Source organism: Streptomyces griseofuscus (assembly GCF_014673495.1).
GTDB classification, from domain to species: domain Bacteria; phylum Actinomycetota; class Actinomycetes; order Streptomycetales; family Streptomycetaceae; genus Streptomyces; species Streptomyces murinus.
In genome coordinates, this window is record NZ_CP051006.1 from 7,060,617 (window position 1) to 7,291,302 (window position 230,686).

The window sequence follows — 230,686 nt, forward strand, 5'->3', positions numbered from 1 at the left end:
CCCTGGTGCACGCGATGCGCGAACGGGGCGCCCGCTACGGCTTGCAGACGATGTGCGAGGCGGGCGGCCTCGCCAACGCGATGATCCTGGAAGCCGTCTGACGCAGGGTCGACGGACCTCGGTCATCTGCCGCGCAGCCGATGCCGCTGCCGCCACGCCACCACCGTGCCCGCCAGGGCCGGTACGGCGATGCAGGCCATCGCGAGCAGGAACGCGGGCGACGTCGGCGCCGAGGCACGGGCGCCGGCGACCGCGTAGGCGGCGGTGTTCGGGACCGACCCGAGCGCCGTCGCCAGCAGGAACGGCAGCCAGCCCATCCGGGAGACCGCCGCGCAGTAGTTCGCCGCCCAGAACGGCACACCCGGGAAGAGCCGCGCGGCCAGCATGGACCGGAACCCGTGCCGGCTCAGCTGCCCGTCCGCCGCCCGCAGCCACCGGCCGCGCAGCAACGGGCGCAGCGCGTCCTGCCCGAGCAGCCGCCCGAGCCCGAAGGCCACCCCGGCCCCGAGCACCGTCCCGGCGAGCGCGGTCGCGAGGCCCAGCCGGGAGCCGAACAGCGCGCCCGCCGCCAGGTTCAGCAGGGGCCGCGGCACGAACGCCACCGTGCACAGCCCGTATCCCGCCCCGAAGGCCAGCACCGCCATGAGCCCGCCCGCCCGCGGCGGCCAGCCCTGGGTCAGCAGGCGCTGCGGATCGAACAGCAGCACCAGCGCGCCCGCGGCCGCCAACAGCACCAGCAGCAGCGACAACCGCGCCCACGGCGACAGCAGCGCCCGGGTGCAGCGGGCGGTGAACCCCGCGCGGGGCACGGGCGGCGCGGGGACGGTGGTGGCATCGAGCACGTGACCCCCTGGGAGACATCGACGGCCGACGCCGATGATAGAGGGCGCCGCGGGCAGCCCGGTCGTCCACGTGCGCCGGTGCGGCTGACCGGGTACTTGACGGGGACACGTGCGGTCGGCAGCAGTCCATCACGGAGCGTGACTGCTACGTATGCTGCGCATGAAGCGAAATAAACGCTCGTCCCCACTCGGCGGACCCGCGCGGACCTCCCGGCTCGCCGCGGCGGCGCTGACCCTCGCCTTCGGCGTGGGCGGCTCGCTGGCACTGGACACCGGTGCCCTCGCCCAGCCGCAGCCGCGCCAGGGTGGTTCCACCCTGCTCGACGAGACGTTCATGCACGCGACGGCCCCGGAGTTCACGGGCGTCGGCTCGGCCTGCCTCACCGGCGCGCCCCAGGTCGGCGCCCTCCCGGGCCCTGGCGACCACCCGCTGGGCGGCTGCACGGCGGGCGTCGGCCCGCAGCCGCCCAACAACGCCGCCCCGCACGGCTATCTCCGGCTGACCGACTCCTCGAACGACCAGTCGGGCGCCGTCCTCTACAATCACGCGCTGCCCGCCACCAAGGGTCTCGACGTCACCTTCGACCAGTGGCAGTACGGCACCACCACGGGCCATATCGCCCCGGCCGACGGCATCTCGTTCTTCCTGGTCGACGGCGACACGCAGCTGACCCACCCCGGCGCCTTCGGCGGCAGCCTCGGCTACGCCCAGAAGCTGCCCGACGACGACCCCACTGCCGACTTCCAGCCCGGTGTGGACCGCGGCTACCTGGGCGTCGGGCTCGACGTCCTCGGTAACTACTTCGGCGACTGGGAGCACCGCGGCAACGGCTGCCCGCCCGGTCAGCGCTCGCCCGCCGGAACGGCTTTCCACGTACCCGCGCCCGGGCCGAACATGGTCACGCTGCGCGGTCCCGGTGACGGCATCGAGGGTTACTGCTTCCTCACCGCCACCACGAGCAACTTCTCGACCACCGGGCCCTGGCCGTCGACCCTTCCCGGTCAGCTTCAGGGGCCGACCACCACGGTGTCGAGCGACCCGGTCCAGGCCGAGCAGGACCTGGAGCCCTCGCGCCGCCGGGTGCACGTGGTGATCACCCCGGCGCCCGACCCGCAGGTCACCGTGTCCATCGACTTCAACGACGGCAACGGTTTCCAGCAGGTGCTCCAGACGGCCGCGCCGACCCCGGTGCCGTCGACCTACAAGTTCGGATTCGCGGCGTCCACCGGTCTGTTCACGGACACCCATCTTATCCGCAACGTGGTTGTCGCCACCGAGCAGCCGCTCTCCGAGCTCAGCCTCGTGAAGCAGGCCAGGCAGCCGCTGCCCGGAGACCTGACGGTCGGTTCGCAGGTGCCGTACGACTTCGTGGTCACCAACTCGGGCGATACGACCATCGACGACCTGGCCGTCGACGACCCGAAGGTCGGCCCGGTCCACTGCCCGGTGACCAGCCTCGCGCCCGGTGAGACGGTCACGTGTACGGCCACGTACACGGTGACGGCCGCGGACGTCGCCCACGGTTCCATCGACAACACGGCCACCGCCACCGGCACTTCCGACGGGGAGACGGTCACCTCGCCGGAATCCTCGGAGAGCGTCCCGATCCAGCAGCGGCCGGGCATCGAGGTCGAGAAGCAGGTGGAGACCCCCGGTCCGTACTCGGTCGGGCAAACGGTCACCTACCGCTACACCGTCCGCAACACCGGTGGTGTGGAGCTGACCGATGTCGCGGTGCACGACGACCATGTGCAGAACATCACCTGCGAGTCGACCACGCTCGCCCCGGCGGAGGAGACCGGTGACAGCACCACCTGCACCGGCACCTACACCATCACCGCGGCCGACGGCACGGCCGGTTCCGTGACCAACACCGCCACGGCGACCGGTACCGCGAACGGGGAGACCGTCACCTCGCCGGAGACGTACCAGACCATCCCCGTCGGGCAGCCCCACCTCACGCTGCACAAGCGGGTCGTCTCCAGCGGTCCGTACCAGGTCGGGTCCACGGTCCAGTACGCGTACACCGTGACCAACACCGGCAGCACCCAGCTGCACGACGTGCATGTCGCGGACGACCGTGTCGCCACGGTGACCTGTGACGACACCACGCTGGCGCCCGGGGAGACCACCACCTGCCACGGCTCGTACCAGATCACCCAGGCCGACATCGACCTCTGCCTGGACAACGGCAACCGCGGCGGCGGTGACGGCGGCACCGTCGAGTGCCGGATCACCAACATCGCACAGGCCGGCGCCACCGACCCGCAGGGCCGGGAGATCGCCAGCGAGCCCGCCTCGGCCACCGTCACGGTCGCCGTCCGGCCGGAGCCCCCGTGCCCCGTCTACGGCAAGCCGGACGACAAGGGCGGCTGCGACAAGCGGGGCCGCCACAGCGAGGTCTGACGCCCCCTCCGCACCGCACCGGCGCCGCCCCACCCAGGGGCGGCGCCGGTCGCTTGTGTGCACACGCCCCGTGCGCGGAGCGGTCCGCCGCCCGGAAACCGGTGGAAAACCATTCGACGCCGGACATCCCGTCGGCGATGATCGACCTCATGTTCTGGTACGCCTTCCACCTCGCAGCATCCGCGGTCGCGGATGTGCCGAAGGCTGCCGTTCCCACGCTCGCGGCCGCTGTCGACGGCGCCCGAAGCTGACCCTCCCCGGATCGTCCGGCGGACCCCGCAGGGGGAGGGTCGGCGGGCCGGCGGGGTCCCGACTTCCGTACGACAGCGAAGGCTTCGAGGTACAGCCATGTCCAAAACGGCCTACGTGCGCACCAAGCCGCACCTGAACATCGGCACCATGGGTCATGTCGACCACGGCAAGACCACCCTGACCGCCGCCATCACCAAGGTCCTCGCCGAGCGCGGCACCGGCACCTTCGTGCCCTTCGACCGCATCGACCGCGCCCCCGAGGAGGCCGCGCGCGGCATCACCATCAACATCGCGCACGTCGAGTACGAGACCGACACCCGGCACTACGCCCATGTGGACATGCCTGGTCACGCCGACTATGTGAAGAACATGGTCACCGGCGCCGCGCAGCTCGACGGGGCGATCCTGGTCGTCTCCGCGCTCGACGGGATCATGCCGCAGACCGCCGAGCACGTCCTGCTCGCCCGGCAGGTCGGCGTCGACCACATCGTCGTCGCCCTCAACAAGGCGGACGGCGCGGTCGACGAGGAACTGATCGACCTGGTCGAGCTGGAGGTCCGCGACCTGCTCACCGCGCAGGGCTACCCGGGCGACGCGGTACCCGTCGTACGCGTCTCGGGGCTGCGGGCGCTCGCGGGCGACCCGCGCTGGACGGCGTCCGTCGAGGCGCTGCTCGACGCCGTGGACACCTATGTGCCGATGCCCGAGCGGTATCTCGACGCGCCGTTCCTGATGCCGGTGGAGAACGTGCTGACCATCACCGGGCGGGGCACGGTCGTCACCGGCGCCGTGGAGCGCGGCACGCTCAACCTCGGGGACCGCGTCGCCGTGCTCGGCGCGGACGGCGTCGAGACCGTCGTCACCGGCCTGGAGACCTTCGGCAAGCCGATGCCGCAGGCGCTGGCCGGGGACAACGTGGCCGTGCTGCTGCGTGGCGTGCCCCGGGACGCGGTGCGGCGGGGGCATGTGGTGGCGGCGCCGGGCAGCGTGGCGCCGGCGCGGCGGTTCACGGCGCGGGTGTATGTGCTGTCGGGGCGCGAGGGGGGTCGGACGACACCGATCGCGACGGGGTACCGGCCGCAGTTCTACATCCGTACCGCGGATGTGGTCGGGGACGTCGACCTCGGCGCGGCGGCCGTGGCCCGGCCCGGTCAGACGGTGGAGATGACCGTCGAGCTGGGGCGGGAGGTGCCGCTGGAGCCGGGGCTCGGCTTCGCGATCCGGGAGGGCGGCCGGACGGTCGGCGCGGGCACCGTGCTGTCCGTCGGTTCGTAGGGCCCCCGCGGGGCGCGTCACAATGAACGCGTGACCGAGCAGATACCCGTCTTCCGCACCACCGACCACGGCGCCGCCAAGCTCATGCCCGATGTGGACCGGGAGCGTGCCTGGCTGCTGACGGTCGACGGGGCGCCCCAGTCCTACGTCGACCTGGGCGAGCCGACGTACCTGGAGTTCGAGTACGCGCGCCGGCTCGGGCACGCGCTGGACACGGTGGCTCCCGAGGGCCGGGCGCTGGACGTGCTGCACCTGGGCGGGGGAGCGCTGACCCTGCCCCGGTACGTCGCGGCGACCCGGCCCGGCTCACGGCAGGACGTCGTGGAGGCCGACCGGGGGCTGCTGGACCTGGTCGCCGAGTATCTGCCGTTGCCGAAGGGTGCGGGCGTCGCGGTGCACGCCGCCGACGCCCGCGCCTGGCTGTCGGCCGCGCCGGACGACGCGGCCGATGTGCTGATCGCGGACGTCTTCGGCGGCTCCCGGGTGCCGGCCCATCTCACCACCCTCGCCTACGCCCGGGAGGCCGAGCGGGTGCTGCGGCCGGGCGGGACCTATCTCGCCAACCTCGCGGACGCGGCGCCGTTCGCCTTTCTGCGCTCCCAACTGGCCACGTTCGCCGAGGTCTTCGAGGAGCTGGCGCTGGTCGCCGAGCCGGGGGTGCTGCGCGGGCGGCGGTTCGGCAACGCGGTGCTCATCGCCTCGCACCGGCCGCCGGACGTCGCCACGCTGGCCCGCCGGGTGGCGGCGGACGTCTTCCCCGCGCGGGTCGAACACGGCGCCGCCGTACGGGAGTTCATCGGCGGCGCGCGGCCGGTCGGGGACGCGGACGCGGTGCCCTCGCCGGTGCCGCCGGGCGGCTCGTTCGGCATCGGCTGAACGCCGGGCGCGGGGACGTCCGTCCGCCGCGCCCGGAGCCCCGCGTCAGTCCGACGTCGGGGTGCCGTGCAGCCGCACCGAGCCGAGGATCTTCATGATCGTGGCCTGCGGGACCTCGTCCTTGATGCCCTTGGCGCCATAGAAGTTGAACGACACGTAGTCGTGCGCCGAGTTCTGGAAGCCGAAGGTGAGGGCCTTGCCGTCGGTCGCGCACTTGCCCTTCTGCGGGGTGCCGCTCGACCTCGCCCAGGCGTAACTGCCCTTGATGCCGGACGTGGTGGTGAAGGGAGTGGCCTTCTTGTCGAAGGTGATGGTCTTCTTGTCCGGCTGGGTGTAGCCGCCGTAGACCCACCAGGCGGGGGTGTTGACGGCGATCTGGTCGGTGCTCTTCGCGCCGCTCGCGCCCTTGCTGCCGACGACCGCGAGGGGGGTGTCGTCGGTGCGGCCGTCCTTGTTGTCGTCGGACGTGCAGAACTTGGGCTGGTCCTCGGCGGTGCCCGACATCACGATCAGCGGCTTGCCGTCGGTGGACTTCTGGTCCTCGAAGCCCACCTCCAGGTCGGGCGCCTGGGCCTGCCAGTCCGAGGGCACGTCATAGGCGATGCCCCACTTGGGGTTCACCACGACCTTCCAGCCCGGCACGGTCGGCTTCTCGCTCTCCGCGGCCCGCGGGTTGTCGGTGGAGGCGGGGCTGGACGACGCCCCGGTCGGCGACTGGCTGGCCCCTGTGTGCTTGCCGTCCGCCTTGTCGTCCTTGCCGTTCTTGGACCCGCCGAGGACCAGCACACCGGTCACGCAGGCGGCGACGACCACGGCGGCTGCCGCGACGATCGCGATCAGCTTCGTACGGTTGCCGCCGCCGTTGCCGCCGCCCTTCGGGGGCTGCTGCATCGGCACGGTGGGCGGCTGCCCCCACTGCGGCTGCTGCTGCCCGTACGGGCCGGGGGCCGCGGGGTACTGACCCGGCCCCGGCTGCTGACCGGCTCCGGGCTGCTGCCCGGCCCCGGGGTGCTGGCCCCCCTGCGGGTACTGCTGGTACCCCGGCTGCTGATACGGATTCGGCTGCTGCTGATAACCCGGCTGCTGCTGATAACCCGGCTGCTGGTACGGGTTCTGCTGCGGGTTCTGCGCGCCCCCGGGCGGCTGCTGATCTGGCCACATGGCCGACAACACTAGTGCGGTGGCGGCACGGTTCGGTCACGGGCTCTCGTCAGGGCCGTAGCGAAGCGGTGTGAAGGGCATGGCGGACGGCTGGAGGCCGTGCTGGTCAGCAACGCCTACTGGCCGGTAACATCACGCCCATGACTGTTGACAGCGCCTCGATGGGCGAGATGCTTGCCACCGCGGTCCCGATGGTGCGGACCCTGAACCTGGAGTTCGTCGAGGTGACCGCGGAGCGCGCCGTGCTGCGGCTCCCGGACCAGCCGGACTACCACAACCACATCGGCGGTCCCCACGCCGGCGCGATGTTCACGCTGGCCGAGTCCGCCAGCGGCGCCATCGTGCTCACGGCCTTCGGCGACCAGCTCTCGCGCGCGGTGCCGCTCGCGGTCCGGGCCGAGATCGGCTACAAGAAGCTGGCCATGGGGCCGGTGACGGCGACGGCGACCCTGGGCCGTCCGGCGGCCGAGGTCGTCGCCGAGCTGGACGCGGGCGGCCGGCCGGAGTTCCCGGTCGCCATCGCCATCGAGCGCGAGGACGGCGCCGTCACCGGGGAGATGACGGTGGTGTGGACCCTGCGGCCGAACGGCTGAGCTGACCGCTGAAGAGGGGCCTCCGGCGTGTGCCGGGGGCCCCTTCCTCGTTCCGGGGGCCGCTAGGTCGGCGGGCCGCGCGCTTCGAAAATTTCGGTGCGGCGGCGGGAGCCGAAGTCGATGCGAGCCCTGCTGTGCAGGCCCATTGACGCGGTGAGATCGCGCGGTCTAGCTTGCACCACCGATCGAACATCGGCCCGAAACTTTCGAGGCCGACTGGACCACCGGGAGCCCGTCGTGAAGCAGCTTCGCCGCAGATCCACACTCGTCGCCGCCGGTGCCGCCGCCCTGCTGCTCGTGCCCGCCGCCGTCGCGGTCGCGGGCGGGAACAGCGGTCCGGCCGACACCTCCCTGCGGACGCTGGCGTCGAAGCAGGGCCTGCGGATCGGCACCGCGGTCGACGCGGCGAAGCTGGGCACCGACAAGCCCTACACCGACATCGTCGCCGGCCAGTTCTCCACGGTCACGCCCGAGAACGCCATGAAGTGGGAGAGCGTGGAGCCGAGCCGGGGCGTGTACGACTGGAAGCAGGCGGACGAGCTGGTGCGGTTCGCCCAGCAGCACGGCCAGGCGGTCCGCGGCCACACCCTCATGTGGCACAACCAGCTGCCCGGCTGGCTGACCACCGGCGTCGCGAACGGCACCATCACCGACACTCAGCTGCGCGACATCCTCCACCGGCATGTCACCGACGAGGTCACACACTTCAAGGGCAAGGTGTGGCAATGGGACGTGGCCAACGAGGTCTTCGCCAACGCCTGGGAGACCCCGAGGACCGACGGTCTGAACGCCGACGACTTCTGGATCGGGCATCTGGGGCCGGGTGTCGTCGCGGATGTGTTCCGCTGGGCGCACAAGGCCGACCCGAAGGCCCTGCTGATGTACAACGACTACAACATCACCGGCGAGGACGGGACCAACGTCAAGTTCCAGGCCGTGTACGACTTCGTGAAGAAGCTGCGCGCGCAGGGCGTGCCGATCGACGGCATCGGCGAGCAGGGCCACCTCGACACCCAGTACGGCTTCGACGCCCGCCGGTACCAGGACGATCTCCAGGCGTTCGGCGACCTGGGCCTGAAGGTCGCCGTCACCGAGGCCGACGTACGCACCTTCGTCGACAACGCGACCGACCAGGTGCCCACGGACGCGCTCGCCCAGTACGCCCAGCCCTACGAGTTCTCCGAACTGCTCAAGGGCTGTGAACTGGTCCGCCAGTGCGTCTCCTTCACGGCCTGGGGCGTCTACGACGGCGACTCCTGGATCCCGGACACGTTCAGCGGGGAGGGCTACGGCCTCCTCTACGACGTGAACCTGAAGCCCAAGCCGGCGTACTCCACGCTCCAGCAGGACCTGAAGCTGGCGGCGGGCACCGTCCGCCACGCGGGCGACTGAGCCGCGTCCGCATGACGGAGGGGCCCCTGAGCAGGGGCCCCTCCCGCGTTTTCCGGCGCCGGGCTCATTTCAGGTCTTCTGGCGCTTTCCGGCCCGTGCGCATCCTCGCCAGGGGCCGAAGGTCATGCGGAATTTACAGACACGGTCCTGGTGTCACGGCGTGTTGCGGCCGGGTGAGTGAAGGGTGAAGCAGGTGCGCGCTTTGACGGGCTTGTGGCGATGTGGCGCGTGGGCTCGGGTGAGCGGACGCCTGCACCGATGACCCGGAAGCGCCGATTTCTCGGCGCTTGCGGCGAATTCGGTGGCCTGGCCGGATCAAGGCCACCGCGGGCGCGCGGCGGCCGTCGTTGTTGACCCGCGAGTAGCCCCTCGCTAGTTTCCGATGCCCTCGCACCGACGAGTTCCGCCGCACAACCCCCCACCGTGCTTTTCGCCGATTGTGTCGGAGTCTCATGACCTCCCCTGTGCGCGCCCATGAACTGATCCTCTGCCTCACCCCGTTCGGAGAACCCGACGCGGGCCTCGCCGCGGCCGCCACGGGCGCCGGCGCGCTCGGCGTCCTCGATCTCGGCGACGGCGACCGAATATGCCGACAGGAGCTGTCCCGGCTGAGAAGAACCGCGCCGGGCCCGTACGGCGTCCGGGTGACCGCCCGGTGCGCCCTCACCCCGGCCGACCTGTCGGACGGCCCCGGCCTCGTCGTCCTCGCCGCGGACCTGGCAGCCGCGGACACCCCCTGGAACATCACCGAACTGGCCGCCGAATTACGGGTGTTGGCCGAGGTCGCCGACCTCACGCAGGCGCGGGCCGCGGTCCGGGCAGGGGCCCATGGGCTGATCGCCCGGGGCGCCGAGAGCGGTGGCCGAACCGGTGCGCTGAGCACTTTCGTGCTGCTCCAACAGCTGCTCGCAGACTCGGAGTTGGCCGACCCGCCCATCTGGGCCTGCGGCGGTGTCGGGCCGCGGACGGCGGCCGCCGCCATGGCGGGTGGCGCCGCCGGGGTCGTCCTCGACAGCCAGCTCGCCCTGCTGCCCGAGTCCCGGCTGCCGGAGGCGGTCCGGGCGGTGCTGCGGTCCCTGGACGGCGCGGAGACGGTGGTGATCGGCGGGCACCGGGTGCTGCGCCGCCGCGGCCCCGACGCTCCGCCGCTCCCCGCCGACGCCCCCGTGGCGATCGCCGCCCTCCTCGGCGCCCGCGACCCGGCCCGGCAGTTGCTCCCCCTCGGCCAGGACGGCTTCCTCGCCGCCCGGTTCGCCGAGCGCTGGGGGGATGTGCGGGGCGTGGTGCGGGGGATGACGGCGGCGATGCGGCCGCAGTCGGAGCCGGAGTCGGGGTGGGAGTCGGAGTGCGGGCAGGCGTTGCGGCCCGGGTCGGCGATGAGCCGGGCACTCGGGACGCGGCTGCCGGTGGCACAGGGCCCGATGACGCGGGTCAGCGACCAGGCCGGATTCGCCGCCGCCGTCGCCGAGGACGGGGCACTGCCCTTTCTCGCGCTGGCGCTCGCCGACGGCGCCCGGACCCGGGCGATGCTGACCGAGGCGCGCGCCGTCCTTGACGGCCGGCCCTGGGGCGTGGGCGTGCTCGGCTTCGCGCCCGAGGAGATCAGGAAAGCCCAGCTGGAGGTCGTACGACAACTGCGGCCCACGCACGCGATCATCGCGGGCGGGCGGCCCGCGCAGGCCGAGGCGCTGGAGCGGGCCGGGATCCGCACCTTCCTGCACGTGCCCTCGCCGGGGCTGCTGCGGCAGTTCCTCCAGGCCGGGGCGCGCAGGTTCGTCTTCGAGGGCTCGGAGTGCGGCGGGCATGTCGGGCCCCGGGCGTCCTTCCCGCTGTGGGAGGCCCAACTCGCCGTACTGGACGACTTCCTGGCCGACGCCGAACCCGGGACGGCGGCCCAGGTGGAGGTGTTCTTCGCGGGCGGCGTCCATGACGAGCGGTCCGCCGCGATGGTCGCCGCGCTCGCCGCGCCGCTCACCGGACGGGGCGCCGCGATCGGGGTCCTCATGGGCACCGCCTACCTGTTCACCGAGGAGGCCGTCGCCCACGGCGCCATCCGGCCGCTCTTCCAGGAGCAGGTCCGCGCCGCCACCGCGACCGCCCTGCTGGAGACCGCGCCCGGCCATGCCACCCGGTGCGTGCCCAGCCCCTTCACCGACGACTACCGGGACCGCGAACGCGCGTTGCGCACCGGGGGCCTGCCCGACCGCGAGGTGTGGGAGACGCTGGAACGCCTCAACGTGGGGCGGCTGCGCATCGCCAGCAAGGGCGTGGAGCGCGCGGACGACGGGGAGTTGCGCGACGTCGACGAGCAACGGCAGCTCACCGACGGGATGTTCATGGCCGGAGAGGTCGCCGTCCTGCGCTCCGCGACGACGACCATGGCGGCCCTGCACCGCTCGGTGACCGACGGCGCCGCCGACTTCCTCGCCGCCCGCGGCCGGCTCCCGGTCACCGAGTGGGAGCCGGCCCCGCCCGCGCCGCTCGATGTCGCGATCGTCGGCATGGCCTGCATGTTCCCGGGGGCACCCGACCTCGCCGCGTTCTGGGCGAACATCGTCGCCGGACGCGACGCGGTGACCGAGGTGCCCGCCGACCGCTGGGACCCGGACGTGCACCACGCCGCCGGGCACACCGCCTCGAAGTGGGGCGGGTTCCTGCCCCGCATCCCCTTCGACCCGCTGCGCTACGGCATCCCGCCCACCTCCCTCGGCAGCATCGAGCCCGTGCAGCTGCTGTCCCTCGAGGCGGCCCGGCGGGCCCTGGAGGACGCCGGATACGGCGAGCGGGGACGGGAGTTCGACCGCTCGCGCACCGCCGTGGTCTTCGGCGCGGAGGCGGGCAGCGACCTGTCCAACGCCGTGACCCTGCGGGCCGTACTCCCGTCGTACTACGGCAAGGTCCCCGACGGACTCGACGGCCAACTGCCGAAGCTGACCGAGGACTCCTTTCCCGGGATGCTCGCCAACGTCATCTCCGGCCGTATCGCCAACCGCCTCGACCTCGGCGGCGCCAACTTCACCGTGGACGCCGCCTGCGCCTCCTCCCTCGCCGCGCTCGACGTGGCCTGCAAGGAACTCGTCTCCGGCACCAGCGACGTGGTGCTGTGCGGCGGCGCCGACCTGCACAACGGCATCAACGACTACGTCCTGTTCTCCTCCGTCCACGCCCTCTCCCCGACCGGCCGCTCCCGCGCCTTCGACGCGGAGGCCGACGGCATCGCGCTCGGCGAGGGCGTCGCCTGCGTGGTGCTCAAGCGGCTCGCCGACGCCGAACGCGACGGCGACCGGATCTACGGCGTGGTCAAGGGCCTCGGCTCCGCCAGCGACGGCCGCTCCCTGGGCCTGACCGCGCCCCGCCCCGAGGGTCAGCGGGCCGCGCTGGAGCGGGCGTACCGCAATGCCGGTGTCTCGCCCGCGCAGGTGAGCCTGGTGGAGGCGCACGGCACCGGCACCGTGGTCGGCGACCGCACCGAACTCGGCATCCTCGGCGAGGTGTTCGCCGAGGCGGGCGCCCGCACCGGCGGCTGCGCGCTCGGCTCGGTCAAGTCCCAGATCGGGCACACCAAGTGCGCCGCCGGACTCGCCGGACTGATCAAGACGACCCTCGCCCTCTACACCGGGGTCACGCCGCCCACCCTGCACCTGGGGCGCCCCAACCCGGCCTGGACCGAGGACGACAGCCCCTTCGCCTTCCACACCGAAGCCCGGCCCTGGGCCCGGCCCGCGGGCGAACGCTTCGCCGGGGTCAGCGCGTTCGGCTTCGGCGGCACCAACTTCCACGCCGTGCTGGCCGCGCACGGGGACGCGGTACCGCCCCGGCAGACCCTGGACGAGTGGCCCGCCGAACTGTTCCTGTTCCGCGCCCGGGACGAGCAGAGCGCGCACCGGCAGGCGGCGGAACTCCTCGAGGCCGCCGAGGCGGACGGGCGGCCCTGGCGGCTGCGCGACCTCGCCCTCGCCGCGGCCCATCGCGCCGACACCTCGCGAGAGGCGGTCCAACTGGCCTTCGTGGCACAGGACCTGGGCCAGCTGACCGAGCGGCTGCGGGCGGTTATCGACCAGGACGGCGACCCCGACGTCCGCCGCTCGGACCCGGTCGAGGGAAAGGTCGCCTTCCTCTTCCCCGGACAGGGCAGCCAGCGCGTCGGCATGCTCAGCGAACTCCTCGTCGCGCTACCGGAGTTGCGGGACCATCTGCAACCGGACCAGGCGGACGTCGTCTATCCGCCGGCCGCCTTCGACGACACCGCGCGCGAGCGCCGCCGGACCGCCCTGACCGACACCCGGGCCGCCCAACCCGCCCTGGGCGCGGCCGGTCTGGCCGCCCACGCCTTCCTCGGCGCGGCCGGTGTCCAGCCGGATCTGGCCGCCGGACACAGCTACGGCGAACTGGTCGCCCTCGCCGCCGCCGGCGCACTCGACCCGGACACCCTGCACCGGCTCAGCATCGAGCGGGCCGCCGCGATCCTGGCGGCGGCGGGCGAGGACCCCGGCTCGATGGCGGCCGTGGGCGCGCCCGCCGAGGGCGTCCTCGGCGCCCTGCGCGACGCGGGGGCGCCGGAGTCCGTCGTCGTCGCCAACCTCAACTCGCCTCAGCAGACGGTGATTTCGGGACCCACACAGGACATCGACACAGCGGTACGGCTGCTGCGCGCGGCCGGGCTCGGCGCGAAGCGGATCCCCGTGGCCTGCGCCTTCCACAGCCCGGTGGTGGCCGGGGCGGGGGAGCGCTTCGCCGAGGCCCTCGCGGACAAGCCGGTGCGCGCGCCCGAGTTCCCGGTCTGGGCCAACCGCACGGCGGCACCCTATCCGCGGGACCCCGACGGGGTGCGTGCCGAACTCGCCGCCCAGATCGGGGCGCCGGTCGCGTTCGCCGCCCAGATCGAGGCCATGTACGAGGCGGGCGCGCGGATCTTCGTCGAGGCGGGCCCCGGTACGGTCCTCACCCGGCTCGTCGGGCAGATCCTCGGCGACCGCCCGCACCGCACGGTCGCCCCCGAGCCCCGGCCCGAGGGCGGGCTGCCCGGCTGGCTCGACGCCCTCGCCCGGCTCGCCGTCGCGGGCGTTCCGGTGCGTACCGCCCGGCTCTTCCAGGGTCGTGACGCCGTCGACGCGCTGCGCGCCCCCGCCCCCGCCCGACCCGGCTGGACGGTCGACGGACAACTGGTCCGCACCGCTGACGGAGCCCTGCTCGCCGGTGCCCTGGCACCGGCCCGACGCGTCGTGGAGACGACTGTGACCACCGACCAGCCCAACGGCACCCCCGTCGACCGGGACGCGCTGATCACCGAGTTCCTGCGCAGCGGCCGGGAGATGATCGCGGCGCAGCGGGACGTGCTGCTCACCTACTTCGGGGGGACGGGGTCGCCGCCGCCCGCCGTGGCTCCGGTCGCGGCCGTCGCGCCGGTCGCTCCCCAGGCGTTGCCCTCGGCCGAACCAGCTTTCGTAGAAGCCCAGTTGGCTCCCCCCGTGGTCCAGGAGGAGCTCCCGGCCGCGTCCGCCGAGGACGTGGGGCGGGTCGTGCTGGAGATCATCAGTGAACGCACCGGCTATCCCGTCGACATGATCGAGCCCGATCTCGATCTGGAGGCGGATCTGAGCATCGACTCCATCAAGCGGGCCGAGATCGCGGGCGAGCTGGCCAAGCGGCTGGGCATCGCCGGGGGAGCGGAGCTGCTGGACGACGCCGAGCTGGAGGAGCTGACCAAGGCACGTACGGCGGCGGCGGTGACGGCGTGGCTGGCGGCACGGGTCGGCGGCGGTACGGCATCCGGCCGACCGGAGGAACCGGCACCGGAGCCGGACGCGGCGCCGCTCGGTGTGGCTCCCCGGCGTTTCGAGATGCGGGTGGTCGAGCTGCCCGACGTCGGGCAGCAGGCCGGTTCCGACCTCGCCGGACAGCGGTTCTTCCTGCTGGGTGACGGCGGGGGAGCGGCGGCCGAGGTGGCGGCACGGCTGGACGCGCGCGGCGCGGAGGTCGTCCTGGCTGGCCAGGGGCATGTCCTCGGGGCGGCGGACGGGACGGTGCACGCGGTCGTGTACCTGGGCGCGCTGCCCGGCCCGGACCTGCCGGTGCTGCCGGACGCGTTCCCCGTGGTCAAGGCGGCGCTGACGTGCGGCGCGGACAGGCTGCTCGCCGTGCGGGCCGCGACGGGCGCGGGTGCCGTACGGGCGGCCGGGCTCGACGGGCTGTTCCGCACCGCCGCGCGGGAGTACCCGGACGTGGTCGCGCGGGTGGTGGCCGTCGGGGACGTCGCTCCGGCGGCGGTGGCCGAGGCCGTGCTCGCGGAGCTGTGCGCACCGGCGCCTGAGCCTGTTCCGGCGCCGGCATCGACGCCGGAAGCGGCAGAGGCAGGGGCAGGGGCAGGGGCAGGAGCAGGGGCCGGGGCTCCGGCTCTGCTCCCCGTCGTCCTGCGCGCCGCCGACGGCACCCGCCGGGGTCTGGACCTCCTCCCCGTCCCGCTCGGCTCCCTCGGCAGCACCGGCGCGGGCCCCGCCGGTGTCGGCACCGCGGAGGCCGCCGCGCTCGGCCTCGACCGGGACTCCGTCGTCCTGCTGGTCGGCGGCGCCCGGGGCATCACCGCCCGGTTCGCGGCGACGCTGGCCGCCGCCTGCGGCTGCCGGATCGAACTGCTCGGCCGCACCCCCGCCCCGGCCGCCCCCGAGTCCCCGGCGACCGCGGCCGCCCGCACCGCCGTCGAACTGCGGGCGGCACTCGCGGCCGCGCCCGGCGCGCCGAAGCCCGCCGAGATCAACCGGGCCGCCGAACTCCTGCTGGCCCAACGGGAGATCACCGCGACCCTCGACGAACTCACGGCGCTGGGCAGCGCGGCCCGCTATCGCGCGGTGGACTTCCGGGACCGGGACGCGGTGCTCCGGGCGGTCAAGGAGATCCACGCCGAGCACGGCCGGCTCGACGGGGTGGTGTTCGCGGCCGGGGTGATCGAGGACCGGCTGATCGCCGAGAAGTCCCCCGACTCCTTCCAGCGGGTCTACGGCACCAAGACGGCGGGCGCCGGGGCCCTGTTCGCCGCCCTGGACGACCTGCCCGGGGCGCCCGCGTTCACTGTGCTGTTCGGCAGCATCGCCGCCGTCCTCGGCAACCGGGGCCAGTGCGACTACGCCGCCGCCAACGACGCCCTGGAGACGCTCGGCGCCGACTGGGCCGCCCGCACCGGACACCGCGCGCTCACCGTGCACTGGGGCCCCTGGGCGCCGTCCGGCACACACAACGGCATGGTCGGCGCGGAACTCGGCCGCGAGTACGCCCGTCGCGGGGTGGCGATGATCGACCCCGAGGAGGGCACCGCGGCCCTGCTGCGGGAACTCGCCTGGGGCGAACCGGCGGCGCGTGCCGTCGTCTACACCGCGTCGGGCTGGTGAGATGACGAACAGTCAACTGCCCGTCGCCATCGTCGGAATGGCGGTGCTGCTGCCGGGCGCGCGCGGACTCGACGCCTACTGGCACAACCTGCGCAGCGGCGTCGACGCGATCGGCGAGGTGCCCGCGGGCCGCTGGGACGCCGACTACTACCGCCCGGCCGCCGCCGGGGCCGCCGCCCCCGACCAGGTGTACTGCCGGCGCGGCGGCTTCGTGGACAGCCTGGCCGAGGTGGAGGTCACCCGGTACGGCATCATGCCCGCCGCCGTCTGCGGAACCGAGCCCGACCAGCTGATCGCCCTCGACGTGGCCGCCGCCGCGCTCGCCGACGCGGGTGGCGAGCGCGGGCTGCCGGCCCGGGACCGGATCGGGGTGATCCTGGGCCGGGGCGGCTACCTCACCCCCGGGCTGGCCCGGCTGGACCAGCGGGTCCGCACGGCCGGCCAACTCGTGCGCACACTCGGTGAGTTGGTGCCGGATCTGTCGCCCGTCCAACTCGACCGGGTCCGGGCGGCGTTCACCGAGCGGCTCGGCCCGGACCGCCCCGAAGCCGCGATCGGCCTGGTGCCCAACCTGGCCGCCTCCCGGATCGCCAACCGGCTCGATCTGCGCGGCCCCGCCTACACCGTCGACGCGGCCTGCGCCTCCTCGCTGGTCGCCGTCGACCAGGCGGTCGGCGAACTCAGCGCCGGGCGCTGCGACATGATGCTGGCCGGGGGAGTGCACCACTGCCACGACATCACCCTGTGGAGCGTCTTCGCCCAGCTGCGCGCCCTGTCCCCGACCGAGCGCATCCGGCCCTTCCACCGGGACGCCGACGGCATCCTCATCGGCGAGGGCACCGGCGTCGTCGTACTGAAGCGGTTCGCGGACGCCGAACGCGACGGCGACCGGGTCTACGCCGTGATCCGGGGCACCGGTGTCGCAGGTGACGGCCGTACGGCGGGACTCGTCAGCCCCGACCCGGGCGGCCAGACCCGGGCCGTGCGCCAGGCCTGGCGGGCCGCCGGGCTCGACCCCGCGGCGCCCCGCTCCATCGGCCTGCTGGAGGCCCACGGCACGGCCACCCCCGCCGGTGACCGCGCCGAACTCACCACGCTCGCCGAGGTGTTCGGACCCGGCTCGGGCCTCGCCGACGAGGAGCGCCCGGTCCTCGGCTCGGTGAAGTCCATGATCGGCCACACGATGCCGGCCGCCGGGGTCGCGGGCCTGGTCAAGGCCGCCCTCGCCCTCCATCACGCCACTCTGCTGCCCACCCTGCACTGCGACGACCCCCATCCCCGTCTCGCCGCCACCCGCTTCCGCACCCTGGCACAGGCCCGCCCCTGGGACCGGGACCCGGGCGAGCCGACCCGCCGGGCCGCCGTCAACGCTTTCGGCTTCGGCGGGATCAACGCCCATGTGGTGCTGGAGGAGGCACCGGCCGCCCGACGCGCCACCGCCCCCTGGCACCCGCCCGCCCCCGCCCCGGTCGCGCGCGTCGCCGAACCCGAGCGCGTCCTGCTGCTCGCGGCCGACTCCGTCGAACGCCTCGCCGCGCTGCTGGACGCCGACGACTCCACCGTCCTGGCCGCCGGGCTCGATCCGGCCCGCGCGCATCCCGGCGCGGGACCGGCCAGGCTCGGGATCGTCGCACCGAACACCAGACGGCTCGCGCTCGCCCGCCGGGCCGCCGAGAAGGGCCGGGCCTGGCAGGGGCGCGGCGATGTATGGCTGCGGCCCACCCCGCTGCTCGGCGGCCCCGCCGACCGGCTGGCGTTCGTCTTCCCTGGTCTGGAGGGCGACTTCACACCGCCGCGCACCGATGACATCGCCGCCCACTTCGGCCTGCCCGCGCCGCAGGACACCCGGGCGGAGACCGGGGTGGGCGCGCGGGCGGGCAGCCGGGTCGAGGACATCGGGCGGCACGGGCTCGATGTCGTCGGCGTGGGCCGGCTGCTGGACCGGGCGCTGCGCGCGATGGGCGTTGTACCGGACGCGGTCGCCGGGCACAGCGTCGGCGAGTGGACGGCCATGGCGGCCGCCGGGATCTACTCACCCGGCCAAGTGGACGGTTTCATGGCCGAGTTCGACCCCGACGCGCTGACCGTCCCCGGGCTCGCCTTCGCCGCGATCGGCACCTCCGCCGCACAGGTCGAAGCGGCGCTCGCCGACGCCTGGGCGGGCTCCGGGATCGTGCTCTCCCATGACAACGCGCCCCGCCAGTCGATGGTCTGCGGACCGGACTCGGCGGTCGAGGACCTCGTACGGTCCTTCCGCGCGCAGGGCGTGATCTGCCAGGTGCTGCCCTTCCGCTCCGGCTTCCACACGCCGATGCTCGAACCGTATCTCGCCCCCATCCAAGAGGCCGCCGACCGCTTCCGGCTGCACCCGCCGACCGTCCCGGTGTGGTCCGGCACGACCGCGCGACCCTTCCCGGCGGCCGAGTCGGCCGTGCGCGCGCTGTTCGTACGGCACCTGCTGGAACCGGTGCGCTTCCGCGAGCTGACCGAGGCCCTCTACGCCGCCGGACACCGCGTCTTCGTCCAGCCCGGCCCCGGCCGTCTCACCTCCCTGATCGACGACACCCTCGGCGACCGCGACCACCTCGCGGTCCCCGCGTGCTCGCCCCACCACGACGGGCTGCCGCAACTCCGACGCGTGGCAACGGCGTTGTGGGCGGCGGGAGCGGCGGTGGTGCCGGCCCTCACGGGGACGCCGGTGGCGATGCCGACATCTGCGACGCGGCCGACACCCGCGGCGCCCGCGATCCTGGTGAACCCCGCGGGTGTCGACCGACCGCCCGTCCGACTCGACCTCGGCGGCGCGCTGGTGTCGCTGGACGGTGCCGTACTCGAAGAACTGAGGGGGGAGTTGGGGCGGCGGGGGTCCCCGGTGCCACGTCCGGTCGCGTCGAGCGCGCCCACCGCCGGCGAGCTCGCGGCCTCGGGCGCACCCACGGTCGGCGGCTTCGCTGCCCTGGGCGCACCAGCCCCCGGGGGGCTCGCCGCCCCGGGCTCACACACCGTCGACGGGCTCGCCGCTCCGGGCTCACCGGCCCTCGACGGACTTGCCGCCCGCTTCCCGGTCGCCGCCGAACTGTCCGCGCTGCTGCGGGACACCGCGGACACGGCGGCCGAGGTGATGGCGGCGGCGGAGGGCCGTACTCCGGCCGTACGGCCTCGCACCCCGACCGCGCACCCGCGCCCGCCCCACGCGACGCCACCCGCCCCCGCCGTATCCGCGGTCGCGACGCGCGCCTCCGCTGTCCCGGCGGCCGTGCTACCGCCCTCCGCCGCCCCCGCGGTCGCGACGCGCGCCTCCGTTGTCCCCGCGGCCGTGCCACCGGCGCCCGCCGTATCCGCCGTCGCGACGCGCGCCCGGGCCACCCCCACGACCTCAGCCCCGGAAAGCTCCACGACCACCACGCTCCACATCTCCCCCCGGACCATGCCCCACCTCCTCGACCACTGCTTCTATCCGCAGCGCCCCGGTTGGCCGGATCTGGAGGACCGCTGGCCGGTGGTGCCCGCGACCACGATCGTGCGGCACATGATGGACGCGGCGGAGGCGGCCGAGCCCGGGATGCGGGCGGTGGCCGTGCACGGGGCCCGGTTCGAGCGGTGGCTGACCGCCGTGCCCGCCGTGGACGTACCGATCACGGTCACCCCGGTCCCCGGGCGGCCGCACCACCTCGCCGTCTCCTTCGGGCCCACCGCCCGCGCCGTGCTCGAACTCGCCCCGCACCACCCGGCACCACCCCCACCGATGCCCCGCCCGGACGACCCCGAGCGGCGCCCCGAGCACACCGCCGCACAGATCTACCGCGAGCGCTGGATGTTCCACGGCCCGGGGTTCCAGGGCCTGACCGAGCTGTCCGCGATCGGCGAGCGGCATGTGCGCGGGGTGATCACCGCGCCCGCCGCCCCCGGCGCGCTGCTGGACAACGTGGGCCAGCTGCTCGGCTACTGGATCATGGCGACCCGCACCGAGCGGACCGTCGTCTTCCCCGTGCAGATGCGCCGGATGACGTTCCACGGGCCGCATCCGGCGCCCGGCACCCCCGTCGACTGCCTGGTGCGGATCACCACCCTCACCGACACCCTCCTCGAAGCCGACGCCCAGCTCACCGTCGGCGGCCGGGTGTGGGCCGTGCTCGACGGCTGGCAGGACCGCCGCTTCGACAACGACCCGACGACCCGCCCCGTCGAACGCTTCCCCGAGCGCCACACCCTGTCCGCCGTCCAGCCCGGCGGCTGGACGCTGCTGCACGAGCGCTGGCCCGACCTCGCCTCCCGCGAGCTGATCATGCGCAACTCGCTGGGCAGCGTCGAGCGCGCGCAGTACGCCGCCCATCCGCCCCGGGGCCGCCGCCAGTGGCTGCTCGGCCGGATCGCCGTCAAGGACGCGGTACGCCGATGGCTCTGGGAGCAGGGCGAGGGGCCCGTCTTCCCGGCCGAGATCCGGGTTCACAACGACGAGGCCGGGCGCCCCCGCGTCACCGGTGCCCACGGCCGGACCCTGCCCCCGCTGGACGTCTCCCTCGCACACCGGGCCGAGGCGGGCGTGGCGCTCGTACGGCCGCGCCGCCCGCACCCCGGCCCCGGCAGCACCGACGGCGTCGGTGTCGGCATCGACATCGAGGAGGTCGTCGCACGCGAGAGCGCGACGCTCGCCACGGCGCTCGGACCGGCGGAACTCCGGCTGCTCCGGGCGCAGTCGGGCCCGGAGGCGGAGTGGTTCGCCCGCTTCTGGGCCGCCAAGGAAGCCGTCGCCAAGGCCGAGGGCACCGGATTCGGCGGCCGGCCAAGGGACTTCAGGGTCCTGGAGGCCGCCCCCGACGGCAGCCGACTGCTCGTCTCCGGCCGGCTCGCCGACGCCTACCCGGTCCACTGCGCCCAGGCGGCCAACCCGCCCGCCCTGGCGCCCCGCGCGTACGTGGTGGCCTGGACCACCGGGCCCGCCACCGCGTCCACCACCCGGCCCACCTTCGAAGCCGCCGCACCCCACGATCCCGCAGCCGAGGAGACCCCCCGATGAACCCCCCGCTCATCCCCACCCAGCCGGCCCCCGACGCCGTCCTCGCCGACATCACCGGCATGCTCCGCGAGGTCCTGGCCGAGTACGGCGACGACGACACGGTCATCGGCATGTCCACCACCTTCAACCGCGATCTGGAACTGGAGAGCATCGACCTGGTCACCCTGGCCGGGTTGATGGAGGAGCGGTACGGCGGGCGGGTCAACCTCGCCGAGTTCCTGGCCGGGATGGAGTTCGAGGAGATCATCGAGCTGACCGTCGGCAGGCTCGTGGAGTACGTGGTGTGGAGCCTGCGAAGCGCGCAGGCGGGCTGAGCCATGGCGATGGTCGACGCCGGTGGCATCCGGCTGCACGTCCAGCGCATGGCCCCCGCCGGGGGCGGCACCCCGCACGGCACGGTCGTACTGGTGCACGGGCTGCTCACCGACAGCCTGGCCAGCTACTACTTCACCGTCGCGCCCGCCTTCGCCGCGGCCGGACTGGACGTCCTCATGTACGACCTGCGCGGCCACGGCCGCAGCGAACGCCCCGCCCGGGGCTACACGTTGGACGACAACGTCGACGACCTCACCGCACTCCTCGACCGCCTCGGCGTCACCGGTCCCGTGCATCTCGTCGGCAACTCCTACGGCGGGACCATCGCGTTCGGCTACGCGGCGCGCGACCCCGAGCGCGTCGCCACCCTCACCCTCGTGGAGTCCGAACCCGCGACCCCCGCCTGGGCGAGCAAACTCGGCGGCATCCTGCACCGCGTCGTGACCCAACTCGCCCACAACGAACGGGACGCGATCGCCTGGATCACCGCCAACCGCGGCCACAACACCGCCCGCCTCGCCAAGGGCGCCGCCCGGCTCGCCCGGGAGACCAGCCTCGGCCGGGACATCCCCGCCAGCCGGGTGCACACCGAGGCCGAGATCGGCGCCGTGCGCTGCCCGGTCCTCGGCGTCTACGGCGGCGACTCCGACCTCGCGGACCTGATCCCGCTGCACGAGGCCCGGCTGCCGGACTTCCGGTCCGTGGTGCTGCCCGGGCACGAGCACTCGGTACTGGTGGAGGCGCCCGGCGCGGTCGGCGGGCACATCCTGGACCTGATCCGGGCCGGCGCGAGCGCCGTCCGGTGAGCGGCTTCCTGTTCGTCGTACCGCCGCTGACCGGGCACATCAACCCGGCCGTCGGGGTCGCCGACCGGCTCGCCGCGCGGGGCCACCGGGTGGCCTGGGCCTGCGCCGACCCGGGCCTGGTGCGCCGGCTTGCGGGCCCCGGCGCCCCGGTGTTCGGCTGCGCGGGCCCGGTGCCGGGCGCCGAAGGCGTCGGGCGCCCCCCGGAGCTGCGCGGCGCGGAGGCGCTGAAGTTCCTGTGGGAGTGGTACCTGCTGCCGCTCGCCGACGCGATGGCACCCGGAGTGCGGGCGGCCGTCGAGGAGTTCCGTCCGGATGTGGTGGTCGCGGACCAACAGGCCTTCGCCGGCGCCCTGGTGGCCGAGCGGCTCGGGCTGCCATGGGCCACCTCCGCGACCACCTCGGCCGAATTCAGCGGCGCCTACGACGGGTTGCCCAAGGTCGCCGAGTGGCTGCGGCAGCGGCTGGCCGAGCTGCGCGAGCGCCTCGGTGACCCCTCGGGCACCGCCGACCCGCGCTCCTCGCCGCACCTCCTGCTGATCTTCAGCAGCCCCGAACTCGTCGGCCCCCAGGCCCCGTCGGCACCGCACATCCACTACGTCGGCCCCTCCCTCGCGGGCCGCCAGCACCGGCCCGGCTTCCCCTGGGAGTGGCTGACCCCCGGCCGGGCGAAGGTCCTGGTCACCCTGGGCACCGCCAACGCCGACGCGGGCGGCCGCTTCCTCGCCGCCTGCCGCGAGGCGCTGCGCGAACGCGCCGACCGGGTGCAGGCCGTCCTCGTCGACCCGGGCGGGGTACTGCCCGCCGAGGACGGCGGCAAGGACCTGCTGGTGCTGCCCTCCGTGCCCCAACTCGCCCTGCTGGAGAGGATGGACGCGGTGATCTGCCACGCCGGGCACAACACCGTGTGCGAGGCGCTGTGGCACGGCGTCCCGCTGGTCACCGCCCCCATCCGCGACGACCAGCCGGTGATCGCCGCCCAGGTCGTGGACGCGGGGGCCGGACTCCGGGTGAAGTTCGGCCGGGTCACCGCGGACCGGCTGGGCACGGCCCTCGACACCGTTCTGCACGACCCCGCCCACCGGGCCGCCGCGGCCAGCGTCCGCACCGCCTTCCGCTCGGCCGGCGGCGCCCCCGCCGCGGCCGCCCACCTGGAACGACTGGCAACGGAGAGCCGATGAGCGACCCCAGCGAAAAGCGGGCGAAGGCCGAACGCGTCGCCGCCCTGCGTCCCGCCTACCGAGCCGATCTCGCCACCGGACCCGCCCGCTTCCTCGGCGCCCGCCGCACCACCTGCCCCTGGTGCGGCTCGGGCCGGCTGAGCGACCGGCTGCGCACCACCGACCTGCTCCAGCACAAGCCGGGCCGCTTCACCCTGGACCGCTGCGCCGACTGCGGGCACATCTTCCAGAACCCCCAACTGACCGAGGCCGGGCTGGAGTTCTACTACCGGGATTTCTACGACGGCCTCGGCGAGCAGCGGATGAGCGGCACCTTCGGCGGCCGGGGCGCCATGTACGAGGGCCGCGCCCGCGCGATGCTGCCCTACGATCCCGCCCCGAAGACCTGGCTGGACGTCGGCACCGGACACGGCCACTTCTGCGCCAGTGCCCGCACCGTGCTGCCCGGCACCTCCTTCGACGGGCTGGACTTCACCGACGGCGTCGAACTCGCCGCCCGGGAGGGCCGTATCGACCAGGCCCACCGGGGCGCCTTCCCGGACCTGGCCCCCGAACTCACCGCCCGCTACGACGTGGTGAGCATGTTCCACTACCTGGAGCACAGCACCGACCCGGACCGTGAACTCCGTGCCGCCCACGAGGCCGTACGCCCCGGCGGCCACCTCCTCATCGAGGTCCCCGACCCGGACAGCCGCTACGCCCGGCTCCTCGGCCGCTGGTGGCTGCCCTGGCTCCAGCCGCAGCATCTGCACTTCATCCCGGTCGGCAATCTGCGCCGCCGGCTCACCGAACTCGGCTTCACGGTCCTCGCCGAGCAGCACGCCGAACCGCACGACCCGGTCGATCTGCTCGCCGCCGTCTGGCTGGCCCTGGACCACGCCGCGCCCCGCGAGGACGCCCCCTGGCTGCCCGAGCCCCCCGGTCCGCTGCGCCGGGCCCTGCGCGGCGCGCTCCTGCTCGCCGGGGTGCCCGCCCTGCTCACCGCCACCCTCCTCGACCGCCTCGCGATCCGCCCGCTCGCCCAGCGCCTGCACCTCGCCAACGCCTACCGCCTGGTGGCCCGCCGGGAGTGAACACGCCCTGGATCAGGGCACCTTGGCCCGGATCAGCTCGAACGCGCGGTGAATCAGAGCACCTTGGCCCGGATCAGCGCCGACAGCACCAGCGCGCCCGGCAGCAGCGGCAGCCAGTCCGTCACCACGCGGTAGCCGATCACGGTCGCCGTCGCGGGGGCGGGCTCCGCGCCGAAGGCGACCAGCGTCCACACCAGCGCCGCGTCCACCGCGAACCCGCCGGGCACCGGGGCGGCACCCACCGCCGTGCCCGCGGCCAGGAACGCCAGCGCCACCTCCGCGAAGGACAGCCCGAGCCCGAGCGCCGCCCCGACACAGCCGAGCGCCCCCGCCTGCACCAGCGGCATGGCCACCGCCCCGCCCCACAGCGCCAGCACCCGGCAGGGCCGCGCGTGCACCACCCGGACATCGGCGAGCGCGGTGCGCACCAGCCCGGACACCGGCCGCCGCAGCGGTCGTACGACGGTCAGCAGCACCCCCGCCCCGGTGACCGCCCCGGCCGCGCCCGCCGCGACCGGCACCAGCTGCGGCCCGTCCGGCACCAGCTCGCCCAGGCGCCGCCAGGCCGGCGAGACCGCCAGGAACACCAGCAGTACGAGGGTCTTCGAGACGCCCTTGACCAGCGAGTACAGGCCGATCGAGGCGGTGGCACGGTCCAGCGGCACCCCGCGCGCCCGCAGAAAGCGCACGGTGACGGCGTGCGCGCCGAGCCCGCCGGGCAGCGCGTGATTCGCGGCACCGGCGGCGAACTGCGAGGCCAGCAGCAGCCCCGCCGGCAGCCGGTCCGGGAGCGCGCCCTGCCGTACACAGGAGGCCGCCACCCAGGTCAGACACGTACAGCCGAGCCCGGCCAGCAGCCAGCGGGGATCGGCCGAGACGAGCCGCCGCACCCCCTCGTACACCACGGGCCGGTTCGCGACGGCCCAGCAGAGCGCGATCAGCAGCGGGGCCAGACACAGCGCGAGGCGCAGGGACCGGCCGGACCGGGACGGGGTGCTCCGGGCCGGGGCCTTCGGCACGGGGCCGTCGGGGGCGGTGACCAGGGGGGACGGTGGGGACACGGGGACGTCGTCCTTCCGCGGCGGGGCCCGGGGCAGGCGGTGCTGGCGAAACCGGGGGGAGCATTCCCACGCCGGATGACAGCGGGATGGCCGCGAACCCAATGCTCGGGGGCGGCCCGGTGCCGCCCGGAGGGCGCATGCCGAGCGGCTGTTCACCGCCGACCGGGTAGCCTTCTTTGGGGAGCGCTTTACACAACGCTTCCGCGCAAGGTCAGCGGCAGGGGAGGATCCCGCGGTGCATGTCCAGGAATGGCTCGACTCGGTCCCGGCGGTAGCCGTCTACGCCGTGGTGGCCCTGGTGATCGGCGTCGAGAGCCTCGGCATTCCGCTGCCCGGCGAGATCGTCCTGGTCTCGGCGGCGCTGATGTCCTCCCAGCACTCCCACATCAACCCGCTGATCCTGGGCGCCTGCGCCACCGCGGGCGCGGTGATCGGCGACTCCATCGGCTACGCCATCGGCCGCAAGGGCGGCCGCCCGCTGCTGGCCTGGCTGGGCAAGAAGTTCCCGAGGCACTTCGGCGAGGCCCATGTGGCCACCGCCGAGCGCTCCTTCCAGAAGTGGGGCATGTGGGCCGTCTTCTTCGGCCGCTTCATCGCCCTGCTGCGCATCTTCGCGGGCCCCCTCGCCGGTGTCCTGCACATGCCCTACTGGAAGTTCCTGATCGCCAACATCCTCGGCGGTATCTGCTGGGCGGGCGGCACCACGGCCGCCGTCTACTACGTGGGCGTCGTCGCCGAGGGCTGGCTGAAGAAGTTCTCGTACGTGGGCCTGGGGGCGGCGGTCGTCATCGGTCTGGCGACGATGCTGATCGTGAAGCGGAAGACGAAGAAGACCCAGCAGGAACTGTCCCAGCGGGAACCTGTCAACGCCGGCGAGTGACAGCGCCCCTCAAGGGGCGCGGGGAACCGCGCGACAAGCCACATAGGGCCGTTCGCCGCCCACCTGCCTAGCGATGCACATCCTTGTGCGCCTGAGCCAGGTCCGCGTACAACGTGCTGTTGAGGGTGACCCCCTCCTGCTCCTCCGGCGACAGCTCACGCCGTACCTTCGCCGGCACCCCCGCCACCAGCGATCCCGCCGGCACCACCATCCCCTGCGGCACCAGCGCCTGCGCCGCCACCAGCGAGCCCGCCCCGATGACCGCGCCGTTGAGCACGGTCGCCCCCATCCCGATCAGGCAGTCGTCCTCGACCGTCGCGCCGTGCACCACCGCGTTGTGCCCGATGGACACCCGCTCACCGATGGTCACCGGGAACCCGGGATCGGCGTGCAGCGTCACGTTGTCCTGGACATTCGCCCGCGCCCCCACGGTGATCGTCTCGACGTCCCCGCGCACCACCGCGCCGTACCAGACGCTCGCCCCCGCGCCCAGCGTCACGTCCCCGATCACCGAAGCCGTCGGCGCCACGAACGCCTCCGCGTCCACCCGCGGCTCCTTGCCGCCGATGCCCACGATCAGTGGCCCCTGTGCCATCACCGTCTCCTCGCGTCGATCAGTACGTCGATAAGTACTCCGCACGGTACGACAGGGGGTGGGGCAAAGATCACAGCGGTCCGGTCTCTCGCCGGACGCAACCCGTGAGTAACGTGAGCCCGTGCCGAAGCGCAAGAACACGTTCTCATCCTGGCGCCATGGCCTCGCCCAGCGTGCCGTCCACACGGCCTGGGCCTGGGTCCAGCGGACCGGTTCCGTCACGGCGGAGCACCCCGGGCGCCTCCGCTTCGGTGCCATCGGCGAGGCCACCCGGCTCGCCTTCCCGCTCGGCACGGTCTTCGGCGAGCCCTGGATCAGGCTCGGCTCCCACTGCATCATCGCCGAACAGGTCACCCTGACCGCCGGTCTGATGCCCGACCTGGACCTCGGCCCGGACCCGATCCTGCGCATCGGCGACGGCGTGGTGCTCGGCCGCGGCAGCCATGTCATCGCGGACACCACGGTGACCATCGGCCGCGACTGCTACTTCGGGCCGTACGTCTACGTCACCTCCACCAACCACTCCTACGACGATCCGCACGAGCCCATCGGCCGGCAGTGGCCCCGCATGGAGCCGGTGGAGATCGGCCCCGGCTGCTGGATCGGCACCGGCGCGGTGATCCTGCCGGGCGCGCGGATCGGCCGGAACGTCGTGGTCGCGGCCGGTGCCGTGGTGCGGGGCACGGTGCCCGACCATGCCGTGGTGGCCGGCGCTCCCGCCAAGGTCGTACGGCGCTGGACGCCCGAGGACGGCTGGCAGCCGCCGCTGCGGACCCCCGCGCCGGTGCCGATCCCGGACGGGACGACGCCGGGGCAGCTGCGCGCGCTGGCCGAGCTGGACGAGTCCGCGGTGGCCCGGCTCGCCGAGCTGGAGACCGAGGGCTAGGGTCTTTCGTTCGGATCAGGCCGGATCAGGGCGCGGTGCCAGGGCCCGCGAGCCCGGCATGATCCAAACGAGAGGCCCTGAGCCCCTCAGCCGGTGGCCAGCAGCACGGTGCCGACCAGGGCGAGGCCCGCACCCGCCGCCTGGACGGCACGCAGCCGTTCGCTGAGGAAGCCGCGGGCGGCGAGGGCGGTCACCACCGGGTAGAGCGAGGCGAGGACGGCGGCCACGGTGACCGGGCCGTGCTGGGCGGCGAGGGCGTAGGTGCCGTTGGCGGCCACATCGGCGAGGCCGACGAAGGCCAGCGCGGGCAGCGAGCGGTAGGGGAAGCCGCCCTCCGGCAGGGCGGAGCCGCCGCGCCGCAGGGAGACGGCGAGCACCGCGCCGCCCACCGCGACATTGGTCAGCCGTTGCACGAACAGCGAGAGGTACAGGCCGGTGATCGTGGTGGACGCCTCGCCGATCAGGGCGAACACGGTGCCGAAGCCGAGCGCCGCGACCAGCGTCAAAAGGACCGTGCGCCGCTCCACCGGCGCGCCCCGCAGCTGGGGACCGCCCGCGAGGACCACACCGCCGACGGCGACCGCGATGCCCGCGAGCTGGAGCAGCCCCGGGCGTTCGCCGAGGAACAGGCCCACGCCGACGGGGACCACGACGCTGAGCGTGGCGAGCGGCGAGACGACACCCATCGGGCCGAGCGCCAGGGCCTTGTAGAAGGCCAGCAGCGCGATCGGACCGACCAGGCCCGCCGCGAACGCGAACCACAGCCGGGGCTCGGCCGCGCTCCAGGCGCCCGTGGCGACGACGATCGCGCCGAGCACGGCCGCCGCGATGGCCTGCGAGACCACGACCACGGTGAGCGCGGGCGTACGTCGGGTCAGCAGCCCGCCGCCGAAGTCGGCCAGCCCCCACAACAGGCTGGTGGTCAGGGCGAAGAGGGCCGTCACGATGCCTCGCAGTACAGTTTGTTGAACGGACGGGTGCGCTCCACCGTAGTTCAGTGGATTGAACTACGTCATCCAAAGAAGTGAACTATCTCGGATACTGGACGGAGTCGGACGGAACGTGTCGGACCTCGAATTGCTGACCCAGTCCCTGGCGCGCAATGTCAGGCACTGGCGCTCGGTGCGCGGTTTCACCCTGGACGTGCTCGCCGCCCGCGCCGGTGTCAGCCGCGGGATGCTGATCCAGATCGAGCAGGCCCGCACCAACCCGAGCATCGGCACCATCGTCAAGATCGGCGACGCGCTCGGCGTCAGCGTCACCACCCTGCTCGACTACGAGCGCGGCCCCCGGGTCCGTATCGTCCCCGCCGAGCGGGCGGTACGGCTGTGGCACACCGCGTCCGGCAGCTACAACCGGCTGCTCGCGGGCACCGAGGCGCCCGGCCCGGTGGAGATCTGGGACTGGGTGCTGATGCCCGGGGACGAGAGCCCGGCGGAGCCGCACCCGCCCGGCACCGTGGAACTGGTCCATGTCACGGCGGGCGAACTGACCCTCACGGTCGACGGCGAGGACCACCTCGTGCCGACCGGCGCCAGTGCCACCTTCGAGGCCAATGTCCCGCATGTCTACGCCAACCGCGGCGAGGCCCCGATGGAGATGATGATGGCCGTCTCCGTGCCGCCCGTGCAGTGAGACGTGCCTGCGCGGGGCCGCCGCGCCTTGTTAGCGTGCGGCCATGCGCGCACCCATCGGAGACTTCGAGACCGCGACCCCGGTGACCGGCTGCCTGGCCGAGCTGACCGAGCCGGTGGCCGAGGCGGTACGGAACTGGTCCGCGGGGATCCCGGCCGACCGTGTCCTGTACGTCGACACCAACCCGGACTGGGCCGACACCGCCGTCTTCGTGGAGCACTACGGCGGCGATCTGCCCGAGCGGTCGGCCAACTGCGTGGTGGTCGCCGCCAAGCGGGCCGGCGAGACCACGCTCGCCGCCTGCCTGGTGCTGTCCACCACCCGGGTCGACGTCAACGGCACGGTCCGCCGTCAACTGGGCGCCCGCAAGGCGTCGTTCGCCCCGATGGAGACGGCGACGGGGCACAGCGGGATGGAGTACGGCGGCATCACCCCGATCGGACTGCCCGCCGACTGGCCCCTGTTGGTCGACTCGGCCGTCGTCGACCTGCCGTACGTCCTGGTCGGCAGCGGCCGCAGGCGGGGCAAACTCCTGGTGCCGGGCAAGGTGTTCGCGGAACTGCCGGGGGCCGTGGTGCTGGAGGGGCTCGGCGTGGCCTAGGGCCTCTCGCTTGACAGATCCTGGCCGCTGAGGTGGTGGGCGAGCGTCAGATGGGGGTCGCGCTCGCCCGGGGCCGGTGCCGGATCCGCGTGCACCAGCGCGGCCGACAGCTTCGGCAGGGCGTGCAGCAGGGCGTGTTCGGCCTCGACGGCGATCGCGTGCGCCTGCCGCAGGGTGGCCTCGCCGTCCACCACGACCGCGAGTTCGGCCCGCAGCCGGTGCCCGATCCAGCGCAGCCGCAGCTCGCCCACCCGGTGCACGCCCGGCACCGCGCGCACCGCCCGCTCGGCGCGGTCCACCAGCGCCGGGTCCACGGCGTCCAGCATCCGCCGCAGCACCTCGCGCGCCGCGTCCCGCAGCACCAGGACGATCGCGGCGGTGATCGCCAACCCCACGGCCGGGTCGGCGAGTTGGAGACCGAGGGCGGAGCCGGCCGCGCCCAGCAGCACGGCGAGCGAGGTGAAGCCGTCGGTACGGGCGTGCAGTCCGTCGGCGACGAGCGCGGCCGAGCCGATCCGGCGGCCCGTCCGGATCCGGTACCGGGCCACCCACTCGTTGCCCGCGAAGCCGACCAGCGCGGCCACCGCGACGGCGGGCACGTTCGTGACCGGGCGGGGGTCGAGCAGCCGTCCGACGGCCACCCAGGCGGCGAAGGCCGCGGAGGCGGCGATGGTCAGTACGATCACCAGGCCCGCGAGGTCCTCGGCACGGCCGTAGCCGTAGGTGAAGCGCCGGTTCGCCGCGCGCCGCCCCAGTACGAAGGCGATGCCGAGCGGTACGGCGGTCAGCGCGTCGGCGGCGTTGTGCACCGTGTCGCCGAGCAGCGCGACCGAGCCGGAGACGGCCACCACGCCCGCCTGCGCCAGCGCGGTCGCGCCCAGCACGGCGAGCGAGACCCACAGGGCGCGCATGCCCTGGGCCGAGGACTCCAGCGCCGCGTCGAGCTTGTCGGCGGTCTCGTGGGAGTGCGGGGTGAGGAGATGGGCCAGGCGATGGCGCAGGGAGGAGGTGCCGTGCCGGTGCGGGACGTGGTGGTGATGGTCGCTCACGGGGGTCCCTTCTGCTGGGCCGCGGTGGACGCGGGGCGCCCACGGAGCCATTATGTGCGTATGAGCGCACGCATGCACCTATCACCTGCGCACCCTGCGCATCAGCGCACTCCGGGCGAGGAGCAGTTCGCGCTCGCGGCGGAACTCCTCGCCCTGCTCGGCGACCGCACCCGGCTCACCCTGCTGCATGCCCTGATCTCGGGCGAGGCCGACGTCAGCACCCTCACCGAAGCCTGCGCCGCGGCCCGCCCCGCCGTCAGCCAACACCTGGCCCGGCTGCGCCTCGCGGGCCTGGTCGACACCCGCAAAGAGGGCCGCCGGGTCATCTACTCCCTGCGCCACGGCCACCTCCGCCGCCTGGTGGACGAGGCCCTGAAGACAGCGGACCACCGGCTCGCGGAGGGCGGTCGGTAGGGGGAGCGGCGGGGCCAGGTGACCTGGGGCCCTCACCCCGCCCCCGACCTGCCTCGCCAGCTGCCTGTCCCCCAACGTCGTACCAGCCGACCCCCGCCGAAACCGGCCGCCAACCCCGTGACGCGACGGTGCCCCGCCAGCTGGGGAGTGGCTGGCAGGGCACCTGAGGAGAGGCGGTGATCAGTGGGCGGGCGCGTCCGTCACGACGACCTCGTCGATGCTGCGCTCGATGGCCTCCGTCTTGGAGGCGGTCGCCTTGGCCCAGTAGTAGATGCCGAGGGAGAAGACGGCGATGACCAGGATGTCCCAGTACAGCTTGATGTTGCCCTGGCTGCCCTCGCCGAAGCTGCCCTGCCAGGAGATCAGGCCGATGCCCAGCAGATAGGCCGGCAGCCACTGCGCGGCCTTGAAGTCCATCCGGGGCGCGTCGGGCTTGCCCTTGAGGTTGGCCCACAGGGCGTAGGAGCCCATCAGGACGTAGCCGAGGAGGATGGCGAAGGCCAGCCGCCACAGGGTGTTCCAGCCGCTCCAGTAGATGATCAGGTTGGCGACCACGAAGGACGCGGGGGAGATGAACTTGCCGAAGGGCAGCCGGTAGGGGCGCTCGAAGTGCGGCAGCCGGTCGCTGAAGACGCCGTAGGCCAGCGGCGCGCCCGCGTACATCAGCACGCTCGCCGAGGTGATGAAGCCGACCAGTTCCTGCCAGCTCGGGAACGGCAGGAAGCAGAGGATGCCGGTGACGAAGGTGACGATCAGGCCGATCCACGGCACGCCGCGCTTGTCGGTCTTGGTGAGCGCCTTCGGGGCGTAGCCGTTCTTGGCCAGGCCGTAGGAGACGCGGGAGGTGGCGGTGGTGTAGATCAGGCCGGTGCCACCGGGGGAGATGATCGCGTCGACGTAGAGCACCCAGCCCAGCCAGCCGAGGCCGACCACGGTCGCGAGGCCCGCCCAGGGGCCGCTGATGCCGGCGTAGGCCAGCTTGCCCCAGCCGTGCACGAAGGAGGCGTGCGGCAGCGCGGCGATGAACACGATCTGGAGCAGGATGTAGATACCGGCGCCGATGGCCACCGAGCCGAGCGTGGCGCGCGGCAGGTCGCGCTGCGGGTTGCGGCTCTCACCGGCCAGCTGGATCGCCTGCTCGAAGCCGAGCAGCGCGAAGATGATGCCACTGGAGCTGATCGCGCCCAGCACACCCTTGGCACCGAACGGGGCGAAGCCCTCCGAGGTGAAGTTGGAGCCGTGGAAGTTGCCGACGGCGATGATGAAGATCGCGGCGAGCGGGATCGCGATCTTCCACCAGGTGGCCGCGCTGTTGGTGTGCGCCAGGGCCCGGACGCCGAAGAAGTTGACGCCGACGAAGATCGCCATGAGCACGATTGCAGTAACGATTCCGCTGGTGGTCAGCGTGCCGTCCGCGCCCTGGAGACCCTGGGCGAACTTCCAGTGACCGGCGTAGCCGATCATCGCCTCGACCTCGATGGGGGCCACGGTGGCCGCCTGGAGCCAGGAGAACCAGCCGAAGGACATGCCGGCCAGGCCGCCGAAGGCGTAGTGCGGGTAGCGCGCCGTACCTCCCGCCACCGGGAACATGCCGCCGAGCTCGGCGTGCACGAGCGCCAGCAGGACGATGGCCACCGTGCCGATCACCCACGAGATGATCGCCGCGGGGCCGGCCACGACGACGGCCTTCTCGGCGCCGTAGAGCCAGCCGGAGCCGATGATGGACCCCACGGAGGCCCACATCAGGCCGATGAGCCCCACGTCGCGGCGCAGGCCCCCGGTCTCACTCGTGGCTCCCGGTGCAGCCTGGTCGACTTTCGTCATGCAAGTGGCCTCTCAGATCGTAAACGCGGTTTTAACGGGGAGGGAGGCCACAGGCTAGGAACGGTTTCCACGTCGGCAAAAGACTGCTTACCAAAACTTGACCCAGGATCTTGCCCATCTTGGGGACAGGGTTTCCACAGCTCAGTCAGCATGTGCGAATGTCAATATTCATCAGCGAATTGTGATGAAGAAGTTCTGACACTAGGTCAAGCGTGGAATTTCGATCGCGGGGCAGCGATCCATGACCATGTCCGGACCGGCCGCGCGAGTGCGAGCGCAAGCGTCTTCGTCGACGACGCCGAGCTGGAACCAGACCGCCTTCGCGCCCTTCGCCACCGCCTCGTCGGCCACCGCGCCCGCCAGGGAGCTGTTGACGAAGACGTCCACCACGTCGACGTCGAAGGGGATGTCCGCGAGCGAGGCGTAGCCCTGCTCGCCGTGCACCGTCTCCGCCTTCGGGTGCACCGGCACGATCCGCTTGCCGTACCGCTGGAGGACCTGCGCCACCCGGTACGCGGGCCGGGCGGAATTGCCGGACAGGCCGACCACCGCCCAGGTGTCGCCCCGTTCGGTCAGAATCCTGCGTATCGCCGCCTCTTCGTCGTACACGTCCGCCTCCTGTGTGGTGTGTGCCGCTTTCCGCTGCCGTCAACCGGCCCCCGGAGGCACTGATTCCCGTCCCCTACCCCACCACGGTGTCCGGAATCGGCGCGCGGTGCCAGCGCGAAGGCCCGCGCGCGCCTACGCTCGGCCCGTGCTGCGCATCCTCGACGCCCGAACCGGTGAGCCCGTCCCCGCCACGCCCGCCCGCCGCGGTCTGACCCGTATCGAGGCCCATGTCCCCGGGCCCGGCCTGACGTCCCTGCGGGTGCTGCTGACCGCCGACCTGCTCGCCCGCGCCCTCGAACTGACCGGGCTCCAGGCCTGGCCGACCGCCCCGGGGCAGGCCCCGGACCTGCGCGCCGCCGCCGACGCGCTCGCCGTGCGCCCCTTCGAGGAGGCGCACGGGCCGGGGTTCGCGGAGACGGGAGTGGTACGGGTGACGGCGGGGGAGGCGGAGCCGGCCGCCGAGGGCGAGGGGCCGGTGATGGCCGTGGCGCCCGTGGTGTGGACGGGGGACGCGGAGCCCCCGCTGTCGGACCCCATGCTGTGCGCCGACCCCACCGCCCTGCGCCTCGCCCTCCTCTCCGTCCCGCGCGGGGAGGCCGTCACGCTGGACGAGGCGACCCTGAAGCGTGCCGCCGAACGGCTGGCCGGGTGGCGGCGGGATGTGGCCGGCTGGGCGCGGGAGCCCTCGCGGCCCGTGCCGGAGGCGGTGCGCGCCCGGCTCACCGATGCCTGGGAGAACGATCTGGACATGCCGGACGTGCTGGCGGCGCTGGCCGCGGCCGCGGCCGATCCCGCGATCGCCGACGGCGCCCGGTTCGAGACGTTCGCCTACGCCGACCGGCTGCTCGCCCTCGAACTCGCCCGCGACCTCGGCACGGCCGGATGAGCGACCGCGCGGGCACCGGCCCGCTGCGCCGCCTCGTCGTGCTCAGACACGCCAAGTCGGCCCGGCCCGAGGGCGTGCCCGACCACGGCAGACCGCTCGCGCCGCGCGGTCTGCGGGACGCCTCCGCCGCGGGCCGCGCCCTCGCCGAGGCCGACCTGCTGCCCGACCTCGCCCTGTGCTCCACCGCCGTACGCGCCCGCCGGACCTGGCGGCTCGCCTCCGACGAATGGGGCACCCCGCCCCGGGTGCGCTACGAACCCCGGCTGTACGAGGCCGACGTACCGGCCCTGCTGGACGTCGTGCGCGAGACCCCGCCCGAGGTGGAGACGCTGCTCCTCGTCGGGCACAACCCGGGCCTTGAGGACCTGGTCCTGACGCTGGCCGGGGACGGTCTTGACGACGGCCTGGAGCGGCTGCGCGCCAAGTTCCCCACCTCCGCCGTCGCGGTCCTCGCCTGGCGCGGCACCGGCTGGGCCGCCCTCGCCCCGGGCGTCGCCCTGCTGACCTGGTTCACCGTGCCCCGGGGCAGGACCCACGCCTGAGGCGACAGGTCCTTCCGCATAGGCTGGCGGGATGCAGGACGAGTACCGCACAGTGGCCCACGCGGGTGTGCACGAGACCGAGATCAACCGTTCCCGCTTCCTGTGCGCCCTCGCTCCGGCCGCCACCGAGCAGGAGGCGCAGGACTTCGTCGCGGCCGTCCGCAAGGAGCACGCCGACGCCACCCACAACTGCTGGGCGTACGTCATCGGCGCCGACGCCTCCGTGCAGAAGGCCAGCGACGACGGCGAGCCGGGCGGCACGGCGGGCGTCCCCATGCTCCAGATGCTGCTGCGCCGCGACATGCGGTACGTCGTCGCCGTCGTCACCCGCTACTACGGCGGCGTCAAGCTCGGCGCCGGCGGGCTCATCCGCGCCTACGGCGGCGCCGTCGGCGAGGCCCTGGACACCCTCGGCACCCGCACCCGGCGCCGCTTCCGGCTGGCCACGGTCACCGTCGACCACCAGCGCGCGGGCAAGCTCCAGAACGAGCTGCGCGCCACCGGCCGCGAGGTCCGCGACATCCGCTACGGCGAGGCCGTCACCATCGAGATCGGCCTGCCGGACGCCGATGTGGATGCCTTCCGGGGCTGGCTCGCCGACGCGACGGCGGGCGCGGCCGGATTCGAGCTGGGCGGCGAGGCGTACGGAGACGCCTGAAATATTGGCGACAAAACGGTCATAACGCCCTTGCGGTGTGCGGGGTATGACGGGTGATACGGACGGGACCGGCCGTGTTGTCGGACCCGGCCGTTAGTCTCGGGAGTCATGAGACTCCTGCACACGTCCGACTGGCATCTCGGCCGGGCCTTCCACCGGGTGAGCATGCTCGGGGCCCAGGCCGAGTTCATCGGACACCTGGTCGCCACCGTGCGCGAGCGCGCGGTGGACGCGGTGGTCGTGTCGGGAGACGTGTACGACCGCGCGGTGCCCCCGCTGGCCGCCGTCGAGCTGTTCGACGACGCCCTGCACCGCCTCGCCGGCCTCGGCGTGCCCACGGTGATGATCTCGGGCAACCACGACTCGGCCCGCCGCCTCGGCGTCGGCGCCGGACTCATCGACCGCGCCGGCATCCATCTGCGCACCGAGCCGTCCGCCGTGGCCACCCCGGTGGTGCTCGCCGACGCCCATGGAGACGTCGCCTTCTACGGGCTGCCGTACCTCGAACCCGCCCTGGTGAAGGACGAGTTCGGGGTCGAGAAGGCCGGCCATGAGGCCGTCCTCGGGGCCGCCATGGACCGGGTCCGCGCCGACCTCGCGACCCGCCCGGCGGGCACCCGCTGCGTCGTCCTCGCCCATGCCTTCGTCACCGGCGGCCGGGCGAGCGACAGCGAGCGGGACATCACCGTCGGCGGGGTCGCCGCCGTACCGGCCGGGATCTTCGACGGCGCCGACTACACGGCCCTCGGCCATCTGCACGGCTGCCAGACCCTCACCGAGCGGGTGCGCTACTCCGGCTCCCCGCTCGCCTACTCCTTCTCCGAGGCCGACCACCGCAAGAGCATGTGGCTGATCGACCTCGCCGCCGACGGCGCCGTGACCGCCGAACGCCTCGACTGCCCGGTGCCCCGCCCACTGGCCCGGATCCGCGGCACCCTGGAGGAACTGCTCGCCGACCCGGACCTCGACCGCCACACCGACGCCTGGATCGAGGCCACCCTCACCGACGCCGTCCGGCCGCCCGAGCCGATGGCCAGGCTCACCGAGCGCTTCCCGCACACCCTGAGCCTGGTCTTCGCCCCCGAACGCGCCCCGGACGACCCCGGGGTCTCCTACGCCCGCCGCCTCGCGGGCCGCAGCGACCAGCAGATCGCCCAGGACTTCGTCGCCCATGTCCGGGGCGCCGGACCCGATGAGCGCGAGTCTGCCGTGCTGCGCGAGGCGTTCGACGCCGCCCGCGCCGACGCCGTCGTGCGGGAGGTGGCCAAGTGAGGCTGCACCGGCTCGACATCACCGCCTTCGGGCCCTTCGGCGGCGCCCAGAGCGTCGACTTCGACGCCCTGTCCTCCGCCGGACTCTTCCTGCTGCACGGCCCCACCGGCGCCGGCAAGACCTCCGTCCTGGACGCCGTCTGCTACGCGCTCTACGGCTCCGTCCCCGGCGCCCGCCAGAGCGGCGCGGGCCAGGGCATGAACCTGCGCAGCGACCACGCCGAGCCCCGCACCCGTACCGAGATCCGCCTCGAACTCACCGTCGCCGGACGCCGGTTGGAGGTCACCCGGCAGCCGCCCTGGGAGCGGCCCAAGCTACGCGGCAAGGGCACCACCGTCGACAAGGCCCAGACCTGGCTGCGCGAGTACGACACCCGGGCGGGCGCCTGGAAGGACCTCAGCCGCTCCCACCAGGAGATCGGCGCCGAGTTCGAGCAGCTGCTCGGCATGAGCCGCGAGCAGTTCTGCCAGGTGGTGCTGCTGCCCCAGGGCGACTTCGCCCGCTTCCTGCGCGCCGACGCCGAGGCCCGGGGCCGGCTCCTCGGGCGGCTCTTCGACACCCAGCGCTTCGCCGATGTGGAGAAGCGGCTCGCCGAACGCCGCCGCGCCGCCGAGGCCCGGGTGCGCGAGGGTGACGCGGCCCTGCTCGCCGACGCCCACCGTATGCAGCAGGAGGCAGGCGACGCCATGGAGCTGCCCGAGCTGGCCCCGGGCGACCCCGGCCTGGCCGAGGCCGTGCTCGGCGCCGCCGCCGTCGCCCGCAGCACCGCCCGGGAGCGCCTCGCCGTCGCCCACAGCCGTCTCACCGCAGCCGAGGCCGCCCACACCGGCGCCCGCCGCACCCTCGACGGCATCCGTGAACTCGCCCGTCTCCAGGACCGGTTCACACAGGCGCGGCGCCGGGCCGAACGCCTCCAGGAGCGGGCCGCCGAGCATCACGCCGACCAGGAGCGCATGGCGCGCTCCCGCAAGGCGGAGGTGGTCGCACCCGCCCTTGAGCTGCGCGAGGAGGCCGAGCGGGAGCACCGCGGGGCCGACGCCGCCGAGGCCCGCGCCCGGGGCCCGCTGCCCGCGTCCCTCGCCGACGCCGACGCGAGCGGCCTTGCCGCCGCCGCGCGCCGCGCCGCCGAGGAACTGGGCGGCCTGGACGCGGCCCGCCGCGCCGAGCGACGCCTTGCCGAACTGGTCACCGAACGCGCCGGGTTGGACCGCCAGGAACGCGCCGACGAGGACGTGCTGCGCGAGGCCGACGCGTGGCTGGACGGCTGGGAGGGCGCGCGTGCGACGCTCCAGGCGCGCATCGACACCGCCCAGGAGGCCGCCACCCGCGCCGAGCAACTCGCCGTCCGGCGCGAGCCCGCGCAGCGCCGCCTGGCCGCCGCCCGCACCCGGGACGCCCGCGCCGCCGACCTGGAGACGGCCCAGCGGCGCGCCCAGGAAGCCGGGCGGCAGGCCCTGGACGCCCGCGCCCACTGGCTCGAACTCAAGGAAAAGCGCCTCGACGGCATCGCCGCCGAACTCGCCGCCCACCTCACCGACGGCGCGCCCTGCGCGGTCTGCGGCGCCACCGAACACCCCGCGCCCGCCCGCAAGGTCGCCGGACATGTGGACCGCGCCACCGAGGAGCGCGCCCACACCGCCTCCCAGGAGGCCGACCTGCGGCACACCGAAGCGGAGCGGCGGGCCGCCCACATCGGCAAGGCCCTGGCCGTCGCCGCCGCCGAGGCCGGCGAGGCATCCACCGCGCAACTCGAAGCCGAAGCCGCCGAGTTGGAGCAGGAGTACGCCCGCGCCCACCGCGCCGCCTCCGCACTGCACGCCGTCCGCGAGGAGCTGCGGCGCGCCGAGCAGGAGCGGGAACGGCGCCTCGCCGACCGGCAGGAGGCCGCCGTACGGACTGCCTCCCGGCTCACCCGGCGTGAGGCCCTGGAGCATGAACAGGCCCAGTTGGAAGGCGAGTTGACACAGGCGCGCGGCACCGCGGAGAGCGTGGCCGCGCGCGCCGCCCAGCTGGAGCGCCGGGCCGCCCTGCTCACCGAGGCCGCCGAGGCGGTGCGCGCCGCCGAGGAGACCGCGGGGCGCCTCAAGGCCGCCGACGCCCGGCTCGCCGACGCCGCCTACCGTGCCGGTTTCGCCACGCCCGAGGAGGCGGCCGACGCGCTGCTCACCGACGCGGCCCACCGCGAGCTCCAGCACCGGCTGGACGCACGGCAGTCGGAGGAGGCCGCCGTACGGGCCGTGCTGGCGGAGCCCGACACCGCGGCCGCCGCCCAGCTCCCGCCCGCCGACCCGGCCGACGCCGAGCGGGTCGCGGCCGCGGCCGAGCACCGGCTGCGGACGGCCGCCTCCGCCCGTGACGCCGCCGCCCGCTGCTGCGCCGAACTGGACCGGCTCTCCACCCGCGCGACCGAGGCGGTGCGCCGACTGGCCCCGCTGCGCGAGGAGTACGACCGCGTCGCCCGGCTCGCCGCCCTCACCGCGGGCACCGCCGCCGACAACGAGCGCAAGATGCGCCTGGAGTCGTATGTGCTCGCGGCCCGCCTGGAGCAGGTCGCCGCCGCCGCGACCGCCCGCCTCCAGCGGATGTCCTCCGGCCGCTACACCCTTGTGCACTCCGACGGCCGCAGCGGACGCGGCCGCAGCGGGCTCGGGCTGCATGTCGTGGACGCCTGGACCGGCCGCGAGCGGGACACCGCGACCCTGTCCGGCGGCGAGACCTTCTTCGCCTCCCTCGCCCTCGCCCTCGGCCTCGCCGACGTCGTCACCGACGAGGCCGGCGGGGTGCGCCTGGACACCCTCTTCATCGACGAGGGCTTCGGCAGCCTGGACGACCAGACCCTGGACGAGGTCCTCGACGTCCTCGACGGACTGCGCGAACGCGACCGCAGCGTCGGCATCGTCAGCCATGTCGCCGACCTGCGCCGCCGCGTCCACGCCCAACTGGAGGTCCTCAAGGGCCGATCGGGCTCCACCTTGCGCCAACGGGGCACCGGCTGAGGGGAGTTGGCGCCCACGAGGGTGAGTTCGGCCGCCGTCCTGCGGGCGTGTAGGTTCTTCGCCCATGGCTCGGTTTGCTGATCGTGGAGTGCTGGAGTGGGTGGAGTCGGGCGGTGGTCCTCTGATCGCCGTTCCGGAGGTGGTTCTGCCGTTCTGGGCGGGTGCCGACAGCGAGGAGCTGGACACGGACTACGACCGGGCCTGTGAGGTCTCCGGATACGCCGGGCTGCTCCCGGTCGGCGACAGCGCGGCCCTCGTCCTCGGCGACGAACCGGCCGCCACCTCCTATCTGCCCGAGCACACCGCCTTCGTCCGCTGGTCCGCCGCGGACTCCGAGCGCGATCTGCTGGCCGGGGTGCCCGCCGCGCTGAAGACGGCGGTGTGGGAGCAGGAGCTGCGCTGGCAGGTGCCGGGGCCCGTGGTGCTGTTCGACTCGGCCTGGCCGGGCGGCGAGGCGGACCGGCAGGAGCATCTGCGGGTACCGCTCACCGCCGGGTCGTACGCCGTACGCGCCGCCTACGCCCAGCCGGGCGCCGAGACCTGGGTGGGCCTGGTCCAGCTCAGCAGACTCGCCTAGGGACTGTCGGACCTGCTCTGGCCCGCCGGGTTTCAGGGCCGGACGCCGTCGAAGGTGATCTCCAGGTGCCGGGGGCCGCGCAGTACCGCGTTCTCCCGGTACGGCGGCGGGTCCTGCACCAGGCGCGGATTCTCCAGGCGGCGGGCCAGCTCGGTCAGCGCGATCTGTGTCTCCAGGCGGGCCAGCGGCGCCCCGAAGCAGATGTGGATGCCGCTGCCGAAGCCGAGGTGCTGGATGTCCTCGCGGTCCGGGTCGAACCGCTCCGGGTCCTTGAACCGCTCCGGGTCCCGGTTGCCCGCGGCCAGCACCAGCCAGATCCGGGAGCCCTTGGGGATGGTCACCCCGCGCACCTCGATGTCGGTGATGCAGGTGCGCTGCGGCACCAGCTGCACCGGCGGCTCGTAGCGCAGCAACTCCTCCACGAGCCGGGGCGCGAGCTCCGGCTCGTGCCGCAGCCGCTCCAGCACGTCCGGGTGGCGCAGCAGCGTCAGCATGCCGTTGGTGATCAGGTTCACGGTCGTCTCGTGGCCCGCGATCAGCAGCAGGACCGACGTGCTGAGCACCTCCATCATCGTCATCGCGCCGTCCGGGCCACGGCTGTTCACCAGGTCGGACAGCAGATCGTCACGCGGCTCCTTGGCGCGCTCCTCGGCCAGCCCCGCCAGGTACATGCCGAGCTGCATCCGGGCCTCGCGCGCGGTCCTGGCGAACTCCTCGTCCGCCCCCTGCCGCGTCCCCGGGTCCAGGCTCGCCACCAGTGGATCGACCCAGGCGCGAAAGCGCGGCTCGTCCTCCCGCGGCACCCCCAGCAGCCGGCAGATCACGGTCACCGGGAACGGGTAGGCGAACTGGTCGACCAGATCGATCCCGCGGGCGTCCCCGAAGCCGTCGATCAGGCCGGTGACGATCTCCCGCAGCTCGCCCCGCATGCCGTCGATCCGGCGCGGCCGGTGCGGCGGACCGAAGGCGCTGTTGGCCATCCGCCGCAACCGGTCGTGCTCGGGCGGGTCCAGGCGCAGGAACGACGGAGGCAGGCCGCCCGTCTCCTCCGACTGGAGCAGTACGTCGTCCCCGGCGGCCGCCAGATTGGCCGCGTCGGAGCTGATCCGCGGATCGTGCAGCAGCGCCTCGATGTCCCAGTAGGAGCTGATGACGTAGGGGCCGCCCTCCTCCTCGTGCAGCACCGGCGTCCCGCGCAGCTCCCGGTACACCGGGTACGGGTCGGCACGGCTGGCGAAGTCGGTGATCCGGCGCACGATCGAGTCTTGCGTCATGGGGAGTCCTCGGGGCGCATCCGGCGGTCTGGGCGCCGGTCAGTGGCGGGCGGGGTGGAAGACGAGCTGGGTGTCGGCCGGTGAGTAGCCGCTGAGGGTCACCATCGGGCCATGGGTCGGCAGGGACGGATCGGGGAAGTCGGCCGGCACCGGGCGCCGGTTCTCGGGGCGCCGGTCCAGCGTCGGGTACTCCACCGGGAACGGCGCGCCCCGCTCGATCGCCCGCTGGTAGAACTCAAGCCACCGCGTGTTGTCGAAGCTGACCGCGGCCACCACCCGCCCTTTGTGGCCGTAGACCCCGACGAACCGGCGCTCCGCCGTCGAGCCCTGGGTGATCATCAGCTCCTCGCCCATCGGGGGCACCCCGACCGACTTGATGTTCACCCCGAACTGCGAGGACCAGAACGCCGGCATCCACAGATGCGGGCGCCGGTCGGTACCGTCGCAGATCATGTTGTGCGCGGCCGTCTCCGCCTGCGCCACCGCGTTGCCCCAGTGCTCCAGGGACAGGAACTGGTACTCGAACAGCGCGTGCGGGGAGCGCGCCACATCGCCCGCCACGAACACGTCGTCGGTGACGATGCCCCGGAAGTCGAAGGCCCGGCAGCCCGCGTCGCAGGCGATGCCCCGGGGCCCCGCGCCGAGCCCCGACCCGTTCAGCCACTCGGTGTTGCGCTGCGAGCCCAGCGAGACCACCACCACATCCGCCTCGACCACGCTCTCGTCGGACAGATGGACCGCCCGCACCCGCCCGGCCGCGTCGCCCTCCAGCGCGGTCACCGTCACCCGGATGCGCAGATCCACCCCGTGCTCGTGCATCAGCTCCGCGGCGACCGCCCCGACCACCCCGCCGAGCGCGCCCACCAACGGAGCGCCCGCCCGTTCCGCGACCGTCACCTCGATGCCCTGCTCCCGGCAGGCGGAGGCGACCTCGCAGCCCGCGAACCCGGCGCCGATCACGAACACCCGGCGCGGCCCCGCGCGCAGCCGCTGGTGCAGCCCGGCCGCGTCGTCCCGGGTGCGCAGCAGGAAGACGCCGTCCAGCCGGGCCTCCGACTCCTTCGGCCAGGGCCGGGCGCGTACCCCGGTGGCGATGAGCAGCCGGTCGTACTCCACCTCGTCCCCGTCGGACAGCCGCACCCGTCCGGCCGTCAGATCCAGGCCGGTGGCCGCCGTGCCGAGCCGCCACTTGGCGTCGATGTCCCGGCGCCGGGGCAGCTCGGTGCGGTGCGGGTCGGCCCGGCCGAGCAGCACGGCCTTGGACAGCGGCGGACGGTCGTACGGTTCGTACGGCTCGTCGCCGATCAGGGTCAGCTCCCCGGCGAAGCCCTCCGCGCGCAGCGTCTCGGCCGCCCGCAGCCCGGCCAGCGAGGCGCCCACGATCGCGATCCGGCCCGTACGGCGGAGCCGGTCCATGTCCTCAACGGCCATCGGGGGCCTCCGGGCCCCGGGAAGCTCCGTGGCCGTCGACGCCGTCGGCCGTGATCGCCTGCACCGGGCAGGCGGCCACGGCCCGCGCCAGCCGCTCGCGCTGCTCATGGTCGGGCTGCGGGTCGTAGACCAGCGACTCCTCGCCGTGCATGGCGAAGACGTCCGGCGCGAGGAACGCGCACTGCGCGTACCCCTGACACTTGTTGAGATCGACGACGAGCCTCATCGACGCCCTTCCGGTGGCCAGGGTCCGGAGCGCGCGGCACGCGGCTGGCGCGTGCGGCGGCCCGGACGGCGGTCGTCCCCCGTCCGCCAGCATGGAAGCGAAGCCGGGGGACCCGCGCGCCGGACACGCCGATCGAGTGAGCGGAGCGCTCGCAGTCCCGAGTATTCGGAGTCAGGAGTGCTCGGGGCCCCGGAGCGGTGCTCAGAGGCTGGACAGCTCGTCCACCAGGTCGTCCAGGCCCAGCGAGCCCTGGGAGAGGGCCGCCATGTGCCAGGACTTCAGGTCGAACGACGCGCCGTGCCGCTGCTGGGCCCGCTCCCGGCCCAGCAGCCAGGCCCGCTCGCCGAGCTTGTAGCCGATCGCCTGGCCCGGGATGGTCAGGTAGCGGGTCAGCTCGCTCTCCACGAAGTCCGCGGGACGGCTGCTGTGCGCGCCGAAGAACTCCTGCGCCAGCTCCGGCGTCCAGCGCTCGCCCGGGTGGAACGGCGAGTCCGCCGGGATCTCCAGCTCCAGGTGCATGCCGATGTCCACGATCACCCGGGCCGCCCGCATCATCTGCGCGTCCAGGTAGCCGAGCCGCTCCTCCGCGTCGCCGAGGTAGCCCAGCTCGTCCATCAGCCGCTCCGCGTACAGCGCCCAGCCCTCGGCGTTGGCGCTGACGATGCCCACCGTCGCCTGGTACCGGGAGAGGTCCTCTGCCACGTGCGCCCACTGGGCGAGCTGGAGGTGGTGGCCGGGCACGCCCTCGTGGTACCAGGTCGACACCAGGTCGTAGACCGGGAAGCGGTCCTGGCCCATGGTGGGCAGCCAGGTGCGCCCGGGCCGGGAGAAGTCCTCCGAGGGGCCCGTGTAGTACGGGGCCGCAGCGCCACCGGGCGGGGCGAGGCGCGACTCCACCCGCCGTACCCGCTCGGCGAGTTCGAAGTGGGTGCCGTCCAGGTCGGCGATCGCCCGGTCCATCAGGCCCTGGAGCCAGTCGCGGACCTCGTCCACGCCGATGTGCCGGCCGTGTTCGTCCAGGTGCGCCAGCGCCACCCAGGGGGTCTCGGCGCCCGGCAGGACCTTCTCCGCCTCGCGCTTCATCTCGCCGAGGATGCGGTGGAACTCGGACCAGCCGTACGCGTACGCCTCGTCCAGATCCAGGTCGGTGCCGTTGAAGTAGCGCGACCAGCGCGCGTACCGCTCCCGGCCCACGACATTCGGGGCACCCTCGACGGCCGGCGCGTACACCTCTCGCAGCCAGTCGCGCAGCCCGGTCAGGGCGGCGGTGGCGGTACGGGCCGCCTCGTCCAGCTCGGCGCGCAGCGCGTCCGGGCCCGCGGCGGCGAACTCCTCGTACCAGCCGAGGCCCTTGCCGTCCGTGTCGATCCACTCACCGAGCTGCTCGATGAAGGTCTCGGTCGGCCGCGGCGCCGCGAACAGCTTGCGGTCCAGGCCGAGTTGGAGGGACTCGCGGTAGCCGGCGATCGCGCCGGGCACCGCGCGCAGCCGCTCGGCGATCGCCGCCCAGTCCTCCTCGGTCTCCGCCGGCATCACGGTGAAGATGTCGCGCACCGAGTGGCCGGGCGTGTGCATGTTGCCGACGGCACGCAGATGCTCCTGGGCCTCGTGCACGGCGAGTTCGGCGGTCAGCCGCTCCCGCAGCAGCCGGCCGCAGCGCCGCTCCACGTCGCTGTCGGCGCCGGGCCCGCGCTCCGCCTCGTCCAGCTTGGCTAGGGTGGTCCGGGCCAGCTCCGCGAGCGCCTCCTGGCCCGCGGGCGAGTAGTCGGGCAGCGTGCGCGAACTCTCCGGCACACCGAGGTAGGTGCCGGTCACCGGGTCGAGGGCGATCAGCTCGTCGACGTACGCGTCGGCGACCTGGCGGGGCAGCGGGGTGTTGATCTCAGACATGCCGCCCATCCTCGTACGGGAGGGATCTCCGCGTCACCCGGGCCGGCGGGGATTCAGCTGTCGGCGTGGCCGGGCGGCAGCAGCGGCCCGCACTCCCACTGCTGGAATATCAACCGCGTCTCCACTCGGGCGACTTCGCGGTGCGCCGTGAATTCGTCCAGGACCAGCCGCTGGAGATCTGCCATGTCGGCGACGGCCACATGCACCAGATAGTCGTCCGGGCCGGTCAGATGGAAGACCGAGCGGGCCTCCGGCAGCGCGCGCACCCGCTCCACGAACGGCCCCACCAGCTCCCTGCGGTGCGGTCTGACCTGCACCGAGAGCAGCGCCTGCAAGCCGCGGCCGAGCTTGGCCGGATCCAGTTGCAGCCGGTTCCCGAGGATCACACCGCAGCGGCGCAGCCGGGTCACCCGGTCGAGACAGGTGGACGGCGCCACCCCGACCTGGGCGGCGAGATCGCGGTAGGTGATCCGGGCGTCGTTCTGTAGCAGCCGCAGCAGCTGAAGATCCACCGGATCCAGTACGACAGAATCGGACATCGGCCGAACATAGCACGGGATTCAACCACCATGACCCGTTCGATGTTCACCCTTCCCGTCATGGACACAGCGACCACGGGTGCCTACGACGACGTACGCCCCGCACCGAGAGCCCTCGCCACCGAGGCCGTGCACGCCGGCCGCGACGATCTCGCCCGCCAGGGGCTGCACGCCCCGCCGATCGACCTGTCCACGACCTACCCCTCCTACGACAGCCGGGGCGAGGCCGCGCGCATCGACGCCTTCGCCACCGATGGCGCCGACCCGGTCGGGCCCCCGGTCTACGGCCGGCTCGGCAACCCGACCGTCGCCCGTTTCGAGACCGCCCTGGCCCGCCTGGAGGGCACCGAGTCCGCCGTCGCGTTCGCCAGCGGCATGGCCGCCCTCAGCGCGGTCCTGCTCGCGCGGTCGGCGACGGGCCTGCGCCATGTCGTCGCGGTACGGCCGCTCTACGGCTGTAGCGACCACCTGCTGACCGCCGGGCTGCTCGGCACCGAGGTGACCTGGACCGACCCGGCCGGCGTCACCGACGCGCTGCGCCCGGACACCGGCCTGGTGATGGTCGAGTCCCCGGCCAACCCGACCCTCGCCGAGCTGAATCTGCGGGCCATCGCGCACGCCTGCGGTTCGGTGCCGCTGCTGGTCGACAACACCTTCGCCACACCGGTGCTCCAGCGCCCGGCCGAGCAGGGCGCGCGCCTGGTGCTGCACAGCGCGACCAAGTACCTCGGCGGGCACGGGGACGTGCTGGCCGGGGTGGTGGCCTGCGACGAGGAACTGGCTGGCCGGCTGCGCCAGATCCGCTTCGCGACCGGCGGTGTCCTGCACCCGCTGGCCGGCTACCTCCTGCTGCGCGGTCTGTCCACGCTGCCGGTCCGGGTCCGGGCGGCCTCCGCGAGCGCCGCCGAACTGGCCCGCCGGCTCGCCTCGGACCCGCGGGTGTCCACGGTCCACTACCCGCGCATCGGCGGCGCGATGATCGCCTTCGAGGTGCGGGGCGATCCGCATGAGCTGATCTCCCGGGTGCGGCTGGTCACCCCCGCGGTGAGCCTCGGCAGCGTGGACACCCTGATCCAGCACCCCGCGTCCATCAGCCACCGCATCGTGGACGCCGACGACCGCCGGGGCGCGGGGGTCAGCGACAGACTGCTGCGGCTCTCGGTCGGGCTGGAGGACGTGGACGACCTCTGGGCCGACCTGGACCAGGCGCTCGGCGAGCGGGCCCGGGTGCCGGTCGGAGCGGCGGAGGCGACGGGCTGACGCCCCGTTGACCGGTCACGCCTCTCCCGGCACAGGGGACCGGGAGAGGCACCGCACCGGGCTCCGGCGGATCCGACCGGGCCTCGGCGGGTCCGAGTGGGCTCCGGCGGGTCCGAGTGGGCTTCGGCGGATGCGAGCGGGCCCTGGCGGGTCCGAGTGGGCTTCGGCGGATGCGAGCGGGCTCCGGCGTACCCGAGTGGGCTTCGGCGGGTCCGAGCGGGCCTCGGCGGACCCGAGCGGGCTCCAGCGGATGCGAGCGGGCCCTGGTGGATCCGAGTGGGCTTCGGCGGATGCGAGCGGGCTCCGGTGGATCCGAGCGGGCCCTGGTGGACCCCACCGGGCTCTGGCGGATCCGACCGGGCCTCGACGGACCCCACCGGGCCTCGGCGGACCCGAGCGGACTCCGGCGGATCCCATCGGGCTCCGGCGTACCCGAGTGGGCTTCGGCGGGTCCGAGTGGGCCCTGGCGGACCCACCGGGCTCCGGCGGATCCGAGCGGGCCTCGGCGGACCTCACCGGGCCTCGACGGATCCGAGTAGGCTCCGGCGGATCTGAGTGGACTCGGTGGACCCGAGCGGGCCCCGGCGTCGCCCTGCCCCGCCCGCCGGTGTCAGTCCCGGTGGGCGGTGTTGTACGTCGGGCGTGGTGAGGGCTCCGCGGTCAGGCGTGCCGTGATCACCAGCGTGCCCTCCTCCACCTGGTAGTCCAGCGGCAGCCCGAGGCCCCGCATCGCCGCGACCATCCCCGTGTTGGACGCCTGCGTCACCGCGTACACGCTGTCGCAGTGGGCCTCCCGGGCCATCCCCACCAGCCGCCGCAGCAGTTCCGCGCCGACGCCCCGCCGCTGCCAGTCGTCCTCGATCAGCAGCGCGATCTCCGTCTCGTCGCCGTCCCACAGCAGATGCCCGAGACCGACGATCCGCCCGGTGGACGTCTGCGCGGCGAGCGTCCGCCCGAAGCGGGGGCTGAGGAGATGCTGGAGGTAGCGGTCGGCGTCGCCGACGGGGCCGTGGTAGCGCAGCGTCAACGTGCGGGCCGAGCAGCGCTCGTGCATCGCCTTCGCCGCCGCCAGCTCACCGGTGTCGATCCGGCGTACGGCGATGTCGTCGCCCTCGGGCAGGGTCAGCAGGTCCTGCCCGTCCGGGAGCCGCGGTCCCAGCCGGGCGTCCAGCTCGACCAGCGCCCGCGCCCGCGCGAACTCGGTTGGTGTGAACGGCAGATACGGCCGCTCCACGCTGAGCACGCCGCCCTCCGGCGCCCGCAGCCGCATGACCGTGTCCTCCAACACCCCTTCCGCCGGTACCGATTCCTGGTCGCGGCCCCGGCCGGGCAGCGAGCGGATGGTGCACCGGCCGAGCAACTGCCGCAGTGCCAGAGGCAGTTCCGCCGCGTCCAGCGCCGTACGGGTGGCCAGGCCCAGCACCCGGGTCGGGGCGTCGACCAGATCGTGGGCGTCGGCCCGCTCGATGTACGTGGACGTGCCCCCGGCCGCCGCGATCGCCCGCGTCAGCTCCGCCGCGCTCAGCGTCCCGGGCGCCCGCAGCAGGAACTCGTCCACGGTGCCGTCGGCCAGCGGATGCGTCTGGAGGCTCAGGATGTCCACCCGGTGCTCGGCCAGCGCCGTGCACAGCGCGGCCAGCGAACCGGGCTCGTCCCGCACTGTCGTGCGCATCCGCCACAGCGTGCTGGTACCGGTCACCCCGTGGGCGCCGTCGCCCGGCCCGGCCGACCGCGCGAGGGCGGCCTGCCGGGCGCCGGTATCAGCGGCCGGGGGCGGGGGCGGTGCATGGCCGTGGCGCCGTGCCCACCAGGTGTGGAAGCCGGCCGTCGCGGCCAGCGCGAGCGCCGAGATCATCAGCAGGGCCGGGCCGTCGGGGCCGTGCCCGATCAGGTTCGCCACCCCGTCGGCCACGGCGACGGCGGTGAAGAGTGCGGCCAGTTCCACGAGGTCCCGCCGCCAGTGGTGCACGGGCCGGCCGTGCCGGGCGCGGGTCACATCAGACATATCCGGAGTCATACAACCACTGTGAAGGAAGCGTGTTGCCTGATCACGAACTGTTTGTGACCGACAGGTAAAGCATGCTCCGCCCTATTTGTGACAACTCTTACGATCGCTCGTGTCCGGCTCCTGGTCGAAGCGGCCCGGAGCCGCGCCCGACGCGGGGAAAGCCCGCCCACTGATGCCGAGTTGAGCGCGTCGCGCGCCGGGGGATGACGCCGGCGCGCGACCTGGCTCGACAGCGTACGGGAAGCAGCCGGGGAACCGACGATTACTGGCCGACCCGACCGGGCTGGAGCGTCCGGGTGAACAGCACGGTGCCGTCGTACTCCCGCAGCCGTACCGTCAGCTCGCCGCTCACGCCGTCGATGTCGACCTCGCCGAAGAACTGGTAGCCCTTGGCCGGCGAGACATTGGAGGCGGTCGGCGCCTTGACGAACACGCGGTCCGGGCCGAACGTGCCGTCCAGTTCACTGGCCGGGAACGCGCCGGCGTTGAGCGGGCCCGAGACGAACTCCCAGAACGGCTCGAAGTCCTTGAACGCGGCCCGCGCGGGGTCGTAGTGCTGCGCGGAGGTGTGGTGCACATCGGCGGTCAGCCACACCGTGCCGGTGATCCGGCGGTGCTTGACGAACCGCAGCAGCTCGGCGATCTGGAGCTCCCGGCCGAGCGGCGCGCCGGGGTCGCCCTGGGCCACCGCCTCGAAGTTCGGCCTGCCCTCCACCGGGTCCGGCACGACCAGGCCGAGCGGCATGTCGTTGGCGATCACCTTCCACACCGCGCGGGACGCGGCCAGCTCGCGCTTGAGCCACTCCAGCTGCTCACGGCCGAGGATGCCCACGGGGTCGGTGGTCTGGTCGTCGGGGGAGTTGGCGTTGCGGTGACTGCGCATGTCGAGCACGAACACGTCCAGCAGCGGGCCGTGGCGCAGGGCGCGGTAGACGCGGCCGCTCGGGCGGGCGCCGAGCGTGGAGATCGGGAAGTACTCCGAGAAGGCGCGGCGGGAGCGGCGCGCGAGGTCGTCGAGGCGGGTGCCGGCCGGGTAGGGGGTGCCGGAGCCGATGACCTCGCCGGGGTACCAGTTGTTGCGGACCTCGTGGTCGTCCCACTGGGTGATGCCGGGGACCTGGGCGTTGAACCGGCGCAGGGCCCCGTCCAGCAGGTTGTAGCGGAAGTTGCCCCGGTAGTCGTCCAGGGTGATCGCCACATGCGACTTCGCCTCGGTGGTGACGCTGCGGTACAGGCTTCCGTCCGGCAGGGCGGCGGTCGCGGAGATCGGTCCGTCGGCGTAGATGTTGTCGCCGCTGCACAGGAAGAAATCGGGGTCGGTCCGCGCCATGGCGTCGAAGATGCGATAGCCGCCGATCGACTCGTTGATGCCCCAGCCCTGCCCGGCGAGGTCGCCCGACCACACGAAGCGCACGCCCCGGCGCCGCTGGTCAGGCGCGGTGCGGAAGGTGCCGGTCACCGGCTCGCCGGTGCGCCGCGGGTCGTCCGGGTCGGCCAGTGTCACCCGGTAGTGGATCTGCTCGCCCGCGGGCAGCCCGCGCAGCCGGGTGGTGCCGGTGAAGTCGGTGTCCGCGCCGAGCAGCGGGCCCCGCCATCTGCGCGGAGCACGGAACGACTCCGTCGCCGCCGTCTCCACGATCATCCGGGCCGGCCGGTCCGCGCGCACCCACACCAGTCCGGAGTCCGCCGTCACGTCCCCGGCCTGCACCCCCCAGTCCGCCCGCGGCCGCCCGGACAGCGCGAACGCCGGGGCCGCGGCGATCCCGCCGGGCAGGGCAAGTGCCGCCGACGCGGCGAGCGAGCCGCGCAGAACACCGCGGCGACCGGGGAGCGAACGGTCCGACATGACAGGGCCTCCAGCGACGGGATCCGACCAGTGTGCGCAGCCACACCTACGGGGGCCGCGAGGCGCGCACACGAACCGGCGGTGAACAACCGCCGGTGTCGGAACGGGACTTGGCCGACACGGCAGGGCGCTCACGGGCCGGTGAACATGCGTGTGCCGATCGGGTGAACCGGGCGGGAACGGATGGATCGGCGCGGCGCCCGCGCGATAGCTGTGGGGCGAGCCCGTGAGCGGAGCGGGAGCGTCTGAGGTGAGGATGATCGTGCGAGCGAAAGCAATTCTGGTGGCCCTGGTCGCGGTCGGCGCGGTGCTGGGTCTGACGGCCCCCGCGCAGGCGGACGCGTCAGGGGACGTCGTGGTCTTCTCCACCGAGGTACAGCCGCTGGACGTGTACCACGACCCGGCCGGCTGCCGGCGGCTGCCCGCGCTCGCCCATGTCCTGTCGAACCTCTCGGACCAGCCGGTGAGGATCTACGGCAACCCGTTCTGCCTCGGCCCCTCGCTGGTGGTCCAGCCCGGGTACGGAACGCATGTGCCGGGCGGCGCGGGCTCGTTCTCGGCCTAGGTGGTTTCGTTTGGATCAGCGGGCGGACCACAGGAAGATGCCGGCGATGTGGAGTCCGGCCAGGTAGATGGTCGCGGTCTTCTCGTAGCGGGTGGCGATGCCGCGCCACTGCTTGAGGCGGTTGATGCACCGTTCGACGGTGTTGCGCTGCTTGTAGGTCTCGCGGTCGAAGGCCGGTGGTCTGCCGCCCCGGCTGCCTCGGCGCAGGCGGTGGCCGCGTTGGTCCGCCGGCACGGGGATCACCGCACGGATGCCGCGCCTGCGCAGGTGCTCGCGGATCGCCCTGGACGAATACGCTTTGTCCGCCAGGACCACATCCGGCCTGGTGCGCGGCCGGCCACGCCGTCGGGGAACACGCACGCGGGCCATGACATCGGTGAAGGCCGGTGCATCGCCTGCCTGTCCGGCGGTGAGGACGAACGCCAGAGGCCGGCAGCGGGCATCGGCCGCGAGGTGGATCTTCGTCGTCAGTCCGCCGCGGGACCGGCCGATGGCGTGGTCAGCCGGTTCGCCGGCCGGGGCCCCTTTTTGCGGGCTCCGGCCGCATGCTGGTGAGCCCGCACGATCGTGGAGTCCACGGACACAGCCCAGGCCAGATCCTCGTCGGCGTCGGCCTGGGCCATCAGCGCGGTGAAGACCCGCTCCCAGGTGCCGTCGACGGCCCACATCCGCAGCCGGTTGTAGACGCCACGCCAGTTGCCGTACTTCTCCGGCAGGTGCACCCACTGCGTTCCGGTCTGGAACTTGAACGCGATCGCGTCGATCACCTCCCGGTGATCCCGCCACCGGCCGCCCCGCTTCGGCGTCCGGTCAGGGAGCAACGGCTCGATCCGCGACCATTGCACATCAGTTAACGGCACGCCCAGACCAACGATCGACTGATCCAAACGAAACGGCCTAGTTCTCCCTCGGCCTAGTCTTCCCGGCTGCCGTCCAGGATCACCCGTGCCACCAGCGCCGGATCGTCGTTCATCGGGCAGTGTCCGCATCCGGGCAGGCGGATCAGGCGGGCGTGCGGGATGGTCTGCTTGGCGCGGACGCCCTGGCGGCGCAGGAGGAGGCGGTCCCTGCTGCCCCAGGCGACCGTGACCGGCAGCCCGGGCAGCGGATCGGTGAAGCGGACGGCGTTGCCGGACCGCAGGGTCGCCGTGAAGCCCGTCGCCTCCACCAGTGCCCGGGTCTCGGCCACCACGGCGGCGGGGTCCCGGCGGGCGGGGCGGGCGTAGATGGTGCTCATCAGCGCGGTGCGGCCCGCCGTGTTGCGGCTGAGCCGCTCCACCACGGGCACCGGCAGCCGCTGCGCGATCCCCCGCATCGCCAGCAGCGTCGCGAAGGCGTACCGCCGCTCGGCCTCCGTCCAGAACCCGGCCGGGGACAGGGCGGTGACGGACCGTACGAGCTTCTCGCGACCCAGCTCCAGCGCGAGCAGCCCGCCCAGCGAGTTGCCCGCGATGTGCGGGCGATCCAGCTCCAGCGTCTCGAACAGGGCGCCCAGTACGGCGTTGGTCGTGGGCAGGTCGTAGGCGAGGGCGGGCGGCAGCGCGGGGGAGGCGCCGAATCCGGGCAGGTCGACCGCGATCACCTCACGCTCGGTGGCGAGGATGTCCACCACCGGGTCCCAGGCCTGCCGGTGGTGCCCGATGCCGTGCAGCAGGACCAGCGGCTCACCGCGCCCCACGCGCGCGTAGGACACGGCCACGTCCTCGGGGCCGCGCGGGGTCGGGACGGTGAAGGAGGCGGTGGCGGACATGGATGCTCCTCGGCTCGACTGCTGACGGACGCCGTAGACAGCTTGTCAGCAATCACTACCGACGGGTAGCCCTGGGCGCGAGCCATGACCGACACGATGGCCCGGGGCGTGGACCCGGACCCGTACCTGCGTCAACCCGCCTGCCGGACCTCGATGTTGAAGTCCGCGTGCCCGAACACCCGCGACATCTGCAACCACAGCGGCAGATACATCTCCGTGGCCCGCGCCGCCGCGATACCCCCGAGATCCAGCACCCGCTCGGCCGGCCACCCGAAGTCGCCCAGCCACGCCGTGACCCGTTCCTTCGCGAGCGTGTCCTCGCCGCACACGAACAGATGATGCCCGCCCGGCACCCGCCCCGGATCCACCATCACCTCGACGTTGACGGTGTTCAGCGTCTTGACCACCCGCGCCCCGGGGAACGCCCGCTGGATGCGCTCGCCCATGCTGTCCGACTCCACCGGGTCGAGCCGGGGCAGCCCGCCCTCGAAGGACAGCGGGTTGCAGACGTCGACCAGGATCTTGCCGTCCAGGTGCGCCGCGCCCACCGCCCGCAGCGCGTCCAGCGCCACCCGCCCGCTCACCGCGTTGATCACCGCATCGCCCGCCTCCGCGGCCTGCGCGAACGTCCCCGCGTGCGCCCGCCCGGCCACCGCCGTCGCCCACTCCCGCGCCACCGGATTGTCCGCGGTGCGCGACCCCAGCGTCACCTCGTGCCCCAGCTCCACCAACCGCCCCGCCAGCGTCCGCCCCACCTCGCCCGTGCCCAGCACCCCGTACCGCATCGCACACCTCCGGCTCAACGGCCGCCGGCCCCCGGCGGTCCGCGCGGTCATTGTGATCCGGCACGTTCGCGAGCGGCCAGATTCCGAGTGGACAGCGCCGGGGCGTGTCGGATGGGATGAGGACATGACCGCCGACCCCGCGACCGACGTCTTCGAGGAGCACCGGACCCTGCTCACCGGCGTCGCCTACCGCATGCTCGGCCGGATCGCCGACGCCGAGGACGTGGTCCAGGACGCCTGGCTGCGTTGGTCCCGCGCCGAGCGCGCGGAGGTCCGCGAACCCCGCGCCTATCTGGTGCGGATCACCACCCGACTGGCCATCGACCGGCTGCGCCAGGCGCAGTCGCGCGCCGAGTCGTACGTCGGACCATGGCTGCCGGAGCCGTACGTCACCGAGTACGGCGACGTCGTCCCCGACGCCGCCGACCGGGCCGTGCTCGCCGACACCGTCTCCCTGGCCGTCCTGGTCGTCCTGGAGTCGCTGTCGCCCCTGGAGCGCGCCGTGTTCGTGCTGCGCGAGGCGTTCGGCTTCCCGTTCGCCGAGATCGCCGCCCTGCTCGACCGCGGCGAACCCGCGGTACGGCAACTCGCCGGACGGGCCCGCCGGCATGTGGAGGAGCGGCGGCCGCGCTACGACGTCGATCCCGGCCGGCGGCGCGAGCTGACGGAGCGTTTCCTCATCGCCGCGTCCGGCGGTGATCTGGACGGGCTGATGTCGGTGCTCGCCCCGGACGTGCGGCTGGTCTCCGACGGCGGCGGCCAGGTCAAGGCGGCCCTGCGGATCATGCACAGCGCCGACAAGGTGGCCCGCTTCCTGGCCGCCGTGGCGCCCACCGTGGGATCCGACGCCACGCTGCGGATGCTGGAGGTCAACGGCGGCCCGGCCGTACTGGTCCTGTCCGGCGGCAAACCCGACAGCCTCTTCCAACTGGATGCCAGGGAGGGCAGGGTGACCTCGGTCTACATCCAGCGCAATCCCGACAAGCTGCGCCACCTGGCCGAGCACTGAACCGCATGCGGAACCGAGCCCCCGTCCCGCGGCGGGGGCTTTGCCGTGATGTCACCCGGATCACCGCGTACGAACGCCTCGTGAACGCTCCGCTGCGGCCCTCCTCCATGTTCGCCCAGGGAACGAGGATTGGTCTTGACCAAGGGTGTCGGCCGCCCTATGGTCGGCAGAGAAGTGCAACAACCTTTAATAAACAAGGGCGCTAAAAACCGCCGCACCACGGCTCTTGCGGAGGACAGGGTGGGGACCACGCAGCTGGATTCGGTGCAGGAACCGAAGTACTGGCATCTCAGGACCGTGCTCAGCGAGGCGCTCGACTCCGAGTTCTCGGTCGGCGAGATCCTGCCCAATGAGCGCGATCTGGCCGCCCGCTTCGGCGTGGCCCGCGCGACGCTCCGTCAGGCCCTCGAACAGCTTGAGCTGGAGGGCCGGTTGCAGCGCCGCCGCGGCGTCGGCACCACCGTCGCGCCGCCGCGCGTGGGTGTGGCCGTCGGCGGCGAGCAGCACGCCTGGCCCGGCGCCGCCGGGGACGCCTGGCAGGCCGTCGACTGCGTCCAGGAGATTCCGGCCGCGGCCGTCGCCGCCGCCCTGGAGACCGGCGCGGACGAGCCCGTGCACACCGTGCGCCGCTCCCGGATGTCGGGCGGTCAGCTGGTCGCCACCGAACTCCTGCACATCCCGGCCGCCTCGGTGCCCGGCCTCACCGCGATCGACGCGCCCTCCGGCGCGGCCCGCGCGCGTGCGGTGCTGCGGGAGCTGCACCATCTGGACCTGGAGGGCCAGGACCGCGCCGTCGAACTGGGCTCGGCCCGCGCCGACGACGCCCGGGAGCTGGACCGGCTGCCCGGCTCGCCCGTCCTGGTCGTCACCACCCGCTTCACCGCCCAGGGCCGCATCGCCGCCCTCTCCGTGGCGACCTACCGCGCCGACACCTGCCGGCTGACCTTCGGCGACAGCGCGGGCGTGGAGATCCACCACGACCCCGCCCAGCGCGCCTCCTGAACCACGCCGCGGCCCGCCTGGTTCGCCCACCCCTCGATCGGCCTCCATGCGCCCCGGAACTCCACCGGGGCGTAAGCCGGTTGGTCCGGTGCGGGGGAGTGGCGGTCGGCACCATGCGCCGGTGCGCGGGAGCCGAGGCCGGCACCATGTCGGCCGGCCGTGCGACGCTCCTATGATTCCGGCGACCACGCACCGCGAGGAGGCCGTTCCGCCATGAGCCGTAACCAGCCCGCAGCAGAGGTACCGGCGCACGAGGAGCTGCGCGTCCCCGTGCACGGCGGCGATCTGGCCGTACTGCGCTGGCCCGCCGCCGACCCCGGCGCCCCCGTGGTGCTGGCCCTGCACGGCATCACCGCCAACGGCCTGTCCTGGGCCCGGGTCGCCCACCACCTGGCCGGCCGTGTCACCCTGCTCGCCCCCGACCTGCGCGGCCGGGCCCACAGCGGCACCCTGCCCGGCCCGTACGGCATCGCCGCGCACGCCGACGACATGGCCGCCGTGGCCACCCGGCTGGCGCCCGGCCCCGTGGTGCTGACCGGCCACTCCATGGGCGCCTTCACGGCCGCGCTGACCGCCGTACGCCACCCCGGCCTGCCCTCCGCGCTGCTGCTCGTCGACGGCGGGGTGACCTTCCCGGTGCCGACCGACCTGGAGCCCGACGAGCTGATCGCCGCCGTACTCGGCCCGGCCATGGCCCGCCTGTCCATGACCTTCGAGGACCGGGCCGCCTACCGGGCGTTCTGGCAGCGGCACCCGGGCTTCGCCGCCGCCTGGTCGCCCTGGGTGGACGCCTACATCCAGCGCGATCTCATCGGCGAGGAGCCCGAGTTGCGCTCCTCCTGCGCGCTGGAGGCGGTCCGCGTCGACGGCATCGACCAGCTCGGCGGCGAGGTGGCCGAGGCGATCCACCGGCTGCCGCTGCCCGCCCGGCTGTTCTGGGCGGAACGCGGCCTGATGGACGAGCCGCAGGGCCTGTACGACGACGAACGGCTCGCCGCCGCGAAGCTCGACCCCGAACGGGTCCGCACCCGCCGTGTCCCCGGCACCAACCACTACACGATCCTCGTCGGCGACACCGGCGCCCGGCTCGTGGCGGACCAACTGCTGGCCGAGGCGGGCGTCACCGCACCGTAGCGGGCCCGGGGAAGGAGCCGTACGGCACCCCGACCACCGCCCGCCACCACGCAGTCGCCCATGCCCCGGAACTGCGCGACCGGTGGACCGGCGTCCGGGGCATCGGCCGGGCGGCCTCGGACCCTCGCGGCGGCGCGGACCAGTGCGACGCGCCCGGACACGCCCTGATCCCGCCCGCCGTCAGCGGGGCCGTGCCCCCCTGCCGTCAGCGGCGCGCCGTCACCGTGCCGTCCACCGCGAACAGTTGCTCCTCCACATGGTCCAGGGCCAGCCGCAGCGCCCCCGTGGCCACGGCCGCCTCGCCCAGCGCGGACAGCGCCACCCGGGGCGGCCGCAGACAGTAGCGGGCCAGTTCGCGGCGCAGCGGTTCCAGGACGCCGTCCAGGCCGGCCGCCCAGCCGCCCACCACGACCAATTCCGGGTCGAGCGCCAGCACCAGCGCGGCCACATCGTGCACCAGCCGCTGGATGAACCGCTCCACGGCCGCCCGCGCCCGCAGATCGCCCTCCCGCGCCAGCGCGAAGACCTGGGCCACCGCCTGCTCGTCCAGCGGGTGCAACGGTTCGTCGGTGGTGGACAGCAGCGTCTCCGGAGTGGCCTCCCGGCCCAGCAGATGCAGTGCCCCGATCTCGCCCGCCGCCCCGCCGAAGCCGCGGTGCAGCCGGCCGCCGATCAGCGCGCCCGCCCCGGGGCTCAGCCCGGCCAGCACGAACACCACATCGTCGGTCTCGTCCGCCGCGCCCTTCCAGTGCTCGGCGACCGCCGCCGCGTTGGCGTCGTTCTCCACCAGCACCGGACACTTGAAGGAACGGCTCAGCCGCTCACCGAGGTTCAGACCCGTCCACTGCGGCAGCGCCGTGCTCAGCCGGACCGTGCCGTCCGCCGCCACGATGCCGGGCGTGCCCACACCCACCGCGCGCAGCGAGTCCCGCGGGACCCCGCAGCGCCGCAGCAACTCGGCCACCGTGCCCCGCAGCCGGTCCAGGCGCTCGTCCGCCGACGCCGTCTCGGTGACCTCCTTGGCCTGCCGGCCCAGCACCCGCCCGTCCAGGTCGGACAGCAGCGCCGCGACCCGGTGCGGGCCGATCTCCAGGCCCAGCAGATGCCCCGCCTCGGCCCGGAACCGGAACCGGCGGGCCGGACGCCCCTGCCGGCGCGCGATCCCCTCGTCGGCGGCCCGCTCGACCACGAGCCCCGCCTCGATCAGGCCCTCCACCACACCCTCGACCGTGGGCCGGGACAGCCCGGTGACCCGCGCGATCTCGGTGAGCGTCGCACAGTCCGTGGCCCGCAGCGCATGCAGCACCACCGCGGAATTGATCCTTCGCAGCAGCGAGGGATCGCCGCCGGTCAGCTGGCCCACCGTCGGTCCTCCCAGCTCGCGGGCGTGTTGGCCGGATCGTACTCGTCCCGCACCGCCCCGGCGAGCGCCGGGTTCGACCGGAGCGCGGCAGGAAGCTCAGCGCGGCTCCACGAACCCGGACTCGTACGCCGCGATCACCGCCTGCGTACGGTCGCGCGCCCCGAGCTTGGCCAGTACGGCGCTCACATGCGACTTGACCGTCTCCGCGCCCACCACCAGACCGGCGGCGATCTCCGCGTTGGACAGCCCGCGCGCCATCAGCCGCAGCACCTCCGCCTCCCGCTCGGTCAGCCGCGCCCGCTCCAGGACGGACCGCGCGGGCCGCCCGGAGCCGTCGCCGTACCGCTCGGCGAGCCGTCGTACCGAGGCCGGAAACAGCAGTGACTCGCCCGCCGCGACCAGCCGTACCGCGTGCACGATCTCGGCGGGCCGGGCGCGCTTCAGCAGGAACCCGTCGGCGCCCGCGCGCAGCGCCTCGTACACGTACTCGTCGTCCTCGAAGGTGGTCACCACGAGGATCTTCGGCGGGTCGGCGACCGTGCGCAGCACCGCGCGGGTGGCCTCGATGCCGTCCAGCAGCGGCATCCGCACATCCATGGCGACGACATCGGGCCGCAGCCGCCGCACCAGCGGGATCACCGCCGCGCCGTCCGCCGCCTCGCCCACCACCTCGATGTCGGACTGCGCTCCGAGCACGGCCCGCAGCCCCGCGCGGACCAGTATTTCGTCGTCGACGAGGAGTACGGTGACCGGCATCCGGCCAGCCTACCGAGGGCCCTCAGCCCAGCGGCAGTTCGACCCGGACCAGCCATTCGTCCCGCTCCGGGCCGGTGTGCGCGGTGCCGCCGAGCAGAGCGGCGCGCTCGCGTATCCCGCGCAGCCCGCTGCCCCGGCCGGAGCCGGGTATCGGCTCCGGCAGCGCGTTGCGCACCCGGAGCAGCAGCCGGTCGTCGGTGACCGCGACCCGGACCCGCACGGGTACGGCGCCCGCGTGCCGCAGCACATTCGTCAGCGACTCCTGGAGAATGCGGTACCCCTCGCGGGACACCGGCCCCGGCACCGCCGCGACCGGCCCCGACACATCGGCGTCCACCGTCGCCCCCGAGGCCCGCGCCGACTCCAGCAGCCGGTCCGCGTCGGCCAGCGTGGGCCGGGCGCTCGCCGGCCGCTCGGCCTCGCGCAGCACCCCCAGCACCCGCTCCAGATCGGCGAGCGCGGCCCGGCCGGTCTCCTCGATCGCGCCGAGCGCCCGGTCGGTGAACTCCGGATCGCCCGCCGCGCGCGCCGCGCCCGCCTGCACCACCGCCACCGTCAGCGCGTGCCCGATGGAGTCGTGCAACTCCCGTGCGATCCGGTTCCGTTCGAGCAGCTGCTCGGTGCGCTCCTCCAGCGCGGCCAGCAGCTCGGCGGCCGACGGCCCGAGCAGCCGGCGCGCGCACGCCGTGACCAGCGCGCCCAGACCGACCACCGCGCCGTACAGGGCGAGCAGTGGAAGCGGTGACAGCAGGGCCCAGGCGGGCGCCGGTGACAGCCGGTCCAGCAGCGGCATCCCGGACGGCGCGTGCCCCCACGCGCAGCCCGCCAGCTCGACCGCGGAGACGAGCGAGAACACCGTGATGAAGCAGGTCACCCAGCCGAGCACCCAGCGCAGCTCCAGCCAGGCCACCGTGCGCAGCCGGTCCCGCCAATTCGCCGCCGGGGCCTCGGATATGCCGGACTCCGGCGCGTCGGGCGTCAGCAGCAACCGCGCCTGCACGCCCTCGCCCCGGCGGACGGCGGGCAGCAGCCCGAGCGGGACGAGTACCAGGGCGGGCACCCAGGGACGCCCGGGGTCGATGAAGAGCCACAGACTCTCCATCAGCATCGGCACCCACAGATGCAGCAGCCGTGTGTACGTCGTCCCGCGCAGCAACGGGCGCAGGAAGCGGACCATGGACACATCGTCGCACCCGCCACTGACAACGGACCTCCCCCGCGCGGGGGAGACGAACCCCACCGGCGGGGGAGGCGTCAACTCCCGTGCCCCGCCAGGCTGAAGCCATGACCAGCATCGACGTACACGACCTCACCAAGGAGTACGGCACCAGGCGGGCCGTGGACGGTCTGGGCTTCAGCGTCCGCCCCGGCCGTGTCACCGGTTTCCTCGGCCCCAACGGCGCGGGCAAGTCCACCACCATGCGCCTCGTCCTCGGCCTCGACCGCCCCACCGGGGGCACCGCCACCATCGGCGGCCGGCCGTACGCCGCGCTGCGCGAGCCGCTGCGCCGGGTGGGCGCCCTGCTGGACGCCGGGGCCGCGCACCGCTCCCGCAGCGCCCGCGATCATCTGCGGGCCCTCGCGGCCAGCAACCGCATCCCCGGCGCCCGCGTCGACGCGGTCCTCGAACACACCGGTCTCGCCGAGGTGGCCCGGCGCCGGGTGGGCACCTACTCGCTCGGCATGCGCCAGCGGCTCGGCATCGCCGCGGCCCTGCTCGGCGACCCCGAGGTGATCCTGCTGGACGAACCCGCCAACGGCCTCGACCCCGAGGGCATCGTCTGGATCCGCACCCTGCTGCGCGGCCTCGCCGCCGACGGCCGTACCGTCCTGGTCTCCAGCCATCTGATGAACGAGACCGCCTCCTTCGCCGACCACCTGGTGATCCTCGGCCGCGGCCGCCTCCTCGCCGACACCCCCGTGCGGGAGTTCATCGACGCCCGCGTCCAGCCCGAGGTCAGGGTCCGCAGCTCCGACACGGCCGCGCTCGGCGAACTGCTCGCCCGGCACGGCCACGACGCCGTACGGCACCCGGACGGCGCCTGGACGGTACGGCACACCCGCGCCGAGGAACTCGGCCGTCTGCTCGCCCAGGAAGGCGTGCCCGTACTCGAACTGGCCGCCCACGAGGGCACCTTGGAGCAGGCGTACCTCGATCTGACCGCCGCCGAAGCCGAGTTCACCGCCCAGCCCCAGGAGGTCTGACCATGCCGTTCGTCCCGGTTCTGCGCGCCGAGCTGATCAAGATCCGCACCCTGCGCTCGCTCATCGGCGCGCTGGCCGCAGTCGTCCTCGTCACGGCCGCCTTCTCCGCGCTCGCCTCGGCCGCTCCCGACGAGAACGACCCCGACCCGCTGTTCTCCGCGTTCTTCGGCATCAGCTTCGGACAGATCGCCGCGATCGCCTTCGGTACGACGGCCGTGGCGGCGGAGTTCCGGGGCGGGGCGCTGCGGCTGACCCTGGCGGCCACCCCGGACCGGCCCCGCTGGTTCGCCGCCAAGGCCGCCGCGATCGCCCTGCCCGCGCTCGCCGTCGGACTGCTCACGGGAGCGGTGACACTCCTGGTCGGCAAGGCCGCCCTCGGCGCCGAAGGGCCGACCTGGGCCGAGGGGCTGCGCGGCGCCGTCGGCTGCGCCCTCCAGCTCACCCTGATGGCCCTGTTCGCCGCGGGCCTCACCGCCGTACTGCGCAGCGGTGTCGCGACCCTCTCGATCCTGATCCCGTTCCTGCTGATCGTGTCCTTCGTGATCGGCGACATGTCCTCGGGCATCGCCGACTTCCTCCCCGACCGCGCGGGCCAGGTCGCCCTGCACAGCTCCTGGGACGGCCCCCTCGGCCCCTGGACCGGACTGGCGATGTGCGCCCTGTGGAGTGCGGCGGCGCTGCTGGCGGGGATGTGGTCCGTGAGCCGCAGGGACGCCTGAGCTACTCCTCGGCCGCCAGCCGCAGCCGCCCGTACTCCTCCGCCATCGTCGCCACCGTCCAATGGGCGTTCAGACCACTGGGGTTGGGGAGAACCCAGATCCGGGTGTCGCCGATGGTGCGCTGCTGGGGGCCGATCCGGGCGGCGCGGTCGGCGAAGGCGGCGCGGTAGGCGGTCACACCGACCACGGCGAGCCAGCGCGGCGCGAGCTGCCGTACCTTCTCGGTCAGCAGCCGGCCGCCCTCGGCGTACTCCTCGGCGGTCAGCTCGTCCGCCCGGGCGGTGGCGCGGGCCACGACATTGGTGATGCCGAGGCCGTAAGACAACAGCTCCCCCTGCTCGGCCGGTTCCAGCCGTCGCGGGGTGAAGCCGGACAGGTGCAGCACCGGCCAGAACCGGTTCCCGGGCCGGGCGAAGTGGTGGCCGGTGGCCGCCGTCATCAGGCCCGGGTTGATACCGCAGAAGAGCACCCGCAGGCCGCCCGCGACCACGTCCGGGACGAGACGGTCGCGGGCGGCCTCCAGGTCCGCCTTCGAAAGACGCGGAGTCAGAGGATCGCTCCGGGGGTGTAGCCGGCGGCCTCCGGGCGCTGCTTGACGATCTCCTCGATCCGGCCGATGACCACGCCGACCTGGTCGGCCGCGGCGCCCGTGAAGGACAGCTTGTCGGCCATCAGCGCGGCCAGCTGCGCACGGTCCAGCGGCAGCCGCTCGTCCGCGGCGAGCTTGTCCAGCAGATCGTTGCGCTCGGCGCCCTGCTCGCGCATGGCCAGGGCGGTGGCGACCGCGTTCTCCTTGATCGCCTCGTGCGCGACCTCGCGGCCGACCCCGGCGCGCACCGCGCCCATCAGCACCTTGGTGGTGGCGAGGAACGGCAGGTAGCGGTCCAGCTCACGGGCGATGACCGCCGGGAACGCGCCGAACTCGTCGAGCACGGTCAGGAAGGTCTCCAGCAGGCCGTCCAGCGCGAAGAACGCGTCCGGGAGCGCGACGCGGCGCACCACGGAGCAGGACACATCGCCCTCGTTCCACTGGTCGCCCGCCAGCTCGCCGGTCATCGAGGCGTAGCCGCGCAGGATCACCATCAGGCCGTTGACGCGCTCGCAGGAGCGGGTGTTCATCTTGTGCGGCATCGCCGAGGAGCCGACCTGGCCCGGCTTGAAGCCCTCGGTGACCAGCTCGTTGCCGGCCATCAGCCGGATCGTCCTGGCCAGCGAGGACGGGGCCGCCGCCAGCTGCACCAGCGCGGTGACGGCCTCGTAGTCCAGCGAGCGCGGGTAGACCTGGCCGACCGAGGTGAACGCCTGGGAGAAGCCCAGGTGGACGGCGATCCGCTGCTCCAGCTCGGCGAGCTTGGCCGCGTCGCCGCCCAGCAGGTCCAGCATGTCCTGCGCGGTGCCGACCGGGCCCTTGATGCCGCGCAGCGGATAGCGGGCGAGCAGCTCCTCGACGCGGCCGTAGGCCACGAGCAGCTCTTCGGCGGCGGTCGCGAAGCGCTTGCCGAGGGTGGTGGCCTGCGCGGCCACGTTGTGCGAGCGGCCGGCCATGACCAGCTCGGCGTACTCGCCGGCCAGCTTGCCCAGACGGGCGAGGACGGACACGCTGCGGTCGCGCATCAGCTCCAGGGAGAGCCGGATCTGGAGCTGCTCGACGTTCTCCGTGAGGTCACGGGAGGTCATGCCCTTGTGCACATGCTCGTGCCCGGCGAGGGCGTTGAACTCCTCGATCCGCGCCTTCACATCGTGCCGGGTGACCTTCTCGCGCTCGGCGATCGAGGCCAGGTCGACGGTGTCGAGGACACGCTCGTAGTCGGCGATCGCCTCGTCCGGCACCTCGATGCCGAGGTCCTTCTGGGCCCGCAGCACGGCGAGCCAGAGCTGCCGCTCCAGCTTCACCTTCTGCTCGGGCGACCAGAGCGTGGCGAGCTCGGCGGAGGCGTAGCGTCCGGCGAGGACGTTCGGGATGCGGGGCTTGGCGGGCGCTGAAGTCACGTGTCCAGAGTTTACAGTCCGTCCATACAGGGTCCGTACCGTCCAGGGACCGTAGGAAACTACAGGTCAGCGGGCCCTTGTGTGGGTCATCACGAGCGTGTCCGTGAGACGAATGTGAGACGGCGCTCTGGCTCCGTCTTCAGCTATCGCCGAGCGGCTGCTGTCTTGGCCGGCCACCCTTACGAGAGCGTCGCTCGGCGACTTCGCGCTCAGCCCTCTCAAGGTCAGCCCGGTCCTCAACGGTCCCGTGCTCCACGACGCGGGCCCTCATGTGGTCCAGAAGATCGTTCGTCCGGTCGGTGTCGAGTCGCTCGCACACCCTTCCGTACGCCTGCCAAAGCGGATCCGGCACGCGGATCGGGCGCGGGGTCGTGTGCCGCTTCGGCGCCTCGCCTGCCTGCTCTGCCATCGCGCTACCTCTCTCGTAGATACACGGAATGCTCCCATGGGGCTTGTGTATCTACAAGGTTCTGTCTTACTGTGTAGATACAAGGTTAAGCGCTCCGAAAACGGGGCGGCCCCGCACCGGTGTTTCCGCCAAGTCCCACCGGCGCGGGGCCTCACGACCTACCTGACGCAACAGGAGATCGCTGTGCAGAACTCTGCCATTCGCCGCACCCGCCGCGCCAACCGCCGGATCCTCCGGGCCCGCGTCACCGCACGTGCCGCCGCCCAGCGTCTCGCCGCCAGCTGCCGGCGCCGCCCCCGCTCTCTCGCGACCGTCGCCGTCGCCTCCGGGGTCGCCAAGGACACCGTCACCGGCGTTACCAACGGCCTGCGGTCCGTGGCGAAGCGCCTCGGCCTCACCCCCGCCGAGCAGGCCCGCACCAAGCGCACCGTCGCCGGAGGCCGCGGCCACCACACCCGCGCCGTCGCCCACTGGACGCTTAGCCAGGTGCGCACCCTGCTCGCCGCGTACAAGCCGCGGAAGCCGGAGTTCATCGCCGCCGTCGCCCTGATCGCCGCGTTCGCCGGTGGCGCCCGATGACGAACCCGACCGAGACGGCCCGCACCGAGCGGGCCGCCCGCGGGCAGGAGGCCAGCAGCATCTACGTTGCCGCCGTCCGCGCTGACCACTTCGCCCGCTGCACCCGATGCCGCGAGGTTCACGCCGCGGCCAAGGCGGCGGCCGACGAGAACGCCGAGTCCATGGCCCGTCGTGACCGCCGCCAGCTTGGCCTGAACATCGGCGGTCGGCGCATGGTCGCTGCCGGGGCCATCAGCGGTCGCGTCGACGTCCGTATCACCGAGGCCGGCGTCACCGGCGTCATCCGCAAGGGGGCCCGCCGATGAGCAGCTCCGCCGAGGTGGACGCGGTGTCGCCCCTGCGGCAGTTCGCTGTCGGTGGGTGCTCGTTGGGCATCGCCGCCGAGCTGGACATGGCCCGCGAGGCCTTGGCCGAGACGGACGCGGCGAACATTCACGACGTCGACGACATGATCCGTTCCGCGGTCATTCTGTCGATGCGGCTCCGCACCCTCGTCGCCGCCGTCGAGGCGGGTGAGCCCCAGTGAGCACTGAGCATCCGCCCACGGTCACCCTCACCACCAGCGACCACGGAGACGTCACCCTCCCCGAACCCTCTTGGTGCCTCGGCCACGCGATCCACGATCCCGAAACGCAGTACGCCAACATCATCCACAGCAGCACCGACACCGTTCTGACGTTCCGGCGCGCCCTCCTAATGACCGCCTGCCTGGTGCAGTCCCCCAACGCCGCGCCCGGAACTGAGGGACTTGGCGGTCCCACGCCCGGCGTATCCGTGTACCCGCTCGGCGAGACCCTCGGCCCCGACCAGCTGTACGACCTCGCCGGCCGCCTCGATGCGTACGCCGACCAGCTGCGGGATCTGGCCGACCAGCTCACCCGAATCCTCGGCGGTGAGGACCGGTGAACCGCGGCCCTGTCCGGCGCCCGACCGAGGTTGCCGCCCTCCGCGCGGTGGCCCGGTCCGCCCGGCCCCTCCCACCCCCCGCAGTGCTGTTCGCGCACCTCGTCGTCACCGACGCCGCCCGCGACCGGCACGGCTCCAACCTCCTCGGCCACCGCATCGCCCGCGCTGCCGGTGTCCTCACCGAACTCCCGGAGTAACCCCATGTTCAAGTTCACCGGCCGCCGCCGGGCCTTCCACCAGCACCAGCGGCTGATGCGCGTCGCGTTCAAGGTCGTCAGCCGCCACGCCACCTGCGGCGGCCCCGACACGGCCAGCACCGCCGAGATCGTCGCGCTCGCGTTCGGCGAGCACCAGATGCGCATCACGGACGCCGAAGCCCTCGACTACCTCAACGCCGCCCTCGCCGACCGCGGCTACCCCCTGCGGCCGGTCGCCCCGCAGGCAGGCGGTGAAGACCAGTGAACACACGCTCCCTGACCAAGACCCAGACCATCGTGTTCAGTGCCCTGGCTGGAGCGATGGCCTTCGTCGGCGGCATCGGCGCCTGGGGTACCTACACCAACGCCGCTTCCGCGTTCCACCGGCAGGCGACCGCGGCTGGTGTCGTCGCGGCAGGCGAAGGCCTCACCCTGATCTTCGCGTTGATCTTGCTCGGTCGGACCATGCTCGGCCAGCCGTCCCCCGCCCCGGTCCGGGCCGGACTGTGGACGGCGCCCGTGGCAGCCAGCTGCGTCGGTGTGGCCATTGCTTCCGACGGCCGCGAGGCGGTCGTGTACGCGGTCACCCCGTTGGCGATGTCCGGCGCTGCCGAGGGACTCGGGTTCATCGCCCGCTCGATCGTGGTCTACACGACCGGCCGCGACGCCGAGGCCGACCGCCGGAACGCGGCCACCGTGCAGCAGCTCGCCTATCAGCAGGCCCTCGCCGCCGGGCACCCGGACAAGGACCGGCAGGAGGCCGCGACCCGCAAGGCATGGCAGCTGATCGGCCGTGTCGGGGCCGGGGATCCGGGCCTGGCAGAAGGCTTGGTGGAGGTATCCAGGGACAGGCTCAAGGCGGGCGCCGGCCGCGCCCTCGGCCGGATGCTCTCCCTCCCCGACACGGAGGGTGCGGCGAGCCCCCCGGCCGGTGGTCAGCGACCTCGGTCCGCGACGGAGGCCCTGCGCCGGGAGTTCGCCGAGATGGACCCCGTGGACGCGATCCGGCTTGCCGCTGATGCGCGACCTGATGCGCCCCCCGCTGAGCTGGCTCACGTCCTTGGCGCCTACGGCGTCAGCGTCGACCCGGTCGCCGTCGCCTTGGTCCTCGGCCAGCAGCCCGCAGAGTACACCGTCGACCGCCCTGATGCGGCTGTTGCGCCCCAGGTCACAGAGCTGCCCGCATTGAGCGTGCAGGACGCCGTCGAGGAAGCCGCAACAGCCCTCGGGCCGGACGCAACAGCCCGCGAGATCGCCGACCACCTGAAGCAGTCGAGGCGTCTAGTCCTGCCGGAGAACCACATCCGTGCCGCCCTGTCGAGGGCCGCGAAGAAGACCGACTCCACCCACTCCGCAACGCCCCGCAACACCGACATGGAAGGCGGATACGCGTGATGCGCTGGTTCCTCCTCGCCGCCCTGCTCGGCGTTCTCCTCCTCATCCCGAACCTGCTGGCCGTGCTCGGCGCCGTACTCGCCTGGGTCCTCGCCCAGCCCGTCCTGCTCGCGTTCGGCCTCGGACTGGCCGCCCGCCCGCACCTGCCCACGATCCGGCGGTGGGCGCGGTGAGCGACCTGGAGAAGGCTGCCCGCGACGCGATCGAGGCCGCCGACAACAGCGAGATGGTCCAGCAGATCGCGGCGATTCTCGCCGCGCAGCAGCTGCTCGCCCAGCAGCAGCCGCAGGCGCCGACCGCCCCGGCGCAGTCGTTCGACGCGAAGAAGTGGGTCGTGATCGGCGGAGTCGTCGTCTCGGTCGGCATGGCCGTCGCCGTGTTCGCCGTCGCTGTCGCCATCGGCGCCGTATGCGCCACCGCTTGCCTGCTCATCCTCCGCGCCATGTGGCGCGACTACTTGAAGGGAAAGTGACCATGACCCGAGACGAGGCCCTCACCGAGGCCACCACGGCCGCCGACAAGGCGCGCTACCTCGCGGCCGAGGCGCAGCGCGCGAGCACCATCCGTGACCTGCACAGCCAGACGCAGATGTACGCCGCGGCGTCCGGCGCGTGGGCGGACACCGCCCGCGTCTACATCGCCCTCGCCGCCGAACTGGCCGCCCAGCCGGTCACCGACGAGACGACGGAGGACTGACCCATGGCCGCCACCGAACACGACCCGCACAACCTGCGCGAGTTGGCCGCGACCGTCGTCCTCGGCTACCGGATCGCCCGCAGGCAGGAGAAGGGCAAGTCCACCAAGGCTCTGGAGAACCGCGCGGAGCGGATCCGCGAGGAGGCGCAGGACCGGGAAGACGCCCGCGCTGCCGCTCGCCGCAAGCAGAAGGGCAACTAGCCATGGCAAAGGGAACTGAGATGAGCGAGAAGGTCGAGACCATCCGCTACACCGCCGACGTGGTCGTCACCACGACCGACGGGTACGTCTTGCTGATCGAGCGCGGGTGGGACCCGCACAAGGGCTGCTGGGCGCTCCCCGGCGGGCACGTCGACCCCGGCGAGACCAGTCGGGCCGCCGCCGCCCGCGAGCTCGCCGAGGAGGCCGGCGTCTACGCGATCGAGGCGGAGCTGGAGCAGATCGGCGTCTGGGACGCGCCTGACCGTGACCCGAGGGGGCGGTACGTCACGGTCGCCTACCGCCTGGCCGTCCTGCCCAGCACACCCATCGAGGCAGGTGATGACGCGGCCACCGTCGAGTGGTGGCCCTTGAGCGATTTGCCGCCGCTCGCGTTCGACCACGCCGACATCCTCGCCGCCGCAACCCGCAAGCAGCACTAGGTACGCCACGGGGCGGCCGTCACCCCGCCAAGGAAGCCGGCCGCCCCGTGTCCCGGACCGCCCAACAGAACGACCGGAGAGACCAGCATGACGGACACGCTCATCCCCGCCTACACCGAGCCGACTGCCGCCCCGCCCGCCGAAGCGGACGCACCCGCCCCGCCTCCCGTTCCCGTGGACAACCCGAACCTGCCCGAGCCGGGGGTCACCAGCGAAAAGCGGCGCCCCGTCATCGCCCCCTGGCTACGGTCCCGCCGCGATCTGCTCGCCACCGTCGAACGCGCGGCAGGGCGCGCCGGCTACGCCACCGCCTACCACGGGCTCCGCGCCCCCTGGTACGCCGCACAGCTCACCCTCATGGCACCCCGCGGCGCCGCCCGCCTGGTCACCACGACCAACAGGTGGGTGTGGGACCGCGAGGCCGCCCCCCTGCGGGACTACACCGTGAGACAGGAAGACGTCGAGGAGTACATGCGCCTCGCCCGGCTCCGCGCCGGACGTATCCGCCTGCGCGGCCTGGTCACCGTCGTCGCCTGCGCGTTCGGCCTCAGCTTCGCCCTCTGGCTGTACGTCATGGCCCCCGCCTTCCTGTACGTGTTCGCGGCCGGCGGGGTGCTGACGATCGGCTACTTCGGCCAGCAGCCCGACGCCCCCGTCATCGGCCCGGCCGTGATGCGCACCGAGTTGCAGAAGCTCACCGGCACGATCGTCCTCCGCGCCCTGGACGCCATCGGCAACACGAAGATCTCCGCCGCCATCAAGAAGGGCGGCGACATGAACGGCATGCGCTTCACCAGCGAGATCACCCGCGACGGCCCCGGCTACCGCGCCGACCTCGACCTGCCCTACGGCGTGGTGCCCGAGGACGTCATGGAGGAACGGCAGGCCCTCGCCTCCGGCCTGCGCCGCAAACTCGGCTGCGTCTGGCCGTCCGGCGACCCCGACGAGCACGAGGGCCGGCTGATCCTGTGGGTGGGCGACAAGCCCATGAACGAGACCAGCAAGCCGGCGTGGCCGCTGCTGAAGGAGGGCGAGGTCGACCTGTTCAAGCCCGTCGTGTTCGGCAACGACCAGCGCATGCGGGACATCATGGTCACCCTGATGTTCGCCTCCGTCGTCATCGGCTCCATCCCACGAATGGGCAAGACGTTCCTGCTCCGCCTGCTGCTGCTCATCGCCGCCCTCGACCCGCGCGCACAGCTCATGGCGTTCGACTTCAAGGGCACCGGCGACCTCGGCCCGCTGGAGCCCGTCTGCCACCGCTACCGGTCCGGCGAGGAAGACGAGGATCTCCTCTACGTGGTCAACGCGATGCGGGAGCTGAAGGACGAACTGCGGCGCCGCGCCAAGGTGATCCGGAGCCTGCCCAAGGCGCGCTGCCCCGAGTCGAAGGTCACCCCGGCTCTGGCCAGCGACAAGAGCCTCGGCCTGCACCCGATCATCGTCGGCTTCGACGAGTGCCAAGTCCCCTTCGAACACGAGAAGTACGGCGCCGAGCTGGAGTCCATCTGCACGGACATCACCAAACGCGGCCCGGCCCTCGGCATCGTCGGCATCTTCGCCACCCAGCGGCCCGACGCCAAGAGCCTCCCGCCGGGCATCTCGGCCAACGCCGTGCTGCGGTTCTGCCTGAAGGTGATGGGCCACACCGCGAACGACATGGTCCTCGGGACCGGCGCGTACAAGGCCGGCATCCGCGCGACGATGTTCTCCCGCTCCGACCGCGGTATCTGCTGGATGTCCGGTGAGGGCGATGATCCGCTCATCGTGGCCTCGGCGTTCGTGGACGGGCCGGCCGCCGAGCAGGTAGTCGACCGCGCCCGCCAGCTGCGCGAGGCGTACGGCAATATCACCGGCCACGCCATCGGCGAGGGCCCCGCAGAGACCTCTGGCATGGATCTCCTCGGCGACATCCTGAAGGTGGTCGGCGCCGACGAAGACCAGGTGTGGAACGAGCGGATCGCCGCCCGGCTCACCGAGCTGCGGCCCGACGTGTACGCGGGCTGGACGGGCGAGAACGTCACGTCCGCACTCAAGCCGTGGGGCGTGAGGACGGCTCAGGTGTGGGGCACCACCGACGACGGCGAGGGCAAGAACCGGCGCGGCATCAAACGCGCCGACGTGGTCGCCGCCATCACCCGACGTGACGCCGACAGGGCCGCCGCCTGACCTCGCCCACCCGCTAGACCTAGCACCCCGCCCTGCTAGGTCTAGCACCCCCGCTAGCAGCAGAACCGCCCTCTGACCTGCCAGCTAGCGCCTAGCAGCAGAGGCGCCGGAAACGGGAAACACCCAGGAACCGAAGGAGAGAGGCACCCATGCTGGTCGCTATGGCTACGGTCCTGCTCGGGTTCGGCGGCTACGCCGTGTTGTGCGCCGTGAAGCCGTTCGGCCCGTGCCGCCGATGCCGAGGCACGGGGGAGATCGAACGGTTTGGGAAGCCGCGGTCGTGCCCACGCTGCCACGGACGGCGCCACCGCCTCCGTACCGGTCGACGCGCCCACAACGCCTGGCGTCGCACGCATGAGGCGGGCAGCCGCTGACCTCGGTCGGCGACACACCGAACAGAGCTGGAGTCTCGCGCTGTCCAGGCACCATGCCGTGCACTAAGGGGTGAAAGCCCTAGACCTCATGGAGGCACGCATGTCCGATCCCACCTATCACGCCTGCGCGTGCGGCGGCACGCTCGTCGTCATCCCCGCTCGCTCTGGCGTCGACGCCAAGACCACCCACCGCGACGCCGACGGCAACGAAGCGCCCTGCCCGAACGACTACTGACGGCGCCAGCCTGACATCCGGCGCACTCATGATCGCGGCCCCGTTCCTCCCTGTCGCGGGGGAGCGGGGCCGCTTTCGTCGGGATGGGGATCGGCGCGACTCCCACATGGCCGCGCGCAGCCAGTGAGGGGAAGCCCGGGCGAGTAGCTCGTCAGCCGCTCCTCCGCGACATCGGGTTCCCCGACCTGCACCCGAAAGGAGCGTCATACTCTGCGTGCATGAGTGCGATCAACTGGGGAGACGTTCCGACCTGGCTCGGGACCATATTCGCCGCCGCTGCGGCCGGCGCCGCCGTCTGGACTCTGAAGAGTCAACGCGATCAGATCGGTGAGCAACGCAGCTTCATCGCAGAGCAGTCAGCAAACCTTCAGCTAGAGCGGCAGCAGCTGATGGCCGAGCTCCATGACCGCCGAAGCACTCAGGCCAGGCGAGTTCGGCTAATCCGCACTGCCGGCGGAGCAGAACTCGACCCGGAAACCGGTCAGCTGGCCGGCGCCGATCACTGGACCGTCATCGTGCGTAACGACAGCGATGCCCCTGTGTACGACCTGACAATGACCTTCGCTGGTGAGCCAGCGCGATGGGTGGAGACGAACGAGCGCACTGGCGGGGGCGCCGTTGCCGTTCTGGGCAGGGGGCAACAGGCCGTCTTCACTTCTCCCTTCTTCGTGGACACGTTGCTGATGCGCGCCAGGCCAGTGACTCGGTTTAGGGACGCAGAGGGCGTGTGGTGGCAACTGCTTCACGATGAGCAGCTCACGGAGACTTCGCCCCCTGCACAGGGAGAGGCGTGAGGTCTCTCTGAGAGGCCGACGGCGCCCGTGCTGCCGGGCTGGGGCACAGGTGTGTCGGCGTCTTCTATTCGGCAGGCTGCGGGCCCATCCGGCTGGCGATGCGGGCGGCCTCCTCTGGGGTCACCAGCTGCACCTTCCGCCGGAAAGCACCTTTCATCACGAAGAAGCCCGAGAACTTCCCGTGCGGACCGATCTCGCGGCACTCATACAGGCCGGCTCCGGGCAGAGGCCAGCCGTAGGGGGCGGTGCGGCCGCGATTGAGGAAGGTGCGCGCGTACATGTACTGCTCGTTCGTGCCACGAATCTTTGCCACCCAGCCACCCACGGCATCGCAGATGAGCCGCTGAGGTGTGATCGATACGCCAGGAAACACCGTGGCGGGGTCAGCGGTCGCGATGTTGACGGGGATGTCTAGCGCCGTCGTTGACGCGGCCTTCTGCTCTGGGGTGGCGTGGAGCTCGCAGACGCCAGGGTGAGCGCCGAGTCCGTACCAGACCATCAGATGCTTGCGACAGCGAGCCCCCTTGGCTGTCCTAGCCGTGCACTGGTTCACGTGCCCCCCTCAGTCATGGGCAGCATTCTGGCAGCGTCCGTCGTACGCGATCGCCCTACCGGCGTCACGAGATGGACACGGTGCCCACACATCCCTCTCACGGCATGCAAGATGCCCTTCCGGAATCAACTTGCTATGGGGGGACGATGCGTACTCGAACTGCTGGGCTTGTCAGCACTCTGATCATTGCCGGCGGTGCCACTGCTTGCAGTGGTGGCAACGCCAAGCCGTCGCCGACAGTGACAGTCACCAAGACAGTCGCTGCTCCCACTAGCCCGAAGGGTGCGACGGCCAGCAACGGCGTGCTCTCCATGGGCGCAAAGAAGGTGATCAACGACGGCGCCAACGATGTGCACCTCGTCATCCAAGCTGCGGAATACGAGCAGCCGTACAAGGGGCCGCAGCCGCAGAAGCCGGAGGATTTCCAGGGCGGTGACGTCTGGGCCACGATCTATGTCAAGGTCTGCAATCTCAGCGGACCCGACATCAGCGTCAGCCAAACTCCCTGGTCGCTGGAGTATGCAGACGGCACGAGCATCGAGGTCACCGGCAGCACCGGTGGAGATATGCCGAAGCCGGAGTTCCCCATGGACAGGGCGGTCGAGGCCGGCCGGTGCGCGGCTGGCCTGATCGCTTACCCCGTGCCGAGCGATAAGAAGCCTGAGCGGGTCGTGTATGCGCCGGACGGTCTCGACCCGGTCGAATGGGCCGCGGACAAGTAGGCGTGCGCTGTGCCCAGTCATTACCCTGACCGGGCACCCAATTGCGCGCAACCGGCTGCGCGTCCACGGCCTGATCGCACAATCCTCCGCAATCTGGCTGCGCGCTCTCGCTATCCGCCGCATCCTGGAGACACACCCACGGCGCGAGAGGGAGAAGCCATGGCCATGCAACTTCGCATGCTCGGCACCACCAGTGACGACGGAAAGTGCCCCACTCTGTACGAGGACGCCACCACCGGGGACATCGTCGTGCAGGGATACGCCGTCAGCGCCCCCGAGGACGTCGCCCAGATCCAGAACGTCCTCCCGGGCGAGTCGTTCGTCCGCATCCCGCGCGAGCTGCTCACTCGCTTCGCGCCCACGGAGTAAGCAGCGTGCCAGAGTTCATCAACGACGACACCTTTGGCTCGTACTTCGAGACCTTCCAACACACGGCCTGGCGACTGGAGACGCGCCGCGGGTACAACTCCGACCGGGCTGGCGAGAAATATCGCCAGTTCATGGAGACTGGGACGGTACCGAATGATCTGCACCGTCCCTGGTGCGCAAACGTCACCGCGCAGACGGCACAGGGCAAGCGGATCGAGCGCGTACGGATCATGGATCGTCCACCTACCTCGGAGCAGTTGTTCCTGCTCGCCAGCGCCGCCAGCAACAGCGAGGCCGGCGAAGACATCCGAAACCTGTGGCGCCCGGACGCCGAGAAGCTGCGGCTGCCCGCTGTCGACTTCTGGCTGTTCGACTCGCGCCGGGCCTTGGTGCTGCACTTCGACAGTGCCGACGAGTATCTCGGTGCGGAACTCGTGGACGACCCGGTCCGCATCGTGGGGTTCTGCCAGATCAGGGATGCCGCCTGGCATTACGCAACCCCTCGTGAAGAGTTCGTGGCGCAGGTAGCTTCGACTGTGTGAGCACTGACTACCAGCAGGCCCGTGAGGCGCTCGGTGCGCGGCTGCGCGAGCTGCGTACCGAGGCCAGCCTGAATGGCAAGGAGTTCGCCGAGCGGCTCGGCTGGCAGCGCTCGAAGGTCAGCCGTCTTGAGACCGGCAAGCAGACTGCGACGGATGCTGACGTCGAGGCGTGGGCTCGCGCGGCCGAGCAGCCGGCCGTGAGTGCCGAGCTACAGCGCGCCGTCCATGCGATGGCGCGACTGGAGACGGTGCACCGCAGCTGGAAGCGGCAGCTGGCCGCCGGTCACCGGGCCGTGCAGGAAGGCCATGCCGTCCAAGAAGCGCAGGCCGAAACGATCCATATCTTCGAGTCCGGCATCGTCCCGGGCATCTTCCAAACGCCGGATTACGCGCGCGGCGTCCTCACAGATGTCTCCAACCGGCTCGGTACGCCCCGGGACATCGAGGAAGGCGTACGCGCCCGCATGAAGCGCCAAGAGGCCGTGTACGAGCCCGGACGCCACTTCTACGTGCTGGTTTGGGAAGCAGCCTTGCACGTTGTGCGATGCGCTCCCGAGGCCATGGCTGCACAACTCAACCGGATCAGTGGGTTCATCGGTCTGGACACCGTGAGTCTTGGCATCATCCCGCTCGGCGCCCGCACGCCGTTCTCCCCGAAGCACGGGTTCTGGATCATTGACGAGCGGCTTGTCGTCGCCGACACCTGGAACGCCGAGCTATGGCTGGACGGCACGGACGACGTTGCCCACTACCGCAAGCTCTGGTCCCTGATGCAGGAGTCCGCCGTCTTCGACCACCAGGCCCACCGTCTGATCGCCCGTGCAAGGGCTAGCCTCACCCTCTCGTGAGCAATCCTCGGCAACGCTCGTGGCGGCGTGCGCAATCCCGCGCAATCTGCGGACAGGACTGCAATCGCTCTGCGTACGGTCGCTTCATGGCGACACACCTTCCCCTCGCCCCAACTCGCGAGGGCCAAGCTTGGCTGCTGTCCTGCGCTCAGGACCCAGCAGCAGTGCAGCATGCCTGGGGTGCCGGGCAGTTGGCCGCCATCCCCAGCGGACCGCACTGGCGAGTGGCCGAGGCGCCTCTGCCGCGCTCCCTCGAAGCATTCCGCCGGATGGAGGCCGCGCCACATGGCCCCGTCCTCGCGGACATCAGCCGCGCGCTGGCCTGGTGGCTGCTTCCCCCCGGCCTCGCTGACGAGCTGGACGACGTCGCTGGCCTCACCGTGTATCCGGCCGGATGGGAGCTGAAGTGCCCACCCGTCGTCCGCTTCTTGGACGGCAGGTGGTGGGTGGAAGCACCGGACGGCACGGGCCAGCTCACCGATCCGATACTCCTCGCCGCAGCCTTCGGGCCTGGCGGCTACCGGCGGGAAGCGGAGACCTCGTGACGAGTGACACCGCAATTCCGCCGAGTGCCCTGCTCGCCGACCTGGAGCTACCAGACCCGTCCCGGCTCCTGCCGACGCAGGTCCGAGGCGCCACCTGTGCCTGGTGCAACGAGCGGCTGACAGGAGCCACCGCGCTGGACCTCGGACCACGGACCGAGCCAATCCTCGGCGTCGCCGGCCGCTGGTTTCCGCGTGGCTGTGTCCCGTGCACCCTCCGGCAAGTGTTGGCCGCGTACAAGACGCACGGCATGAGCTGCGAGCAGTGCGTGGACGACGCGACGCTGTGCGATGTGCAGCGCGCCCTGCGCGCCCTCGCACTGGAGCTCCGCCGATGATGTGCGCTCGCTGCAACAAGGTGATCCAGCCCGGCGAGAAGACCGAGAAGATCACGAACCCCGGCGCGACCGCCGCAGGCGCCGACATCGAGATTCACGCCAAGCTCTGCCGCCGGGCTGCCCAGCAGACCACGCCGACACCCCGCTGGACGTAACCCATCAGAGCCGCGGCCTCGCCGACCCCCTCGTGGGGAGGCCGCAGGGTCCGCCGCCGGTGCCCACCCCGTCACCCCGGCGGCAGGCCCAACCACCTTTGTTCATGAATCAGGGAGCAGACCATGACCACGCACCCCGTTTCCCCGAACACAGTCCTCGCGAACGCGTTAACCCACGCCGAAGACGTCCTCGCCCCCCGCATACGGACCATGCGCCCGGCGCGGGTGACGTTCGTGGTCGGCACACAGATCAACGGCGTACCGCACCTCGGCACATCTCTCGTGCAGTCGCTCACCTTCGCCGCCGCGGCGCGAGTCCGGCAGCGCTTCGACCTCCCCGTCGACGTGAAGTTCGGCGCCCTCGACAACGCACCGCACGAGGTTGTCACCGACGCGACGTCGGGGCACCGCTATCAGCGCTCCTACGTCCACGCCCTCGGCGAGGCTGCCCTTGTCGACCTGGTCAACGAGCTGTACCGGCCATTGTTCGACGCGCTGTCTGAGCGGCTGGCCATTCCGTACTCAGTCGAGATGTACTCAGGACAGCAGCAGACAGAGCAGTTCCGTCGGACTTGGCTGCGGGCGCACCGCCGTGTCGATGCGTCCCAATGGTGGCTCGACCCTGCCCACGGCACCCCGCATGTCCGCGTACCCTGCCCAGCGCCGGGCTGCGGCTGGGCAGAGAAGTACGCCGAGCGCACCCGCGTCTTCCTCGGCGACCACCACGCCGTGGTGCACGCGGTCTGCCTCCACCACGGTCCCTACGAAATCCGCATCGCCCCTGACAGCGGTGGCTACCTCGACCTCGCCACCCTGTACCGCAACCTCGTCAAGGAACTCGCCGCCAGCGCCGACCACGGTCGCCTGAGCGTGATGGTGAAGGGCGGCGACTGGGTCTTCGGATCCACACTGGTCGACAACGCGCTCACCGCGACCGGTCTTTGCGGCGGCCAGCTTCCGGCACGGCTGTTCTGCCCGCAGGTGGTTACGGACACAGGCGCGAAGCTGTCGAAGAGTCTCATCCGCGACGGCAAGGCGTCGTTGCCTGAGGGCTCCGCCCCGTGGATGCTCGACACCAGGATGTGGCCCGGCTCGCTGTCCGAGTACGCCGACCAGCTGCTCGCCATGGCCGACACCCTGCTGTCCGACCCGCGTCACTTCTTCCGCTCGTACTCGGCCGGCGAGCTCGGCCGACTCATGTCTACCCCGACGAGGAGCGTCACCGCACCATGAGCGACACCAGCACCACGCGCAGGCACGAACTGAACCTGTACCGGCGGTACTTCGACCTGGTTGCTGCTGGCCGGAAGACCATCGAGGTACGCGTGCGGTACCCGCACCTCGCCGACATGGCGGCGGGGGACACGATCCGCTTCCGGATCAAGGGCACCGATGAGACGTGCGACGTGGGGGTGCTCCGTGTCACCGAGTACGCCGACTTCGAGGCCCTGCTCGATGGTGAGGGGCCGGCGAACGTGAATCCGACCGCGACCCGCGAGGAGCAACTGGCCAACATCCGGAGGATCTATCCGCCCGAGAAGGAAGCGCTTGGCGCGCTTGCCATTGAGATTGAGCCAGTAAACGCCTGCGACAGCTGATCGCCAGGAGGCCGCATGAAGGACCGAATCGACCCGCGGTACGCGAAGCTGGTCCCGGTATGGAGGGAAGCACAGCAGACCGCGCACGGGTTCATCACCTTGTCGCGAACTGGGTGACCGCAGCGGGTAATGCCTGGCACGGCAAGGCCCCTGCAACGGCCATAGAACCGGTGCAGGGGCCTTCCGAGCTCTACCGGCCGCGGGGCGGCGCGAACGTGGCTTCGATGGACCCGCGGTTCTTGACCGCCTTGCGCAGCTCGCTGACCAGGAACTCCGTGTACCGGCCGCTGTCGCCAGCCCGGATCTCCAAGACGATCCGTTGCGGCTCCGAACTGGCGGGGGCGACCGCCGGGGCGGCTGCCGCGCGGTGGGGGGTGTTGAGCATCGACGCCCACGGGGTCTGCACCATGCGCTGGGAGTCCGGCTGGGACCACACCCGGGATCCGGCGGGGAGGTCGAGGAGCTCGGGGCCCTGCTCGCCCACCCAGGTGAGGTTGGAGCGGAGCCCTCCGTTGGCCGCGGCGCCGACGATGCCGCCGACGGCTTTGCCCTTGAGCGCCTTGGAGATGAGCTTCTCCATGGACGCCGCCAGCTTGTCCATGGACTTCTGGAGCTTCGACTGCTCCGCGGTGAGCGTCTTGACGATCTGCGTCTGCGCCTTGATCGCTGCGTCATACACGCTGGACGCGGTGGTCTTTCCCGCGGACCCGGCGGCGTTCTCGATCTGCGACTGCGTCGAGTTGATCGAGGACACTTCGGACGCCGATGCCTCCAGCAGCGCGCCCGCTGTCTCCAGGCCGCCACCGTCGATGCCGGCCTCGGCGACCTGCTGAATGATCGTCTTCGAGTAGCCCTTCGCCTTCAGCTGCTTGAGCGCGTTGGCGAAGGCCACGACCTTGTCTCGGGACACGGACATCGCGGTGCGGATCGTGCCGAGGGTCACGGTGCCGCCGTCGGCGCCCGAGGCGCTCTTGGTGACGTTCGCCGAGCTGATCAGGCTGGACTTCACCGAGTCGGACAGCTGGGAGGCGCTGTCCTTCAGCGAGTTGAGTTTGTCTTTCGCTGTCCCCAGCGACGCGGTGACCTTGGCCAGTGCGCGCTCGTGATTGATGAGGGCGCGGCCGACGCTGGAGAGGTGCTTGAGCAGGCTGGTCTCGGTCTTGCCGCTGAAGGCCGCCTTGATCTTGCTCGCGGCGTCGTTCAGCGACGACACCAGCGCGTTCAGATCGGACGGCGTGGCGAGCCCGCGGTCAAGTGGGGTCCGCTGGTAGCCCGCCATCCGGCCGAAGGTGCTAATGCCGAGCTCGCCAGACAGCTCCTTCCGAGCATCCTTCTGCGCCTGGATCGCTTGCTTCTGCGCCTCGGTCAGCTTGACCTTGCCGCCCTTCGCGAATCCGGCGACCGGCAACCTGCCTTCGTTGATGGCGTCGAGCATGTGCGTGCCGTACTTCTGCACGGCCGCAGCCTTGATCACGTACTCCGTGTTGGAGACGCGAGCCACCGCACCGGAGCCCATGAGGGCGAGGATGCTGTCCGACGTGCCGCTTCCCGGGCCCTGGATGTAACCACCGTCGGGGATGTGCTGGACGTCACCGCCGTCCGCGTAGCTGCGGATCTGGCCGCCTGCCGCGTAGTTGCGGTGCGCTACCGGTATGCCACCGGAGTCCGCGGAGCCGCTGGAATAGAACATGCTGACGTGCTTGGTGGTGAGCGTCACCGACTTGTCGTGCAGGGACGCGATCGCCCCGGCGACGCTGCGGATCCCGGACAGAGCACCACCGGTCGCGGCCGTGACCTTGACGCTCCCGCCCTTCAAATGCTGGACCTTGTACCCGAACGCTTCCAGCACCTGCTCGGCGGTCTTGGACAGCGTGGTCAGCGTCACCGACTTCGCGCCCGGCGACTTCTTCACCGCTGCGTTGAAGGCGTTCAGGTCGGCGGTGGCCTGCTTGTCATCGACCTGGAGCTTCAGCTTCTGCGCCTCGGGAGCCTTCAGGAGCGTGTCCGCCAGCTTCTCCGCAGCCTGGCGGGTATCACCCATCGCCATCGCGGTGTCGATGAGGTTCTTGCGGCCCTTCTGGTACACCTTGTCGACCTGGTCCGCGGCGAAATGCTGCTTCGCCAGCTTGTCGACATAGTCCTCGGTCTTCGCGGCCAGGTCGGACAAGACCGCGCGGTTCTTGCGGCCCGCGTCGGAGGTGACACTGAGCGTCTTGCCGTTCTCCTTCACGGCCTTCGACGCGTCGGACACGGCCTGGTAGAACGCGGTCTCCGCGTCGAAAGCGCCACGGTGCACCTGATTGAGCGCCATGATGGACTGCTCCAGGCCCTGCGCGGACTGGTTCTCGGAGTCGAGCGCCTTCTGCGTCGCCACCGCCGCGTTACCGAACAGCCCCATCGACTTGGCGGTCAGCTCCTGCTGAAGCGACGACGACGCCAACGCGGCCTTGTAGTCGTCCAGCTCCCCGACGAGCTTCTTCGGGTCGCCGCCCTTCTTCGCATAGGCGTCCTCGATCTTCGACAGAGCCGCCGCCGCAAGCTGCGCCTTGCCGCCACTGACCAGACTCGCCAAGCTCTTGTCGAGGGCGTCTATGTCCTCCTTCGCCATGTTGAAGCTGTTCGACTTATGAGTACCAGCGGTGAAGAACCAGTTCATGGCGTCGTTGAACGCGTCCATGCCCTGCGACTTACCGGCCAAACGATCGACGTCATAGGCCAGGTCGCCCATGCCCTTGCCGAAGATCCGCAACGCCTCGCCGGTCACCTGCCCCGTCGACCCGAGCTTGCCGATCGCGGTCGTCATCCGATCCACGTCCGGCGGCGTCCTCTTCCCCACCTGCGAGAGCATCATCACGCCCGCGACCACAGCAGCGAGCCCAGCCGTGATCACCGTGGCCTTACCGAGCATGCTCAGCTCGGCGAACGCCGCCTTCAGCCCAGCGACGCCACCGCCAGCCGCGACAAACGCCTCCTTCATGTACATCGCCTTGAGCGCGACCGCTTCGAAGACGGTCGTCAGCGCAGCAACGCCCTTCGCACCAGCCGCCCACAGCAGCTGGGCCGCAGCCGCAGCCTTCATCGCAGCCGACACAGCGACCGTGGCGGCGAGGAGCCCGCCGAGCGCGGCGACGACGCCGACGGTGGCCGACTTGTGGGCGAGCATGAGGCTGACGAAGGATTGCAGCGGTGGGATGAGCTTGTTCCCCAGCGTGATCATCAGGGCGTCGAAGGACGCTTGCAGCGCCTTCATCTGGAACGCGAACGTTTTCGTCGTCCCAGCCCAGGCATCCCCGAACTTGTTGGCGCCCTCGGCCAACGCCGGATACTTCGACTCCAGACGGTCCATCTGGGAGACCAGCACGTTGAGCCCCGCGCCGGCCTTCCGGCCGAACGCCTGGGTGATGATGTCGCCCTGCTCCTTGGAGGAGATCCCGGCCTTCTTCATGTGGCCGACGAGATCCTCCAGGGCGAGCTTCAGACCACCCTTCTGCATGTCCTTCGACAGGGTGTCCTGCTGGAGACCCAGCCGTGTGAGCGCGTCGCCTGCGGTGGCCACCGGGTGGGCAAGGGCCATCACCGACATGCGGAGCTGGTTGCCCGCCAAGCTGCCGCGGATGTTGTTGTCACCGAACACGGCGAGGGCGGCGCCGACGTCGGTGATGGACAGGCCGAAGCCCTTGACGGTGGCGACCATGCCACTGCCGAACGCGTTGGCGAGGTCTTGCATCTTCATGTCGCCGACACCGACGGTCGCGTTGAGGACACCCATCGCCTTGTCCATGTTCTGGACACCCGGGATACCGGAGGCGACTGCCGCGGTGAGGGCGTTGGTGACGTCTACCAGGTCGGCGTGACCGACCGTGGCGCCCTTCGCCGCGGTCTCGGTCAACTTCAGCGCCTTGGACGACGAGATGCCCATCGACTCGAAGTTGCTTTCCACGTGGTACAGCGACTCGGCCAAGCTGTCGGGGTCCTGTCCGACCTTCCCCGCGAGGTCGAGAACGCCCTGCTTCAGCCCTGCAATCTTGTCCTTTGACACGCCGGCCTGCGTGTGCAACTGCGCCATCGACGCGTCGAACTTCGACGCCATCTTCACGCTCTCAGCGCCGATCGCCACCAGCCCGGCGGCGCCGAGCATCGCCGTCTTGTGGAAGACGGCCATCGCCTTGCTTGACCTCTCCACCTGCGCATTCACGCGTGCCATGGTGGGCGATGCGAGATCCTTCGCGGTGACAAGGATTTCAACGACATTCGCGGACATGACTCACCTCGCCCCCGCCTGCCGCCGCACGCTGCCCTTCGTGCAGCAGCATCGCCGCGCACGCAGGGCACAAGGCCGAGACGATCACCCATGTCCCGAGTTCGGCCGCGACCGGCCGCAAGAGCCCCGGATCCACCGCAGCCTCGCAGCGCCCGCACTCCGCGCCACTGAACCCACCGAGCAGACTCTGCAACGTCTCGGAGGCCACGCACTCCATGTGGCAGTCCTGGCACCGGCCATAGCCTTCAGCGGCTCGCACGAAGCCCACGCCCGGCCGATGCGTCAGGTGCCTGCACCGCGGCAGGTCCCCGCTCAACTGGCCGGCCAAGCCGTCGAGCCACGACGAATCGCCCGCCGTGTAGTCGGAGACCACCAGCACCTTCACCCCGGCGCCCATGCCACGCGTCGCCACGTGACGCCAGCCAGCGCGCCGCTGGCGGGCCGGACGGCACTTCCGGCGACTCACCGGACGCCCCCCGCCCGAACGGCCGCGACAGCGCCGTCCAGCAGCTTCGTTCGCACTCGGCACACATCGGCGCTCACGTCGGGCCGGTCACGCCACCGCCGCACCGTCCGGCCCGACACCCCGACCAACGGCCCGATCTCCTCCGTCGGCCGCCCCATCGCCAGCAGCACCGCCGCCCGCATTCGCGGCGACAGACCCTCAAGTCCAGCACTGTCCATAACTGTCCTCCCTTTGTGACAATCCTACGAAGGGGCACAAGTGAAGGGCGGGTTGAGGCTGCGTTTGATGTAGAGACACGACAGCGCGAAGGCGCCCGGCCTTCTCGGAGAAGACCGGGCGCCCCTCACTCCGTTCAGTCGACCTGCGGCATCCGCCACCGCAACGGTTCAGGGAACTGCTTCGCCGGCGGCGACGACACCGACCGCACCAGATCCGGCTGCCCCTGCTCCAGCTCCATGGCCACCCACTGGAACGCCGACCCCAGCGCGTGGTGAGGCGACAGGCGCGCCGTGATTACGCGCCGCAGCAGCCACACCGCCACCGCGCCAGCGTCCAACGGATCGAACTCCTGCCCCTTCACCTTCAACCGGTCCACACCGAGGACAGTCTGCTCACCGCCGCTGTCGCCGCCGCCGAAGTCCAAGCCGGCCGCCGACAGCACGCCCACATGCTCGGCAATGCCCTCGTTGTACGCCGTCCCCGCATCCAACAACGCCACCAGCGCCGCCTGTGCCGCCTCGGCCGCCTCAACGAGCACCTTCCGGCGAGCCGCCATGTCCCGCCCCGCCTGGCGGATCTGAGTAGCCGCCGCCTTCTCCAACTCAGGGCGCGACACACGCCGCCGCTCCTCTTCCTGCTGCTCCTCGAACGCCTTCCGGATCTCCCGCGCGTTCGCTCGCTGCTGGGCCGCCGTCCGCGCGGCCTCGCTGTGCTCCAGCGCTACTACATCGCTGTAGGGCGCCGCCTCCAACCGTCGCGCCGCCTGGTCCTTCGCCTGATCCGCCTCGTCGGCACGCGCCTCCGCCTGCCGGACCTGCATCTCGGTGATCTGCACTGCCATGGCCGTTACTCCTTGATCCGCCCTACTGGTAACCGAATGGACAGACGTCCACCCGAAATCGCTGGTCACGCCCAGCACACCCGCTCGTTACGAGGCCGCCGCCAGCCCATCCGCCGGCCGTCGGCGCAGAGACCGCCGCTCCCGCGCCGTCGTCCCGCCCCACACGCCGAGCAACTCAGGCCGCGCCAGCGCATAAGCCGCGCACTCGTCCAAGTACGCACACCCCACACACAGCACCTTGGCCTGCCGGGGGCGAACCCCCTCCGCGAAGTAGGAGTCGGGATCATCTCGGCACCGAAGCCGCTCCCGCGCCTCCCAAACGAAATCGGGGATGCCCAACGCCAACAGCGGTGCGCCAGCCGCGAGCCCGCTCACTCCGAGCCCTCCGATATCCGCCAGTTCAGCCCGAGCACCGCCACACCGGCAGCCATGAACCCTGCCGTCACCGACCACGTGAACGCCGCCGTCGCCAGCAGCCCAAGCCCCGCCGCATCCATGAGGACCGACCGAGCCCCGCCCAGCAGCCGCAACAGCTTCCGCCCCCGGCGCATCAGGCGCCACCCTCACGCCCACGCCACGTACGCTGCGCCGCCTCGACAGCAGCCCGGCGCACCTCCGGACGCCCCGCAGCACCCCGACCCTGAGCCGCAGCCACCCCCTCACCCGCCCCACGTGCCGGCTGCCCCAACCGGACCACCGCCCACAACAGCGCAATGGCCACCAGCGCCAGCGAGACGACAACCACCGCCGTCAACTCGTACCCGTTCACCCTCACCAACCCCTTCCGAACCCGGCCCGCTCGACCGCGAACCGAACACTCACAAACCCGGACATGAACACCCTCGATAGCGGCAAGCCATCGCACCGCCTAACCACCACACCGCGTCGCCTGTGGGCGGTGGCCAGCACGCCAGCGTCTGGCGGTGCTCGGGGTGCATCGGGCCGGGCGCGGAGCTGTATCGGGCAGCCTTCGGGTGCTGCTTCGGGGAGACGTGGACTCATCGCCCGTTCTCCTTCGTGCCGACCGTCCGCCGGTCGACGGCCGGGGATCGCGGTTGGCGGCCAGCTGGGTGTAGCGCGCACCTCGGACGGACGCGGAAGCTCGGACATCACGTCTGAGCCATGTCGACGAACCGCGAGTAATGGCCCTGGAAGGCAACCGTGATCGTGGCCGTGGGGCCGTTGCGGTGCTTCGCTACGATCAGGTCCGCCTCGCCCGACCGCGGCGACTCCTTCTCGTACGCATCCTCACGGTGGACGAGGATCACCATGTCGGCGTCCTGCTCGATCGCGCCGGACTCCCGCAGATCCGACAGCACCGGCTTCTTGTCCGATCGCTGCTCCGATCCTCGGTTCAGCTGCGACAGTGCGATGACCGGTACGTCGAGTTCCTTGGCGAGTAGCTTCAGCCTGCGGGACATGTCGGCTACCTCTTGCTGCCGGTTCTCCCCGCGGCGCCCTGAACCCGACTGCATGAGCTGGAGGTAGTCCACGACGACCAGCCGTAGTCCGTTGCGCTGCTTCAGCCGACGGGCCTTGATGCAGACGTTCATGAGCGTCAGCTCGCCGCCGTCGTCGATGTAGAGCGGCGCGGCCGAGACGTCCGGCATCCGGCGGGCGAGCCGGGTCCAGTCCTCGTCGGTCATCGTGCCGGACCGCATGTGGTGCAGGCCCACGCGCGCCTCGGCGGAATACATCCGGCTCAGCAGTTCTTTGCTACTCATCTCCAGCGAGAAGAACGCGGTCGGCATCTTGTGCCTGATGGCGGCATGGCGGGCCACGTCCAGGGCAAGGGTGCTCTTGCCCATGGCGGGGCGGCCGGCGATGACGATCAGCTGGCCGGACTGGAGCCCGTTGGTCAACGAGTCCAGGTCGATGAAGCCAGTCGGCACTCCGGTGATCTCGCCGTTACGCCGGCCGATCTGCTCAAGTTCGTCGAGCCACTCCTCGCCGATGTCGCCGACAACCTTGAGCGTGTCGTCCGCCTGCTGCGCCGTCAGACTGAGGATCGCGGCTTGCGCGCGGTCGACAATCTCGGAGGCGCCGCCCTCGCCTGCGTATCCCATCGCGGCGATGCTGTCGCCGGCTTCGGCGAGACGGCGCAGCACGGCTTTCTCTCGGACGATCTCAGCGTGGTACTCGGCGTTCGCCGCGGTCATCGCGGCCTGCGTCAAGGAGAAGATGTACGAGGTGCCACCAACGCGGTCCAGTTCCCCGCGCTTCGTCAGCTCGGCACCAACGGTGAGCGGGTCAGCGGGTTCGCCGCGACTGTACAGGTCCACGATCGCCGCGAAGACCGCCTGGTGGGCCGGGTAGTAGAAGTCGTGGGCTTTGAGTTCGCCGGCCACGTCGTCGATGGCGTCCTTCGACAACATCAGCTCGCCGAGGAGGGACCGTTCAGTGTCTCGATCCTGCGGGGGGATGCGGTCGAAGGCGGCGGCGATCTCCGTGTCGATGCTCACTTGGCGCCGCCCTTCCGCCGGTCGTCGCCCTTGAGGACGATCCGGTCGCACATCTCCGTAAGTCGGGACGCGACACGCTCGCCCAAGGCGTCACGGAGCTTCGCTGGCGCCAGGTTGCTGGTGAAGATGCTCGGCAGGCACTCCTCGTACCGGTGGTTGATCAGTCGGTAAGTGATCTCCTCGACCCACTCTGTCCACTTGGAGGCGCCCAGGTCGTCGAGGACCAAGAGATGGGCGTCCGCGATCCGCTCGAACGTGCTTTGGGAGTCCTCGCCGTCACGGGGGCGGAGGCTGGCGTAGAGATCCACGGCCGTATGCATCTGCCACCTGAGCTGGGTGCCGCTCTCCGCGACCGCGCGCAGTACCGACCACGCGTAGTGCGTCTTGCCTACACCGGTGGGACCGATCAGCAGCAGCGATTTCACCGCGTGCCGGTCGGCCGCGAAGCCTAGGGCCCACTCGCTGGCCTGCTCCTCGGGGTAGGCCGTGGCGAAGCGGCGCGGAACCCTTGCGGTGAAGTAGTCCATGGCCACTTGCTGGTGCTCGGCGACCTGCTCGCTGAAGTGGGAGCGCAGGAACCGGACATCGTCGGGAGCGAGGTCGGCTAGGGCCAGCTCTCCCTTGAAGTGCTTGAGGAGACGGTCGTAGTCCTCGTAGGAGCCGGGAGCGGGGAGGGCGTAGTTGCCGGGTGGGATGCCAAGGCCGGCGAAGTCGACAGTGAGCTTCGAGTGCTGGGCCATCAGATGAGGTCCTCGTCGTAGACGTCTTGATCGCTGGGGTTTTGGTAGGCGCCTCGGCGAAGGTTGCCGAGGGCTATGTCTAGGGTTGCTCCGGAGATGGATCGTCCTTCGCGGGCGACCTGGTCCAGAGCACGGGCGAGGTCGTCGCGGGGTACGCCGTTGCTGATCGCGGTCCGGATGATCTGCCGGATGGCGATGAAGGACTGGGCGCGGCCTTTGCCGTGGTGCCCCCAGAAGGCGGTAGCGAGGTCGTCGGCTACCTGGTGCTTTCTGGGCTTCGGCTCGGCGCTGGCGGGCTTGCCCGTCGGAGCAGCCGAGGAAGAGGTAGTTGGGGGTGAAGGGGTAGGGCGGGTCTTTTTGGCCCTCCTACCGGCACTAAAAGACCCGGCTACTCCACCTGTAGGAGGGTCTTTTTCGCCCACGCGCTCGTCCGGCGTCGAGTCGTAGGAGGGTGCTTCTGACCCGGCTACAGCCGGGGTAGCCGGGTCATTTTCACCCGGCATCTCTGCACCGGATGTTGCGGGCGCAAGGTGGAGGAACCGGTACTTCGCAGTGCGCCCGTTGTGGCCACCCCCGGCATGCTCAAGAACCTTCTCCTCCTTCAGCTTGGCGACGATCCGACGCATGGAGCGGTCGTCTGGCACCATGGCCTGTCGCATGATCTCTGGGTCGACGACGCTGCTGTACGTGAGACGCGTCCTGTCGTTCGCATCGTCTGCGAGGACCATCGCCGTCAACTTCTCGCGGTGGGTCAGGGATGGCGGCGCCCATACCTTGACCTCGCGATACAGCTCGTATCCCATCAGGCGATGTCGTCCTTGCGTTCGGGCGCGAAGCGCTCCTCGAACTCCCAGCTCTGCCACCCGCGAGAGGCGAGACGCCGAAGCTCAGTGCGGGCCTCGGCAATCGTTAGGCCGTAGCGTCGTGCGATCATCTGCGCCCAGTGGTGTTCATCAGACGCGGACTGCCGTCCGGCGTTGTGCACCAGGCGCAGGTGGGAACCGCGGTGTTGACTGCCGCCTGGGTTACGTGACCCGGCCCCCGATGGGTCAGGCGATTGGTTCATCACGTGGTCCGTTTCGGTGCTAGGCCAGTGGCGGCGCCGGCCTGAATGGATTCGGGGGAGGCTGCTGCGGCGGTGGCGGACCGCAGGTGGCTCACGGCCCCGGACCCCGCCCGGCGGCGGCCGGGCGAGAGACGAGAGTGCCGGAGCCGCTGGTCACGAGTGGGCCTGGGAGTCCTCGAAGACGCGATCGGCCATGGCGTCGACCTGGTCCAGGAACCCGCGGAGTTCGGCGGTCTTCGCGTGCACGCTGGCTGCGTCGGGGAACTCCTCGTTCCTGATGTAGATGGCTGCGGCCGTCTCGCTGCCGGACAGCGCGGCCATGCCGGCGTCGAGGATCGTGCTGCCGTCCTCTCCGGTCACGCGCAGCCCGTGGTTGTAGTGGTCGGTGTGGCCCGGCTCGCGGTCCTTGCAGTCCCGGTACATCGGGCAGGTCTGGGGCTCGTCGTCCCGCTGGCCGAGGCGAGTGATCATCTCGTTGGCGATCCGCTCGGCAATCTCGGGCGAGTAGTGGCCGGGCAGAGTCGTCCGCATGGCTTGGTCGACCGCGGCCCGGATCGCCACGACCATCTCGCCGAAGGAGAGACCCTGCTTGGCGGCGTTCTCGGGGTGCATGCTGGCCGGGGCGGGGACGGCCGCGAGCGTCGGCTGGAAGTCGATGCGCGGAACGCTGGTGCTGTGTGCCATGCTGGTCACATCCGTTCTGTTGGAGCCCCGGTCTGCTGTGGTAGGTGAGCCGGGGCTTCGGCGTGTTGTGGATCGGATGGGCCCCCGGCGTGAGGTGTTGGCGCACCTGCTGGGGGCCGCTTTCATGCGGCTTCGAGGAGCCGGACGAGCGATGCCGTCACGACTCGGTGGCGAGCACCGAAGCTGAGAACCGCCACCGGCGCTTCGCCGCGCCTGATGAGCTCGTACAGCTGGCTCCGACTGCAACCGAGGGCGAGCGCGGCCCGGGGCACCTCGACGGTGGCCGGCCAATTCTTCACGTCGGCGAGCGTCGGCTGCTCGGGCTTCTTCGTGGCCATCAGGCGACCGCCCGCGCGGTCAAGTAGCGCTCGACGTCGCTGCGGCGGTACCTGATCCGTCCGGCCCTTCCGGTGCCGAGCTTTGTGTACGGGATACCGGCTCTCTGCGACCGGTGGTTCGCGAGCGTCTGCACACTGAGCTTGGTGATCCGGGCTACTTCACGAGGAGTCAGCCACTCGTCTTGGCCAGCGCAGGCGTGATTCCGTGACACGGGTTCTCCAAAGTGTGGATCGGAATCTCCGACATGGAGACCATAGCGCGGTAGCTTGCGGTAAGTCCACTTCATGGAACAGAATCTCCATCATGGCTACTAACGCAGTCCTGTCGGGCCCGACGTCCAAGCGCGTCGCTGAGAACATCGCGCATTGGCGCAAGGTGAGGGGCTACCAGCAGAAAGACCTCTCGCAGCGCATGACCGAGGTCGGTCGCCCGATGCTGCCCACCGTCATCAGCAAGATCGAACGTGGCGACCGTCGCATCGACATTGACGACCTGGTCGCCCTTTCGCTCGCGCTGCGTATCGGCTTCCTGCGTCTCCTGCTGCCTGCCACCGACCCCAACGAGCGCGTCGAACTCACCGACGAGGTGACTCTTTCCGCCCAAGACGCGTGGGAGTGCTTGGAGGGCGACAAGCCGCACACCAGGGCGGACGTCGACGCACACGGCGACCTGCTCCGCTATCGCCTCGACTCGCGCCCCGCTTGGGACCGCGACCCCATCCGTCAGACGTACAACCAGGGGCTTGAGCAAGCGGCGCGCCAGGCATCTGTTGGCAACGTGACGTACCAAACGACCAGGGAGGGCGACGACTGGGTAGCGCGCACGCCGGCAGGGATCGAGGTCTTCCGTGTTCCCGTCTCACAGGGCGACGCGTAGGCCGGCGAACAGATCAACCTCTGAGGGGGGAACGTGGCTGAGATCAAGAAGGTGACGCTCAAGAGCGGTGCCGTCCGCTACCGCACGGTGGTCGACGCCGGCCGCGACGAGAACGGCAAGCGGATCCAGATCACCATCACGAAGGACACGAAGACCGAGGTCAAGAACGAGCGCGACCGCATCATGCACCAGCGCGCGGCCGGGGCCCTGATCGCCCCCAGCAAGATCACGCTAGGGGAGTGGATCGATCAGTGGCTGGAGTACAAGCAGCGGGACGTCGAGGAGACGACCATCCGCACGTACCGGATGGCCTTGGTGCACGTCACCGACCGACTCGGGCACGTCCGCTTGCAGGAACTCACCGAGGACCAGGTGAAGGACTGCATTGACGACATCGTCGCCAACGGGCGCCGCAAGGGCGGCGAGGCCGGCACTCGGCTCGCAGTGTCCACTGCCGACGGCATCCTCACCCGGCTGAAGGAAGCTCTCGGCCGGGCCGTGGTCCGCAAGCTCATCGCGACCAGCCCGGCGCAGTACGTCCGCGTCAGCCTCGCCGACAAGAAGACCGACAAGCGCGAGCGGCCCAAGGCGCGCCCGTGGACCGTGCCCGAGGTCCAGCGGTTCATCGGCGGCATCGAGCGGGACCGCCTGTACGCCCCGCTGCTGCTGTCCCTGATGGGCCTGCGGCCTGCTGAAGTGGTGGGCCTGCGCTGGTCGGACATCGACCTGAAGCTGGCCACCCTGGAGATGACCAACACCCGCACGATGATCGGCAACGTCAAGGTGCTGGAGAAGGACGCCAAGACCGCGGCCGGCGAGCGCGTGCTGCCGCTGCCGTCAAAGGCGCTGGACGCGCTGAAGAGGTTCAAGGCGCTCCAGGCCCGCGAGAAGCTGGCCGCAGGCGAGGGCTACACGGACTCGCCGTACGTCGTTGTCGACCAGCTCGGCATCCCGCGGAACACCCGGCACCTGCGCGAGCACGCGTACCGGCTGATGCGGGAACTGGAGATGCGGCGGGTACGGCTGTACGACGCCCGGCACTCCTGCTTGACCTACCTCGCGAACGCCGGGGTGCCCGACCACATCCTTGCGGCCTGGGCTGGCCACACGAACGCGAACTTCACCAAGCGCAAGTACGTCCGCCCGGACGTCGAGGATTTGAGGGTCGCGGCAACCGCGTGGGACAGCTTCCACGGCGGAGATCAAAAAGCCCCTGTGTGAGAAATTGTGAGACAGTCGCCGCTGTCGATCACCGTAAATACCGCTTGACCTGCACAAACGAGATTGGCCGTAGAACAGTGTCCAGAGTCTACTGGCGCTTTGTGCAGGCCAGCGCCACGCCCCCGTTCGTCGGAAGCTACGAGAGCGCGCCGCCCCCGTTACGCCCGGCCCTCGTACGCCTCGCGGACCTCGGGCGTCTCGTACGGCAGCAGCTGCGGGCGCTTGGCCGGCCGGCCGTCCCCGGAGGAGCGGCCGGTCAGCCGCCTGCCTATCCAGGGCAGCAGGTACTGGCGGGCGAAGCGGACGTCCGCCACCCGCCGGTCGAGCCAGGCCGGAGGCGCGGTGGCCGGCATCGGCACCTGCCACTCGGTGTCCTCGGGCGGGTAGCCGAGCGTCTGCCAGACCGCCTCGGCCACCCGGCGGTGCCCGTCGGCTGTCAGATGCAGCCGGTCCACGTCCCACAGCCGGGGATCGGCGAGCGCGGGGGCGCCGTACAGGTCGACGACGAGGGCGCCGTGCTTGGCGGCCAGCTCGTCCACGGTGGCGAACAGCTCCTCCATCCGCGGCCGGAACCGCTCGAGGACCGGGCCCTGGCGGCCGGGGCTGCGCATCAGCACCAGCCGCCCGCAGGAGGGGGCGAGCCGCTCCACGGCCTCGGTGAGCAGCCCGCGCACCCTGCCCATGTCGCACTTGGGCCGCAGGGTGTCGTTGAGCCCGCCGACCAGGGTCACCACATCGGCGTTCATGGCGGCGGCCGCGTCCACCTGCTCGTCGACGATCTGTCCGATCAGCTTGCCGCGCACGGCGAGATTGGCGTACCGGAAGCCGGGGGCGCTCGCCGCCATCCGCGCGGCGAGCACATCGGCCCAGCCCCGGTAGGAGCCGTCGGGCAGCAGGTCCGACATGCCCTCGGTGAAGGAGTCGCCGATCGCGACCAGGCTGGTGTACGGGGGAGAAGCGGGATTCGTCTGCATGGCGACAGCGATGGTATCCCGGCTCCATACCCAGCGGTCGGTCGGTAGGGGGACCGGCGCGCTCAGGCCGGCTGTCCGAACAGCTCCCGCAGTACGTCCTCCATGGTCACGAGCCCGGCGAGGCGCCCGTCGTCGCCGAGGACGGCCGCCACGTGGTTGCGGCTGCCGCGCATCGCGGTGAGCACGTCGTCCAGCGGAGTGTCCGCCTTCACCCGGGCGATGGGCCGCATGTCGCGCAGCTCGAACGGCAGATCCCGGGGCAGGGCGTCCAGCGCGTCCTTGACGTGCAGATACCCGACGATACGGCGGCCCGGGTCGACCACCGGGAACCGGGAGAAGCCCGACTCGGCCGACAGGCGCTCCAGCTGCTCCGGGGTCACGCCCACCTGCGCGTACACCACCCGCTCAAGCGGCACCACGACGTCCCGCACCGGGCGGCTGCCCAGCTCCAGGGCGTCGTGCAGCCGCTCCTGCGCCCGGTCGTCGATCAGGCCCGCCTCGCTGGCGTCCTTGACGATCTCGGCGAGCTGCGCGTCGGTGAAGGTCGCCGCGACCTCGCCCTTGGCCTCGACCCGGAGCAGCTTCAGCAGCGCGTTGGCGAACGCGTTCACCGTGAAGATCACCGGGCGCAGTGCCCGGGACAGTGCGACCAGCGGCGGCCCGAGCAGCAGCGCGGCCCGCACCGGCTCCGCGAGCGAGATGTTCTTGGGCACCATCTCGCCCAGCAGCATGTGCAGATACGTCGCCAGGGTCAGCGCGATCACGAACGACACCACATGGCCCACGCCCAGTGGCACGCCCACCGCGTGGAACACCGGCTCCAGCAGATGCGCGATGGCCGGTTCGGCGACCACACCGAGGACCAGGGTGCACAGCGTGATGCCGAGCTGGGCGGCGGCCAGCAGCGCGGAGACATGCTCCAGGCCCCACAGCACGCTCCTCGCCCGCCGGTCGCCCTCCTGCGCGAGCGGCTCGATCTGCGAGCGGCGCACCGAGATCAGCGCGAACTCGCCGGCCACGAAGAACGCGTTGACCACAAGGGTGGCCAGACCGATCAGCAGCTGTACGGCGATCATCGCGCCCCCTCCGTCGTCTTGTCCCCGCGCTCGTCGTCCAGCGGCGCGTGCAGCAGTACCCGGGCGGCGCGCCGCCCGGAGGCGTCCACCACGTCCAGGCGCCAGCCCGCGAGCTCGACCCGGTCGCCCACCTCGGGTATCCGGCCCAGCTCGGTGGCGACAAGACCGGCCAGGGTCTCGTACGGCCCGTCGGGCACCCGCAGCCCGACGCGCGCGAGCTGGTCGGTGCGGGCGGCGCCGTCGGCCGAGTACAGGGCCCGGCCGCTCTCGTCCGCGCCGGCCGGGGCGAGGTCGGGCGTCTCGTGCGGGTCGTGCTCGTCGCGGACCTCGCCGACGACCTCCTCGACGATGTCCTCAAGGGTCGCCACGCCCGCCGTCCCGCCGTACTCGTCTATGACGACGGCCATGGTGCGGCGGCCGGAGAGCCGGTCGAGGAGCCGGTCGACGGTGAGGGACTCGGGCACCAGCAGCGGCTCCCGCATCAGATGCGAGATACGGCGGTGGCGGCGGTGCTCGGCGGGCACCGCGAGGACGTCCTTGATGTGCACGGTGCCGACGACCGTGTCGAGGTTGCCGCGGAAGACCGGGAAGCGGGACAGGCCGGTCGCCCGGGTCGCGTTCGCCACGTCCTCGCAGGTCGCCTGCTCCTCCAGGGCGATGACCTGGACACGCGGGGTCATCACGTTCTCCGCGGTCAGGTCGGCCAGGTTCAGCGTCCGGACGAACAGCTCGGCGGTGTCCGGCTCCAGGGCGCCCTGCTTGGCGGAGTGCCGGGCGAGCGCGGCCAGCTCCTGCGGCCCGCGCGCGGAGGCCAGCTCCTCGGCGGGTTCGAGACCGAGCCTGCGTACGACATGGTTGGCCGTGTTGTTCAGCTGGGCGATGAAGGGCCGGAAGGCGGCGCTGAACCAGCGCTGCGGGGTGCCCACCCGCTTGGCGACGGCCAGCGGCGAGGAGATCGCCCAGTTCTTGGGCACCAGCTCGCCGACGACCATCAGGAAGACCGTGGACAGCGCGGTGCCGAGCACCAGGGCCGCCGATTGCGCCGCGCCGCCGGACAGGCCCATGGCGCGGAACGGCCCGGCGAGCATCTTGGCGATCGAGGGCTCGGCGAGCATACCGACGACCAGATTGGTGACAGTGATGCCGAGCTGGGCGCCGGACAGCTGGAACGTCAGGTTCCGTACGGCCTTCAGGGCGCCCGCGGCACCGCGCTCGCCGCGCTGCACGGCCCGCTCCAGCTCGCCGCGCTCGACCGTGGTCAGCGAGAACTCGGCGGCCACGAAGGCGCCGCAGGCGAACGACAGCAGGATCGCCACCAGAAGGAGCAGCACTTCGGTCATCGGGTCACCCCCGTCCCATGATCGGACGGGGAACGGCGGGACGCGCGGTGTCGCGGGCCGGGGGGCTCGCCCATGGGTGGACGCTCACTACCTTTCACAGAGGACCGAGTACTCCCTCCAGGGTAAAGGATGGGCAAAGCAGCGCCGGGAAGCCTGTGGACAACTCCTCGGCCTCAGGCGGTGAGCGGCTTCACCCAGCGCCGCCACCGCTCCTCGGGCGCGTACCCGGCCGCACTCCACGCGTACCGTGCCCGCTCATTGCGCACCAGCACCATCGCGTCGGCGCGCCGCCCGCCGAGGCGCAGGAACCGCTCCTCGGCGGCGGCCAGCAGGGCCGTGGCGACGCCCTGGCGCCGCCGCTCGGGAGCCACCGCGAGCCGGTACAGATGGCAGCGCCAGCCGTCGAAGCCCGCGATCACGGTGCCGACCAGCTCACCGCCCCGCTCGGCCAGGATCAGCGCCTGGGGGTCGCGCTCCAGCAGGCGCTCCACCCCGGCGCGGTCGTCGCTGATGCTGGTGCCCTCGGCGGCCGTCCGCCAGAAGGCGAGCACGGCGTCGAGGTCATCGGGCAGGGCGGGACGTACGCTCAGCTCGTTCATGCGGCCACCCTGAGCGCGGCCGGGCCCCGCGCGCCGGGGTTTCCATCATGCGGACTCGGCGCGCAACCGCTCGATCACCGGCGCGAACGCCTCCATCTGGGGCTCCAGGACGGTCAGGTTGGTGAATCCGTACCGCTCGCGCTGCGCCCTGATCTTCGCCACGATGTCCTCCAGTGGGCCCACCAGCATGATCGGCAGCGCCAGCGCGGCTTCCAGGCTCAGGTGCGGTTGCCGCTCCAGCACGGACTTGAGCGCGGTGTCGGGATCGTCGGTGATCGCGATCTGCTGGATCAGCAGGTTCAGCTCGGCGGGTTCGGCCCGGCCGGCCGCGAACTCCCGGTAGCGCGCCACCCGTTCGTCCAGCTCGTCGGCGGTGAGCGGTTCGAGCGACCGTGTGCTCCCCGTCCGGACGCCCGAGAAGGCCGCGATGTCGGCGTGCTCGGCGGTCAGCCGCAGCATCCGGTCGCCGTTGCCGCCGATCAGCAGCGGCACCCGGGCCTGCTCCGGGCGCGGCTGGTACTCCTCGGAGCCGAGCAGCCGCGCCAACTCCTCGACCGTGCGCCGCAGGTGGTCCACCCGTTCGCCCGCGGAGCCGAACGGCAGCCCGGCCGCGTCATGCTCCTCCCGCACATAGCCGGTGCCCAGGCCGAGTTCGAGCCGTCCGCCGGTGAGCGCGTCCGTGGTCGCGACCTCCCGGGCGAGCAACGTCGGGTTGTAGAAACCGGCGTTGAGCACCAGCGTGCCGACCCGGGCCCGCTCGGTCGCCTGCGCCGCCGCGACCAGCGCCGGGAAGGGCGCCACCCAGCCGAGATGGTCGGGGACGAGGATCACGTCGTAACCCAGCTCCTCGGCGCGGCGGCATTTCGCGCGCCACTCGGCCGCGGACGCGGGCGTGAGCATGTTGACCCCGAAACGGAACGGGCGCGTCATCAAGTCTCCTCAACCGTGAGCGAATTGACCTTCAGCTGACATCCCATCACAGCGGGCGCCGGCGTATCCGGAGGGCGTTCACTCGTGGGCGATCGCCGCCAGCACATTCATCCACGAGGCCCGCAGCGGGGGCAGCGCGGCGGCGACGACCCCCACCACGGCGGAGCCGACGACCACGGCCACGATCGTGCCCCAGGGGATCGCGAACGCCGTCAACCCGCGCAGCGCCAGCACCCGTTGCATGCACACGCCCCTGGAACATGAACCCGATCCGGTCCCGCCGCAGCCGGGTCAGCTCCCGCTCCCGCAGCCCCGTGATCTCGGTCTCGCCCAGCCACACCTGCCCGGCCGACACGGTGTCGAGCCCCGCCAGGCAGTGCACCAGCGTGGACTTGCCGGACCCCGAGGGCCCCATCACGGCGGTGAACCGGCCCCGCGCGATGTCCACGTCCACCGAGTCCAGCGCGAGCACGGCGGTCTCGCCCGCGCCGTATGCCTTGGTCAGCCCGCGGGCGCGGGTCGCGGCCCCCTCACCCGGCGCGCGGCCGGGGGCGTGCTGTGCGGTAGCGGATGTGGACAAGACCGCCTCCCGGTCACCGGTACGAGCTGTCCCGGGTGAGCCTAATGTGACCGGCGGCACAGCGGGAATCGGCGGGGGGGTCCGGCGAAGCCGACGGGCGGGGTCCCGGCGAGCCCCGGTGCGGCGCGCCCGTGCGCCCCTTGTGCCTCCGGTCCCGCTTGCCCCTGCTAGCACCTGGGCGCTAGCGTCGAGACATGGCGAAGACCCAGCTGAACGTGCGCGTGGACGAGGGCACCGCCCGCGCGGCGCGCGAGCGCGCGCTGGCCCGCGGGATGAGCGTCAACCGCTACATCGAGGAACTGGTCAGACAGGACACCGGCGAGGCCGGCCGCACCTTCGTGGAGGCCGCCGCCGACTTCATGAAGCAGTACGAGTCCGTGTTCGCCGAGGAGTTCACCGAGGCGCGCGGCACCGCTCCGGGCGAAGGACGCAGCTGATCCCTTGAGCGATTCCCCGAACGGGCTGAGCATCGACCTCGCCTGGCTGCTCATGCTCGCCGAACAGAAGACACCCGGGGACCCGCAGGTCACCGACTGGGGCGCGCTGATCGCCGCCGTGGCCCGGCACCGGGCGGAGATCTTCGGCGTGCCGGTGTACGAGACGCCGTACACCCGCGCCGCCGCCCTCCTCCAGCTGCTCATCCATGTTCCGGCGCTCGAACGCTCCAACGCGCTGTTCGCCTCCGCGGTCGCCTACGCCTATCTGGTCGCCAGCGGCGCGAAGGTCGTCACCACACCGGAACAGGTGCGCGACCTCGCCCGGCTGGTCAAGGACGGCGCCGCGAGCATCGACGACATCGCCCGGGAACTGCGCCGCTGGAGCCTGTGATCAGGAGGCGTCCGGTGTGCCATCTTGCCGCCAGGCGGTCCCCAGCACACAGTACGAGGCCGGCAGCCGAGGTCCGCGCTCCGGCAGTGACAGGCCGCGGTACGGCCCGAGTTCGAACCCGGCGCGGCGCAGCGCGGCCACCGGGTCCCGGGCCAGATGGCAGCCCCCGGCGAGCGCGGGCCACAGCGTACGGTCGAGGACGCGCTGGGTCAGCCGCATCGCGGGACCGCCGCCGCGCCCGTGCTCGAAGAACCGCACCTGCCCGCCGGGCCTGAGCACCCGCCGCGCCTCTTCCAGCGCCCGCGCCACATCGCGCACACTGCACAGCACCAGGGACAGCACCACCGCGTCGAACGCCCCGCTCTCGACGGGCAGCGCCTCCGCCGCGCCGGGCACCACGTCGACCGGCACCGGTGCGCGCCGCGCCGACTCCCGTGCCAACCGGCCCAGCAACGGCTCCGGTTCCACGGCGACGACCTGTGCGACGGACGCGGGATAGCGGGCGAAGTTGAGCCCGTTGCCCGCGCCGACCTCGATCACCCGGCCGGACAGCCCGGCGAGCAGCCGCCCTCGCACCCCGGCGAACCCGAGCCGCGCGTCCGCGCCGACGCTGACGCGCGCGTAGTACCGCGCGAACACCGGATGCCGTACGGCCCCCGGCCCCGCCACCTCGGACCCCAGCCGCATACCGACCTCCCGGACATCATGGACCTGGGGGAAGTATCCCCACGATCCGCCCCGGACAGACCTTAGGGCCTCTTGTCCGGATCATGCCGGTTTGATCCGAACGAAAGACCCTAGGCCCCTTCCCGTGCGCGGAACGCCTCCGCGTCCCAGGTGCCGTCCAGCCGCGCGGTCAGCCAGCCCGGGGCCGACGCTCTGAAGTCGGCCGGGGGCAGGGCACCCGCGCCCGCGGGCAGGGCGCCCAGCAGGGGAGCGCCGGAGACCTCGGGCAGGTCGGCGACATTGCAGCGAGTGGCCAGGTCAGGCGCGGCGGGCCAGCTGCCGATCACCACCCCGAGCGGTTCGAGGCCGTGCCGGCGCAGCTCGCGGGCCGTCAGTTCCGTGGCGTTCAGCGTGCCCAGGCCCGCCTGGGCCACGATCAGCACCGGCGCGCCCAGCGCCCGTGCCGTGTCGGCCAGGGTGCCGCCCGCCGTGTCGAACCGTACGAGCAGCCCGCCCGCCCCCTCGACCAGCACCAGATCGTGCTCGGCGGCCAGTTTGGCGGCCCGCTCGGCCACCTCCTGCGGATGCACCGGCGCCAGGCCGGCCCGCCGCGCCGCCGTGCCCGGGGCCAACGGCTCGGGATAGCGGGCGACCTCCTGCGCCGTGACGGCACCGGCGAGCCGGGCCACCTCGTCGGCGTCCCCGCGCTCGTCGGGCCGTACCCCCGTCTGGGCGGCCTTGAGGACGGCCACCGAACGCCCGGCCGCGAGCGCCGCCGCGGCGACGGCGGCCGTGGTGACGGTCTTGCCGACCTCCGTGCCCGTCCCCGTGATCACCAGTACCGGCATCTCATCCCTCCCGCGCCGCCGCGCACACCGCGCGCGCGATCCTCGCCACGTCCTCGTCGGAGGTGACGTACGGCGGCATCGTGTACACCAGATCGCGGAACGGGCGCAGCCACACGCCCTCTTCGACGGCCGCACGAGTGGCCGCCGCCATGTCGACCTCGCGGTCCAGCTGGACGACCCCGATGGCGCCCAGCACCCGTACGTCCCGCACACCCGGCAGCTCGGCCGCCGCGGCGAGACCCGCGGTCAGACCCGCCTCGATCCGCTTGACCTCCGCCTGCCAGTCCTGGCCCATGAGCAGCTCGAGCGAGGCGCAGGCCACGGCGGCGGCCAGCGGATTGCCCATGAACGTCGGACCGTGCGCCAGCACCGGCACCTCGCCCCGGGAGATCCCCATCGCCACCCGTGAGGTGCACAGCGTGGCCGCCATCGTCAGATAGCCGCCGGTCAGCGCCTTGCCCACGCACACCACATCCGGGGTGACGGCCGCGTGGTCCGCCGCGAACAGGGCGCCGGTACGCCCGAACCCGGTCGCGATCTCGTCGAACACCAGCAGTACGTCGTGCGCGTCGCACGCCTCGCGCAGCACCCGCAGATACCCGGGGGAGTGGAAGCGCATCCCGCCCGCGCCCTGTACCACCGGCTCCACGATCACCGCGGCCAGCTCGTCCGCGTGCCGCCCGATCAGCTCGCGCAGCTGCTCCGCGTACGACTCCTCGTACCCGGCCGGCGGCGCGTCCGCGAAGACCTGGCGCGGCAGCACGCCGGACCACAGCTCGTGCATCCCGCCCTCGGGGTCGCACACCGACATCGGCTGCCAGGTGTCCCCGTGGTAGCCGCCCCGCCAGGTCAGCAGCCGCTGCTTGCCGGGGCGGCCGAGCGAACGCCAGTACTGGAGGCACATCTTGACGGCGACCTCGACCGACACCGAGCCGGAGTCGGCCAGGAACACATGCTCCAGACCCTCGGGCGACATGTCGACAAGGAGCTTCGCGAGCCGGACGGCGGGCTCATGGGTGAGCCCGCCGAACATCACATGGCTCATGCGCTCCAGCTGCCGCTGCGCCGCCTCGTTGAGCACCGGGTGGTTGTAGCCGTGGATCGCCGACCACCACGAGGACATGCCGTCCACCAGCTCGCCCGAGCCGTCCGCGAGCCGCAGCCGGACCCCGCTCGCCGACTCCACGACGAGCGGTTCGGCACGTCCGGGCATCGGGCCGTACGGATGCCAGACGTGCCGCCGGTCCAGCTCCAGCAGCTCGGGGACGCTCAGGTGGGGCAGGTCAGGCATTGGGCGCGAGATCCGTTCCGGCGCCCCGGCGGCGGACGGCGACCAGGTCGGTACGGGGCTCGTTCGCGGCCACCGGCTCACCGGCGGGCTCCGCGGGGGCCGAACCGCACACCCCGGCGCCCTCGTGGCAGCCACCCGCGGCGGAGTCGTGGCAGCCGGTGTCGGCACCCTGGTGGCAGCCACCGCCGCCCACTCGGTGCTCCGGCAGGGTGACCTGCTCGGCGCCCTCCACCTCGAAACCGGCGTCGGCGATCATCTCCAGGTCGGCCTTGCCCGCCTGGCCCTCGCTGGTCAGGTAGTCGCCGAGGAAGATGGAGTTGGCGAGGTTCAGCGCGAGCGGCTGCATCGTGCGCAGATGCACCTCACGGCCGCCCGCGATCCGCACCTCGACGTCCGGGCACACGAAGCGGACCATCGCCAGGATCCGCAGACAGCGCTGCGGGGTGAGGTTCCACTCCTTGGCCAGCGGGGTGCCCTCGAACGGGATCAGGAAGTTCACCGGAACGGAGTCCGGGTCCAGCTCGCGCAGCGAGAAGACGACGTCCACCAGGTCCTCGTCGCTCTCGCCCATGCCGGCGATCAGACCGGAGCACGGCGAGAGACCGGCCGCGTGCGCCTTCTGCACCGTGTCCACCCGATCGGCGTACGTGTGGGTGGTGGTGATCTCCCCGTAGGTCGACTCCGAGGTGTTCAGATTGTGGTTGTAGGCGTCCGCGCCGGCCTCGCGCAGCCGTTCGGCCTGGCCGTCGGAGAGCAGCCCGAGGCAGGCGCACACCTCGACGCCCTCGTTCCCGTCCTTGATGGCCTTGATGGTCTGCGAGACCCGGTCCACGTCCCGGTCCGTCGGACCGCGCCCGCTCGCCACCAGGCAGACGCGCTTGGCGCCGCCCGCGAGCCCCGCGGCGGCGGCCTGGGACGCCTCGTCGGGCTTGAGCCAGGTGTACTTGAGGATGCCCGCCTCGGAGCCGAGCCGCTGGGAGCAGTAGGAGCAGTCCTCGGGGCACAGGCCGGACTTGAGGTTGACCAGGTAGTTCAGTTTCACGCGCCGGCCGAACCAGTGCCGGCGCACCTTGCCGGCCGCGGCCACCACATCGAGCAGGTCGTCGTCGGAGGTGGCCAGCACGGCGAGCGCTTCCTCGCGGGTCGGCAGCTCGCGCCGAAGCCCCTTGTCCACCAGCGTGTTCAGCAGGTCCATGAGGCCCGATCCTGTCGTACGGGACCGCTCCGGGCCAAGGAGAGTTCACACAAGGAACACCGTTCACCGTGTGGGTATTGCCACACGGTGGGTGCCGGGCGGGCCAGCTAGGGTCTGTGCGCTACCTACAAAACTCCCGGAGGACTCATGGCGTTCGGCTGGATCGAGGAGCAGGCCCGGGCGCGCCACCGGGCCGGACTCGTACGGCGCCTCAGCCCGCGCCCCTCCTCCTCCCCGCTGCTGGATCTGGCGAGCAACGACTATCTGGGCCTCGCCCGGCACCCCGAGGTGACCGAGGGCGCGGCACGGGCCGCCAGGACCTGGGGCGGCGGCGCCACCGGCTCCCGGCTGGTCACCGGCACCACCGAGCTGCACGCCGAACTGGAGCGGGAACTGGCCGCGTTCTGCGGCTTCGAGGCCGCCCTGGTCTTCTCCTCCGGGTACGCCGCGAACCTGGCCGCGGTCACCGCGCTCGGCCCGCACGGCTCGCTCGTCGTCTCCGACGCGGGCAACCACGCCTCGCTCATCGACGGCTGCCGGCTCGCCCGGGGTGAGACCCAGGTCGTCGGACATGCCGACCCGCAGGCGGTGCGCAAGGCCCTCGCCACCCATGAGGGAGCGGCGATCGTGGTCTCGGACACCGTGTTCTCGGTCGACGGGGACCGGGCGCCGCTCGTGCGGCTGGCCGAGGCGTGCCGGGAGCACGGCGCGGGGCTCGTCGTGGACGACGCCCACGGCCTCGGCGTACTGGGCGACGGCGGGCGGGGCGCGGCGCAGGCGACCGGCCTCGCGGGCGCGCCGGACGTGGTGGCCACGGCCACGCTGTCCAAGTCGCTCGGCAGCCAGGGCGGGGTGGTGCTGGGTCCCGCACGGGTGATCGACCACCTGGTCAACGCGGCCCGGACGTTCATCTTCGACACCGGACTCGCGCCGGCGGCGGCCGGTGCGGCCCTCGCGGCCCTGCGGCTGCTCGGCCGGGAACCCGAACGGGCGGCGCGGGCCCGCGAGGTGGCGGGGGAGCTGCACGCACGGCTGACCACCGCGGGTCTGGAGGCGGTGCGTCCGGACGCCGCGGTGGTCTCCGTACGGGCCCCGTCCCCGGAGCAGGCGGTGCGCTGGGCGGCCGACTGCCGTACGGCGGGCCTGGCCGTGGGCTGTTTCCGTCCTCCCTCCGTGCCCGACGGCATCTCCCGGCTGCGGCTGACCGCCCGCGCGGACCTCTCCGGGGCCGAGATCGCCCACGCGGTGCGGGTGATCGGCGAAACGCGACCATGAGTCGGCGTGACACGGCCGTGCTTCGCGGCTGATCGGGTCCGACGGGTGTTCCGACCGGTCCTGTGAGTTTTTCGACCGGTCCTGCGGGTTTCAGCGGAGCGCGGCCACGAAGCCGGCCCAGCTGTCAGCGGAGAAGAGCAGCGCGGGTCCGGTGGGATCCTTCGAGTCGCGCACGGCGAGCAGTCCGGACCGGGGCCCGGAGCGCGGCCGTGCCGTCTCCACGCAGTTGTTGGCTCCCGTGCTGTAACTGCTGCGCAGCCAGCGCACGTCGTACAGGTCGGTACTGGCAGGGACGTTCCGAGGCAGAGCTGACAATGGTGCCTCCTTACGCGCCGTCACCTATCCCGGCGATGTAGTCCAGCGAATCGTGGGGGGAAAGAGCGTGGCTCTGGAGGTTCTGGAAGGCCTCCGAGTACGCCCGGAGGTCTTCTTTCCGCTCCAGGTAGAGGCTACTCGTCAGCTGGTCTAGAACAACCACATCGAGATCAGAAGTGCTCGGAAATGAGAAAATAACGAAAGGCCCGGTGAGGCCGACATGGGCTCCCGCCCCGAACGGCAGTACCTGGAGCCGCACTTGGGGCAACCGGGCCGCCTCCATGAGCCGCTCCAGCTGGCGCGCCATCACCTTGGGGCCGCCCACCTCCCGGCGCAGCACCGCCTCGTCCAGGACCGCGGACAGCTCCAGCGGCGGGTTCGAGCGCAGTACGTCCTGCCGGGCCAGGCGCACCTCCACCAGCGCGTCCAGGCGCTCCTCGTCCAGGTCCTTGACGGCCGCCCGGGTCACCGCGCGGGCGTAGTCGGCCGTCTGGAGCAGACCGGGCACGACGGTCGTCTCCAGTGTGCGCATCGCGCCGGCCTGCGACTCCAGGCTGATGAAGTCCCGGTAAGTCGGCGGGAGCACCCCGCGGTAGGCGTGCCACCAGCGGTTGCGGTCGCCGTCGCCGTCCTCGGAGCCCGCCAGCATCAGCAGCAGCTCGCGCAGCTGGGCGTCGCGCACGGCGTAGGCGTCCAGAAGTAAGCGAAGATCGGCCGGTTTCACACCACTGGCACCCGTCTCGATACGGCTCACCTTCGACTGGTGCCAGCCGACCAGCCGGGCCGCCTCCCCACTGGTGAGCCCCGCACCGGTGCGCAGCGTGCGCAGTTCGGCACCCAATTTGCGGCGGCGCACTGCCGGCCCGTTCTGCATGGGCTCCTCCTTACTCCTTACGGGCCGCCCGAATACGGTCTCCCGTCGCAGAGTTCACCGCATCGAGCGACAGATATATGCACATCTTGGTGGATCGCTCCCCGTGACCGGTTCGGTGGTGGCAGTCTGACGAGGAAGCACCAGTCCGGGACCGTACTCGAACCATCCGCTCCATGCAGGACTCCGGTCCCGTGGGAAAGGGACGACGTCGCCATGGCAGACCACCTGGAAGCATCCGTCACTCTGCCGAGCGATCCCGCCTCGGTCGCCGCCGCGCGGTCGTACGTGGTGAGCACCCTGGCGGAGTGGGGTCTGCCCGCGGACGCCGAGGCGGCCGACACGGTGCGGCTGATCGTCTCCGAACTGGCCACCAACGCCGTACAGCACACCTTCGGGCAGTCCCCGACCTTCACGGTCGACATCGCGCTGGAGCGCGACGAACAGCTGCGCATCGGGGTCACGGACAGTCATCCGCGCTTCCCGAAGAGACTGCCCGCGGCCGTGCAGCAGGACAACGGCCGCGGGATGGTCATCGTCCGCTGGCTCACCGCCGAGTGCGGCGGCAGGCTCCGCGTCCGCCCCACCCGGGAGGGTGGCAAGACGGTCTCCATCGAACTGCCCTGGACCGTCCCGGCCGAACCGGTGGCGACGGCCGGCCAGCAGGAGCCGTAGCGGGAGAGCCCGACGCGGAGCCGTGAAACGTTCATCCGGCGGGTGCGCGGGACCCGTCCCGGGCCGCCCGGGGGCTGGAGGCGGCGCCGGGTGAGGGGAAAAGGCACAAGGAGCGGCCCGGTGGCTGGAGTCGCTCCCCCGTGCGCGGGCGGGTCAGCTGACCCGGCCGTACCAGACGCTCTTGGTCCAGATCTTCTCCAGCCGCACCACGGAACCGCTCTTGGGCGCGTGCCAGATCTTGTTGTGACCGGCGTAGATGCCGACGTGGTAGACGTTCGAGCCGTAGTGGAAGAACACCAGGTCGCCCGCTCTGCGGCTGCCGGAGGAGATGTGGTGCGTCTTGTTGTACTGCTGCGCGGCGGTCCGCGGCAGCTTCTTCCCGGCCTTCTTGAACGAATAGAGCGTCAGCCCCGAGCAGTCGAACCGTCGCGGCCCGATGGCCCCCCACTGGTACGGGGCGCCCTTCTTGGACGCCGCGATGTTCAGGGCCTTCGTCGCCATCGTCGCGGCCGAGGCGTCGGTGGAGAGGCCAGGCACCGCGATCGAGCCGCCCACGGCGGCCAGGGTGAGGGCCGAGGCCGTACCGGCACGGGCCATCAGCGACGGGACACGATTGAGCGCAGTCATGCGCAACCCTTCGTCAGCCGCCTGTGAAGGATGACCTGTCGGATTCGGGCTGGCGAAGTAGCCCGGCCGCGTTGCCACGGCTTCACCCCAAGGGCCGCCCGAAGCGTCCGTCCGTCCGCTCACACGGACTGCCGACCGTTCCGGGGACCCGCACTGCCTGGGTCCTCCACTCCTGCCGATCCACTCCTGTCGACCGGTCATCCGGGCGGCGGCAGGACTCGGCGTCCGCCCGGACCGCCCCGCCGCGGTGGCGGGGGCTTGTCGTCAGACAGGGATCTTCACCTACAGCTGTCCGAAAATCCCAACGGAATCGGGGATTTGTGGCGTTACTCACCACTCGCCCGTTCGGGTGGGAGCTGCTCTGTTCGATGCTCCGTCAGTTCCGTTGCGTAGCCCCGGACCTGGGAAAAGGCGGTCGCGCGGGGAGCACGGACCCGGCCCGCGCGCAACTCGGGAGAACGGGAAACGGATCCGGATATACACCGGTCGGCGGTACGTCGTTCGGACCGTTTCGTACCCGGACCCGGCGGCCGCGCGGACATCTCGCACCCACCGGATCCGGTGGCCGTCCGGATCAGCCCACGGCGTCCGGCGGGAGCGCGACGCGAGCGACCCGGCGCTCACCGTCGAGCACCCGCAGCGCCCGTGCCAACGTGCCCCCGTGTACCTCCCGCTCGCCCCGGTCGTGCATCAGCTCCAGCGCGTCGCGCAGCTCTTCCGCCTTGCGTACCAGCGCCTGCGCCGCGCGCAGACCGCGATAGGTGTCCCCGTCGCGCGCCGGGTTGATCCTGCCGAGCAGATCGACCACCGACAGATAGTGGTCGACCAGCTCGCCCTCCGCGTGCGTCAGCGCCGGCAGCGGTGGCAGCTCCTCGGGCAGCACGGCCGGCTCACCGCTCGCCGGGGAGGTCCCGGCGGCTGGGCACCACGCCGTCCACCAGGCCGTACGACAGCGCGCCCGGCGCGTCCAGCATCAGATCGCGCTCCAGATCCTGATGGACCTGCTCCTCGGTGCGCCCCGTGTGCCGGACCAGCATCTCCTCCATCAGGGTGCGCAGCCGGACCAGTTCGTCGGCCTGGATGAGCAGATCGCTCGGCTGGCCCTGCGCCGGCTCGGGCAGCTCGGGCTGGGAGAGCACCACACGCGCGCCGGGCAGGGTGAACCGCTTGCCGGGGGTACCGGCGGCAAGCAGCACGGCGCCGACCGAGGCGGCCTGGCCCAGGCAGTACGTCTGCACCTCGCAGGTGACGTACTGCATCGTGTCGTAGATCGCCGTCATCGCATGGAACGAGCCGCCCGGGCAGTTCAGATACAGCGTGATGTCCCGGTCCGGGTCCAGGTGTTCGAGGTGCATGAACTGGGTGATCACATCACTGGCCGCCGCCTCGTCCAGGGGCGTCCCGAGGAAGACGACCCGGTTCTCGAACAGCTTCGAGTAGGGATCGAGCCGCCGCTCCCCGAAGTTGGTGCGCTCGGTGAACTCGGGCAGGACGTAACGGGCGGACGGTCGGGACATCTGGGCACACCCCTCCTCACAGCGGAGACCGGCGATCTCCGACTTCTGTACAGAATGTACAGGACGTACCTGACGTTATGATGGGGGTATGGCCTACGAGATTCCGGTGACGCAAGCCAGGGCTGAGCTCGCCGACCTGATCAACCGGGTGGTGTACGGCGCCGAGCGTGTCGTCGTGACCCGGCACGGCAAGCCGCTGGCCGCGCTGGTCTCGGCCGCCGACCTGGCACGCCTCGAGGCCCTCGACGCCGCCGACGAGCCGGGCGAGGAACAGGTGGCCAGCTCGGTCTCGCACATCCGTGAGTCCGCCGTCCATGAGGTGCCGTCCGCTCCGCGTGAACGCCAGCGCTTCGGCATCGCGGCGGAGTACCGGGGGCCGGGCGTGCCCTGAACCGCCCCTGGCCGCCCCACAGTTATCGCCGGTGCCATAGAGCGGTCATGCGCCACCCAAAGGCTGGTTAACGTCGTTGAAACTCCGGCGAACTAGCCTGCGGATTCATGCCACCGGTGGGTTTTTGTGCCCCTATTGCGCACGGTCGGTCCCTGTTCGTCCGTGTGTTACACCTGACTCCCGTCGAGGTGGCTGCGGCACCCGGACCCCGCACGGTCCGGAGCGAGGACTGTGAGGTGGGACGTGCAACTGACCCCGCACGAGCAAGAGCGGCTGCTCATCCATGTGGCGGCTGACGTCGCCGAAAAGCGCAGGGCCCGCGGTCTTCGGCTCAACCACCCCGAGGCGGTCGCCCTCATCACCTCGCACATCCTGGAGGGCGCGCGCGACGGCCGTACCGTCGCCGAGCTGATGTCCACCGGCCGCAAGCTCCTCACCAGGGACGACGTCATGGACGGCATCGCGGAGATGATCCACGACGTACAGGTCGAGGCGACCTTCCCGGACGGCACCAAACTCGTCACCGTGCACGAGCCGATCGTCTGACGGGGGCCGCGATGATTCCCGGAGAGATCCTCTTCGCCGACGACCCCGTACACGTCAACGAGGGCCGGGCCGCCACCCGGCTCACCGTTCTCAACGCCGCCGACCGGCCCGTCCAGGTCGGCTCCCACTATCACTTCGCCGAGGCCAACCCCGGACTGGAGTTCGATCGCGCCGCCGCGCACGGTCGGCGGCTGAATGTCGCCGCCGGCACCGCCGTGCGCTTCGAGCCCGGCATCCCCGTCGACGTCGAACTCGTGCCCCTCGCCGGCGGCCGGATCGTGCCGGGGCTGCGCGGCGAGACCGGAGGTGCTCTCGATGGCTGAGATCTCCCGCGCCGCCTACGCCGACCTGTTCGGGCCGACCACCGGCGACCGCATCCGGCTCGCCGACACCGATCTGCTGATCGAGATCGAGGAGGACCGCTCGGGCGGACCCGGCCGCGCCGGGGACGAGGCGGTCTTCGGCGGCGGCAAGGTCATCCGCGAGTCCATGGGCCAGTCCCGGGCCACCCGTGCCGACGGCACCCCCGACACCGTGATCACCGGGGCCGTCGTCGTGGACCACTGGGGCATCGTCAAGGCCGACATCGGCATCCGCGACGGCCGTATCACCGCCCTCGGCAAGGCCGGCAATCCCGACACCATGGACGGCGTCCACCCCGACCTGGTGATCGGCCCCGAGACCGAGATCATCGCGGGCAACGGGCGGATTCTCACGGCCGGGGCCATCGACGCGCATGTCCACTTCATCTGCCCCCAGGTCGCCGACGAGGCGCTGGCCTCCGGCATCACCACCCTGGTCGGTGGCGGCACCGGCCCCGCCGAGGGCTCCAAGGCGACCACCGTCACACCCGGCCCCTGGCACCTCGCCCGGATGCTGGAGGCGATGGAGGCCTACCCCCTGAACATCGGCTTCCTCGGCAAGGGCAACACCGTCAGCCATGAGGCGATGCTGTCCCAGATCCGCGGCGGCGCCGTCGGCCTGAAGCTGCACGAGGACTGGGGCTCCACCCCGGCCGTCATCGACGCCGCGCTCACCGTGGCCGACCGCACCGGCATCCAGGTCGCCATCCACACCGACACCTTGAACGAGGCCGGGTTCGTCGGCGACACCCTCGCCGCGATCCGGGGCCGGGGCATCCACTCGTACCACACCGAGGGCGCCGGCGGCGGGCACGCGCCCGACATCATGACCGTGGTCTCGCAGCCCAACGTGCTGCCCAGCTCCACCAATCCGACTCGGCCGTTCACCGTCAACACCGCCGAGGAACACCTCGACATGCTGATGGTCTGCCACCATCTCAACCCGGCCGTCCCCGAGGACCTCGCCTTCGCCGAGTCCCGGATCCGGCCCTCCACCATCGGCGCGGAGGACATCCTCCACGACCTCGGCGCGATCTCGATCATCTCCTCCGACTCCCAGGCCATGGGCCGGGTCGGCGAGGTCATCCTGCGGACCTGGCAGACCGCCCATGTCATGAAGCGGCGCCGGGGCGCCCTGCCCGGCGACGGCCGCGCCGACAACCACCGGGTACGGCGCTATGTCGCCAAATACACGATCAACCCGGCGCTCGCCCAGGGCCTCGCCACCGAGACCGGCTCCGTGGAGCAGGGCAAGCTCGCCGACCTCGTGCTGTGGGAGCCCGCGTTCTTCGGGGTGAAGCCGCTCCTCGTGCTCAAGGGCGGCCAGATCGCCTACGCGCAGATGGGCGACGCCAACGCCTCCATCCCCACCCCGCAGCCGATCCTGCCCCGCCCGATGTACGGCGCGATCGGCCGCGCCCCGGCCGCCAACTCCGTCAACTTCGTCTCCACGCTCGCCCTGGAGGACGGACTGCCGGAACGGCTCGGGCTCGGCAAACGGTTCGTGGCGATCGACTCCACGCGTGCGGTCACCAAGGCCGACATGCGGGAGAACGACGCCCGCCCCGACGTCCGGATCGACCCCGACAGCTTCGCCGTGCACATCGACGGCGAACTGGTCGAGGCGACCCCGGCCGCCGAACTGCCCATGGCCCAGCGCTACTTCCTCTTCTGACGGCATCGACGGCACCGTGATGACACACGCGGCACTGCTCGTCCTGGCCGACGGCCGCTTCCCCGCCGGAGGGCACGCCCACTCCGGCGGGGCCGAGGCCGCCGTCAAGGCGGGGCGCATCAGCTGCGCCGCCGACCTGGAGGACTTCTGCCGGGGCCGGCTGCACACGGCCGGACTGGTCGCGGGCGCGCTCGCGGCGGCGGCCGCGCTCGGCCTGGACCCCCGGGAGCTGGACGCGGCGGCGGACGCCCGCACGCCCTCCCCCGCGCTACGGCTCGCCGCCCGCCGGCTCGGCCGCCAGCTGCTGCGGGCCGCACGGGCGAGCTGGCCGTGCCCGGAACTCGACGGGATCGCCCGGAGCTTCCCCAAGGGCGCCCACCAGCCCGTGGTCCTCGGACTCGCCGCCCGGGCGGCCGGGCTCGGACCCGCGGAGGCGGCGTACTGCGCCCTGTACGAGAGCGTGAGCGGACCGGCGACGGCGACCGTACGACTGCTCAGCCTCGACCCCTTCGACGCGACCGGCGTACTGGCCCGGCTGGCACCGGAGCTGGACGCGGTCGCGCGGACGGCGGTCGACGCGGCGGGGAGAGCGGCCGCGGAAGGGCTCCAGGCGCTGCCCGCCGCGTCCGGCCCGTTGCTGGAGATCATGGCCGAGGCCCACGCCTCATGGCCGGCCCGGCTGTTCGCGTCCTGACCTCTGCCCCCACCCCCCTTGTGAACAAGCCCCCGGCCTCCAGGAGCCGTACATGCATCTCGACCACTCCCACCACGGCCCCGCCGCCGTCAGCGCCGACGCCCACCGACCGGACGGAACGCGCCGCGCCCTGCGCATCGGGCTCGGCGGGCCCGTGGGATCCGGGAAGACCGCGACCGTGGCCGCGCTCTGCCGTCAGCTGCGGGACGAGCTGTCCCTCGCCGTCGTCACCAATGACATCTACACCCGCGAGGACGCCGAGTTCCTGCTGCGGGAGGCTGTGCTGCCGCCCGAGCGGATCACCGCCGTGGAGACGGGCGCCTGCCCGCACACCGCGATCCGGGACGACATCTCCGCCAACCTGGAGGCCGTCGAGGACCTGGAGGAGACCGTCGGCCCGCTGGACCTGATCCTGGTGGAGTCCGGCGGTGACAACCTCACCGCCACCTTCTCCAAGGGCCTGGTGGACGCGCAGATCTTCGTCATCGACGTGGCCGGCGGCGACGACATCCCGCGCAAGGGCGGACCCGGCGTCACCACCGCCGACCTGCTGATCGTCAACAAGACCGACCTCGCCCCCTACGTCGGCTCCGACCTCGCCCGGATGGCCGCCGACGCCAAGGCCCAGCGCGCCGAACTCCCCGTCATCCTCCAGTCCCTGCGCGGGGACAGCGGCGTCACCGAGGTGGCCGCCTGGGTCCGCGAACGGCTCACCGCGTGGACGTCATGACCCTCACCGACACCCGGATCGGGACTCCGGGCACGGCCCCGACCGGCGTTGGGACCGAGCTCCCGGGCACGGCCCCCGCCGGTGTCCGCGCCGATGCCCGGATCGTGGCCCGTGCCGATGGACGTGGTGGTACCGCGCTGCCCGTGCTGGACGGCTCGGGCCCGCTGGCGGTGCGGCGGGTCCGGGGGAGTGGGGCCGAGGCCCGGGTGATGGTCGTCGGTGCGATGAGCGGTCCCCTCGGTGGTGACCGGTTCGCACTGGACGCCCGGGTGGAGGAGGGAGCCCGGCTGTGGCTCGGCTCCGCCGCGGCCACCCTCGCCCTGCCGGGCCAGGCACCCGGTGAGGCCCGCTACGACGTCCGGCTCGCTGTGGCCGACGGTGCCGAACTGCACTGGCTGCCCGAGCAGTTGATCTCCGCCACCGGCAGCGACCTGCGCGTCACCACCCTCGCCGAACTCGCCGCCGGTGCCCGGCTGGTGCTCCGTGAGGAGCAGGTGCTCGGGCGGGCGGGGGAGCGGCCCGGTCTGCTCACCACCCGCCTCACCCTGCGCGTCGCCGGCCGCACCGTCCTGGACCAGCAGCTGTCCTGCGGCCCCGGCGCCCCCGGTGGCTGGGACGGACCCGCCACCCTCGCCGGTCACCGGGCCGTGGGCCAACTCCTTGTCGTACGGCCCGAGTTCGCCGAGCAACCACCCGCGCCCCGGATGCTGGGCGACCACGCCGCCCTGATGCCGCTGCCCGGACCGGCCGCCCTGCTCACCGCCCTCGCCCCGGACGCGCTGCGGCTGCGGCGGGTGCTGGACGAGGGGCGGGCCCTGCTGGGATGAGGGGCCGGGGGCGAGGGGGGAGCGTCAGCCGAGCGGTGCCTTCGGGAATCTGCGTTCCTTCGCACTCTTCTCCGTGGGCTGCTCGGCCTTGGCGACGGCGGCGTACTGATCGACGTACTCCTGCTCGGACAGGGTCAGGATGGCGTACATGATCTCGTCGGTGACGGCCCGCAGGACCGCCTTCTGCTGCTCCATGCCCGCGAAGCGGGAGAAGTCGAGGGGCTTGCCGAAGCGGATGGTGACGGGGCGGACGCGGGGGAGGGCCCTGCCGGGCGGCTGGGCCTCGAAGGTGCCGATCATGGCGCAGGGGATCACCGGGACGCCTGCCCTCAGGGCCATCACGGCGACCCCGACCTTGCCCTTGTACAGCCGGCCGTCGTGCGAGCGTGTCCCCTCCGGGTAGATGCCCAGCAGTTCGCCCTTGTCCAGCACTCCGAGGCCCTCGCGGATCGCGGCCTGTCCCGCCTCCTTGCCCGAGCGGTCCACCGGGATCTGTCCGGCGCTGCGGAAGAAGAACGCGGTGAGGCGGCCCTTGATGCCGGGACCGGTGAAGTACTCGGCCTTGGCGAGGAAGGTGATGCGCCGCTTGAGGATCGCCGGCATCAGGAAGTGGTCGGAGAAGGAGAGATGGTTTCCGGCGATGATCGCGGGGCCTGTCGCGGGCACATGGTCCAGGCCCTCGATCCGGGGCCTGAAGACCAGCCTGAGCAGGGGACCCAGCAGAACGTACTTGAGCAGGTAGTAGAACAAGGGGCCGCTCCTCACTCCGGCGGCTCGGCTGGGCCGCGAGGACAGCGTGCTGCCACTTGCCCCCGGGGGCAACCGGACCGGAGAGCTTGGCGCAATCGGCCCGGCACGATCCGAACGAAAGACCCTAGGGGCGCCCGCCGTCACCGACGCCCTGCGGATGCGGGTGGGTGGGGCGCAGCCGGGGTATGAGGGCCGGGACCCGGGACCGGTAGGCGTCGTACGCGGCGCCGAACTCGCCCGCCATCAGGGCGTCCTCGATACGGACCCGGCGCAGCAGCCAGGGGAGCGCGGCGATCGGGAAGGCGGTCCAGAAGCCGAAGCCGCCGGTCAGCATCGAGCCGGTGACCAGGCCGAGGATGCCGGTGTAGATGGGATGGCGGACCAGTCGGTACGGGCCGTTTGTGCGCAGCTCGTGGTTCTGCTGGAGGGAGGGGACGCTGTCCCACATCGTGCCCAGGACCCAGCGGGACCACAGCAGCAGGGCGGTGGAGAGGAGGGCGAGCAGGGCGCCGAGCAGGGCCAGTTCGGGCTCCCAGAACTGGAGGTGTTCCCAGAAGCCCCGGGTGTGCCGGACCACGAAGAAGAACAGGCCCACGCCCGCGATCAGTAAGACCCGGTGTGACGCGGAGGAGCGTGACGCGCGGAGCCAGCCGCGGACGCCGCCGTTGGCTCTGATGCCGAAGTAGGCGGCGCCGAGGAGCCAGGCGGCGGCGAAGACCAGGAAGCAGGCACCGGTGAGGGCGGCGAGCGCCGGACGCAGCGAGTTCATGCCCCAAGGCTGCGCCCCGCCCCCCACCGCCCACCAGCACCCACGGGTCGATGGAGATCTCTCCACCCACGGATGGAGAGCCCCCGAAACCGACCCCGAGGGACGGGTTCGGGGGCTCGGCAGAGCCTGGGCCTGCCAGGGGGTTTCACAGGACCGGCCTCGTAGGGCCTCGGCTGCCGGTCGCCTGTTGTTGCTTCCAGCGAGCTGATCCCCCAGGGTCCACCGGGTTCACGGCCCCGGCCTCGCCCCGCAGGGCCGCCCCCTGGGGGCCGGCCCCCGGCAAACCAGCCCCCAGACAGGCCCTAGCCCAGCACCCGCTCCAGCGTCCCGAGTGCCGACCGCAGTTCCTCCGCCGTGATCGTCAGCGGCGGTGCCAGGCGGATCGTGGAGCCATGGGTGTCCTTCGCCAGGATCCCCTCCCGCATCAGGCGCTCGCTGATCTCGCGCCCGGTGCCGATCGCCGGGTCGATGTCGACGCCCGCCCACAGACCGCGGGAGCGGAAGCCCAGCACGCCCTTGCCCACCAGCTCGGTCAGGCCGTCCCGCAGGAGCACGCCCAGCTCGGCGGCCCGCCGCTGGAACTCACCGGTCTCCAGCAGTTCGAGCACCGCGATGCCGACCGCCGCCGCGAGCGGGTTGCCGCCGAACGTCGAGCCGTGCTCGCCCGGGTGCAGCACGCCCAGCACCTCGCGCCGGGCCACCACCGCCGACACCGGCACGATGCCGCCGCCGAGCGCCTTGCCGAGCAGCAGCACGTCCGGCACCACGTCCTCGTGGTCGACGGCGAGGGTGCGGCCCGTACGCCCGAGGCCCGACTGGATCTCGTCCGCGATGAACAGACAGCCCTTGCGCCGGGTCAGCTCGCGCACACCGGTCAGATAGCCCTCGTCCGGGATGACCACTCCGGCCTCGCCCTGGATGGGCTCGATCAGCACCGCCGCCGTGTTCTCGTCGACGGCCTCCTCCAGCGCGGCCAGATCGTTGTACGGCACGATCGTGAAGCCCGGCGTGAACGGGCCGAAGCCCGCCCGTGCCGTCTCGTCGGTGGAGAAGCTCACGATCGTCGTCGTACGGCCGTGGAAGTTGTCCGCCGCGACCACGATCGTGGCCTGATCGGCGGGGACGCCCTTGACGTCGTAGGCCCACTTGCGGGCCACCTTGATGCCGCTCTCCACCGCCTCCGCGCCGGTGTTCATCGGCAGCACCATGTCCAGGCCGGTCAGCGCGGCGAGCCGTTCGGCGAACTCGGCGAGCCGGTCGTTGTGGAACGCCCGGGAGGTGAGCGTCAGCTGGTCCAGCTGGCGGTGGGCGGCCTCGATCAGAGCCGGGTGACGATGGCCGAAATTGAGCGCCGAGTACCCGGAGAGCATGTCCAGGTAGCGGCGGCCCTCGACGTCCTCCACCCAGGTGCCCTCGGCCCGTGCCACGACCACCGGGAGCGGGTGGTAGTTGTGCGCCAGGACCGGCTCCTCCGCACGGATCAGGTCGTCGGACGTACGGGTGCGCGCGGGTGCGGTCATCAGCGGATCTCCTGGGTGCAGCACTTGATGCCACCGCCGGCCTTGTGGAACTCCGACAGGTCGACGGGGACGGGGACGTAACCGTGGTCGGCGAGGCGCGCGGACAGCGCCTCCGCCTGGGGTGCGATGAACACGTGCCGGCCGTCGGACACCGAGTTCAGGCCCCAGGACATCGCGTCCTCGCGGGTGGCCTCCACCGCGTCCGGGAACAGGCGCCGCAGCACCTCGCGGCTGCCCGGCGAGAACGCCTCCGGGTAGTAACAGACATTGGCGTCGTCCAGCACGAACAGCGCCGTGTCCAGATGGTAGAAGTACGGATCCACCAGTGTCAGGCCGATCACCGGGTGCCCCAGGAACTCCTGCGCCTCACGATGCGCCTCCCGGGTGGTGCGGAACCCGGTACCGGCCAGTACGTACCGGCCCGTCCACACCAGGTCGCCCTCGCCCTCGGACACCGCTTCGGGCCGGTAGACGGTGTAGCCCGCCGTCTTGAACCACGTGTCGTAGTGCAGCGACTCGGGGCGCCGCTCCGGCGCGTGGAACAGCGAGCCGAAGACCCGGCCGCCGACCACACAGGCCGCGTTGGCCGCGAAGACCATGTCGGGCAGGCCCGGCACCGGCTCGACGGCGTCGACGGTATGGCCGTGGGCGCGGTAGACGCGGATCAGCTCCTGCCACTGCTCGCGCGCCAGATCCACGTCGACCGGGCGGTCGGGGTTCATCCAGGGATTGATCGCGTACTGCACCGCGAAGTGTCTGGGTTCACAGACCAGGAAGCGCCGAGGGCGCGATTCACGGCTTTCGGACACAGAGGGTTCCCTCCGGTTTCCGTCTGTCACTGTTGGGTGACTCCACGGTAGGAAGGAACGGGGACGCGCGACAAGCGCAAAAAGCTGCGTGGACCTGCAACATCGCTGCGTTGTCGGGCTCGCTCACGCAGGCCTGCTGCGCATACTTCCGATCATCCTCCGGGGGGCATCTCCGGGTCACTCGGGGGCCGCCTGGGTGGCACCCGCCTCCGGGCTGTCCGGGATCAGATGGGAGAGCACCATCACGCTGATCGTCTTCCGGATGAAGGGCACGGTGCGGATCCGTTCCAGCACCTCCTCGAAGTGGTCCACGTCCCGCGCCCGCACATGCAGCAGCGCGTCCGCGGCGCCGGTCACCGTCATGGCCGCCGTGATCTCCGGATGGTTGCGGACGACCTCCGCGAGGCGCCGGGGCGGGGCCGCGCCCTCGCAGTAGACCTCGACGTACGCCTCCGTGCGCCAGCCGAGCGCGGAGGGTTCGACCGTCGCCGTGAACCCGGTGATCACCCCGGTCTCGCGCAGCCGGTCCGCGCGCCGCTTGACCGCCGTAGCGGACAGCCCGATCGCCGCGCCGATCTCGGCGAAGCTGGTCCTGGCGTTCGCCATCAGCGCGGTGATGATCTTGCGGTCGAGTTCGTCGAAGGACGCGGTCCTGCTGCTCATGCGGGCAATGTAATCAGCCGGGAGCGTCCGCGACGCCGGGGGCGGCTACGACTGGGTGACGGCCATGGCGAGGGTCAGCAGCCCCAGCACCACCCAGCCGAACCACAGCCGGCCGTCGCCGCCGAGCGCGACGGTGTAGGCGGTCACGGCGACGAGGCTGCCGGCCGTGAGCGCGCCCATCGTCCTGATGGCGCCGCCATGGGGGGAGCCGCGCATCGAGCCGTGCGCGAAGTCGTGCGGGGCGCCATCGGTGGAACCGGTCATCGCGAGACCCTCCTCATGGACCGTCCGACTCCTGGTCCGTCCGACTCCTGATCGGTTCGATCGTGGTCCGTCCGACCATGGTGCCCCGGCGGCCGCCCGTAGGGGATACCCCAGACCCGGCCCGGGGTGCGGCCCGCTTCAGCCCTGGCGTGCGTTCAGGGACGCCAGATAGGCGTTGTACTCCGCCAGCTCCTTGTCGCCGTCCCGGTCCGCCTGCCGGTCCTTGCGCCTGGCGTGGCGCTTCTCGGAGCCGTACCACTGGAACAGCAGCGCGATCAGCACCAGTACGGACGGGACCTCGCTGAACGCCCAGGCGATGCCGCCGGCGCTGTTCTGGTCGGACAGCGGGTCGATGCCGAGGGAGGCGGGCGGGTGCAGGAAGGTGTTCACCATCGGCGTCGACGCCATCATCAGCGCGATGCCGAAGAAGGCGTGGAACGGCATGCCCGCGAACAGCTCCAGCATCCGCATCAGATGACCCGGCCGGTGCGGGCCCGGGTCCACGCCGATGATCGGCCAGAAGAAGACGACACCGACCGCGAGGAAGTGCACCATCATCGCGATGTGCCCGGTCTTCGAACCCATCAGGAAGTCGAACAGCGGGGTGAAGTAGAGCACGTACAGGCTCGCGATGAACATCGGGATGGTGAACAGCGGGTGGGTGATGACCCGCATGTACCGGCTGTGCAGCAGCATCAGCAGCAGCTCGCGCGGACCCTTGCGGCCCCGGCCCGCGGTCGGCAGCGCGCGCAACGCCAGGGTGACCGGGGCGCCGAGCAGGATCAGGATCGGCGACAGCATGCTGATGATCATGTGCTGCACCATGTGCACGCTGAACATGACCATCCCGTAGTCGTTCAGCCTGGTGCACATCACCAGCAGGATGGTCAGCACGCCGATGACGTAGGAGAAGGTGCGGGCCACGGGCCATGTGTCGCCGCGCCGGCGCAGTCGTACGACCCCCCACGCGTACAGGCCGAGCCCGAGCAGGCAGGTGATCAGGAAGAAGGGCTCGGCCGAGAAGGCGAGCCCCCGCCCCAGCGTGAACGGCGGCAGATCCATCACCATGCCGTGTCCGCTGTGATCCATGTGTCCCATGTGATCCATGCGGCGGCTCCTGATTCATGGGGGTTGTACGTTTCTGTCCGCCCATAAGAGTAGGACCGCCCCCGATCATGCCGATGACCGGGGGCGGGTAGTTCAGGGCCGGACTAAAGCACGCACTCCGCCTCGTCGTACCGCTCCACCGGGACCGTCTTCAGGGTCTCCACGGCCTCCGCCAGCGACACCATCACGATGTCGGTGCCGCGCAGCGCTGTCATCATCCCGAACTCGCCCCGGTGCACCGCCTCCACGGCGTGCCAGCCGAAGCGGGTGGCCAGCACCCTGTCGTAGGCGGTCGGTGTGCCGCCGCGCTGCACATGCCCGAGGATGACCGGCCGGGCCTCCTTGCCGAGGCGCTGCTCCAGCTCGATGGAGAGCTGGCGGGCGATGCCGGCGAAGCGCTCGTGGCCGTAGACGTCCTTGCCGCCCTCGTCGAACTCCATGGAGCCGGCCCGGGGCTTGGCGCCCTCGGCGGCGACCACGATGGCGAACCGCTTGCCCGCCGCGAAGCGAGCGCCGACCTTGCGGGTCAACTCCTCGATGTCGAAGGGCCGTTCCGGTACGACGACGGCGTGGGCGCCGGCCGCCATGCCGGAGTGCAGGGCGATCCAGCCGGTGTGCCGGCCCATGACCTCCACGATCAGCACCCGCTGGTGGGACTCGGCGGTGGTCTTCAGCCGGTCCAGGGCCTCGGTCGCCACGGTCACGGCGGTGTCGAAGCCGAAGGTGACATCGGTGACAGCGATGTCATTGTCGATCGTCTTGGGCACGCCCACGATGGGCAGTCCGTTGTCCGACAGCAGCCGGGCCGCCTTGAGGGTGCCCTCGCCGCCGATCGGGATGATCGCGTCCAGACCCAGCTCCGCGACATGCCCCTTGGCCCGCTCGACGCCGTCGCGCAGATGCTCGGGGCGGACCCGGGAGGAGCCGAGGATGGTGCCGCCGCGGGCCAGGATGCCGCCGACGGCGTCGAGGTCGAGCTTCACGGAGTCGCACTCCAGGAGGCCTTTCCAGCCGTCCCGGAAACCGATGACCTCGTCGCCGTGGTCGGCGACCGCACGGTGCACGACGGACCGGATGACGGCGTTCAGACCGGGGCAGTCGCCGCCGGACGTGAGGACACCAATGCGCATAGCCCGTATTACCTTCTCGAACGTGGGCCGGGAGACCGGACCACGTTGTCCGGCGGATTCCCGGTCACCCTACCGGCGTGAGGGGGTGGCTCCGTAGCGGGCGTCCGCCTGCTGGACGCGTCCGCCCAGATGAGCGGATGCGCCGTCAGGCGGGCCCACCACGAGCCTGCCGGAACCCGCTGAGAGGCCCCTGACGCGAGGCTTACGCCGGTGACCGCTACGGCCGGAGCCCGGTGCTCGCGCGGCCGTGTGCGTGCGGCCGTGCGAGCACCGGGCTCCCGGGTGTTCGTGCCTAGGCCGGCTGCTGCGCCGCCGCGATGCGCTCCTCGCGCAGGGCGTCGTACCAGCGGTCGTCGATCGGGGGCAGCGCGTTGACGTCGAGCGCCAGCTTCAGCAGCAGGTCGGCGATCAGCGGGTTGCGGGCGAGGACAGGACCGTGCATGTACGTGCCGAAGACGGTCCCGTTGTACGCGCCCTCCGTGCCGTCCCCGGTGCCGTTGCCCCGGCCGATCTTGGTCCGCGCGAAGGGGCGGGCGGTCGGGCCGAGGTGGGTGACACCCTGGTGGTTCTCGAAGCCGGTCAGCGGGGGCAGGCCGAGCTGCGGGTCGATGTCGCCGAGCACGTCACCGACGCAGCGCTCGCCCTCGCCGCGCACCGAGACCACGTCGAGCAGGCCGAGGCCCGGCTCGCGCTGGCCGAGGTCGTTGATGAACTCGTGGCCGAGGATCTGGTAGCCGGCGCACACGGAGAAGACGATGGCGCCGTTCTGCACCGCCCGCTGGAGGTGCCCGTCACGGCGCAGCCGCTCGGCGGCGAGCCGCTGCGGACGGTCCTCGCCGCCGCCGATCAGGTAGATGTCGCCGGAGGTCGGGATCGGCTGGTCGCTGCGCACGTCGAGCCGGGCCACGTCCAGGCCGCGCTGCCGGGCCCGGCGCTCCACGACAAGGGCGTTGCCCTGGTCGCCGTAGGTGCTCAGCAGGTCCGGGTAGATCCACACCAGCCGCAGTTGGTTGTCGCTCATGAGGTGATCCCCTTCGAAGATCAGTTGCCGACGCGGCGGCGCAGGTCCTGGAACGCGGTGTAGTTCGCGATGACCTCGATCCGGCCGGGCGGGCACAGCTGCACGGCCTGGTCGAGGTTCTCGCAGACCTGGAAGTGCTGGCCCGCGACCTCCAGGCGTACCGCGAGGTCCAGCTTGCGGTCGCCGAGCACGAGGATCGGGTGACCGGTGAGCCGGGTGTAGTCGACGTCCCACAGCCAGGAGGTGTCGGTGCCGTCGGCCCCGCGGGCGTTCACGGACAGGATCACCGGGGCGGGCGGCGGGTCGATCAGCGAGAAGGTCTCCAGCCAGCCGGCCGGGTTTTTGGCCAGCAGCAGGCGCAGATCGCGGTTCTGGAACTGCACGACGTCGTACCGGCCGGCCACCGCCTGCACCTGGTACATCCGCTCCAGGGCGACCTGCGGCGGCACCCCGAAGACGGCGGCGACGGCGGCGGAGCTGGCCGCGTTGGCCTTGTTGGCGCGACCCGGCAGCTGGAGGTGGATCGGCCAGGCGGAGCCGTGCGGGTCGAGGACGTGGTCCCCGGACAGTGCCCAGGTGGGCGTGGGCCGGCGGAAGCCGCACTCACCGCAGTACCAGTCGTCGCCGGGGCGCTGCATCACGCCGCCGCAGGACGGGCAGGACCAGGCGTCGTCCTTCCACATCTGCCCGGCCGCGACCCAGACCACGTTCGGGGACGAGGAGGCGGCCCAGACGACCAGCGGGTCGTCGCAGTTGGCGATGACGACCGCCTTGGAGCCGGCCAGGCCCTCGCGCCAGTTCTCGGCGAGCATCCGGGTCTCGGCGGCGCGGTCGAGCTGGTCGCGGGAGAGGTTCAGCAGCGCGATGCACTTCGGGTCGGTGTCCCGGGCCACTCCGGCCAGGTACTTCTCGTCGACCTCTATGACGCCGAACTTGGCGTCCGAGCCGCCCGCCAGCGCGGAGGTGATGCCGGCCGGCATGTTGGCGCCGAGCGCGTTCGACACGACCGGGCCCGCGGCGCGCAGCGCCTCCGCGATGAGCCGGGTGGTGGTGGTCTTGCCGTTGGTGGCGGACACCAGGATGACGTCCAGGTTCTGGGCCAGCCGCGCCAGGAGGTCGGGGTCGAGTCGCAGCGCGACCTTGCCCCCGATCACCGACCCGCTGCCACGTCCGGCGGCCCGCGATGCCGCCGCGACCGCCTTGCCCGCGGTCACGGCCAGCTTGGCCCGCGGCGTGAGCGGGTCCGAGTTGCCTGCCATCAGTTCTCGATCCTCCTTGCGTACGCGCCGCGCCTGGGGCCATCCGGCAACGTGGTGTGAACCCTCAGCCTATCGAGATCCATTCGCACACCCGAATCCCGGTCCGCACCCACTGCGGCGGGCATGAGCTGAACGAACCGTACCCTTGCCGCCATGCGACACGGTTCCATTCCGGGCGTCCACGGGCGCGTCCGGCCTCTCACCCTGCTCGGCGACCCCTGCCTGCGCGAACGCTGCGAGGACGTCACCGACTTCGGCCCCGGCCTCGCGACACTCGTGGAGGACCTGTTCGCCACGATGTACGCGGCCCAGGGGGTGGGCCTGGCCGCGAATCAGGTCGGGGTGCCGCTGCGGGTGTTCGTCTACGACTGCCCGGACGACGACGATGTCCGGCATCTCGGGCATGTGGTGAATCCCCGTCTGGTCGCGACGGACGGGATCGTGCTGCGGGGGCCCGAGGGCTGTCTGTCCCTGCCGGGTCTGGAGGCGGGCACCGAGCGGTACGACCATGCCGTGGTCGAGGGTTTCACGGTCACCGGCGAGCCCGTCACCGTCCATGGCACGGGCTTCTTCGCGCGCTGCCTCCAGCACGAGTGCGACCACCTGGCGGGCCGGGTGTACGCGGACCGTGTGACCGGGTGGCGCGGGCGGAGGCTGGAGCGGCAGATCGGGCGGGCCGCCTGGAGCCGGTGACCCCCGCGGGGTCCGTCTCGGGGCCGGTGAACGGTGGCTCAGAACCCCGGGCCGCCCACCCGGTCCCCGGCGGCCGCGAGCCGCCCCCACAGCAGATCGGCCAGCGAGCGCACCAACTCGGCGCGCGAGCACGGGCGTTCGCCGAGCCACCAGTCGCCGGCCGCGTGCATCATGCCGACGATCCCGTGCCCCCACACCCGGGCGAGCTGCTGGCTGCCGGGGCCGAGGTCCACCCGCTCCTCGATGACCTGGGCCAGGTCCTCGCCCATCCGCCGCAGCAGCGGGGCGCTGTGCTTGCCGACGTCGAAACCCTGGTCGGCGCCGGTGCTGCCCTCGGAGGGGTGCATCAGGAACCGGTAGACCTGGGGTCGGGCCTCGATGGCGGCGAGGTAGGTGTCCAGCGTGGACTCGACCCGCTCGCGCCGCTCCGCGGGGGCGTCGAGCGCGGCCCGCAGGGAGGACAGCAGGGCGTCGGTGTGCCGCTTGGCGAGCGCGGCGTAGAGTCCGCCCTTGTCGCCGAAGTGCCGGTAGAGGATGGGCTTGGTGATGCCCGCCTCGGCGGCGATCGCGTTCATCGACGCCTGCGGGCCGTCGCGGAGCACCACCCGGTCCGCGGCCTCCAGCAGCTCGCGCCGTCGGCGGTCGGCGGACCGTTGCTGATCGGTCCGCTGTGTGGTGTCCATGAATGCTCTCCCCACCCGTGTTGATTCGGTGACGCCTGCGCAAACTAACACTCACCGGGCCGCTGACATCGAACGGGATGCCGGGGAGTCAGCGCAGGTTGACTTTTCCTACCGGTCAGTAACAGACTCGGGTTACCGCAAGTAACACATCGTACCGCCGCTGGAGGGGACATGGCCGAGTTCACCATGGAGCTGAACGACGAACAGAAGGAAGTCCGGGACTGGCTCCATGGCTTCGCCGCCGATGTGATCCGGCCCGCGGCCGCCGAGTGGGACGAGCGCGAGGAGACCCCCTGGCCGGTGATCCAGGAGGCCGCGAAGGTCGGCATCTACTCCCTCGACTTCTACGCGCAGCAGTACTTCGACCCCACCGGCCTCGGCATTCCGATGGCCATGGAGGAACTGTTCTGGGGCGACGCGGGGATAGCCCTGTCCATCGTGGGCACCGGCCTGGCCGCGGTGGGCGTCCTCGCCAACGGCACCGAGGAGCAGATCGGCACCTGGATCCCGCAGATGTACGGCGACGCCACCGATGTGAAGGTCGCCGCGTTCTGCTCCTCCGAGCCCGACGCCGGCTCCGATGTGGCGTCGATGCGCACGCGCGCGGTGTACGACGAGGCCAACGACGAGTGGGTGATCAACGGCACGAAGACCTGGGCGACCAACGGCGGCATCGCCAACGTCCATGTCGTCGTGGCCAGCGTCGACCCGGAGCTGGGCTCCAAGGGCCACGCGTCCTTCATCATCCCGCCGGGCACGCGGGGTCTCGCACAGGGCCAGAAGTTCAAGAAGCACGGCATCCGCGCCTCGCACACCGCCGAGGTCGTCCTCGATGACGTGCGGGTTCCCGGTTCCTGCCTGCTCGGCGGCAAGGAGAAGCTGGACGAGCGTCTGGCGCGCGCCCGGGAGAAGGCGAAGGCGGCCGGTGGCGAACGTGTGAAGAACGCGGCGATGGCCACGTTCGAGGCGTCCCGGCCCGCGGTGGGCGCGATGGCCGTCGGCACCGCACGCGCCGCTTATGAGGTCGCGCTCGAATATGCCAGGACGCGGGAGCAGTTCGGGCGTCCCATCATCGACAACCAGGGCGTCGCATTCCAGCTCGCCGATATGCGGACGCAGATCGACGCGGCCCGGCTGCTGGTGTGGCGGGCGTCCTGGATGGCCATCAGCGGCAAGCGGTTCACGGCCGCCGAGGGCTCGATGTCGAAGCTGTTCGCCAGCGAGACCGCGAAGAAGGTGACCGCGCAGGCGATCCAGATCCTGGGCGGGAACGGGTACACCCGGGAATACCCGGTGGAGCGGATGCACCGGGACGCGGCCATTTACACGATTTTCGAGGGGACGAGCGAGATTCAGCGGCTCGTCATCGCCCGGACGCTTTCCGGAATGCCGATCCGGTAGCGCTCCGCTCGCTTTTCGGTAATGCCGAAAAGGGGAACTGTGCGATGTCGGCCGCCTGTTGGCAGTGGCTGATCGCACAGTTCCCCGCGCCCCTTCGGGGGCGCTCGACTCACCGGTGTTTCAGAGGCGTGAGTTGTTCGATGTCGTACTTCAGCCGCAGCGCCTCAATCGCCTCCTGGTCGGGCGGGCCGCCGTCGCGGAGGATTTCGAGGAGTTCCTCGAAATAGCGCTCGTGGTCGGGCGGCGGGCTCGCCTGGAAGAACATCTTGGCGGGGGTGTCCGTGGGGTTCGCGAAGGCGTGCGGACAGCCGGGAGGTACGACGATGACCGTGCCCGGGGTCGCCCGCACCACCCGGTTGCCCGAACTCGACTCCCACCCCTTCCAGCTGTCCGGGGTGCGGATGCGGGGCTCGAAGGCGAGCACGTCCAGCTCGCCCTCCAGGACGTAGAACAACTCCTCACTGCGGGTGTGCACATGGGCGCCGACGTCGAAGCCCGGCGGCACCTCCACCTCGAAGGTGGAGGCCATCCGCGAGTGCGTGCCGGTGACCTTGAACGTGACCCGCTGTGCGGGTGTCTCCACCACCCGGCCCTGGCCAGGCGGTACGAGCAGCCCGTCGACCGATGCCGAGGTCAGCCCTTCGATCGTCGTCATCGCCGGCTCACCACATCACGGGCAGGGCCTCGGGACCGCGGATCAGCGCCCCCTTCTTGAAGGGCACCTCCTCGGCCGGTACGGCCAGCTTGAGACCCGGGATCCGGTCCAGCAGCGCGTCGACCAGCAGCTCGGACTCCAGCCGGGCCAGCTGCCCCCCCGGGCAGTAGTGCGGTCCAAAACCGAACGACACATGCGGGTTGGGACACCGGGAGAAGTCGATCTCCTCCGGGTCGGGGAAGACCTCCGGGTCGCGGTTCGCGGCCAGGTACGACACATAGACCGCGTCGCCCGCGCGAATGCGCACGCCCCTGATCTCCACGTCCTCAAGGGCGATCCGGGACAGGCCGACCGCGTTGCGGTGCGGGATGTACCGCAGCAGCTCGTCGATCGCCTTCGGGCGGATCTCCGGTTCGTGGCGCAGCCGTTCGGCCAGGCCGGGGCGGGTCAGCAGCAGATAGAACATCTGCCCGCTGTTGTTGGTGACCGCCTCGCCGCCGATCTGGAGGAGGACGGCGAGTCCGACGGCCTCCTCCAAGGTGACCTCGCCCGCGCTCACGGCGGCGCCCAGCAGCGAGGTGACGTCCTCGGCCGTGCTGCTCCCGCGCGCCCCGATGAGACCGGAGAAGTACGCGCTCATCTCGCGCTTGGCCCGCTCGCTGACCTCCTTGCCGTGCGCGGAGGACAGGATCAGCTGGGTCCACTCGTGCATGTCGTGCCGGTCGGCGGCCGGGACGCCCATCAGCTCGCAGATCACCGCGATGGGGAACGGGCTGAGGATCGCCGCCGTCAGATCGGCCGGCGGGCCGTCCTTGAGGAGCTGGTCGATCTGCTCGTCCAGCATGTCGCGCGCCTTCTCGCGCACCCGCTCCACGCCCTTGGCCGTGAAGGCCGCGGTGACCGAGCGGCGCAGCCGGGTGTGGTCGGGCGGGTCCAGGAAGCCGACCGCGCCGCGGTCCGGTATGAAGTGCGGGGCGAGCCGGGTGACCGGCTTGTCCATGACGGCCTCGCGGCCGAAGCGGGGGTCGTTGGTCACCATGCGCACATCGTCGTGCCGGGTGACCAGCCACGCCCAGCCCTCGCCGTTGGGCAGCTGGATGCGGGTGACCGGGCCCTCGCGCATCAGCTCGGCGAGCACCGGGTCGAAGTCGGTTCCGGTGAGGTCGAGCGCCGGCCAGTGACGGACCGGCGGCACGGCCTCGGTGAGAGTCGCCTCCTCGGTCTCCGTCATCGCCCGCCCCCGTCGCCGTCGGTCCAGCGGCCGACCGTCATCTCGGCGGTGATGCCGGGGCCGAAGCCGGCGAGCAGTCCGCGCGCCCGCTCCTCGGGGCCGCCCTCGTCGAACAGCCGGCGCAGCGCGTCCAGGACGACGGCGCTCGCGATGTTGCCGTACTCGGTGAGCGTGGACCGGCTGAACCGGAACGCGTTCGGCTCGACCTCCAGGAACTTGCTGAGGTCGTCGAGGATGCGGGGACCGCCGGCGTGGATGATGTAGAAGTCCAGGTCGGTGGCGTCCCAGCCGTGGTTGCCCGCCAGGTCCTTGAGCGCCGGGGCGAGTGGCTCCATGGTGGTCGGCACCCGCTTGTCCAGCAGGAAGTGGAAGCCGGTGGCCCGGACGTCGTAGGCGATCCAGTCCTCGGTCTTCGGGATCAGGTAGGAGCCGTTGCGCTCCAGCTTGACGCCCCGGCCGCCGCGTCCGCGCACCACGGCGGCGGCGATGCCGTCACCGAACAGGCCGTTGGACAGCAGCGAGCCGACGCCGAGGTCGGTGGGCTGGTAGCACAGCGAGCAGAACTCGCAGGCCACGATCAGCGCGTTGGCGTTCGGGTACGCCGTGCAGAAGTCGTGGGCCCGGTTGATCGCCGCACCGCCGGCCGCGCAGCCCAGCTGGGCGATGGGCAGCTGCCGGGTGGTGCTGTCGAAGTCCATCTCGTTGATCAGCCAGGCCGTGAGCGAGGGCATCATGAAGCCCGTGCACGACACGTAGATGATCACGTCGATGTCGGTGGTGAGGAGTTCGGCGTCGTCCAGCGCCCGCTGGATCACCGCGGGCACCCGGGCCTTGGCCTCGTGCTCGTAGAGCTTGTTGCGGTCCTCGAAGCCGGGGTGCTTGAGGGTCTCCTCGATGGGCTGCACGATGTGCCGGGTCTTCACGCCGGTGTTCTCGATGAGCCTCAGTGCCAGCGCCAGTTGAGGGTGGTCCGCGTGGCGGGAGCGCGCCAGCTCCAGCGTCTCCTCCATCGTGATCACGTGCTCCGGGACCGACACCGAGGGTCTGCACAAAGTCGCCATGAACCGTCCCTGCTTTCCGCGTGTCCGGCGGGCCTTCACCCACCGGTCAGAAGGTGGTTCACCTCAGGAGGTGCTCCACCCACCGTCACCCGTCAGGACCACGATCTCGCGCTGGGTTACTCCGAATCGGGGACGCCGCATCAGGCTCGAAGGAGGACTTCCGAGGCCGGACGAGGGAAAAATCCGTGCCGACCGTTAACGCGAAAGCCCTGCTGGGGACGGCCGTCGAGCCCTTGCCCGGGACCCCGCGGCCAACCGGGTCGTGCCGCTCGTCGAACGCGGCCGGGCAGCCGTCGAGATCTTGGCTGTGCCGGCCCCGGAACAGCGGTGGGTGATCCTCGCCGACCGAGCCGCCTTCGAACACCTGGCCGCCCGCGTCGACTCCGCGTCCGCCGCCTCCATCGAGCGCTCTCGCGGCGGGGGAGGAGCCGGCCGCCGGGCGCCTCACGGCCTTCGCCGAGGCATGCGGGGGTACGGCGGAACGCGCGCGGATACGTCCCCCGGGCCGGCTGCCAGGCATGTCCCGCGTACGTCGCCCGGCTCACGCTCGACGCGTCCCCGGCGGACGTGATCGTGGCCCTGACGGCCAACTACGTCACGCGGGGCGGAACTTGCGCGCGGACCGCCACGGGCCCGCGCGCACTACGGCTTCGACAACGGGGCCGCTGGAAAGGCCTACGGCGCCCCGCTGCTGTGCGCGATGCACGCCACGTCGATACGGTCGGCCAGCTTGGCGAGTTCGATCGTCAGCTCGGCCACCGTGTCCTCGTCCAGCCGCTGTTCGCCGGTCTCGACCAGCCGCAGCCAGCGTCCGCCCACGGTCCGCAACAACTTGCTCACATCGGCGGCGGCCACCTGAAGGGTCCCGCGGTCGTCGACGATCAGAGGCAGAGTCACTTCGCGGTTCACAAAAGAAGATGGTAGCCGCGCATACCTCACGCACTCTGCCAAACCGTGGTGATGTTGCAGAACTCCCGCATTCCGTGCCCGGACAGCTCACGCCCGTACCCCGAGCGCTTCACACCGCCGAAGGGGAACGCCGGATGGGAGGCGGTCATCCCGTTGACGTACACCGCCCCGGCCTCCAGGTCCCGTGCGAACCGCTCGACTTCGCTCTCCTCGCGTGTCCATACATTCGAACTCAGTCCGAACGGCGAGTCGTTGGCGATGAGCAGCGCCTCGTCCAGATCGTCGGCCCGGTACAGCGTGGCGACCGGTCCGAACGCCTCCTCGCGGTGGATGCGCATCTCGCGGGTGATCCCGGCGAGCACGGTCGGCGGGTAGTACCAGCCGGGCCCCTCGGGGCGGCTGCCGCCGCACAGCACCTCGGCCCCGCTGCGCCGCGCGTCGTCGACCAGCTCCTCCAGGTCCGCGCGGCCCTGCTCGCTGGCGAGCGGTCCGACCTCGGTGTCCTCCTCCAGCGGGTCGCCGATCCTGAGCGCCTTCATGCCCGCCACGAACCGTTCGGCGAAGGCGTCGTAGACATCGCGGTGCACGATGAACCGCTTGGCCGCGATGCAGGACTGCCCGTTGTTCTGCACGCGCGCGGTCACCGCGACCTCGGCGGCCCGGTCGACGTCGGCGGAGGGCATGACCACGAACGGGTCACTGCCGCCCAGCTCCAGGACCGTCTTCTTGATCATCTCCCCGGATGTGGCGGCGACCGCGCGCCCGGCGGGCTCGCTGCCGGTGAGGGTGGCCGCCTTGACCCGCTCGTCGCGCAGGATGTCGTCCACCGCGGCTGAGCCGACCAGCAGCGTCTGGAAACAGCCCTCGGTGAAGCCCGCCCGGTGGAACAGGTCCTCCAGATACAGGGCGGTCTGCGGCACGTTGGAGGCGTGCTTGAGCAGACCCACATTGCCCGCCATCAGCGCGGGCGCGGCGAACCGGATCACCTGCCAGAGCGGGAAGTTCCAGGGCATCACCGCGAGCACCGGGCCCAGCGGGCGGTAGCGGACCCGGACCCGGGCCGCCCCGGAGTCGCGGACGTCCGCCTCGGCGGGTTCCTCGTCGGCGAGCAGGGCCTCGGCGTGCTCCGCGTACCAGCGCATGGCCTTGGCGCACTTGGCGGCCTCCGCGCGGGCCTGCTTGACCGGCTTGCCCATCTCGGTGGTCATGACCCTGCCGATCTCCTGCTGGTCCTCCTCCAGCAGGCCGGCGGCCCGGTTCAGCAACCGGGCGCGCTCGGCGAACGGCGTCGTCCGGTACGTGCGGAACGTGGCCTCGGCGAGCTGGAGCCGGCGTTCCAGCTCCTCCTCGCCCATGGCCTCGTACGTCTTGAGCGTCTCGCCGTTCGCCGGGTTGACCGTGGCGATGGGCATGGCTGACCTCCCCTGGAAGCGGGCTGTGCTTCGACCTTCGCGCGCGGCCCGCCGGGGCGCAACGCCAGGTCGCCTGTTCAGCCCGAGTGCTCCGCCAGCCGGTCGAGAAACGCGGCCTGCGCGGTGATGATCACCTCACGGGCCTCCGGCAGGCCGAGCCAGGCCACCCGGTCCAGCTCCGGGAACTCCGTCTGCCGCCCCGAGCGCGGCGGCCACTCCATGGTGAAGGTGCCGGGGCTGAAGCCGGTCAGGTCCGGGTCCCCGGGCAGCGCCCAGGCCGTGACGACCTTGCCGTTGCGCTGTACGACCTCGCCGAGCGGTACGGCCTCCCCGTCGGGCGGCGCCAGGCCCAGCTCCTCCTGGAACTCCCGCCGGGCCGCCTCCCACGAGGGCTCGCCGGCCTCGTACTCGCCCTTGGGGACGGTCCAGGCGCCGGCCTCCTTCTTCGCCCACAGCGGGCCGCCCATATGGCCGAGCAGCACTTCGAGCCCGTCGCCGGTGTGCCGGTACACCAGCAGTCCCGCGCTGCGTTTCGTCGTACGCACCGTCACGGTGTGACCTCCGGGTGGGCGGCGAGCAGGGCCTCCACGGTATCGGCCTCGGCGGGGCTCTTGTCCTCGCGGTAGCGGAGCACGCGGGCGAAGCGCAGGGTGACGCCGGCCGGGTAGCGGGAGGAGCGCTGGAGGCCGTCGTAGGCGATCTCCACGACGAGTTCGGGGCGCACCCGGACCGTCCAGCCGTCGTCCTCGACCGCCAGCCGCAGCAGCCGTTCGGTCTGCCAGGCGAGCAGGGCGTCCGTCAGGCCCTTGAAGGTCTTGCCGAGCATCGCGAAGCCGCCGGCCGCGGTGCGGGCGCCGAGGTGCAGGTTGGACAGTTTGCCGGTGCGTCTGCCGTGGCCCCATTCGGCGGCCAGTACCACCAGGTCGAGGGTGTGCACCGGCTTGACCTTGAGCCAGGCGGCACCGCGGCGGCCCGCGCTGTAGGGGGCGGCCAGCGACTTCACCACCACGCCCTCGTGGCCGCGGGCCAGGGTGTCGGCGAGGAAGCGCTGCGCGGCCGGGATGTCCCCGGGGCCCTCGGCCAGCGTGCGCCTCACCCGCATCGGCTCGGGCACCAGCCGGGCCAGGTGCGCGTGCCGCTCGGCGAAGGGCAGGTCGAGCAGTTCGCGGTCGTCCGCCGCGAGGACGTCGAAGAAGACGGGGGAGACCGGGACCTGTTCGGCCGCCCGCGCCACGTCCGCGCGGGAGCCGACGCGGCCCGCGGTCTCCTGGAAGGACCGGGGCCGCCCGGCCGCGTCGAAGGAGATCACCTCGCCGTCCAGGATGAACCGGTCGCCGCTCAACTCCAGTGCGGCGGCCGTCACTTCGGGGAGCCGGGCGGTGATGTCGTCCAGGGTGCGGGTGTGTACGCGGACCGTGTCGCCGTCCCGGTGCACCTGGACCCGGATGCCGTCCAGCTTCTCCTCCACCGCGCAGGCGCCCAGCTTCTGAACGGCCTCGGCGACGGAGGACGCGCTGTGCGCCAGCATCGGCAGCACGGGCCGGCCGACGGTGAGCCGGAACCGGTCGAGCGCGTCGGGTCCCTCGCCCAGCAGGGCCTCGGCGACGGCCTGGAGCGAGCCGGACAGCATCACCGCCCGGCGTACGTCCCCCGCCGCCGCGCCGGTCGCCCGGGCGAGGCCCTCCACCGCGACGGCGTCCAGGGCGCCCTGGCGTACCTCACCGGAGAGTAGACCGAGGAGGAAGCGCTGCTCGGCCTCGGTGGCGGCGCCCAGCAGCGCGCCGACGAGCCGGGCGCGCTCGGCCTGGGAACCGGGCCCGGACACCCGGCCCAGCTCGGTCAGGGCCGCGTCGACCTCGCGGACGGTGAGCGTGGCCTCGGGAGCCGCCGGTACGTGCCGCCCCAGCACCTTCCAGCCGACCCCGAGCCGCCCCTGCGGCAGCCGCCCCGCGAGATACGGGATGACCACCGGCACATCCTCCGCCTCCGCCTCCCGGAACAACTCGGCGAGCAACGCGATCTTCCGTGACCTGGCCGCCGTCGCCGCCACCTCCCCCGAGACCTCCGCGAGCCGACTGAGCAACATGCCCTCAGCGTGCCGCAGGGCTCCGCCGGACGCGCGGTGTGGCGCGATGGCCTCCGGTCTCGTTGTCCGGCGCGGGTCCGTCGTGGCTGGTCGCGCGGTTCCCCGCGCCCCTGGGGGCGCACCCGTGCGGACCCTCGGATTTGCGGGATTGACAACTGGACGTGCTGAATCTGCAATACCCGTATGAGTACCGAAGACGTCCTGGCCGAGGTGGGACCCCGGCTGCGCCGGATCCGCAAGGAGCGGGAGGTGACGCTGGCCGCGCTCTCCCGGGCCACCGGCATCTCCGCGAGCACGCTGTCCCGCCTGGAGTCCGGCCTGCGCAGAGCCAGCCTGGAGCTGCTGCTGCCGATCGCCCAGGCCCACCAGGTCCCGCTGGACGAACTGGTCGGTGCGCCGCCCGTCGGCGACCCCCGGGTGCGCGCCGAGCCGATGCGGCGCCACGGCCGTACGTTCTGGCCGCTGACCCGCCAGCCCGGCGGCCTCCAGGCGTACAAGGTCCTCGAACCCCGGCGCACGGAGGAACCGGAGCCGCGCAGCCATGAGGGGTACGAGTGGCTGTACGTGCTGTCCGGGCGGCTGCGGCTGGTGCTCGGCGAGCACGATGTGGTGCTGGCGGCCGGGGAGGCGGCCGAGTTCGACACCCGGGTCCCGCACTGGTTCGGGTCCGCGGGGGAGGGTCCGGTGGAGTTTCTGAGCCTGTTCGGGCCCCAAGGAGAGCGGATGCATGTGCGGGCGCGCCCGGCGGCGCGCACATGAGCGTCCAGGGGGGTGTTCCCTGATGGGCAAGCGACCGCTTAGTATGCGGGCGGATCCGGTCGGACGATGCGGTCGCGTGGAGGCCCCGTATGCAGGCATGGCAGGTGCACGAGAACGGCGAGCCGAGTGAGGTGATGCGCCTCACCGAGACCGGGCGGCCCGTCCCGGGCGACGGCCAGGTGCTGCTGCGGGTGCGGGCGGCCAACGTCAACTTCCCCGACGCGCTGCTGTGCCGGGGGCAGTACCAGGTACGGCCGCCGCTGCCGTTCACCCCGGGCGTGGAGATCTGCGGCGAGACCGAGGACGGCCGCCGGGTGCTCGCCACCCCCGCACTGCCCTACGGCGGCTTCGCCGAGTACGCCCTCGCGGACGCCGCCGCCCTGCTGCCCGCGCCGAAGGCGCTGGACGACGCGGAGGCCGCCGCGCTGCACATCGGCTACCAGACCGGCTGGTTCGGGCTGCACCGCCGGGCCCGGCTCGAAGCGGGCGAGACCCTGCTGGTGCATGCCGCGGCCGGTGGCGTCGGCAGCGCGGCCGTACAGCTCGGCAAGGCGGCGGGCGCCACCGTGATCGGCGTGGTCGGCGGCGCCGAGAAGGCGGCGGTCGCCCGGGAGCTGGGCTGCGATCTGGTCGTGGACCGGCGCGCCGAGGACGTCATCGCCACCGTGAAGGCGGCCACCGGCGGGCGCGGCGCGGATGTGATCTACGACCCCGTCGGCGGCGAGGCCTACGCCCAGTCCGCCAAGCTGGTCGCCTTCGAGGGCCGGATCGTGGTCGTCGGCTTCGCCAGCGGCACCATCCCGACCCCGGCGCTCAACCACGCCCTGGTGAAGAACTACGCGGTCCTGGGCCTCCATTGGGGCCTGTACAACACCAAGAACCCCAAGCTGGTCCAGCACTGCCACGAGCAGCTGACCGAGCTGGCCGCGCGCGGCGCGATCAAGCCGCTGGTGAGTGAGCGGGTGCCGCTGGCGGGGGCCGCGGCGGCCGTGCAGAAGGTGGCGGACGGGCGCAGCACCGGCCGGATCGCCGTGACGACGGAGGTGGCCGCGTGAGCGATGCCGGTGAACTGCGCGACCGCACCCGGGAGTTCCTCGCCGCACACCCGCCCGGGCGGACCGAGCGGCTGGACTTCCTGCGCGCCCGCTTCGACGCGGGCCTCGCCTGGGTGCACTACCCCGAGGGGCTGGGCGGCCTCGGCGCGCCACGCTCCCTCCAGGCCGTGGTGGACGCCGAGTTGGAGGCGGCGGGCGCCCCCGACAACGACCCCCGGCGGATCGGTATCGGCCTCGGCATGGCCGCCCCGACGATCCTCCAGTACGGCACCGAGGAGCAGAAGCGCCGGCTGCTGCGGCCCCTGTGGACGGGCGAGGAGGTCTGGTGCCAGCTGTTCAGCGAGCCCGGCGCCGGATCCGACCTGGCCGCGCTCGGCACCCGGGCCGTCCGGGAGGGCGACGACTGGGTGGTCAACGGGCAGAAGGTGTGGACCTCCAGCGCCCATCTCGCCCGCTGGGCCATCCTGATCGCCCGCACCGACCCGGCCGTGCCCAAGCACCAGGGCATCACCTACTTCGTGTGCGACATGACCGACCCCGGTGTCGAGGTCCGGCCGCTGCGGCAGATCACCGGTGAGGCCGAGTTCAACGAGGTGTTCCTCACCGACGTCCGCATCCCCGACAGCCGCCGCCTCGGCGCGGTCGGCGAGGGCTGGCGGGTCGCGCAGACCACGCTCAACAACGAACGCGTCGCCATCGGCGGCATGCGGCTGCCCCGCGAGGGCGGCATGATCGGCCCGGTGGCGAAGACCTGGCGGGAACGCCCTGAGCTGCGCACCCACGATCTGCACCAGCGGCTGCTGAAGCTGTGGGTGGAGGCCGAGGTCGCCCGGCTCACCGGCGAACGCCTGCGCCAGCAGCTCACCGTCGGCCAGCCCGGACCCGAGGGCGCCGGCATGAAGCTCGCCTTCGCCCGCCTCAACCAGGAGATCAGCGGCCTGGAAGTGGAACTCCGGGGCGAAGAGGGCCTGTTGTACGACGACTGGACCATGCGCCGCCCGGAACTGGTGGACTTCACCGGACGGGACGCCGGATACCGCTATCTGCGGGCCAAGGGCAACAGCATCGAGGGCGGGACCAGCGAGGTCCTGCTGAACATCGTCGCCGAACGCGTCCTCGGGCTGCCCGCCGAGTCGCGCACCGACAAGGACGTCGCCTGGAAGGACCTGGCCCGATGACCGACCTGCTGTACTCACAGGAGGAGGACGCGCTGCGGGCGGCCGTACGGGACCTGCTCACCGACCACTGCACTGCGGCCGATGTCGCCGCCCGGGCCGAGTCGGCGGCCCCGCACGACCTCGATCTGTGGAAGTCCCTCGCGCAGAGCATGGGCCTGGCCGGGCTGCTGATCCCCGAGGCGCTCGGGGGTCAGGGCGCGGGCCACCGCGAAGCCGCCGTCGTCCTGGAGGAGTTGGGCCGGGCGGTCGCCCCGGTGCCGTACCTCACCAGCGCGGTCGTGGCCACCGAGGCACTGCTCGGCTGCGGCGACGAGGAACTGCTGGGCAGGCTCGCGACCGGACGCACCATCGGCGTGCTCGCCGTCGGACTGCACCTCGGGCCGGGCACCCCGGTACCGGTCGCACGACTCGAAGACGGCACCCTGCACGGCGAGTTGACCGGCATCGCGGACGCGGCCGTCGCCGATGTGCTGCTCGTCCCGGCCGACGACGGCGGGCTGTACGCCGTGGCCGCCGAGGCCGTCACCCGCACGCCCCAGGTCTCGCTCGACCTCACCCGGCCGCTCGCCACCGTCACCCTCGACGGGGCGTCCGGCCGCCGCCTCGGTGACGCCGAGCCCGCCGTACGACGTGCCCTGCGGGTCGCCGCAGGACTGCTCGCCTCCGAGCAACTGGGGCTCGCCGACTGGGCGTTGACGGAGACGGTGCGATACCTCAAGGAGCGCAAGCAGTTCAACCGGCCGGTCGGCGGGTTCCAGGCGCTCAAGCACCGGCTCGCCCAGCTGTGGCTGGAGGTGGTGAACCTGCGGGCCGCCGCGCGCGCCGCCGCCGACGCCCTGGCCACCGGCGCGGACACCGACATCACGGTGGCCGTCGCCCAGGCGTACGCCGCCCCCGTCGCCGTCCGCGCCGCCGAGGAGGCGCTTCAGCTGCACGGCGGGATCGGCATGACCTGGGAGCACCCCGTGCACCTGTGCCTGAAGCGGGCCAAGGCCGACTCCCTCGCCTACGGCACCGCGGGCCGCCACCGCGAGGCCCTGGCCGAACTGGTCGATCTGCGGGCCCCTTAGAGCAGCGGTAGGGCGGTAACACCTGAAACATCACACGATCGGAGGACATGTCAGCTGCCCGGCGGAACCCTCCGCTACGCCACACTTGCGGCCGACGCCGCTCATGGGCGTGGCGGAGGAGGTTCCCGATGGCGATTTCCATCTCTGTGGTGCTGCTGCTCCTGATCCTGGCCGTGATCTTCATGCGCAACGGTTCGCTGAAGGTCTCCCACGGACTGGTGTGCGTGATGCTCGGCTTCTATCTGGCGTGTTCGAGCATGGCGCCGACCATCCACAACGGGCTCGACGCGACGGCCGCCCTGGTGAGCAGCCTGCGGCCCTGAGCCGGGTCAGCCCGTGGCGAAGACGCCGACCCCGTTCGCCACGGGCCGCTCGGCGCCGCCGCTGGGATGGTTGCGGACCGTCACGGCGGCCGCCCCGGCGCCCCGGGTGACCATCTCGGAGGATCCGCCGCCGTCCAGGTTGAACGCGTCGGTGGCGCCCAACGAGCGCATGGCGGCGGCCTCTTCGGCGACCGTCAGACCGGACCGGTAGGCGACGGCGCCGTCCAGGGCCAGGATCAGCAGCCGTCGCCCGCCGTCGTCGAGGCCCACCACGGTGCGCACCGCCGAGGTGGTGTCGTTCAGCCCGGCGAGCGGCGCGCCGTCGCGCAGCACCGGGAAGCCGCCGAGCGCGAAGACGTAGGCGACCCTGGAGGCCGCCGCGACCAGCCGGTGGGTCACGGACACCGCGTCCCCGACGGCGAGTTCACGCAGTCGCCGGGCGCCCTCCTCGCGGCCCAGCAGGACCGTGGTGCCCACCGGGATCGCGCCGCTGCCCGGGGCGCCTGCGACGGAGACCACCCGGCCGCCGCGCACCGTCACCTCGTACGTCTCGGCGCCGCACCCCGCCCCCCGGTCCGTGTCGGTGCCGCACACCGCGCGCCCGCGCGAGGCGCTGCCCCACGCGGAGGTGTAGGCGCCGATCGAATTCTGCGGCAGCGCGTACTGGTTGAGGCCCTTCAGCGGCAGGCTGCCCGCCGGGGTGCGGACCGAGCCGGTCAGGGTGAGGCGGTCCAGGCGGGCCCGGTGGTCGGTGCCCACGCCGAGGACGTCCTCGGTGTCCGTACCCGGAGGCAGCGCGGGTCCGAAGCGCTGGCCGTCCGGCACCGCGGCCTTGAGCACCCGGCCGTTCGCCACGGCAGGGCCGACGCTCGCCCCGGTGGGGTCCACGCCCGGGTGCTGGCTCTCGGTGATGTCGAAGAAGTCCCCGTTGACGCCCGCGACCGCCCTGGCCGCGTTCGCCATCTTGGAGACCGTGGCACGGGCGGCCACCGCGCCCGGGTGCAGCAGATCGACGCGCACCCGTGGATCGCCGAGGTCGACCGTGAGCAGATGGGCGTGCGTGGTGCCCGCGGCCGCGGGGAGGTCGAACTGCCGGTAGGTGACGCCCGGCGCGATGGTGGTGCCCGCCGGAACGGCACCGGCCGGCGCCGCCCCCGCGAGGGCCGCGCCGGCCAGTACGCCGAACGCCGTGACAACCGTGAGAACCGCTCTGCCCGCTGCCGAACGCCTGCGACGTCTGGTCACCGTGCCCCCTGATGTCTCGTCAACTGTCCCTGCTTCCAGGGGCAGTGCAGCAGACCGGGGCGGCCGGCGGGCGGACTAGGCGTCGACTACGCGAGAACGGGTGAGAAAACGCACCCCCTCGGGTGCCTCCAGAGAGAATCCGCTGCCCCGGCCCGGGACGACGTCCACGATGAGCCGGGTATGACTCCAGACCTCGTACTGGCTGCGCGACATCCAGAAGGTGACCGGCTCCGCCACGCCCGACACGTCCAGTTCGGCGAGCAGCACGTCCGAGCCGCCGGTGCGGAACTCGCCGTCCGGGTAGCACATGGGCGCGCTGCCGTCGCAGCAGCCGCCGGACTGATGGAACATCAGCGGCCCGTGCTGGGCGCGCAGCCGGCGCACCAGTTCCTGGGCGCGCTCGGTCAGCTGTACGCGCGGGACTTCCTCTTCCATGGCACCGTCCTGGAAACCGGGGCGTCCGACCCGGCCCAGTCTCACGGATGCTCAGGGCGCCGTCCAGAGCGCGCGCCGGTACGCATCAGCAGCGCGTAGGCGACGGCGGACACCACGAGGCCCGCCGGGAGGGCGAGGTCCACCCCGCCGAGGGCGGTGGCCAGCGGGCCGGTGTAGACCGTGTCGACGCACAGCGCGGAGGCGGCCACGCCCAGGCAGAGGGCCAGCGCGCCACGCCAGTTGACGCCACCGGTGAACCAGAAGGGCCCGGCCGGGCTCTCGTCGGCGAGCGTCGGGCCGTCGTACCGGTTGCGGCGCAGCACGATGTCGACGGCGTACACGGCCGTACTGGGACCGAGCAGCACCACGGTCAGCTGGAGCACATCGCCGACCGTGTCCAGGAAGTTCGAGACCAGCAGCGCGTACAGGGTGAGCGAGACGGACACCGTGCCGTCGATCAGGACGCTGACCTGGCGGCGGATGCGCAGGCCGACGGCCTGGAGGGCGAGACCCGCGCTGTAGGCGGTCAGCGCGTTCAGGGCGATGGTGCCGAGGACCAGCGCGAGCAGGAAGACCGGCCGGAACCAGGCGGCCAGCAGCGGCTGGAGGGAGGATTCCGGGTCGTTCATGTCGACGGCGGTCGCGGCACACGCGCCGAGCCCGCACACCAGCACCCCGGGCAGGAACCCGCCGAACGCCGTCCAGCCGGCCACCGCCCGCGCCGGGGTGGCGCGCGGCAGATAGCGGGAGAAGTCGGCGCTGGTGGTGTACGACAGGGGGCCCGAGGCGATCAGGGCGACACCCGCGAGGACCGTCGCCCACAGCGCGTGGCCGCTCAGCGGACGCTCCGGGACGTACCCGAAGTCCGTGTGCCGCAGCACCGCGACGGCGAGGACCGCGAACACGGCCGTCAGGGCGAGGGTGATCGGCGGATAGAGACGGACGATGGCGGCATGGCCGTAGACGCTGATGGCGAGGGTGAGCGCGGCGATGAGCACCACCACGAGCGCCTTCACCGTCGTGTTCACCGGCAGCCCGGTGTCGCCCACCAGGGAGAAGGCGGCGGTGGCCGCGGCGGCCAGGTTGAGCGCGAAGTAGCAGACGGAGATCAGCCAGCCGGTCACCGCGTTGTTGACCCGGTTGCCGCGCACCCCGTACAGCGTCCGCGTGATGACCTCGCTCGGCGCGCCCGCCGCCGGACCTGGCACCGCGAGCAGCCCGGTGAGCAGCCAGAACAGATTGCCCACGACGATCACCGCGAGCGCCTGCCACAGGCTCAGGCCCATCAGCACCAGCGCCCCGCCGATCACCAGGCTCAGGTAGTTGACGTTGGCGGCGGCCCACACCGAGAACAACTCCCTTGGTCTGCCCCGGCGTTCGGAGTCCGGTATGTGGTCGATGCCGTGCGACTCCACTCCGCCGGAGCCCCGGGACGCGGGGACGGCCTCCTCGGCGGACAGGGTCCGCGCATCGGGACTCGGGTCGGGGAGCGTGGACGCCATGGGGCCCTCCGTAAGCGGCGGTGAGGGAGGCAGGTCGCTTATTGGGCGGGCGACCAGTTGCTTATTGGTCGGTCACTCAATAGCATCGCCGTCATGTCGTCAAGCGTTCAGCGCAAACGAATCCGCAAGGACCCGGCGGCCCGGCGGGCCGAGATCGTGGACACGGCCGCCGCGATCGCCCTGGCCGAGGGCCTCGAATGCATCACCCTGCGCCGGATCGCCGAGGAACTGGCGGTGCGGCCCGGGCTGATCAGCCACTACTTCCCCTCGGCCGAGGAACTGGTGGCGGAGGCGTTCGGCAGCGCGGCCACCGGGGAACTGGACCGCCTGCTGCCCGCCGGGCCGCACGACGAGCGCCCCGTCGAGCGGCTGGCCCGCTTCCTCGACCACACCTCGGGGGAGACGTACGACGCGATCAGCCGGCTCTGGCTCAACGCCCGCCACCTCAGCCGCTACCGGCCCCCCCTGCGCGACCGGGTCGCCCTCCAGGAGGCCGACTGGCGCGGCCGCCTCGAAGGGCTGATCCAGGACGGTGTGGCCGCCGGTGAGTTCCGTACCGAGGACCCGCTCGCGGTCGCGCTCCAGATCCTTGTCGTCCTCGACGGGCTCAGCGCCGACGTCAACACCGTCGGCCCGGAAGTCCCGGCCGCGGTGCACCGGATGGCGCATCGCACGGCCGAGCGTGAACTCGGCCTGGGGGAAGGAGCGTTGGAGCGGGGTGCGGCCGCGGGCTGACGTCCCCCGCCTGCCCTGATGCCCGATGCCCGATGCCTGATCTCCGATGCCCGAAGTTCTGAAGTCCGAAGTTTGAAGGAGTCCCCGTGCCCGCCGACCTCGTCCTGCTCTCCGCCCGGCTGCTCGACCCGGCCACCGGTGGTCTCCTGCCGCACACCGCGCTCGCCGCGCGGGACGGGCGCATCGTGCTGCTCGGCGACGACCGGGAGGCCCGCGCGCTCGCCGGACCCCGCAGCACCGTGCTGGACCTGCGCGGCGCGGTGATCGTGCCGGGTCTGACCGACGGGCATCTGCACCCGGTCTCCGGCGCCGAGCGCACCATGGGCGTCGACCTCTCCGGCTGCCGCGACCTGGCCGCCGTACGGGACGCGCTCGCCGGGGCCGCGCGGGACCTGCCGCCGGGCGCCTGGCTGCGCGGCTGGGGCCTCGACCCCAACGCCTTCGGCAGCGCCCCGGTCGGGCACGCGGCCCTCGCCCCCGTCCTCGACGGCGTGCCCGCCCTCCTCGACCTCTTCGACGGCCACTCGCTGCTCGCCAGCGAACGCGCCCTGGAACTGGCGGGCATCGACGGGCCCCGCACTTTCGCCCAGGGCTCGGAGATCGTGTGCGACGCCGAGGGCCGGCCCACCGGACTGCTCCTGGAGGACGCCGCCTGCGAGGCCGCCGAGGCCGCCGCGCCCAAGCCGACCGAGGCGCAGATACGGGCACGGACCGCCGAGGTGCTGCACGCCATGGCCGCGGCCGGTCTCACCGGCGGGCACGCCATGGACGGCACCGGCCTCGATGTCTACGCCGCCCTGGAGGCCGAGGACGCGCTGCCCCTGCGGCTGCGGGTCCACCCCTGGTGCCGCCCGGAGACCGACGACGACGCGCTCGCCGAACTGGTCCGGCTCCAGGGCACCGGCGGCGCGCTGTGGCGGGTGACCGGCGTGAAGCTGTTCATGGACGGCACCGTCGACAACGGCACCGCCTGGCTGGAGGACCCCGACCGGCACGGCGAGTCCACGCGCGCCTTCTGGCCCGACCCGCTGCGCTACACCCGGGTGATCGGCGCCCTGCACCGCGCCGGGGTGCCCACCGCCACCCATGCCATCGGCGACGCGGCCGTACGGCATGTGCTGGACTCCGTGGAGAAGGCGCGGGCCGAGCACCCGAGCGGCCCGCGGCACCGCGTCGAGCACATCGAGACCGTGCCGGACGACACCGTACGGCGGTTCGCGCCGCTCGGGGTCGCCGCGTCCATGCAGCCCACGCACTGCTGCGAGTTCACCCGCGCCGACCACACCGACAACTGGTCGCGGCGGCTCGGCGAGGAGCGGGCGGGGCGCGCGTTCCGCTGCCGTGACCTGTGGGCCACCGGGGCGACGGTGGTGCTCGGCTCCGACTGGCCCATCGCGCCGTACCCGCCGCTCCAGGTCATGGCCGGCGCCCGGCACCGCCGCCCCGCCGACCTCTCCCTGCCGCCGCACGGCCCCGAGCAGGCGCTCACCGGGCTCCAGGCGCTGCGGGCGATGACCATGAACGCCGCCTGGGTCGCGGGGGAGGAGGAGCACGCGGGGCGGCTCGCCGTCGGGTATCGCGCCGACCTCACGGTGCTCGCGGAGGACCCTCTGGCCGTGGCCGACACCGAGCTGGCGGGGGTGCCGGTGGTGCTCACGGTGGTGGCGGGGCGGGTGAGGCATCGGGGGGTGGGGGTGTAGGGCATCGGGGAGCGGGGCTTCAGGGGTCCGGCGGCCTCGGGCTTCGGGGGCCTCGGGGGCTTTGCGGGGTGCCCGCTCAGCGGTCGTGGTGCCCGGACTGGTCGCGCCGCTCCGGCTCGTCGCGGGGTGCCGGCTCGGCGTCCCCCTCCGGCCCCTCCGCCCCGGCGTGCCCTTCCAGTTCCGGCGAGGCCCGCCGCTGCCGTCGCCTCCTGCGGGCCTCCACCAGCAGCGGCAGCATGGACAGCACGACGACCGCAGCGACCAGCAGCAACAGATAGTCGTCCACCGCGGGGACCGAGGCGCCGAGGGTGAACCCCGCCAGGACCAGGGCCTGCGACCAGAGCACCCCGCCCACCGTCTGCCAGAGGGTGAACGGCCGGGCGGGCACCCCGAGCGCCCCCGCCACCGGATGCAGCACCGTGCGCAGCAGCGGCACGAACCGGCCGATCACCAGCGCCTTGCCGTAGCCGTACCGGGCCAGCAGATCCTCGGCGCGGGCCGCCGCGCCCTTCACCCGGCGGCTCGAGGTGTGCGCGAGCAGTGCCCGGCCGCCGTGCCGTCCGATCAGATAGCCGACCTGGCCCCCCGCCACCGCGCCGATCGCCGCGCACAGCAGGACCTGCCACAGCGCGAGCCGCGCCGGCTGCTCGGCGGTGCCCGCGCACAGCACTCCGGCCGGGAAAAGCAGCGTGTCCCCGGGCAGGAAGAAGCCGAAGACCAGCAGCCCCGACTCCGCGAAGATCACCGCCAGCACCCCGAGCGCGCCGAAGGCGGCCAGCACCGAGGCGCTGTCCAACGGGTTGACGGCGATCACCGGCCGCGCCTCCTGGCCTCCTCGCAGGGCTCCACGCTCACCAGCATCCTGCGCGGGGAGGGCATGCGCGCGCGTGGAAGACATGTGCGAAGGCACAGGCCGGGGCGGACCGACATCCCCCGGTCACCCGTCGTACACCCCACCGAGGCAGCGTGTCCCCATGACGCACCGCCCGATCTCCTCCGTCGACACGCTGATGGGCCTGCTGGCCGGGTGCGCCGGCGTCTGGGACACCCCGGACCGCTCCGGCGACCCGGTGGACATCCTCGACCACGGCCTCCAGGTCGCCGCGCTGCTGGCCGCGAGCCGCCCCGACGACGAGGAGGCGCAGGCGGCCGGGCTGGTCCATGACATCGGCCATCACCTGGTGCCCGGCGACGAGGCCGGACACGGCACCCACGCCGCGACCGCGGTGGAGGGCCTGCTCGGGCCCCGTGTCGCCCGCCTGGTCGCCCTGCACATTCCGGCCAAGCGCTACCTCGCCGCCACCGAACCGGGGCTCGCGCTGTCCCCGGAGAGCGCCCGCACCCTCGGCTGCCAGGGCGGCCCCATGAGCCCGGCGGAGGCGGCGGCCTTCGCGGCCGGCCCGGACTTCGCGGCGGCTCTCGCGCTGCGCCGCGCCGACGACGCCGGAAAGGTCGTCGGCCTGCGGGTACGGCCCCCGGAGAGCTGGCGGCCGGTCCTGGAGCGCGTCGCCGCGAGCCATGCTCGGGCGGGGTCCGGCAGATGCTGATGTGCCCATGGTGGGACTGTGGGGGCGTCCCCCTTTAAGGTGAGTCCTGTGGTGGATTGGTTTCAGCCGTTTCGCCAGTCGACGGTCGACGCCGTCGAACACGGCCCCGGCACCGGCCCCGGCACCCCTGCCCCGGAAGAGGCCCCCGTGCCCGCGGGCCCGGCCGAGCTGCGCGCGGTGGCGGCCGCGATCGGCACGACCCTCGACGAGGACACGACCTGCGCGGAGCTGACCCGCGCCGCCGTCGCCCAGGTGGGCGGCGCCGCGGCCGTGCTGCGCTGGGGCCGCGAGGCGGGCGTCGGCTACGAGGCGGTCGGCGGGAACCCGGCCCTGCTGCCCGCGGCCCGGCGGGTCGCCGCGGCCGCCCGGGTCGCCGCCGACCCGGACGAGGACCTGACCGTCGCCGCCGAACCCGGCGACGAGCGCACCGCGCTCTGCGTACCGCTGGCCACCGGCGGCCGCCACTACGGCGTGCTGGTCTGCGCCCGCGACAGCGCGTCCTACACCGCGCCCGAGGCGGAGTTCCTGCGCTTCCTCACCGAACGCGCCGCCTCCCACATCCGGCACGCCCGCGAGCACGACGCGGTCAGCAGCATCATCGGCAAGCTCCAGCGCGCCCTGCTGGCCGAGCCCGGCCGCCCGCACCCGAACCTGGACGTCGCCATCCGCTATCTGCCCGTCGGACACAGCGCGCTGGTCGGCGGGGACTGGTGCGAGACCGTACGACTGCACTTCGGCCGCACCCTGCTGGTCGTCGGCGACGTCATGGGGCACGGCCTGGAGGCCGCCGTCGACATGACCGCCTACCGTTCCTCGCTGCGCTACATCGCCTCCGCCGACCTGCCCCCGCACCGGGTGCTGCGCCAGCTGGACGACATGGCCTCCGACGAGCCCGAACGCAGGCCCGCCACCTGCCTGCTCGCGCAGATCGACCCCAACCGGGGCCTGGTGACGCTGGCCAGCGCCGGGCATCTGCCGCCGTTCGTGATCGACGCGGACGGCCGGGCCACCCCGCTGCCGGTGCCGGTCGGACCGCCGCTCGGCACCGGGCTGGGCGGCTATGAGCCGGCCACCTTCCGGATGGCGCCGGGGCAGACCCTGATCCTGTTCACCGACGGTCTTGTCGAGCGGCGCGGCGAGGACATCGACCGCTCCCTGGACCGGCTCGGCGCCATCGACTTCGGGACCTCGCCGGGTCTCGACGACATCCTCGACACCGTTGTCACCCGGCTCGACGCCCGCAACACCGAGGACGACGTGGCCGCCCTGGCCGCCCGGCTGCGGCCGCGGTCGGGACCGCAGCCGGGCTGAGACCCTGAACTCCGCCGCTCTCGGGCGAAGTTCAGCTCCGCTGGAAGAACTCCACCTCCGCGAGGGCGACATGACGGCCCGGCGCCAGCCCCGTGACCGAGTGCAGCACCAGGCGCACCCGCACCACGTCGCTGATCCCGGTGGGTATCGTCTGGTGACCCGCCTTGTCGCTCAGCGAGAGGGACTCGCGGTGCACCGTGCCGTCCGAGGACGTGACCTCCATGTCCATCTGGAGCGCACGGGCCTCGGTCGCGTACTGCTGCGGCGCGTCCGAGGCGCCGTTGGTGATGATGAGATCCACCATCCGGAACGGCTTGCCGAAGGTGTACGTCACCGAGGCACCAGGACCCGGCGCGCCCCAATACCGGTTGCTGAGGCCGTCCGTGGTGTTCGACGCCGGATGACCGGGCACGGCCGCGCTCGCCGTGACCTTCGTCGCGGTGATGGCCTTGCTGCCGCCGAGCTTGTCCCGGGTGTCCTCGAACAGGGCGCGCCCTGCGGGCAGCAGCAGGAACCCGCCCACGCACAGCGCGATCACCACCAGCAGGATCACCAGCACTCGCACCCACCGACCGGACCCGGCCCGCACCCGGCGCCGGAACGGCCAGATCGTCCGCCACCACGGCAGCGGCGCGGGGGCCGCCTGCGGGTTCAGCGGGGTGGCACAGCGGCGGCAGAACTTGCGCCCCGGCGGATTCGGCGTCCCGCACGCGGGGCACGGCGGTCCGACCACCTCCTCCCGCTGCTCCACCGGCCGCACCACGGGCCGCTGCGCGACCGGCTTCCCGGGCAGCACCGGAGCGGGCTGCCGGGCCTCCGCCTCGGCGGGCTCGGGCGCGCGGGGCGCCCGAGGGGCCGGGGACGCGGGCGGCGTCCGGGGCGGCGGAGAGGCGGGGCGCGCGGGAGGGGGCGACGGGGAGACGGGGCGCGCGGGGGTGGATGGTGGAGAGGTGGGGCGCGGGGGAGTGGGCGGTGGGGTGGGAGAGGCGGACGGGGTGGGAGCGGTGCGTGGTTCCGGGGTGGCAGGGGATGCCGTGGAGGCAGCGGCTGTGGGAGGGGTCGGCGGCGCGGGTGGGGTGCGCGGAGACGGGGGCGCCGCGGGCTCCGGGGGCGTGGTGGAAGCTCCGGACTCGCCGGACCCGCCGGACGCGGTGGGTGCCGTACGGGGGACCGGCGGAGCCTGGACGGGCCGGGCGTCGGTGCCGGTACGCGTCGTACGGCGTTCCTCCGCAGGCCCGGCCGTACGCGAGTCCTCCGCCGGGGGCCGGGTGGCGGCGCTCGGCGGCCCCGAACTGCCCTCGGCCGAGACGGAATCCGTCGCCGGGAGGGCTGAACTCGCTTCAGTCTCCGGAGCGTCGACCTCCTCCGGCGTCCGTGGACTCGCCGCGGCGGGCCTCTCCGAGGACCACCCCAGATACGCACCGCAGTTGCCGCAGAAGTCGTCGTCGGGGCCGTTGGACGCCCCGCACGTGGGACAGGCGCGCATGGCGTCACCTCCCTTCGTCGGCGGGCGGTCCGGACAGGATCTCGACCCGGCAGGGGACATGGACGGGGCTGTGGGCGCGGACGATCTCACGGACGCGGTCCGCGTCCACCACCGGCTCCCGGCCCGGCCACACCCGGACCAGCACCTCGCCGGACGGCGCAGGCGGCAGCGGGGTGCCCGGGGTCCGGGACCACACCGCGCCGCCGTCGCCCAGGACATCGGCCTCCACCCCGAGGGTGAGCCGCAGCCGCTCGACGAGACCGCGCCGGGTGCCGCGCCAGCGGTGCAGCTCCACCGCCCGTACCACCGCCTCGCGGCGCAGCGCCTCCGGCCACTGCTCGTCGTCGGCGGCACCCACCCACGAGGCCAGCCAGGCCACGAAGTCGGCCGGGGCGACCCGCGGGTCGAGATAGGCGGACAGATTGTCCAGGGTGGAGAACACGGGGGCGAGAACGGTGTCCAGGCCCGCGGTGAACCGCTGCGCGAAGTCGTCGTCGGCGTACAGCGCGGGCAGCAGCCCGCCGATCGGATGCCGGCTCGGCAGACCGGGAACGGCGGCACGGCTCATGTGCGGGCCTCCGGCTCGATGGGCTGCACGACGACCTGGTGCTGGTAGGAGAAGATCAGCGCGCCAGGACCGACGTCGATACGGTCCACCGGCGCGCCGCGCCGCCCGGTGATCGGGTCGGCGGCGAACAGCCGGATCTCCTCCACCAGCGCGTTGCCGGTGGCCCGTTGGAGCACCCCGAACACCTCGCCGTACTGCACCGGACGCCCGAACGGCCACCCGGTGCCGTCCGGGCCGCCGCGCAGCGGATTGAGATAGCGGAACAGGGCGGCGAGCGCCGCGTCCCGCACCCGGTCGGTGTCGGCGGGCGCGGTCGCGAGCCGGGCGACCACGGTGACGCCCTGGTAGACCGGCGGCTCCACCACCAACCGGGTGCCGATCAGACGCCGTTCGTCCAGGCTCTCGGTGATCGCGGCCAGCACCTGGTCCGAGGGGATCAGTTGCTCGAAACGGAGCCGGTCGTCACCCTCGTCGGCGACCGCGTCCGGCACCACAAGGACCCGCACCGCCCCCGCACCGCCGTCCCCGGCGGGCAGACAGCGCACCCGGCGCACCGAGGGCGCCGCCTGCCGGGCGATGATCTCGTGGTCCTCGGCGGTGACCGCCCGCTCCTGCATGCGCAGCGCGTCCGGGGCGCGCAGCTTGGCGTTGGCGACGGTCTCCCCGTCCACGCCCCCGCGCGCCGCCTCCCGGTTGACGACCCGCGCGATGTACGGCACCGAGCTGCGCAGCACCGAGATCGCGCCCCGGGCCACATTGCCGGCCGGGCCGCCGCCGGTGCGATAACGGGACACCCGGATGTGGGCGCCCTTCTCCGGCACCGCGCCGCACAGCCGCAGCGTGCCGTCCGGTTCGCGCAGCGCCGGCGGGAAGCTGAACTCGCCGGTGGTGGCGTCCACCCGGACATGCCGGTCGCCGGGGCCCGAGCGCCCGAAGTGCTCGACCACCTCCCAGCGCTGCCAGCCGTCGGCCGAGGAGACCTCCACCAGCGGCGGCCCGCCGTCCAGCAGCACGGGCGGTCGGCCGAGCCGGAACGTCTGGCCCGCGACCCCCTCCGAGGTGCCGAGCGGGACATCCGTGACGGTCTCGGCGTGCTCGACCGGGGTGGTGCCGCCGACCGTGAACACCGTCGCCTCGCGCACCGTCGGCGACTCCGAGTAGAACGGCTGGCCCGGCTCCGCCTCGGTGACCCGGCAGCGCAGCCAGCCCGCCCGGGTACCCCCGATCACGGACGCCGTGTGCTCGCCGGGCACGTACACGATCACCTCGCCGGGCCGGTTCAGACCGCCGGTGGTGTCCGAGCCGGTCTCGCACGGCCGCCAGCGGCCGCCGTCCCACGCCTCCCAGACCAGCGGCGGCTGACGCGGGTCCACGCCGACGCCCTCCACCCGGCTGTCCAGCCGTACCGCCACGATGCACCGGGGCACCGCCGTGGGCAGCCCGAACAGCAGCGCGTCACCCGGCTGCGGGGCCGCCTGGAAGCAGCGCACATCACGGCCCTCGGCGAGCTCCCGGGTCCTGTCGGTCTGCTCACCGCCCCGGGGCGCGGCCACCAGCCGGGTCAACTCGCTCGGCACGATGCGCAGTTCGTCCTTGGTGGCGAACACCACGGGCTCTTCCGCCTCGCCGTCCGCGGTGGTCACCTCGGTGCCCGCGGGCAGTGTCACCGCGTCCTGCTGCGGCGCCGACAGCCAGAAGTCGACCTCGGCCCCGGCCGCGGCGGGCGGGAACAGCCGGATGCCCAACAGGTCGAGGAACGCCGTGTAGTTCTTGTCCGGCACCCGGTTCAGCCGGTACAGCAGCTGGTCCACGATGTACGCGAACGTCTCGATCAGCGTCACGCCCGGGTCGGAGACGTTGTGATCGGTCCACTCCGGGGCGCGCTGCTGCACATAGCGCTTCGCCTCGTCGACGAGCTGCTGGAAGCGCCGGTCGTCCAGATTGGGGGAGGGCAGGGCCATCAGTCCGCGACCGCTTCCTCGGCCCCCTCCTCGGAGGGGATCGTGTAGAAGGGAAACACCAGGTTGCGCCGGTCGTTGGTGGAACGGATCGTGTAGCGCACATCGATGTAGAGGGTGCCGTCGTCGACGGCGTCGAAGGCGACGACCACCTCGTCCACGCCGATCCGCGGCTCCCAGCGCTCCAGCGCCTCGCGCACCTGCTGGGCGATCCGGCCCGCGGTGGCACCGTCGCCGGGCGCGAAGACGTAGTCGTGGATGCCGCAGCCGAACTCGGGCCGCATCGGCCGCTCACCGGGCGCGGTGCCGAGGACCAGCCGGATGGCCTCCTCGATCTCCCGCTCCCGCTCCACCAGCGCGATACCGCCGGTCGGGCCGACCCGCAGCGGGAACGCCCAGCCCCGGCCGATGAACCGCTCGCTCATCACAGGCCCCCGATCTGCACGTTCAGGGCACCGAGCAGGATGTTCGCGCCGCACGCGGACTTGTCGCCCGCGCGGGCGGCCGGCAGCCCGCCGATCAGGACCAGTCCGGAGGTCAGCGAGGCCGGGTTGGGCACGATGACATTGCCGGGGCCGAGGGCCGCGTGCGGGGGGACGGGGCAGGTGTGCAGGCTGCCCACCACGGCGGCGGGCTTGCCGCCGATCAGTACCCGGGCCACCGTCGCGGCGGCGCCGGGCGGCGGGGTGGCGACCACCCCGCCGTGGCTGGTGGAATCGCCGGTACGGGCTGCGCCGGGCATGTGGGGCTCCTCCTGGGAAGTGTCTGGGGCTGGCGGTTCAGTTGATGCGGACGAGGTCGGCCTTCAGCACCCCCAGCAGACCGCCGTCGAGCGTGAGATCGGTCTGCCCGGAGACGGTCGCCGAACGTCCGGACATCTTCACCGAGTTGGTGCCGTCGATGTCCACGGAGGCGCCCTTCACACTGACCTTGCCGGTGCCCGCGTCGAGGGTGATGCCGTGCTCGTCCAGACGCACCGAGGTGAGCGCCCGGCGCCCGCCGGCCGCGTACACGGTCAGCGTGATCCGGTCGTTGCGGTCGTCGAGCATCACCTCCATGCGCTCGTCCCCGGTGCGCAGCCGTACCCCGGAGGGGCCCGAGCGCGGGTCCAGCAGCTCCACCCGGTGTCCCGAACGGGACACGACGGAACGGCGGTTGACCTTGCCGCTGGTCCCGTCGATCAGCGGCACATCGTGCTTGGACGGGGTGTCCACGCCGTTGTACAGGCCGCCGATGACGTACGGGCTGTCCAGCAGGCCCTGTTCGAAGCCGACCAGCACCTCGTCGTTGACCTCGGGGCTGACCACGCCACCGCCGCCCTTGCCGCCCCACTGCACCGTGCGCACCCAGTCGGACACATAAGTGTCGTCCAGCCAGGGGAACTTGAGTCGCACCGCGCCGCTCTGCGCGCCGCCCGGCTCCCGCACGTCCGTCACCACGCCGATGGCGAGGCCCGGGATGCGCGGGCCCCGGCCGGGCGCGTTGGCACCGGTGGCCAGGCCCGCGAGGGACCGGTCCGGGCTGGCGCTGACCCACACCGTGGTCCGGTAGCCGCCGTGCGGATCCAGGCTGTGGTGCACGGCGGTCGCCGTGTACCGGCCGGAGAAGGCGGGCCCGACATTGCCGAGCGCCACCGGCACCCCGGCCCGCAGCCGCGGACTGCCCTCCACCACCACTTCCAACTCACCGAACGCGGAAGCCACTTGCGCGGAGATCGCCGTCGCGGCCGCCGTCGTCTCGGCCTGCGTACGGTAGGGGGTGTCGGTCACCGTCAGCTTGGCGCTCGCCCCGAACGTGGACGCCAGCGACGGGGACAGCCCCGGCTGCACCGTCGTGCTGGTCACCGAGGGCTGCCGGGCCACCAGGGGCGTCTTGGTGGTGACGTCCCAGCCGCGCACCTCCACCTGGGACGCGCCGTCCGCGCCGGACAGGGCGGCCCGCAGCGCCAGCAGATTGCGCCCGTACTCCAGCACCATCGGGCTCTGCGTCGCCGGGGTCGACGGCGCGGGCGCCCCCGATGCCGGCTCGGGCCGGGTGAACTGGAGCACCCCCTTGTCGTCCACCCGCACCTGCGCACCGCTCTCGCCCGCCAGATACTGGAGGAAGTCCCAGTCGGAGACGTTGGCCTGCGACAGCTGCTTGTAGGTGACCGGCGCGGCCTCCACCTTCCCCACCGGCAGCCCCGCCCCCGCGGCCACCTTGCGCACGATGGCGGCGGCCGTCATGTTCCGGTACGCCACCACCTTCCGGCCGCGCTGGAGCCGGTGCGCCTTGGAGTAGGCCCGCACCACCGTGAACGAACCGGTGCCGTCCCGGTCGATCTCCACCGCCGTGACCTCGCCGTTGAACAACTGCTCGCGCGCCTGCCCGGCGACCGTCACCACCGACACCTTCAGCGGGGTGCCGAGCGTGATGCCGGTCGACTTCAGGAACTCGTTGTCGGGGTCGCGATAGGTGAGCACCGCCGTGTCCGGCAGCCCCACGTTCTCGTCCACCACACAACTCACCAGCTGCGCCGCCCAGATCTGCGGCAGCTCACCGGGCGCCTCCACGACGGGGTCCGCCGCGAACGACCGGCCGCCCCGCGCCTCGGGTGTCGTCACCGCTCCTCCTCACCGCCCGCGTCCCCGAGCGCCGGCACCACCAGTTCGGTGCCGGGCGGCAGGTCCATCGGGTCGTCGATCCCGTTCGCCTCGGCGATCACCCGCCAGGCCGTTGCGTCGCCATACTCCCGCCAGGCCAGCAGCGCCAGACTGTCCCCGGCCACGATCGTGTGCGTGCTGCGGGCGGTGCGCGCGCCCGAGGTGGGGTTCTGCCCCGCCGGGTCGACGCTCGCCTCCTCCACGGAGAGCGAACAGGTCGCCCGCAGCGGCTTGCCGTCCACGTCGAACAGCGTGTACGTCACCGAGAGCCCGGACATCACCCCGTCGAAGGAGGTGGTGCGGGCCGTACCCCACTCGAACCGCACCCAGGGGCTCGCGGGCTTCTTGCGGGCGAGGCTCGCCGGTGTCGGCACGCAGGCCTTCATCAGCTTCTCCACCGCCTGCTCGACCGAGTCGTCGTGCGTCGACGTCGCGTCGAGGAAGACGTCCAGGCTCAGCTCCCGGGGCCCGCTGCCGACGAATTCCGGCAGCGCCGACTGCCCGGCCATCCGGGAGGGGGTGCGCCGCCAGGTGGTGGACTTGCGCAGTTGCAGGGTGGACGGGTTGAACTGGAGATCGAGCTGCGCGATGGTCCCGCCGGGCTTCGCGCCGACCGCCGAAGGGGGTTCCTTCAGGGTCAGTTGGGCCCGGGCACGGCTGGTGCGGGCGGCGGAGGACATACCGGGAACTCCTTTCGTACGGATCGAGGTGAGCGGGCGGGTACCGGTCGCGGGGTCAGGAGGGGCGCAGGCCCTCGTGGGCGATCTCCAGTGTCTCCAGCGCTGCCTGCGAGTTGGCCGGGTCGAAGGACGGGCCCTCCCAGCGCACCGGCACGATGCCCAGCACCTGCCAGCTGATGATCCGCGACAGATCCGGTTTCAGCGCCACGATCTCCCCGTCCTTGGGCTCCACCCGGCGCAGCGTCTGGTCGAGCCAGCGGCTGATCTTCATCGTGTCGGCGGTGACCGGCCTGGTCAGCGTGATGTTGGACCAGGTGACCCGGCCCGGCAGCTGCCAGGTGAAGCCGTTGTTGCCGCCCTCCGCGTAACTCTCCATCTCCACCTGCGCGCCCATGCCCGAGCACGTGTGGAAGGCACCCAGATCGTTGCCGCCGATCTGGAGCCGGAAGAACACGCTCGTCGCGAAGATGTTGTCCGTCATCCGTGGGCCATCCGTTCCATGTCCGCTAGCGCCGTCCGTCGTAGGGGCGTCCGGCGCGTTCCCGTCCCCGCCGCATGTCGGCCCGCAGCAGCCGGGCCAACGGGTCAAGCAGCCGCCGCGCCAGGTCCTCCAGGTCGACACCCGGGTCCTGCGGCGCGGCCTCCTTCTTGCCGGCCGTCGTGCCCGACGCGGGGAAGGACGCCGGCGCCGAGACCGACCGCGGACGATTGCGCGCGGACGTGCCGCCGGCCGCCTCTTTCGCGTCCCGCTGTACGACATCGACCTGAACGCCGCCCGGAACCACGGGAGTCGGCTCCGCCGGCCGGGTCATCCGCACCACGGGTACGGGCAGCCCGCCCGGCGATGTGAGCGACGCCGGGGACGGCGCCGCCCGGAGCGGGGGAGCCTGCGCCTCGGTCAGGGGCAGGGCGGCACCGGCTGCCGTCCGCTGGACGGTGGTGTCCGGGCGTACGACGGGAAGTTTCGGGCGAGTCGAGACAGCCCTCTGGACCGGGGATGCCCCGGGGGCGGCCGGTCCTACCGCTTCCGGGGCGGGCTCACGGAGCCAAGAGGCGGCCACGACCGGGGGCTTGACGGGAGCGCCGGGGGATTCGGCGTGCGGCGGGCGCGGCATGCCCTCCGACGCACGGGTGTTGAGGGTGAGGGGGCGGGCGGAGAGGAGCGAGCGGGCGGTGGTGCGCGCGGTCCGCCGGGGCTCGGCGAGGGCACGGGCCACGACGACCGGGGGCGCGGTGTTCGCACGCCGTGCGGGTTGCGCGGGTCCCGGTTTCGCGGGTCCGGTGGACGCCGCGCGCTGTACGACACCGGGGGCGTCCGTGGCCGACGGGCCCGGCTGTGCCACGGCACGGTTCACCAGGGGAGTGGCCGGTGCGGGTCCCTCGGCGGGCGCCGAAGTGGACGTCGGGCCGGTGGAGTTGGCTGCGGGCGCGGGGCTGCCCGTGGCCGCCGTCCCCAGGAGGGGCGCCATGGAGGCCCGTAGCGCCTCCTGCCCCGCCGCCATCCGCTGGACATAGGGCTGGGCCGGACGGCCACCGGCGCCGACCGGACCACGCGGGTCGGCGGTCGGCGGCAGCGCGGACAGGGGCGCGCCCAGACCACCACGGGCACGGGCTCCGGACGGTCCGGTCCGCTCGGTACGACGCGACGGCGCGGGCCCTTCGGCGGCGGCCGGTCCGGCGCCGGGTCGCGTCGTCGGACCGGCCGAGGAGCCCGAGCGTGTTGTCGGGGCGGTCGAGGGGCCGGGCAGAGCGGAGGCGTCCGTCTGGCGTTGTACGACGGGCAGCACCGGCCCGGGCGTCGGCTCGGCGGCGGCCGGCCGGGGAGCCGCGGCGGGGCCTTCCTTTTCGGCGGAGCCGGCAGCGTCCACCTGGCGCTGCACCGCCGACAGCAGCGGCTTGGCGGGCACCTCGGTGCCGGGAGCCTCCACCTGGCGCTGAACGACGGGCAGCACCGGCCCGTTCACGGCGGGGAGTTCGCCCCCGGCCGGGGCCGGTGCGTCCACCCGGTGCTGCGCTCCGGGGAGCAACGGCTTGGCTGTCGGCCGGACGGCCTCGGGGACGTCCGCCGCGCGCTGTACGACGGACGGCTCGGACCCGGAGCCCGGCCGGGCGTCGGCGGGGGTGGCGTCCGCGCTGTCCGTCTGGCGCTGTACGACGGGCAGCGCGGGTCCCGCCGGGGGCTGAGCGCCGGTCGTGCCGGAAGCCCCGGGAGTACCGGTGCTCGGCAGACCGGGCGCGGCCGGACTCGTGTTCCCGGCGGAGCCCGGAGCGTCCACCAGACGCTGCACCTCGGGGAGCAGCGGCCGGGAGGGCGCGGGAGCGATGCCCCGGGAGGGCTTCTGCGCCTCGGCGGCCGGAAGTTCGTGCCCGGTAGAGGCAGAAGCCTCCGCCTGACGCTGTACGACCGGCAGCACCGGAGCGGCCGAGGGCTGGACCTCGGCGGTACGGGGAGTCTCGGGCGCCTTGTCGGCAGCGGCCGCCACCTGACGCCGCACCTCGGGGAGCAGCGGCTTGGACGCCGCCCGAGTGTCGGCCGGCCCGGAACCGGAGTCGTCCGCCCGGCGCTGTACGGCAGGGGCCTGCGCACCGGCGTCCGTCCGCGCGGCGGGCGCGACGACCCGCGGCGCCGCAACGGCTTCCCCGGCGCCGCTCTCGGGAGCATCGACCCGTCGCTGCACCACCGGCAGCACCGGAGCACTCGACGACGGCGCATCGGCCGTGCCGGAAGGGGACGGTCCCTCGACAGCCAACGGGGCCGCCGTGGAAGGAAGTTCGGTCATCGGCGCACCCAACGAAGCGCGCCCAGGCGCTCGCCCGGGAGCGGAGGCGCGCTGGACCGCAGCGGCAGCGGCACCCGCGACACCGGCACCGGCCTCGACACCGGCGGCCGGCGCCGGTCGTACCGCGGTGACCCGCCGTACCGGCCCGGTCGCCACCCGGCGCGCCACGGTCAGTGAGGGGCTCAGCGGTCGCGGTCGTACAGCGCCCGCCCGGCCCGGCTCGACCGCCGTACCCCGGGGCGTCGTTCCGGCACCCGGAGCATTCGGCACCACGGCGACCCGCCGTACCACCGGAAGCTCCGGTCCGGTCGCTCGTCCCGCACCGTCGGCCACCGCACGCTCCGCACCCGGCGAAGGTGAAACAGCCTGCGACCGCGCCGACTTGGCCGTCGGCCGCCGCACCTCTCCGGCGTCCCGCCCGTCCGCCCGTACCACCCGCTGGACCTGTGCCAGGGCGGAATCGGCACCGTCGGCCGCCTCCTCGCCGCCGGGCTCCGGCAGCGAACGCAGCAGCAGCGGACCGCCGGAGCCGTACTCCGAGCGCTGGACGGCAGGGCGCGTCACACCGTGCACCAGGCCCATCGGCGCCGAGGGCAGCAGCCCATGGCCGAGGCCCGAGTCGAAGGTGGGGTTCTGCCAGGAGGTGAGGCCGTCGCGGAAGGTGAGGCCGTCGCTGACGCCGAGCGGCGCGCGCGCCACGGTCAGCGACGGAGCCGCGACCCGGCGCCAACCGCCGTCCCAGTCCCCGGGCAGGGAGCCCCCGGGCGTCGCCGAAGGGGCCCGCGACGGCTCGGAGCCGGCCGGACCCAGGCCGGACGGACCCGACGGAGCCGCCGACGCGATGTCGGCGGCCCGGTCCCCTCGGCGGCGTACATCCCACCACGCCATGACCTCAACCACCCTCGTTCACACGGGCGTTGATACGAGCGATCTCGCCCACCCACTGACGGCGCTCCGCATGGGTGAGATCGAGGATCTCCTCACGCTGCCAGTGGAAGTGATAGGCGATGTACGCGACTTCCTCCCGGAGCCGGGGAAGCGCGTACGTCACGATTCCCCCAGGCGCCCACCCGAGAGGTCGACCTCGAAGCCGCCCTCGCAGTGCGGACAGGTCACCGCCGCGCGGGTGTGACCCTCGCTGTTGACCCGGCGGTAGAAGTCCTGGAGGAAGGCGACGTCGGTGGCGTACATCCGCTCCACGACTCCCGCGTGCACATCGGTGATGGTGCCGAGCCGGGTGATCACCTGGCTCAGCAGCACCACACTGAGGTACGCGGGGTTCTCCTTGACCCGCAGATCGATCTGCGGGCGCAGCTCGTCACGGGCCGTGGCGAGCCGCATCGAGCCGCTGCGGTGCAGCGTGCCCGACTCGTCCACGTACCCGCGCGGCAGCTCGAACTCGAACTCGGTGCGCAGCCCGTGGTCACGCGTGGCCGGGGGGCCGGACGGTGGCGCCGGGGCCGGCGACTGCTCGGGGGCCGCGGCGGGCGCCGTCGCGTCGAGGATCTCCTCCAGGCTGCCCGCCGTCACCGTACGGCGCCTCATTCGACGACGATCTCCTCGAACACGATGGTGACCGTCTCGGTCGCCGCCGCGGACTCGCCCGCCTTGAGCGAGGGGCCCTCCCAGCGGGAGGCCCAGCCCTGCATCAGCTGGATGCGGCGCACCGTCTCGCCCTTGGAGTCCTTGATCTCGATGGTCAGGTTCTGCCGGGCGGTGTCGACGGCACCGTTGTTCAGGGTTTCCTTGATCCACTTGGTGAACTCGCTGGACTTGTCGAGTCCCCGGGTGATCGTGATCTCACCCGCCTGCCGGGCGCCCGGCTGCTTGCGGATGATCTGCTTGCCCTCCGAGGTGACCTGCCGTACCTCGACGACCTCTTCCTCGACGGTCAGACCGCTGATCTCCTGGATGGACTCCACCATGTAGCCGCCGAGCTGCACGCCGAAGACATGGGTGGAAAGAGCATCGCCCTCTGCCATGACTGTTTGTTCACCTTTCCTTGACCGACCCGCGGGTCACTGGTCTCACTCGTCGATGAGGCTGGTGCTGTCCGAGAACTGGGCCAGCCGGAAGACCACGAACTCGGCGGGCTTGACCGGTGCGACACCGATCTCACACACGACCCGGCCCTGGTCGATGGACTCCTGCGGGTTGTTGCCGCGGTCGCACTTGACGTAGAACGCCTCCTCGGCGGTGCGCCCGAACAGCGCGCCCCGCCGCCATTCCTCGGTGAGGAACGCGGTGACATTGCGCCGGATGCTGGACCACAGCCGGTCGTCGTTCGGCTCGAAGACCACCCACTGGGTGCCCAACAGGATCGACTCTTCGAGGTAGTTGAACAACCGGCGCACGTTCAGGTAGCGCCAGGCCGGGTCGGAGGACAGGGTGCGGGCACCCCAGATCCGGATGCCACGGCCGGGGAAGGCCCGTACGCAGTTCACGCCGATCGGGTTCAGCAGGTCCTGCTCGCCCTTGCTCAGGCGCAGTTCCAGGTCGACCGCGCCGCGGATCACCTCGTTGGCGGGCGCCTTGTGCACACCGCGCTCGGCGTCGCTGCGCGCCCACACACCCGCGATGTGACCGCTCGGCGGGACCGTGGTGTTGCGGCCGGCCGCCGGGTCGAAGACCCGCACCCAGGGGTAGTAGAGGGTGGCGTACCGGGAGTCGTAGCCGGCCTCGTCGTTGCGCCAGGTGCGCACCTGCTGGGCGTTGAGGCCCGGCGGGGTGTCCAGGACGGCCACCCGGTCGCCCATCTGCTCGCAGTGCGAGATCACCGCGAGCTGGACCGTGCGCACGCCCTCGGCGTCGATGTCACCGCGCTGGAAGGCACCCATCAGGTCCGGGACCGCCACCATGGTGATCTCGTCGATGGCCTCAAGACCGCCGAACCCGGTGCGGGCGGCGGAGTCGCCGACGTACTCGGCGGGGTCGAGCCGGGCCACCTCGCCGGACGCGGGGACCGCGGGGGCGCCCGGGACGTCGGGCAGGGCCACCGTCTGCGCGGCGGGCCGCGCCTGGGCGGCGGCGTCGCGCTGCTCGGTGACCTCGATCAGCTTGGAGGCGCGGACCTGGTTGACCACATAGCCCTTGACGTTCTTGCGGGTGGAGACGTCGTAGTTCTCCACCACCTGCTCGCCGCGGCGCACCAGCAGCCGGAAGCGGTCCTCGGGACCCTCGCCCTCCGGGTCGGCGATCTCCACCGACACCCCGGAGACACCGGGCTTGGCCGCGACGAGGAACCCGCCGACCGCCACCGGCTCGGGTGCCTGGGCCTGCCGGGGCACCGACCCGGCCGCCGGCGCTGCGGAGTCACGGCCGGAGCCGCCGATCCGGACCACGTAGGCCGCGCCGCCACCGTTGGCGAAGTAGCCGTACACGGCGTGCGCGAGATAGGTGCCCTCGGTGAATCCGCCGAAGTGCTGGGTGTACTGGTCCCAGTTGGTCACCAGGGTGGGCTCGTGGAAGGGTCCGGTCTGGGCGAAGCCGACGAACGCGGCGACGGCGGTGCCGACCCCTTCGATCGGTCGCGCACCGGACTGCACCTCCTCCACGTACACGCCCGGGGTGAGGTACGTCGGCATACTCGCTCCTTCGTGTGCCAGTGGTGTCACCTGCGTCGATGTCGAGTCTCCGAGGCCGGTGCGGCATGGCGACAGGGGCGCGCGGACCTGGGCGAGGGCAAGCCCGCTGCCTTTCCGGGCGCCCGCATCCCGCCCCGCCTTCCCTTTCGGGCAACGCACCCTGTGGGAAAGCCCTAGGAACGGTAAAAACCGCTGGACAGCGGGCGGTTCAGGAGTCCGCCAGCATGTCCCGCGTCCATGTCCCGAACTCGCTCTCCAGGACCAGCCGGCCGAGCTTGCGGTACTCCTGGGCGATCGCTGTCATCAACTGCCGCATGCTCAGCGGAAGTCCGGCCTCGGCCGCCAGATACGCGGCCGTCACCGCGCACGCCCGGATGGAGCCGCCGGCCAGTTCGAAGCGGTCCGCGCAGAAGCCGAGATCGAGATCGGCGGCGCGCGGCAGCCGCCCGCCCAGGCACCGCTCCCACAGCGCGAGCCGCTGACCGGCATCCGGCACCGGGAAGTCGGCGATCACATCGAGCCGCCGGGTGAACGCCTCGTCCAGGTTGGCCCGCAGATTGGTGGTCAGTACGGCGATGCCGTCGAAGGACTCCATGCGCTGGAGCAGATACGCCGACTCGATGTTGGCGTTCCGGTCGTGCGCGTCCTTGACCTGCGAGCGCTTGCCGAAGATCGCGTCGGCCTCGTCGAACAGCAGCACCGCGTTGACCGCGGACGCCTCGGTGAAGATCCGCTCCAGGTTCTTCTCGGTCTCGCCGATGTACTTGTCGACCACCGTGGACAGGTCCACCACGTACAGATCCATGCCCAGGTCGGCCGCGATCACCTCGGCGGACATCGTCTTGCCGGTGCCGGACTCCCCGGCGAACAGCGCGATCACGCCCCGCCCCCGGCCGCCGCCCGGCCGCATCCGCCACTGTCCGAGCACCTGTTCGCGATGCCGGGCGCGCACCGCCAGCTCCCGCAGCCTGCGGTGGGTCGGCGCGGGCAGCACCAGGTCGTCCCAGCCGACGGCCGGTTCCACCCGGCGGGCCAGCCGCGCGAGCCCCGCGCCGTTCTGCGCCCGTACGGCGGCCCGCAGATCGTCGGGCCGCACCGCGCGGTCGGCCAGCGCGGCCGTGCGCACCGCGGCGCCCGCGGCCCGGCGCAGCTGCCCGCCGTCCAGCCGGTGCGCGGCGACCGCCGCGGCGAGCGTGTCCGCCTCGGCCGGGGCGATGCCGTCGGAGCCGGCCCGTTCGAGCGCGTGCCGCCAGCGGGTGGCCTGGCGCTCGGGGGAGGGCGGGGCCACCGGGAGGACCACCGGGGTGTCGGCGGCCCAGGCCGGGTCCCAGCCGTCCGTGCCGTACAGGAACAGCGGGAGGCCGCGCAGCGCGGCGCACAGGTCCCTGATGAGGCTCTCGCGCCGGGCGGGTTCCGGGGGCAGCGCCTCCAGCGGGCCGAGGACGACGCCCGCCCCGGACAGCCGGGCCTCCAGTGCCGCCACCCGGGCGAGCGCGGGCACCTCGGCGGAGTGCCGGGCGAGCGCCGCCGCGTCGAGCACCAGCGGTCGCAGTCCGGCCGCGCGCAGGGCCGCCACCGCGAGGCCGGGGGCGTCGCCGCCGCGGTCCAGCAGCTGCACAAGACCGGGACCGGAGCGCACCGCGGCACCGGCCCGGGCCACGTCGGCGGGCTCGGCCGTCGGGTCGGCGTCGGCCTCGCCGAGCAGCCCGGCCAGCCGCGCATCGGGCTCCGTGCCGCCCAGCAGGTGTGCGCTCACCCGGTCCGGGACCGCCAACACACGGGACAGCGGCGGCCGTTCGGGCTCGGTGACCTCGATCAGACCGCCCGCGATCAGCGGCGCCCCGGGGGAGAGCCGGAAGCGGGCGGCCGACGCGGCGGGCAGTCCGCACAGCTCCAGGGCCAGGGCGACCGTCGGCCGGCGGCGCGTCAGATCGTCGTTGAGATAGCCGTACAGCCGCTCGAACCGGGGGTCCAGATCCGGTGCCAGGGCGACCAGGAGCAGATCCGTGTCCAGCGGCGAGAGCCCGAACCGCTCCGTCAGCAGCCCGAGTTCGGACGTCGGGGGCACGGGTGGCGGCTCATGGTCGGGCAGCCCGAGGCCGCCCGACCCCTCCAGGATCCGCTCCACCGCCTCCGGGGTCAGATACTGGCCCCGGTACGGGTCGTCGGGATCCGGGTCGACGGCGCGCCGCGCGGCCACCGCGTACCGCACCCGCTCCTCGATCAGCCGCAGCCGCGTCCACAGGACGTCGACCTCGGCCTCGGTGGCGTACATCAGGCCTGCCTCCCCCTACGGCGCCGGGCCGGAACCGCGGGCCGTGCGCGAGGTCCTGCGAAGCCCTGCGAACCGGGGTCGCCCACCTCCTCGTACCGCAGCCGCCGCCCGGGCGCGGGCTCCTCCTCGGGCCCGAGCCCGCCCGTGCGCACCAGCAGACCCTCGGTCACCGGCGGCGCGGCCGGGCGGGCCACGGCGGCGAGCGGTGCGCGCACCCGGACCCCGAGCGACGGCTTCAGCTCGCCGTCCAGCGCCGACCACACATCGGACGCGGACGGCGCGTCGACGCCGCCCCCCGCGGTGTCCAGGGAGACCGTCAGACCGAGCTCGGCGAGCGAGCCGGTGAGCATGTCCTCCGGCAGCGCGTCCGTGCTCACCAGAGTGTCCAACACCTGGGAGAGCAGCCGGTGTTCGTCCTGCGGTCGGCTCGCCCACGCCGTGACCAGATACGTCAGCTCGAACCAGCGGGGCGGGGTGCGCCGCGCCACCACATAGCCCTCGGCGTCGTGCACCTCACCGGCGCCGCTGCCGCGCCGGCTGGCGTCCTCCTGGATGTGGTAGAGGAACACGCACACCGTGGGCGCGTTGCGGCGGGCCGCCCACTCACGGGTCGGGGCGTCGAAGACCACCTCGACCCCGGACGCCTCAAGACCGGACCCGGCGAGCAGCGCACGCAGCGCCTCGTCGACCTCGTGGATCATCGGCGGGTCACCTCGTCGGGCGGCTGCACACTGCCCGTCACGACCAGGAAGTCCGTCTTCACCGGGGAGAACCCGGGACCTCGCGCGGTGATGGTGCGCGGGCCCGTCTGGTCCTTGGTGAGGATCAGCAGCTGGCCGATGAAGGTGCCGTCCGGCTTGGGCACGGTCGGCGCGGCGGCCGCCGTGATCCCCGGCTTCCAGGCGAACCGCACCGGCACGCCCGGCGGGAAGTCCTTGCCGCGCACCGAGGTGACGAAGCCGGGCTTGCCGATCGGCGGCACCGCGATGATCTTCGGCTGGAGGATCCGCAGCTTGGTACTGGCCTTGTTGTCCCGGGGGTCGGCATCCGTGCCGGTGGTGGTCAGCACACCGGTGGTCCGGCCGGTCAGCGCGTGGTCGGGGGCGAGCACCACCCGGACGACGGTGCTGGAACCCGGCGCCAGATCCGGCAGCGCGCACAGCCAGGAGCTGTCGCAGCCCGGCGGCGGACCGCCGCTCGGGATCCCGGCGGGCAGCGTGATGCGCAGCCGCAGCCCGGTGGCCAGCGCGTTGCGGCCGTTGCGCACGGTGTACGTCACCACGACCCGGCCGCCGACATAGCCCGGGTTGGGCTGGGCGGTCACGGTGACCCCAGGACCCGCCTTCGGCGCGGGCGGCGCCGGCGGAGGCGGCGGCGGAGTGGGCGTATGCGTGGGCGTGGGGGGCGGCGTGGGCGACGGGGGCGGGGTCGGCGGCGCGGGCGGCTGTACCGGCACCACGGTCCGGGCGGAGTTGTCCCCGGGCTGCGGGTCGATGACGCTGCCGGTGACCGACCAGTCGATCGGCTGGTCACCGGTCACGTTCCCGGTGACGGTCACGGTGACCGGGACCGTCGTACCGGGTGGCACCACCCCGAGGTCGCACTGGAGCGTGGCCGCGTCACAGGTGCCGCCCGGGTAGGTGACCTTGGTGACGGTCACCCCGGTCGGCGGGGCCATGGTCAGCCTGGTGCCGGGCGAGGCGGCCGGGCCGTTGTTGACGACGTCCACCGTCAGATCCGTGGACTTGCCGACGGTCACCGGCGGTGTCGTACCCGGGGCGTGCACCGCCAGGTCCACCGACTGCTCGACGCTGGGCTCCTTCTGGCGTCCCGGCAACTCGGTGGTGAGCTGGGAGACATGGCCGGTCGAGACGGTCAGCACATACAGGTTCTCGTGGCAGTTGACCGGCGCGTCGTCGCGCGCGCTGAACACGATCTGGGAGCCGTCCGCCGTCCAGGCCGCGTCACGCGGCTGGTGCGGTCCGGTGACCGTGGTGTCGGGCAGCTGCTGACGGCAGGCGTCCGCCGTGCCCCGCGCCGCCTCGGGCAGCAACACCTGGCAGCTGTCGCCGGACACGGAGGTCAGCACCAGGCCGTTGCGCTCGTCGACGAGTCCGCCGCCGTTCTTGCGGTTGAAGGCGATCGAGCGGCCGTCGGGGGAGAAGGCGGGACTGTCGTCGATGACCGAGCAGTTGCCGGGGCAGTTCGCCGCGCTGAGGTCCTTCTGCTGGTTCAGGTCGTTGATCGGCACGGTCCAGATGTGCTTGTTGCCGCCCTTGCCGTCGATCACCGCGTTGCGGGTGAAGGCGAGCAGGGTGCCGTCCGGCGACCAGGTGGGCTGGGCGTCGCTGCCGCTCTGCTGCCCGGTCGGCGGAACCACCTCGTGCACGATCGCGCCCGTCGTGGCGTCGGCGATCAGGATGCGTCCGGGACCGGACGCGGAGCCGACCCCGCCCGGCGAAGTCCGGGTGAAGGCAAGGTACTTGCCGTCCGGTGAGAACGTCGGGTCGGTGTCCCAGTCCTGCGGCCCCCGCCCGGCCAGCGGCATCGCCCGCGGGTTCTGCCCGTCGGCGTCCGTCGTCCAGATCCGCTCGATCCGTCCCTGGCCGCTCGGGGCGTCCTCGAACCGGGTCACCACGATCCCGCGGCCGTCCGGCGTGTAGTTCTGCCGCTCGGTCCACGGGTCGTACCCGGCCGCCGGCTGGAACAACGGGTCCTTCGTCGGATCGGTGTTGGTACCGGCCGCCGGGTCCTCCTGGAGCACCGGCACGCCGAGATCGCGCGGGTCGGAGCCGTCCATCCGCACGTCCTGCAAAGTGGCCACCCGCTGGTCGGGCGTCGCGCCCACGCCCTTCACCGCCGGGGCGGGCTCCGAGAGCCGGTCCACCACCGGGTAGCCGCCGTCCGCGGGGCCGACCCAGGTCACCGAGGAGACATCGCGGTTCTCGCTGAGCACCAGATCCGGGTCCGGGTGCTGGGCGGGGTCCTGCGGGGCCCGCCACACATGGTTCCAGTCACCCTCGCAGGAGCAGGTGTGGTTGGTGCTCAGGAACAGCACGCCGTTCCCGTCGGGCATCCAGGCCGCGCCGTGGGTCGCCCACTGGGCCGCGGTGCCCGCGAGCAGCGGCTGGTCGCCGTCCGGGCGGCCCAGCTCCCGCAGCCGGGGCCCGGTGTTGGAGTCGACGGTGTAGGTGTACGCGAGCAGGTTCTTGTGCGCGTCGTCGTTCACCGGGTTGAACACCGGCTCGGTCGCCTTGCCGCCGAGCGTCCCGGTGAGCGCGGTCGCGGTGCCCCCGGCCAGCGGGCGCACATAGATCTGCGCCCCGGCGGCCGCGTCCGGGTTCGCGCTGTAGGCCAGCCGCTGCCCGTCCGCCGACACCGTCGGGCTCTGCTCGTCGTACGGCGTGTCGGTCAGCCGGGTCAGACCGGTGCCGTCGGTGCGCACCAGCCACAGATCGCGCTGCTTCTTGCCGTCCGGGCCGCCCGGCTCCGCCGAGTCGAACACCACCGAACCGCCGTCCGGGGTCAGCCGGGGATGCGCCGCGTCCCGGCCGCTGGTCAGCTTGCGCACCGAGCCGTCCGCCGCCCGCAGATAGATCTGCGGACGCTTGTCGTCGCGGCGGCTCGCGAACACCATCGTGTCGCCGAGCGCCGTCGCCTGTACGTCGTAGTGCGCCGGGCCCGCGCCGAAGAGCGGATCGCTGGACTCCGTGCTCGCGACCCGGCCCAGGCTGCGATGGTCGGTGCCCGCGAACGCCACCCGCGCGGGCGCGGTGTCGGCCGTCGGCCGGACGGGGTCCGCGCCGCTCGGTCCCGAGGCCGCGGTCACCGCGAACAACGGGATCAGCAGCACCAACGAGGCGCCGAATCTCCCCAGTCGGCGCTGCCCGCCGGGGCCAGCGGTGCCGTTCACGGTCCACCTCGCAGTCTCGGTACACATGGGTGCGCCCCGCCACTGTGCGCCATGGGCGCGCCCCGCGGCAGGGCGGCGGGGACCCTCCCGGGGGAAGGCCCCGTTGCGCTTTCGGGCAGCTCCCGGGTGCCCGGACAGCCGTCGGCCCGGTTCGCCGGGCCGCCGTCAGATCAGCCCGTTGCGCAGCGCGTACCCCACCGCGTGCGCCCGGTTGCGCAGTTGGAGCCGCGTGGTCACCTCGTGCAGCACGTTCTTGACGGTCCGTTCGGAGTACGACGTCTTCTCCGCGATCTCCGAGGTGTCCAGCCCCTCCGCCACCAGGCGCAGCATGTCCGCCTCGCGCGCGGTCAGCGTGGACAGCGAGAGACCGCGCGGATCGAGGGCCGAGCGCTGGAGGCTGCCGACATGGCTGAGCAGCTTGCCGAGCAGATCGCCGGGCAGCACGCCCTCGCCCTTGGCCAGCGCCAGCACCAGGTGCAGCAGCCGGTCCTGGTCGGCCTCGGAACGCCGTAGCACCGCGCCCACCCCGGACTCGATCACCCGTTGCAGCGCCGCCGATTCGAAGGTGCCCACCACCAGCCCGGTGCGGGTGGCGGTGTTGCGCTGGAGCCGTTGCAGCAGGGCCGTCACCTCGTCGTCCACGGTGTCGACGACCACGAGCGAGATCTGTGCCCCGTCCGCTTCCCCGTCGGGGAGCAGCTCCAACTCCGGTCGCTGGCGCAGCTGTTGAATGATGCCGATGTGCAGGACGAGGTCCTGGGCGTAGACGGCCACGGTCACCCGGTCCGGGCGGCCGACGGAGGCGGGCAGGGGCCCGCCGGGCATCTGGACGATCATGAAGGTACTTTCTTTCGCAAGGCCGGACATGGTGGCGTTCTTCAGGACGCGACCCGGGCGACGGCGGTGGCGTCCGGGGGCGGTGGGATGGAGCACACGACGCCTTCGGCGTGTCAGCTCGTCTCCCGCTCGGTGGTGTTGACCTTGGCCGCTGCGGGCACGTCGACTGCCCGGAGGTTGCCCCCGTATCTCTCGTGGTGGTTCGGGTACGGCTCTACCGTCGTGGCGTGACGCCATCTGCATCCTCTTCCGGACCCGGCGCCCCCGGCCTCGACATTCCGGCCGTTTCGGTGACCCCGGGCGGCACCGCCACCACCAGCCTGACCGTGCGCAACGACAGCGACATCGTCGAGGCGTACACGCTGGAGGTGGTGGGCGACTGTGCGCCCTGGGCGACCGTGGAACCCGCGCGTATCTCGCTCTACCCCGGCACCTCCGAGACGGTGACCATCACCCTGGCCCCACCTCGCTCGCCCGAGGTCCGGGCCGGCGATGTGCCGCTGGGCGTACGGGTGTTGCCGGCGGAGCACCCCGAGTCGGTCACCGTGCCCGAGACCACGGTGCACATCGAGGAGTTCCACGAGCTGCGGACCGAGATCCTGCCGCGGCGCCGGCGCGGCTGGCTGCGCGGCCGATACCGGCTGGCGGTGCGCAACGAGGGCAACACCCCGACGCGGGTCTCCTTCCGGCCCGAACAGGCCGGTGAGGAACTGCGGTTCGGGTTCGTCCCGGCCGAGCTGGAGCTGGCGCCCGGCGAGTCGGCGGAGACGCGGCTGCGGGTGCGCATCGGCAAGCCGGTGTGGTTCGGCAAGCCCGCCGTATGGCCGTTCACGGTGCACACCACGGACGGCGCGGCCGAGGCGGAGGCGGAGGCGAGCGCTCGTCCCGCGACGTATGTACGGCCCCCGCTGGAGGCCGAGTTCGTCCAGATCCCCATCTTCCCGAAGTGGCTGCTGGCACTCCTCGCGGCCATCCTCGCCCTGCTGCTCGCCTGGTTCGCGCTGGTGCGCCCGGCGGTGCGCAGCGCGGCCCGGCAGGCCGCCGACGAGGTGGTCCAGCCGCGGCCGACCCCCGGCGGCGGCAAGAACGGACAGTCGCCGGGCACCGGCAACGGCACCGGGACGGGCGACGGCACGGGCAAGGAACAGGGCGGCTCCGGTCCGGGCGTGCCCTCGGGCGGCGGACCCGGCGGCCCCGGCGGTACGGGCACCTCGGGCGGCGGCGAGCAGAGTTCGGCCACCATCGACGTACAGACGTCCGGCGGCCAGGCCAAGACGGGCAGCTACACGGTGCCGCAGGGCAAGGTGTTCGGCGTGACCGACATCGTGGTCGCCAACTTCCAGGGCGACGAGGGTGTCATGACGATCAGCTTCGGGGACCGGAAGATCACCACGATCGCGCTGGAGACCTTCCGCAACCAGGACTACCACTGGGTCACCCCCATCGAGATCCCCGCAAACGCCACCGTCACCGCGAACGTGACCTGCGCGAAGCCGGGCACACCGGCCACGGGCCGGCAGGCACAGCAGTGCCACGAGGTCCTGAATGTGAGCGGTGTACTCGCGAACGTCGCACAGTGAGGTGGCTTTTCTGAAAATAGTTCGCCTGGTGTGGCCTGTGTGGGAAGGGGCGACTTTCACTCCGTCCGAAAACCGATACCGGGCCCAACTGTGCAGGAAAGGTGCAGGTCAGTGCGGATGGCCAGGGAATTCAAGGTCGCACGGGGGCGGGACCGGGGCCCAGGGCGCGGCGCGGTCCGGACGGAATGGCCTATTCCCTACCGTTCGTGTGGGGGACCGGTGTGAGAGGGGGCGCGCGGACGCGCGCACGCCCCCACGCGCGCCGCGAAAGCATCACTCCACGCGCCGCGCAAGTACCCCGGGTGCGCCATGTGCATGCCCCCGCGGACGTGGTGAAGGTGCCCTCCGGTACCGGGCGGGAGTGCCCTTCCATGCGGCGTGAATGTGCCCTCCGGTGCACTGCGGGCCTGCCCTCCCGGACGCGCCGAAGGGCGCCTTCCGGGCAACATCCCCGGTCAGGCGCCCTTGCCTGGGCGAGGTGTTACGGGCGGCTCCTGCGCTCCGACGTCCGGGTCGCGGACTCGACCTCTCCCGTCCCGGTGTCCAGCCCCTCCGCCGTCAGGACATGATCGCCGTACAGGTCCTGGAGCCAGTTGGTCTGGTAGACGGTGTCGAGGTAGCGCTCGCCCATGTCGGGCGCGATGGCGACCGCGGACAGTCCGCGGGCGTCGTTGCGGGCGAGCCAGTCGGTGGCCCCGCTGACGACGGTCCCGGTGGAACCGCCGAACAGGAAGCCGCGGCGGGCCATCCGGTGGCACATGCGGATGGTGTCCGCCTCCTCCACCCGGATCACCTCGTCCACGACGGACTCGTCCAGCAGCGGCGGGCGCATGCTCATGCCCAGGCCCGGGATCATCCGGCGCCCCGGCTCGCCGCCGAAGGCCACCGAGCCCACGCTGTCCACGGCGACGATCCGCACCGGCCGGTGCCACTGCCTGAACCAGCGGGCGCAGCCCATCAGGGTGCCGGTGGTGCCGGCCCCGATGAACACCACGTCCAGGTCCGGGAACTGCTGGGCGATCTCCGGGGCGGTGGTGCGGTAGTGCGCCCGCCAGTTGCCCGCGTTGGTGTACTGGCTGAGCCAGACATACCGTTCGTCGGACGCGCACAGCTGGCGCACGTACTCGATCCGCGTGCCCAGGAATCCGCCGTTGGAGTCCTGGTCGGCGATGACATGCACCTCGCTGCCGAGCGCCTCCATCAGCAGTCTGGTCGACAGGTTGCAACGGGAGTCCGTCACACACAGGAACTGGTAGCCCTTGCTGGCGGCGATCATGCTGAGCGCCACGCCGAGGTTCCCGGAGGAGGACTCGACGAGGATGGACTCCGGCGTCAGGAGTCCGTCCCGCTCGGCACTCTCCACCATCTCGTTCGCGGCCTTCAGCTTGATGGAGCCGGCGAAGTTGAAGCCCTCGCACTTGAGATGGAGGGGTTGTCCGCAGATCGACTTCAGGTCGACGAAGAGATGGCCCTCGTTGAAGGCATAGGGAGCGGTAATGACAGGCACGGCGGACCTCCTGGTGCCGGGCCGAGGACGGGCCTCAGCCGTACCGGCGCAGGTCGTGGAAGAAGTCGTCGATGAGGCGGAGGCTGCCCGCCCGGGATACCTCGTCGTAGACGTACTTGCCGACGGCGAGATCGAGGACACCGAGTCCGAAGGGCGAGAAGATCACCGGCCGGTCGGTCGGCGGCGCGGCCCGCCCCTGGAGCACGTCGTTGAGCGTGCCGTTGAGGAAGTCGCGGTCGCCGGTGCGCTGTTCGACCAGATGCGGTGAGGTGTCGGCCTTCAGACAGTGCTCGACGTCGTCGACGAAGTTGGCGGCGTCCAGCAGGACTTCGGGGGCCAGGTCCCGCAACGACACATGCAGGACCAGCGGGTTGTGGTCGAACCACGCGGGATCGGTCACATGCGGCTTGCCGGCGACCGTGGCGAAGACCACGAGATCGCTGTCGCGGACCAGGTCCTCGGCACGCTCGTGCACGGTGACCTGCCCGCCCGCGCCGCTCTGGCGCAGATACCCGCGGAACCCCTCGGCGCTTTCGGCGGACACATCGTGCACACCGATCGCGTCGAACTCCCAGCCGGTGCCGGCCAGGAAGGTGTGGATGTACCGGGCGATCAGCCCCGTGCCGAAGAACCCGATCCGCGCGGGCCGGGGACCCCGGCCGCGGCTGAGCCAGTCGGCCGCGAGCGCCGCGGACGCGGCGGTCCGGGTGGCGCTGATGATGGAGCTCTCCAGGCAGGCGAACGGATAGCCCGTCTCCGGGTCGTTGAGGATCAGCACCGCGGAGGCCCGCGGCAGCCCGGAGCGCACATTGTCCGGGAAGCTGGAGATCCACTTCAGGCCGTCCACGTGCACCGAACCGCCGATCGAGGCCGGCAGCGCGATGATCCGCGAGTTCGGACGGTCCGGGAAGCGCAGGAAGTACGACGGCGGGTTCACCGAGTCCCCGGCGCCGTGCAGCCGGTAGGTGTCCTCCACCAGCGCCACCAGTTCGCGCTCGCGCCCGGTCAGTGCTTGCTGCACCTGGTGCCCGGAGAGCACCGAGAACGTCGGCACCGGGGGCCCGCCCGCCGCCCGCTCGGCCGCTGTGGTCAGCAGATCGGTCATCGCTCGCTCGCCTCCGGGGTCGGGCAGCCGTCGGCGAGCCGGTGCGGCTCCGCCATGCCCACCAGCACCTGCCGCTCGCCGTCGAACGGCTCCCGGCTGTGCGCGGTGGAGATGTTGTCCACAAGCAGCAGATCCCCGGCCTGCCAGGGCTCGCGCCGGGTGTGTGCCTCATAGGTGGAGTTGAGCAGTTCGACCACCTCCTCGCCGATCGGAGTGCCGTCCCCGTAACGGGTGTTGAACGGCAGTCCGTCCTCGCCGTACATGTCCACCAGGTACTCGCGCACCTCGGGGGAGAGCGTCCACTCGTTGAGGAACGCGATCTGGTTGAACCAGCAGCGCCGGCCGGTGACCGGATGCCGGACGACCGCGCTGCGCCGCTGCTCCGTGTAGAGGGAGCCGTCCGGCCGCCAGGTGAACTCGATGGCGTGCGCCCGGCAGTAGCGCTCGATCTCCTCGCGGTCCTCGGTGCCGAACGACTCGGCAAGCGAGGCCCCGATCTCGTCGTTGTAGCTGCGGGTAAGCAGCCAGCCCTCGCGCTCGAACCGCTCGGTCAGCGAGGCGGGCAGCGCGTCGAGCACCTCCTCGGCGTCGGCCACCGCCGTCGCCCCGCCCTCGGTCGCCGCGGTCAGGCACGCGAACAGCATCAGGGACGGCACATCCAGCGTGTAACTCAGCTCATGGTGCATGCACATCGGCTGATTGGCCGGCCAGGGAGTGGCGGAACACACCCCGGGCGCGATGACCTCGCGCGGTGCGAACGCCTCACGCTCCGGCATCAGTTCACCGGTGATCCGGGCGAAGACGGCACTGACCTGGTCCGCGTCCCGCAGGCCCAGACCGCGCACCAGCAGCGCCCCGTGCTCGGTCACCAGCGCGCGCAGCGCCTCGCGGTGCTCGCCCGCCCAGTTCGGGGCGTCGCCCGGGGAGTCGACGTGCAGCAGCGCCGGTCTGTGCGGCCGCAGCTCCACCTCGAGCGGCGCTGCCAGGGATGAGAACGGCATCTCGGTTTCCTTTCGGTTGCCCGTCTGGAGGGGGCCGCGTGACTCAGGACGTGGCCAGGGGTACGGCGGACCGCAGCACGGCCCGCGCCGCCTCGGCCGGCCGGGTGCGGGGGAAGTAGTGGCCGCCGTCGGCGAGTTCGTGCAGCTTCACCTGGTCGGCCAGCAGCAGCCAGTCCCGGTGGCGCTCGGTGGCGCCCGCGGTGTGCGGGTCGTCGGCCGCGACGACCACCGTGAGTGGCGCGGCCAGCTTGGGGGGCGCGGACTGGAGGGCCGCGCGGAGATAGCGGTGCGCGGCCACGCAGTCGTGCCGGTAGGCGGCGCCGATGTGCTCGGCGTGCGCCTCGTTCAGCTCCGCCAGCTCGGTGTAACCGCTGTCCGCGGTGAGCCGCGCCGCGATCTCGGCATCCCCGAGAGCGGTCAACTCGGCCACAGCGGCGCCTCGTTCGTCGGCGGTGCCGAGGAGCTGGGCGCCGATGAACACCCGGGTGACGCGCACCCCCCGCTCGGTGAGCCGCCGGGACGTCTCGATCGCGGGCGCGGCCCCCGAGGAGTGGCCCCACAGCATCACCCGGGTCAGCCCGCGCGCGACGATCTCCGCCGCGACCTGCTCGGCCACCTGCGCGATGGAGACGAACGGCTCCTGGTGCGCGGCCAGATCGTGTCCGGGCAGATCCACCGCGAGAACCGTGAGCCCGCTGCCGGCCAGCGCGCTCGCCATCGGCTGGAAGTTGACCGCGTTGCCGCCGGCGTACGGGAAGCAGACCAGCGCGCCCCCGGCCGCACCGCCCCCCTCCGCGAGCGGCTGGAGCAGTTCCCCGTGCTGCCGGGTCGCGCCGTCCAGCAGCGCGGCCAGATCGGCGAGGACCGGGTGCCGGGTGATGTCCTTGAGGGACACCGCACGCTCCAGCGCGATGCTGAGCTTGACCGCGGTCAGGGAGGTGCCGCCGGAGTCGAAGAACTGGTCGCGGCGGCGCACCTGTTCGACGGGCACGCCCAGCACCCGCGCCCAGGCCGCGGCGAGCCGCCGTTCGGCCGGACCGAGCGGGACGTCGGCCGCCGTGCTCTCCTCGGCGGCCGGGGCGGCCGCCGACGCCAGCGCGGTCAGCGCCTTGCGGTCGATCTTCCCGTTGGCGGTCAGCGGCAGGGCCTCCTGCCAGTGGAAGGCCGAGGGGACCATATAGGCGGGCAGCACCGCGCCGAGCGCCTCGCGCAGCTCCGCCACCGGCCGCGGCGCGCCCGAGCAGAAGGCGATCAGATGCCTGCTGCCGCCGCCCCGCTCGGTGACCACCACCGCCGCGTCCCGCACCCCGGGCACCCGCAGCAGGGCGTTCTCGATCTCCCCGATCTCGATGCGGAACCCGCGGATCTTCACCTGGTTGTCCCGGCGGCCCAGGAACTCCAGCTTGCCGTCCGGGTGCCAGCGACCCCAGTCACCGCCCAGATACAGCCGCTCACCGGGCCGGTACGGGTCCGTGCGGTACGCCTCCCGGGTGCGCTCCGGATCGTTGACGTACCCCCGGCCCACACAGACCCCGGAGAACGCGATCAGGCCGGGTGCGCCCAGCGGCACCAGCGCCAGCCGCTCGTCCACCACGTAGACACGGACGTTGTTCACCGCGCGCCCCAGCAGCACCCGCTCCGGCACCCGGTCCAGGACCTCGTGGTTGGTGTCGTCCGAAGTCTCCGTCAGGCCATAGGCGTTGAGCAGCCTGATGTCCGGCTCGATCGCGAACCAGCGCTGCGTCAGCTCCCGCTTGAGGGCCTCACCGGTCACCGACACGCAGCGCAGATCCGGTAGTTCGCGCGGCCGCTGCTCCAAGTAGGAGACGACGACCTCCAGATAGGAGGGCACCAGCTGCGCCACCGAGACCCGGCCGTCGGCCAGGGTGTCGACGAAGCGCTCCACGTCCGTGATCTCGTCCTGCCCGATCAGCAGCGTCCGCCCGCCGACCATGAGCGCCGACACCAGCTGCCACAGCGAGATGTCGAAGCACTGCGGGGCCGTCTGCGCCACCACCGAGCCCTCGCCGATGCCAAGGTCGTCGATCTTGGCGAAGAGGTGGTTGAGCAGCCCCGCGTGCTCGCACATCGCGCCCTTCGGCTCACCGGTGGAGCCGGAGGTGAAGTAGATGTACGCCAACTGGTCGGCCGCCACGCGCACTCGGAGGTCGTCCTCGGCGTGCGGCTCCGCGTACGCCTCCTCGACCAGCAGCCGCTTGGCCCCGGCCACCGAGGTCAGCGCCTCGTCCAGGGTGGCGGTGCTGCCGGACTCGGTCAGCACCAGCCGGCAGCCCGCCCGCGACAGCGTCGCCGCGATCCGCCCGGCCGGGAAGTGCGGCTCGATCGGCAGGTAGACGCCGCCCGCCTTGAGCACCGCGAGCGTCGCCGCCGGCCAGTCGAGGTCGCGCTCCATGACGACGGCGACCACGTCCTCCCGCCCGACGCCCCGCTCGACGAGCGCCCGCGCCAGCCGGTTGGCCCGCCGGTTCAACTCGTCGTATGTCCACTGCCGTTCGCCCTGTACGACCGCCACCGCGTCCGGACGCGTCCGCACCCGCTGCTCGAACAGCTCGTGCGCCCGCGCCTCCGGCAGCGGCCGGTGCGGCCCCGCCAGCCCCTCCAGCTGCTCGTGCACCTCCTCGTCCGACAGCAGGCTCCGCGCGCCGTGGTCGGCGTCCGGGTCGGCGGCCAGCAGCCCGAGGGCGGTGAGGTGGTAGCCGCCGATCCGGGCCGCCGCCGGGGCGTCCAGGACGTCCTTGCGGTAGCCGAGGCGCAGCAGCAGCCGGCCGCCCCGCTCCGACCAGCGCACCTGAAGGACACCGTCGTCGACGTGGTTCTCGTCGGCTCCGATGGGCCCGAACACCACCTCGTAGGGCGGCTCGGTCAGGCCGAGTTCACGGCGCAGCTTCTCCACCGGGAACTCCCGGTGCGCCAGTACCGCCGCCTCCGCGTGCTCGGCCGCCGCCGTCAGCTCCCGCCAGGAGCCGGGCGCTACGGTCAGCCGGCAGGGCAGTGGCTCGCCGCGCACCCCGGTGGTGTAGCCGGTGACCACCTCGGGCTCGCCGGACAGCGTGGCCAGCACCTTGGCGTGCGCCGCGAGCAGCAGCGCGCTGACCGGCACCCCCTGGTGCCCGACCAGCTCGCGCACCGCCCGCGCCACCTCGTCCGGCACCGGCATCTCGTGCTCGGCGGATCCGGCGACCGGCTCCCGCACCCAGCGCGGCACCGCGGTGACACCGCCGGCGGTCAGTACCCGCTGCCAGAACTCCCGGTCCGCTTCCACGCGCGTTCCCATCGAATGGCCTTCCTCAACTCACGGTCGCCGCAGTGGCGTCTGCTGTGGCAGCGGTCAGGACGGGGGCGCCGGGCGGACCGTCGCCCGCCGGCATCTCCACCGCGGGATTGCCGCCCCAGCGCGCGCCCGGGGGTACTTCCTCGCCCTTCATGAGGAAGGAGTCGGAGACCAGCTCCGAGCCCTCGCCCATCGTCACGCCGTAGTGGACATGGGCGGAGACGCCCAGCGTGGTACCGGCGCCGAGCCGGATGAAGTCCGACTTGAAGGTGCCGTCCTCCTGCGAGTGGCACTGGACCTTGCTGCCCGCGTTGAGGGTGCACTCGTCACCGATGACCGCGAGGGTCCGGTCGGTGATGTAGCAGCCGTCGTCGAACACCATGCGGCCCACGCGCACCCCCATCAGCCGCCAGACCAGGCTCTTGAACGGTGTGCCGTTGAAGATGTTGAGCCACTGCGAGGGCACCTTCCACAGCCGCTCGATCCGCCAGAAGTCCCGGTCGTAGATGGAGCACAACTGGGGCCGCAGCCCGCGGAACCTGGTCATGCAGCGCTCCAGCACGATGTAGTACGCGGTGGAGAAGGCGAGGGTGAGCGCCAGATAGGCTCCTATCACCACATGGCCCGCCATGCCGTACAGATCCACCGTGGCCAGCGCGAACAAGGTGAGCACGAAGACGTGCAGCCAGCGGGCGAGCAGCCACCAGGCCATCGAGCGCAGGTTGTAGTGGTTCTTCGCGCGCAGCCGGGTTTCCAGTTCCTCGCCCTCGCGCAGATGGTCGAAGCGGGCGTCGCGGTCGACCGAGCGGGGGATCTCGAAGCTCGGCGAGCCGAGCAGCCCCACACCCCGTCTGATCTCGCCGTCCAGCGGGATCATCACCTTGGTCGCCAGCAGGCAGTTCTCGCCCGTCCTGCCGCCCACCGGGTAGGCGATGTTGTTGCCGAGGAAGTTGCGCGGCCCGATCGACACCTTGGACAGCCGGAACGAGGAGCTCGAATAGTCCGCGTTGAGGATGGACAGCCCGTCGGCCACCATGGTGCCGCTGCCGACCGACACCAACAGCGGTGTCTCGTGCTGCACTTCGGTGCCGAAGTTCGAGCCGGTCTGCTCGACGTGCGACAGGTCGTACCCGAGGCCGCGCAGATAGTGCACGACGAACGAGCTGTCACCGAACAGCCAGGCGAAGAACTTGACGTTCGTCAGGCGGGCCGTCGTGCGGTGCAGCGCGTAGTGGAAGCCGTAGAGCGGATAGACCCGGTCGGGCCGGACGAACAGCCGCAGCAGCCGGGGCAGCGTGTACAGGACGCCGAGGCCCACGACGATGAAGCCGACGAACAGCACCAGGGAGAGCAGCGCCGCGTCGGCGAGCAGCTGGACCGGCGCCAGGTCCTCGGTGTCCGGGTCGAGGCGATCACCGATCGCCGGTACCGCGGTGAACAGCATGTACATCCCGCCGACGGCCAACGGAATGTAGAGGAAGACCAGTTGGAGCAGGGTGCCGAGGCTGAACCAGGTCCGGCGCAGGGTGCCGCACCGGGCGGGCGGCACCCGCAGGTAGTCGGTCTCCGCGGGCTCCGCGGGGGAGCCGTGCCAGCGCTCGCCGGCCGGGACCGCCTGGCCGCGGTGCAGCGCCGAGGCATGCCCGAGCTGCGCTCCGTCACCCATCGAGGTGTCGATGTCCAGGGTGGTCTTCTCCCCGATGAACACGCCCTCGCCCAGGGTGATCCGGCCGGTCTGGATGCGGCCCCGGTGCGCTCGGTAGCCGAGGATGAAGGAGTCCTTGCGGATCACCGTCCCGGCGCCGATCGTCACCAGGTCGGGGCAGACCGGCAGGGTGTGCGAGAGGATCGTGACCCCCTTGCCGATCCGCGCGCCAAGGGCCCGCAGATACAGCACGTACAGCGGGGTGCCGGCGAGGAAGACCATCGGGTTCGCGTGCAGCAGCACCTTCACCAGCCAGAAGCGCATGTACGCGAGGCCCCAGACGGGGAAGTCGGCGGGCTTGGTGCGGCCGACCAGCAGCCACTTGGCGATGACCGGGAAGACGCACAGGGCGATGAACCCGGTGCCGCCGAAGAGCAGCGACCGTACGTAGATGTCGGCGACCCCGTTGCCGTCGGCGACCCACTCGTAGCCGGTGCCGGTCACCAGACCGGACAGGAACGAGTAGCCGAGGAAGGCGAGCAACTGGAAGGTGCCGCACAGGAAATGGGTCAGCCGGCTGGTGTGCGGCAGAGGCGCGGGAGGGGCGACGGGAACCGGTGCCGCGGGTGCCGTCGTGGGGCCGGCGGCCTCGTCCGGCGGGGAAGTGGCCGGGGCGAGGGCCTCGGCCAGGTCCCGGATGGTGGGGTACCGGTAGATGTCCCGCATGGACGGAGACGGCAGGTCGGGGCGCTTGCGCACCCGTGCGCAGAACTGGGCCATGACCAGGGAGTTGGCGCCGAGGTCGGTGAAGAAGTGGCTGTCCGCCGGGACCTGCTCACTGCCCACCAGCTCGGCCAGCACGTCCGCGAGTCCGCTCTCGGTCTCTGTTCTGTCCGGGCCGGCGCCGCTCACGGAGAGGGCGGATGCGTCCGGCCCGCTTATATCGATCTCGGAAGACTGCTCCACCATTCGATCTCCTCGAGAACGTTCTGGATCGTTGACGCTCATTCCTGATCACGAACCGCCAATTCAGTGTGGACAGGGCACCGTAAGCCTGTCACTTCGAACCAATCGCCCGACTCGCCGGAAATGCCCGATGGAGCCGTGATCCTTGGGCGCCCGGGGCTGGCGGCCGCTACGGATCACCCGTTTGGCGGTTCACTCGTGCGGCAGCGTCGAGGGTTCAGGTGGAGGTTTCGCGGGGGTTCGGCCGGGGGTCTCCCGTGCGCGGCGCGTCCGGATCAGTACCGAAGGGCCGTGCCGACGTTCGCCCGTACCTCGCCGTGCAGCCGGCGGTTGCTGCGCGCGGTGCCGTGCCCCGAGCCGTGCGCGGCCACGTCCTTGACCAACAGCACCACGACGTCGAGCAGATTGCCGCCGCCGTCCGTGAAGTTGACCTGCACGGCGAAGGACTTGGCGGCGGAGGCGGTGTTCCGCGCGGACACGGTGGTAGTGGCCCGGCCGTCGCCGTCGAGGGTGACGGCGCCGAGGCTCACCTGATCCTTGGCGTTCAGGCCGCCCTTGGCCTCGTCGAGTCTCCGGCCGGCCTCCGCCGAGGCCGAGGCGAGCGCGTCGCCGCCCCGGGCCGCGAGCGAGGCGGCGGCGGAGGCGGCGGAGGCGGCCTGTTCGGCGGGGGTGGGGGAGTGCCGGGAGCCGTTGCCGCAGCCGGCGGCGGACACCATGACCAGGGCCAGTGCCGCGCCCGCCGCGCCCCGTCCGCCGAGCCCTGCCATAGGTGACTCCCCTGCCCTCGCCGCGATTCGTTCCCCTCAGTGAAGGGTGGGCGGCCGCACCCCGCACACCGGGTGCGACACCCGGGCCACACAGGCACCCGAAAGGCCCCCAGGACGCCGCTGAACAGGCGATGTGACCGGTGTGGGTGCCTTCGCCGGGCGGCTCGGCGCACTCTGACGGATAGTAGTGGGGGGCCAGGTCCCCTGGCAGCACCCGTCTTGGCGTCTTGGCACAGGAGGCCCGATGCGCGCTTCACGGCCGCTGGCCGCGCTCACCGGTTTCGCGTTGCTCGGCATCGCGCTGACCGCCTGCCAGGACCAGGCGTCCGGTCAGATCGTGGCACGGAACGACGGACGGGTCGTGCAGACCCTCACCAATCCCTCGGTCAGGGGCTGCCACCGCTTCCCCGGAGGCGTCACCCACGTGACCAACCTGACCCAGAGCAGCCTGCGCATGTACACGACCCGCGACTGCACCGTGCCCGCGGGCGGCGCGTACGACTTCGTGGACATCGGCGCGACGGACCAGGTGGTGCGGGCGACCGGGCTGTGGAACAGCTTCGACTTCGCGCCGGAGTGAGGCCTCGCACGTCAACAGGCCCGCACAGAGGGCAGCGCGATCCACACGAGGGGCATGAAGGCCAACCCAGACCCACCCCCCGCCACCGTCCTCATACATCATCCGGCTCACCACCCTGAAAGACCCCGTACCTCAACCATTCGACCCCGAACTCGCCCTCGTCTGCCTGGACAAGGCCGTCGAGACCATGACGGCCGAGGGCGCGGACCTCCAGCTCGCCGACGCGCTGGAGCAGCGGGCCGAGGGACACCGGCTCGCCGGCCACCCGGCGGAGGCCGCCGAGGACCTCCGGGCCGCCGCCGCGCGGTACGAGAAGCAGGAGGACGCGGTCGGCGCCGAGCGGGTACGGGAGCGGCTCGCCGCGCTGGCGGGCTGAGCGGCGCGGACTACGCCGGATGCGTCGGCAGTCGTTCGATCGCCACCCGGTGGGTCACCGTGCCGGTGCGGACCCTCAGTTCGGGGATGGCCTCGGAGAGTTTGCGGCCGGTGGTGAGCCAGGTGTGCAGGGCGGAGGCGTAGGCGGCCGGGTCGCACAGGTTCGGGCGGCCGTCGGGCCCGGTGGCGGCGGACAGGCGGAGCAGATCGCCCCGGCGGGTGCGGACGACGCAGCGGTCCGGGCCGTCGGCATAGGCCGCCAGCGCGGAGTAGGGGTAGCGGGCCAGCGCCTCCGCGGTCCAGGCGCCGGGCGGGCCAAGACGTGGGTCGTCGGCCGGGGCGTGGCGCAGCACCACGTCCGCGAGGCGCAGCCGGCCTGCCTCGCGGGTCTCCTCGTCGACCGCCGTGTGCGCGTACGCCGTGGAGGCCGCCGCGAGTCCGTCGGCCGGGTCGGGGGCGTCGCCGGACACCGGGTGCCGTACGAGCACCACCTCCGGTGTCCGGCCGTCGGTCACCTCGGCGAAGACCCGGACGGGCGTGGTACGGCGGGCCGGTTGGTGGGGCGGCAGCGGCAGCGGGTCGAGCAGCGCGGTGTGGCCGGTGGGCTCCGGCAGGTCCATGAGGCGGTAGAAGAGGTGGCGCAGCAGCCCCGCGGACTCGCCCGGCGCGGAACTGGCCTGCTCGGCGAAGTGCGCGTAGTGGTCCGGCTCATGGGCGGCGATCGCGGTGTCGATCTGGGCGCGCAGGCTGCCACGCCGGAGCAGGCGGGGCGCCGTACGGCCGAGCGCGGCCACCGGGGAGTGCGGGTCGAGCGCGTCCTGCGGGAACGCCCCGAGGAGTACGGGCACGCCGATGGCCGCCGCGTAGTAGGTGACGCTGGAGTGGTCCCCGAGCACGCAGTCCGCGGCGATCAGGGCCTGCCGCCACCAGTCGAGCGGCGGCACGGCGTCCAGGCCGGCCCGCCGGGCGTGGTCGAGCCAGGCCCTGACCTGGCCGGGGCCGTGCCCGTACCAGATGTTCGGGTGCAGGACGGCGAGCGAGCGGTACTCGTCGGCCGGCAGCTCCGTGGACAGCCGGGAGAGCAGCCAGGGCAGCAGATCGTCCGCGTCGGCCGCCTCGCGTGAGTCGGCCTGCGCGGCGCCGAACAGGGACCGCGACGACCAGGTCGAGCTGACGACGACCAGCTTCTGCCCGGGGGCCACCCCGAGCGCGCGGCGGAAGAGTTCGCGCTGCGGGAGCGCGCCGATCAGCCGGTCGTAGCAGGGATCGCCCGCCAGTACGGCGGTGGGCGCGGCCTGCGGGCAGGAGGCGCGCAGCCGCTCCAGCTGCTCGGGGTGGGACAACACGGTGGCCGCGGCGAGCGGACGGCCGCCGTGCAGCAGCCAGTCCGGCGAGAGTCCGAAGACCGGTGCGGCCGACTGCTGTTCGGCGTCCGGCGCGGCGAGCCGCTTGTTGTAGCCCATCCCGTGGGACAGGACGACCAACTCGCCTTGGATCTGGTCCAGTTCACCGCCGTAGCTCGCGGAGACGGCCAGGTCGAACGTGGTCTCCTTGGCCTGCTCCCACGGCAGGACGGGCAGCCCCGTGCCCGTCAGCAGCTCGACCACCCCCGCGAGGAACGGCGAGGACCCCGTGCAGGTGGCGAACAGCTGGAGCCGTACGTCCCCGCCGAACAGGGGCAGCACATCAAGCAGTCGGGTCGCGGATGTCACGTTGTGCACCACGAGCAGCACCCGGCGGCACCCCGCCCGGGTGACCCAGCGCTCCGCGTCCGCCCCCACCGGCACCCGCAACCGTGCCGCCCCACCCATCACCACTGGCGCGTATCCCCGTCCCGGCCTGATCGATTCGGCGTTCCTCCAGCCGTGGACCCGATGCTATCGAGCCGTAACTCCGGGAACACGCACAGGGATCAGGGAAGCGGTACCCACGGGGACGGAAACCGGCCTCGATCCGACCGCGACCGCCGCCCCCGGGGCAGCCGCGGCGCACCCGTCGAAAACCCTTCGGCAGGGCGGCGATCTGGCTGATAGCTTTCCGCTGACCGTGTGCCAGTGCGAGGAGGTGAGACCCATGACCGAGGTATCCGTATGGGTGCTCCCCTCTCCGTCACGGTCGAGCGGCTGACGCAGCTGCCGCCGGGAGCGCCGCACCGACAAGGCATTCCCGAAAGGCGGCAACCGATGAGACAACACCCCGCGCACGCCCTGACGTTCACCACGCGGACATCGACCGACGGTGTGATCGAGCGCGACTTCGTCCTGGGCGACATCCCCGGCGTGCTCTGGTCGCCCGCGTCCGGCCCCGAGCGGGCACCCCTCGTGTTCATGGGCCACGGCGGCGGCACGCACAAGAGGTGGCCCGCGATGACAGGCCGCGCCCGGCTGCTCGTCACCGGCTGCGGCTTCCATGTCGCCGTCGTCGACGCGCCCGGCCACGGCGACCGGCCGCGCACGGCGTACGACGAGCAGGAGATCGCCGCGCTGTACCGGGCCCGGGAGGCGGGCGAGCCGGAAGGCCCGATCGTGGTCCGCTACAACGCCCGGCTCGCCGAACTCGCCGTCCCCGAGTGGAAGGCGGCCCTGGACGCCCTCCAGGAACTGCCGGAGATCGGCGCCGGCGGACCCGTCGGCTTCTTCGGTCTGAACATGGCCACCGCGATCGGTGTGCCGTTCGTGGCGGACGATCCCCGGATCACCGCCGCGGTGTTCGGGCTGCACTGGCCCGACGCCCTGGCCGAGGCCGCGGGACGGATCACGATCCCTGTCGAGTACGCCATGCAGTGGGACGACGAGCACATCCCGCGTGCCGCCGCGCTGGCCCTCTTCGACGCGTTCGCCTCGAAGGAGAAGACGCTGCACGCCAACTCCGGGCGGCACAAGGAGCTGCCCCGGTTCGAGTCGGACAGCGCGGCCCGCTTCCTCGCCCGGCACCTGAGGCCGACGGCGGTCCGGGAGGTCTGAGCCGAGCGGTGCCGGCGTCCCTGGGCACGGGGACGCCGGCACCCGGGGCGACAGATATTCGGCCACCTCCGATAATGCTTCACCCGGCAGGCGGGCAACGGAGGGAGCACAGGTGGCCGAGACGTTCAAGCGGCGCGCCCCGAGCCAGTGGGGCGAGGGCGGTGCCCTGAAGGAGGAGATCCTCGCGGCCGCGGCCCGGCTGCTGGCCGAGTCGGGCCGCGAGGAGGCACTGTCGCTGCGCGCGGTCGCCCGTGAGGTCGGTATCGCCGCGCCCAGCATCTATCTGCACTTCAAGGACCGCTCCGAACTGGTCGCGACGGTGACGCGCCGGGCCTACGAGAAGCTGGTCGCCGAGCTGCGGGAGGCACGGGACGGCGGCACCCCCTACTCCACCCACAGCCCCCACGCGCCGCACATCCCCTGCGCCCCGCACACTCCCCGTACCGCCCTGCGCGCCATGGCCCACCGCTATTGCACCTTTGCGCTGGAGAACCCCCGGCGCTTCCGCCTGATGTTCGGTGTCGAGCGCATCGTCGGCCCCCGCGAGGACTCCCCGCGCCACCCGGTGCGGCTGGTGCTCGGCGCCTGGGAGGAGGCACTGGCCGCGCTGCCCGGCGACCGCTCCGGGCAGGTGGGCACCGGGCAGGACGCGCTGCTGCTCTGGTCGGCGCTGCACGGCATCGTCACCATCGCGATGGCGCTGCCCTACGAGGTCGACCGGCGCGGACTCATCCAGCGCGCGGACGATCTGCTCGATCGCATCGTGGCCGGATAGCGACGGCGAACCCTTCGGCACCGTTGACGTGCCCCCCACGATCCCTAAGGTTGCCTGAAGCACCTAACACCGTTAGGGGTGTTGGGAGCCCCCCTTGCCGAGGAGGCAGCTGTGACCGAGACAGTCGTGGACACGCCGACCGGGCTCCCCGAGCACCCCATGCCCCGCGCCACCGGATGCCCCTTCGATCCGCCCCCCGCCCTCCAGACCCTCCAGAGCGAACGGCCCGTCTCCCGGGTGCGCATCTGGGACGGCAGCAGCCCCTGGATGATCACCCGCCACGAGGACGTACGGGCCCTGCTCGGCGACCCCCGCATCAGCGCCGACCCCCGGCGGCCCGGCTACCCGCACCGCAGCGCCGCGACCCAGGAGCGCGACCGGACCCGCAGCACCTTCCTCACCATGGACGACCCCGAACACGCCCGGCTGCGCCGCATGGTGACGGCCCCCTTCACGATCAGGAAGGTCGAGGCCCTGCGGCCGTCCGTGCAGCGGATCGTGGACGACCTGATCGAGGAGATGCTCGCCGGGCCCAACCCCACCGACCTGGTGGAGGCGTTCGCACTGCCGCTGCCCAGCCTGGTGATCTGCGCGCTGCTCGGCGTGCCGTACGAGCGGCACGACTTCTTCCAGCGCCACAGCCGCGTCCTGGTGCGCCGCACCTCCACCCGCGAGGAACTGCTCGCCGCGTCCGAGGCGCTCACCGGCTACCTGGACGACCTCCTGGCCGCCAAGCTCGCGCACCCCGAGGACGATGTGCTCTCCCAGCTCGCCGTCCAGCGCGTCGCCACCGGCGAGCTGACCCGGCGCCAGGCCGCCGAGATGGGCGTCCTGCTGCTCGTGGCGGGCCATGAGACCACCGCCAACATGATCGCGCTCGGCACCGTGGCCCTGCTGCGCAACCCGGACCAACTCGCCCTGCTGCGGGACTGCGAGGACCCCAAGACGGTCGCCTCGGCCGTCGAGGAGCTGCTGCGCTATCTGAACATCGTCCACTCCGGGCGGCGGCGTGTCGCGCTGGAGGACATCGAGATCGACGGTGAGCTGATCCGCGCGGGCGACGGCGTCATCTTCGCCAACGACATCGCCAACCGGGACCCCGGCGTCTTCCCCGACCCCGACCGGCTCGACCTCACCCGCGACGCCCGCCGCCATGTCGCCTTCGGCTACGGCATCCACCAGTGCCTCGGCCAGCCGCTCGCCCGCGTCGAACTCCAGGTGGCCTACAGCACGCTCTACTCCCGCATCCCCACGCTCGCGCTGGCCACGGACTTCGATCAACTGGAGTTCAAGCATGATGGCTTCGTCTATGGCGTTTATGAACTACCCGTCTCCTGGTAGCACTTCACAGCACGCACCACACGGCACACCCGCACCATCACGAACCATGAAACGAGGAAACCCATGCGCGTGGAAGTCGACCAGCCCAAATGCGTCGCCTCCGGACAGTGCGTCCTGGTGGCACCCCAGGTCTTCGACCAGGACGACGAGGGCATAGTGCAGCTGCTGGACGCCACCCCCGGCCCTGAACTCGACGAGGACGTACGGGAGTCGGCCGCAATCTGCCCCGCCGCCGCGATCCGGCTGGTGGAGGCGTGACGAGCGTCCCGCCGCGCCGCATCGTCGTGGTGGGGGCCTCGGCGGCCGGTCTGACGGCCGCCGAGACCCTGCGCCGCGCCGGCTACGACGGCTCGCTCACCCTCGTCGGGGGCGAACCGCATCCGCCCTACGACCGGCCGCCGCTGTCCAAGCAGGTCCTCACCGGCGCCTGGGAGCCCGAGCGGGTGCATCTGCGCCGCCCGGCCGATCTGGACGCCCTCGCCCTGGACCTGCGGCTCGGCGTGCCCGCCGCCGCCCTCGCCCCGGCGACCCGCACCGTGACCCTCGCCGACGGCACGAGCCTGACGTACGACGGTCTGATCATCGCCACCGGGGTAAGGCCGCGCCGGCTGCCCGAGTGCGACACACCCGGCGTCCATGTCCTGCGGGAACTCGGGGACGCCCTCGCCCTGCGCGAGCGGCTGACGGCCGGGGGCCGGCTGGTCGTGGTGGGCGCCGGGTTCCTCGGTGCCGAGGTCGCCGCCGCCGCGCGTACCCTCGGCGCGACCGTCACCCTGGTGGAACCCGCCCCCGTCCCCCTCGCGCACGCCGTCGGACAGCAGGTCGGAGCGCATCTGGCCCAGGTCCACCGCGATCATGGCGTGGACCTGCGGACCGGGACCAAGGTCGCCGGGATCACCACCGGGGCGGGCCGGGCCACGGGCGTGCTGCTCAGCGACGGCAGCACGATCCCGGCCGACGACGTCCTGATCGCCGTCGGCTCCGAGCCCAACACCGAGTGGCTGGAGGACAGCGGGCTGCGGCTGGCCGACGGCGTGGTCTGCGACCGGTACAGTGCCGCCGCGCCCGGCATCTACGCCGCGGGCGACGTGGCCCGCTGGCACAACCCGCTCTTCGGCACCGACATGCGCGTGGAGCACCGTACGAACGCGGCCGAACAGGGCATGGCCGCCGCCCGTAACCTCCTCGCCCCCGAGCAGGCCAAACCGTTCGCGCCGGTGCCGTCCTTCTGGTCCGACCAGTACGACCTCAGGATCCAGGCGTTCGGACACCTGCGCGATCACGACGAGGCCCGGGTGGTCGACGGCGACCCGGCGGACGGCGGCTTCCTCGTCGCCTACCGCAGGGGTACGGCGCTCACCGGAGCGCTCGCCGTGGGCATGCCGCCCCGCGTGCTACGTCCCTGGCGCGCCGCGCTCGCGGCCGGAACCGACTGGACCCGCGCCCTGGACGGCCCGCCGGAAGCGGACCAGACTTGACATGAGGTAGCTCAAGTTTTATTCAGGCCCTATAGGTGAGGAGGACCGGGGAACACGGGTGGGGGAGCAGCCGGCAAGGGAGGAATCACCATGGCGCGTTCGGTCGGAATCGACCTCGGGACGACGAACTCGGTGGTCTCGGTCCTGGAGGGCGGCGAACCCACCGTCATCACCAACACGGAGGGCGCGCGGACCACTCCCTCGGTCGTGGCGTTCGCCAAGAACGGCGAGGTGCTGGTCGGCGAGGTCGCCAAACGGCAGGCCGTGACCAACGTGGAGCGCACCGCGCGCTCGGTCAAGCGGTACATGGGCGATCACTCCTGGCGCTTCCCCGACCAGGGCGACATCGACGGCAAGCACTACACCGCCCAGGAGATCTCCGCGCGGGTGCTCCAGAAGCTGAAGCGGGACGCCGAGTCGTACCTCGGCGAGGACGTCACGGACGCCGTGATCACCGTCCCGGCCTACTTCGACGACGCCCAGCGGCAGGCGACGAAGGAGGCCGGGGAGATCGCCGGCCTGAACGTCATGCGGATCATCAACGAGCCGACCGCCGCCGCGCTCGCGTACGGCCTGGACAAGGAGAACGACCAGACGGTCCTCGTCTTCGACCTCGGCGGCGGCACCTTCGACGTGTCCCTGCTGGAGATGGGCGACGGCGTCATCGAGGTCAAGGCCACCAACGGCGACACCCACCTGGGCGGCGACGACTGGGACCAGCGCGTCGTGGACCACCTGGTGCAGCAGTTCAAGAACCACTACGGCGTCGACCTGGGCAAGGACAAGATGGCCGTGCAGCGGCTGCGGGAGGCGTCCGAGAAGGCGAAGATCGAGCTGTCCAGCTCCTCGGAGACCACGATCAACCTGCCCTACATCACCGCCTCCGCCGAGGGTCCGCTGCACCTGGACGAGAAGCTGACGCGCGCCCAGTTCGAACAGCTGACGGCCGACCTGCTGGACCGCTGCAAGGCGCCGTTCCACAACGCGATCAAGGACGCCGGGATCAAGGTGTCCGACATCGACCATGTGGTGATGGTGGGCGGCTCGACCCGGATGCCCGCCGTCACCGGTCTGGTGAAGGAGCTGACCGGCAAGGAGCCGCACAAGGGCGTCAACCCGGACGAGGTCGTCGCCATCGGCGCCTCGCTCCAGGCCGGTGTCCTCAAGGGCGAGGTCAAGGACGTCCTGCTGCTCGACGTCACCCCGCTGTCCCTCGGCATCGAGACCAAGGGCGGCATCATGACCAAGCTGATCGAGCGCAACACCACGATCCCCACCCGCCGTTCGGAGATCTTCACCACCGCCGAGGACAACCAGCCCTCGGTGTCCATCCAGGTCTTCCAGGGCGAGCGCGAGATCGCCGCCTACAACAAGAAGCTCGGCATGTTCGAGCTGACCGGCCTGCCGCCCGCACCGCGCGGAGTCCCGCAGATCGAGGTCGCCTTCGACATCGACGCCAACGGGATCATGCATGTGTCCGCGAAGGACCTCGGCACCGGCAGGGAACAGAAGATGACCGTCACCGGCGGCTCCGCGCTGCCGAAGAACGACATCGACCGCATGGTCCGCGAGGCCGAGCAGCACGCCGAGGACGACCGGCAGCGCCGCGAGGCCGCCGAGACCCGCAACCAGGCCGAACAGCTCGTCTACCAGACCGAGAAGCTCATCAGCGACAACCCCGAGCGGATCTCCGCCGAGGCGCGGCACGAGACCGAGGCCGCGCTCGCCGAGCTGAAGGCGAAGCTCAAGGACGAGAACACGGACACCGCCACCCTCCGCCAGGCCACCGACGAAGTGGCCCAGTCCGCCCAGAAGATCGGCACGGCACTGTACGAGCAGTCACGCGCCCAGGGCGAACAGGGCGCGGGCACGGCCGCGGGCGCCGCTGGCGGCTCGGCGTCCGGTGACTCGGCCTCCGGTGGGTCCGCCCCGGAGGACGACGAGGTGGTGGACGCCGAGATCGTCGACGACGACCGGCCCCAGGCGGGCTGACGAGGGACGAGGCCGCCCCTTGGACGCGGACTCCGCGCGGCTGCGGTGCCTGGTCCACCATGTCGCCCCGCACACCCGCCAGTTGACTTGGGGAGGCGGTGTGCGGGATCGGGCACTATCCTCAACCCCGGCCCCTGACCGGGGCATTGGCGACCAATGCCCGCCCGATTCCCTTCGCGCGCGGTTGCCACGGCCCCGCGACGGAGAGACCACACATGTTCGCCCCGTACCGCAGACTGTTCTCCGCCAAGGGGAGCGTCGGCTTCACCACCACCGGCTTCCTGGCCCGGCTCGCCCTGTCCATGTCCGGCGTCGGCACCGTGGTGATGGTCGCCGCCATGCGCCACTCCTACGCGCTGGCCGGCGCCGTGGGCGGCTCGTCCCTCGCCGCCACCCTGATCACGATCCCGCTCCTCGGCCGCCTCGTCGACCGCTACGGCCAGTCCCGTACGGCCATCCCCGCGGCCATCTGGTCGGCCGCCATGTCGGCCGCCCTGGTCATCTGCCTCGCCACCGACGCACCGACCTGGACCCTGTTCGTCACCAACGTGCTGTCCGCCACCGCGCCGAACGTCGGCGGCATGACCCGCGCCCGCTGGGCCGAGCTCTACGGCAATGACGACGAACGCATGCATGTGGCCAACTCGTTCGAACAGGTCCTGGACGAGATGTGCTTCGTCCTCGGCCCCATCATCGTGGTGGGCCTGGCCACCGGCATCGCCCCCGAGGCGGGCCGGATCGCACCGCTGATCCTGACCCTGGGCGGCACCGTCCTCTTCTCCCTCCAGCGCGGCACCGAACCCCCGGTCCAGCCCGCCGACCCCTCGGTCCCCCGCTCCCCGCTCACCAACCGGGGCCTCCAGGTGATGATGCTCGTCTTCCTCTTCACCGGCTCCCTGTTCGGCTCCCTCGAAGTCGTCACGATCGCCTTCACCGACTCCCTGCACCACAAGTCCTCGGCCGGTCTGGTCCTGGCCCTCCAGGCGGTCGGCTCCGCCCTCGCGGGCCTGCTCTTCGGCATGCTCACCCTGCGCGGCTCCAGCACCACCCGCTTCCTGATGGGCGTCGGCGGCATGGCCGTACTGATGCTCCCGCTGACCCTCGCCAGCGGCCTGTGGTCCCTCGTCCCGCTGATGTTCATCGCGGGCATGGCCACCTCACCGACCATGATCACCGGCATGGGCCTGGTCCAGGAACTGATCCCGCGCTCCCAGATCAACGAGGGCATGACCCTGGCCGTGACCAGCCTCCTCGGCGGCTCCTCCCTCGGCAGCATGCTCGCGGGCTGGTCCGTGGAACACTTCGACGCCGAGAACAGCTACCTGGTCCCGGTCAGCGCCGCCGCCCTGGCCCTGCTGACCGCGGCCGCCGGCCTCGGCCGCCTCCGCAGAAGCGTCTCCGCCACCCAGACCCCGGCCCTCACCAAGGACACGGCGGAACTCGAGCAGCAGGTGTGACGGGGGGCGGCGGACCGATGCGTCCCGGCCCGCCGCTCCATTGCTCCGCCGCTTCTCTCAGCGGTTCACCAAGTCCCCCACTCGGAACCGAGTTCGTCCTCGAAGTCGTCGATCTCGCTCTGACTCAGCTCGACCAGCGAGAGATCGGACGGCGTGTGCCCACCCGCGTCCGGGCGCTGTCCGTGTGCCGCGAGCGCGCCCAGTACCCGGAACCACGTCTCGGCCAGATCCCGCACCTCCGCATCCGTGAACAGGGCGTTTGGCCACGTCCACTTGACGGTCAGCCGCGCTCCGTCGGCACGGTTCTCGGTGACGGCGTCCACCTCGATCGCGTGCGCCGCGCCCATCCCCGGATCACCGCCGCCGACCAGCCCGAACTCCGGTACGGCCGTCCAGTCGTCGCCCGTCCCGGACGAAACGTCGAACCGGCCAAGGTAGTTGAAGCCGATCTGCGGTGCGGGCAGGGCCGCCAGCTCCGCCTCGGTATCCGGCCGGAGATAGCGCAGCCGACCGAAGCCGGACCCCTTCTCGGAGTACTCGCGCACCTGCTCCTTGATCCACTTGAGGGACCGCCCCAGATCGGCCCCGCCCGCCCATACGTCCGACCAGTCCACCTCACCCGCGTCCAGCAGCATGGGATACAGACTGGTGAACCAGCCCACGGTGGACGACAGATCGGCGGGCGCCGGCAGACTGTCCCGCCCGTGCCCCTCCACGTCCACCAGTACGGCCGTGCCCTGACCGAGCCCACGCCGCCGACGCCAGTCCGACACCGCCAGGGTCAGCCCGGCGAGCAACGCGTCCTGCACGGTGGCGTGGAAGGCCGCCGGCACGGTGGTCAGCAGATCGGCGGTCGTCGCCTCGGGCAGGGACAGCGTGATGTCGCGCAACGTCGAGGCCGTGTCCCGGACGGGATCAAGCGCCCTCGAACCAAGGCTCTGTTCCTCGGCCTTGAGCGCCGAGGTCCACAACGGCAGGTCGGCTGACGCCTCTTGGGCAAGCTCCTGGTTCCGCGTCGCCCAGGTCCGGTAGGACATACCCCTACGACTCAGCGAAGGCGCCGTGCCGCTCGCGGCCGCCTGAGCCGCCGCGGCGAGATCCGCCAGCAGAATCCGCCAGGACACCCCGTCCACCGCCAGATGGTGCACGACCCACAACAGCCGGCCCCGCGCTGAGGGCCCGGCATCGCACCAGGTGACGCCGAAGACCACACCGGCCTCCGGGTCCAACCGCCGTGCGGATGCATCGAGTTCGGCACGCGTCAGCGCATGCATCTCGTCGTCCGAGAGCCCCCGCACATCGATCCGGCTGATCCGCTCGTCGACGTGCACCGCGGCTCGCCCGCGCACTTCGAGCGTCGGGACGGCATCGGGAGCGGAGCGAACGACACGCAGCCGCAACATGTCATGATGCGCCACGACGCTCCGCAGCGCGGCCCGCAGGTCATCGAGGGTGAGACCGGCCGGGGTGTGCACCGCCATCGCCTGATGGAACCGGCCGACCGGCCCACCGCGCTCGAACAGCCAGCGCGTCATGGGAGTCGCCGGCACCTCGCCGATACCCGCGTCCACGTCCTCCGTCGCCGCGTCCGTGACGACGGTCGCCACGGGCGCCAGATCCCGGACGTTCCGCAACTGGAAGAGATCCTTGGGCGTGATACCCAGTCCGGCCTGCCCCGCCCGGCGCACCACCTGGATCGCCAGGATGCTGTCCCCGCCGAGCTCGAAGAAGTTGTCGTCGATGCCGACACCGTCGACTCCGAGGACTTCGGCGAACACCTGGCACAGGATCTCCTCATGGGGAGTCCTGGGCGCCCGACCTGACGCGCTCGCGGTGAACTGGGGTGCGGGCAGCTCCCGGCGGTCGAGCTTGCCGTTGGGGGTCAGCGGGAGGACATCCAGCACCATGACGGTGGAGGGCACCATGTAGTCAGGGAGGGACTTCGCCGCGTCCGCCCGTAGCCCCTGCGGGTCGGGTACGGCTCCGGGGGCGGGGACGACGTAGCCGACGAGCCGCTTGTCACCGGGACGGTCCTCGCGCACGATCACCGCGGTCTGGGCGATGTCGGGGTGCGCGGCGAGGGCGGATTCGATCTCGCCGAGTTCGATGCGGAAGCCGCGGATCTTGACCTGGTCGTCGACCCGGCCGAGGTATTCGATCTGGCCGTCGGTGTTCCAGCGGACGAGGTCACCGGTGCGGTACATACGGGAGCCGGGAGCCCCGTAGGGGTCGGCGACGAAGCGTTCCGCGGTCAGGTCGGGGCGGTGATGGTAGCCGCGGGCCAGCTGGGTGCCCGCGATGTACAGCTCGCCCGCGACACCGACCGGTGCCGGGGCCAGACCCGCGTCCAGCACGTACAGCCGGGTGTTCCAGACCGGCCGCCCGATCGGCACCGAAGCCCCGAGCGGACCCCGGCACTCCCACCAGGACACGTCGACGGACGCTTCGGTGGGGCCGTAGAGGTTGAACAGGGGCACGTCCAGGACCTGCCGGAAGCGCTCCACCACCTCCGGGGGCAGTGCCTCACCACTGCACACCACCCGCCGCAGCCCCTCGCACCAGGCGGCGGCAGGCTCCTGGAGGAACACCTGGAGCATGGACGGCACGAAGTGCACCGTCGTGACCCGCTGCTCGGCGATCACCTCGGCCACATACGCGGGATCCCGGTGACCACCGGGCCGCGCGACCACGAGTCCGGCGCCCACGAGCAGCGGCCAGAAGAACTCCCACACCGACACATCGAAACCGGACGGCGTCTTCTGCAACACCCGGTCATCAGCCGCCAGCCCGAACCGGTCCTGCATCCACAACAACCGGTTCACGATCCCGCGATGCTCGACCACCACACCCTTGGGCCGACCTGTCGACCCCGACGTGTAGATGACGTAGGCGGGCGCGTCGGCGTGGAGCGTCGTTCGGCGCTCGGCGTCGGTGAGGTCGTCGGACGGCTGCGCCTGGAGGGCCTGTCGGGTGGTGGGGGCGTCGAGGAGTACTCGGGATATGTCGGCCGGTGGTTCGACGCCGCTGTTCTCGACGGTGATGACGGCCATGGGGTCCGCGTTGCCGAGGATGTAGGTGATGCGGTCGGTGGGGTAGTCGGGGTCAATCGGGACGTACGCCGCGCCCGTCTTCGACACCGCCAGCAACGCCACGACCAGGTCGGCGGAGCGTGGCAGGGCGACGGCGACGAATCGCTCCGGGCCCGCGCCCCGGTCGAGGAGCAGGCGGGCGAGCCGGTTCGCTCGTTCGTTCACTTCGCGGTACGACAGCTCGACGCCCTCGAAGACGACCGCCACGGCGTCCGGTGTCCGCGCCACCTGCTGCTCGAACAGGACGGGAAGAGTGTCGTGGGGGATGTGTCGGGCGGTGTCGTTCCACCCCTCCAGCACCTGTGTGCGCTCTGCCCGGTCCATCAACTCCGTGCGCACGATGGGTTGTTGTGGGTTTGCGGCGAGGTTGTTGATGAAGTGTTGGAGGCGGGTGAGGTGGTTGGTGAGGTCGTCGTGGGTGTAGAGGGCGGGGTTGGCGTGAAGGTCGACCCGTAGACGGCCTGGGTGGGTGTCGGGGGCGATGGTGAGGGCGAGGTCGGGGACGGGCCCGTTGGTGAGGGGGTGGGCGGAGGCCGGGTGGCCGGCGAAGTCGAGGCGGTGCTCGAAGGAGAGGATGTTGACCATCGGCCCGAACGCGTACTGCCCTCCCGCGTGCCCCAGCCCCGCATGGAGGTCTTCCTGCCGGTAGCGCTGACGCAACAGGAGGTGCCGGACGGAGGCCGAGACATCGGTGAGGACGTCGGTGATCGTCGCCCCGGACGGGACGGGGACGCTCAGGGGCAGGATGTTGGAGAGCATGCCCGGGGTGCTGCGGTGCACCGCCGTGACCCGGGACGTGACCGGCAACTCCACCGTGACCGTGTCCCGGCCCGCAAGCCTCGCGAAGTACGCACCACTCAGAGCGAGAACGGCGCCCGTCCACCCGGCAGGCCCCAGCCCCGCCGCAGCACACACAGCATCGACCGCACCCTTGTCCAGATACGCCGACTGCTGGAGAGGGAAGTCGGCTGCCGATGCGGACCGGCCGGACAGCAGCAGTGGTTCCACCTCGGTCAGAGGCCGGGCGGACCAGAAGTCAAGGTCCCGCTCGTGCTGCGGCGAGTCGCGGTAGTCACGGTCCTGTTCCACCAGCCGGCCCAACGACCTGAACGACGTCTCCGGGCACGGCACACCACGGACCAGCGCCGTGTACACCTCGGCCACCCGACGGGCCACCAGCGAACAGCTGTATCCGTCCAACACGATGTGATGACACCGCTGATACCAGAAGAACCGCTCCTCGGAGAGCTTCAGCAACGCCCACGTGAACAGCCGTCCCCCGCCCGCCAGATCGAACGGACGGCGCATCTCCTCACGCATCCACGCACGCGCCCCACCCTCCGGATCAGCAAGCCCGGACACATCCACCCGGGTCAAAGACCAGTCCGAGCCGGAGACCAGTTCCTGACGGACCTCGCCCCCGCGCTCCACGATCCGCACCCGCAGAGCCTCCGCCTCCACGAGAACCCGGCCCAGCGCACACTCGAAAACATCCGCATCGACAGGACCCGCGATGTCAGCGAACTGACTCACATGAAAAACAAGACTCTCCGGCTCCAACTGCTGTGCCACCCACACACCCAACTGCGCGGCCAGCAGAGGCAAAGAAGTGCTCGGGGCATCCGTCACTTGAGGTCCCATCACATGCTTGAGCGAAGCGCCGTTACGGCGCGGAGTGAACCGGTTCGCTGATCAGGTTCTCGGCGTAGTCGACCAGGGCGTTGATCGTGGGGTACTTCCAGGCGGCCATTTCATCGATCTTTACCTGGAGTTGGTCTTCTATCTCGGCGATGATGCTCATGCTGTACACCGAGTCCAGGCCGTACTGGGCCAGTTCGGTGTCCGGATCGATATTGTCCGCCGGTAGTTCGAGGTAGTAAGCGACCCGTTCGATGAGCCACGCCCGGATCTCGTCCGGCGAGCTGTCACGGTGCACCGTTGTCACAACCAAATCCGTTCTCTCGGCCGACCGGTCTTGGTAGTCCGGTCAGTCGTTCTTCAGATGGGCCCGCAGGGCGTCGGTCAGTTCCTCGTGCAGGGAATTGAGTTCCGATGTCACGAAGAGCTGCTTCATCAGCGAGCGCTGGATCTTTCCGCTGGTGGTCTTGCGTACGCGACCCGGTCCGACGAACACCACGCTGGGCAGCGGAATACTGAATTCACGCACCAGGGTCCGCTGGATGCCCTGGGCCAGCGCGTGGTAGTCGTCCTCGGTCAGACCGCGGGGCTTGATCTCCTGGACCACCACGACCGAGCCCTCGGGGGTGTCCAGGGCGAGTACCGCGCCGGCGCCGGTGGCGAGTCGCGGGTCGACCGAGCGCACGGTCTGTTCGAGGTCGTGCGGGTAGAGGTTGCGCCCGCGGATGATCAGTACTTCCTTGAGGCGGCCGGTGATGTACAGCTCGCCGTCGTGGATCACGCCGAGGTCCCCGGTGCGGAAGAAGCCGGTCTCGCCGTCGAGGCTCTGGTCGAACACCTCGGCGTTCAGATCGGGGCGGCCCCAGTACCCCTGGGCGACGCTCTCGCCGCGCACCCAGACCTCGCCGACCCGGGCGTCCGGCAGCGAGGCACCAGTCCCGGCGTCCACGATCCGCACCCGGGACCGGTCCACCGTGCCACTGCCGACCAGCTCGCGCGGACCGTCCCCGGCGGCCACCGGGACGAACTCACCCCGGGCCAGCGCTTCGGCGTCGACCGTGGTGATCACCGGCCTGCTGTCGGCGGCCGTCCCGGTGACCAGCAGGGTCGCCTCGGCCAGGCCGTAGCAGGGCAGGAACGTCTCGGCCCGGAAGCCGGCCGGCCCGAACTTCTCCTGGAACTTGGCCAGGGAGCGGGCCTGCACCGGCTCGGCCCCGTTGAAGGTCACCCGCCAGCGCGACAGGTCGAGGCCGGGGACCTTGTCCTCGGAGACGGTCCGTACGCACAGGTCGTACGCGAAGTTCGGGGCGACGCTGAAGTCGGCGTTCAGCTCGTCCAGGAGCTGGAGCCAGCGGTAGGGGCGGCGCAGGAACTCGGTGGGTGAGGTGAGCGTCGTACAGCCGCCGATGAAGAGCATCCACAGGACCTGCCCGATCAGGCCCATGTCATGGATGACCGGCAGCCAGCAGAAGGCGCGGCTGTCCGGTCCGCCGTCCGCACATCCGCTGATCAGACGCATATTGGCCAGCAGATTCCGGTGCGTGATCATGACCCCCTTGGGGTCGCTGGTCGAACCGGAGGTGTACTGCAACAGGGCCAGTGTGTCCGGGGAGATCTCCGGCACGGTCAGGCTCGCGGCGAGCGCGGAGTCCATGGCGCGGACCGGACCGCAGGGCAGCGTGGTCCCGAGCCGGTCGGCGATCCAGCGTTCGAGTCTGGGAGCGCCGTTCGCGTCGGAGAGCGCGAGGTTGATCCCGGCGTCCCGGACGATCTTGCCGACCCGGTCCTCGGCCGAGCTGAACCCCTCGGGCATGGGGGCGGGCACGGCGACCATGCCCGCGTACAGGCAGCCGAAGAAGCCGACGATGAAGTCCAGGCCCGGCGGGAAGCACAGCAGCACGCGGTCGCCCGAGGAGCCGCCCTGCTTGGTGAGCCAGCCGGCCACGACCCGCGCCTGCGCGTCCAGTTCGCGGTACGAGAGCGAGTCGGTGATCTGACCGTCGCTCATGTCCCGGATGTAGGAGAACGCCTCCCGATCACCGTGCACGTCGGCCTGTCGCTGTACGACATCCACGAATGTGCTGGCAAGCCGCGCGTCCAACTGTGCCTCCATGCCTTCCCCCGATGCTGGGTGGCGTTGCTCCGGATGACCGACAGTAATCGGCCGTCCTTAAGCGGCACTTAAGCGCGGCGGTAAGAGGGGTTGCGCCGACGGTCCGCGTCCTGCACGCGTGTCGTGTGCGCGCCAACTATCTGCGGATTCGATCGAATGTGACACTGCGTCAGCGCGTTCATGCGGCCGAGCCATTCAGGACACGCGGCGTTCGCGAACTCGGAGGTGGTGGGGGAGTTTTGCGTTTCATTGTAAGGACGAAGCGGGACATTTGGGCTGGAAAGGTTGTTGACGGGGTGCAGGGCAAGTGTTTGTATGGCGTGGCGTCAAGTGATCGCTGCGAACCAATGCCAGCGGACGTGACGAATCGCACGGGGGAAGTGTGTTTGCTGTGTCTTTGTATGTCGGATTTTCTCTGACTTCAGTCGCGCCGTCGTGGGGAAGGGCTCCTTCCCGCACGGATCTTTGTATCGGTGCGTGACCTCATACCCGATCTCTGTCCGCTCGAATCACCGATTCGGCCCGACAGTTCCGAGGGATGAGCGATGCCGCGTTCTGCATCTTCCCGAGATGGATCTCGGTAAACCCCTGCCTTTCATGTCACGTGCTGAATATGTCGTCAGCGCTCTCGCCATCCAATAGCCGCGATACGACTGTGAGGTTGTCCCGGATGTCGAACCCCTTTGAGAAGGAAGACGGAAAGTACGTCGTCCTGCGCAACGAGGCTGGGCAGCACTCGATGTGGCCCAACTTCATCGAGGTACCCGCCGGTTGGACGGTCGTGCACGGCGAGGACACCCGCCAGAGCTGCCTCGACTACGTCGAGCGCTCCTGGACCGACATGAAGCCGCTCGCCCCGGTCGAGTAACCCTCTTTGGTGCGACTCCGCCTCTTCGGGCGGGCTCGGGGGACCGTTCGTGGCCTGCCCGGGCCGGCCATCGCGGGGAAGTGACTACCGCACGGATCACACCAGTTCTTCTCCATGGGCTGACACGGGTGGGCTCGAACGGCGCATGGGCGTCCGAAGGCTCTGAAGGGTCTGACTCGAGATGAAGCATGTGATGGGACCTCAAGTGACGGATGCCCCGAGCACTTCTTTGCCTCTGCTGGCCGCGCAGTTGGGTGTGTGGGTGGCGCAGCAGTTGGAGCCGGAGAGTCTTGTTTTTCATGTGAGTCAGTTCGCTGACATCGCGGGTCCTGTCGATGCGGATGTTTTCGAGTGTGCGCTGGGCCGGGTTCTCGTGGAGGCGGAGGCTCTGCGGGTGCGGATCGTGGAGCGCGGGGGCGAGGTCCGTCAGGAACTGGTCTCCGGCTCGGACTGGTCTTTGACCCGGGTGGATGTGTCCGGGCTTGCTGATCCGGAGGGTGGGGCGCGTGCGTGGATGCGTGAGGAGATGCGCCGTCCGTTCGATCTGGCGGGCGGGGGACGGCTGTTCACGTGGGCGTTGCTGAAGCTCTCCGAGGAGCGGTTCTTCTGGTATCAGCGGTGTCATCACATCGTGTTGGACGGATACAGCTGTTCGCTGGTGGCCCGTCGGGTGGCCGAGGTGTACACGGCGCTGGTCCGTGGTGTGCCGTGCCCGGAGACGTCGTTCAGGTCGTTGGGCCGGCTGGTGGAACAGGACCGTGACTACCGCGACTCGCCGCAGCACGAGCGGGACCTTGACTTCTGGTCCGCCCGGCCTCTGACCGAGGTGGAACCACTGCTGCTGTCCGGCCGGTCCGCATCGGCAGCCGACTTCCCTCTCCAGCAGTCGGCGTATCTGGACAAGGGTGCGGTCGATGCTGTGTGTGCTGCGGCGGGGCTGGGGCCTGCCGGGTGGACGGGCGCCGTTCTCGCTCTGAGTGGTGCGTACTTCGCGAGGCTTGCGGGCCGGGACACGGTCACGGTGGAGTTGCCGGTCACGTCCCGGGTCACGGCGGTGCACCGCAGCACCCCGGGCATGCTCTCCAACATCCTGCCCCTGAGCGTCCCCGTCCCGTCCGGGGCGACGATCACCGACGTCCTCACCGATGTCTCGGCCTCCGTCCGGCACCTCCTGTTGCGTCAGCGCTACCGGCAGGAAGACCTCCATGCGGGGCTGGGGCACGCGGGAGGGCAGTACGCGTTCGGGCCGATGGTCAACATCCTCTCCTTCGAGCACCGCCTCGACTTCGCCGGCCACCCGGCCTCCGCCCACCCCCTCACCAACGGGCCCGTCCCCGACCTCGCCCTCACCATCGCCCCCGACACCCACCCAGGCCGTCTACGGGTCGACCTTCACGCCAACCCCGCCCTCTACACCCACGACGACCTCACCAACCACCTCACCCGCCTCCAACACTTCATCAACAACCTCGCCGCAAACCCACAACAACCCATCGTGCGCACGGAGTTGATGGACCGGGCAGAGCGCACACAGGTGCTGGAGGGGTGGAACGACACCGCCCGACACATCCCCCACGACACTCTTCCCGTCCTGTTCGAGCAGCAGGTGGCGCGGACACCGGACGCCGTGGCGGTCGTCTTCGAGGGCGTCGAGCTGTCGTACCGCGAGGTGAACGAACGAGCGAACCGGCTCGCCCGCCTGCTCCTCGACCGGGGCGCGGGCCCGGAGCGATTCATCGCCGTCGCCCTGCCACGCTCCGCCGACCTGGTCGTGGCGTTGCTGGCGGTGTCGAAGACGGGCGCGGCCTATGTTCCGATCGCCCCGGACTACCCGGCCGACCGCATCGCCCACATCCTCGACGACGCGGACCCCATGGCGGTCATCACGGTCGAGGACAGCGGCGTCGAGCTGCCGGCCGACATATCCCGCGTACTCCTCGACGGTTCCGCCAGGCCGGAGGCTCCCTACGCGCAGGCGTCCGGCGACCTCGCCGAGGCCGAGAGGCTCGCGCCTCTCCAGGCCGATGCTCCGGCCTACGTGATCTATACGTCGGGTTCGACGGGTCGGCCCAAGGGCGTGCTGGTCGAGCACCGGGCGCTGGTGAACTTCCTGGCGGCGATGCAGGAGCGGTTCGGGCTGGGCGCGGGGGACCGGCTGCTGGCGGTGACCACGGTGGCGTTCGACATCGCCGGTCTGGAGCTGTATCTGCCGCTGCTCCATGGCGCGGCTGTGATCCTGGCGGCGCCGGAACAGGTGCGTGATGCACTCGCGCTGCGGTCGCTGATCGCCTCCGCCGGGGTGACGGTCGTACAGGCGACGCCGAGCCTGTGGCACGCGGTTGTCGCCGATGCCCGTGACGAGTTGGCCGGGGTGCGGGCACTGGTCGGCGGTGAGGCGTTGCCGGGTGAGCTGGCGCGGGAGCTGACGGCTCGGGCCGCCTCGGTGACGAATCTGTACGGGCCGACCGAGACGACGATCTGGTCCACGGCGGACGACGTCCTGGGGGACGTGGGCGGTGTGCCCTCGATCGGGCGGCCGATCGCCAACACCCGGGTCTACGTGCTGGACGCGGGCCTGTGCCCGGTGCCGGTGGGTGTGGCGGGGGAGTTGTACATCGCCGGTGCCGGTCTGGCGCGCGGCTATGTGAACCGTCCGGGGCTGACGGCGGAGCGGTTCGTGGCCGATCCGTTCGGAGCGCCGGGTTCGCGGATGTATCGCACCGGGGATCTGGCGCGCTGGAGCACGACGGGACGGCTGGAGTACCTGGGGCGCGTCGATGACCAGGTGAAGGTGCGCGGGTTCCGGATCGAGCTGGGCGAGATCGAGTCCGCGCTCGCCGGGCACCCGGAGGTCGCCCGCGCCGCGGCGGTCGTACGGGAGGACCGCCCCGGTGACAAGCGGATCGTCGGATACGTCGTCCCCGCCCCCGGAGCCGTACCCGACCCGCAGGCCCTGCGCGCGTATGTGGCCGGTGCACTGCCGGACTACATGGTCCCCTCGGCGGTCATCGCCCTGGACGCGCTGCCGCTCACCCCGAACGGAAAGCTGAACCGCCGCGCCCTGCCCGCACCGGGGTCGACCATCGGCACGAAGGGGCAGGGGCCCCGGACGCCGCTCGAAGAGACCCTGTGCGCGGTGTTCGCCGAAGTCCTCGGCGTCGATGGCGTGGGCATCGACGACAGCTTCTTCGAACTCGGCGGCGACAGCATCCTGGTGATCCAGGTGGTGCGTCGGGCGGGACAGGCCGGACTGGGCATCGCGCCGAAGGACGTGTACCGGCTGAGGAACGTCCGCGCGCTGGCACCCGTCGTGACCGTCCTCGCCGAGGAGGCCCCGGAGGACGCGGCCGCGGGCGTGGGAGAGGTGGCACCAACTCCCATGATGCGGCGGCTGCTTGAAGACGGCCGCTCGCTCGACGGCTTTCACCGGGCCATGGTCGTACGGACCCCCGCCGGTCTGACCCCCGAGGCTCTGCACACGGGCGTGAGCGCGCTGGTGGCGCGGCATGATGTGCTCCGGCTACGCGCCGAGCAGGCGGGGGACGGTACGACAACGTTGTATGTGCGGGGGCGGGACGCGGTCGACGTCCCGGCCCGGATCCGCCGGATCGACGTCGGCGGGCTGACGGACGACGAGATCGACTCCCTCGTGTGGCACGAACGCGAGTGCACGGCAGGGGAGTTGGACCTTCGGGCCGGTGTCGCGTTCACGGTCACCTGGCTCGATGCCGGGCCGTCGGTGCGGGGGCGGCTGCTGTGGGTCGTACACCGGTTGGCCGTGGACGGGACGTCCTGGCGGATCCTGCTCGCCGATCTGGCGACCGCGTGTGCCGCCGCCATGGCCGGTACGACACCCACGTTCCCGCGGCCGGTCGCCTCCTTCCGTACATGGGCGGCCCACTTGGCCGAACTGGCCGCCAGTGATGAGCAGTTGCACGGCGTGCGGCGCTGGACCGAGGCGCTCAAGGGTGGCGAACCCAGCCCGGAAGCCGGTCTCTTGGGCACCGGCTCGGCACGCTCCCGTATGACCCTCCAGCTGGCCGAGGACGAGACGGCCGCTCTGCTGACGACCGTACCGACCGCTTTCCACGCCACCGTCGAGGACGCACTGCTCGCCGGGCTGACCCTGGCGGTGGCCGACCGGCGGCGGCACCACGGGACGGCGCACGGCACATCCGTACTGCTGGAGGTGGCGGGAGACGGCCGCGCCGTCCTGCCCGCGCCCGCCGATCTGTCGGCGACGGTGGGCTGCTTCTCCAGCATCCACCCGATGCTGCTCGACCCGGGCGAGGTCGAGTGGCGGGACATCTGGGCCGGTGGGGCGGACCTGGGCCGCGCCTTCAAGGCGATCAAGGAGCAGGCGCGCGAGTACGCCGACAACGGCATCGCCTACGGACTGCTGCGCCATCTGAACCCGGACACCCGGGCCGAACTCGCCGCCCTGCCCGCGCCGCGGATCCGCTTCAGCTACCTCGGAACCTTCGAGGGAGGAGGCGGAAGCGACGGTGGCGACTGGACGACCGAACCCGAATGGGTGCTGCGCGGGAGCGACGCGACCGAGTCGGGCGCGGACCACGCGATCGAGATCAGCGCCGTCACCGTGGACGGCCCCGACGGTGCCCGACTCGCCGTCCACTGGACCTGGTCCGAGGCCCACTTCTCCGAAACGACCCTGCGTGACCTGGCCGACACCTGGTTCCGCGCCCTGACGGCGCTCGCCGCACACGCGCGGCGCCCCGATGCGGGCGGCCCTACGCCGTCCGACCTCTCGCTGGTGGACATCAGCCAGAACGAGATCGACGACTTCGCAAGTGAACTTGAATCCGAGTGGGGGACCTGGTGACCGGCCGGCCGCGTATCCAAGACATTCTGCCTCTGTCCGCGTTCCAGGAGGGCCTGCTCTTCCACTCCCTCTTCGACCCCACCGACACGGACGTCTACACCGTCCAGTGGGCGTTCGACCTCAAGGGCACGCTGGACACCGAGGCGCTGCGAGCCGCGGCCGAGACGGTGCTGCGCCGGCACCCGAACCTGCGGGCCTCCTTCCGGCAGCGGAAGACCGGCGAACCCGTCCAGGTCATCCCGACCGAAGTACCGCTTCCGTGGCGCGAGTTCGACCTGAGCGCACGGAGTCGGGAGGAAGCCGGACGTGAAGCGGACCGGCTGGTGATCGAGGACCGTGCCACCCGCTTCGACCCCGCCCGACCGCCCCTGCTCCGCTTCACCCTCATCCGGATCGCGGCCGACCTGCACCGCCTGGTCCTCATCAACCATCACCTCATCCTCGACGGATGGTCGATGCCGCTGTTCATGCGGGAGCTGTTCACCCTCTACACGAACCGGTGCGACGAGTCGGCGCTGCCGCGCGTGGCGCCGTACCGTGACTTCCTCGCCCATGTCGCGAACCAGGACCGCGAGGCCGGGCGCGAGGCGTGGCGCGCGGTCCTCGCCGACCTGGACGGCGAGACCCTGGTCGCACCGGGCGCCACCCGCCAGGGCACCGCGATACCCGAGCGCGTCCACGCCGAACTCTCGGCCGAGGACACCGCCGCCCTGGCCCGGCAGCTGCGCAGCCGCGGCCTGACGCTGAACACCGCGGTCCAGGGCGCCTGGGGAATCCTCCTCAGCCGCCTCACCGGGCGTGACGACGTCACCTTCGGTGCCACCGTCTCGGGCCGCTCGCCCGAACTCGCGGGCGCCGCCTCGATGATCGGCATGCTCATCAACACGATCCCCGTTCGCATGCGGGTCGTGCCCTCCGCGTCCCTCGAGACCGGACTACAGCAATTGCAGGACACCCAGGCCCAGTTGCTCCAGCACCATCACATCGGGCTGTCCGAACTGCACAGCATGGCCGGCACCAAGGAACTGTTCGACACCTGCATCGTCTTCGAGAACTACCCCGTCGACCCGCAGTCCCTCGACCTGACGGACGCCGGGCTGCACGTGGAGTCCATGGAGGTGAAGGACGCCGCGCACTACCCGCTCCGCCTCGTCGCCGTCCCCGGCGAGCGCCTGCGGATGTGGCTGGACTACCGCCCCGACCTGTTCGACCAGCCGACCGCCGAGCGGATCATGGGCTGGCTGCTGCGCCTGCTGGAAGCGGTGCGGGTCGACCCGAGCCGTACCGTCGCCGCCACGGAGATGGTGGATCCGGCGGAGCGCGCGCTGGTGATGGGGGAGTGGAACGACACCTCCACCGCGGTGCCGGACAACACGCTGCCCATGCTGTTCGAGGAGCAGGTGGCGCGGACCCCGGATGCGGTTGCGGTCGTGTTCGAGGGCGTGGAGCTGTCGTACCGCGAGGTGAACGAGCGGGCGAACCGGCTCGCCCGGCTGCTGATCGAGGGCGGCGCGGGTCCGGAGCGGTTCGTCGCCGTCGCCCTGCCGCGGTCCGCCGAGTTGGTGATCGCCCTGTTGGCGGTGCTGAAGACGGGCGCGGCGTATGTGCCGATCGATCCGGAGTACCCGGCCGACCGCATCGCCTACATCCTCGGCGACGCCGACCCGATGTGCGCCATCACCGGCCTCGGCGCGGAAGGTGTACTGCCCGCGGGCAGCGCTCAGGTCCTGCTGGACGGTCCCGCCACGCAGGAGGCTCTTGACGCGCGGGCGTCCGGTGACCTCACGGATGCGGAGCGGCTCGCGCCGCTGCACGCGGGTGCTCCGGCTTATGTGATCTACACGTCGGGGTCGACGGGTCGGCCCAAGGGTGTGGTGGTCGAGCATCGCGGGATCGTGAACCGGTTGTTGTGGATGCAGGACCGGTTCGGGCTGGCGGCTGATGACCGGGTGTTGCAGAAGACGCCGTCCGGTTTCGATGTGTCGGTGTGGGAGTTCTTCTGGCCGCTGCTCGTGGGCGCCGGACTCGTGGTCGCGCGGCCCGGTGGTCACCGGGATCCCGCGTATGTGGCCGAGGTGATCGCCGAGCAGCGGGTCACGACGGTGCACTTCGTGCCGTCCATGCTCCAGGTGTTCCTCCAGGAGCCTGCCGCTGTCCGGTGCGAGGGGCTGCGGCGGGTGGTGTGCAGTGGTGAGGCACTGCCCCCGGAGGTGGTGGAGCGCTTCCGGCAGGTCCTGGACGTGCCCCTGTTCAACCTCTACGGCCCCACCGAAGCGTCGGTGGATGTGTCCTGGTGGGAGTGCCGGGGTCCGCTCGGGGCTTCGGTGCCGATCGGGCGGCCGGTCTGGAACACCCGGCTGTACGTGCTGGACGCGGGTCTGGCCCCGGCACCGGTCGGTGTCGCGGGCGAGTTGTACATCGCGGGCACCCAGCTGGCCCGCGGCTACCATCACCGCCCCGACCTGACCGCGGAACGCTTCGTCGCCAACCCCTACGGGGCTCCCGGTGCGCGGATGTATCGGACCGGGGACCTGGTGCGGTGGAACGCGGCCGGGGAGATCGAGTACCTGGGTCGCGTCGACGACCAGGTGAAGGTGCGTGGTTTCCGGATCGAGTTGGGCGAGATCGAGTCGGTTCTGGCCGGGCATCGTGGGGTTGCCCAGGTCGCGGTGGTGGTACGCGAGGACCGGCCGGGTGACAAGCGGCTTGTCGCTTACGTCGTCGCCGACGGTGCGTTCGCCGTGGACCCCGCCGGGCTGCGGGACTTTGTGGCCGCCGCGGTGCCGGAGTACATGGTGCCGTCCGCCGTTCTCGTTCTCGACGCGTTGCCTCTGACGCCGAACGGAAAGCTGGACCGGCGTGCACTGCCGGCCCCGGAGTTCACGGCACGTGTGGAGAGCCGCGCCCCGCGCACCGAGCAGGAGCGGCAGCTGTGCGCGCTGTTCGCGGAAGTGCTCGGCGTCGACGAGGTCGGCATCGACGACAACTTCTTTGAAATCGGCGGGCATTCGCTGCTGGCGACGCGGCTGGTGAGTCGAGTTCGCTCGGTGCTGGGTGTGGAGCTGGGCATCCGCGTCCTGTTCGAGGCCCCGTCGGTGGCGGGGCTGGTGTCACGGATCGAGGGTGCCGGTGCCGGGCGTCCGACGCTTCGGGCGGTTGAGCGTCCGGAGTTGGTTCCGGTGTCGTTTGCTCAGCGGCGGTTGTGGTTCCTGGGCCGGCTGGAAGGGCCTAGCGCGACGTACAACATCCCGCTCGTCGTACGACTGCGAGGCGCGCTCGATGTCGCAGCGCTGAACGCGGCGTTGGTGGATGTGGTGGGTCGGCACGAGAGTCTGCGGACGGTGTTCGGGGAGGTGGAGGGGCAGCCGTATCAGCGGGTGCTCGGTGTTGAGGAGGCCGGGGTCGCGGTCGAGGTTCGGGAGAGCTCGGCGGCGACGCTGGATGCCGATGTGGATTCGGTGTCGGGGTATGTGTTCGATCTGGAGTCCGAGATTCCGGTGCGGGCGTGGTTGTTCGAGGTTGCCCCGGGTGAGTCTGTGTTGGTCGCGGTGGTGCATCACATCGCGGGTGATGGTTGGTCGCTGGGTCCGCTCGCGCGGGATCTGGCGGTCGCGTACGCGGCGCGGTGTGAGGGTTCGGCGCCTGGTTGGGAGCCGTTGCCGGTGCAGTACGCGGATTACACGCTGTGGCAGCGGGAGTTGCTGGGAGACGAGGACGACTCGGAGAGCGTCGGCGCCTCGCAGGTCGAGTTCTGGCGGCGCGAACTCGCCGAGATCCCGCAGGAATTGGCGCTGCCGTTCGACCGGCCTCGTCCGGCGGTGGCATCGCACGCTGGTGACGTCGTGGAGTTGGCGTTCGACGCGCGGACGCATCGGCGTGTGCTGAGCCTTGCCCGGGAGAGCGGGGCGAGCGCCTTCATGGTGATGCAGGCCGCGGTGGCCGCCCTGCTGTCCCGGTTGGGCGCGGGTGAGGACATCCCGATCGGTTCGCCGGTGGCGGGTCGGTTGGACGAGGCGCTCGACGACTTGGTCGGGTTCTTCGTGAACACGCTGGTGTTGCGGACGGACGTCTCGGGTGATCCGTCGTTCGTGGAGTTGGTGGAGCGCGTTCGCGAAGCCGATCTCCGGGCGTTCGGGGCGCAGGACGTGCCCTTCGAGCGGCTGGTGGAGGCGCTGAACCCGGTCAGGTCCTTGGGCCGGCATCCGCTCTTCCAGGTGGCGCTGGCGATCCAGAACACACCCGTGTCGGAACTGGTGATGCCGGGTCTTGAGGCGGAGGCGGGCCCGGGTGGGACGGGCGCGGCGAAGTTCGACCTGTCCTTCAACCTGGCCGAGTCCTTCACCGAGTCCGGTGAGCCGGCCGGGATCTCGGGTGGGATCGAGTTCGCCACGGACGTGTTCGACCGGGCGACGATCGAGCGGATGGCGGGCTGGCTGACCCGTCTGCTGGAGGGGGCCCTGGCGGACCCGAGGCAGCCCGTCAGCAGGGCGCACTTCCTCGATGCAGGCGAACAGCGGCTGGTGCTGGAGGAGTGGAACGACACCTCCGCCGCGGTGGCCGATGGCACGCTGCCGGCGCTGTTCGAGGCGCAGGTGGCGCGGACGCCGGACGCCGTGGCGGTCGTATGCGACGGTGTCGAGCTGTCGTACCGCGAGGTCGATGAGCGGGCTAACCGGCTGGCGCGACTGCTGGTCGGGGAGGGTGCCGGTCCGGAGCGGTTTGTCGCCGTGGCGATGCCTCGTTCTGCGGAGCTGGTGATCGTGCTGCTCGCGGTGCTGAAGTCCGGCGCCGCGTATGTGCCGATCGACCCGGACTATCCGGCCGACCGCATCGCGTACATCCTCGATGACGCCGACCCGATGGCCGTGATCACGGTCAGGGGCAGCGGTGTCGAGCTGCCGGCCGGCACGAGCCGGATCCTGCTGGACGAGCCCGGGACCGTGGCGCGGCTGGCTGCGATGGGGGCCGAGAACCTCACCGATGCCGAGCGTCTGGGATCGTTGGGCGTGGATGTTCCGGCGTACGTGATCTTCACTTCGGGTTCGACGGGTCGTCCCAAGGGTGTGGTGGTCGAGCACCGGTCGGTCGTCAATCTGCTGGCGTGGGCGGATCGCAGGTTCGAGTTCGGACAGTTGGCGCGGGTTGTGGCCTCGACGTCGCTGAACTTCGATGTCTCGGTCTTCGAGATCTTCAGCCCGCTGGTGGCCGGTGGGAGCATCGAGGTCGTCCAGGACCTGCTGTCCCTGGCCGATCTGGAGCCCGAGGCGCTGGCCGGGAGCCTGGTCAGCGGTGTGCCGTCGGCGTTCTCCCATCTGCTGGCCGGTTCGCTGGGTGATGCTCGGCCGAGTGCGGTTGCCCTGGCCGGTGAGGCGCTGGCCGCGCACACTGTGCGGGACATTCAGGCGGCCATGCCCGGAGCCCGGGTCGCGAACATCTACGGTCCGACCGAGGCGACGGTGTACACGACGTACTGGCATGCTGATGCCGGTTCGGGCGTGGACACCACCCCGCCGATCGGCCGGCCGATCGACAATGTCTCCACCTATGTCCTGGACGCGGGCCTGTGCCCGGTCCCGGTCGGTGTCGCGGGTGAGTTGTACATCGCGGGCGACGGCCTGGCGCGCGGGTATCTCAACCGCCCTGGCCTGACGGCGGAGCGGTTCGTCGCGGATCCGTTCGGGGCGGCCGGTGCGCGGATGTATCGGACCGGGGACCTGGTGCGGTGGAACGCGGCCGGGGAGATCGAGTATCTGGGTCGTGTCGATGACCAGGTGAAGGTGCGTGGTTTCCGGATCGAGTTGGGCGAGATCGAGTCGGTTCTGGCCGGACATCCGGAGGTCGCGCAGGTCGCGGTGGTGGTGCGCGAGGACCGGCCGGGCGACAAGCGCCTTGTCGGGTACGTCGTTCCGGCGGCCGGTGCGGCGCTTGAGCCCGGGGCGCTGCGGGCGTTCGTGGGTGCCGCGGTGCCGGAGTACATGGTGCCGTCCGCCGTCCTCGTCCTTGACGCGCTGCCGTTGACGCCGAACGGGAAGCTGGACCGGCGTGCTCTGCCGGTGCCGGAGTTCGCCGTTGATGGTGAGGGTCGCGCCCCGCGGACGCCGCAGGAGGAGATCCTGTGCCAGGTCTTCGCCGAGGTGTTGTGCGTTGAGCGGGTGTCCATTGATGACAACTTCTTTGAGTTGGGCGGGCATTCGCTGCTGGCGACGCGGCTGGTGAGTCGTGTCCGGTCGGTGCTGGGTGTGGAGTTGGGCATTCGTGCCTTGTTCGAGGCTCCGTCGGTGGCGGGGTTGGTGGAGCGGCTTGCGGGTGCTGGTGCGGGCAGGGCTGTTCTGAGGGCGGTTGAGCGTCCGGAGTTGGTTCCGGTGTCGTTTGCTCAGCGCCGGTTGTGGTTCCTGGGCCGGCTTGAGGGGCCGAGTGCGACGTACAACATTCCGCTGGTGGTACGGCTGCGGGGTGCGCTGGATGTGGGTGCGCTGAACGCGGCGTTGGTGGATGTGGTGGGTCGGCACGAGAGTCTGCGGACGGTGTTCGGGGAGGTGGAGGGGCAGCCGTATCAGCGGGTGCTCGGTGTTGAGGAGGCCGGGGTCGCGGTCGAGGTTCGGGAGAGCTCGGCGGCGACGCTGGATGCCGATGTGGAGTCGGTGTCGGGGTATGTGTTCGATCTGGAGTCCGAGATTCCGGTGCGGGCGTGGCTGTTCCAGGTCGGCGTGGATGAGTTTGTGTTGGTCGCGGTGGTGCATCACATCGCGGGTGATGGTTGGTCGCTGGGTCCGCTCGCGCGGGATCTGGCGGTCGCGTATGCGGCGCGGTGTGAGGGCGTGGCTCCGGGGTGGGAGCCGTTGCCGGTGCAGTACGCGGATTACACCCTGTGGCAGCGGGAGTTGCTGGGAGACGAGGACGACTCGGAGAGCGTCGGCGCCTCGCAGGTCGAGTTCTGGCGAGGTGAACTCGCTGATATTCCCGATGAGTTGACGCTGCCGTTCGATCGTTCGCGTCCGGTGGTCGCTTCGTACGCCGGTGACGTCGTGGAGCTGGCGTTCGATGAGCGGGTGCATCGTGGAGTGGTGAGCCTCGCGCGGGAGCGTGGGGCGAGTGTCTTCATGGTGATGCAGGCCGCGGTGGCCGCCCTGCTGTCCCGGTTGGGCGCGGGTGAGGACATCCCGATCGGTTCGCCGGTGGCGGGTCGGTTGGACGAGGCGCTGGATGACCTTGTCGGGTTCTTCGTGAACACGCTGGTGCTGCGGACGGACGTGTCGGGTGATCCGTCGTTCGCGGATCTGGTCGAGCGGGTCCGGGAGACGGATCTGCGGGCCTTCGGGGCGCAGGACGTGCCGTTCGAGCGGCTGGTGGAGGTGCTGAACCCTGTCAGGTCCATGGGCCGGCATCCGCTCTTCCAGGTGGCGCTGGCGTTCCAGAACGCTCCTGTGTCCGACCTGGAGATGCCTGGACTGGACGTCTTGGCCGAGCCGGGGGCCACGGGCGCGGCGAAGTTCGATCTGTCCTTCAACCTGTCGGAGTCCTTCACCGGAGCGGGTGAGCCGGCCGGGATCTCGGGTGGGATCGAGTTCGCCACGGACGTGTTCGACCGGGCGACGATCGAGCGGATGGTTGGTTGGCTGACACGTCTGCTGGAGGAGGTGCTGGCGGACCCGCGGCAACCGGTCAGCCGGGCGCGCATCCTCGAAGACACCGAGCTTGCCCAGGTCCTCAACGGCTGGAACGACACCCGTCAGGAGGTTTCCGGCGCGGCCCTTCCCACGCTGTTCGAGGAGCAGGTGGCGCGGACCCCGGATGCGATTGCGGTCGTGTTCGAGGGCGTCGAGTTGTCGTATCGCGAGGTGAACGAGCGGGCGAACCGGCTGGCGCGGCTGCTGGTCGGGCAGGGCGCCGGGCCGGAGCGGTTCGTCGCCGTCGCCCTGCCCCGCTCCGCCGAGCTGGTGATCTCGCTGTTGGCGGTGCTGAAGACCGGTGCGGCGTATGTGCCGATCGACCCTGACTACCCGGCCGACCGCATCGCCTACATCCTCGGCGACGCCGACCCCATGTGCGTCATCACGGTCGAGGGCAGTGGAGTCGAACTGCCGGCTGGCACCGCCCGAATAGTCCTTGACGGTCCCGCCACGCAGGAGGCTCTGGACGCGCAGGCGCCCGGTGACCTCGCCGACGCCGAACGGCTCGCGACGCTCCACGCCGACGCGCCTGCCTATGTGATCTACACGTCGGGGTCGACGGGTCGTCCCAAGGGTGTGGTGGTCGAGCACCGCGGGATCGTGAACCGGTTGTTGTGGATGCAGGACCGGTTCGGGCTGGCGGCTGATGACCGGGTGTTGCAGAAGACGCCGTCCGGTTTCGATGTGTCGGTGTGGGAGTTCTTCTGGCCGTTGTTGGTGGGTGCGGGCTTGGTGGTGGCGCGGCCCGGTGGTCACCGGGATCCCGCGTATGTGGCCGAGGTGATCGCCGAGCAGCGGGTCACGACGGTGCACTTCGTGCCGTCCATGCTCCAGGTGTTCCTCCAGGAGCCTGCCGCTGTCCGGTGCGAGGGGCTGCGGCGGGTGGTGTGCAGTGGTGAGGCACTGCCCCCGGAGGTGGTGGAGCGCTTCCGGCAGGTCCTGGACGTGCCCCTGTTCAACCTCTACGGCCCCACCGAAGCGTCGGTGGATGTGTCCTGGTGGGAGTGCCGGGGTCCGCTCGGGGCTTCGGTGCCGATCGGGCGGCCGGTCTGGAACACCCGGCTGTACGTGCTGGACGCGGGTCTGGCCCCGGCACCGGTCGGTGTCGCGGGCGAGTTGTACATCGCGGGCACCCAGCTGGCCCGCGGCTACCATCACCGCCCCGACCTGACCGCGGAACGCTTCGTCGCCAACCCCTACGGGGCTCCCGGCTCCCGTATGTACCGCACCGGTGACCTCGTCCGCTGGAACACCGACGGCCAGATCGAATACCTCGGCCGGGTCGACGACCAGGTCAAGATCCGCGGCTTCCGCGTCGAACTCGGCGAGATCGAATCCGTCCTCGCCGCGCACCCCGACATCGCCCAGGCCGCGGTGATCGTGCGCGAGGACCGTCCCGGTGACAAGCGGCTCGTCGGATATTTCGTCGCAGCGCCTGGTACTGCCGTGGACCCCGCCGGGCTGCGGGCGTATGTGGCCAAGGCGCTGCCGGAGTACATGGTGCCGTCCGCCGTTCTCGTCCTTGATGCGCTGCCGTTGACGCCGAACGGGAAGCTGGACCGGCGGGCCCTGCCTGCGCCTGAGTTCGCGGCCAGTACGGCCGGTCGCGCTCCGCGGACGCCGCAGGAGGAGATCCTGTGCCAGGTCTTCGCCGAGGTGTTGGGCGTTGAGCGGGTGTCCATTGATGACAACTTCTTTGAGTTGGGCGGGCATTCGCTGCTGGCGACGCGGCTGGTGAGTCGTGTCCGGTCGGTGCTGGGTGTGGAGTTGGGCATTCGTGCCTTGTTCGAGGCTCCGTCGGTGGCGGGGTTGGTGGAGCGGCTTGCGGGTGCTGGTGCGGGCAGGGCTGTTCTGAGGGCGGTTGAGCGTCCGGAGTTGGTTCCGGTGTCGTTTGCTCAGCGCCGGTTGTGGTTCCTGGGTCGGCTGGAAGGGCCGAGTGCGACGTACAACATCCCGCTCGTCGTACGACTGCGGGGCGCGCTCGATGTCGCAGCGCTGGATGCCGCGTTCACCGATGTGGTGGGTCGGCACGAGAGTTTGCGGACGGTGTTCGGGGAGGCGGACGGGCAGCCGTATCAGCGGGTGCTCGGCGTCGAGGAAGCCGGCGTTGAGGTAGCGGTTCGGAAGAGCTCTGCGGAGACTCTGGACACTGATGTCGATTCCGTCTCGGGCTATGCCTTTGACCTGGAGTCCGAGATCCCGTTGCGGGCCTGGTTGTTCGAAGTCGGCGCGGATGAGTTTGTGTTGGTCGCGGTGGTGCATCACATCGCGGGTGATGGTTGGTCGCTCGGTCCGCTCGCGCGGGATCTGGCGGTCGCGTATGCGGCGCGGTGTGAGGGTTCGGCGCCCGGTTGGGAGCCGCTGCCGGTGCAGTACGCGGACTACACGCTGTGGCAGCGGGAGTTGCTCGGGGACGAGGGCGATCCGGGGACCCTTGGTGCGGCTCAGCTGGAGTTCTGGCGGAGTGAACTCGCCGCGATTCCGGAAGAGTTGACGCTGCCGTTTGATCGTTCGCGTCCGGTGGTCGCTTCGTACGCTGGTGACGTCGTGGAGTTGGCGTTCGATGAGCGGGTGCATCGTGGGGTGCTGGGTCTTGCGCGGGAGCGTGGGGCGAGTGTCTTCATGGTGATGCAGGCTGCGGTGGCGGCTCTGTTGTCGCGGTTGGGTGCGGGTGAGGACATTCCGATCGGTTCGCCGGTGGCGGGTCGGTTGGACGAGGCGCTGGATGACCTTGTCGGGTTCTTCGTGAACACGCTGGTGTTGCGGACGAATGTGTCGGGTGATCCGTCGTTCGCGGATCTGGTCGAGCGGGTTCGGGAGACGGATCTGCGGGCGTTCGGGGCGCAGGACGTGCCGTTCGAGCGGTTGGTGGAGGTGCTGAACCCTGTCAGGTCGATGGGTCGGCATCCTTTGTTCCAGGTGGCGTTGGCGTTCCAGAACGCGCCCGTTTCCGATCTGGTGATGCCGGGTCTTGAGGTGGAGGCGGGTCCTGGTGGGACGGGTGCGGCGAAGTTCGATCTGTCGTTCAACCTGGCCGAGTCCTTCACCGGAGCGGGTGAGCCGGCCGGGATCTCGGGTGGGATCGAGTTCGCCACGGATGTGTTCGACCGTTCCACCATCGAGCGGATGGCGGGCTGGCTGACACGCCTCCTGGTGCAGGTCCTGGCGGACCCGAGGCAGCCCGTCAGCAAGGCGCGCTTCCTCGATGCCGGCGAACGGCGGCTGGTGCTGGAGGAGTGGAACGAGACCGGCCGAGAGCTGCCGGGTGGCACGCTGTCAGCGCTGTTCGAGGAGCAGGTGGCGCGGACTCCGGACGCCGGGGCGGTCGTCTTCGAGGGCGTGGAGTTGTCGTACCGGGAGCTGAATGCGCGGGCGAACCGGTTGGCGCGGGTGCTGGTCGGGCAGGGTGCCGGTCCGGAGCGGTTCGTCGCGGTGGCCCTGCCGCGTTCCGCCGAACTGGTCGTGGCGTTGCTCGCGGTGCTGAAGACGGGGGCGGCGTATGTGCCGATCGACCCGGACTACCCGGCCGACCGTATTGCCTACATCCTCGCCGACGCCGATCCGATGGCCGTGATCACGGTCGGGGACAGCGGAGTCGAGCTGCCGGCCGGGACCGGCCGGATCCTCCTGGACGACACCGCCACCCAGCAGGCCCTTGACGCACAGGCATCCAGCGACCTTGCCGACACTGAGCGGCGTGCGCCTTTGAACGCGGGCGCACCGGCGTACGTGATCTATACGTCGGGTTCGACGGGGCGGCCGAAGGGTGTGGTGGTCGAGCATCGGTCGGTTGTCGATTATGTGTGGTGGGCGGTTGAGACGTATCCGGGGGTGCGGGGGAATGCGTTGTTGCATTCGCCGGTGTCGTTTGATCTGACGGTGACGGTGTTGTTCGCGCCGTTGGTCAGTGGTGGGCGTGTGGTGGTGGCGGAGCTGGAGGAGAGTCCGGCTGTCGAGGCGGTTTTGGCGGGGGCGCCGTTGACGTTCGCGAAGGTCACGCCGAGTCATATCGCGTTGCTGGACGCTCTGCCGGGGGTGTTCTCGCCGTCGGGTGATCTGGTCGTGGGTGGTGAGCAGTTGACGGGTGAGCAGCTGGGGCGGTGGCGGCGTGCGCATCCGACGGCGGTGGTGATCAATGAGTACGGTCCGACCGAGGCGACGGTCGGTTGTGTGGCGTATCGGCTTCTGCCTGGTGTGGAGGCTGCGGTGGGTGCGGTGCCGGTCGGGCGGCCTTCGTGGAACACCCGGGTGTATGTCCTGGACGCGGGTCTGTGCCCGGTGCCGGTTGGTGTCGCGGGTGAGTTGTATGCGGCGGGCGAGGGTCTGGCGCGTGGTTATCTGAACCGTCCGGGTCTGACGGCGGAGCGTTTCGTCGCCGATCCGTTCGGTGTGCCGGGCTCCCGGATGTACCGGACCGGTGACCTGGTCCGCTGGAACGCCGATGGGGAGATGGAGTATCTGGGCCGGGTCGATGACCAGGTGAAGGTTCGGGGCTTCCGGATCGAGCTGGGTGAGATCGAGTCCGTCCTTGCCGCGCACCCCGGCATCGCGCAGGTTGCGGTGATCGTGCGGGAGGACCGTCCCGGTGACAAGCGGCTTGTCGGCTATGTCGTCCCTGCGGCTGGATCCGTGGTGGATCCCGGCGAGTTGAGGGCGTACGCCGCGCAGTCGGTGCCGGAGTACATGGTCCCGTCTTCGGTTCTCGTACTCGACGCGCTGCCGTTGACGCCGAACGGGAAGCTGGACCGGCGTGCGCTGCCCGCGCCGGAGCTCACGGCCGACTCGGAGGGTCGTGCCCCCCGGACCCCGCAGGAGGAGATCCTGTGCCAGGTCTTCGCCGAGGTGTTGGGCGTCGAGCGGGTGTCCATCGATGACAACTTCTTTGAGCTGGGCGGGCATTCGCTGCTCGCGGTGTCGTTGGTGGAGCGGTTGCGTGAGCGTGGGCTGTCGGTGCCGGTGCGTTCGTTGTTCGTGACGCCGTCGGTGGCAGGGCTCGCGATGGGCCTGGACTCGACCGATGGCGGTGTGTCCGGTGGGTCCGTGGTGGTGCCCGAGAACGGGATCGTGGAGGGCGTGGAAGTGATCACGCCGGAGATGCTGCCGCTCGCGGGCCTGTCGTCACAGGAGATCGACCGGGTTGTCGCTCGGGTGCCTGGTGGCGTGGCGAACATCGCGGACGTCTATCCGCTGGCGCCGCTCCAGGAGGGCATCCTCTTCCACCACCTGATGAGCGCGCCCTCGGGCGAGGACGCCTATGTCCTTCCGATGGCCTTGGGCTTCGATTCCCGCTCTCGGCTGGACGAGTTCGCCGCGGTTCTCCAGAAGGTGGTGGACCGGCACGACATCCTGCGTACAGCCGTGATGTGGGAGGGCCTGCGGGAGCCCGTCCAGGTCGTCTGCCGACACGCCGAAGTCCCCGTTACCGAAGCTTCGTTGGACCCGGTCCCGGACGGTGACGTACAGGGCGTGGTGGACGGACTGCTGTCCGTCTGCGGGTCGTTGATGGATGTGACCGTGGCGCCGTTGGTGCATGTCACGGTCGCCGCGGTGCCCGGCACCGAGCAGTGGGTGGCGCTGGTGCAGGTGCATCACCTCATCCAGGACCACACGGCGGTGGACGTTCTCTTCGCCGAGGTCCAGGCCTTCCTGGAGGGCCGTGAGGGGGAGCTGGCGGCGCCGCTGCCGTTCCGGAACTTCGTCGCGCAGGCGAGGCTCGGGATCCCGGCGGCCGAGCACGAGGCATTCTTCGGCGGTCTGCTCGGCGATGTCATGGAGCCCACCGCGCCGTTCGGGATCACGGATGTGCGTGGGGACGGCACGGCGGTCGCCGAGTCCCGTGCCGCCGTCAGCGAGGCGACGGCCGCAGCGGTGCGTGAGGTGGCTCGTCGTCTGGGTGTGAGTGCGGCGACGGTGCTGCATGTGATGTTCGCCCGGGTGGTCGCGGCGGTCGCGGGCCGTGAGGATGTCGTCTTCGGCACTGTGCTGTTCGGGCGGATGCAGGCCGGCGCGGGAGCGGACCGCATCCCCGGGCTGTTCATCAACACGCTGCCGGTCCGACTCGACACCGGTCGTGGTGGGGTGCTCGACGCGGTCCGTTCGATGCAGGGTGACCTGGCCGAACTCCTGGTCCATGAGCACGCGCCGCTGGCCCTCGCCCAGCGCATGAGTGGCGTCGCGGCGGAGGCGCCGCTCTTCACGGCGCTGTTCAACTACCGGCACAGCGCCGGTGCGACGGACGCGGGCATGGAAGTGGAGGGGATCGAGGTCCTGTTCGCGCAGGAGCGGACCAACTATCCGCTGACGGTGTCCGTTGACGACACCGGCGACGGGTTCGTCTTCACCGTCCAGTGCGTGGCCCCGATCGACCCCGAGCTCGTCCTGTCGTTGATGGACACCGCGACCGGCCGGCTGGTCCAGGCCCTGGACGAGGCTCCGGAAACCCCGCTGCACACCCTCCCCGTCCTCGACGACACCCACCTGAGTGAAGTCCTCGGCGATTGGAAGGACGCTGGCCGGGAGGTTCCGGTCGGGGTGCTGCCGGTGTTGTTCGAGGAGCAGGTGGCGCGGACGCCGGACGCCGTGGCGGTCGTGTTCGAGGATCTGAAGCTGAGTTATGGGGAGGTGAATGAGCGGGCGAACCGGCTGGCGCGGTTGCTGGTGGAGCAGGGCGCGGGTCCGGAGCGGTTCGTCGCGGTCGCCCTGCCTCGCTCCGCCGACCTGGTCGTCGCGTTGCTTGCGGTGCTCAAGACCGGCGCCGCGTATGTGCCGATCGACCCGGACTACCCGGCCGATCGCATCGCCTACATCCTCGAAGACGCCCGCCCCATGTCCGTGATCACGGGCTACGGCGCGGAGCGCGTGCTGCCCGAGGGCACACCCCATGTCCTGCTGGACGACTCCGCAACCCTGCGCGCCCTTGAGACACGAGCAGGGGGCGATCTGACCGATGAGGATCGACTCGCCCCGTTGAACGCGGCGTCCCCGGCGTATGTGATCTACACGTCGGGTTCGACGGGGCGGCCGAAGGGTGTGGTGGTCGAACATCGTTCGGTGGTGCGGTTGTTCGGTGCGACGGAGTCGTGGTTCGGGTTCGGGTCGCAGGATGTGTGGACGTTGTTCCACTCTTATGCGTTCGACTTCTCGGTGTGGGAGTTGTGGGGTCCGCTGCTGCACGGTGGTCGGTTGGTGGTGGTGCCGTTCGAGGTGAGTCGTTCGGCGGGTGAGTTCCTGGGTTTGTTGGTGCGTGAGGGTGTGACGGTGTTGAACCAGACGCCGTCTGCCTTCTACCAGTTGATGCAGGCGGATCGGGACGATCCGGCGGTGGGTGACGGACTGGCGCTGCGGTATGTGGTGTTCGGTGGTGAGGCGCTGGATCTGGGTCGGCTGGCGTCGTGGTACGAGCGGCGGGGTGAGAGTGGTCCGACGCTGGTGAACATGTACGGGATCACCGAGACCACGGTGCACGTCACCCATCTGCCTCTGGACGCGGAGAAGTGCGTTACCGGTGCGGGGAGTGGTATCGGTGAGGGGATCCCGGATCTGCGCCTGTACGTGTTGGATTCGGGTCTGTGCCCTGTCCCGGTGGGTGTCGCGGGTGAGTTGTATGTAGCGGGTGCCGGTCTGGCGCGCGGCTATCTGAACCGTGCCGGGCTTACGGCGGAGCGGTTTGTCGCCGATCCGTTCGGGGTGTCGGGCTCGCGGATGTATCGGACCGGTGATCTGGTGCGGTGGAGTGCGGAAGGTCAGTTGGAGTACCTGGGTCGCATCGACGACCAGGTGAAGGTCCGCGGTTTCCGGATCGAGCTGGGTGAGATCGAGTCCGTTCTGGCCGGGCATCCGGAGGTTGCGCAGGCGGCGGTGATCGTGCGTGAGGATCGTCCCGGTGACAAGCGGCTTGTCGGTTACGCCGTCGCCGTGGCTGGTTCTGTCGTGGATCCGGCCGAGTTGCGGGCGTATGTCGCGGAGTCGGTGCCGGACTACATGGTCCCGGCCGCGGTGATGGTCCTGGACGCGCTGCCGCTGACCCCGAACGGGAAGCTGGACCGACGGGCGTTGCCCGCTCCGGAGTTCGCCGCCGGTACAAGTGGTCGTGCGCCGCGCACCGAGCAGGAGGAGATCCTGTGCCAGGTCTTCGCCGAGGTGCTGGGTGTCGAGCGCGTCTCCATTGACGACAACTTCTTCGAGCTGGGCGGGCATTCGCTGCTCGCGGTGTCGTTGGTCGAGCGTCTGCGTGAGCGTGGGCTGTCGGTGCCGGTGCGTTCGTTGTTCGTGACGCCGTCGGTGGCAGGGCTCGCGATGGGCCTGGACTCGACCGATGGCGGTGTGTCCGGTGGGTCCGTGGTGGTGCCCGAGAACGGGATCGTGGAGGGCGTGGAAGTGATCACGCCGGAGATGCTGCCGCTCGCGGGCCTGTCGCCGGAGGAGATCGGGCGGGTCGTCGCCAGGGTGCCCGGCGGGGTGGCGAACATCGCCGATGTGTACCCGCTGGCGCCGCTCCAGGAGGGCATCCTCTTCCACCACCTGATGGGCGCCTCCTCGGGCGAGGACGCCTACGTCCTTCCGATGGCGTTGGGCTTCGATTCCCGCTCTCGGCTGGACGAGTTCGTCGCCGTCCTCCAGAAGGTGGTCGATCGGCACGACATCCTGCGCACCGCTGTGCTCTGGGAGGGCCTGCGGGAGCCGGTCCAGGTGGTCAGTAGGCACGCCGAAATCCCGGTGCGCGAGGCCGCGTTGGAGCACATCGCCGAGGGTGATGTGCAGGGCGTGGTGGACGGGCTGCTCGCGGCCTGCGGGACCCTCATGGACATCACCTTGGCCCCGCTCGTGCATGTCACCGTGGCTCCGGTTCCCGGCACCACCCGATGCGTGGCCCTCGTACAGGTGCATCACCTCATCCAGGACCACACGGCGGTGGACGTTCTCTTCGCCGAGGTCCAGGCCTTCCTGGAGGGCCGTGAGGGGGAGCTGGCGGCGCCGCTGCCGTTCCGGAACTTCGTCGCACAGGCGAGGCTCGGGATCCCGGTCGCCGAACACGAGAAGTTCTTCACCACCCTCCTCGGCGATGTCACGGAGCCGACCGCGCCGTTCGCGGTGCTGGATGTGCGGGGCGATGGCACAGGCGTGGCCGAGTCCTCCGTGGCTCTCGACCAGGCGACAGCCGCCTCCGTGCGTGAGGTGGCTCGTCGTCTGGGTGTGAGTGCGGCGACGGTGCTGCATGTGATGTTCGCCCGGGTGGTCGCGGCGGTCGCGGGCCGTGAGGATGTCGTCTTCGGCACTGTGCTGTTCGGGCGGATGCAGGCCGGCGCGGGTGCGGACCGTATCCCTGGGCTGTTCATCAACACGTTGCCGGTCCGACTCGACACCGGTCGTGGTGGGGTGCTTGACGCGGTGCGTTCGATGCAGGGTGACCTGGCCGAGCTGCTGGTCCATGAGCACGCGCCGCTGGCCCTCGCTCAGCGTATGAGTGGTGTCGCGGCGGAGGCGCCGCTCTTCACGGCGCTGTTCAACTACCGGCACAGCGTGGGCGCGGCGGACGCCGGTATGGAAGTGGAGGGGATCGAGGTCCTGTTCGCGCAGGAGCGGACCAACTACCCGCTGACGGTGTCGGTTGACGACACCGGCGACGGGTTCGTCTTCACCGTGCAGTGCGTCGATCCGATCGACCCCGGCCTCGTCCTGTCGTTGATGGACACCGCGACCGGCCGACTGGTCCAGGCCCTGGACGAGGCCCCGGAGACCCCGCTGCACACCCTGCCCGTTCTCGACCAGGCCCGCCTGGACCGGATCGTCGGCGATTGGAACGACACCGGTCGGGACGTCTCCGACGGTTCGCTGCCGGCGCTGTTCGAGGAGCGGGTCGCGCAGGCGCCGGAGGCCACGGCGTTGGTGTTCGGCGGCGTCGAGCTGTCGTATCGCGAGGTGAACGAGCGGGCGAACCGACTGGCGCGGCTGCTGGTCGGGGAGGGCGCCGGGCCGGAGCGGTTCGTCGCGGTCGCCCTGCCCCGTTCCGCCGAGCTGGTGGTGGCACTGCTGGCGGTGCTGAAGACGGGGGCGGCCTACGTCCCCATCGACCCGGACTACCCCGCCGACCGCATCGCCGCCATCCTCGAAGACGCCCACCCCATGGCCGTCATCACGGTCGAGAGCGCCGCGGTCGAGGTACCGGCCGGCACCAACCGGCTCCTCCTGGACGACTCCGCCACGCGGCAGGCCCTCGACGCGAAGGCGGGAGACGATCTGCGGGACGACGAGCGGTCGGGCCCCTTGCGCGCGGGCACTCCGGCGTACGCGATCTTCACCTCGGGTTCGACGGGCCGCCCGAAGGGTGTGGTGATCGAGCACCGTGCCCTGGTGAACTTCCTGACGTCGATGCAGGAGCGGTTCGGTCTTGCGGCGGGCGACCGGCTGCTGGCGGTGACGACGATCGCGTTCGACATCGCCGGCCTGGAGCTGTACCTGCCTCTCCTGAACGGCGCGACGGTCGTCCTGGCCGCACCGGACCAGGTACGCGACCCGCTCGCCCTGCGCTCGCTGATCACCGCCGCCGGGGTGACGGTCATGCAGGCGACACCGAGCCTGTGGCACGCGGTCGTCGCCGATGCCCGGGACGAACTGACCGGCGTACGGGCCCTGGTCGGCGGCGAGGCGCTGCCGGGCGAACTGGCCCGCACACTGGTCTCCCGAACCGCGTCCGTCACCAACCTGTACGGGCCGACGGAGACCACCATCTGGTCCACCGTCGACGACGTCCACGCGGAGGCCGGCGGGGTTTCCTCGATCGGCCGCCCGATCGCCAACACCCAGGTCTACGTCCTGGACACGGGCCTGTCGGCGGTGCCGATCGGTGTCCCGGGCGAGCTGTACATCGCCGGTGACGGCCTGGCACGCGGCTACCTGAACCGCCCGGACCTCACCGCGGAGCGCTTCGTCGCCGATCCCTTCGGGGCGCCGGGCTCGAGGATGTATCGCACGGGTGACCTGGTGCGATGGAACGCGGAAGGCCGGCTGGAGTACCTGAGCCGCATCGACGACCAGGTGAAGGTGCGCGGCTTCCGGATCGAGCTGGGCGAGATCGAGTCGACCCTGGCCGCGCATCCCGATGTCGCGCGGGCCGCGGTCGTCGTACGGGAGGACCGACCCGGCGACAAACGGCTCGTCGGATACGCCGTACCGGCGGGCGGCGCGGTGCTCGACCCGCAGGATCTGCGGGCGCATGCGGCGAAGGCGCTCCCGGACTACATGGTCCCGGCCGCGGTCATGGTCCTGGACGAGCTGCCGCTGACACCGAACGGGAAGCTGAACCGCCGGGCGCTGCCCGCACCCGAGTTCACCGCCGGTACGAAGGGGCGCGCCCCGCGTACGGCACAGGAGAAGCAGCTGTGCGAGCTGTTCGCCGAGGCCCTGGGCGTCGAACAGGTCACCATCGACGACAACTTCTTCGAACTCGGCGGCCACTCACTGCTGGCCACCCGCCTCATCAGCCGCATCCGCACGGTCATGGGCCTGGAGCTCGACATCAGGCCGCTATTCGAAAACCCCACGGTTGCCGGGGTTGTTGATCAGCTCGGCAACGTGAAGAAAGCACGTCCGGCGTTGCGCCGCATGGACAGGTCGAAGTACGAGGAGCGCTCATGATTCCGGTGTCCTTTGCTCAGCGGCGTTTGTGGTTCCTGGGCCGGTTGGAAGGGCCGAGCGCGACCTACAACATTCCCCTGGTGGTACGACTGCGGGGCGCGCTGGACGTTGCCGCGCTGAACGCGGCGCTGGTGGATGTCGTGGACCGGCACGAAAGCCTGCGGACGGTGTTCCCGGAGGCGGACGGCCAGCCGTACCAGCGGATCCTGCCCGTGGAGAAGGCCGCGCCGGAGCTGGTGCTGCGGGAGAGCGACAGCGAGCGGATCGCGGCCGACGTGGAGTCGGTGTCGGGCCACGCGTTCGACCTGGAATCCGAGATACCGGTACGGGCGTGGCTGTTCGAGGTCGACGCGGACGAGTGGGTGTTGGTCGCGGTGGTGCACCACATCGCGGGTGACGGATGGTCGCTCGGGCCGCTGGCCCGGGATCTGGCGGCCGCGTACACGGCACGCTGCGCCGGTGCCGCTCCGGAGTGGGAGCCGCTGCCGGTGCAGTACGCGGACTACACCCTGTGGCAGCGGGAGTTGCTGGGGGACGATGACGACCCGGAGAGCACGGGCGCTTCACAGGTGGAGTTCTGGCGGTCCGAACTCGCGGGCATTCCCGAAGAGTTGCCGCTGCCGTTCGATCGGTCGCGTCCGCTGGTGGGAACGCACGCGGGTGATGTCGTGGAGTTGGCGTTCGACGCACGGATACACCGTGGAGTGGTGAGCCTCGCGCGGGAGCGCGGGGCGAGTGTCTTCATGGTGATGCAGGCCGCGGTGGCGGCCCTGCTGTCCCGCGTCGGCGCGGGCGGCGACATCCCCATCGGTACGCCGGTCGCGGGCCGCCTGGACGAGGCCCTCGACGATCTCGTCGGCTTCTTCGTGAACACGCTGGTGCTGCGCACGGACGTCTCGGGCGACCCGTCGTTCATGGAGTTGGTGGAGCGGGTCCGGGTGACGGATCTGCGGGCGTTCGGGGCGCAGGATGTGCCGTTCGAGCGGCTGGTGGAGGCGCTGAACCCGGCTCGTTCCATGGGCCGGCACCCGCTGTTCCAGGTGGCGTTGGCGTTCCAGAACGCCCCCGCGTCGGATCTCGTCATGCCGGGCCTGGACGTGGCGATCGAGCCGGCCGGTACGGGCGCGGCGAAGTTCGATCTGTCCTTCAACCTGTCGGAGTCCTTCACCGGAACCGGTGAGCCGGCCGGGATCTCGGGTGGGATCGAGTTCGCCACCGATGTGTTCGACCGTTCCACGATCGAGCGGATGACGGGCTGGCTGACGCGCCTGCTGGAGCAGGTCCTCGCGGACCCGGAGCGGCCGGTCAGCCGGGCGCGCATTCTCGATGACACCGAGCTGCGCCAGGTTCTCGGCGATCCCGGCGAGGGCAACGCCGGCGGCCGGGAGGTTCCGGTCGGGGTGCTGCCGGTGTTGTTCGAGGAGCAGGTGGCGCGGACGTCGGACGCCGTGGCGGTCGTGTTCGAGGATCTGAAGCTGAGTTATGGGGAGGTGAATGAGCGGGCGAACCGGCTGGCGCGGTTGCTGGTGGAGCAGGGTGCGGGTCCGGAGCGGTTCGTCGCGGTCGCCCTGCCTCGTTCCGCCGAGCTGGTGATCGCACTCCTGGCGGTGCTCAAGTCCGGCGCCGCGTATGTGCCGATCGACCCGGACTACCCGGCCGATCGCATCGCCTACATCCTCGAAGACGCCCGCCCCATGGCCGTCGTCACGGTCGAGAGCGCCGGGGTCGAAGTACCGGCCGGCACCACCCGGATCCTCCTGGACGACCCCACCACACGACAGGCCCTCGAAGCGCAGGCGTCCGGCGACCTCACCGACTCCGAGCGACTCGCACCGCTGCATGCGGGCAGCCCGGCGTATGTGATCTACACGTCGGGTTCGACGGGGCGGCCGAAGGGTGTGGTGGTCGAACATCGTTCGGTGGTGCGGTTGTTCGGTGCGACGGAGTCGTGGTTCGGGTTCGGGTCGCAGGATGTGTGGACGTTGTTCCACTCTTATGCGTTCGACTTCTCGGTGTGGGAGTTGTGGGGTCCGCTGCTGCACGGTGGTCGGTTGGTGGTGGTGCCGTTCGAGGTGAGTCGTTCGGCGGGTGAGTTCCTGGGTTTGTTGGTGCGTGAGGGTGTGACGGTGTTGAACCAGACGCCGTCTGCCTTCTACCAGTTGATGCAGGCGGACCGGGACGATCCGGCGGTGGGTGACGGACTGGCGCTGCGGTATGTGGTGTTCGGTGGTGAGGCGCTGGATCTGGGTCGGCTGGCGTCGTGGTACGAGCGGCGGGGTGAGAGTGGTCCGACGCTGGTGAACATGTACGGGATCACCGAGACCACGGTGCACGTCACCCATCTGCCTCTGGACGCGGAGAAGTGCGTTACCGGTGCGGGGAGTGGTATCGGTGAGGGGATCCCGGATCTGCGCCTGTACGTTCTGGATTCGGGTCTGTGCCCTGTCCCGGTGGGTGTCGCGGGTGAGCTGTATGTAGCGGGTGCCGGTCTGGCGCGCGGTTACCTGAACCGTGCCGGGCTTACGGCGGAGCGGTTTGTCGCCGATCCGTTCGGGGTGTCGGGCTCGCGGATGTACCGGACCGGTGATCTGGTGCGGTGGAGTGCGGAAGGTCAGTTGGAGTACCTGGGTCGCATCGACGACCAAGTGAAGGTCCGTGGCTTCCGGATCGAGCTGGGTGAGATCGAGTCCGTTCTGGCCGGGCATCCGGAGGTTGCGCAGGCGGCGGTGATCGTGCGTGAGGATCGTCCCGGTGACAAGCGGCTTGTCGGTTACGCCGTCGCCGCGGCTGGTTCTGTCGTGGATCCGGCCGAGTTGCGGGCGTATGTCGCGGAGTCGGTGCCGGACTACATGGTCCCGGCCGCGGTGATGGTCCTGGACGCGCTGCCGCTGACCCCGAACGGGAAGCTGGACCGACGGGCGTTGCCCGCTCCGGAGTTCGCCGCCGGTACAAGTGGTCGTGCGCCGCGCACCGAGCAGGAGGAGATCCTGTGCCAGGTCTTCGCCGAGGTGCTGGGTGTCGAGCGCGTCTCCATTGACGACAACTTCTTCGAGCTGGGCGGGCATTCGCTGCTCGCGGTGTCCTTGGTCGAGCGTCTGCGTGAGCGTGGCCTCTCGGTGCCGGTGCGGTCCTTGTTCATGACGCCGTCGGTGGCCGGGCTCGCGGCCGGCCTGGAGTCCACGGACACCGGTGGCTCCGGCGGGACCGTGACGGTCCCCGAGAACGGGATCGTCGAGGGCGTGGAAGTGATCACGCCGGAAATGGTGCCGCTGGCGGGTCTGTCATCGGAGGAGATCGGGCGGGTGGTCGCCGGGGTTCCTGGTGGCGTCGGGAACGTGGCGGACGTGTACCCGCTGGCGCCGCTCCAGGAGGGCATCCTCTTCCACCACCTGATGAGCGCCTCCTCGGGCGAGGACGCCTACGTCCTTCCGATGGCGTTGGGCTTCGATTCCCGCTCTCGGCTGGACGAGTTCGTCGCCGTCCTCCAGAAGGTGGTGGACCGGCACGACATCCTGCGCACCGCTGTGCTCTGGGAGGGCCTGCGGGAGCCGGTCCAGGTCGTGTACCGGCGCGCCGAAATCCCCGTCCGTGAAGCCGCGTTGAAGCAGATCGCGGACGGCGATGTGCAGGGCGTGGTGGACGGGCTGCTCGCGACGTGCGGGTCGCTGATGGATGTCACCGTGGCACCGCTGGTGCATCTCACCGTCGCGTCGGTGCCCGGCACGAGCCGGTGGGTGGCGCTGGTGCAGGTGCATCACCTCATCCAGGACCACACGGCGGTGGACGTCCTCTTCGCCGAGGTCCAGGCCTTCCTGGAGGGCCGTGAGGGGGAGCTGGCGGCGCCGCTGCCGTTCCGGAACTTCGTCGCACAGGCGAGGCTCGGGATCCCGGTGGCCGAACACGAGGAGTTCTTCGGCCGGCTGCTGGGTGACGTGGCCGAGCCGACAGCGCCGTTCGGGATCGTGGATGTGCGCGGGGACGGTACCGCAGTCGCGGAGTCCCGTGCGGAGGTCGGCGACGAGACGGCCCAGCGGCTGCGCGAGGTGGCGCGGGGTCTGGGCGTGAGCGCGGCGACGGTCCTGCATGTGATGTTCGCCCGGGTGGTCGCGGCCGTCGCGGGCCGCGAGGACGTGGTGTTCGGCACCGTGCTGTTCGGGCGGATGCAGGCCGGCGCGGGAGCGGACCGCATCCCCGGGCTGTTCATCAACACCCTGCCCGTCCGCCTCGACACCGGCCGCGCCGGCGTGCTCGACGCGGTCAACTCGATGCAGGGCGACCTGGCCGAGCTGCTGGTCCATGAGCACGCCCCACTTGCCCTGGCGCAGCGAATGAGCGGGGTCTCGGCCGAGGCACCGCTGTTCACCGCGCTGTTCAACTACCGGCACAGCGCCGGTGAGACGGACGCGGGCATGGAGGTCGAGGGGATCGAGATCCTCTTCGCCCAGGAACGGACCAACTATCCGCTGGCGGTCTCGGTGGACGACACCGGCGACGGGTTCGCCTTCACCGTCCAGTGCGTCGACCCGATCGACCCCGATCTCGTCCTGTCCCTCATGAACACCGCCACGCGTCGGCTGGTCCAGGCCCTGGACGAAGCCCCCGGCACCGCCCTCCACACCCTGCCGATCCTCGACCAGAGCCACCTGGACCTGGTGCTCGCCAGCTGGAACGACACACGCCGGGAGATCCCGGGCACGCTCCTGCCAGCGCTGTTCGAGGAGCAGGTGGCGCGGACTCCGGACGCCGGGGCGGTCGTCTTCGAGGGCGTGGAGTTGTCGTACCGGGAGCTGAATGCGCGGGCGAACCGGTTGGCGCGGGTGCTGGTGGAACAGGGTGCCGGTCCGGAGCGGTTCGTCGCGGTGGCCCTGCCGCGTTCCGCCGAGCTGGTCGTGGCGTTGTTCGCGGTGCTGAAGGCGGGGGCGGCGTATGTGCCGATCGACCCGGACTACCCGGCCGACCGCATCGCGTACATCCTCGCCGACGCCGACCCGATGTGCGTGATCACCGGCTTTGGCGCACAGGCGGTTCTGCCTAAGGACGCGCCCCAAGTCCTGCTGGATGAACCGGACATGGCGGCCCGATTGGCCGCCATGAGCCACGAGAACGTCGCCGATGCGGATCGTCTCGCGCCGCTGGGTGCCGATGCTCCGGCGTACGTGATCTATACGTCGGGTTCGACGGGGCGGCCGAAGGGTGTGGTGGTCGAGCATCGGTCGGTTGTCGATTATGTGTGGTGGGCGGTTGAGACGTATCCGGGGGTGCGGGGGAATGCGTTGTTGCATTCGCCGGTGTCGTTCGATCTGACGGTGACGGTGTTGTTCGCGCCGTTGGTCAGTGGTGGGCGTGTGGTGGTGGCGGAGCTGGAGGAGAGTCCGGCTGTCGAGGCGGTGTTGGCGGGGGCGCCGTTGACGTTCGCGAAGGTCACGCCGAGTCATATCGCGTTGCTGGACGCTCTGCCGGGGGTGTTCTCGCCGTCGGGTGATCTGGTCGTGGGTGGTGAGCAGTTGACGGGTGAGCAGCTGGGGCGGTGGCGGCGTGCGCATCCGACGGCGGTGGTGATCAATGAGTACGGTCCGACCGAGGCGACGGTCGGTTGTGTGGCGTATCGGCTTCTGCCTGGTGTGGAGGCTGCGGTGGGTGCGGTGCCGGTCGGGCGGCCTTCGTGGAACACCCGGGTGTATGTCCTGGACGCGGGTCTGTGCCCGGTGCCGGTTGGTGTGGCGGGTGAGTTGTATGTGGCGGGTGCCGGTCTGGCGCGTGGTTATCTGAACCGTCCGGGTCTGACGGCGGAGCGTTTCGTCGCCGATCCGTTCGGTGTGCCGGGCTCCCGGATGTACCGGACCGGTGACCTGGTCCGCTGGAACGCCGATGGGGAGATGGAGTATCTGGGCCGGGTCGATGACCAGGTGAAGGTTCGGGGCTTCCGGATCGAGCTGGGTGAGATCGAGTCCGTCCTTGCCGCGCACCCCGGCATCGCGCAGGTTGCGGTGATCGTGCGGGAGGACCGTCCCGGTGACAAGCGGCTTGTCGGCTATGTCGTCCCTGCGGCTGGATCCGTGGTGGATCCCGGCGAGCTGAGGGCGTACGCCGCGCAGTCGGTGCCGGAGTACATGGTCCCGTCTTCGGTTCTCGTACTCGACGCGCTGCCGTTGACGCCGAACGGGAAGCTGGACCGGCGTGCGCTGCCCGCGCCGGAGCTCACGGCCGACTCGGAGGGTCGTGCCCCCCGGACCCCGCAGGAGGAGATCCTGTGCCAGGTCTTCGCCGAGGTGTTGGGCGTCGAGCGGGTGTCCATCGATGACAACTTCTTTGAGCTGGGCGGGCATTCGCTGCTGGCGACGCGGCTGGTGAGTCGTGTCCGGTCGGTGCTGGGTGTGGAGTTGGGTATTCGTGCCTTGTTCGAGGCTCCGTCGGTGGCGGGGTTGGCGGAGCGGCTTGCGGGTGCTGGTGCGGGCAGGGCTGTTCTGAGGGCGGTTGAGCGTCCGGAGTTGGTTCCGGTGTCGTTTGCTCAGCGCCGGTTGTGGTTCCTGGGCCGGCTGGAAGGGCCGAGTGCGACGTACAACATCCCGCTCGTCGTACGACTGCGGGGCGCGCTCGATGTCGCAGCGCTGGATGCTGCGTTCACCGATGTTGTGGGTCGGCACGAGAGTTTGCGGACGGTGTTCGGGGAGGCGGACGGGCAGCCGTATCAGCGGGTGCTCGGCGTCGAGGAAGCCGCTGCCGCCGTGGAACTTCGAAAGAGCGACCGCGAGCGGATCTCGGCGGACGTTGAGTCGGTGTCGGCCTACGCGTTCGACCTGGAGACCGAAATCCCGCTCCGGGCCTGGCTGTTCGAGGTTGCCCCGGGTGAGTCGGTGTTGGTCGCGGTGGTGCATCACATCGCGGGTGATGGTTGGTCGCTGGGCCCGCTCGCGCGGGATCTGGCGGTCGCGTATGCGGCGCGGTGTGAGGGTTCGGCGCCTGGTTGGGAGCCGTTGCCGGTGCAGTACGCGGATTACACCCTGTGGCAGCGGGAGTTGCTCGGAGACGAGGACGATCCTGAGAGCACGGGCGCCGCGCAGGTGGAGTTCTGGAGGGATGAACTCGCCGGGATTCCACAGGAATTGGCGTTGCCGTTTGACCGGGCGCGTCCGCTGGTGGCTTCGCATGCGGGTGACGTTGTGGAGTTGGCGTTCGATGAGCGGGTGCATCGTGGGGTGCTGGGTCTTGCGCGGGAGCGTGGGGCGAGTGTCTTCATGGTGATGCAGGCTGCGGTGGCGGCTCTGTTGTCGCGGTTGGGTGCGGGTGAGGACATTCCGATCGGTTCGCCGGTGGCGGGTCGGTTGGACGAGGCGCTGGATGACCTTGTCGGGTTCTTCGTGAACACGCTGGTGTTGCGGACGGATGTGTCGGGTGATCCGTCGTTCGCGGATCTGGTCGAGCGGGTTCGGGAGACGGATCTGCGGGCGTTCGGGGCGCAGGACGTGCCGTTCGAGCGGTTGGTGGAGGTGCTGAACCCGGCTAGGTCCATGGGCCGGCATCCGCTGTTCCAGGTGGCGTTGGCGTTCCAGAACGCGCCCGTTTCCGATCTGGTGATGCCGGGTCTTGAGGTGGAGGCGGGTCCTGGTGGGACGGGTGCGGCGAAGTTCGATCTGTCGTTCAACCTGGCCGAGTCCTTCACCGGAGCGGGTGAGCCGGCCGGGATCTCGGGTGGGATCGAGTTCGCCACGGATGTGTTCGACCGTTCCACCATCGAGCGGATGGCGGGCTGGCTGACACGCCTCCTGGAGCAGGTTCTGGCGGACCCGCAGCGGCCGGTCAGTCGGGCCCGCATCCTCGAAGACATCGAGCTGGACCAAGTCCTCAAGGGCTGGAACGACACCCACCGGGCCACCCCCGGCGCGGTCCTGCCGGTGCTGTTCGAGGCGCAGGTGGCGCGGACGCCGGACGCCGTGGCGGTCGTATGCGACGGTGTCGAGCTGTCGTACCGCGAGGTGAACGAGCGGGCGAACCGCATGGCCCGGCTGCTGATCGAGGGCGGCGCGGGTCCGGAGCGGTTCGTCGCCGTCGCCCTGCCCCGTTCCGCCGATCTGGTGATCACGCTGCTGGCGGTGCTCAAGACCGGCGCCGCCTACGTCCCGATCGACCCGGACTACCCCGCCGACCGCATCGCCTACATCCTTGACGACGCCGACCCGATGGCCGTGATCACGGTCGGGGACAGCGGAGTCGAGCTGCCCTCCGGCACCGCCCGGATCCTCCTGGACGACCCGGCCACCCAGCAGGCCCTCGGCGTGCGGGCGGCGGAAGACCTGTGCGACGACGAGCGTCGAGCCCCCTTGCACGCGGGCGCACCGGCCTACGTGATCTTCACTTCGGGTTCGACGGGTCGTCCCAAGGGTGTGGTGGTCGAGCACCGGTCGGTCGTCAATCTGCTGGCGTGGGCGGATCGCAGGTTCGAGTTCGGGAAGCTGGCGCGGGTTGTGGCCTCGACGTCGCTGAACTTCGATGTCTCGGTCTTCGAGATCTTCAGCCCGCTGGTGGCCGGTGGGAGCATCGAGGTCGTCCAGGACCTGCTGTCCCTGGCCGATCTGGAGCCCGAGGCGCTGGCCGGGAGCCTGGTCAGCGGTGTGCCGTCGGCGTTCTCCCATCTGCTGGCCGGTTCGCTGGGTGATGCTCGGCCGAGTGCGGTTGCCCTGGCCGGTGAGGCGCTGGCCGCGCACACTGTGCGGGACATCCAGGCGGCCATGCCCGGAGCCCGGGTCGCGAACATCTACGGTCCGACCGAGGCGACGGTGTACACGACGTACTGGCATGCTGATGCCGGTTCGGGCGTGGACACCACCCCGCCGATCGGCCGGCCGATCGACAATGTCTCCACCTATGTCCTGGACGCGGGCCTGTGCCCGGTCCCGGTCGGTGTCGCGGGTGAGCTGTACGTCGCGGGCGACGGCCTGGCGCGCGGGTATCTCAACCGCCCGGATCTCACCGCCGAGCGTTTCGTCGCCGACCCCTACGGGGCTCCCGGCTCCCGTATGTACCGCACCGGTGACCTCGTCCGCTGGAACACCGACGGCGAGATCGAATACCTCGGCCGGGTCGATGACCAGGTGAAGGTCCGTGGTTTCCGGATCGAGCTGGGCGAGATCGAGTCCGTCCTTGCCGCGCACCCCGGCATCGCGCAGGTTGCGGTGATCGTGCGGGAGGACCGGCCCGGTGACAAGCGTCTGGTCGGGTACGTCGTCCCCGCCCCCGGAGCCGTACTCGATCCGCAGGCGCTCCGGGCGCATACGGCGGAATCGGTGCCGGAGTACATGGTCCCGTCCGCCGTCCTCGTCCTCGACGCGCTGCCGTTGACGCCGAACGGGAAGCTGGACCGGCGTGCGCTGCCCGCGCCCGAGTTCACCGCCGACTCGGAAGGCCGCGCCCCCCGGACCCCGCAGGAGGAGATCCTGTGCCAGGTCTTCGCCGAGGTGCTGGGTGTCGAGCGCGTCTCCATCGACGACAACTTCTTTGAACTGGGCGGGCATTCGCTGCTCGCGGTGTCCTTGGTGGAGCGGCTGCGTGAGCGTGGCCTCTCGGTTCCCGTGCGGTCGTTGTTCGTGACCCCGTCGGTGGCCGGGCTCGCGACGGGCCTGGACTCGACCGATGGCGGCGCGTCCGGTGGCTCCGTGACGGTCCCCGAGAACGGGATCGTGGAAGGCGCGCAGGCGATCACGCCGGAGATGGTCCCCCTGGCGGGTCTGTCGCAGGACGAGATCGACCGGGTGGTCGCCCAAGTACCGGGCGGCGCGGGGAACATCGCGGACGTCTACCCCCTGGCGCCGCTCCAGGAGGGCATCCTCTTCCACCACCTGATGAGCGCCTCCTCGGGCGAGGACGCCTACGTACTGCCGATGGCCCTGGGCTTTGACTCCCGGGAGCGGCTGGACGAGTTCGCCGGGGTTCTCCAGAAGGTGGTGGACCGGCACGACATCCTGCGCACCGCCGTGCTGTGGGAGGGGTTGCGGGAGCCCGTCCAGGTCGTCTGCCGGCACGCCGAAATACTCTTCCGAGAAGTCGAGTTGGGGCAGATCCCCGATGGGGACGTACAGGGTGTGGCGGACGGTCTGCTGGCGGTCCGCGGATCGCTGATGGACATCACCACG

The 230,686-nt window shown here is 71.6% G+C and carries 190 protein-coding genes and 2 pseudogenes (2 of these 192 only partly in view); 92 read left to right on the forward strand and 100 right to left on the reverse strand.

The genetic code is table 11. The annotated features are described in order from the left end of the window. Positions 1–101, forward strand: partial view of a thiolase family protein gene (locus HEP81_RS32170; RefSeq protein ID WP_037658069.1) — the end only. The gene continues 1,069 nt to the left of window position 1, outside the view; the window shows 101 of its 1,170 coding nt (coding positions 1,070–1,170); its start codon lies beyond the left edge, outside the window; it ends in the stop codon at positions 99–101. Between the two features lie 21 nt (positions 102–122). Here the strand turns inward: HEP81_RS32170 and HEP81_RS32175 are convergent, their stop codons facing one another. Beyond that, the gene (locus HEP81_RS32175) at positions 123–842 is read right to left on the reverse strand and encodes a TVP38/TMEM64 family protein (protein WP_239695568.1); all 720 of its coding nucleotides are present in this window, start codon (positions 840–842) and stop codon (positions 123–125) included. A 160-nt stretch (positions 843–1,002) separates the two neighbouring features. Between HEP81_RS32175 and HEP81_RS32180 the strand changes: the two genes are divergently transcribed. The 4 genes from HEP81_RS32180 (at position 1,003) to HEP81_RS32195 (ending at position 5,652) form a co-directional block, all read left to right on the forward strand. Next, entirely contained in the window at positions 1,003–3,249 is a 2,247-nt protein-coding gene (locus HEP81_RS32180) for a DUF7507 domain-containing protein (RefSeq protein ID WP_207748333.1), read from the forward strand. Between the two features lie 101 nt (positions 3,250–3,350). Further along, on the forward strand, positions 3,351–3,500 hold the full coding sequence (locus tag HEP81_RS32185; protein WP_157854485.1) for a hypothetical protein: 150 nt from the start codon (positions 3,351–3,353) through the stop codon (positions 3,498–3,500). A 97-nt stretch (positions 3,501–3,597) separates the two neighbouring features. Continuing rightward, a complete protein-coding gene (gene tuf, locus HEP81_RS32190) occupies positions 3,598–4,776 on the forward strand; it encodes an elongation factor Tu (RefSeq protein WP_037658066.1) in 1,179 nt (392 codons plus the stop codon). Between the two features lie 30 nt (positions 4,777–4,806). Then, positions 4,807–5,652, forward strand: a complete 846-nt coding sequence (locus tag HEP81_RS32195; RefSeq protein WP_037658064.1) for a spermidine synthase — start codon at positions 4,807–4,809, stop codon at positions 5,650–5,652. A gap of 45 nt (positions 5,653–5,697) precedes the next feature. On the opposite strand, the gene HEP81_RS32200 is transcribed toward HEP81_RS32195, so the two are convergent. Continuing rightward, complete coding sequence (locus HEP81_RS32200) at positions 5,698–6,813, reverse strand: DUF8017 domain-containing protein (RefSeq protein WP_037658061.1); 1,116 nt, start codon at positions 6,811–6,813, stop codon at positions 5,698–5,700. 140 nt (positions 6,814–6,953) lie between these two features. Here HEP81_RS32200 and HEP81_RS32205 point away from each other — a divergent pair, with 140 nt between their 5' ends. The 8 genes from HEP81_RS32205 (at position 6,954) to HEP81_RS32240 (ending at position 24,569) form a co-directional block, all read left to right on the forward strand. Next, complete coding sequence (locus HEP81_RS32205) at positions 6,954–7,406, forward strand: DUF4442 domain-containing protein (protein ID WP_037658059.1); 453 nt, start codon at positions 6,954–6,956, stop codon at positions 7,404–7,406. A gap of 237 nt (positions 7,407–7,643) precedes the next feature. Further along, positions 7,644–8,798 (forward strand): endo-1,4-beta-xylanase, encoded by a 1,155-nt coding sequence (locus tag HEP81_RS32210; protein ID WP_037658057.1) that lies wholly within the window; start codon positions 7,644–7,646, stop codon positions 8,796–8,798. A gap of 452 nt (positions 8,799–9,250) precedes the next feature. After that, entirely contained in the window at positions 9,251–16,180 is a 6,930-nt protein-coding gene (locus HEP81_RS32215; RefSeq protein ID WP_037658055.1) for a type I polyketide synthase, read from the forward strand. A gap of 1 nt (position 16,181) precedes the next feature. After that, positions 16,182–21,197: a type I polyketide synthase gene (locus HEP81_RS32220; RefSeq protein ID WP_051850308.1), complete on the forward strand. Its 5,016-nt coding sequence runs from the start codon at positions 16,182–16,184 to the stop codon at positions 21,195–21,197. Next, positions 21,194–21,511 carry an acyl carrier protein gene (locus HEP81_RS32225; RefSeq protein WP_051850307.1) on the forward strand — a complete coding sequence of 106 codons (318 nt, stop codon included), beginning with the start codon at positions 21,194–21,196 and terminating at the stop codon, positions 21,509–21,511. Before HEP81_RS32220 ends, HEP81_RS32225 begins: the two co-directional genes overlap by 4 nt. A 3-nt stretch (positions 21,512–21,514) precedes the next feature. Next, entirely contained in the window at positions 21,515–22,318 is an 804-nt protein-coding gene (locus HEP81_RS32230) for an alpha/beta fold hydrolase (protein WP_037658053.1), read from the forward strand. Next, on the forward strand, positions 22,315–23,496 hold the full coding sequence (locus HEP81_RS32235) for a glycosyltransferase (RefSeq protein ID WP_037658050.1): 1,182 nt from the start codon (positions 22,315–22,317) through the stop codon (positions 23,494–23,496). The genes HEP81_RS32230 and HEP81_RS32235 overlap by 4 nt, the downstream gene beginning before the upstream one ends. Beyond that, entirely contained in the window at positions 23,493–24,569 is a 1,077-nt protein-coding gene (locus tag HEP81_RS32240) for a class I SAM-dependent methyltransferase (protein WP_051850306.1), read from the forward strand. The genes HEP81_RS32235 and HEP81_RS32240 overlap by 4 nt, the downstream gene beginning before the upstream one ends. A gap of 53 nt (positions 24,570–24,622) precedes the next feature. Here HEP81_RS32240 and HEP81_RS32245 read toward each other — a convergent pair whose 3' ends face one another. Then, the gene (locus HEP81_RS32245; RefSeq protein WP_172637015.1) at positions 24,623–25,630 is read right to left on the reverse strand and encodes a lysylphosphatidylglycerol synthase transmembrane domain-containing protein; all 1,008 of its coding nucleotides are present in this window, start codon (positions 25,628–25,630) and stop codon (positions 24,623–24,625) included. 235 nt (positions 25,631–25,865) lie between these two features. Between HEP81_RS32245 and HEP81_RS32250 the strand changes: the two genes are divergently transcribed. After that, the gene (locus tag HEP81_RS32250; RefSeq protein WP_037658048.1) at positions 25,866–26,510 is read left to right on the forward strand and encodes a DedA family protein; all 645 of its coding nucleotides are present in this window, start codon (positions 25,866–25,868) and stop codon (positions 26,508–26,510) included. Positions 26,511–26,577: 67 nt separating this feature from the next. Here HEP81_RS32250 and HEP81_RS32255 read toward each other — a convergent pair whose 3' ends face one another. After that, the gene (locus tag HEP81_RS32255) at positions 26,578–27,105 is read right to left on the reverse strand and encodes a gamma carbonic anhydrase family protein (protein WP_037658046.1); all 528 of its coding nucleotides are present in this window, start codon (positions 27,103–27,105) and stop codon (positions 26,578–26,580) included. A 121-nt stretch (positions 27,106–27,226) separates the two neighbouring features. Between HEP81_RS32255 and HEP81_RS32260 the strand changes: the two genes are divergently transcribed. After that, entirely contained in the window at positions 27,227–27,991 is a 765-nt protein-coding gene (locus tag HEP81_RS32260; protein WP_037658044.1) for an acyltransferase, read from the forward strand. An 86-nt stretch (positions 27,992–28,077) separates the two neighbouring features. Here HEP81_RS32260 and HEP81_RS32265 read toward each other — a convergent pair whose 3' ends face one another. Further along, the gene (locus HEP81_RS32265) at positions 28,078–28,935 is read right to left on the reverse strand and encodes a DMT family transporter (protein WP_037658042.1); all 858 of its coding nucleotides are present in this window, start codon (positions 28,933–28,935) and stop codon (positions 28,078–28,080) included. 118 nt (positions 28,936–29,053) lie between these two features. Between HEP81_RS32265 and HEP81_RS32270 the strand changes: the two genes are divergently transcribed. Together HEP81_RS32270 and HEP81_RS32275 are read left to right on the forward strand one after the other, a co-directional pair. Next, positions 29,054–29,626 carry a helix-turn-helix domain-containing protein gene (locus tag HEP81_RS32270; RefSeq protein WP_037658041.1) on the forward strand — a complete coding sequence of 191 codons (573 nt, stop codon included), beginning with the start codon at positions 29,054–29,056 and terminating at the stop codon, positions 29,624–29,626. A gap of 43 nt (positions 29,627–29,669) precedes the next feature. Next, a complete protein-coding gene (locus HEP81_RS32275) occupies positions 29,670–30,227 on the forward strand; it encodes a YbaK/EbsC family protein (RefSeq protein ID WP_037658040.1) in 558 nt (185 codons plus the stop codon). On the opposite strand, the gene HEP81_RS32280 is transcribed toward HEP81_RS32275, so the two are convergent. Further along, positions 30,224–31,276 (reverse strand): cation diffusion facilitator family transporter, encoded by a 1,053-nt coding sequence (locus HEP81_RS32280; protein WP_037658039.1) that lies wholly within the window; start codon positions 31,274–31,276, stop codon positions 30,224–30,226. The two genes, HEP81_RS32275 and HEP81_RS32280, sit on opposite strands and share 4 nt — an antisense overlap. Positions 31,277–31,336: 60 nt before the next feature. Here HEP81_RS32280 and HEP81_RS32285 point away from each other — a divergent pair, with 60 nt between their 5' ends. Next, on the forward strand, positions 31,337–31,690 hold the full coding sequence (locus HEP81_RS32285; protein ID WP_243279646.1) for an ArsR/SmtB family transcription factor: 354 nt from the start codon (positions 31,337–31,339) through the stop codon (positions 31,688–31,690). A gap of 180 nt (positions 31,691–31,870) precedes the next feature. Here HEP81_RS32285 and HEP81_RS32290 read toward each other — a convergent pair whose 3' ends face one another. Both HEP81_RS32290 and HEP81_RS32295 read right to left on the reverse strand, forming a co-directional pair. Next, on the reverse strand, positions 31,871–33,514 hold the full coding sequence (locus HEP81_RS32290) for an APC family permease (protein ID WP_037658035.1): 1,644 nt from the start codon (positions 33,512–33,514) through the stop codon (positions 31,871–31,873). Positions 33,515–33,715: 201 nt separating this feature from the next. Further along, a complete protein-coding gene (locus HEP81_RS32295) occupies positions 33,716–34,123 on the reverse strand; it encodes a CoA-binding protein (protein ID WP_037658033.1) in 408 nt (135 codons plus the stop codon). 145 nt (positions 34,124–34,268) lie between these two features. On the opposite strand from HEP81_RS32295, the gene HEP81_RS32300 reads away from it, so the two are divergent. The 6 genes from HEP81_RS32300 (at position 34,269) to HEP81_RS32325 (ending at position 41,054) form a co-directional block, all read left to right on the forward strand. Beyond that, entirely contained in the window at positions 34,269–35,009 is a 741-nt protein-coding gene (locus HEP81_RS32300; protein WP_037658032.1) for a hypothetical protein, read from the forward strand. Then, the gene (locus tag HEP81_RS32305; RefSeq protein ID WP_037658031.1) at positions 35,006–35,551 is read left to right on the forward strand and encodes a SixA phosphatase family protein; all 546 of its coding nucleotides are present in this window, start codon (positions 35,006–35,008) and stop codon (positions 35,549–35,551) included. The genes HEP81_RS32300 and HEP81_RS32305 overlap by 4 nt, the downstream gene beginning before the upstream one ends. Positions 35,552–35,582: 31 nt before the next feature. Continuing rightward, positions 35,583–36,209, forward strand: a complete 627-nt coding sequence (locus HEP81_RS32310) for a YigZ family protein (RefSeq protein WP_037658029.1) — start codon at positions 35,583–35,585, stop codon at positions 36,207–36,209. 108 nt (positions 36,210–36,317) lie between these two features. Then, on the forward strand, positions 36,318–37,481 hold the full coding sequence (locus HEP81_RS32315) for an exonuclease SbcCD subunit D (protein ID WP_037658027.1): 1,164 nt from the start codon (positions 36,318–36,320) through the stop codon (positions 37,479–37,481). Beyond that, a complete protein-coding gene (locus tag HEP81_RS32320; protein ID WP_037658025.1) occupies positions 37,478–40,477 on the forward strand; it encodes an AAA family ATPase in 3,000 nt (999 codons plus the stop codon). Before HEP81_RS32315 ends, HEP81_RS32320 begins: the two co-directional genes overlap by 4 nt. A 64-nt stretch (positions 40,478–40,541) precedes the next feature. Next, positions 40,542–41,054, forward strand: a complete 513-nt coding sequence (locus HEP81_RS32325) for an immunity 21 family protein (RefSeq protein ID WP_037658023.1) — start codon at positions 40,542–40,544, stop codon at positions 41,052–41,054. 32 nt (positions 41,055–41,086) lie between these two features. Here HEP81_RS32325 and HEP81_RS32330 read toward each other — a convergent pair whose 3' ends face one another. From HEP81_RS32330 to HEP81_RS32350, 5 genes are all read right to left on the reverse strand, one after another. Then, a complete protein-coding gene (locus tag HEP81_RS32330; protein ID WP_037658021.1) occupies positions 41,087–42,328 on the reverse strand; it encodes a cytochrome P450 in 1,242 nt (413 codons plus the stop codon). A gap of 39 nt (positions 42,329–42,367) precedes the next feature. After that, the gene (locus tag HEP81_RS32335) at positions 42,368–43,759 is read right to left on the reverse strand and encodes an NAD(P)/FAD-dependent oxidoreductase (RefSeq protein WP_037658020.1); all 1,392 of its coding nucleotides are present in this window, start codon (positions 43,757–43,759) and stop codon (positions 42,368–42,370) included. Continuing rightward, a complete protein-coding gene (locus tag HEP81_RS32340) occupies positions 43,749–43,985 on the reverse strand; it encodes a ferredoxin (protein ID WP_037658019.1) in 237 nt (78 codons plus the stop codon). The genes HEP81_RS32335 and HEP81_RS32340 overlap by 11 nt, the downstream gene beginning before the upstream one ends. Positions 43,986–44,186: 201 nt before the next feature. Then, a complete protein-coding gene (locus HEP81_RS32345) occupies positions 44,187–45,875 on the reverse strand; it encodes a DUF885 domain-containing protein (RefSeq protein ID WP_037658017.1) in 1,689 nt (562 codons plus the stop codon). Positions 45,876–45,928: 53 nt separating this feature from the next. Then, complete coding sequence (locus tag HEP81_RS32350; RefSeq protein WP_037658015.1) at positions 45,929–46,414, reverse strand: Lrp/AsnC family transcriptional regulator; 486 nt, start codon at positions 46,412–46,414, stop codon at positions 45,929–45,931. 60 nt (positions 46,415–46,474) lie between these two features. On the opposite strand from HEP81_RS32350, the gene HEP81_RS32355 reads away from it, so the two are divergent. Then, the gene (locus HEP81_RS32355; protein WP_037658160.1) at positions 46,475–47,674 is read left to right on the forward strand and encodes a trans-sulfuration enzyme family protein; all 1,200 of its coding nucleotides are present in this window, start codon (positions 46,475–46,477) and stop codon (positions 47,672–47,674) included. A 610-nt stretch (positions 47,675–48,284) separates the two neighbouring features. Here the strand turns inward: HEP81_RS32355 and HEP81_RS32360 are convergent. Next, positions 48,285–49,679, reverse strand: a complete 1,395-nt coding sequence (locus tag HEP81_RS32360) for a GNAT family N-acetyltransferase (RefSeq protein WP_243279647.1) — start codon at positions 49,677–49,679, stop codon at positions 48,285–48,287. Between the two features lie 265 nt (positions 49,680–49,944). Further along, the gene (locus tag HEP81_RS32365) at positions 49,945–51,528 is read right to left on the reverse strand and encodes an alkaline phosphatase D family protein (RefSeq protein ID WP_037658013.1); all 1,584 of its coding nucleotides are present in this window, start codon (positions 51,526–51,528) and stop codon (positions 49,945–49,947) included. 256 nt (positions 51,529–51,784) lie between these two features. Between HEP81_RS32365 and HEP81_RS32370 the strand changes: the two genes are divergently transcribed. After that, the gene (locus HEP81_RS32370; RefSeq protein WP_037658011.1) at positions 51,785–52,093 is read left to right on the forward strand and encodes a hypothetical protein; all 309 of its coding nucleotides are present in this window, start codon (positions 51,785–51,787) and stop codon (positions 52,091–52,093) included. A 15-nt stretch (positions 52,094–52,108) separates the two neighbouring features. Here the strand turns inward: HEP81_RS32370 and HEP81_RS32375 are convergent. From HEP81_RS32375 to HEP81_RS32385, 3 genes and pseudogenes are all read right to left on the reverse strand, one after another. Further along, a pseudogene (locus HEP81_RS32375) lies at positions 52,109–52,968 on the reverse strand (IS5 family transposase). 38 nt (positions 52,969–53,006) lie between these two features. Continuing rightward, complete coding sequence (locus HEP81_RS32380; RefSeq protein WP_037658719.1) at positions 53,007–53,843, reverse strand: alpha/beta fold hydrolase; 837 nt, start codon at positions 53,841–53,843, stop codon at positions 53,007–53,009. A 131-nt stretch (positions 53,844–53,974) separates the two neighbouring features. Then, complete coding sequence (locus HEP81_RS32385; RefSeq protein WP_037658720.1) at positions 53,975–54,628, reverse strand: NADPH-dependent F420 reductase; 654 nt, start codon at positions 54,626–54,628, stop codon at positions 53,975–53,977. 124 nt (positions 54,629–54,752) lie between these two features. On the opposite strand from HEP81_RS32385, the gene HEP81_RS32390 reads away from it, so the two are divergent. The 3 genes from HEP81_RS32390 to HEP81_RS32400 all read left to right on the forward strand — a co-directional run bounded on the left by HEP81_RS32390 (position 54,753) and on the right by HEP81_RS32400 (position 57,773). After that, positions 54,753–55,637 carry an RNA polymerase sigma-70 factor gene (locus tag HEP81_RS32390; protein ID WP_037658721.1) on the forward strand — a complete coding sequence of 295 codons (885 nt, stop codon included), beginning with the start codon at positions 54,753–54,755 and terminating at the stop codon, positions 55,635–55,637. Between the two features lie 240 nt (positions 55,638–55,877). Then, positions 55,878–56,639: a GntR family transcriptional regulator gene (locus HEP81_RS32395; protein ID WP_037658722.1), complete on the forward strand. Its 762-nt coding sequence runs from the start codon at positions 55,878–55,880 to the stop codon at positions 56,637–56,639. Between the two features lie 213 nt (positions 56,640–56,852). After that, on the forward strand, positions 56,853–57,773 hold the full coding sequence (locus HEP81_RS32400; protein WP_037658723.1) for an alpha/beta hydrolase: 921 nt from the start codon (positions 56,853–56,855) through the stop codon (positions 57,771–57,773). A gap of 205 nt (positions 57,774–57,978) precedes the next feature. Here HEP81_RS32400 and HEP81_RS32405 read toward each other — a convergent pair whose 3' ends face one another. From HEP81_RS32405 to HEP81_RS32415, 3 genes are all read right to left on the reverse strand, one after another. Continuing rightward, a complete protein-coding gene (locus HEP81_RS32405; RefSeq protein WP_037658726.1) occupies positions 57,979–59,136 on the reverse strand; it encodes an ROK family transcriptional regulator in 1,158 nt (385 codons plus the stop codon). 96 nt (positions 59,137–59,232) lie between these two features. Then, the gene (locus HEP81_RS32410; protein ID WP_037658727.1) at positions 59,233–59,892 is read right to left on the reverse strand and encodes a response regulator transcription factor; all 660 of its coding nucleotides are present in this window, start codon (positions 59,890–59,892) and stop codon (positions 59,233–59,235) included. 22 nt (positions 59,893–59,914) lie between these two features. After that, the gene (locus HEP81_RS32415) at positions 59,915–61,069 is read right to left on the reverse strand and encodes a sensor histidine kinase (protein ID WP_037658729.1); all 1,155 of its coding nucleotides are present in this window, start codon (positions 61,067–61,069) and stop codon (positions 59,915–59,917) included. A 107-nt stretch (positions 61,070–61,176) separates the two neighbouring features. Here HEP81_RS32415 and HEP81_RS32420 point away from each other — a divergent pair, with 107 nt between their 5' ends. Both HEP81_RS32420 and HEP81_RS32425 read left to right on the forward strand, forming a co-directional pair. Then, on the forward strand, positions 61,177–62,097 hold the full coding sequence (locus HEP81_RS32420) for an ABC transporter ATP-binding protein (RefSeq protein ID WP_037658731.1): 921 nt from the start codon (positions 61,177–61,179) through the stop codon (positions 62,095–62,097). Between the two features lie 2 nt (positions 62,098–62,099). Beyond that, entirely contained in the window at positions 62,100–62,816 is a 717-nt protein-coding gene (locus HEP81_RS32425; RefSeq protein WP_037658733.1) for an ABC transporter permease, read from the forward strand. Between the two features lies 1 nt (position 62,817). On the opposite strand, the gene mug is transcribed toward HEP81_RS32425, so the two are convergent. Both mug and purB read right to left on the reverse strand, forming a co-directional pair. After that, positions 62,818–63,306, reverse strand: a complete 489-nt coding sequence (mug, locus tag HEP81_RS32430; protein ID WP_037658735.1) for a G/U mismatch-specific DNA glycosylase — start codon at positions 63,304–63,306, stop codon at positions 62,818–62,820. Positions 63,307–63,362: 56 nt separating this feature from the next. Then, the gene (gene purB, locus HEP81_RS32435; RefSeq protein WP_037658740.1) at positions 63,363–64,805 is read right to left on the reverse strand and encodes an adenylosuccinate lyase; all 1,443 of its coding nucleotides are present in this window, start codon (positions 64,803–64,805) and stop codon (positions 63,363–63,365) included. Positions 64,806–65,397: 592 nt separating this feature from the next. Between purB and HEP81_RS32440 the strand changes: the two genes are divergently transcribed. The 14 genes from HEP81_RS32440 (at position 65,398) to HEP81_RS32505 (ending at position 73,200) form a co-directional block, all read left to right on the forward strand. Further along, entirely contained in the window at positions 65,398–65,793 is a 396-nt protein-coding gene (locus HEP81_RS32440; RefSeq protein ID WP_037658744.1) for a hypothetical protein, read from the forward strand. Continuing rightward, positions 65,790–66,098, forward strand: a complete 309-nt coding sequence (locus tag HEP81_RS32445) for a hypothetical protein (RefSeq protein WP_037658747.1) — start codon at positions 65,790–65,792, stop codon at positions 66,096–66,098. The genes HEP81_RS32440 and HEP81_RS32445 overlap by 4 nt, the downstream gene beginning before the upstream one ends. Then, entirely contained in the window at positions 66,095–66,319 is a 225-nt protein-coding gene (locus tag HEP81_RS32450; protein WP_037658749.1) for a hypothetical protein, read from the forward strand. Before HEP81_RS32445 ends, HEP81_RS32450 begins: the two co-directional genes overlap by 4 nt. Then, positions 66,316–66,699 (forward strand): DUF6907 domain-containing protein, encoded by a 384-nt coding sequence (locus HEP81_RS32455; protein ID WP_037658751.1) that lies wholly within the window; start codon positions 66,316–66,318, stop codon positions 66,697–66,699. The genes HEP81_RS32450 and HEP81_RS32455 overlap by 4 nt, the downstream gene beginning before the upstream one ends. Positions 66,700–66,900: 201 nt before the next feature. Continuing rightward, a complete protein-coding gene (locus tag HEP81_RS32465) occupies positions 66,901–67,161 on the forward strand; it encodes a hypothetical protein (RefSeq protein ID WP_037658754.1) in 261 nt (86 codons plus the stop codon). Beyond that, positions 67,158–68,291, forward strand: coding sequence for a hypothetical protein (locus tag HEP81_RS32470; RefSeq protein WP_051850342.1), 1,134 nt, complete (start codon positions 67,158–67,160; stop codon positions 68,289–68,291). Before HEP81_RS32465 ends, HEP81_RS32470 begins: the two co-directional genes overlap by 4 nt. Then, positions 68,291–68,464: a hypothetical protein gene (locus tag HEP81_RS32475; RefSeq protein ID WP_167739859.1), complete on the forward strand. Its 174-nt coding sequence runs from the start codon at positions 68,291–68,293 to the stop codon at positions 68,462–68,464. The genes HEP81_RS32470 and HEP81_RS32475 overlap by 1 nt, the downstream gene beginning before the upstream one ends. Further along, positions 68,461–68,763: a hypothetical protein gene (locus tag HEP81_RS32480; RefSeq protein WP_037658891.1), complete on the forward strand. Its 303-nt coding sequence runs from the start codon at positions 68,461–68,463 to the stop codon at positions 68,761–68,763. The genes HEP81_RS32475 and HEP81_RS32480 overlap by 4 nt, the downstream gene beginning before the upstream one ends. Positions 68,764–68,765: 2 nt before the next feature. Beyond that, positions 68,766–68,987 carry a hypothetical protein gene (locus tag HEP81_RS32485; RefSeq protein ID WP_037658757.1) on the forward strand — a complete coding sequence of 74 codons (222 nt, stop codon included), beginning with the start codon at positions 68,766–68,768 and terminating at the stop codon, positions 68,985–68,987. Between the two features lie 3 nt (positions 68,988–68,990). Beyond that, positions 68,991–69,188, forward strand: coding sequence for a hypothetical protein (locus tag HEP81_RS32490; protein WP_037658759.1), 198 nt, complete (start codon positions 68,991–68,993; stop codon positions 69,186–69,188). Positions 69,189–69,208: 20 nt separating this feature from the next. Next, positions 69,209–69,628 carry an NUDIX domain-containing protein gene (locus HEP81_RS32495; RefSeq protein WP_243279648.1) on the forward strand — a complete coding sequence of 140 codons (420 nt, stop codon included), beginning with the start codon at positions 69,209–69,211 and terminating at the stop codon, positions 69,626–69,628. Positions 69,629–69,715: 87 nt separating this feature from the next. Further along, a complete protein-coding gene (locus HEP81_RS32500) occupies positions 69,716–71,797 on the forward strand; it encodes a cell division protein FtsK (RefSeq protein ID WP_037658765.1) in 2,082 nt (693 codons plus the stop codon). A 474-nt stretch (positions 71,798–72,271) separates the two neighbouring features. Beyond that, positions 72,272–72,406 (forward strand): hypothetical protein, encoded by a 135-nt coding sequence (locus HEP81_RS42215; protein ID WP_274599507.1) that lies wholly within the window; start codon positions 72,272–72,274, stop codon positions 72,404–72,406. A 218-nt stretch (positions 72,407–72,624) separates the two neighbouring features. Further along, positions 72,625–73,200, forward strand: coding sequence for a hypothetical protein (locus HEP81_RS32505; protein ID WP_037658767.1), 576 nt, complete (start codon positions 72,625–72,627; stop codon positions 73,198–73,200). A 64-nt stretch (positions 73,201–73,264) separates the two neighbouring features. Here HEP81_RS32505 and HEP81_RS32510 read toward each other — a convergent pair whose 3' ends face one another. Beyond that, entirely contained in the window at positions 73,265–73,753 is a 489-nt protein-coding gene (locus tag HEP81_RS32510; RefSeq protein WP_157854497.1) for a hypothetical protein, read from the reverse strand. Between the two features lie 311 nt (positions 73,754–74,064). Here HEP81_RS32510 and HEP81_RS32515 point away from each other — a divergent pair, with 311 nt between their 5' ends. The 9 genes from HEP81_RS32515 to HEP81_RS32555 all read left to right on the forward strand — a co-directional run bounded on the left by HEP81_RS32515 (position 74,065) and on the right by HEP81_RS32555 (position 78,867). Beyond that, the gene (locus HEP81_RS32515; RefSeq protein WP_243279649.1) at positions 74,065–74,475 is read left to right on the forward strand and encodes a DUF4352 domain-containing protein; all 411 of its coding nucleotides are present in this window, start codon (positions 74,065–74,067) and stop codon (positions 74,473–74,475) included. 165 nt (positions 74,476–74,640) lie between these two features. Next, positions 74,641–74,844, forward strand: coding sequence for a hypothetical protein (locus HEP81_RS32520; RefSeq protein WP_037658893.1), 204 nt, complete (start codon positions 74,641–74,643; stop codon positions 74,842–74,844). Positions 74,845–74,849: 5 nt separating this feature from the next. Further along, the gene (locus HEP81_RS32525; protein WP_037658771.1) at positions 74,850–75,386 is read left to right on the forward strand and encodes a DUF6879 family protein; all 537 of its coding nucleotides are present in this window, start codon (positions 74,850–74,852) and stop codon (positions 75,384–75,386) included. Next, a complete protein-coding gene (locus HEP81_RS32530) occupies positions 75,383–76,234 on the forward strand; it encodes a helix-turn-helix domain-containing protein (RefSeq protein WP_037658773.1) in 852 nt (283 codons plus the stop codon). Before HEP81_RS32525 ends, HEP81_RS32530 begins: the two co-directional genes overlap by 4 nt. 86 nt (positions 76,235–76,320) lie before the next feature. After that, positions 76,321–76,779: a hypothetical protein gene (locus tag HEP81_RS41715; RefSeq protein WP_243279652.1), complete on the forward strand. Its 459-nt coding sequence runs from the start codon at positions 76,321–76,323 to the stop codon at positions 76,777–76,779. Further along, entirely contained in the window at positions 76,776–77,114 is a 339-nt protein-coding gene (locus HEP81_RS32540; RefSeq protein WP_051850343.1) for a hypothetical protein, read from the forward strand. The genes HEP81_RS41715 and HEP81_RS32540 overlap by 4 nt, the downstream gene beginning before the upstream one ends. Next, on the forward strand, positions 77,111–77,269 hold the full coding sequence (locus tag HEP81_RS32545) for a hypothetical protein (protein ID WP_157854499.1): 159 nt from the start codon (positions 77,111–77,113) through the stop codon (positions 77,267–77,269). Before HEP81_RS32540 ends, HEP81_RS32545 begins: the two co-directional genes overlap by 4 nt. A 123-nt stretch (positions 77,270–77,392) precedes the next feature. Beyond that, positions 77,393–78,502: a hypothetical protein gene (locus HEP81_RS32550; protein ID WP_037658775.1), complete on the forward strand. Its 1,110-nt coding sequence runs from the start codon at positions 77,393–77,395 to the stop codon at positions 78,500–78,502. Further along, complete coding sequence (locus HEP81_RS32555; protein WP_037658777.1) at positions 78,499–78,867, forward strand: ASCH domain-containing protein; 369 nt, start codon at positions 78,499–78,501, stop codon at positions 78,865–78,867. Before HEP81_RS32550 ends, HEP81_RS32555 begins: the two co-directional genes overlap by 4 nt. A gap of 190 nt (positions 78,868–79,057) precedes the next feature. On the opposite strand, the gene HEP81_RS32560 is transcribed toward HEP81_RS32555, so the two are convergent. The 11 genes from HEP81_RS32560 to HEP81_RS32605 all read right to left on the reverse strand — a co-directional run bounded on the left by HEP81_RS32560 (position 79,058) and on the right by HEP81_RS32605 (position 90,231). Beyond that, positions 79,058–83,128, reverse strand: a complete 4,071-nt coding sequence (locus HEP81_RS32560) for a phage tail tape measure protein (protein WP_078967517.1) — start codon at positions 83,126–83,128, stop codon at positions 79,058–79,060. Beyond that, complete coding sequence (locus HEP81_RS32565; RefSeq protein WP_157854501.1) at positions 83,109–83,513, reverse strand: hypothetical protein; 405 nt, start codon at positions 83,511–83,513, stop codon at positions 83,109–83,111. Before HEP81_RS32565 ends, HEP81_RS32560 begins: the two co-directional genes overlap by 20 nt. Positions 83,514–83,590: 77 nt before the next feature. After that, on the reverse strand, positions 83,591–83,812 hold the full coding sequence (locus HEP81_RS42410) for a helix-turn-helix domain-containing protein (protein WP_037658782.1): 222 nt from the start codon (positions 83,810–83,812) through the stop codon (positions 83,591–83,593). A 134-nt stretch (positions 83,813–83,946) separates the two neighbouring features. Next, positions 83,947–84,654 (reverse strand): hypothetical protein, encoded by a 708-nt coding sequence (locus tag HEP81_RS32570; protein ID WP_037658784.1) that lies wholly within the window; start codon positions 84,652–84,654, stop codon positions 83,947–83,949. Between the two features lie 87 nt (positions 84,655–84,741). Then, positions 84,742–85,326, reverse strand: a complete 585-nt coding sequence (locus HEP81_RS42745; RefSeq protein WP_387907612.1) for a WhiB family transcriptional regulator — start codon at positions 85,324–85,326, stop codon at positions 84,742–84,744. 437 nt (positions 85,327–85,763) lie between these two features. Further along, positions 85,764–87,167: a replicative DNA helicase gene (gene dnaB, locus HEP81_RS32580; RefSeq protein ID WP_037658789.1), complete on the reverse strand. Its 1,404-nt coding sequence runs from the start codon at positions 87,165–87,167 to the stop codon at positions 85,764–85,766. Continuing rightward, entirely contained in the window at positions 87,113–87,856 is a 744-nt protein-coding gene (locus tag HEP81_RS32585; RefSeq protein ID WP_051850350.1) for an ATP-binding protein, read from the reverse strand. Before HEP81_RS32585 ends, dnaB begins: the two co-directional genes overlap by 55 nt. Further along, a complete protein-coding gene (locus tag HEP81_RS32590; RefSeq protein ID WP_037658791.1) occupies positions 87,856–88,659 on the reverse strand; it encodes a hypothetical protein in 804 nt (267 codons plus the stop codon). The genes HEP81_RS32585 and HEP81_RS32590 overlap by 1 nt, the downstream gene beginning before the upstream one ends. 416 nt (positions 88,660–89,075) lie before the next feature. Beyond that, positions 89,076–89,606 carry a hypothetical protein gene (locus tag HEP81_RS32595; protein ID WP_037658793.1) on the reverse strand — a complete coding sequence of 177 codons (531 nt, stop codon included), beginning with the start codon at positions 89,604–89,606 and terminating at the stop codon, positions 89,076–89,078. Between the two features lie 122 nt (positions 89,607–89,728). Beyond that, positions 89,729–89,944, reverse strand: coding sequence for a MerR family transcriptional regulator (locus HEP81_RS32600; RefSeq protein ID WP_037658794.1), 216 nt, complete (start codon positions 89,942–89,944; stop codon positions 89,729–89,731). Then, positions 89,944–90,231 (reverse strand): helix-turn-helix domain-containing protein, encoded by a 288-nt coding sequence (locus tag HEP81_RS32605; protein WP_078967518.1) that lies wholly within the window; start codon positions 90,229–90,231, stop codon positions 89,944–89,946. The genes HEP81_RS32600 and HEP81_RS32605 overlap by 1 nt, the downstream gene beginning before the upstream one ends. Positions 90,232–90,248: 17 nt before the next feature. Here HEP81_RS32605 and HEP81_RS32610 point away from each other — a divergent pair, with 17 nt between their 5' ends. Both HEP81_RS32610 and HEP81_RS32615 read left to right on the forward strand, forming a co-directional pair. After that, positions 90,249–90,821: a helix-turn-helix domain-containing protein gene (locus tag HEP81_RS32610; RefSeq protein WP_051850352.1), complete on the forward strand. Its 573-nt coding sequence runs from the start codon at positions 90,249–90,251 to the stop codon at positions 90,819–90,821. A gap of 33 nt (positions 90,822–90,854) precedes the next feature. Next, on the forward strand, positions 90,855–92,042 hold the full coding sequence (locus tag HEP81_RS32615; RefSeq protein WP_037658795.1) for a site-specific integrase: 1,188 nt from the start codon (positions 90,855–90,857) through the stop codon (positions 92,040–92,042). Positions 92,043–92,200: 158 nt separating this feature from the next. Here the strand turns inward: HEP81_RS32615 and HEP81_RS32620 are convergent, their stop codons facing one another. The 7 genes and pseudogenes from HEP81_RS32620 to HEP81_RS41720 form a co-directional block, all read right to left on the reverse strand. Then, positions 92,201–93,016 (reverse strand): SGNH/GDSL hydrolase family protein, encoded by an 816-nt coding sequence (locus HEP81_RS32620; RefSeq protein ID WP_037658797.1) that lies wholly within the window; start codon positions 93,014–93,016, stop codon positions 92,201–92,203. Positions 93,017–93,078: 62 nt separating this feature from the next. Continuing rightward, the gene (locus HEP81_RS32625) at positions 93,079–94,092 is read right to left on the reverse strand and encodes a hemolysin family protein (protein WP_037658799.1); all 1,014 of its coding nucleotides are present in this window, start codon (positions 94,090–94,092) and stop codon (positions 93,079–93,081) included. Beyond that, the gene (locus HEP81_RS32630; protein WP_037658801.1) at positions 94,089–95,432 is read right to left on the reverse strand and encodes a hemolysin family protein; all 1,344 of its coding nucleotides are present in this window, start codon (positions 95,430–95,432) and stop codon (positions 94,089–94,091) included. The genes HEP81_RS32625 and HEP81_RS32630 overlap by 4 nt, the downstream gene beginning before the upstream one ends. A 173-nt stretch (positions 95,433–95,605) precedes the next feature. Further along, positions 95,606–96,031, reverse strand: a complete 426-nt coding sequence (locus HEP81_RS32635; protein ID WP_037658802.1) for a GNAT family N-acetyltransferase — start codon at positions 96,029–96,031, stop codon at positions 95,606–95,608. Positions 96,032–96,076: 45 nt separating this feature from the next. Then, complete coding sequence (locus HEP81_RS32640) at positions 96,077–96,961, reverse strand: LLM class F420-dependent oxidoreductase (RefSeq protein ID WP_037658803.1); 885 nt, start codon at positions 96,959–96,961, stop codon at positions 96,077–96,079. Between the two features lie 78 nt (positions 96,962–97,039). After that, on the reverse strand, positions 97,040–97,204 hold the full coding sequence (locus HEP81_RS32645) for a hypothetical protein (RefSeq protein WP_190276116.1): 165 nt from the start codon (positions 97,202–97,204) through the stop codon (positions 97,040–97,042). Positions 97,205–97,265: 61 nt separating this feature from the next. After that, positions 97,266–97,376: pseudogene (locus HEP81_RS41720) on the reverse strand (ATP-binding cassette domain-containing protein); the annotation flags it as partial. A 359-nt stretch (positions 97,377–97,735) separates the two neighbouring features. On the opposite strand from HEP81_RS41720, the gene HEP81_RS32655 reads away from it, so the two are divergent. Both HEP81_RS32655 and HEP81_RS32660 read left to right on the forward strand, forming a co-directional pair. After that, on the forward strand, positions 97,736–97,978 hold the full coding sequence (locus HEP81_RS32655) for a hypothetical protein (RefSeq protein ID WP_037658805.1): 243 nt from the start codon (positions 97,736–97,738) through the stop codon (positions 97,976–97,978). 52 nt (positions 97,979–98,030) lie between these two features. Continuing rightward, entirely contained in the window at positions 98,031–98,369 is a 339-nt protein-coding gene (locus HEP81_RS32660; protein ID WP_051850360.1) for a hypothetical protein, read from the forward strand. On the opposite strand, the gene HEP81_RS32665 is transcribed toward HEP81_RS32660, so the two are convergent. From HEP81_RS32665 to bioB, 4 genes are all read right to left on the reverse strand, one after another. Continuing rightward, positions 98,370–99,056, reverse strand: coding sequence for a class I SAM-dependent methyltransferase (locus HEP81_RS32665; RefSeq protein ID WP_037658807.1), 687 nt, complete (start codon positions 99,054–99,056; stop codon positions 98,370–98,372). Between the two features lie 110 nt (positions 99,057–99,166). Beyond that, positions 99,167–99,883: a dethiobiotin synthase gene (gene bioD / locus HEP81_RS32670; RefSeq protein ID WP_037658809.1), complete on the reverse strand. Its 717-nt coding sequence runs from the start codon at positions 99,881–99,883 to the stop codon at positions 99,167–99,169. Between the two features lies 1 nt (position 99,884). Then, entirely contained in the window at positions 99,885–101,174 is a 1,290-nt protein-coding gene (locus HEP81_RS32675) for an adenosylmethionine--8-amino-7-oxononanoate transaminase (protein ID WP_037658810.1), read from the reverse strand. Then, complete coding sequence (bioB, locus tag HEP81_RS32680; RefSeq protein WP_037658813.1) at positions 101,167–102,369, reverse strand: biotin synthase BioB; 1,203 nt, start codon at positions 102,367–102,369, stop codon at positions 101,167–101,169. Before bioB ends, HEP81_RS32675 begins: the two co-directional genes overlap by 8 nt. 147 nt (positions 102,370–102,516) lie before the next feature. Here bioB and HEP81_RS32685 point away from each other — a divergent pair, with 147 nt between their 5' ends. After that, a complete protein-coding gene (locus HEP81_RS32685; RefSeq protein WP_037658815.1) occupies positions 102,517–103,644 on the forward strand; it encodes an 8-amino-7-oxononanoate synthase in 1,128 nt (375 codons plus the stop codon). A gap of 90 nt (positions 103,645–103,734) precedes the next feature. Here HEP81_RS32685 and HEP81_RS32690 read toward each other — a convergent pair whose 3' ends face one another. Both HEP81_RS32690 and HEP81_RS32695 read right to left on the reverse strand, forming a co-directional pair. Next, positions 103,735–103,959, reverse strand: coding sequence for a DUF397 domain-containing protein (locus HEP81_RS32690; RefSeq protein ID WP_037658816.1), 225 nt, complete (start codon positions 103,957–103,959; stop codon positions 103,735–103,737). Between the two features lie 10 nt (positions 103,960–103,969). Further along, positions 103,970–104,833 carry a helix-turn-helix domain-containing protein gene (locus tag HEP81_RS32695; protein ID WP_037658817.1) on the reverse strand — a complete coding sequence of 288 codons (864 nt, stop codon included), beginning with the start codon at positions 104,831–104,833 and terminating at the stop codon, positions 103,970–103,972. A gap of 213 nt (positions 104,834–105,046) precedes the next feature. Between HEP81_RS32695 and HEP81_RS32700 the strand changes: the two genes are divergently transcribed. Continuing rightward, positions 105,047–105,505, forward strand: a complete 459-nt coding sequence (locus tag HEP81_RS32700; protein ID WP_037658819.1) for an ATP-binding protein — start codon at positions 105,047–105,049, stop codon at positions 105,503–105,505. A gap of 153 nt (positions 105,506–105,658) precedes the next feature. On the opposite strand, the gene HEP81_RS32705 is transcribed toward HEP81_RS32700, so the two are convergent. The 3 genes from HEP81_RS32705 to HEP81_RS32715 form a co-directional block, all read right to left on the reverse strand. Beyond that, on the reverse strand, positions 105,659–106,132 hold the full coding sequence (locus tag HEP81_RS32705; RefSeq protein WP_037658822.1) for a C40 family peptidase: 474 nt from the start codon (positions 106,130–106,132) through the stop codon (positions 105,659–105,661). A gap of 574 nt (positions 106,133–106,706) precedes the next feature. Further along, on the reverse strand, positions 106,707–107,015 hold the full coding sequence (locus HEP81_RS32710; protein ID WP_037658824.1) for a hypothetical protein: 309 nt from the start codon (positions 107,013–107,015) through the stop codon (positions 106,707–106,709). Between the two features lie 7 nt (positions 107,016–107,022). Then, the gene (locus HEP81_RS32715) at positions 107,023–107,649 is read right to left on the reverse strand and encodes an ATP-dependent Clp protease proteolytic subunit (protein ID WP_037658826.1); all 627 of its coding nucleotides are present in this window, start codon (positions 107,647–107,649) and stop codon (positions 107,023–107,025) included. A gap of 88 nt (positions 107,650–107,737) precedes the next feature. Between HEP81_RS32715 and HEP81_RS32720 the strand changes: the two genes are divergently transcribed. From HEP81_RS32720 to HEP81_RS32750, 7 genes are all read left to right on the forward strand, one after another. After that, positions 107,738–108,040: a type II toxin-antitoxin system Phd/YefM family antitoxin gene (locus tag HEP81_RS32720; RefSeq protein WP_037658828.1), complete on the forward strand. Its 303-nt coding sequence runs from the start codon at positions 107,738–107,740 to the stop codon at positions 108,038–108,040. A 243-nt stretch (positions 108,041–108,283) separates the two neighbouring features. After that, on the forward strand, positions 108,284–108,586 hold the full coding sequence (locus tag HEP81_RS32725) for an urease subunit gamma (protein ID WP_037658831.1): 303 nt from the start codon (positions 108,284–108,286) through the stop codon (positions 108,584–108,586). A gap of 11 nt (positions 108,587–108,597) precedes the next feature. Then, complete coding sequence (locus tag HEP81_RS32730) at positions 108,598–108,909, forward strand: urease subunit beta (protein ID WP_037658833.1); 312 nt, start codon at positions 108,598–108,600, stop codon at positions 108,907–108,909. After that, complete coding sequence (locus HEP81_RS32735; protein WP_037658835.1) at positions 108,902–110,623, forward strand: urease subunit alpha; 1,722 nt, start codon at positions 108,902–108,904, stop codon at positions 110,621–110,623. Before HEP81_RS32730 ends, HEP81_RS32735 begins: the two co-directional genes overlap by 8 nt. 19 nt (positions 110,624–110,642) lie before the next feature. After that, positions 110,643–111,317 carry an urease accessory protein UreF gene (locus HEP81_RS32740; protein ID WP_037658837.1) on the forward strand — a complete coding sequence of 225 codons (675 nt, stop codon included), beginning with the start codon at positions 110,643–110,645 and terminating at the stop codon, positions 111,315–111,317. A 52-nt stretch (positions 111,318–111,369) separates the two neighbouring features. Continuing rightward, positions 111,370–112,047: an urease accessory protein UreG gene (gene ureG, locus HEP81_RS32745; protein ID WP_037658838.1), complete on the forward strand. Its 678-nt coding sequence runs from the start codon at positions 111,370–111,372 to the stop codon at positions 112,045–112,047. Further along, positions 112,044–112,874, forward strand: a complete 831-nt coding sequence (locus HEP81_RS32750) for an urease accessory protein UreD (RefSeq protein ID WP_078967523.1) — start codon at positions 112,044–112,046, stop codon at positions 112,872–112,874. The genes ureG and HEP81_RS32750 overlap by 4 nt, the downstream gene beginning before the upstream one ends. 24 nt (positions 112,875–112,898) lie before the next feature. Here HEP81_RS32750 and HEP81_RS32755 read toward each other — a convergent pair whose 3' ends face one another. From HEP81_RS32755 to HEP81_RS32800, 10 genes are all read right to left on the reverse strand, one after another. Next, entirely contained in the window at positions 112,899–113,624 is a 726-nt protein-coding gene (locus HEP81_RS32755) for a lysophospholipid acyltransferase family protein (protein ID WP_037658840.1), read from the reverse strand. A gap of 124 nt (positions 113,625–113,748) precedes the next feature. Continuing rightward, a complete protein-coding gene (locus HEP81_RS32760; protein WP_051850354.1) occupies positions 113,749–114,393 on the reverse strand; it encodes a methyltransferase family protein in 645 nt (214 codons plus the stop codon). 302 nt (positions 114,394–114,695) lie between these two features. Beyond that, complete coding sequence (rocD, locus tag HEP81_RS32765; RefSeq protein ID WP_037658842.1) at positions 114,696–115,913, reverse strand: ornithine--oxo-acid transaminase; 1,218 nt, start codon at positions 115,911–115,913, stop codon at positions 114,696–114,698. Next, entirely contained in the window at positions 115,913–116,722 is an 810-nt protein-coding gene (ddaH, locus tag HEP81_RS32770) for a dimethylargininase (RefSeq protein ID WP_037658847.1), read from the reverse strand. The genes rocD and ddaH overlap by 1 nt, the downstream gene beginning before the upstream one ends. A 177-nt stretch (positions 116,723–116,899) precedes the next feature. Beyond that, positions 116,900–117,385: an Lrp/AsnC family transcriptional regulator gene (locus tag HEP81_RS32775; protein ID WP_037658848.1), complete on the reverse strand. Its 486-nt coding sequence runs from the start codon at positions 117,383–117,385 to the stop codon at positions 116,900–116,902. Between the two features lie 45 nt (positions 117,386–117,430). Then, a complete protein-coding gene (locus HEP81_RS32780) occupies positions 117,431–117,649 on the reverse strand; it encodes a hypothetical protein (RefSeq protein WP_051850356.1) in 219 nt (72 codons plus the stop codon). A gap of 138 nt (positions 117,650–117,787) precedes the next feature. Beyond that, entirely contained in the window at positions 117,788–118,738 is a 951-nt protein-coding gene (locus HEP81_RS32785) for a cytochrome c oxidase assembly protein (protein WP_037658911.1), read from the reverse strand. A gap of 122 nt (positions 118,739–118,860) precedes the next feature. Continuing rightward, complete coding sequence (locus HEP81_RS32790; RefSeq protein ID WP_037658849.1) at positions 118,861–119,886, reverse strand: 6-phosphofructokinase; 1,026 nt, start codon at positions 119,884–119,886, stop codon at positions 118,861–118,863. Between the two features lie 292 nt (positions 119,887–120,178). Then, positions 120,179–120,907 carry a type 1 glutamine amidotransferase gene (locus HEP81_RS32795; protein WP_037658850.1) on the reverse strand — a complete coding sequence of 243 codons (729 nt, stop codon included), beginning with the start codon at positions 120,905–120,907 and terminating at the stop codon, positions 120,179–120,181. Between the two features lie 20 nt (positions 120,908–120,927). Then, on the reverse strand, positions 120,928–122,166 hold the full coding sequence (locus HEP81_RS32800) for a MurT ligase domain-containing protein (protein ID WP_037658853.1): 1,239 nt from the start codon (positions 122,164–122,166) through the stop codon (positions 120,928–120,930). 153 nt (positions 122,167–122,319) lie between these two features. On the opposite strand from HEP81_RS32800, the gene def reads away from it, so the two are divergent. Next, positions 122,320–122,859 carry a peptide deformylase gene (gene def, locus HEP81_RS32805; protein ID WP_037658855.1) on the forward strand — a complete coding sequence of 180 codons (540 nt, stop codon included), beginning with the start codon at positions 122,320–122,322 and terminating at the stop codon, positions 122,857–122,859. Between the two features lie 38 nt (positions 122,860–122,897). Here def and HEP81_RS32810 read toward each other — a convergent pair whose 3' ends face one another. Further along, positions 122,898–123,542 (reverse strand): TetR/AcrR family transcriptional regulator, encoded by a 645-nt coding sequence (locus tag HEP81_RS32810; protein ID WP_037658857.1) that lies wholly within the window; start codon positions 123,540–123,542, stop codon positions 122,898–122,900. A gap of 171 nt (positions 123,543–123,713) precedes the next feature. On the opposite strand from HEP81_RS32810, the gene HEP81_RS32815 reads away from it, so the two are divergent. Further along, positions 123,714–124,943 (forward strand): acyl-CoA dehydrogenase family protein, encoded by a 1,230-nt coding sequence (locus HEP81_RS32815; RefSeq protein WP_037658858.1) that lies wholly within the window; start codon positions 123,714–123,716, stop codon positions 124,941–124,943. A gap of 109 nt (positions 124,944–125,052) precedes the next feature. On the opposite strand, the gene HEP81_RS32820 is transcribed toward HEP81_RS32815, so the two are convergent. From HEP81_RS32820 to HEP81_RS32850, 7 genes are all read right to left on the reverse strand, one after another. Further along, a complete protein-coding gene (locus HEP81_RS32820; RefSeq protein WP_037658859.1) occupies positions 125,053–125,598 on the reverse strand; it encodes a cupin domain-containing protein in 546 nt (181 codons plus the stop codon). A 7-nt stretch (positions 125,599–125,605) separates the two neighbouring features. Further along, on the reverse strand, positions 125,606–126,829 hold the full coding sequence (locus HEP81_RS32825; RefSeq protein WP_037658860.1) for a cytochrome P450: 1,224 nt from the start codon (positions 126,827–126,829) through the stop codon (positions 125,606–125,608). Continuing rightward, positions 126,826–127,890, reverse strand: coding sequence for a type III polyketide synthase (locus HEP81_RS32830; protein ID WP_037658861.1), 1,065 nt, complete (start codon positions 127,888–127,890; stop codon positions 126,826–126,828). Before HEP81_RS32830 ends, HEP81_RS32825 begins: the two co-directional genes overlap by 4 nt. Before the next feature lie 675 nt (positions 127,891–128,565). Continuing rightward, a complete protein-coding gene (locus tag HEP81_RS32835) occupies positions 128,566–128,799 on the reverse strand; it encodes a DUF6213 family protein (RefSeq protein WP_037658862.1) in 234 nt (77 codons plus the stop codon). Positions 128,800–128,825: 26 nt separating this feature from the next. Then, entirely contained in the window at positions 128,826–130,211 is a 1,386-nt protein-coding gene (locus HEP81_RS32840) for an NADP-dependent succinic semialdehyde dehydrogenase (RefSeq protein ID WP_037658863.1), read from the reverse strand. A gap of 77 nt (positions 130,212–130,288) precedes the next feature. Next, on the reverse strand, positions 130,289–130,762 hold the full coding sequence (locus tag HEP81_RS32845; protein ID WP_037658865.1) for an NUDIX hydrolase: 474 nt from the start codon (positions 130,760–130,762) through the stop codon (positions 130,289–130,291). Next, positions 130,759–132,297 (reverse strand): ATP-dependent DNA ligase, encoded by a 1,539-nt coding sequence (locus HEP81_RS32850; RefSeq protein WP_037658866.1) that lies wholly within the window; start codon positions 132,295–132,297, stop codon positions 130,759–130,761. The genes HEP81_RS32845 and HEP81_RS32850 overlap by 4 nt, the downstream gene beginning before the upstream one ends. A gap of 183 nt (positions 132,298–132,480) precedes the next feature. Here HEP81_RS32850 and HEP81_RS32855 point away from each other — a divergent pair, with 183 nt between their 5' ends. The 5 genes from HEP81_RS32855 (at position 132,481) to HEP81_RS32875 (ending at position 136,682) form a co-directional block, all read left to right on the forward strand. After that, positions 132,481–133,056, forward strand: a complete 576-nt coding sequence (locus HEP81_RS32855) for a helix-turn-helix domain-containing protein (RefSeq protein ID WP_037658867.1) — start codon at positions 132,481–132,483, stop codon at positions 133,054–133,056. A gap of 89 nt (positions 133,057–133,145) precedes the next feature. Further along, the gene (locus tag HEP81_RS32860; RefSeq protein WP_037658869.1) at positions 133,146–134,111 is read left to right on the forward strand and encodes an NADPH:quinone oxidoreductase family protein; all 966 of its coding nucleotides are present in this window, start codon (positions 133,146–133,148) and stop codon (positions 134,109–134,111) included. Then, positions 134,108–135,289: an acyl-CoA dehydrogenase family protein gene (locus HEP81_RS32865; RefSeq protein WP_037658870.1), complete on the forward strand. Its 1,182-nt coding sequence runs from the start codon at positions 134,108–134,110 to the stop codon at positions 135,287–135,289. Before HEP81_RS32860 ends, HEP81_RS32865 begins: the two co-directional genes overlap by 4 nt. Next, positions 135,286–136,359 carry an acyl-CoA dehydrogenase family protein gene (locus HEP81_RS32870; protein WP_037658871.1) on the forward strand — a complete coding sequence of 358 codons (1,074 nt, stop codon included), beginning with the start codon at positions 135,286–135,288 and terminating at the stop codon, positions 136,357–136,359. The genes HEP81_RS32865 and HEP81_RS32870 overlap by 4 nt, the downstream gene beginning before the upstream one ends. Positions 136,360–136,487: 128 nt before the next feature. After that, positions 136,488–136,682 (forward strand): hypothetical protein, encoded by a 195-nt coding sequence (locus HEP81_RS32875; RefSeq protein ID WP_037658873.1) that lies wholly within the window; start codon positions 136,488–136,490, stop codon positions 136,680–136,682. 6 nt (positions 136,683–136,688) lie between these two features. On the opposite strand, the gene HEP81_RS32880 is transcribed toward HEP81_RS32875, so the two are convergent. From HEP81_RS32880 to HEP81_RS32890, 3 genes are all read right to left on the reverse strand, one after another. After that, positions 136,689–137,927 (reverse strand): phosphodiester glycosidase family protein, encoded by a 1,239-nt coding sequence (locus tag HEP81_RS32880; protein WP_078967519.1) that lies wholly within the window; start codon positions 137,925–137,927, stop codon positions 136,689–136,691. Positions 137,928–138,002: 75 nt separating this feature from the next. Further along, positions 138,003–138,362: a DUF779 domain-containing protein gene (locus tag HEP81_RS32885; protein ID WP_037658874.1), complete on the reverse strand. Its 360-nt coding sequence runs from the start codon at positions 138,360–138,362 to the stop codon at positions 138,003–138,005. Positions 138,363–138,403: 41 nt separating this feature from the next. Further along, positions 138,404–139,864 carry a purine-cytosine permease family protein gene (locus HEP81_RS32890; RefSeq protein ID WP_037658877.1) on the reverse strand — a complete coding sequence of 487 codons (1,461 nt, stop codon included), beginning with the start codon at positions 139,862–139,864 and terminating at the stop codon, positions 138,404–138,406. 93 nt (positions 139,865–139,957) lie between these two features. Between HEP81_RS32890 and HEP81_RS32895 the strand changes: the two genes are divergently transcribed. Both HEP81_RS32895 and HEP81_RS32900 read left to right on the forward strand, forming a co-directional pair. Then, positions 139,958–140,599: a TetR/AcrR family transcriptional regulator gene (locus HEP81_RS32895; protein WP_037658879.1), complete on the forward strand. Its 642-nt coding sequence runs from the start codon at positions 139,958–139,960 to the stop codon at positions 140,597–140,599. 86 nt (positions 140,600–140,685) lie between these two features. Then, on the forward strand, positions 140,686–142,299 hold the full coding sequence (locus tag HEP81_RS32900; RefSeq protein WP_037658881.1) for an amidohydrolase: 1,614 nt from the start codon (positions 140,686–140,688) through the stop codon (positions 142,297–142,299). 76 nt (positions 142,300–142,375) lie between these two features. On the opposite strand, the gene HEP81_RS32905 is transcribed toward HEP81_RS32900, so the two are convergent. Next, positions 142,376–143,113 carry a DedA family protein gene (locus HEP81_RS32905; RefSeq protein ID WP_051850358.1) on the reverse strand — a complete coding sequence of 246 codons (738 nt, stop codon included), beginning with the start codon at positions 143,111–143,113 and terminating at the stop codon, positions 142,376–142,378. Between the two features lie 160 nt (positions 143,114–143,273). Here HEP81_RS32905 and HEP81_RS32910 point away from each other — a divergent pair, with 160 nt between their 5' ends. Continuing rightward, positions 143,274–143,846, forward strand: a complete 573-nt coding sequence (locus tag HEP81_RS32910) for an HD domain-containing protein (RefSeq protein WP_037658883.1) — start codon at positions 143,274–143,276, stop codon at positions 143,844–143,846. Positions 143,847–143,894: 48 nt separating this feature from the next. Continuing rightward, positions 143,895–145,157: a PP2C family protein-serine/threonine phosphatase gene (locus HEP81_RS32915; RefSeq protein WP_106979984.1), complete on the forward strand. Its 1,263-nt coding sequence runs from the start codon at positions 143,895–143,897 to the stop codon at positions 145,155–145,157. Positions 145,158–145,188: 31 nt separating this feature from the next. On the opposite strand, the gene HEP81_RS41725 is transcribed toward HEP81_RS32915, so the two are convergent. The 17 genes from HEP81_RS41725 to HEP81_RS33000 form a co-directional block, all read right to left on the reverse strand. Next, a complete protein-coding gene (locus HEP81_RS41725; protein ID WP_037658888.1) occupies positions 145,189–145,953 on the reverse strand; it encodes an NADase-type glycan-binding domain-containing protein in 765 nt (254 codons plus the stop codon). A 694-nt stretch (positions 145,954–146,647) separates the two neighbouring features. Continuing rightward, entirely contained in the window at positions 146,648–147,211 is a 564-nt protein-coding gene (locus HEP81_RS32925; RefSeq protein ID WP_037662794.1) for a phage tail protein, read from the reverse strand. After that, entirely contained in the window at positions 147,208–149,172 is a 1,965-nt protein-coding gene (locus HEP81_RS32930) for a putative baseplate assembly protein (RefSeq protein WP_037662790.1), read from the reverse strand. The genes HEP81_RS32925 and HEP81_RS32930 overlap by 4 nt, the downstream gene beginning before the upstream one ends. Then, positions 149,172–149,594, reverse strand: coding sequence for a GPW/gp25 family protein (locus HEP81_RS32935; RefSeq protein ID WP_037662788.1), 423 nt, complete (start codon positions 149,592–149,594; stop codon positions 149,172–149,174). Before HEP81_RS32935 ends, HEP81_RS32930 begins: the two co-directional genes overlap by 1 nt. Beyond that, positions 149,594–149,911 carry a PAAR domain-containing protein gene (locus HEP81_RS32940; protein WP_037662786.1) on the reverse strand — a complete coding sequence of 106 codons (318 nt, stop codon included), beginning with the start codon at positions 149,909–149,911 and terminating at the stop codon, positions 149,594–149,596. The genes HEP81_RS32935 and HEP81_RS32940 overlap by 1 nt, the downstream gene beginning before the upstream one ends. 37 nt (positions 149,912–149,948) lie before the next feature. Then, positions 149,949–151,772: a VgrG-related protein gene (locus tag HEP81_RS32945; RefSeq protein WP_037662784.1), complete on the reverse strand. Its 1,824-nt coding sequence runs from the start codon at positions 151,770–151,772 to the stop codon at positions 149,949–149,951. Then, positions 151,769–152,491 carry a CIS tube protein gene (locus tag HEP81_RS32950; RefSeq protein WP_037662783.1) on the reverse strand — a complete coding sequence of 241 codons (723 nt, stop codon included), beginning with the start codon at positions 152,489–152,491 and terminating at the stop codon, positions 151,769–151,771. Before HEP81_RS32950 ends, HEP81_RS32945 begins: the two co-directional genes overlap by 4 nt. A gap of 55 nt (positions 152,492–152,546) precedes the next feature. After that, a complete protein-coding gene (locus HEP81_RS32955) occupies positions 152,547–152,972 on the reverse strand; it encodes a phage tail protein (protein WP_037662782.1) in 426 nt (141 codons plus the stop codon). Positions 152,973–152,997: 25 nt separating this feature from the next. Then, positions 152,998–156,159 (reverse strand): hypothetical protein, encoded by a 3,162-nt coding sequence (locus HEP81_RS32960; protein WP_037662779.1) that lies wholly within the window; start codon positions 156,157–156,159, stop codon positions 152,998–153,000. A 4-nt stretch (positions 156,160–156,163) separates the two neighbouring features. Then, complete coding sequence (locus HEP81_RS32965; RefSeq protein ID WP_167739884.1) at positions 156,164–156,322, reverse strand: DUF6760 family protein; 159 nt, start codon at positions 156,320–156,322, stop codon at positions 156,164–156,166. Beyond that, a complete protein-coding gene (locus tag HEP81_RS32970; protein ID WP_037662777.1) occupies positions 156,319–156,816 on the reverse strand; it encodes a zinc-ribbon domain-containing protein in 498 nt (165 codons plus the stop codon). The genes HEP81_RS32965 and HEP81_RS32970 overlap by 4 nt, the downstream gene beginning before the upstream one ends. Then, the gene (locus HEP81_RS32975) at positions 156,813–157,253 is read right to left on the reverse strand and encodes a phage tail protein (protein WP_037662774.1); all 441 of its coding nucleotides are present in this window, start codon (positions 157,251–157,253) and stop codon (positions 156,813–156,815) included. The genes HEP81_RS32970 and HEP81_RS32975 overlap by 4 nt, the downstream gene beginning before the upstream one ends. Before the next feature lie 45 nt (positions 157,254–157,298). Continuing rightward, positions 157,299–158,855, reverse strand: coding sequence for a phage tail sheath family protein (locus tag HEP81_RS32980; RefSeq protein ID WP_037662771.1), 1,557 nt, complete (start codon positions 158,853–158,855; stop codon positions 157,299–157,301). Positions 158,856–159,063: 208 nt separating this feature from the next. After that, positions 159,064–161,130, reverse strand: a complete 2,067-nt coding sequence (locus HEP81_RS32985) for an ATP-binding protein (RefSeq protein WP_037662769.1) — start codon at positions 161,128–161,130, stop codon at positions 159,064–159,066. Continuing rightward, the gene (locus tag HEP81_RS32990; protein WP_037662768.1) at positions 161,130–161,831 is read right to left on the reverse strand and encodes a Pvc16 family protein; all 702 of its coding nucleotides are present in this window, start codon (positions 161,829–161,831) and stop codon (positions 161,130–161,132) included. Before HEP81_RS32990 ends, HEP81_RS32985 begins: the two co-directional genes overlap by 1 nt. Beyond that, entirely contained in the window at positions 161,828–165,043 is a 3,216-nt protein-coding gene (locus HEP81_RS32995; RefSeq protein ID WP_051850624.1) for a DUF11 domain-containing protein, read from the reverse strand. Before HEP81_RS32995 ends, HEP81_RS32990 begins: the two co-directional genes overlap by 4 nt. A 165-nt stretch (positions 165,044–165,208) precedes the next feature. Next, positions 165,209–165,880 (reverse strand): helix-turn-helix transcriptional regulator, encoded by a 672-nt coding sequence (locus tag HEP81_RS33000; RefSeq protein WP_093679662.1) that lies wholly within the window; start codon positions 165,878–165,880, stop codon positions 165,209–165,211. Between the two features lie 227 nt (positions 165,881–166,107). Here HEP81_RS33000 and HEP81_RS33005 point away from each other — a divergent pair, with 227 nt between their 5' ends. After that, a complete protein-coding gene (locus tag HEP81_RS33005; RefSeq protein WP_078967717.1) occupies positions 166,108–167,460 on the forward strand; it encodes a COG1470 family protein in 1,353 nt (450 codons plus the stop codon). Between the two features lie 481 nt (positions 167,461–167,941). Here the strand turns inward: HEP81_RS33005 and sbnA are convergent, their stop codons facing one another. The 6 genes from sbnA to HEP81_RS33035 form a co-directional block, all read right to left on the reverse strand. Continuing rightward, positions 167,942–168,967: a 2,3-diaminopropionate biosynthesis protein SbnA gene (gene sbnA, locus HEP81_RS33010; protein ID WP_037662764.1), complete on the reverse strand. Its 1,026-nt coding sequence runs from the start codon at positions 168,965–168,967 to the stop codon at positions 167,942–167,944. A gap of 34 nt (positions 168,968–169,001) precedes the next feature. Then, positions 169,002–170,072: a 2,3-diaminopropionate biosynthesis protein SbnB gene (gene sbnB / locus HEP81_RS33015; RefSeq protein WP_037662760.1), complete on the reverse strand. Its 1,071-nt coding sequence runs from the start codon at positions 170,070–170,072 to the stop codon at positions 169,002–169,004. Then, entirely contained in the window at positions 170,069–171,073 is a 1,005-nt protein-coding gene (locus tag HEP81_RS33020; protein WP_037662756.1) for a TauD/TfdA family dioxygenase, read from the reverse strand. The genes sbnB and HEP81_RS33020 overlap by 4 nt, the downstream gene beginning before the upstream one ends. 43 nt (positions 171,074–171,116) lie before the next feature. Further along, entirely contained in the window at positions 171,117–174,368 is a 3,252-nt protein-coding gene (locus HEP81_RS33025) for a non-ribosomal peptide synthetase (protein ID WP_037662754.1), read from the reverse strand. Positions 174,369–174,381: 13 nt separating this feature from the next. After that, entirely contained in the window at positions 174,382–176,979 is a 2,598-nt protein-coding gene (locus tag HEP81_RS33030; protein ID WP_078967716.1) for a Pls/PosA family non-ribosomal peptide synthetase, read from the reverse strand. A 272-nt stretch (positions 176,980–177,251) separates the two neighbouring features. Next, on the reverse strand, positions 177,252–177,743 hold the full coding sequence (locus HEP81_RS33035) for a hypothetical protein (RefSeq protein ID WP_037662752.1): 492 nt from the start codon (positions 177,741–177,743) through the stop codon (positions 177,252–177,254). Positions 177,744–177,987: 244 nt separating this feature from the next. On the opposite strand from HEP81_RS33035, the gene HEP81_RS33040 reads away from it, so the two are divergent. After that, positions 177,988–178,323 (forward strand): hypothetical protein, encoded by a 336-nt coding sequence (locus HEP81_RS33040; protein WP_037662750.1) that lies wholly within the window; start codon positions 177,988–177,990, stop codon positions 178,321–178,323. A 187-nt stretch (positions 178,324–178,510) separates the two neighbouring features. Next, complete coding sequence (locus tag HEP81_RS33045; protein ID WP_037662748.1) at positions 178,511–178,699, forward strand: hypothetical protein; 189 nt, start codon at positions 178,511–178,513, stop codon at positions 178,697–178,699. Positions 178,700–178,709: 10 nt separating this feature from the next. Here the strand turns inward: HEP81_RS33045 and HEP81_RS33050 are convergent, their stop codons facing one another. Continuing rightward, positions 178,710–180,509 (reverse strand): hypothetical protein, encoded by a 1,800-nt coding sequence (locus HEP81_RS33050; protein WP_037662800.1) that lies wholly within the window; start codon positions 180,507–180,509, stop codon positions 178,710–178,712. Between the two features lie 372 nt (positions 180,510–180,881). Between HEP81_RS33050 and HEP81_RS33055 the strand changes: the two genes are divergently transcribed. The 7 genes from HEP81_RS33055 (at position 180,882) to HEP81_RS33085 (ending at position 188,704) form a co-directional block, all read left to right on the forward strand. Continuing rightward, entirely contained in the window at positions 180,882–181,661 is a 780-nt protein-coding gene (locus HEP81_RS33055; protein WP_037662747.1) for an alpha/beta fold hydrolase, read from the forward strand. A gap of 112 nt (positions 181,662–181,773) precedes the next feature. Continuing rightward, positions 181,774–182,436 (forward strand): TetR/AcrR family transcriptional regulator, encoded by a 663-nt coding sequence (locus HEP81_RS33060; RefSeq protein ID WP_037662745.1) that lies wholly within the window; start codon positions 181,774–181,776, stop codon positions 182,434–182,436. Between the two features lie 111 nt (positions 182,437–182,547). Next, a complete protein-coding gene (locus HEP81_RS33065) occupies positions 182,548–183,777 on the forward strand; it encodes a cytochrome P450 (RefSeq protein ID WP_037662743.1) in 1,230 nt (409 codons plus the stop codon). A 63-nt stretch (positions 183,778–183,840) separates the two neighbouring features. Then, positions 183,841–184,035, forward strand: a complete 195-nt coding sequence (locus HEP81_RS33070; protein ID WP_037662741.1) for a ferredoxin — start codon at positions 183,841–183,843, stop codon at positions 184,033–184,035. Continuing rightward, positions 184,032–185,255 (forward strand): NAD(P)/FAD-dependent oxidoreductase, encoded by a 1,224-nt coding sequence (locus tag HEP81_RS33075; protein ID WP_190276052.1) that lies wholly within the window; start codon positions 184,032–184,034, stop codon positions 185,253–185,255. Before HEP81_RS33070 ends, HEP81_RS33075 begins: the two co-directional genes overlap by 4 nt. A 90-nt stretch (positions 185,256–185,345) precedes the next feature. Next, positions 185,346–187,247 (forward strand): molecular chaperone DnaK, encoded by a 1,902-nt coding sequence (dnaK, locus tag HEP81_RS33080; protein WP_182786791.1) that lies wholly within the window; start codon positions 185,346–185,348, stop codon positions 187,245–187,247. Between the two features lie 215 nt (positions 187,248–187,462). Then, entirely contained in the window at positions 187,463–188,704 is a 1,242-nt protein-coding gene (locus HEP81_RS33085; protein WP_051850622.1) for an MFS transporter, read from the forward strand. A gap of 65 nt (positions 188,705–188,769) precedes the next feature. Here the strand turns inward: HEP81_RS33085 and HEP81_RS33090 are convergent, their stop codons facing one another. The 3 genes from HEP81_RS33090 to HEP81_RS33100 are packed head-to-tail and all read right to left on the reverse strand — an operon-like array spanning position 188,770 to position 195,544. After that, positions 188,770–193,434, reverse strand: a complete 4,665-nt coding sequence (locus tag HEP81_RS33090) for a non-ribosomal peptide synthetase (protein WP_243279656.1) — start codon at positions 193,432–193,434, stop codon at positions 188,770–188,772. 22 nt (positions 193,435–193,456) lie between these two features. Beyond that, positions 193,457–193,738: an acyl carrier protein gene (locus HEP81_RS33095; RefSeq protein WP_157854717.1), complete on the reverse strand. Its 282-nt coding sequence runs from the start codon at positions 193,736–193,738 to the stop codon at positions 193,457–193,459. Positions 193,739–193,780: 42 nt separating this feature from the next. Continuing rightward, positions 193,781–195,544, reverse strand: a complete 1,764-nt coding sequence (locus HEP81_RS33100) for a fatty acyl-AMP ligase (protein WP_037664654.1) — start codon at positions 195,542–195,544, stop codon at positions 193,781–193,783. 670 nt (positions 195,545–196,214) lie between these two features. On the opposite strand from HEP81_RS33100, the gene HEP81_RS33105 reads away from it, so the two are divergent. From HEP81_RS33105 to HEP81_RS33120, 4 genes are all read left to right on the forward strand, one after another. Then, a complete protein-coding gene (locus HEP81_RS33105) occupies positions 196,215–196,412 on the forward strand; it encodes an MbtH family protein (protein ID WP_037664656.1) in 198 nt (65 codons plus the stop codon). Positions 196,413–196,605: 193 nt separating this feature from the next. Then, positions 196,606–201,255 (forward strand): non-ribosomal peptide synthetase, encoded by a 4,650-nt coding sequence (locus tag HEP81_RS33110; RefSeq protein WP_207748334.1) that lies wholly within the window; start codon positions 196,606–196,608, stop codon positions 201,253–201,255. Further along, a complete protein-coding gene (locus HEP81_RS33115; RefSeq protein ID WP_190276055.1) occupies positions 201,252–220,559 on the forward strand; it encodes a non-ribosomal peptide synthetase in 19,308 nt (6,435 codons plus the stop codon). Before HEP81_RS33110 ends, HEP81_RS33115 begins: the two co-directional genes overlap by 4 nt. Then, a protein-coding gene (locus HEP81_RS33120; RefSeq protein WP_190276056.1) for an amino acid adenylation domain-containing protein crosses the window boundary here: on the forward strand, positions 220,556–230,686 show its 5' portion. It continues 3,588 nt past the right edge of the window; only the first 10,131 of its 13,719 coding nucleotides appear in the window; it begins with the start codon at positions 220,556–220,558; the stop codon falls past the right edge of the window. The genes HEP81_RS33115 and HEP81_RS33120 overlap by 4 nt, the downstream gene beginning before the upstream one ends.

Excerpts from the sequence above, each read along its gene's own strand:
- HEP81_RS33110 (WP_207748334.1), top strand. The coding sequence starts at position 196,606 with ATGGGACCTCAAGTGACGGATGCCCCGAGCACTTCTTTGCCTCTGCTG.
- HEP81_RS32560 (WP_078967517.1), bottom strand. The coding sequence starts at position 83,128 with ATGTCCGCGAATGTCGTTGAAATCCTTGTCACCGCGAAGGATCTCGCA.
- HEP81_RS41715 (WP_243279652.1), top strand. The coding sequence starts at position 76,321 with ATGGCGACACACCTTCCCCTCGCCCCAACTCGCGAGGGCCAAGCTTGG.
- HEP81_RS32655 (WP_037658805.1), top strand. The coding sequence starts at position 97,736 with ATGGCGAAGACCCAGCTGAACGTGCGCGTGGACGAGGGCACCGCCCGC.
- HEP81_RS32200 (WP_037658061.1), bottom strand. The coding sequence starts at position 6,813 with ATGTGGCCAGATCAGCAGCCGCCCGGGGGCGCGCAGAACCCGCAGCAG.
- HEP81_RS32955 (WP_037662782.1), bottom strand. The coding sequence starts at position 152,972 with ATGACGGACAACATCTTCGCGACGAGCGTGTTCTTCCGGCTCCAGATC.
- HEP81_RS32830 (WP_037658861.1), bottom strand. The coding sequence starts at position 127,890 with ATGGCGACTTTGTGCAGACCCTCGGTGTCGGTCCCGGAGCACGTGATC.
- HEP81_RS32740 (WP_037658837.1), top strand. The coding sequence starts at position 110,643 with ATGACACACGCGGCACTGCTCGTCCTGGCCGACGGCCGCTTCCCCGCC.
- HEP81_RS32970 (WP_037662777.1), bottom strand. The coding sequence starts at position 156,816 with ATGAGGCGCCGTACGGTGACGGCGGGCAGCCTGGAGGAGATCCTCGAC.
- HEP81_RS32850 (WP_037658866.1), bottom strand. The coding sequence starts at position 132,297 with ATGTTGCTCAGTCGGCTCGCGGAGGTCTCGGGGGAGGTGGCGGCGACG.
- HEP81_RS32545 (WP_157854499.1), top strand. The coding sequence starts at position 77,111 with ATGATGTGCGCTCGCTGCAACAAGGTGATCCAGCCCGGCGAGAAGACC.
- HEP81_RS32325 (WP_037658023.1), top strand. The coding sequence starts at position 40,542 with ATGGCTCGGTTTGCTGATCGTGGAGTGCTGGAGTGGGTGGAGTCGGGC.
- HEP81_RS32980 (WP_037662771.1), bottom strand. The coding sequence starts at position 158,855 with ATGCCGACGTACCTCACCCCGGGCGTGTACGTGGAGGAGGTGCAGTCC.
- HEP81_RS32960 (WP_037662779.1), bottom strand. The coding sequence starts at position 156,159 with ATGGCGTGGTGGGATGTACGCCGCCGAGGGGACCGGGCCGCCGACATC.
- HEP81_RS32940 (WP_037662786.1), bottom strand. The coding sequence starts at position 149,911 with ATGCCCGGCGCAGCCCGTACCGGCGATTCCACCAGCCACGGCGGGGTG.
- HEP81_RS32990 (WP_037662768.1), bottom strand. The coding sequence starts at position 161,831 with ATGATCCACGAGGTCGACGAGGCGCTGCGTGCGCTGCTCGCCGGGTCC.
- HEP81_RS32445 (WP_037658747.1), top strand. The coding sequence starts at position 65,790 with ATGACGAACCCGACCGAGACGGCCCGCACCGAGCGGGCCGCCCGCGGG.
- HEP81_RS32370 (WP_037658011.1), top strand. The coding sequence starts at position 51,785 with ATGATCGTGCGAGCGAAAGCAATTCTGGTGGCCCTGGTCGCGGTCGGC.
- HEP81_RS32310 (WP_037658029.1), top strand. The coding sequence starts at position 35,583 with ATGCAGGACGAGTACCGCACAGTGGCCCACGCGGGTGTGCACGAGACC.
- HEP81_RS32360 (WP_243279647.1), bottom strand. The coding sequence starts at position 49,679 with ATGTCTGATGTGACCCGCGCCCGGCACGGCCGGCCCGTGCACCACTGG.
- HEP81_RS32500 (WP_037658765.1), top strand. The coding sequence starts at position 69,716 with ATGACGGACACGCTCATCCCCGCCTACACCGAGCCGACTGCCGCCCCG.
- HEP81_RS32340 (WP_037658019.1), bottom strand. The coding sequence starts at position 43,985 with ATGAGGCTCGTCGTCGATCTCAACAAGTGTCAGGGGTACGCGCAGTGC.
- HEP81_RS33050 (WP_037662800.1), bottom strand. The coding sequence starts at position 180,509 with ATGGGTGGGGCGGCACGGTTGCGGGTGCCGGTGGGGGCGGACGCGGAG.
- HEP81_RS32790 (WP_037658849.1), bottom strand. The coding sequence starts at position 119,886 with ATGCGCATTGGTGTCCTCACGTCCGGCGGCGACTGCCCCGGTCTGAAC.
- HEP81_RS32585 (WP_051850350.1), bottom strand. The coding sequence starts at position 87,856 with ATGGCCCAGCACTCGAAGCTCACTGTCGACTTCGCCGGCCTTGGCATC.
- HEP81_RS32825 (WP_037658860.1), bottom strand. The coding sequence starts at position 126,829 with ATGACGGAGACCGAGGAGGCGACTCTCACCGAGGCCGTGCCGCCGGTC.
- HEP81_RS32400 (WP_037658723.1), top strand. The coding sequence starts at position 56,853 with ATGAGCCGTAACCAGCCCGCAGCAGAGGTACCGGCGCACGAGGAGCTG.
- HEP81_RS32665 (WP_037658807.1), bottom strand. The coding sequence starts at position 99,056 with ATGCGGCTGGGGTCCGAGGTGGCGGGGCCGGGGGCCGTACGGCATCCG.
- HEP81_RS32610 (WP_051850352.1), top strand. The coding sequence starts at position 90,249 with ATGGCTACTAACGCAGTCCTGTCGGGCCCGACGTCCAAGCGCGTCGCT.
- HEP81_RS32570 (WP_037658784.1), bottom strand. The coding sequence starts at position 84,654 with ATGGCAGTGCAGATCACCGAGATGCAGGTCCGGCAGGCGGAGGCGCGT.
- HEP81_RS32390 (WP_037658721.1), top strand. The coding sequence starts at position 54,753 with ATGACCGCCGACCCCGCGACCGACGTCTTCGAGGAGCACCGGACCCTG.
- HEP81_RS33045 (WP_037662748.1), top strand. The coding sequence starts at position 178,511 with ATGACGGCCGAGGGCGCGGACCTCCAGCTCGCCGACGCGCTGGAGCAG.
- HEP81_RS32685 (WP_037658815.1), top strand. The coding sequence starts at position 102,517 with ATGGCGTTCGGCTGGATCGAGGAGCAGGCCCGGGCGCGCCACCGGGCC.
- HEP81_RS32620 (WP_037658797.1), bottom strand. The coding sequence starts at position 93,016 with ATGCAGACGAATCCCGCTTCTCCCCCGTACACCAGCCTGGTCGCGATC.
- HEP81_RS33030 (WP_078967716.1), bottom strand. The coding sequence starts at position 176,979 with ATGGTGGAGCAGTCTTCCGAGATCGATATAAGCGGGCCGGACGCATCC.
- HEP81_RS33025 (WP_037662754.1), bottom strand. The coding sequence starts at position 174,368 with ATGGGAACGCGCGTGGAAGCGGACCGGGAGTTCTGGCAGCGGGTACTG.
- HEP81_RS32735 (WP_037658835.1), top strand. The coding sequence starts at position 108,902 with ATGGCTGAGATCTCCCGCGCCGCCTACGCCGACCTGTTCGGGCCGACC.
- HEP81_RS32240 (WP_051850306.1), top strand. The coding sequence starts at position 23,493 with ATGAGCGACCCCAGCGAAAAGCGGGCGAAGGCCGAACGCGTCGCCGCC.
- HEP81_RS32730 (WP_037658833.1), top strand. The coding sequence starts at position 108,598 with ATGATTCCCGGAGAGATCCTCTTCGCCGACGACCCCGTACACGTCAAC.
- HEP81_RS42410 (WP_037658782.1), bottom strand. The coding sequence starts at position 83,812 with ATGGACAGTGCTGGACTTGAGGGTCTGTCGCCGCGAATGCGGGCGGCG.
- HEP81_RS32205 (WP_037658059.1), top strand. The coding sequence starts at position 6,954 with ATGACTGTTGACAGCGCCTCGATGGGCGAGATGCTTGCCACCGCGGTC.
- HEP81_RS32515 (WP_243279649.1), top strand. The coding sequence starts at position 74,065 with ATGGGCGCAAAGAAGGTGATCAACGACGGCGCCAACGATGTGCACCTC.
- HEP81_RS32550 (WP_037658775.1), top strand. The coding sequence starts at position 77,393 with ATGACCACGCACCCCGTTTCCCCGAACACAGTCCTCGCGAACGCGTTA.
- HEP81_RS32625 (WP_037658799.1), bottom strand. The coding sequence starts at position 94,092 with ATGATCGCCGTACAGCTGCTGATCGGTCTGGCCACCCTTGTGGTCAAC.
- HEP81_RS32630 (WP_037658801.1), bottom strand. The coding sequence starts at position 95,432 with ATGACCGAAGTGCTGCTCCTTCTGGTGGCGATCCTGCTGTCGTTCGCC.
- HEP81_RS32365 (WP_037658013.1), bottom strand. The coding sequence starts at position 51,528 with ATGTCGGACCGTTCGCTCCCCGGTCGCCGCGGTGTTCTGCGCGGCTCG.
- tuf (WP_037658066.1), top strand. The coding sequence starts at position 3,598 with ATGTCCAAAACGGCCTACGTGCGCACCAAGCCGCACCTGAACATCGGC.
- HEP81_RS32555 (WP_037658777.1), top strand. The coding sequence starts at position 78,499 with ATGAGCGACACCAGCACCACGCGCAGGCACGAACTGAACCTGTACCGG.
- HEP81_RS32225 (WP_051850307.1), top strand. The coding sequence starts at position 21,194 with ATGAACCCCCCGCTCATCCCCACCCAGCCGGCCCCCGACGCCGTCCTC.
- HEP81_RS33020 (WP_037662756.1), bottom strand. The coding sequence starts at position 171,073 with ATGCCGTTCTCATCCCTGGCAGCGCCGCTCGAGGTGGAGCTGCGGCCG.
- dnaK (WP_182786791.1), top strand. The coding sequence starts at position 185,346 with ATGGCGCGTTCGGTCGGAATCGACCTCGGGACGACGAACTCGGTGGTC.
- HEP81_RS32490 (WP_037658759.1), top strand. The coding sequence starts at position 68,991 with ATGGCCGCCACCGAACACGACCCGCACAACCTGCGCGAGTTGGCCGCG.
- HEP81_RS32695 (WP_037658817.1), bottom strand. The coding sequence starts at position 104,833 with ATGCAGAACGGGCCGGCAGTGCGCCGCCGCAAATTGGGTGCCGAACTG.
- HEP81_RS32925 (WP_037662794.1), bottom strand. The coding sequence starts at position 147,211 with ATGAGCCGTGCCGCCGTTCCCGGTCTGCCGAGCCGGCATCCGATCGGC.
- HEP81_RS32860 (WP_037658869.1), top strand. The coding sequence starts at position 133,146 with ATGCAGGCATGGCAGGTGCACGAGAACGGCGAGCCGAGTGAGGTGATG.
- HEP81_RS32285 (WP_243279646.1), top strand. The coding sequence starts at position 31,337 with ATGAGCGCACGCATGCACCTATCACCTGCGCACCCTGCGCATCAGCGC.
- HEP81_RS32935 (WP_037662788.1), bottom strand. The coding sequence starts at position 149,594 with ATGAGCGAGCGGTTCATCGGCCGGGGCTGGGCGTTCCCGCTGCGGGTC.
- bioB (WP_037658813.1), bottom strand. The coding sequence starts at position 102,369 with ATGGACCTGCTGAACACGCTGGTGGACAAGGGGCTTCGGCGCGAGCTG.
- HEP81_RS32220 (WP_051850308.1), top strand. The coding sequence starts at position 16,182 with ATGACGAACAGTCAACTGCCCGTCGCCATCGTCGGAATGGCGGTGCTG.
- HEP81_RS33085 (WP_051850622.1), top strand. The coding sequence starts at position 187,463 with ATGTTCGCCCCGTACCGCAGACTGTTCTCCGCCAAGGGGAGCGTCGGC.
- HEP81_RS32645 (WP_190276116.1), bottom strand. The coding sequence starts at position 97,204 with ATGCAACGGGTGCTGGCGCTGCGCGGGTTGACGGCGTTCGCGATCCCC.
- sbnB (WP_037662760.1), bottom strand. The coding sequence starts at position 170,072 with ATGACCGATCTGCTGACCACAGCGGCCGAGCGGGCGGCGGGCGGGCCC.
- HEP81_RS32425 (WP_037658733.1), top strand. The coding sequence starts at position 62,100 with ATGCCGTTCGTCCCGGTTCTGCGCGCCGAGCTGATCAAGATCCGCACC.
- HEP81_RS33100 (WP_037664654.1), bottom strand. The coding sequence starts at position 195,544 with ATGGAGGCACAGTTGGACGCGCGGCTTGCCAGCACATTCGTGGATGTC.
- HEP81_RS32230 (WP_037658053.1), top strand. The coding sequence starts at position 21,515 with ATGGCGATGGTCGACGCCGGTGGCATCCGGCTGCACGTCCAGCGCATG.
- ureG (WP_037658838.1), top strand. The coding sequence starts at position 111,370 with ATGCATCTCGACCACTCCCACCACGGCCCCGCCGCCGTCAGCGCCGAC.
- HEP81_RS32750 (WP_078967523.1), top strand. The coding sequence starts at position 112,044 with ATGACCCTCACCGACACCCGGATCGGGACTCCGGGCACGGCCCCGACC.
- HEP81_RS32595 (WP_037658793.1), bottom strand. The coding sequence starts at position 89,606 with ATGGCACACAGCACCAGCGTTCCGCGCATCGACTTCCAGCCGACGCTC.
- HEP81_RS33105 (WP_037664656.1), top strand. The coding sequence starts at position 196,215 with ATGTCGAACCCCTTTGAGAAGGAAGACGGAAAGTACGTCGTCCTGCGC.
- HEP81_RS32305 (WP_037658031.1), top strand. The coding sequence starts at position 35,006 with ATGAGCGACCGCGCGGGCACCGGCCCGCTGCGCCGCCTCGTCGTGCTC.
- HEP81_RS32700 (WP_037658819.1), top strand. The coding sequence starts at position 105,047 with ATGGCAGACCACCTGGAAGCATCCGTCACTCTGCCGAGCGATCCCGCC.
- HEP81_RS32410 (WP_037658727.1), bottom strand. The coding sequence starts at position 59,892 with ATGCCGGTCACCGTACTCCTCGTCGACGACGAAATACTGGTCCGCGCG.
- HEP81_RS33070 (WP_037662741.1), top strand. The coding sequence starts at position 183,841 with ATGCGCGTGGAAGTCGACCAGCCCAAATGCGTCGCCTCCGGACAGTGC.
- HEP81_RS33090 (WP_243279656.1), bottom strand. The coding sequence starts at position 193,434 with ATGGGACCTCAAGTGACGGATGCCCCGAGCACTTCTTTGCCTCTGCTG.
- HEP81_RS32975 (WP_037662774.1), bottom strand. The coding sequence starts at position 157,253 with ATGGCAGAGGGCGATGCTCTTTCCACCCATGTCTTCGGCGTGCAGCTC.
- HEP81_RS32505 (WP_037658767.1), top strand. The coding sequence starts at position 72,625 with ATGAGTGCGATCAACTGGGGAGACGTTCCGACCTGGCTCGGGACCATA.
- HEP81_RS32635 (WP_037658802.1), bottom strand. The coding sequence starts at position 96,031 with ATGAACGAGCTGAGCGTACGTCCCGCCCTGCCCGATGACCTCGACGCC.
- HEP81_RS32785 (WP_037658911.1), bottom strand. The coding sequence starts at position 118,738 with ATGGATCACAGCGGACACGGCATGGTGATGGATCTGCCGCCGTTCACG.
- HEP81_RS32815 (WP_037658858.1), top strand. The coding sequence starts at position 123,714 with ATGGCCGAGTTCACCATGGAGCTGAACGACGAACAGAAGGAAGTCCGG.
- HEP81_RS32465 (WP_037658754.1), top strand. The coding sequence starts at position 66,901 with ATGTTCAAGTTCACCGGCCGCCGCCGGGCCTTCCACCAGCACCAGCGG.
- HEP81_RS32330 (WP_037658021.1), bottom strand. The coding sequence starts at position 42,328 with ATGACGCAAGACTCGATCGTGCGCCGGATCACCGACTTCGCCAGCCGT.
- HEP81_RS32520 (WP_037658893.1), top strand. The coding sequence starts at position 74,641 with ATGCAACTTCGCATGCTCGGCACCACCAGTGACGACGGAAAGTGCCCC.
- HEP81_RS32385 (WP_037658720.1), bottom strand. The coding sequence starts at position 54,628 with ATGCGGTACGGGGTGCTGGGCACGGGCGAGGTGGGGCGGACGCTGGCG.
- HEP81_RS32450 (WP_037658749.1), top strand. The coding sequence starts at position 66,095 with ATGAGCAGCTCCGCCGAGGTGGACGCGGTGTCGCCCCTGCGGCAGTTC.
- HEP81_RS32495 (WP_243279648.1), top strand. The coding sequence starts at position 69,209 with ATGAGCGAGAAGGTCGAGACCATCCGCTACACCGCCGACGTGGTCGTC.
- HEP81_RS33000 (WP_093679662.1), bottom strand. The coding sequence starts at position 165,880 with ATGATCGTCCAGATGCCCGGCGGGCCCCTGCCCGCCTCCGTCGGCCGC.
- HEP81_RS32885 (WP_037658874.1), bottom strand. The coding sequence starts at position 138,362 with ATGGAAGAGGAAGTCCCGCGCGTACAGCTGACCGAGCGCGCCCAGGAA.
- HEP81_RS32600 (WP_037658794.1), bottom strand. The coding sequence starts at position 89,944 with ATGGCCACGAAGAAGCCCGAGCAGCCGACGCTCGCCGACGTGAAGAAT.
- HEP81_RS32950 (WP_037662783.1), bottom strand. The coding sequence starts at position 152,491 with ATGTCCTCCGCCGCCCGCACCAGCCGTGCCCGGGCCCAACTGACCCTG.
- HEP81_RS32275 (WP_037658040.1), top strand. The coding sequence starts at position 29,670 with ATGCGCGCACCCATCGGAGACTTCGAGACCGCGACCCCGGTGACCGGC.
- HEP81_RS32780 (WP_051850356.1), bottom strand. The coding sequence starts at position 117,649 with ATGACCGGTTCCACCGATGGCGCCCCGCACGACTTCGCGCACGGCTCG.
- HEP81_RS32675 (WP_037658810.1), bottom strand. The coding sequence starts at position 101,174 with ATGCCTGACCTGCCCCACCTGAGCGTCCCCGAGCTGCTGGAGCTGGAC.
- HEP81_RS32910 (WP_037658883.1), top strand. The coding sequence starts at position 143,274 with ATGACGCACCGCCCGATCTCCTCCGTCGACACGCTGATGGGCCTGCTG.
- HEP81_RS32760 (WP_051850354.1), bottom strand. The coding sequence starts at position 114,393 with ATGAACTCGCTGCGTCCGGCGCTCGCCGCCCTCACCGGTGCCTGCTTC.
- HEP81_RS32345 (WP_037658017.1), bottom strand. The coding sequence starts at position 45,875 with ATGTCTGAGATCAACACCCCGCTGCCCCGCCAGGTCGCCGACGCGTAC.
- HEP81_RS32290 (WP_037658035.1), bottom strand. The coding sequence starts at position 33,514 with ATGACGAAAGTCGACCAGGCTGCACCGGGAGCCACGAGTGAGACCGGG.
- HEP81_RS33035 (WP_037662752.1), bottom strand. The coding sequence starts at position 177,743 with ATGGCAGGGCTCGGCGGACGGGGCGCGGCGGGCGCGGCACTGGCCCTG.
- HEP81_RS32890 (WP_037658877.1), bottom strand. The coding sequence starts at position 139,864 with ATGGCGTCCACGCTCCCCGACCCGAGTCCCGATGCGCGGACCCTGTCC.
- HEP81_RS32355 (WP_037658160.1), top strand. The coding sequence starts at position 46,475 with ATGGACACAGCGACCACGGGTGCCTACGACGACGTACGCCCCGCACCG.
- HEP81_RS32215 (WP_037658055.1), top strand. The coding sequence starts at position 9,251 with ATGACCTCCCCTGTGCGCGCCCATGAACTGATCCTCTGCCTCACCCCG.
- HEP81_RS32660 (WP_051850360.1), top strand. The coding sequence starts at position 98,031 with ATGCTCGCCGAACAGAAGACACCCGGGGACCCGCAGGTCACCGACTGG.
- HEP81_RS32420 (WP_037658731.1), top strand. The coding sequence starts at position 61,177 with ATGACCAGCATCGACGTACACGACCTCACCAAGGAGTACGGCACCAGG.
- HEP81_RS32840 (WP_037658863.1), bottom strand. The coding sequence starts at position 130,211 with ATGCCCATCGCCACGGTCAACCCGGCGAACGGCGAGACGCTCAAGACG.
- HEP81_RS32895 (WP_037658879.1), top strand. The coding sequence starts at position 139,958 with ATGTCGTCAAGCGTTCAGCGCAAACGAATCCGCAAGGACCCGGCGGCC.
- HEP81_RS32180 (WP_207748333.1), top strand. The coding sequence starts at position 1,003 with ATGAAGCGAAATAAACGCTCGTCCCCACTCGGCGGACCCGCGCGGACC.
- HEP81_RS32720 (WP_037658828.1), top strand. The coding sequence starts at position 107,738 with ATGGCCTACGAGATTCCGGTGACGCAAGCCAGGGCTGAGCTCGCCGAC.
- HEP81_RS32820 (WP_037658859.1), bottom strand. The coding sequence starts at position 125,598 with ATGACGACGATCGAAGGGCTGACCTCGGCATCGGTCGACGGGCTGCTC.
- HEP81_RS32415 (WP_037658729.1), bottom strand. The coding sequence starts at position 61,069 with ATGGTCCGCTTCCTGCGCCCGTTGCTGCGCGGGACGACGTACACACGG.
- HEP81_RS32870 (WP_037658871.1), top strand. The coding sequence starts at position 135,286 with ATGACCGACCTGCTGTACTCACAGGAGGAGGACGCGCTGCGGGCGGCC.
- HEP81_RS33055 (WP_037662747.1), top strand. The coding sequence starts at position 180,882 with ATGAGACAACACCCCGCGCACGCCCTGACGTTCACCACGCGGACATCG.
- HEP81_RS32315 (WP_037658027.1), top strand. The coding sequence starts at position 36,318 with ATGAGACTCCTGCACACGTCCGACTGGCATCTCGGCCGGGCCTTCCAC.
- HEP81_RS32605 (WP_078967518.1), bottom strand. The coding sequence starts at position 90,231 with ATGAAGTGGACTTACCGCAAGCTACCGCGCTATGGTCTCCATGTCGGA.
- HEP81_RS32350 (WP_037658015.1), bottom strand. The coding sequence starts at position 46,414 with ATGTCCGATTCTGTCGTACTGGATCCGGTGGATCTTCAGCTGCTGCGG.
- HEP81_RS32335 (WP_037658020.1), bottom strand. The coding sequence starts at position 43,759 with ATGGCCGTTGAGGACATGGACCGGCTCCGCCGTACGGGCCGGATCGCG.
- HEP81_RS32255 (WP_037658046.1), bottom strand. The coding sequence starts at position 27,105 with ATGGCACAGGGGCCACTGATCGTGGGCATCGGCGGCAAGGAGCCGCGG.
- HEP81_RS32775 (WP_037658848.1), bottom strand. The coding sequence starts at position 117,385 with ATGAGCAGCAGGACCGCGTCCTTCGACGAACTCGACCGCAAGATCATC.
- bioD (WP_037658809.1), bottom strand. The coding sequence starts at position 99,883 with ATGCCGGTACTGGTGATCACGGGGACGGGCACGGAGGTCGGCAAGACC.
- HEP81_RS32930 (WP_037662790.1), bottom strand. The coding sequence starts at position 149,172 with ATGGCCCTGCCCTCCCCCAATCTGGACGACCGGCGCTTCCAGCAGCTC.
- HEP81_RS32715 (WP_037658826.1), bottom strand. The coding sequence starts at position 107,649 with ATGTCCCGACCGTCCGCCCGTTACGTCCTGCCCGAGTTCACCGAGCGC.
- HEP81_RS32985 (WP_037662769.1), bottom strand. The coding sequence starts at position 161,130 with ATGTACGCCACCGAGGCCGAGGTCGACGTCCTGTGGACGCGGCTGCGG.
- HEP81_RS32705 (WP_037658822.1), bottom strand. The coding sequence starts at position 106,132 with ATGACTGCGCTCAATCGTGTCCCGTCGCTGATGGCCCGTGCCGGTACG.
- HEP81_RS32855 (WP_037658867.1), top strand. The coding sequence starts at position 132,481 with ATGAGTACCGAAGACGTCCTGGCCGAGGTGGGACCCCGGCTGCGCCGG.
- HEP81_RS32485 (WP_037658757.1), top strand. The coding sequence starts at position 68,766 with ATGACCCGAGACGAGGCCCTCACCGAGGCCACCACGGCCGCCGACAAG.
- HEP81_RS32640 (WP_037658803.1), bottom strand. The coding sequence starts at position 96,961 with ATGACGCGCCCGTTCCGTTTCGGGGTCAACATGCTCACGCCCGCGTCC.
- HEP81_RS32380 (WP_037658719.1), bottom strand. The coding sequence starts at position 53,843 with ATGTCCGCCACCGCCTCCTTCACCGTCCCGACCCCGCGCGGCCCCGAG.
- HEP81_RS32800 (WP_037658853.1), bottom strand. The coding sequence starts at position 122,166 with ATGGCAGGCAACTCGGACCCGCTCACGCCGCGGGCCAAGCTGGCCGTG.
- rocD (WP_037658842.1), bottom strand. The coding sequence starts at position 115,913 with ATGACCGCACCCGCGCGCACCCGTACGTCCGACGACCTGATCCGTGCG.
- HEP81_RS32475 (WP_167739859.1), top strand. The coding sequence starts at position 68,291 with ATGCGCTGGTTCCTCCTCGCCGCCCTGCTCGGCGTTCTCCTCCTCATC.
- HEP81_RS32810 (WP_037658857.1), bottom strand. The coding sequence starts at position 123,542 with ATGGACACCACACAGCGGACCGATCAGCAACGGTCCGCCGACCGCCGA.
- def (WP_037658855.1), top strand. The coding sequence starts at position 122,320 with ATGCGACACGGTTCCATTCCGGGCGTCCACGGGCGCGTCCGGCCTCTC.
- HEP81_RS33040 (WP_037662750.1), top strand. The coding sequence starts at position 177,988 with ATGCGCGCTTCACGGCCGCTGGCCGCGCTCACCGGTTTCGCGTTGCTC.
- HEP81_RS42215 (WP_274599507.1), top strand. The coding sequence starts at position 72,272 with ATGTCCGATCCCACCTATCACGCCTGCGCGTGCGGCGGCACGCTCGTC.
- HEP81_RS32875 (WP_037658873.1), top strand. The coding sequence starts at position 136,488 with ATGGCGATTTCCATCTCTGTGGTGCTGCTGCTCCTGATCCTGGCCGTG.
- HEP81_RS32590 (WP_037658791.1), bottom strand. The coding sequence starts at position 88,659 with ATGGGATACGAGCTGTATCGCGAGGTCAAGGTATGGGCGCCGCCATCC.
- HEP81_RS32795 (WP_037658850.1), bottom strand. The coding sequence starts at position 120,907 with ATGAGCGACAACCAACTGCGGCTGGTGTGGATCTACCCGGACCTGCTG.